The organism is Tsukamurella pseudospumae, assembly GCF_001575205.1.
In the GTDB taxonomy this organism is placed as follows: Bacteria; Actinomycetota; Actinomycetes; order Mycobacteriales; family Mycobacteriaceae; genus Tsukamurella; species Tsukamurella pseudospumae.
Genome location: NZ_LSRE01000008.1, coordinates 1 through 200,087 on the forward strand (window position 1 = coordinate 1; position 200,087 = coordinate 200,087).

The 200,087-nt window shown below is 70.4% G+C and carries 191 protein-coding genes, 6 tRNA genes, 1 other RNA gene and 2 pseudogenes; 89 read left to right on the forward strand and 111 right to left on the reverse strand.

Annotation, left to right across the window (positions count from 1 at the left end; genetic code table 11):
• The 4 genes from AXK61_RS05220 to AXK61_RS05230 form a co-directional block, all read right to left on the reverse strand.
• Positions 1 to 474, reverse strand: a 474-nt coding sequence (locus AXK61_RS05220; RefSeq protein ID WP_156485575.1) for a helix-turn-helix domain-containing protein, incomplete at its 3' end; no start/stop codon positions are given.
• A 62-nt stretch (positions 475 to 536) separates the two neighbouring features.
• Positions 537 to 1,307, reverse strand: a complete 771-nt coding sequence (locus tag AXK61_RS24840) for a hypothetical protein (protein WP_156485576.1) — start codon at positions 1,305 to 1,307, stop codon at positions 537 to 539.
• 67 nt (positions 1,308 to 1,374) lie between these two features.
• Positions 1,375 to 1,791 (reverse strand): nuclear transport factor 2 family protein, encoded by a 417-nt coding sequence (locus AXK61_RS05225; protein WP_068571297.1) that lies wholly within the window; start codon positions 1,789 to 1,791, stop codon positions 1,375 to 1,377.
• Positions 1,792 to 1,808: 17 nt separating this feature from the next.
• Positions 1,809 to 2,678, reverse strand: coding sequence for a TIGR03619 family F420-dependent LLM class oxidoreductase (locus AXK61_RS05230; RefSeq protein ID WP_068571514.1), 870 nt, complete (start codon positions 2,676 to 2,678; stop codon positions 1,809 to 1,811).
• Between the two features lie 99 nt (positions 2,679 to 2,777).
• On the opposite strand from AXK61_RS05230, the gene AXK61_RS05235 reads away from it, so the two are divergent.
• The 5 genes from AXK61_RS05235 to AXK61_RS05255 all read left to right on the forward strand — a co-directional run bounded on the left by AXK61_RS05235 (position 2,778) and on the right by AXK61_RS05255 (position 8,415).
• The gene (locus AXK61_RS05235; RefSeq protein WP_068571515.1) at positions 2,778 to 5,063 is read left to right on the forward strand and encodes an acyl-CoA dehydrogenase; all 2,286 of its coding nucleotides are present in this window, start codon (positions 2,778 to 2,780) and stop codon (positions 5,061 to 5,063) included.
• On the forward strand, positions 5,060 to 6,079 hold the full coding sequence (locus tag AXK61_RS05240; protein ID WP_082789225.1) for an OB-fold domain-containing protein: 1,020 nt from the start codon (positions 5,060 to 5,062) through the stop codon (positions 6,077 to 6,079). The genes AXK61_RS05235 and AXK61_RS05240 overlap by 4 nt, the downstream gene beginning before the upstream one ends.
• A 120-nt stretch (positions 6,080 to 6,199) precedes the next feature.
• The gene (locus AXK61_RS05245; protein WP_068571299.1) at positions 6,200 to 6,616 is read left to right on the forward strand and encodes a hotdog family protein; all 417 of its coding nucleotides are present in this window, start codon (positions 6,200 to 6,202) and stop codon (positions 6,614 to 6,616) included.
• Complete coding sequence (locus AXK61_RS05250; RefSeq protein ID WP_068744165.1) at positions 6,613 to 7,785, forward strand: lipid-transfer protein; 1,173 nt, start codon at positions 6,613 to 6,615, stop codon at positions 7,783 to 7,785. Before AXK61_RS05245 ends, AXK61_RS05250 begins: the two co-directional genes overlap by 4 nt.
• A gap of 3 nt (positions 7,786 to 7,788) precedes the next feature.
• Positions 7,789 to 8,415, forward strand: coding sequence for a PaaI family thioesterase (locus AXK61_RS05255; protein ID WP_068571301.1), 627 nt, complete (start codon positions 7,789 to 7,791; stop codon positions 8,413 to 8,415).
• Positions 8,416 to 8,455: 40 nt separating this feature from the next.
• On the opposite strand, the gene AXK61_RS05260 is transcribed toward AXK61_RS05255, so the two are convergent.
• A complete protein-coding gene (locus AXK61_RS05260) occupies positions 8,456 to 9,148 on the reverse strand; it encodes a hypothetical protein (protein ID WP_068571302.1) in 693 nt (230 codons plus the stop codon).
• Between the two features lie 160 nt (positions 9,149 to 9,308).
• Entirely contained in the window at positions 9,309 to 9,770 is a 462-nt protein-coding gene (locus AXK61_RS05265; protein ID WP_068744167.1) for an SgcJ/EcaC family oxidoreductase, read from the reverse strand.
• 276 nt (positions 9,771 to 10,046) lie between these two features.
• On the opposite strand from AXK61_RS05265, the gene AXK61_RS05270 reads away from it, so the two are divergent.
• The 8 genes from AXK61_RS05270 (at position 10,047) to AXK61_RS05300 (ending at position 15,259) form a co-directional block, all read left to right on the forward strand.
• Positions 10,047 to 10,967, forward strand: a complete 921-nt coding sequence (locus AXK61_RS05270; RefSeq protein ID WP_068744169.1) for an SPFH domain-containing protein — start codon at positions 10,047 to 10,049, stop codon at positions 10,965 to 10,967.
• Positions 10,967 to 11,197, forward strand: coding sequence for a type II toxin-antitoxin system antitoxin (locus AXK61_RS05275; protein ID WP_068571304.1), 231 nt, complete (start codon positions 10,967 to 10,969; stop codon positions 11,195 to 11,197). The genes AXK61_RS05270 and AXK61_RS05275 overlap by 1 nt, the downstream gene beginning before the upstream one ends.
• Before the next feature lie 91 nt (positions 11,198 to 11,288).
• Positions 11,289 to 12,281 carry an ABC transporter substrate-binding protein gene (locus tag AXK61_RS05280; RefSeq protein ID WP_068744171.1) on the forward strand — a complete coding sequence of 331 codons (993 nt, stop codon included), beginning with the start codon at positions 11,289 to 11,291 and terminating at the stop codon, positions 12,279 to 12,281.
• A gap of 181 nt (positions 12,282 to 12,462) precedes the next feature.
• On the forward strand, positions 12,463 to 12,645 hold the full coding sequence (locus AXK61_RS24845; RefSeq protein WP_139057900.1) for a hypothetical protein: 183 nt from the start codon (positions 12,463 to 12,465) through the stop codon (positions 12,643 to 12,645).
• Positions 12,645 to 13,148 carry a DinB family protein gene (locus tag AXK61_RS05285; protein ID WP_197466749.1) on the forward strand — a complete coding sequence of 168 codons (504 nt, stop codon included), beginning with the start codon at positions 12,645 to 12,647 and terminating at the stop codon, positions 13,146 to 13,148. The genes AXK61_RS24845 and AXK61_RS05285 overlap by 1 nt, the downstream gene beginning before the upstream one ends.
• Before the next feature lie 70 nt (positions 13,149 to 13,218).
• A tRNA-Thr gene (locus AXK61_RS05290) sits at positions 13,219 to 13,294 on the forward strand.
• A gap of 141 nt (positions 13,295 to 13,435) precedes the next feature.
• Positions 13,436 to 14,005 (forward strand): TetR/AcrR family transcriptional regulator, encoded by a 570-nt coding sequence (locus tag AXK61_RS05295; RefSeq protein ID WP_068571307.1) that lies wholly within the window; start codon positions 13,436 to 13,438, stop codon positions 14,003 to 14,005.
• 51 nt (positions 14,006 to 14,056) lie between these two features.
• Entirely contained in the window at positions 14,057 to 15,259 is a 1,203-nt protein-coding gene (locus AXK61_RS05300; RefSeq protein WP_068571308.1) for a cytochrome P450, read from the forward strand.
• Between the two features lie 9 nt (positions 15,260 to 15,268).
• On the opposite strand, the gene AXK61_RS05305 is transcribed toward AXK61_RS05300, so the two are convergent.
• On the reverse strand, positions 15,269 to 15,841 hold the full coding sequence (locus AXK61_RS05305; protein ID WP_068744174.1) for a hypothetical protein: 573 nt from the start codon (positions 15,839 to 15,841) through the stop codon (positions 15,269 to 15,271).
• Positions 15,842 to 15,871: 30 nt separating this feature from the next.
• A complete protein-coding gene (locus tag AXK61_RS05310; RefSeq protein WP_231855438.1) occupies positions 15,872 to 16,837 on the reverse strand; it encodes an arsenic resistance protein in 966 nt (321 codons plus the stop codon).
• Between the two features lie 42 nt (positions 16,838 to 16,879).
• On the opposite strand from AXK61_RS05310, the gene AXK61_RS05315 reads away from it, so the two are divergent.
• From AXK61_RS05315 to AXK61_RS05325, 3 genes are all read left to right on the forward strand, one after another.
• Complete coding sequence (locus tag AXK61_RS05315) at positions 16,880 to 18,124, forward strand: PucR family transcriptional regulator (RefSeq protein ID WP_068571310.1); 1,245 nt, start codon at positions 16,880 to 16,882, stop codon at positions 18,122 to 18,124.
• A 187-nt stretch (positions 18,125 to 18,311) separates the two neighbouring features.
• On the forward strand, positions 18,312 to 19,805 hold the full coding sequence (locus tag AXK61_RS05320) for a flavin-containing monooxygenase (RefSeq protein WP_068571311.1): 1,494 nt from the start codon (positions 18,312 to 18,314) through the stop codon (positions 19,803 to 19,805).
• Positions 19,806 to 19,947: 142 nt separating this feature from the next.
• Complete coding sequence (locus AXK61_RS05325; RefSeq protein ID WP_068571312.1) at positions 19,948 to 21,594, forward strand: serine/threonine-protein kinase; 1,647 nt, start codon at positions 19,948 to 19,950, stop codon at positions 21,592 to 21,594.
• Between the two features lie 30 nt (positions 21,595 to 21,624).
• On the opposite strand, the gene AXK61_RS05330 is transcribed toward AXK61_RS05325, so the two are convergent.
• Positions 21,625 to 22,845 carry a DNA polymerase III subunit delta' gene (locus AXK61_RS05330; protein WP_068571313.1) on the reverse strand — a complete coding sequence of 407 codons (1,221 nt, stop codon included), beginning with the start codon at positions 22,843 to 22,845 and terminating at the stop codon, positions 21,625 to 21,627.
• Between the two features lie 63 nt (positions 22,846 to 22,908).
• Between AXK61_RS05330 and AXK61_RS05335 the strand changes: the two genes are divergently transcribed.
• Complete coding sequence (locus tag AXK61_RS05335; protein ID WP_068571314.1) at positions 22,909 to 24,438, forward strand: adenylate/guanylate cyclase domain-containing protein; 1,530 nt, start codon at positions 22,909 to 22,911, stop codon at positions 24,436 to 24,438.
• A 585-nt stretch (positions 24,439 to 25,023) separates the two neighbouring features.
• Here AXK61_RS05335 and topA read toward each other — a convergent pair.
• A complete protein-coding gene (gene topA, locus AXK61_RS05340; protein WP_068744176.1) occupies positions 25,024 to 27,960 on the reverse strand; it encodes a type I DNA topoisomerase in 2,937 nt (978 codons plus the stop codon).
• Between the two features lie 154 nt (positions 27,961 to 28,114).
• Entirely contained in the window at positions 28,115 to 28,582 is a 468-nt protein-coding gene (locus AXK61_RS05345) for a MarR family winged helix-turn-helix transcriptional regulator (protein ID WP_068571316.1), read from the reverse strand.
• Positions 28,583 to 28,632: 50 nt separating this feature from the next.
• Here AXK61_RS05345 and AXK61_RS05350 point away from each other — a divergent pair, with 50 nt between their 5' ends.
• Entirely contained in the window at positions 28,633 to 29,598 is a 966-nt protein-coding gene (locus AXK61_RS05350; RefSeq protein WP_068571317.1) for a hypothetical protein, read from the forward strand.
• On the opposite strand, the gene AXK61_RS05355 is transcribed toward AXK61_RS05350, so the two are convergent.
• Positions 29,589 to 30,167, reverse strand: coding sequence for a hypothetical protein (locus AXK61_RS05355; RefSeq protein ID WP_068571318.1), 579 nt, complete (start codon positions 30,165 to 30,167; stop codon positions 29,589 to 29,591). The genes AXK61_RS05350 and AXK61_RS05355 overlap by 10 nt on opposite strands.
• A 132-nt stretch (positions 30,168 to 30,299) precedes the next feature.
• Entirely contained in the window at positions 30,300 to 30,503 is a 204-nt protein-coding gene (locus AXK61_RS05360) for a cold-shock protein (RefSeq protein ID WP_068523077.1), read from the reverse strand.
• 367 nt (positions 30,504 to 30,870) lie between these two features.
• On the opposite strand from AXK61_RS05360, the gene AXK61_RS05365 reads away from it, so the two are divergent.
• On the forward strand, positions 30,871 to 33,189 hold the full coding sequence (locus AXK61_RS05365) for a DEAD/DEAH box helicase (RefSeq protein ID WP_068744180.1): 2,319 nt from the start codon (positions 30,871 to 30,873) through the stop codon (positions 33,187 to 33,189).
• Positions 33,179 to 33,415, forward strand: coding sequence for a hypothetical protein (locus tag AXK61_RS05370; RefSeq protein WP_068571320.1), 237 nt, complete (start codon positions 33,179 to 33,181; stop codon positions 33,413 to 33,415). The genes AXK61_RS05365 and AXK61_RS05370 overlap by 11 nt, the downstream gene beginning before the upstream one ends.
• 4 nt (positions 33,416 to 33,419) lie before the next feature.
• Here AXK61_RS05370 and AXK61_RS05375 read toward each other — a convergent pair whose 3' ends face one another.
• From AXK61_RS05375 to ssd, 8 genes are all read right to left on the reverse strand, one after another.
• Complete coding sequence (locus tag AXK61_RS05375; protein ID WP_068744182.1) at positions 33,420 to 33,749, reverse strand: TfoX/Sxy family protein; 330 nt, start codon at positions 33,747 to 33,749, stop codon at positions 33,420 to 33,422.
• Positions 33,750 to 34,556: 807 nt separating this feature from the next.
• The gene (locus tag AXK61_RS05385) at positions 34,557 to 34,931 is read right to left on the reverse strand and encodes an Rv3654c family TadE-like protein (protein WP_231855439.1); all 375 of its coding nucleotides are present in this window, start codon (positions 34,929 to 34,931) and stop codon (positions 34,557 to 34,559) included.
• Positions 34,928 to 35,200 (reverse strand): TadE family type IV pilus minor pilin, encoded by a 273-nt coding sequence (locus AXK61_RS05390; RefSeq protein ID WP_231855440.1) that lies wholly within the window; start codon positions 35,198 to 35,200, stop codon positions 34,928 to 34,930. Before AXK61_RS05390 ends, AXK61_RS05385 begins: the two co-directional genes overlap by 4 nt.
• Before the next feature lie 59 nt (positions 35,201 to 35,259).
• Positions 35,260 to 35,454, reverse strand: coding sequence for a DUF4244 domain-containing protein (locus AXK61_RS05395; protein WP_068571323.1), 195 nt, complete (start codon positions 35,452 to 35,454; stop codon positions 35,260 to 35,262).
• 23 nt (positions 35,455 to 35,477) lie between these two features.
• Positions 35,478 to 36,077 (reverse strand): type II secretion system F family protein, encoded by a 600-nt coding sequence (locus AXK61_RS05400; RefSeq protein ID WP_082777974.1) that lies wholly within the window; start codon positions 36,075 to 36,077, stop codon positions 35,478 to 35,480.
• A complete protein-coding gene (locus AXK61_RS05405) occupies positions 36,074 to 36,892 on the reverse strand; it encodes a type II secretion system F family protein (protein ID WP_068744186.1) in 819 nt (272 codons plus the stop codon). The genes AXK61_RS05400 and AXK61_RS05405 overlap by 4 nt, the downstream gene beginning before the upstream one ends.
• Positions 36,889 to 38,070 (reverse strand): TadA family conjugal transfer-associated ATPase, encoded by a 1,182-nt coding sequence (locus AXK61_RS05410; RefSeq protein WP_068571325.1) that lies wholly within the window; start codon positions 38,068 to 38,070, stop codon positions 36,889 to 36,891. Before AXK61_RS05410 ends, AXK61_RS05405 begins: the two co-directional genes overlap by 4 nt.
• A complete protein-coding gene (gene ssd, locus AXK61_RS05415) occupies positions 38,067 to 39,134 on the reverse strand; it encodes a septum site-determining protein Ssd (RefSeq protein WP_068744188.1) in 1,068 nt (355 codons plus the stop codon). The genes AXK61_RS05410 and ssd overlap by 4 nt, the downstream gene beginning before the upstream one ends.
• Before the next feature lie 139 nt (positions 39,135 to 39,273).
• On the opposite strand from ssd, the gene AXK61_RS05420 reads away from it, so the two are divergent.
• Complete coding sequence (locus tag AXK61_RS05420; RefSeq protein WP_068571326.1) at positions 39,274 to 40,104, forward strand: HAD family hydrolase; 831 nt, start codon at positions 39,274 to 39,276, stop codon at positions 40,102 to 40,104.
• Positions 40,105 to 40,535: 431 nt separating this feature from the next.
• Here the strand turns inward: AXK61_RS05420 and AXK61_RS05425 are convergent, their stop codons facing one another.
• Genes AXK61_RS05425 through AXK61_RS05445 form a run of 5 tightly spaced genes read right to left on the reverse strand, consistent with a single transcriptional unit; the run spans position 40,536 to position 46,561 of the window.
• The gene (locus AXK61_RS05425; protein WP_068744190.1) at positions 40,536 to 41,273 is read right to left on the reverse strand and encodes an oxidoreductase; all 738 of its coding nucleotides are present in this window, start codon (positions 41,271 to 41,273) and stop codon (positions 40,536 to 40,538) included.
• Positions 41,274 to 41,332: 59 nt separating this feature from the next.
• Entirely contained in the window at positions 41,333 to 43,057 is a 1,725-nt protein-coding gene (locus tag AXK61_RS05430) for a dipeptide ABC transporter ATP-binding protein (protein WP_068744192.1), read from the reverse strand.
• Complete coding sequence (locus AXK61_RS05435) at positions 43,057 to 44,004, reverse strand: ABC transporter permease (protein WP_068744194.1); 948 nt, start codon at positions 44,002 to 44,004, stop codon at positions 43,057 to 43,059. Before AXK61_RS05435 ends, AXK61_RS05430 begins: the two co-directional genes overlap by 1 nt.
• Complete coding sequence (locus AXK61_RS05440) at positions 43,997 to 44,923, reverse strand: ABC transporter permease (RefSeq protein WP_068744196.1); 927 nt, start codon at positions 44,921 to 44,923, stop codon at positions 43,997 to 43,999. Before AXK61_RS05440 ends, AXK61_RS05435 begins: the two co-directional genes overlap by 8 nt.
• A 6-nt stretch (positions 44,924 to 44,929) precedes the next feature.
• Positions 44,930 to 46,561, reverse strand: a complete 1,632-nt coding sequence (locus AXK61_RS05445; protein WP_331710550.1) for a peptide ABC transporter substrate-binding protein — start codon at positions 46,559 to 46,561, stop codon at positions 44,930 to 44,932.
• Between the two features lie 214 nt (positions 46,562 to 46,775).
• Here AXK61_RS05445 and acs point away from each other — a divergent pair, with 214 nt between their 5' ends.
• From acs to AXK61_RS05465, 4 genes are read left to right on the forward strand one after another with little or no spacing between them, the layout of a single operon-like run.
• The gene (gene acs, locus AXK61_RS05450; protein WP_068744200.1) at positions 46,776 to 48,722 is read left to right on the forward strand and encodes an acetate--CoA ligase; all 1,947 of its coding nucleotides are present in this window, start codon (positions 46,776 to 46,778) and stop codon (positions 48,720 to 48,722) included.
• Positions 48,723 to 48,768: 46 nt separating this feature from the next.
• A complete protein-coding gene (locus tag AXK61_RS05455; RefSeq protein ID WP_082789226.1) occupies positions 48,769 to 49,632 on the forward strand; it encodes an ABC transporter permease in 864 nt (287 codons plus the stop codon).
• Entirely contained in the window at positions 49,625 to 50,452 is an 828-nt protein-coding gene (locus AXK61_RS05460) for an ABC transporter permease (protein WP_068744202.1), read from the forward strand. Before AXK61_RS05455 ends, AXK61_RS05460 begins: the two co-directional genes overlap by 8 nt.
• Positions 50,449 to 51,411 (forward strand): ABC transporter ATP-binding protein, encoded by a 963-nt coding sequence (locus AXK61_RS05465; RefSeq protein WP_068744204.1) that lies wholly within the window; start codon positions 50,449 to 50,451, stop codon positions 51,409 to 51,411. The genes AXK61_RS05460 and AXK61_RS05465 overlap by 4 nt, the downstream gene beginning before the upstream one ends.
• Here AXK61_RS05465 and AXK61_RS05470 read toward each other — a convergent pair.
• Positions 51,384 to 51,905, reverse strand: a complete 522-nt coding sequence (locus AXK61_RS05470) for a nuclear transport factor 2 family protein (RefSeq protein WP_068571334.1) — start codon at positions 51,903 to 51,905, stop codon at positions 51,384 to 51,386. The genes AXK61_RS05465 and AXK61_RS05470 overlap by 28 nt on opposite strands.
• 45 nt (positions 51,906 to 51,950) lie before the next feature.
• Here AXK61_RS05470 and mug point away from each other — a divergent pair, with 45 nt between their 5' ends.
• On the forward strand, positions 51,951 to 52,556 hold the full coding sequence (gene mug / locus AXK61_RS05475) for a G/U mismatch-specific DNA glycosylase (RefSeq protein ID WP_068744206.1): 606 nt from the start codon (positions 51,951 to 51,953) through the stop codon (positions 52,554 to 52,556).
• Here the strand turns inward: mug and AXK61_RS05480 are convergent.
• Both AXK61_RS05480 and AXK61_RS05485 read right to left on the reverse strand, forming a co-directional pair.
• Positions 52,507 to 53,409: a 2-dehydropantoate 2-reductase gene (locus AXK61_RS05480; protein ID WP_068744207.1), complete on the reverse strand. Its 903-nt coding sequence runs from the start codon at positions 53,407 to 53,409 to the stop codon at positions 52,507 to 52,509. The genes mug and AXK61_RS05480 overlap by 50 nt on opposite strands.
• 3 nt (positions 53,410 to 53,412) lie before the next feature.
• Positions 53,413 to 54,759: an MFS transporter gene (locus AXK61_RS05485; RefSeq protein WP_068571337.1), complete on the reverse strand. Its 1,347-nt coding sequence runs from the start codon at positions 54,757 to 54,759 to the stop codon at positions 53,413 to 53,415.
• A gap of 80 nt (positions 54,760 to 54,839) precedes the next feature.
• Here AXK61_RS05485 and nhaA point away from each other — a divergent pair, with 80 nt between their 5' ends.
• The 3 genes from nhaA to AXK61_RS05500 are packed head-to-tail and all read left to right on the forward strand — an operon-like array spanning position 54,840 to position 57,589.
• Positions 54,840 to 56,054 carry a Na+/H+ antiporter NhaA gene (gene nhaA, locus AXK61_RS05490; protein WP_068571338.1) on the forward strand — a complete coding sequence of 405 codons (1,215 nt, stop codon included), beginning with the start codon at positions 54,840 to 54,842 and terminating at the stop codon, positions 56,052 to 56,054.
• Positions 56,055 to 56,091: 37 nt separating this feature from the next.
• Entirely contained in the window at positions 56,092 to 56,598 is a 507-nt protein-coding gene (locus AXK61_RS05495) for a phage holin family protein (RefSeq protein ID WP_068571339.1), read from the forward strand.
• A gap of 25 nt (positions 56,599 to 56,623) precedes the next feature.
• The gene (locus AXK61_RS05500) at positions 56,624 to 57,589 is read left to right on the forward strand and encodes an alpha/beta fold hydrolase (protein WP_068571340.1); all 966 of its coding nucleotides are present in this window, start codon (positions 56,624 to 56,626) and stop codon (positions 57,587 to 57,589) included.
• A gap of 60 nt (positions 57,590 to 57,649) precedes the next feature.
• Here AXK61_RS05500 and AXK61_RS05505 read toward each other — a convergent pair whose 3' ends face one another.
• The 4 genes from AXK61_RS05505 to nth are packed head-to-tail and all read right to left on the reverse strand — an operon-like array spanning position 57,650 to position 60,988.
• Positions 57,650 to 58,849 (reverse strand): MarP family serine protease, encoded by a 1,200-nt coding sequence (locus AXK61_RS05505; RefSeq protein WP_068571341.1) that lies wholly within the window; start codon positions 58,847 to 58,849, stop codon positions 57,650 to 57,652.
• On the reverse strand, positions 58,846 to 59,556 hold the full coding sequence (locus AXK61_RS05510; RefSeq protein WP_068571342.1) for an NUDIX hydrolase: 711 nt from the start codon (positions 59,554 to 59,556) through the stop codon (positions 58,846 to 58,848). The genes AXK61_RS05505 and AXK61_RS05510 overlap by 4 nt, the downstream gene beginning before the upstream one ends.
• The gene (locus tag AXK61_RS05515; RefSeq protein WP_068744209.1) at positions 59,553 to 60,221 is read right to left on the reverse strand and encodes a TlpA family protein disulfide reductase; all 669 of its coding nucleotides are present in this window, start codon (positions 60,219 to 60,221) and stop codon (positions 59,553 to 59,555) included. The genes AXK61_RS05510 and AXK61_RS05515 overlap by 4 nt, the downstream gene beginning before the upstream one ends.
• A complete protein-coding gene (nth, locus tag AXK61_RS05520) occupies positions 60,218 to 60,988 on the reverse strand; it encodes an endonuclease III (protein WP_139057902.1) in 771 nt (256 codons plus the stop codon). Before nth ends, AXK61_RS05515 begins: the two co-directional genes overlap by 4 nt.
• 75 nt (positions 60,989 to 61,063) lie before the next feature.
• Here nth and AXK61_RS05525 point away from each other — a divergent pair, with 75 nt between their 5' ends.
• Together AXK61_RS05525 and AXK61_RS05530 are read left to right on the forward strand one after the other, a co-directional pair.
• Complete coding sequence (locus AXK61_RS05525; protein ID WP_139057903.1) at positions 61,064 to 61,279, forward strand: hypothetical protein; 216 nt, start codon at positions 61,064 to 61,066, stop codon at positions 61,277 to 61,279.
• Positions 61,280 to 61,515: 236 nt separating this feature from the next.
• On the forward strand, positions 61,516 to 62,190 hold the full coding sequence (locus AXK61_RS05530) for a Crp/Fnr family transcriptional regulator (RefSeq protein ID WP_068571345.1): 675 nt from the start codon (positions 61,516 to 61,518) through the stop codon (positions 62,188 to 62,190).
• Positions 62,191 to 62,473: 283 nt separating this feature from the next.
• Here the strand turns inward: AXK61_RS05530 and AXK61_RS05535 are convergent, their stop codons facing one another.
• Genes AXK61_RS05535 through AXK61_RS24850 form a run of 3 tightly spaced genes read right to left on the reverse strand, consistent with a single transcriptional unit; the run spans position 62,474 to position 63,917 of the window.
• Complete coding sequence (locus AXK61_RS05535; protein ID WP_068571346.1) at positions 62,474 to 63,292, reverse strand: MBL fold metallo-hydrolase; 819 nt, start codon at positions 63,290 to 63,292, stop codon at positions 62,474 to 62,476.
• Positions 63,289 to 63,756, reverse strand: coding sequence for a RidA family protein (locus AXK61_RS05540; RefSeq protein ID WP_068744211.1), 468 nt, complete (start codon positions 63,754 to 63,756; stop codon positions 63,289 to 63,291). The genes AXK61_RS05535 and AXK61_RS05540 overlap by 4 nt, the downstream gene beginning before the upstream one ends.
• Positions 63,753 to 63,917 (reverse strand): DUF4177 domain-containing protein, encoded by a 165-nt coding sequence (locus AXK61_RS24850; RefSeq protein ID WP_139057904.1) that lies wholly within the window; start codon positions 63,915 to 63,917, stop codon positions 63,753 to 63,755. Before AXK61_RS24850 ends, AXK61_RS05540 begins: the two co-directional genes overlap by 4 nt.
• 139 nt (positions 63,918 to 64,056) lie before the next feature.
• Between AXK61_RS24850 and AXK61_RS05545 the strand changes: the two genes are divergently transcribed.
• Positions 64,057 to 65,094 (forward strand): ArsA family ATPase, encoded by a 1,038-nt coding sequence (locus AXK61_RS05545; RefSeq protein ID WP_414929989.1) that lies wholly within the window; start codon positions 64,057 to 64,059, stop codon positions 65,092 to 65,094.
• Positions 65,091 to 66,197 (forward strand): ArsA family ATPase, encoded by a 1,107-nt coding sequence (locus AXK61_RS05550; protein ID WP_068571348.1) that lies wholly within the window; start codon positions 65,091 to 65,093, stop codon positions 66,195 to 66,197. The genes AXK61_RS05545 and AXK61_RS05550 overlap by 4 nt, the downstream gene beginning before the upstream one ends.
• Positions 66,198 to 66,268: 71 nt before the next feature.
• Here AXK61_RS05550 and AXK61_RS05555 read toward each other — a convergent pair whose 3' ends face one another.
• Positions 66,269 to 66,583 (reverse strand): WhiB family transcriptional regulator, encoded by a 315-nt coding sequence (locus AXK61_RS05555; protein ID WP_068571349.1) that lies wholly within the window; start codon positions 66,581 to 66,583, stop codon positions 66,269 to 66,271.
• Positions 66,584 to 66,830: 247 nt separating this feature from the next.
• On the opposite strand from AXK61_RS05555, the gene AXK61_RS05560 reads away from it, so the two are divergent.
• Both AXK61_RS05560 and AXK61_RS05565 read left to right on the forward strand, forming a co-directional pair.
• Positions 66,831 to 69,353 carry a penicillin-binding protein gene (locus AXK61_RS05560; protein ID WP_068744285.1) on the forward strand — a complete coding sequence of 841 codons (2,523 nt, stop codon included), beginning with the start codon at positions 66,831 to 66,833 and terminating at the stop codon, positions 69,351 to 69,353.
• Between the two features lies 1 nt (position 69,354).
• Entirely contained in the window at positions 69,355 to 70,152 is a 798-nt protein-coding gene (locus AXK61_RS05565) for a hypothetical protein (protein WP_082789227.1), read from the forward strand.
• Here the strand turns inward: AXK61_RS05565 and AXK61_RS05570 are convergent, their stop codons facing one another.
• The gene (locus AXK61_RS05570) at positions 70,153 to 71,802 is read right to left on the reverse strand and encodes an acyl-CoA dehydrogenase family protein (protein WP_068744212.1); all 1,650 of its coding nucleotides are present in this window, start codon (positions 71,800 to 71,802) and stop codon (positions 70,153 to 70,155) included. It lies immediately after the preceding gene.
• Between the two features lie 137 nt (positions 71,803 to 71,939).
• Here AXK61_RS05570 and AXK61_RS05575 point away from each other — a divergent pair, with 137 nt between their 5' ends.
• Positions 71,940 to 72,659, forward strand: coding sequence for a PaaX family transcriptional regulator (locus AXK61_RS05575; protein WP_068571527.1), 720 nt, complete (start codon positions 71,940 to 71,942; stop codon positions 72,657 to 72,659).
• Positions 72,660 to 72,674: 15 nt separating this feature from the next.
• On the opposite strand, the gene AXK61_RS05580 is transcribed toward AXK61_RS05575, so the two are convergent.
• Positions 72,675 to 72,908 (reverse strand): hypothetical protein, encoded by a 234-nt coding sequence (locus AXK61_RS05580; protein WP_068571352.1) that lies wholly within the window; start codon positions 72,906 to 72,908, stop codon positions 72,675 to 72,677.
• Positions 72,909 to 73,056: 148 nt separating this feature from the next.
• A complete protein-coding gene (locus tag AXK61_RS05585; protein WP_068571353.1) occupies positions 73,057 to 73,632 on the reverse strand; it encodes a TetR/AcrR family transcriptional regulator in 576 nt (191 codons plus the stop codon).
• A gap of 18 nt (positions 73,633 to 73,650) precedes the next feature.
• On the opposite strand from AXK61_RS05585, the gene AXK61_RS05590 reads away from it, so the two are divergent.
• Positions 73,651 to 74,778 carry an SDR family oxidoreductase gene (locus tag AXK61_RS05590; protein ID WP_231855441.1) on the forward strand — a complete coding sequence of 376 codons (1,128 nt, stop codon included), beginning with the start codon at positions 73,651 to 73,653 and terminating at the stop codon, positions 74,776 to 74,778.
• Positions 74,779 to 74,845: 67 nt separating this feature from the next.
• Here AXK61_RS05590 and AXK61_RS05595 read toward each other — a convergent pair whose 3' ends face one another.
• From AXK61_RS05595 to AXK61_RS05605, 3 genes are read right to left on the reverse strand one after another with little or no spacing between them, the layout of a single operon-like run.
• Positions 74,846 to 75,613: a crotonase/enoyl-CoA hydratase family protein gene (locus AXK61_RS05595; RefSeq protein ID WP_068571355.1), complete on the reverse strand. Its 768-nt coding sequence runs from the start codon at positions 75,611 to 75,613 to the stop codon at positions 74,846 to 74,848.
• The gene (locus tag AXK61_RS05600; protein ID WP_068744214.1) at positions 75,610 to 76,401 is read right to left on the reverse strand and encodes an acyl-CoA thioesterase domain-containing protein; all 792 of its coding nucleotides are present in this window, start codon (positions 76,399 to 76,401) and stop codon (positions 75,610 to 75,612) included. Before AXK61_RS05600 ends, AXK61_RS05595 begins: the two co-directional genes overlap by 4 nt.
• A gap of 50 nt (positions 76,402 to 76,451) precedes the next feature.
• Positions 76,452 to 77,144 carry a haloacid dehalogenase type II gene (locus AXK61_RS05605; protein ID WP_068744216.1) on the reverse strand — a complete coding sequence of 231 codons (693 nt, stop codon included), beginning with the start codon at positions 77,142 to 77,144 and terminating at the stop codon, positions 76,452 to 76,454.
• Positions 77,145 to 77,213: 69 nt separating this feature from the next.
• Between AXK61_RS05605 and AXK61_RS05610 the strand changes: the two genes are divergently transcribed.
• Entirely contained in the window at positions 77,214 to 77,831 is a 618-nt protein-coding gene (locus AXK61_RS05610; RefSeq protein WP_068571358.1) for a class I SAM-dependent methyltransferase, read from the forward strand.
• Between the two features lie 9 nt (positions 77,832 to 77,840).
• Positions 77,841 to 78,275: a hypothetical protein gene (locus tag AXK61_RS05615; protein ID WP_068571359.1), complete on the forward strand. Its 435-nt coding sequence runs from the start codon at positions 77,841 to 77,843 to the stop codon at positions 78,273 to 78,275.
• Between the two features lie 37 nt (positions 78,276 to 78,312).
• Here AXK61_RS05615 and AXK61_RS05620 read toward each other — a convergent pair whose 3' ends face one another.
• Positions 78,313 to 80,310 (reverse strand): TerD family protein, encoded by a 1,998-nt coding sequence (locus AXK61_RS05620; RefSeq protein WP_068571360.1) that lies wholly within the window; start codon positions 80,308 to 80,310, stop codon positions 78,313 to 78,315.
• Positions 80,311 to 80,458: 148 nt separating this feature from the next.
• Here AXK61_RS05620 and AXK61_RS05625 point away from each other — a divergent pair, with 148 nt between their 5' ends.
• The gene (locus AXK61_RS05625) at positions 80,459 to 81,637 is read left to right on the forward strand and encodes a DUF7373 family lipoprotein (protein WP_139057905.1); all 1,179 of its coding nucleotides are present in this window, start codon (positions 80,459 to 80,461) and stop codon (positions 81,635 to 81,637) included.
• A gap of 54 nt (positions 81,638 to 81,691) precedes the next feature.
• Here AXK61_RS05625 and AXK61_RS05630 read toward each other — a convergent pair whose 3' ends face one another.
• Complete coding sequence (locus AXK61_RS05630) at positions 81,692 to 82,384, reverse strand: hypothetical protein (RefSeq protein WP_231855442.1); 693 nt, start codon at positions 82,382 to 82,384, stop codon at positions 81,692 to 81,694.
• A gap of 109 nt (positions 82,385 to 82,493) precedes the next feature.
• Between AXK61_RS05630 and AXK61_RS05635 the strand changes: the two genes are divergently transcribed.
• Positions 82,494 to 82,856 (forward strand): ArsR/SmtB family transcription factor, encoded by a 363-nt coding sequence (locus AXK61_RS05635; protein ID WP_082777978.1) that lies wholly within the window; start codon positions 82,494 to 82,496, stop codon positions 82,854 to 82,856.
• A 50-nt stretch (positions 82,857 to 82,906) separates the two neighbouring features.
• Here the strand turns inward: AXK61_RS05635 and AXK61_RS05640 are convergent, their stop codons facing one another.
• Both AXK61_RS05640 and AXK61_RS05645 read right to left on the reverse strand, forming a co-directional pair.
• A complete protein-coding gene (locus tag AXK61_RS05640) occupies positions 82,907 to 83,380 on the reverse strand; it encodes a hypothetical protein (protein ID WP_139057906.1) in 474 nt (157 codons plus the stop codon).
• Between the two features lie 78 nt (positions 83,381 to 83,458).
• Positions 83,459 to 83,674 (reverse strand): hypothetical protein, encoded by a 216-nt coding sequence (locus tag AXK61_RS05645; protein WP_068571529.1) that lies wholly within the window; start codon positions 83,672 to 83,674, stop codon positions 83,459 to 83,461.
• A gap of 96 nt (positions 83,675 to 83,770) precedes the next feature.
• Between AXK61_RS05645 and AXK61_RS05650 the strand changes: the two genes are divergently transcribed.
• Entirely contained in the window at positions 83,771 to 84,373 is a 603-nt protein-coding gene (locus AXK61_RS05650) for a TetR/AcrR family transcriptional regulator (protein WP_068571364.1), read from the forward strand.
• A 97-nt stretch (positions 84,374 to 84,470) separates the two neighbouring features.
• Here the strand turns inward: AXK61_RS05650 and AXK61_RS05655 are convergent.
• Together AXK61_RS05655 and AXK61_RS05660 are read right to left on the reverse strand one after the other, a co-directional pair.
• Positions 84,471 to 84,544 (reverse strand) — tRNA-Pro (locus tag AXK61_RS05655).
• A 55-nt stretch (positions 84,545 to 84,599) separates the two neighbouring features.
• Positions 84,600 to 85,550 (reverse strand): metallophosphoesterase, encoded by a 951-nt coding sequence (locus AXK61_RS05660; RefSeq protein WP_068571365.1) that lies wholly within the window; start codon positions 85,548 to 85,550, stop codon positions 84,600 to 84,602.
• Between the two features lie 53 nt (positions 85,551 to 85,603).
• Here AXK61_RS05660 and AXK61_RS05665 point away from each other — a divergent pair, with 53 nt between their 5' ends.
• Positions 85,604 to 86,068, forward strand: a complete 465-nt coding sequence (locus tag AXK61_RS05665) for a GatB/YqeY domain-containing protein (RefSeq protein WP_068571366.1) — start codon at positions 85,604 to 85,606, stop codon at positions 86,066 to 86,068.
• Positions 86,069 to 86,070: 2 nt separating this feature from the next.
• Positions 86,071 to 86,571, forward strand: coding sequence for a hypothetical protein (locus AXK61_RS05670; protein ID WP_068571367.1), 501 nt, complete (start codon positions 86,071 to 86,073; stop codon positions 86,569 to 86,571).
• Positions 86,572 to 86,577: 6 nt separating this feature from the next.
• Here the strand turns inward: AXK61_RS05670 and crcB are convergent, their stop codons facing one another.
• From crcB to AXK61_RS05720, 10 genes are all read right to left on the reverse strand, one after another.
• Positions 86,578 to 86,934, reverse strand: a complete 357-nt coding sequence (crcB, locus tag AXK61_RS05675; RefSeq protein WP_068571368.1) for a fluoride efflux transporter CrcB — start codon at positions 86,932 to 86,934, stop codon at positions 86,578 to 86,580.
• Positions 86,931 to 87,281, reverse strand: a complete 351-nt coding sequence (locus AXK61_RS05680; RefSeq protein WP_231855443.1) for a fluoride efflux transporter FluC — start codon at positions 87,279 to 87,281, stop codon at positions 86,931 to 86,933. The genes crcB and AXK61_RS05680 overlap by 4 nt, the downstream gene beginning before the upstream one ends.
• 43 nt (positions 87,282 to 87,324) lie before the next feature.
• Positions 87,325 to 87,750 carry an organic hydroperoxide resistance protein gene (locus AXK61_RS05685; protein ID WP_068571370.1) on the reverse strand — a complete coding sequence of 142 codons (426 nt, stop codon included), beginning with the start codon at positions 87,748 to 87,750 and terminating at the stop codon, positions 87,325 to 87,327.
• A 158-nt stretch (positions 87,751 to 87,908) separates the two neighbouring features.
• Positions 87,909 to 88,334, reverse strand: coding sequence for a Fur family transcriptional regulator (locus tag AXK61_RS05690; RefSeq protein ID WP_068744219.1), 426 nt, complete (start codon positions 88,332 to 88,334; stop codon positions 87,909 to 87,911).
• Between the two features lie 39 nt (positions 88,335 to 88,373).
• Positions 88,374 to 89,165, reverse strand: a complete 792-nt coding sequence (gene phaZ / locus AXK61_RS05695) for a poly(3-hydroxyalkanoate) depolymerase (protein WP_231855454.1) — start codon at positions 89,163 to 89,165, stop codon at positions 88,374 to 88,376.
• A 113-nt stretch (positions 89,166 to 89,278) separates the two neighbouring features.
• Positions 89,279 to 89,731, reverse strand: a complete 453-nt coding sequence (locus AXK61_RS05700; protein WP_068571372.1) for a MaoC family dehydratase — start codon at positions 89,729 to 89,731, stop codon at positions 89,279 to 89,281.
• A 4-nt stretch (positions 89,732 to 89,735) separates the two neighbouring features.
• On the reverse strand, positions 89,736 to 91,430 hold the full coding sequence (locus AXK61_RS05705; RefSeq protein ID WP_068571373.1) for a PHA/PHB synthase family protein: 1,695 nt from the start codon (positions 91,428 to 91,430) through the stop codon (positions 89,736 to 89,738).
• 34 nt (positions 91,431 to 91,464) lie between these two features.
• Positions 91,465 to 92,964, reverse strand: coding sequence for a long-chain-fatty-acid--CoA ligase (locus AXK61_RS05710; RefSeq protein ID WP_068744222.1), 1,500 nt, complete (start codon positions 92,962 to 92,964; stop codon positions 91,465 to 91,467).
• Positions 92,965 to 93,161: 197 nt separating this feature from the next.
• Positions 93,162 to 94,565 carry an amidase gene (locus tag AXK61_RS05715; RefSeq protein WP_068571374.1) on the reverse strand — a complete coding sequence of 468 codons (1,404 nt, stop codon included), beginning with the start codon at positions 94,563 to 94,565 and terminating at the stop codon, positions 93,162 to 93,164.
• 46 nt (positions 94,566 to 94,611) lie between these two features.
• On the reverse strand, positions 94,612 to 95,808 hold the full coding sequence (locus AXK61_RS05720; RefSeq protein ID WP_231855444.1) for a PucR family transcriptional regulator: 1,197 nt from the start codon (positions 95,806 to 95,808) through the stop codon (positions 94,612 to 94,614).
• A 115-nt stretch (positions 95,809 to 95,923) separates the two neighbouring features.
• Between AXK61_RS05720 and AXK61_RS25870 the strand changes: the two genes are divergently transcribed.
• From AXK61_RS25870 to AXK61_RS05770, 10 genes are all read left to right on the forward strand, one after another.
• On the forward strand, positions 95,924 to 96,778 hold the full coding sequence (locus AXK61_RS25870; RefSeq protein ID WP_068571376.1) for a LysR family transcriptional regulator: 855 nt from the start codon (positions 95,924 to 95,926) through the stop codon (positions 96,776 to 96,778).
• Entirely contained in the window at positions 96,775 to 97,671 is an 897-nt protein-coding gene (locus AXK61_RS05730) for a serine hydrolase (protein WP_068571532.1), read from the forward strand. The genes AXK61_RS25870 and AXK61_RS05730 overlap by 4 nt, the downstream gene beginning before the upstream one ends.
• A gap of 75 nt (positions 97,672 to 97,746) precedes the next feature.
• Entirely contained in the window at positions 97,747 to 99,531 is a 1,785-nt protein-coding gene (locus AXK61_RS05735; RefSeq protein WP_068571377.1) for a penicillin-binding transpeptidase domain-containing protein, read from the forward strand.
• Between the two features lie 64 nt (positions 99,532 to 99,595).
• Positions 99,596 to 99,880, forward strand: a complete 285-nt coding sequence (locus AXK61_RS05740) for a hypothetical protein (protein WP_068571378.1) — start codon at positions 99,596 to 99,598, stop codon at positions 99,878 to 99,880.
• 22 nt (positions 99,881 to 99,902) lie between these two features.
• On the forward strand, positions 99,903 to 100,493 hold the full coding sequence (locus tag AXK61_RS05745) for a phosphoribosylanthranilate isomerase (protein ID WP_068571379.1): 591 nt from the start codon (positions 99,903 to 99,905) through the stop codon (positions 100,491 to 100,493).
• Between the two features lie 52 nt (positions 100,494 to 100,545).
• Entirely contained in the window at positions 100,546 to 101,208 is a 663-nt protein-coding gene (locus AXK61_RS05750) for a hypothetical protein (RefSeq protein WP_139057907.1), read from the forward strand.
• Positions 101,209 to 101,289: 81 nt separating this feature from the next.
• Complete coding sequence (locus AXK61_RS05755) at positions 101,290 to 102,753, forward strand: PepSY-associated TM helix domain-containing protein (RefSeq protein WP_068571381.1); 1,464 nt, start codon at positions 101,290 to 101,292, stop codon at positions 102,751 to 102,753.
• 63 nt (positions 102,754 to 102,816) lie between these two features.
• Positions 102,817 to 103,320: a ferritin gene (locus AXK61_RS05760; protein ID WP_068571382.1), complete on the forward strand. Its 504-nt coding sequence runs from the start codon at positions 102,817 to 102,819 to the stop codon at positions 103,318 to 103,320.
• Positions 103,321 to 103,417: 97 nt separating this feature from the next.
• On the forward strand, positions 103,418 to 104,086 hold the full coding sequence (locus AXK61_RS05765) for a TetR/AcrR family transcriptional regulator (RefSeq protein WP_068571383.1): 669 nt from the start codon (positions 103,418 to 103,420) through the stop codon (positions 104,084 to 104,086).
• Entirely contained in the window at positions 104,079 to 105,587 is a 1,509-nt protein-coding gene (locus AXK61_RS05770) for an ArnT family glycosyltransferase (RefSeq protein ID WP_068744224.1), read from the forward strand. The genes AXK61_RS05765 and AXK61_RS05770 overlap by 8 nt, the downstream gene beginning before the upstream one ends.
• A gap of 12 nt (positions 105,588 to 105,599) precedes the next feature.
• Here the strand turns inward: AXK61_RS05770 and AXK61_RS05775 are convergent, their stop codons facing one another.
• Both AXK61_RS05775 and AXK61_RS05780 read right to left on the reverse strand, forming a co-directional pair.
• Positions 105,600 to 106,826 (reverse strand): Glu/Leu/Phe/Val dehydrogenase dimerization domain-containing protein, encoded by a 1,227-nt coding sequence (locus AXK61_RS05775; protein WP_068744226.1) that lies wholly within the window; start codon positions 106,824 to 106,826, stop codon positions 105,600 to 105,602.
• A gap of 164 nt (positions 106,827 to 106,990) precedes the next feature.
• Positions 106,991 to 107,500: an Lrp/AsnC family transcriptional regulator gene (locus AXK61_RS05780; protein WP_068571386.1), complete on the reverse strand. Its 510-nt coding sequence runs from the start codon at positions 107,498 to 107,500 to the stop codon at positions 106,991 to 106,993.
• A 157-nt stretch (positions 107,501 to 107,657) separates the two neighbouring features.
• On the opposite strand from AXK61_RS05780, the gene hppD reads away from it, so the two are divergent.
• Genes hppD through fahA form a run of 4 tightly spaced genes read left to right on the forward strand, consistent with a single transcriptional unit; the run spans position 107,658 to position 112,161 of the window.
• A complete protein-coding gene (hppD, locus tag AXK61_RS05785; RefSeq protein ID WP_068571387.1) occupies positions 107,658 to 108,899 on the forward strand; it encodes a 4-hydroxyphenylpyruvate dioxygenase in 1,242 nt (413 codons plus the stop codon).
• Between the two features lie 27 nt (positions 108,900 to 108,926).
• A complete protein-coding gene (locus AXK61_RS05790) occupies positions 108,927 to 110,123 on the forward strand; it encodes a homogentisate 1,2-dioxygenase (protein ID WP_068744227.1) in 1,197 nt (398 codons plus the stop codon).
• Positions 110,120 to 110,968 carry a hypothetical protein gene (locus AXK61_RS05795; RefSeq protein ID WP_068571389.1) on the forward strand — a complete coding sequence of 283 codons (849 nt, stop codon included), beginning with the start codon at positions 110,120 to 110,122 and terminating at the stop codon, positions 110,966 to 110,968. Before AXK61_RS05790 ends, AXK61_RS05795 begins: the two co-directional genes overlap by 4 nt.
• Positions 110,965 to 112,161, forward strand: a complete 1,197-nt coding sequence (gene fahA / locus AXK61_RS05800) for a fumarylacetoacetase (protein WP_068571390.1) — start codon at positions 110,965 to 110,967, stop codon at positions 112,159 to 112,161. Before AXK61_RS05795 ends, fahA begins: the two co-directional genes overlap by 4 nt.
• A 149-nt stretch (positions 112,162 to 112,310) precedes the next feature.
• Here fahA and AXK61_RS05805 read toward each other — a convergent pair whose 3' ends face one another.
• The gene (locus AXK61_RS05805) at positions 112,311 to 113,336 is read right to left on the reverse strand and encodes an aspartate-semialdehyde dehydrogenase (RefSeq protein WP_068571391.1); all 1,026 of its coding nucleotides are present in this window, start codon (positions 113,334 to 113,336) and stop codon (positions 112,311 to 112,313) included.
• A gap of 2 nt (positions 113,337 to 113,338) precedes the next feature.
• On the reverse strand, positions 113,339 to 114,604 hold the full coding sequence (locus tag AXK61_RS05810; protein ID WP_068571392.1) for an aspartate kinase: 1,266 nt from the start codon (positions 114,602 to 114,604) through the stop codon (positions 113,339 to 113,341).
• Positions 114,605 to 114,755: 151 nt separating this feature from the next.
• Between AXK61_RS05810 and AXK61_RS05815 the strand changes: the two genes are divergently transcribed.
• Both AXK61_RS05815 and AXK61_RS05820 read left to right on the forward strand, forming a co-directional pair.
• Entirely contained in the window at positions 114,756 to 115,589 is an 834-nt protein-coding gene (locus tag AXK61_RS05815; protein WP_068571393.1) for a hypothetical protein, read from the forward strand.
• On the forward strand, positions 115,586 to 116,881 hold the full coding sequence (locus AXK61_RS05820; RefSeq protein WP_068571394.1) for a mannosyltransferase family protein: 1,296 nt from the start codon (positions 115,586 to 115,588) through the stop codon (positions 116,879 to 116,881). The genes AXK61_RS05815 and AXK61_RS05820 overlap by 4 nt, the downstream gene beginning before the upstream one ends.
• A 138-nt stretch (positions 116,882 to 117,019) precedes the next feature.
• Here AXK61_RS05820 and AXK61_RS05825 read toward each other — a convergent pair whose 3' ends face one another.
• The 3 genes from AXK61_RS05825 to AXK61_RS05835 form a co-directional block, all read right to left on the reverse strand.
• Entirely contained in the window at positions 117,020 to 117,223 is a 204-nt protein-coding gene (locus AXK61_RS05825) for an MbtH family protein (RefSeq protein ID WP_068571395.1), read from the reverse strand.
• A gap of 72 nt (positions 117,224 to 117,295) precedes the next feature.
• Positions 117,296 to 118,135: an ABC transporter permease gene (locus AXK61_RS05830; protein WP_068571396.1), complete on the reverse strand. Its 840-nt coding sequence runs from the start codon at positions 118,133 to 118,135 to the stop codon at positions 117,296 to 117,298.
• Positions 118,135 to 129,399 (reverse strand): non-ribosomal peptide synthetase, encoded by an 11,265-nt coding sequence (locus AXK61_RS05835; protein WP_068571397.1) that lies wholly within the window; start codon positions 129,397 to 129,399, stop codon positions 118,135 to 118,137. Before AXK61_RS05835 ends, AXK61_RS05830 begins: the two co-directional genes overlap by 1 nt.
• Before the next feature lie 523 nt (positions 129,400 to 129,922).
• Here AXK61_RS05835 and leuA point away from each other — a divergent pair.
• Entirely contained in the window at positions 129,923 to 131,791 is a 1,869-nt protein-coding gene (leuA, locus tag AXK61_RS05840; protein ID WP_068571398.1) for a 2-isopropylmalate synthase, read from the forward strand.
• A 78-nt stretch (positions 131,792 to 131,869) separates the two neighbouring features.
• On the opposite strand, the gene AXK61_RS05845 is transcribed toward leuA, so the two are convergent.
• Positions 131,870 to 132,799: a DMT family transporter gene (locus AXK61_RS05845; protein WP_068571399.1), complete on the reverse strand. Its 930-nt coding sequence runs from the start codon at positions 132,797 to 132,799 to the stop codon at positions 131,870 to 131,872.
• On the opposite strand from AXK61_RS05845, the gene AXK61_RS05850 reads away from it, so the two are divergent.
• The gene (locus AXK61_RS05850) at positions 132,798 to 134,210 is read left to right on the forward strand and encodes an aminotransferase-like domain-containing protein (protein WP_068571400.1); all 1,413 of its coding nucleotides are present in this window, start codon (positions 132,798 to 132,800) and stop codon (positions 134,208 to 134,210) included. The genes AXK61_RS05845 and AXK61_RS05850 overlap by 2 nt on opposite strands.
• On the opposite strand, the gene AXK61_RS05855 is transcribed toward AXK61_RS05850, so the two are convergent.
• The 3 genes from AXK61_RS05855 to AXK61_RS05865 form a co-directional block, all read right to left on the reverse strand.
• The gene (locus tag AXK61_RS05855; RefSeq protein WP_068571401.1) at positions 134,194 to 135,360 is read right to left on the reverse strand and encodes a globin domain-containing protein; all 1,167 of its coding nucleotides are present in this window, start codon (positions 135,358 to 135,360) and stop codon (positions 134,194 to 134,196) included. The genes AXK61_RS05850 and AXK61_RS05855 overlap by 17 nt on opposite strands.
• A 96-nt stretch (positions 135,361 to 135,456) precedes the next feature.
• Complete coding sequence (locus AXK61_RS05860) at positions 135,457 to 136,263, reverse strand: SDR family oxidoreductase (protein ID WP_068571402.1); 807 nt, start codon at positions 136,261 to 136,263, stop codon at positions 135,457 to 135,459.
• Positions 136,256 to 137,974: an FAD-binding dehydrogenase gene (locus tag AXK61_RS05865; RefSeq protein ID WP_068744229.1), complete on the reverse strand. Its 1,719-nt coding sequence runs from the start codon at positions 137,972 to 137,974 to the stop codon at positions 136,256 to 136,258. The genes AXK61_RS05860 and AXK61_RS05865 overlap by 8 nt, the downstream gene beginning before the upstream one ends.
• A gap of 93 nt (positions 137,975 to 138,067) precedes the next feature.
• Between AXK61_RS05865 and AXK61_RS05870 the strand changes: the two genes are divergently transcribed.
• The gene (locus AXK61_RS05870; RefSeq protein WP_068571404.1) at positions 138,068 to 138,652 is read left to right on the forward strand and encodes a TetR/AcrR family transcriptional regulator; all 585 of its coding nucleotides are present in this window, start codon (positions 138,068 to 138,070) and stop codon (positions 138,650 to 138,652) included.
• Here AXK61_RS05870 and AXK61_RS05875 read toward each other — a convergent pair.
• Complete coding sequence (locus AXK61_RS05875; RefSeq protein ID WP_197466750.1) at positions 138,608 to 139,882, reverse strand: MFS transporter; 1,275 nt, start codon at positions 139,880 to 139,882, stop codon at positions 138,608 to 138,610. The two genes, AXK61_RS05870 and AXK61_RS05875, sit on opposite strands and share 45 nt — an antisense overlap.
• A gap of 71 nt (positions 139,883 to 139,953) precedes the next feature.
• On the opposite strand from AXK61_RS05875, the gene AXK61_RS05880 reads away from it, so the two are divergent.
• Positions 139,954 to 141,138 carry a winged helix DNA-binding domain-containing protein gene (locus AXK61_RS05880; RefSeq protein ID WP_231855446.1) on the forward strand — a complete coding sequence of 395 codons (1,185 nt, stop codon included), beginning with the start codon at positions 139,954 to 139,956 and terminating at the stop codon, positions 141,136 to 141,138.
• Positions 141,139 to 141,237: 99 nt separating this feature from the next.
• Here the strand turns inward: AXK61_RS05880 and AXK61_RS05885 are convergent, their stop codons facing one another.
• Entirely contained in the window at positions 141,238 to 142,131 is an 894-nt protein-coding gene (locus tag AXK61_RS05885; RefSeq protein ID WP_068571407.1) for a LysR family transcriptional regulator, read from the reverse strand.
• A gap of 22 nt (positions 142,132 to 142,153) precedes the next feature.
• Positions 142,154 to 142,876, reverse strand: coding sequence for an SDR family oxidoreductase (locus AXK61_RS05890; RefSeq protein WP_068571408.1), 723 nt, complete (start codon positions 142,874 to 142,876; stop codon positions 142,154 to 142,156).
• 137 nt (positions 142,877 to 143,013) lie between these two features.
• Here AXK61_RS05890 and AXK61_RS05895 point away from each other — a divergent pair, with 137 nt between their 5' ends.
• Positions 143,014 to 144,009 carry an EamA family transporter gene (locus AXK61_RS05895; RefSeq protein ID WP_068571534.1) on the forward strand — a complete coding sequence of 332 codons (996 nt, stop codon included), beginning with the start codon at positions 143,014 to 143,016 and terminating at the stop codon, positions 144,007 to 144,009.
• Here AXK61_RS05895 and AXK61_RS24275 read toward each other — a convergent pair.
• The gene (locus tag AXK61_RS24275) at positions 143,896 to 144,642 is read right to left on the reverse strand and encodes a class I SAM-dependent methyltransferase (protein ID WP_139057910.1); all 747 of its coding nucleotides are present in this window, start codon (positions 144,640 to 144,642) and stop codon (positions 143,896 to 143,898) included. The genes AXK61_RS05895 and AXK61_RS24275 overlap by 114 nt on opposite strands.
• 28 nt (positions 144,643 to 144,670) lie before the next feature.
• Here AXK61_RS24275 and AXK61_RS05900 point away from each other — a divergent pair, with 28 nt between their 5' ends.
• The 5 genes from AXK61_RS05900 (at position 144,671) to AXK61_RS05920 (ending at position 148,007) form a co-directional block, all read left to right on the forward strand.
• Positions 144,671 to 145,912 carry a Mur ligase family protein gene (locus tag AXK61_RS05900; protein WP_068571409.1) on the forward strand — a complete coding sequence of 414 codons (1,242 nt, stop codon included), beginning with the start codon at positions 144,671 to 144,673 and terminating at the stop codon, positions 145,910 to 145,912.
• A gap of 26 nt (positions 145,913 to 145,938) precedes the next feature.
• A complete protein-coding gene (locus AXK61_RS05905; RefSeq protein WP_068571533.1) occupies positions 145,939 to 146,646 on the forward strand; it encodes a type 1 glutamine amidotransferase in 708 nt (235 codons plus the stop codon).
• 226 nt (positions 146,647 to 146,872) lie between these two features.
• Positions 146,873 to 147,277 carry a hypothetical protein gene (locus AXK61_RS24855; RefSeq protein ID WP_139057911.1) on the forward strand — a complete coding sequence of 135 codons (405 nt, stop codon included), beginning with the start codon at positions 146,873 to 146,875 and terminating at the stop codon, positions 147,275 to 147,277.
• Between the two features lie 29 nt (positions 147,278 to 147,306).
• A complete protein-coding gene (locus AXK61_RS05915; RefSeq protein ID WP_139057912.1) occupies positions 147,307 to 147,597 on the forward strand; it encodes a type II toxin-antitoxin system Phd/YefM family antitoxin in 291 nt (96 codons plus the stop codon).
• On the forward strand, positions 147,597 to 148,007 hold the full coding sequence (locus AXK61_RS05920; protein WP_068571411.1) for a type II toxin-antitoxin system VapC family toxin: 411 nt from the start codon (positions 147,597 to 147,599) through the stop codon (positions 148,005 to 148,007). Before AXK61_RS05915 ends, AXK61_RS05920 begins: the two co-directional genes overlap by 1 nt.
• On the opposite strand, the gene AXK61_RS05925 is transcribed toward AXK61_RS05920, so the two are convergent.
• Genes AXK61_RS05925 through AXK61_RS05945 form a run of 5 tightly spaced genes read right to left on the reverse strand, consistent with a single transcriptional unit; the run spans position 148,008 to position 150,533 of the window.
• Positions 148,008 to 148,532, reverse strand: coding sequence for a methylated-DNA--[protein]-cysteine S-methyltransferase (locus AXK61_RS05925; protein ID WP_068571412.1), 525 nt, complete (start codon positions 148,530 to 148,532; stop codon positions 148,008 to 148,010).
• Between the two features lie 2 nt (positions 148,533 to 148,534).
• Entirely contained in the window at positions 148,535 to 149,026 is a 492-nt protein-coding gene (locus tag AXK61_RS05930) for an SRPBCC family protein (RefSeq protein WP_068571413.1), read from the reverse strand.
• Positions 149,027 to 149,035: 9 nt separating this feature from the next.
• Positions 149,036 to 149,581, reverse strand: coding sequence for a uridine kinase family protein (locus tag AXK61_RS05935; RefSeq protein ID WP_068744232.1), 546 nt, complete (start codon positions 149,579 to 149,581; stop codon positions 149,036 to 149,038).
• Between the two features lie 3 nt (positions 149,582 to 149,584).
• Positions 149,585 to 150,232, reverse strand: coding sequence for a recombination mediator RecR (recR, locus tag AXK61_RS05940; protein WP_068571415.1), 648 nt, complete (start codon positions 150,230 to 150,232; stop codon positions 149,585 to 149,587).
• 10 nt (positions 150,233 to 150,242) lie between these two features.
• Positions 150,243 to 150,533 carry a YbaB/EbfC family nucleoid-associated protein gene (locus AXK61_RS05945; protein WP_068571536.1) on the reverse strand — a complete coding sequence of 97 codons (291 nt, stop codon included), beginning with the start codon at positions 150,531 to 150,533 and terminating at the stop codon, positions 150,243 to 150,245.
• 111 nt (positions 150,534 to 150,644) lie between these two features.
• Here AXK61_RS05945 and AXK61_RS05950 point away from each other — a divergent pair, with 111 nt between their 5' ends.
• Entirely contained in the window at positions 150,645 to 151,469 is an 825-nt protein-coding gene (locus AXK61_RS05950) for an N-acetylmuramoyl-L-alanine amidase (RefSeq protein WP_231855447.1), read from the forward strand.
• A gap of 24 nt (positions 151,470 to 151,493) precedes the next feature.
• On the opposite strand, the gene AXK61_RS05955 is transcribed toward AXK61_RS05950, so the two are convergent.
• A complete protein-coding gene (locus tag AXK61_RS05955) occupies positions 151,494 to 152,432 on the reverse strand; it encodes a pseudouridine synthase (protein WP_068571416.1) in 939 nt (312 codons plus the stop codon).
• A 37-nt stretch (positions 152,433 to 152,469) separates the two neighbouring features.
• Positions 152,470 to 152,910 carry an SRPBCC family protein gene (locus AXK61_RS05960; protein WP_068571417.1) on the reverse strand — a complete coding sequence of 147 codons (441 nt, stop codon included), beginning with the start codon at positions 152,908 to 152,910 and terminating at the stop codon, positions 152,470 to 152,472.
• Positions 152,911 to 153,099: 189 nt separating this feature from the next.
• Between AXK61_RS05960 and AXK61_RS05965 the strand changes: the two genes are divergently transcribed.
• Positions 153,100 to 154,497, forward strand: a complete 1,398-nt coding sequence (locus AXK61_RS05965; RefSeq protein ID WP_068571538.1) for an FAD-binding oxidoreductase — start codon at positions 153,100 to 153,102, stop codon at positions 154,495 to 154,497.
• A 1-nt stretch (position 154,498) separates the two neighbouring features.
• Positions 154,499 to 155,800, forward strand: a complete 1,302-nt coding sequence (locus AXK61_RS05970) for a class I SAM-dependent methyltransferase (protein ID WP_068744234.1) — start codon at positions 154,499 to 154,501, stop codon at positions 155,798 to 155,800.
• A 108-nt stretch (positions 155,801 to 155,908) separates the two neighbouring features.
• Here the strand turns inward: AXK61_RS05970 and AXK61_RS05975 are convergent, their stop codons facing one another.
• The 6 genes from AXK61_RS05975 to ffs form a co-directional block, all read right to left on the reverse strand.
• On the reverse strand, positions 155,909 to 158,152 hold the full coding sequence (locus AXK61_RS05975; protein WP_068744236.1) for a DNA polymerase III subunit gamma and tau: 2,244 nt from the start codon (positions 158,150 to 158,152) through the stop codon (positions 155,909 to 155,911).
• 79 nt (positions 158,153 to 158,231) lie between these two features.
• Positions 158,232 to 159,701 (reverse strand): alkaline phosphatase, encoded by a 1,470-nt coding sequence (gene phoA, locus AXK61_RS05980; protein ID WP_068571420.1) that lies wholly within the window; start codon positions 159,699 to 159,701, stop codon positions 158,232 to 158,234.
• Between the two features lie 56 nt (positions 159,702 to 159,757).
• Positions 159,758 to 160,990 (reverse strand): threonine/serine exporter family protein, encoded by a 1,233-nt coding sequence (locus AXK61_RS05985; protein WP_231855448.1) that lies wholly within the window; start codon positions 160,988 to 160,990, stop codon positions 159,758 to 159,760.
• Complete coding sequence (locus AXK61_RS25640; RefSeq protein WP_068744240.1) at positions 160,980 to 162,260, reverse strand: glycosyltransferase 87 family protein; 1,281 nt, start codon at positions 162,258 to 162,260, stop codon at positions 160,980 to 160,982. The genes AXK61_RS05985 and AXK61_RS25640 overlap by 11 nt, the downstream gene beginning before the upstream one ends.
• A 28-nt stretch (positions 162,261 to 162,288) precedes the next feature.
• Positions 162,289 to 163,575: an aminotransferase class I/II-fold pyridoxal phosphate-dependent enzyme gene (locus tag AXK61_RS05995; RefSeq protein WP_068744242.1), complete on the reverse strand. Its 1,287-nt coding sequence runs from the start codon at positions 163,573 to 163,575 to the stop codon at positions 162,289 to 162,291.
• Between the two features lie 34 nt (positions 163,576 to 163,609).
• Positions 163,610 to 163,704, reverse strand: an RNA gene (gene ffs, locus AXK61_RS06000) — signal recognition particle sRNA small type.
• Between the two features lie 61 nt (positions 163,705 to 163,765).
• On the opposite strand from ffs, the gene AXK61_RS06005 reads away from it, so the two are divergent.
• The 4 genes from AXK61_RS06005 (at position 163,766) to AXK61_RS06020 (ending at position 166,780) form a co-directional block, all read left to right on the forward strand.
• A tRNA-Ser gene (locus tag AXK61_RS06005) sits at positions 163,766 to 163,851 on the forward strand.
• Between the two features lie 83 nt (positions 163,852 to 163,934).
• Positions 163,935 to 164,264: a DUF1330 domain-containing protein gene (locus AXK61_RS06010; RefSeq protein WP_231855449.1), complete on the forward strand. Its 330-nt coding sequence runs from the start codon at positions 163,935 to 163,937 to the stop codon at positions 164,262 to 164,264.
• Positions 164,265 to 164,266: 2 nt separating this feature from the next.
• Entirely contained in the window at positions 164,267 to 165,109 is an 843-nt protein-coding gene (locus AXK61_RS06015) for an alpha/beta fold hydrolase (RefSeq protein ID WP_068571424.1), read from the forward strand.
• 99 nt (positions 165,110 to 165,208) lie between these two features.
• Positions 165,209 to 166,780 carry a PE-PPE domain-containing protein gene (locus tag AXK61_RS06020; protein ID WP_068744245.1) on the forward strand — a complete coding sequence of 524 codons (1,572 nt, stop codon included), beginning with the start codon at positions 165,209 to 165,211 and terminating at the stop codon, positions 166,778 to 166,780.
• 3 nt (positions 166,781 to 166,783) lie between these two features.
• On the opposite strand, the gene AXK61_RS06025 is transcribed toward AXK61_RS06020, so the two are convergent.
• The 6 genes from AXK61_RS06025 to AXK61_RS06050 form a co-directional block, all read right to left on the reverse strand.
• Positions 166,784 to 167,425: an SRPBCC family protein gene (locus AXK61_RS06025; protein WP_068744247.1), complete on the reverse strand. Its 642-nt coding sequence runs from the start codon at positions 167,423 to 167,425 to the stop codon at positions 166,784 to 166,786.
• A complete protein-coding gene (locus AXK61_RS06030) occupies positions 167,422 to 167,772 on the reverse strand; it encodes an ArsR/SmtB family transcription factor (protein ID WP_068744249.1) in 351 nt (116 codons plus the stop codon). Before AXK61_RS06030 ends, AXK61_RS06025 begins: the two co-directional genes overlap by 4 nt.
• Positions 167,773 to 167,835: 63 nt before the next feature.
• Positions 167,836 to 169,359, reverse strand: a complete 1,524-nt coding sequence (locus tag AXK61_RS06035; RefSeq protein WP_068744250.1) for an esterase-like activity of phytase family protein — start codon at positions 169,357 to 169,359, stop codon at positions 167,836 to 167,838.
• A gap of 27 nt (positions 169,360 to 169,386) precedes the next feature.
• Complete coding sequence (locus AXK61_RS06040) at positions 169,387 to 170,475, reverse strand: DNA polymerase domain-containing protein (RefSeq protein ID WP_068744252.1); 1,089 nt, start codon at positions 170,473 to 170,475, stop codon at positions 169,387 to 169,389.
• Positions 170,476 to 171,504 (reverse strand): ATP-dependent DNA ligase, encoded by a 1,029-nt coding sequence (locus AXK61_RS06045; RefSeq protein ID WP_197466751.1) that lies wholly within the window; start codon positions 171,502 to 171,504, stop codon positions 170,476 to 170,478.
• Between the two features lie 55 nt (positions 171,505 to 171,559).
• Complete coding sequence (locus tag AXK61_RS06050) at positions 171,560 to 172,090, reverse strand: DinB family protein (protein ID WP_068744253.1); 531 nt, start codon at positions 172,088 to 172,090, stop codon at positions 171,560 to 171,562.
• A gap of 62 nt (positions 172,091 to 172,152) precedes the next feature.
• Here AXK61_RS06050 and AXK61_RS06055 point away from each other — a divergent pair, with 62 nt between their 5' ends.
• Together AXK61_RS06055 and gluQRS are read left to right on the forward strand one after the other, a co-directional pair.
• The gene (locus AXK61_RS06055) at positions 172,153 to 173,103 is read left to right on the forward strand and encodes a helix-turn-helix transcriptional regulator (protein ID WP_068744290.1); all 951 of its coding nucleotides are present in this window, start codon (positions 172,153 to 172,155) and stop codon (positions 173,101 to 173,103) included.
• A gap of 9 nt (positions 173,104 to 173,112) precedes the next feature.
• Positions 173,113 to 173,973, forward strand: coding sequence for a tRNA glutamyl-Q(34) synthetase GluQRS (gene gluQRS, locus AXK61_RS06060; RefSeq protein ID WP_068744255.1), 861 nt, complete (start codon positions 173,113 to 173,115; stop codon positions 173,971 to 173,973).
• Positions 173,974 to 174,043: 70 nt separating this feature from the next.
• On the opposite strand, the gene tgt is transcribed toward gluQRS, so the two are convergent.
• Together tgt and AXK61_RS24285 are read right to left on the reverse strand one after the other, a co-directional pair.
• Positions 174,044 to 175,312 carry a tRNA guanosine(34) transglycosylase Tgt gene (gene tgt, locus AXK61_RS24280; RefSeq protein WP_414929990.1) on the reverse strand — a complete coding sequence of 423 codons (1,269 nt, stop codon included), beginning with the start codon at positions 175,310 to 175,312 and terminating at the stop codon, positions 174,044 to 174,046.
• Positions 175,313 to 175,909: 597 nt separating this feature from the next.
• A pseudogene (locus tag AXK61_RS24285) lies at positions 175,910 to 178,321 on the reverse strand (MMPL family transporter); the annotation flags it as partial.
• Between the two features lie 27 nt (positions 178,322 to 178,348).
• Between AXK61_RS24285 and AXK61_RS06070 the strand changes: the two are divergent.
• Positions 178,349 to 178,750 (forward strand): hypothetical protein, encoded by a 402-nt coding sequence (locus AXK61_RS06070; RefSeq protein ID WP_231855450.1) that lies wholly within the window; start codon positions 178,349 to 178,351, stop codon positions 178,748 to 178,750.
• Here the strand turns inward: AXK61_RS06070 and AXK61_RS06075 are convergent.
• Entirely contained in the window at positions 178,737 to 179,573 is an 837-nt protein-coding gene (locus AXK61_RS06075; RefSeq protein WP_068744259.1) for an arylamine N-acetyltransferase family protein, read from the reverse strand. The genes AXK61_RS06070 and AXK61_RS06075 overlap by 14 nt on opposite strands.
• Positions 179,574 to 179,683: 110 nt before the next feature.
• On the opposite strand from AXK61_RS06075, the gene AXK61_RS06080 reads away from it, so the two are divergent.
• Entirely contained in the window at positions 179,684 to 180,364 is a 681-nt protein-coding gene (locus AXK61_RS06080) for a DUF2306 domain-containing protein (protein WP_068744260.1), read from the forward strand.
• Positions 180,365 to 180,474: 110 nt separating this feature from the next.
• Here the strand turns inward: AXK61_RS06080 and AXK61_RS06085 are convergent.
• The 3 genes from AXK61_RS06085 to AXK61_RS06095 all read right to left on the reverse strand — a co-directional run bounded on the left by AXK61_RS06085 (position 180,475) and on the right by AXK61_RS06095 (position 181,594).
• Positions 180,475 to 180,565, reverse strand: a tRNA-Ser gene (locus tag AXK61_RS06085).
• A 46-nt stretch (positions 180,566 to 180,611) separates the two neighbouring features.
• Complete coding sequence (locus AXK61_RS06090) at positions 180,612 to 181,046, reverse strand: nucleoside deaminase (RefSeq protein WP_068571540.1); 435 nt, start codon at positions 181,044 to 181,046, stop codon at positions 180,612 to 180,614.
• A gap of 29 nt (positions 181,047 to 181,075) precedes the next feature.
• Positions 181,076 to 181,594: a tRNA adenosine deaminase-associated protein gene (locus tag AXK61_RS06095; RefSeq protein WP_068571444.1), complete on the reverse strand. Its 519-nt coding sequence runs from the start codon at positions 181,592 to 181,594 to the stop codon at positions 181,076 to 181,078.
• Positions 181,595 to 181,672: 78 nt separating this feature from the next.
• Between AXK61_RS06095 and AXK61_RS06100 the strand changes: the two genes are divergently transcribed.
• Entirely contained in the window at positions 181,673 to 182,641 is a 969-nt protein-coding gene (locus AXK61_RS06100) for a prephenate dehydrogenase (protein ID WP_068744262.1), read from the forward strand.
• 17 nt (positions 182,642 to 182,658) lie between these two features.
• Here AXK61_RS06100 and AXK61_RS06105 read toward each other — a convergent pair whose 3' ends face one another.
• The 3 genes from AXK61_RS06105 to AXK61_RS06115 all read right to left on the reverse strand — a co-directional run bounded on the left by AXK61_RS06105 (position 182,659) and on the right by AXK61_RS06115 (position 184,271).
• Positions 182,659 to 183,273: a putative glycolipid-binding domain-containing protein gene (locus AXK61_RS06105; protein ID WP_231855451.1), complete on the reverse strand. Its 615-nt coding sequence runs from the start codon at positions 183,271 to 183,273 to the stop codon at positions 182,659 to 182,661.
• 162 nt (positions 183,274 to 183,435) lie between these two features.
• Positions 183,436 to 183,828 (reverse strand): RidA family protein, encoded by a 393-nt coding sequence (locus tag AXK61_RS06110; protein ID WP_068744266.1) that lies wholly within the window; start codon positions 183,826 to 183,828, stop codon positions 183,436 to 183,438.
• Positions 183,829 to 183,830: 2 nt separating this feature from the next.
• The gene (locus tag AXK61_RS06115; RefSeq protein WP_068744270.1) at positions 183,831 to 184,271 is read right to left on the reverse strand and encodes a DUF6918 family protein; all 441 of its coding nucleotides are present in this window, start codon (positions 184,269 to 184,271) and stop codon (positions 183,831 to 183,833) included.
• A gap of 208 nt (positions 184,272 to 184,479) precedes the next feature.
• Between AXK61_RS06115 and AXK61_RS06120 the strand changes: the two genes are divergently transcribed.
• The 3 genes from AXK61_RS06120 (at position 184,480) to exaC (ending at position 189,468) form a co-directional block, all read left to right on the forward strand.
• Positions 184,480 to 186,507 carry a CocE/NonD family hydrolase gene (locus AXK61_RS06120; RefSeq protein WP_082789233.1) on the forward strand — a complete coding sequence of 676 codons (2,028 nt, stop codon included), beginning with the start codon at positions 184,480 to 184,482 and terminating at the stop codon, positions 186,505 to 186,507.
• A gap of 69 nt (positions 186,508 to 186,576) precedes the next feature.
• On the forward strand, positions 186,577 to 187,809 hold the full coding sequence (locus AXK61_RS06125) for a GAF domain-containing protein (RefSeq protein ID WP_068744271.1): 1,233 nt from the start codon (positions 186,577 to 186,579) through the stop codon (positions 187,807 to 187,809).
• 135 nt (positions 187,810 to 187,944) lie between these two features.
• Positions 187,945 to 189,468 (forward strand): acetaldehyde dehydrogenase ExaC, encoded by a 1,524-nt coding sequence (gene exaC, locus AXK61_RS06130; protein WP_068744272.1) that lies wholly within the window; start codon positions 187,945 to 187,947, stop codon positions 189,466 to 189,468.
• Positions 189,469 to 189,914: 446 nt separating this feature from the next.
• On the opposite strand, the gene AXK61_RS06135 is transcribed toward exaC, so the two are convergent.
• Entirely contained in the window at positions 189,915 to 190,613 is a 699-nt protein-coding gene (locus AXK61_RS06135; RefSeq protein WP_231855452.1) for a hypothetical protein, read from the reverse strand.
• A gap of 124 nt (positions 190,614 to 190,737) precedes the next feature.
• On the opposite strand from AXK61_RS06135, the gene AXK61_RS06140 reads away from it, so the two are divergent.
• Positions 190,738 to 191,448, forward strand: coding sequence for a phosphatase PAP2 family protein (locus AXK61_RS06140; protein ID WP_068744274.1), 711 nt, complete (start codon positions 190,738 to 190,740; stop codon positions 191,446 to 191,448).
• Between the two features lie 24 nt (positions 191,449 to 191,472).
• Here the strand turns inward: AXK61_RS06140 and AXK61_RS06145 are convergent, their stop codons facing one another.
• The 4 genes from AXK61_RS06145 to AXK61_RS06160 all read right to left on the reverse strand — a co-directional run bounded on the left by AXK61_RS06145 (position 191,473) and on the right by AXK61_RS06160 (position 193,827).
• A complete protein-coding gene (locus tag AXK61_RS06145) occupies positions 191,473 to 191,850 on the reverse strand; it encodes a DUF779 domain-containing protein (protein ID WP_068744275.1) in 378 nt (125 codons plus the stop codon).
• Positions 191,851 to 191,907: 57 nt separating this feature from the next.
• Positions 191,908 to 193,497, reverse strand: a complete 1,590-nt coding sequence (locus AXK61_RS06150) for an FAD-binding protein (RefSeq protein ID WP_068744276.1) — start codon at positions 193,495 to 193,497, stop codon at positions 191,908 to 191,910.
• 127 nt (positions 193,498 to 193,624) lie between these two features.
• Positions 193,625 to 193,697 (reverse strand) — tRNA-Arg (locus tag AXK61_RS06155).
• Positions 193,698 to 193,735: 38 nt separating this feature from the next.
• A tRNA-Ser gene (locus tag AXK61_RS06160) sits at positions 193,736 to 193,827 on the reverse strand.
• A 145-nt stretch (positions 193,828 to 193,972) separates the two neighbouring features.
• Here AXK61_RS06160 and hisC point away from each other — a divergent pair.
• Both hisC and AXK61_RS06170 read left to right on the forward strand, forming a co-directional pair.
• Positions 193,973 to 195,058, forward strand: a complete 1,086-nt coding sequence (gene hisC, locus AXK61_RS06165; RefSeq protein WP_231855453.1) for a histidinol-phosphate transaminase — start codon at positions 193,973 to 193,975, stop codon at positions 195,056 to 195,058.
• The gene (locus AXK61_RS06170) at positions 195,055 to 195,489 is read left to right on the forward strand and encodes an acyl-CoA thioesterase (RefSeq protein ID WP_082789235.1); all 435 of its coding nucleotides are present in this window, start codon (positions 195,055 to 195,057) and stop codon (positions 195,487 to 195,489) included. The genes hisC and AXK61_RS06170 overlap by 4 nt, the downstream gene beginning before the upstream one ends.
• Here the strand turns inward: AXK61_RS06170 and AXK61_RS06175 are convergent.
• Genes AXK61_RS06175 through AXK61_RS06185 form a run of 3 tightly spaced genes read right to left on the reverse strand, consistent with a single transcriptional unit; the run spans position 195,462 to position 198,828 of the window.
• The gene (locus tag AXK61_RS06175; protein ID WP_068744278.1) at positions 195,462 to 196,673 is read right to left on the reverse strand and encodes a hypothetical protein; all 1,212 of its coding nucleotides are present in this window, start codon (positions 196,671 to 196,673) and stop codon (positions 195,462 to 195,464) included. The two genes, AXK61_RS06170 and AXK61_RS06175, sit on opposite strands and share 28 nt — an antisense overlap.
• Positions 196,670 to 197,797, reverse strand: a complete 1,128-nt coding sequence (locus AXK61_RS06180; protein ID WP_068744279.1) for an acyltransferase family protein — start codon at positions 197,795 to 197,797, stop codon at positions 196,670 to 196,672. Before AXK61_RS06180 ends, AXK61_RS06175 begins: the two co-directional genes overlap by 4 nt.
• Positions 197,798 to 197,847: 50 nt before the next feature.
• Positions 197,848 to 198,828, reverse strand: a complete 981-nt coding sequence (locus AXK61_RS06185; RefSeq protein ID WP_068744280.1) for a GlxA family transcriptional regulator — start codon at positions 198,826 to 198,828, stop codon at positions 197,848 to 197,850.
• Between the two features lie 28 nt (positions 198,829 to 198,856).
• Between AXK61_RS06185 and AXK61_RS06190 the strand changes: the two are divergent.
• Positions 198,857 to 199,618, forward strand: a pseudogene (locus AXK61_RS06190) (MFS transporter); the annotation flags it as partial.
• A 1-nt stretch (position 199,619) separates the two neighbouring features.
• On the opposite strand, the gene AXK61_RS24290 reads toward AXK61_RS06190, so the two are convergent.
• Positions 199,620 to 200,087, reverse strand: a 468-nt coding sequence (locus tag AXK61_RS24290; protein ID WP_156485578.1) for an IS5 family transposase, incomplete at its 5' end; no start/stop codon positions are given.

Consider the following 200,087-nt stretch of genomic DNA (forward strand, 5'->3'; position numbering starts at 1 on the left):
CTCACCCACCTGCTTGCGCGGCTTGCGGCGGGTTCGCTTGCTCTGCAACATGATTCCCTGCCGATCAAGCTCACCTTTCGGCAACACGTACAGCCACCGGTAGATCGCCTCATGCGAGACGGTCCGGCCCTGAGCATCAACAGAACGTTCCATGAGCTCCACACTGGGATCCTGCGCCTCCAACCGCAACCTGCCCGCGATCTGCCGCGGCGTGCACGAGGACTTCAAGTCCGCGAGGACCCGCGCTCTGAGGATCGGATCACGGTCGATCACACGCTCCTGCGGACGCGAACGAGACTGCCGTGCAGTCTTATCCGCGGTGGCACACCGATACCCGCCGGTCTTCGTGGAGTTCCGGTGAATCTCCCGCGAGATCACCGACGGCGCCCTCCCCAGGTGCACCGCAATCGTCCGAATCGACCAGCCGGCCTTCAACCCCGTCGAGATCTCAACCCGATCCTCCACCGTCAACATCCGCCGCACATCAGCCCCGTATCGTCGCACCACCCCGGTCTACCAGGGCTGTTGCTACGACGCTATGACACCGCCACCCCCTCTCGGAGGACCGTCGATGGCGCGGGCCACGTTCCTACAATATTTCCCCAGTCATAATCCCCTAGTGCCGACGCAATCGCCGCTGGTTTCGTCGACAGCCATCCGCGAAGAGTTTCGCGATCAATTTCTGTGCCTCTCAGGCCCGCAGCCGCCTGCGTCACCTTATCAATTATGAAGGCAGAAAGGAGCTCCGAAGAGTCCACTCCTGTACCGACACGCTGCGCCAAACGTATATCACGAAGCCTAAATCGGAACTCGCGCCGAAGAGTCACCGCATCCGAGACTTGAATGAAGCGGCCACGCCGGATCGCGGCCCGAACATGAGGTACCTTGATCTGCAGGCGGTCCATTTCGGTTTCAAGTTCTCGCCCTCCGCCAATGATCAGCGCCATCAGGGACTCTCCACTCGGCCCAAGCTTCGCATTTGTCACATATTCGTACGATTCTGCATTTGGAATCCTGGCCAGGGATTCAATTATCGAAAGGATTCTTCCAGCACTGACAGTCGAGCCTTCAGGGTTAGCAACCGATTTTATCTGGACTACAGATAGAATTTGTCCGTCCACTGAATGGACAGACAAATCAACAGCTTGATCGTCCGCGACGGTCGCGTTCGCGACACCGCTCTGCTCAACGTGCACGTGACCGATTCGACTATTTCTGTACGCCATCTCAAGTACCCGGCTGGCGCTCACGACATACTGAAAGTGAAATCCTCTTGCGGCTTCTCGTCCGCCGTCGATGTCGCTCACGCGTCCATCATCGCACGTTCACTCGCAGTAGCGAATGGCAAACAGCGACGCCAGATGCCCTAACGGATCACAGGCCTAGAGGGCGGGCGGTGGCCATGGCTCGGTCGACCTCCCAGAAGGCGCGGAGCGCAACGATCTTCCCGGCATCGTCGACCTTGTACGTGAAGACGCCTTCCGCGTCGATGACGTGCCCGCCGATGACGGTGCGGATGAGGCCCGTGAAGGCGACCTCGTTCCCGCAGGCGAAGCCGTCGCCGAAGAGGAACTCCAGGGACTCGGCGACGCCGATCGTCTTGTCGTAGAAGGCTGCGATCTCCTCTCGGCCGTGATGCCCCTCGCCCTCGGGGTCGAACCCGGAGGGGCCCACCGGATCCTCGACGACACCGTCGGCGGCGAACAGGTCGAGCCACTCCTCCTTGCGGTGGCCGCTGGCCGCCGCCTGGGAGGCGCGTCCCGCGAGGACGGCGGGGTGATCGTCTTTCATCGGGATCTCCTTGAACTTCAGGCGAACTTACTGATGACGGAGTCGGCGTAGCGGCGCAGGTGGTCGATCTTGGGCTGCAGCGGCTCGGTGTCGGGTCCGAGCTGGTAGGGCAGGCGGAAGCCGACGATGACATCGGTGACGCCCTTGTCCTCAAGGCGCTTGATGCCGTCCACGGTGTACGCGTCCAGGGAGATCACGTGGATCTCGAACTCCTTCTTGTCGTGCTCGGCGCGCAACTCGTCGATCCGGGCGAGCATGCGGTCGAGCTCCTCGCCGTCGCCGCCCGCGTGCATCCAGCCGTCGCACAGGCGCACCGCGCGGCGCAGGGCGGCGTCCGCATGGCCGCCCACCAGGATCGGCAGCGGCTCCGTCGGAACGGGGGCGATCTTGATCGACGGGATGTCGAAGAACTCGCCGTGGTACTCGAAGTACTCGCCGGTCGAGAGCCCCTTGATGATCTCGATGCACTCGTCCATCCGCTTACCCCGGCGCTCGAACGGGACACCCATGATCTCGAAGTCCTCGGGCCACGGGCTGATCCCGACGCCGAGAGAGAACCGGTTCCCACTCATCGCCGCCAGCGAGGCGGCCTGCTTGGCGACCAGCACCGGTGGGCGGATCGGCAGCTTGAGCACGAAGGGCGTGAAGCGGAGGGTCTTCGTGGACGCCGCGAGTGCCGAGGCCAGCACGAAGGTCTCGATGAACTCCTTGCCGTCGAGGAACTCCCGGCTTCCATCGGGCGTGTACGGGTACGTCGAGTCCGAGACCTCGGGATACGCGATGCTGTCGGCCACGCACATGCTGTGATAGCCGACCTCCTCGGCCGCCTGTGCGAGCGGCACGTAGTACGACGGGTCCGTCATCGCCTCGGCGTACGTGAATCGCATGGTCACCCTTTCGTCGATCCGCTTGCGGGCGTTCGCCCCACTTGCTAAAAATAGAACACGTTTCACCGTTTGTACGCGGTATCGAGATCAGGAGTGCGCGTGGACTTCCGTCCGGACGAGAACCAGGTGGCCGTCGCCGGCCTTGCCGCCGACGTGCTCGGCCACGCCGCCGCGCGCCGTGCCGACGGCGCCGCCGCCCACACCGAGGACGCCTGGCGCGCCATCTGGGCCGACCTCGCCAAGGCGGACCTGCTCGGCCTTCCCGCGCCCGAGGACCTCGGCGGCGCAGGCCTCGGCGCCGAGGAGGTGGCGGCCGTACTCACCGAGGGCGGGCGGCTCGCGATCGGCGCGCCCCTGCTCGCCGGGCTCGCACTCGGCATCCTGCCCGTCGCGGCGCACGGCACCCCCGAGCAGCGTGCGGCCCTGCTGCCCGCGGCCCTGACCGGCGACGAGCTCATCGTGGGCGCCCTGGGCGAGGCGGGCGCCGCCATGCCGGTCACCCCCGCGACGCGCGCCGTCCGCACCGCGAGCGGGTGGGCGCTGACCGGACGCAAGGTCGCCGTCGGCTACGCGCAGCACGCCGCGCAGCTGCTCGTGAGCGCGGCCACCGACGACGGTGCCGCGGTCTTCCTGGTGCCCGCGTCCGCGCCCGGTGTCTCCGTCGTCCCGAGCCCCACCTCGACGGGTGCGCCTGAGGGCACCGTCGACCTCGCGGGCGTGGAGGTCCCCGCCGAGGCGGTACTGGGCGCCTCCACGGACGGCACCGTCGCACAGGCGGTGCGGGAGTGCGGCCTGACGGGTGCGGCCGCCGTCGCCGACGGTGCGCTCGCCGGAGCCCTCTCGCTCACCGTCGACCATCTGCGCAAGCGTGAGCAGTTCGGGCGCCCGCTGGGCGCCTTCCAGGCCGTGGCGCAGCAGATCGCGGACGTGTACATCGCCTCCCGCACGCTGCACCTCGCAGCCGTCTCCGCCGCGTGGCGCACGGGCACCGGGTCCCCCGCCGACGAAGCCACGGCGCTCGCGGCGCACTGGCTGGCGACGGAGGCACCGTCGGCCGTGCGGACCTGCCACCACCTGCACGGCGGCATCGGGGTCGATGCCACGTACCCGCTGCACCGGTTCTACTCGACCATCAAGGACCTCACCCGGTTCGTGGGCGGCGGCCCGCAGACGGTGCGCGCCCTCGCCGCGGCGCACCGCGACGACGCCACCGGCGCCGACGAGTCCGGGCGGTTCCTCGCGCTGACCACCGCGCAACGGGCGCTGCAGGCGGAACTGCGCGACTACTTCTCCGCACTGATGACCCCCGAGGAACGCACCGAGATGCTCGTGCAGCGGCACGGCGAGGTGTTCCGGGACGTGGTGCGGCGCATGGGCCGCGATGATCGCCTGGGCGTGGGCTGGCCGACGGAGTTCGGCGGCAAGGGCTTCGGGCCGATCGAGCAGTACCTGTTCGTCAACGAGGCCTCGCGCGCCGACGTGCAACTACCGTCGGTGACACTGCAGACCGTCGGGCCGACGCTCCAGGCGTTCGGCACCGAGGAGCAGAAGGCGCGGTTCCTTCCCAAGATCCTCTCGGGCGAAGTGCATTTCGCCATCGGCTACACCGAGCCCGAGGCGGGCACGGACCTCGCGTCGATCCGCACCACCGCCGTCCGCGACGGAGACCACTACGTGGTGAACGGCCAGAAGATCTTCACGACCGGCGGCCACGACGCCGACTACGTGTGGATCGCGGTCCGCACCGACCCGGATGCCCCGAAGCACAAGGGCATCTCGATCCTCATTCTGGACACGAAGGATCCCGGCTACAGCTGGACGCCGATCATCACGGCGGACGGCGCGCATCACGTGAACGCCACGTACTACAACGACGTGCGGGTGCCCGCGGACATGCTGGTCGGCGTCGAGAACGAAGGGTGGAAGCTGATCACCACCCAGCTCAACCACGAGCGGGTCATGCTCGGCCCGTCCGGCAGGATCGGCTCGCTGTACGACCGGGTGGACGCCTGGGCCCACGAGAAGGAACTGCTGGGCGACCCCGACGTGTCGGGTGCGCTGGCGCGGGTCCGCGCGGCGGAGCTCATCAACGAGTTGCTGAACTGGCAGGTCGCGGCCGCCGAGGCGGGCGGCCCCGTCGACGTGGCGGACGCCTCCGCCACCAAGGTGTTCGGCTCCGACCGGATCCAGGGCCTCACGGCGCTGCTGGAGGAGACGGTCGGGACGCACGGCGACCCGTCCGATCCCGCGACCGCGGAGCTGCTGCACTGGCTCGACGTCCAGGCCAAGCGGCACCTGGTACTGACCTTCGGCGGCGGCGTCAACGAGATCCAGCGCGAACTCATCGCCCTCATGGGCCTGCAGCTGCCGCGGGTGCCCCGATGAGCGCGGCCGAAGACGCCCCCATGACGCCCGACTCCGACGCCACCACGGCCGCAGTGCTCGCCGCCGCGGAACGGATCCGTGCCCTCGGCGACTCCGCGCCGCGAGCGGGCCGCGACCCGGTGAACCAGCCGATGATCAACAACTGGACCGAGGCGATCGGCGACGCCAACCCGCTCTACGCGGACCCCGCGTTCGCGGAGCAGTCGGTGTTCGGCGGGCCCGTCGCCCCGCCGGCGATGGCGCAGGTGTGGTCCATGCGCGGGCTGCACGGCGAGCGTGCCGCCGACGACCCGCTGGGTCTCATGACGGAGGCCCTCGACGAGCTCGGCTTCACCTCGGTCGTCGCCACCAATTCCGACCAGACCTACCACCGGCACGTGCGGCCCGGCGAGGAGATCACCGCGTCGTCGCGGCTCGAGGACGTGGTGGGCCCCAAGAAGACCGCGCTCGGCGAGGGCTGGTTCTTCACGACGCGCACGCTGTGGCGCGTGGGCGACGAGGTCGTGGCCGAGATGGTCTTCCGCATCCTCAAGTTCCGGCCGCCGGCCGCCGACGCCGCCCCGGCGGAGACCGCCGTGCCCACCGCGGGGCCCAGCGGACGCATCGTGGACGCCTCCGGCTACGCGGGCGGCGTACTACGGCCCGTGATCTCGCGCGACACGGCGTTCTACTGGGAGGGCGCCACGATCGGCGAGCTGCGGATCCAACGCTGGGGCGAGACGCTGCGGCACCCACCCGGGCCCATGGACCCGGGCGGCGATCTGTCGCTCGTCCCCGACCACATCGTCTCCCCCGGCACCGGCACCGTCTTCAGTTTCGTGGTGCACCACCACCCCAAGGTCCCCGGCAAGCGACTGCCCTTCGTGGTCGCGCTCGTGGAGCTCGACGAGGGCGTGCGCGTACTGGGCGAGCTGATCGACGTGGATCCCGAGACCGTCGAGATCGGGATGCCCGTACAGGCAGTGTTTTTGCGAGTCGATGACGACCTGACCCTGCCCGCGTGGGAGGCCCGGTGACGTACCCCTCTTCGCTCCGCGATGACGACGACATGACCCTGCCCGCCTGGGAGGCCCGGTGACGTACCCCTCTTCGCTCCGCGATGACGACGACATGACCCTGCCCGCCTGGGAGGCACGATGACGTACCCCGCAACCCTCAGGGCCGCCGAGGTCACCGTCGGGACGGCGCTGCCGCCCATGACGATCCACGCGACCACGACCTTCGTCGCGACCACCGCGATCGCGACCCGCGACTTCCAGGACGTCCACCACGACCGCGACGCGGCGATCGCGCGCGGCAGTAAGGACGTCTTCGTCAACATCCTCACCGACAACGGCCTGGTCCAGAAGTACGTGACCGACTGGGCGGGCCCGGAGGCCTTCGTGCGGAACATCTCCATCCGGCTCGGCGCGCCATGCTACGCCGGCGACACCCTCGCGTTCTCGGGCACGGTCACGCAGGTCGACGGTGCCGCAGTCACCGTCGCGGTGACCGCGAAAGACAGCCTGGGCGATCACATCTCCGGCACCGCGACCGTGGTGCTGCCGGCATGAGCGGGCTGAGCGGCAGGGCCGCGATCGCCGGCATCGGCGCCACCGAGTTCTCCAAGGACTCCGGCCGTAGCGAGCTGCGCCTGGCAGTGGAGTGTGTGCGGGCAGCGCTCGACGACGCGGGCCTCACCCCGCAGGACGTCGACGGCCTGGTGACCTTCACCATGGACACCAACTCCGAGATCGCCGTGGCCCGCGAGCTGCAGATCCCTGAGCTGAAGTTCTTCAGCCGCATCAACTTCGGCGGTGGAGCCGCCGCAGCGACGGTGCAGCAGGCCGCGATGGCCGTCGCGACGGGCGTGGCCGACGTGGTGGTCGCCTATCGCGCGTTCAACGAGCGGTCCGGGCACCGGTTCGGACAGGTCTCGAACACCGCCGCGCAGCAGGTGAACACCAACGGCATCGACAACGCCTTCCACTACCCCGCCGGGATCGCCACGCCGGCAGCCACCGTCGCCATGGCGGCGCGCCGCTACATGCACGACTTCGGCGCCACGAGTGAGGACTTCGGCCGCGTCGCGGTCCTGGATCGCGCCCGGGCCGCGACCAACCCGAAGGCCTGGTTCCACGGTAAACCGATCACCCTCGACCAGCACCAGGTGTCGAAGTTCGTCGCCGAGCCGCTCCACCTCCTCGACTGCTGCCAGGAGTCCGACGGCGGTGTGGCGCTGGTGATCACGAGCGCAGAGCGCGCCCGCGACCTGCAGCGAACGCCCGCGATCATCTCCGCCGCAGCGCAGGGCAGCGGCCCCGACCAGTACGTGATGACCAGCTACTACCGCGACGGGCTCACCGGCCTGCCCGAGATGGGCGTCGTGGCCGGCCAGCTGTGGGCGCAGGCGGGAATGGCACCGTCGGACATGGACCTGGCGGTGCTCTACGACCACTTCACCCCCTACGTGCTCATGCAGCTCGAGGAGCTCGGCTTCTGCGGGCGGGGGGAGGCACCGTCGTACCTGGCCGCCGGCACCTGCGAGCTCGACGGGGCCCTGCCCCTCAACCCGCACGGCGGGCAGCTGGGCGAGGCGTACATCCACGGTATGAACGGCATCGCCGAGGCGGTGCGCCAGCTGCGCGGGACGGCGGCCAACCAGGTCGCCGGCGCGGAGCGCGCCGTGGTGACCGCCGGGACCGGGGTTCCGACCAGCGGTTTGGTGCTGAGTAAGGTCTGAGGGATGAGCGAGTCGGATTCGGACAAGGTGGACCTGCGCAGCGAGATCCCGCGCTTCAAGGAAGCCACCCCGCCGCCCGCGTTCGGCGAGTTCGTCGAGAACATGCGCCGGCTGCAGGACCTCGCGGTGAGCGTCGACGCCCCCGACGGGGTGTACGAGGCCGCACGGGACAGGGTCGCCGAGCTGATCGAGCTGCTGGCCCCGTTCCAGGCGCGCGAAGGCAAGGGACCCGCGAACCGATCCATGTCGCTGCCCGGGCGCGGCAGCCTGCTGATGCCGCCCTTCCACGTCGAGAAGTTCGATGCGGAGTCCGTCGTGGCTCGCGGCGTGCTCCGTCGGTATCACCTCGGCGGCGGCGGGGTCGCGCACGGCGGCGTCCTGCCGCTGATCTTCGACGACAACTTCGGCAACGTGGTCTACGCGGCGAAGCGGCCCATCAGCCGGACCGCGTACCTGCACGTCAACTACCGCAAGGTGACCCCGCTCGACGTGCCGCTCGTGATCGAGGGCAAGGTCGATCGGGTGGACGGGCGGAAGACCTTCATCACCGCCCGGCTCACCGAGGAGGACGGGACACTGCTGGCCGACGGCGAGGGCCTGATGGTGCAGCTGCTCCCCGGCCAGCCCTGAGGCACGCCGGGGAGCCGTTCGCGCGGCCGAGCCGCGGCTGCTACTTCTTGCCGCCCAGCGCCCCGTCGATGCTGCTCACGTCGCTGATCACCCAGTTCTGCTTGGTGTCGATCGTCAGCGCGTAGGTGGTCACGGACGGAATCCCCTGGGGCCGCTGCGTGCTCTTGGTGACGACGTTGACGAAGACGTTGACGACCATGATGTCGTCCTTGTCCGAGACGACGATGGTGCCGAGCGGAGTGGCGGTGGACTGCCACTGCAGCGGTACGTACACCTGCTCCAAGTCCGTCGAAGCGGTCTTGAGCGTGTTCGCCAGCTCCGGCGTCGTGTTCGCCACCAGCGCGGTGCGCCAGGGATCGAGGTTCTGGTAGTCGACGGTGGCCGCGCCGATCGCGTACTTGACCGCCACGTCCTTGGCGCGCGCGTTCCGGTCCTCGGTGTGGGTGATCGACGCCAGCTGCCCGCGCGCGTCGTCGCGATCCGACGACGCCGAGAGCCAGAGGAATCCGAACGCGGTCGCGGCGACGGCGAGGACGACGACGACCGCCGCCAGGCCGAGCATGAGCGGCGTGACCACGATGCCCCGCTGCTTCTCCGGCTCCGCGGATGCCACCTGCTCCGCAGCCTTCTTCGTGAGCTTCGGCGTCACCGGTGCGGTCGGCTCGTCGACCTCGTCCGCGCCCGTCAGGCCGTCGTCGAGGACCCCGTCCGGATCCGATTTCGTTGCCGCCATGGTGCTACCCCTCTCCCGCGGCGCCGTCCTCGAATGCCCAGGCAGGACAGCTCAGCGCCACGGTATCGTGAGCAGAACTGTAACACGTTCCAGTTTTGGCCGGAACGATTCGCGGACGATTCCCGGAGCCGGGCGTCACATCGACGCGACGGCCCGAAGGCTACCCGGCACGGGACTGCCGCGCGAACGGATCGTCGAACACCGCCGTCGACTGCGCGGCGGCGATCCGCCAGGCCCCGTCCTCCTTGGACAGCACGTAGAGCGGGGCGGACTCGAGCTGCGGCGCACCGTCGGACCCGAGGGGCCGCACCCGGACGCTCACCGCGGCCACGTCCGGACGGATGAACAGGATGCGCTCGACACGGTAGTGCGCCCCTGCCCGCACCCCGGAACCGCGGATCGTCCGCGCGAGGAAGCCGTCGATCGCGGCCCTGCCGTGCAGCCGGCGGCCGTGCGCGGTGGTCCAGACCGCGTCGTCGCGGAAGAGCGAACGCACGCGGGGCACGCTGCCCTCGCGTTGCGATGCGAGCACCTCGGAGACGAACTCCACGATCGCGGCGGCGTCGTCGAGCGTGCCGTCGCCGAGGATGTCGGGAAGGTCGCGGAAGCGGTCGTCAGCCATGCCTCCAGGCTCGCTTATCAACCCCGGTTGAGGTCAAGGCTTCGATTCAGTGCGATTCGAGGGGATGCGCATCCACGCGCCGGTAGTACAGCTCGTGGATCAGGCGCAGGGTCAACAGAACGCCGGTCACGATCAGCAGGAAGATCATGAGCCGGAACGTTATTCGGGCCCGCATCGGGCCGGTAGGGATGTTGACGCGGTCCTGACGGAACCTTGACGGCGGCGACGTCAAAGTGATATCACTTAAATTAAGTGATATCAGAATAAGGAGGGGTGATGACAAGCATCGTTCAACCCGAGGACACCCAGGTGGCCGTCACGGAGCGCACCGCGTGGCATGCCGGCGCCGGCGCCGCCGTGGCCGCGTTCGTCGGCTTCCTCGCGCTCGTCGCGGGCGCGGTCGGTCTGGTGATCCTCTCGATCTCGACGCAGACGCCGGTGCTGATCGTCGGCGCGGTCGTCCTGGCCATCGCCGCGCTGCTGTTGGTCAGCATGGTCGTGGTCGTCGCGCCCGGGCACACCCTGGTGGTGCAGCTGTTCGGCAAGTACGTGGGAACCGTGCGCGCCCAGGGCCTCGGGCTCGTCCTACCGCTGACGACGCGGCAGCGGGTCTCGGTGCGCGTGCACAACTTCGAGACCGCCGAGCTCAAGGTGAACGATTCCACCGGAAACCCGGTGAACATCGCGTCGATCATCGTCTGGCAGGTCGCCGACACCGCCCGGGCCACCTTCGCCGTCGAGGACTACGAGGAGTTCATCGTCTCGCAGGCCGAGTCCGCGCTGCGGCACGTGACCACCAGCCATCCCTACGACGCCGACGAGGCCGTGGCGGGCGCGACATCGCTGCGCGGATCCACCGACCAAGTGGCCGCCGAACTGGCCGAACAGGTCGCCGCGCGCGTCGAACTGGCCGGACTCGAGATCCTCGAAGCGCGCATCTCCTCGCTCGCCTACGCCCCGGAGATCGCGCAGGCCATGCTGCAGCGACAGCAGGCCTCCGCCCTCCTCGCGGCGCGCGAGAAGATCGTCGAGGGCGCCGTCGGCATCGTCGAGAACGCGCTCACCCGGCTCGAGGAGAACGGCACCGTCGAGCTCGACGACGAGCGCCGGGCCGCAATGGTGTCCAACCTCCTGGTGGTCCTGTGCTCGGACAGCCGCACCACGCCGGTGGTGAACACGGGGAGCCTGTACAGCTAGTGGACGCACCGGAGGCGGGAAAGGAGCGGGGCCGCAAGGCGGTCCCGCTCCGGATCGACCCCGCGGTGCACCAGGCGCTCGCCAAGTGGGCCGCGGACGATCTGCGCAGCGTCAACGCGCAGATCGAATTCCTCCTGCGCCGCGCGCTCGACGATGCCGGGCGCATGCCCGCGAAGGCGCGCCCGATGCGCGGGCCGGGGCGGCCGCCGACGAACCCTGAACAGCCCTAACGATTGTTGTCCAGATCGATAAGGCAAGCGTAACCTTCCTTCTCGCAGATCGCGGCCCCGCGACATCGCGACCGGAAGGAACCCCCGTCCCATGAAGCTCTCCCTGGCGCGCGTCACGCTCGCCGCACTCACGATCGGCGCGCTCACCGCGTGCGGCAGCGGCGCACCGTCGGACTCGGCGAACAGCAGCACCAGCGCCGGAGGCGGGTTCCCGCGGACCGTCGAGCACGCGATGGGAACGACGACGATCCCGAGCGCGCCGCAGCGGGTGGCCGCGCTCGACGCGTCCTTCACCGACGCGACGCTGATGCTGGACACGAAGGTCGTCGCGTTCACGGAGTACAACACCCTCGGCAGCAAGCTGCCCGACTACCTCGGCGCGTCCGCGACGAACTTCGGCGCGGAGGCCGTGAGCGTCGGGAAGCTCGCGGCGCCGTCGCTGGAGAAGGTCATCGCCACCAAGCCCGACCTCATCGTCAGCGCGAAGGTCCGACACGGCAAGGAGTACCAACAGCTCTCGGGTATCGCGCCGACGGTCTTCAGCGAGACCACCGGTCCCACGTGGAAGGACAACATCCGACTGCTGGCCAAGGCCCTCGGCAAGGAGACTCTCGCCGACCAGCGGCTCGCAGAGTACGAGGCGCAGGCGCGGGCGGTGGGCGCCGCCGTGAAGGCGAAGGCGGGACCCGACACCACCATCTCCGTGGTGCGCTTCCTCGACGGCCCGACGCGCCTCTACGCGAAGAAGTCCTTCTCCGGCATCGTGCTCCAGGACGCGGGTCTCGCGCGGCCGGCGTCGCAGAACATCGACGACTTCATGACGGAGATCAGCGCCGAGCGGATCCCCGCCGCGGACGGCACCAAGATCTTCGTGACCACCAACGGCGACAAGGGGTCCGACTCGTTGAACACCTTCCGGCAGAACCCGCTGTGGGCCCCGCTGGTGCCGCGGGTCGTGGAGGTCAAGGACGCCGAGTGGATGAGCGCCGTGAGCGTGCAGGGCGCCTATCACATCCTCGCGGACATCGCGAAGGCCTTCGACGTGACGGGTCCCGTTGTCCCGGCGTGGATCTCGGGGAAGTAGCGCGCCCGGCGGCCGCTTAGGCGACCGCCGCGGGGACGGCGACTCGAGGCCGGATTCGACGGATGGGGTCGATCCGCGGGCTATGAAATTGTGACCGCCAGTGCCAAACCGGACGTCTCCGGTGGGCACTGGCAGTCACGATGAACGGGGCGGCGAACGCGGTGCACCGTAGCATCGGGGCATGACAACGGTGCCGATCCTCGCCGAAGCAGGACTGAGTGAATGCGCGCGGATACCCGAGTGCGCTCAGGAGATGAACCGCGACATGCTCGTCTTTCTCGGGATCTTCGGCGGCGTCCCCCTCCTTCTGATCGTCTCCGCGGTCGTGTTCCTGCTGTTCCGGGTCCTCCCGCGGCGGCGATGATGACGGTGCAGCCGACGATCGAGCGCGAGACTCTCGACGCAGAACTGCGTGCTCAGTTCGAAACCTTCCTCGATGAGCACCGGGAGCGACTGGCCGCCGTCCTCGACGGTCTCACCGAGCAGGAAGCAAGGGCGTCTCTCGTCCCGTCCCGCACCACCCTGCTCGGCCTCCTCAAGCACGGATCCTTCGTGGAGAAGGTGTGGTTCGACGCCGCGCTCACCGGCCGGACCCGCGCGGAGATCGGGATCCCCGAGAACCCGGACGAGTCCTTCGTCCTCGCCGCCGACGACGACATCCCGACGGTGCGCGCGACGTACGAGCAGGCGTGCGCCGCCTCCCGCCGGGCGACTGCGCATCTCTCGCTCGACGACCCCCTGCCCGGACATCGACTCAGCCCTCTGCCCCTGCGATGGGCGTATCTCCACGTGCTGCGCGAGCTGGCCCAGCACCTCGGTCACGCCGAGATCCTGCGGGAGCAGCTACTCGCCAAACGTGCCAGCTGAGCGGTGCATTTGGTGGTCGACGGGGCGGTCAGTACACTTGGTCCTCGGTCCTGCACCCGTGTGGGGCCACGCCGCCTTAGCTCAGTCGGTAGAGCGCTTCACTCGTAATGAAAAGGTCGCGAGTTCGATTCTCGCAGGCGGCTCCACCGAAGGCCAGGTCGGACGCGTTTTCCGACCTGGCCTTCGCCGTACCCCGTGCCGTCGCCGGATGTCTGGACACACTCGCGCCCGAGCCCTGCAGCGCAGAGCCGGGCACATCCCGGATTCCCGGACTATCGTCTGGACTCATGTCCAGCTCGACGGAACTCCCCCGCAGGCGGCTGTCCCCGGCCCAGGCCGAGACGGTGGCCAGGCTGTGCGCCGCGGTGCCGGCGGCGCTCGCCGAGCACGGTGTCGACGGGTTCACCGTGCGCGTGGCGGCGCGCGCAGCGGGCGTCTCGCCGGCGACTGCGTACACGTACTTCTCCTCAAAGAACCACCTGATCGCGGAGGTGTTCGCGCGCCGCGTGGAGGCGGAACTCGTCGGGCCCGACCCGGCGGCCGCGCCGCGGGAGCGCGTCCTGCAGGTGCTCACCGGCCTCGTCGAGCTGGTGCTGATCGACCCGCAGTTCGCGACCGCGGTGAACACCGCGCTCCTGGGCCACGAGTCCGACGCCCAGGCCGCGCGACTGCGCGTCGGGCTGCTCATCCGCGCCAGGCTGTTGGAGGCCCTGGGGCGCGGCGCACCGTCGGGCCTGGTGGAGTCCGTCGAGCTCGCGTACTCCGGCGTGCTGGTCCAGGCCGGGATGGGGTACCTCGACGTCGAAGCGTCGAAGGCGGCGCTGACGCGCGCCGTCGACCTGATGATGTCGAACTGACGGACAAGAACCTGTTCCCCTTCGACACGTTCTGGACTATTGTCTGGACACATGTCCAGTCCAATTCTCGATCCGTACTCCTACGCCTTCCACGACGACCCGTACCCGGTTTTCGAGCGGCTGCGCGCGGAGCGGCCCGTGTACTACAACCCGGAGCGCGACTTCTGGGCCCTCTCGCGGTACGACGATGTGCGCGCCGCCTTCCGCGACACCGAGCGCCTCTCCAGCGCGTGGGGCGTGACGCTGGAACCCGCGGCCTACACACAGGACGCCGAGTACGCGATGAGCTTCCTCGCCATGGACGACCCGCGTCACCTGCGGATCCGGCGACTGGTCGCGAAGGCGTTCACCCCCAAACGCATGGCGGCACTGCGGCCGTGGATCGAGGAGCGCGTACGCGCGCACTGGGCGGCGTGCCTGGACCGCGGCGAGTTCGACTTCGTCGCCGACTTCGCCGCGCTCGTCCCGATGGAGGTGATCTCCGAGATGATGGGCGTCCCGATCGCCGACCGGGACGAACTGCGCCGGCTCGGCGACGTGTTGATCCACAGGGAGGACGGCGTTTTCGACGTCCCGCAGCCCGCCGCGGAGGCCTTCTTCGGCCTGTATCGGTACTATCTTGACCTCGTCGGCGAGCGTCGCGCTCGGCCAGCGGACGACCTGGTCTCCGCATTGATCGCTGCGCAGGTCAAGAACGACAGCGGTGCACAGGAATCGCTCACCGACGCGGAGATCGTCGGCATCCTGATCCTCATGATCGTGGCCGGCAACGAGACCACCACCAAGCTGCTGGGCAACGCGATCTACTGGGGCGCACGACATCCCGACGAGGGAGCGAAGCCCTTCGGCGCACCGTCGGCCATCCCGGACTGGTCGGCGGAGACCCTGCGCTACGACACGTCGACGCAGATGTTGCTGCGGCGCGCGGCCACCGACGTGGAGTTCCGTGGAACTGTAATCCCCCAAGGGGATCGGGTCCTGCTGCTCGTGGCGTCGGCGAACCGCGACGCGGACGTGTTCAACGATCCCGCCGCGTACCGGATCGGTCGGGACACCTCTGCGTCACTGAGTTTCGGCTTCGGGAGTCACTTCTGCCTCGGCTCGCACCTGGCGAAGCTGGAGGCCGATATCGCGCTGGGCGAGGTGGTGTCGACGGTGCGCGGCTACGAGGTGGACTTCGAGAACGTCGAGCGCGTGCACTCGCTCAACGTGCGCGGACTCTCCTCACTGCCGGTGCGGGTCTCGCGACGGTGATCCGTCCCGTTAGTCGACGAGGACGCGCCACCACCCGTCGGACAGGCTCTGGCATCGATTGGTGCCGCAGCGGTCCGGGGAGCTCCCGTCGGGCCGGTATTGGAGCGTCGTCATGCTGAAGAACCCGTCGCTGCTGAACAGACGGAAAGTGACCACTCCGTCGACCTTGCTCGTGCTGGACACCTCCTGAGTGCCGATCGTCCGATCATTCTGATCGTGGAACTCCGCGCGCGGATCGGCGATCGCCTCCCGCGCCGCCACGGTGAGCCGGGGCTCGTCGTACGCCCACCGCGCCTTCTGCGGCAGTCCCGAGAATGCTGCACCCAGCCCGAGCAGGCCGATCGTCGGGATGATCAGCAAGTGCCATGCGAACCGCTTACGACGGAACGCCCAGGTCACGAGGTAGGCGAGCCACGCGACGACGAGCGCTACGCCGACGAGGAGCGTGAGCACCGACCACCCGAAGCCCGCGCCGATGGTCTGCGCCCACAACCAGGCGAGCACCTCGATCACGACAAGCCCGGCGAGAATCGCACCGAAGGTCCCGAGCGCCGTCGCCCCCTGACCGGAATCCGCATCCATCACGCCAGAATAGCGATTCACGAACTACGTCTAGCGGATCAGCCGCGGGATCAGCCGGACGAACACGACCATCACCACCAGCTCGACGAGGGTCTGCGTGACCACCACCAGCGGCGCCAGATCGTACGCGGCCGGTAGGGCCAGGACCAGCGGCAGGATCACCAACGAGTTCCGGGTCACGCCGCTGAACACGACGCTGCGCCGGCTCGGGACGTCCAATCCGGCGAACCGTCCCGCGACCGCGCCGATCGGGGTCATGACGACCGCGAACAGCACGTAGACGGGGACCGTCAGCAGCAGAGACGACAGCTCGGAACGCACACCCGCGATCTGCGACGCGACCACCACCGCGAGCGTGAGCACCATGACCGGCACCATCGCGCCCGACACCGCCGCGGAGAGCACAGCACCCCAGCGAGTGCGCGCCGCCGCCCACTGCGTCGCACCGGCCAGCACCAGCGGCAACGCGATGATCACGACGAACGCTCGCACGAAGGGCGCGACGTCGAGGGTCCGCACGACATCGGCACCCACGAACAGCCACAGGTACGCGGGCAGCAGGATCATCTGCGCCAGCATGAGCAGCGGCGCCGCGGCGAGCAGCCGGTCCTTCGCCCCGCCCGCGAGGCCGCTGAACACGATCACGTAATCGATGCACGGCGTCAGCAGTACGAACAACACCCCGACCAGCAGCACCCTGTCGTGCGCGACGATCCGCGACACCAGCAGCACCACGATCGGCACGGCGACGAAGTTCACCGCCAGGACCGTGCCGAGGAAGCGGACATCGCGCAGCGCCTCCCCCATGCGCGCGAACGGGATTCCCAGAAAGGTCGCGTACAGCAGCGCGGCGAGGGCCGGTTCGACGAGCGCCCCGGCGGGGCCGGACACCGTCGGGACGGCGAGGCCGAGCGCGGCACCGATGGCGAGCCCGGCCACGTACAACGCGACCTGGTGCGTCTCCATCCGATCCACGACTGTCCGAATTCCCGTCACGCGCACACCCTAGCGACGCCCCGGATCAGTAGGGTTCCCTCCATGGGTGCGCCGACGGAACAGAACTGGCCCGAGCCCTCGGACCGGGTCAAGGAGCTCATCCGGCGCGCCGCGGAGTTCGCCAGCAACGCCCCCGACGAATGGGTGACCGCGCTGCAGGACGCGACGCTGACCGGCATCATCCTGTCCCCCATCGCCGCGGATCCGACCCTGGCGGAGCTGGTGCGCAACTCCGACACCGCGGTCATGCTGCACTGGGCGGCGCACAACCTCGCGCACCCGGGCCGCCGGGTACCGCCGAACATCGACTCCGCGGACGCCCTCGCCGTCGCCCGGGACCTCGTCCGACGGGGCCTCGACCTGCACGGCATCGACACCTACCGCAAGGGCCTCAACACCGCCTGGGCGCTGTGGATGAACGTCTGCTTCGAGCTCACCGACGACCCCGCGGAACTGCGCGAACTCCTGTCCGTCACCTGGGCCTCGATGTCGGCCTACGTCGACGACACCATCGACGCGATCACGATCCGGATGGCCGGCGAACGCGAGCAGCTCACGACGGGGACCAACGCGGACCGTCTGGCTGCGGTCACGCTGATCCTCGAGGGCGCCCCGATCACCCGGTCACGGGCCGAGCAACAGCTGGGATACCGGCTCACCGGCCCGCACACCGCCGCGGTCATCTGGACCACCGGCACCGTCGGCGACCTCGACGCCGCCGCCCACGCCCTCGCGCGGCACGCCGGGGTGACCCGGCCGCTGACCGTCGTCGCGAGCGCGTCGGCGCTGTGGCTGTGGCTCCCAGGCACCGTCGTCACGAACTCCGGAGACCTGGCCCGCGAGCTGTCCGACCACCCCGAGGTCCGCGTCGCGATCGGCCGACCGGGCGACGACCTCGAGGGTTTCCGCCGCAGCCACCTGGACGCGGGCACGGCGCAGCGCGTGATGACCCGGCTGCGGACCCGTCGCCGCGTGGCCGGGTACGACGACATCGCGCTGATCTCGCTGGTCACGAGCGACACCGGGAAGGCCGACGAGTTCGTCCGGGACACCCTCGGTGACCTGCTGACCGCCGACCGGGAGACCCGCGAGACCGTGGCCGCGTACGTCGACGAGCAGTTCAACACCTCCCGCACCGCCGAGCGGCTCTACACCCACCGCAACACGGTGATCCGGCGCCTGACCAGGGCGGACGAGCTGCTTCCGCGCCCGCTGACGGACAACCCGACGGGCGTGGCCGTGGCGCTCGACGTGCTGCGCTGGCTCGGCCCGGACGGGCCCGCATGACGCGGCCCGGACGGCCGGCATGACGAGGCCCGGAAGGCCGGCATGACGCGGCCGGGCGGGCCCGCGTGACGATCTGCACCAACCTGTGGGACAACCGGGTGCAATCTGCGCTGGCCGCGAGGGGCCGCCGAGCGAGAGAGTGAGTCATCGGTTCTATCACGGAGCCCTCGGACCAGGAGAGACACGCATGACGAACACCACCGGAGAGCATCTCGACATCATCGTGATCGGCGCCGGCATCTCCGGCATCGGCGCGGGACACTACATCACCGACGAGCTGCCGTCGAAGTCCTTCGCGATCCTCGAGGGCCGCGCGACCTTCGGCGGCACCTGGGATCTGTTCAAGTACCCCGGCATCCGGTCCGACTCCGACCTGCACACCTTCGGCTACGAGTTCAAGCCCTGGGAGTCCAAGGACTCCATCGCCGACGCGCACAAGATCATCGACTACCTGCGCGAGACGATCGAGGAGAACGACCTCACCGACAAGATCCGCTACAACCACAAGGTGCTCTCCGCCGACTGGTCGAGCGAGGACGCCCGCTGGACCCTGCAGGTCGAGCGCGACGGGGAGCAGGTCGCGATGACCGCGAGCTGGGTGTTCTTCGGCAGCGGCTACTACGACTACGAGCAGGGCTTCACCCCCGAGTTCACCGGCCGCGAGACCTTCGCGGGCCAGATCATCCACCCGCAGTTCTGGCCCGAGGACCTGGACTACACCGGCAAGAAGGTCGTGGTCATCGGGTCCGGCGCCACCGCCGTCACGCTCGTCCCCTCGCTGCTGACCGGCGCGAAGCGGGCCTCGCACGTCACCATGCTGCAGCGCACGCCGAGCTACATCATGCCGGTGCCCAAGCAGGACCCGCTGACGAACCTGTTCCATCGGGCCTTCGGCCACAAGATCGGCCACGGGCTCAGCCGCAAGCGGTTCATCTGGCAGCAGCGCGGCGTGTACGTCTTCGCCCAGCGCTTCCCGGATCTCGCACGCAAGATCATCCGCAAGGAGAACGCCAAGCGCCTCCCCGAGGGCTACCCGGTGGACGTGCACTTCAACCCGCCGTACAACCCCTGGGACCAGCGCCTGTGCGCCGTTCCCGACGGTGACCTGTTCAAGGCCATCCGCAGCGGCGACGCGGCCGTGGCCACCGACAAGATCGTGACCTTCGACGAGACCGGCATCGAGCTCGCCGGCGGCGAGCACCTGGACGCCGACATCATCGTCACGGCCACCGGCCTCAAGCTCAAGCTGTTCGGCGGCGTGCAGCTGTCCGTCGACGGGCGGCCCGTCGACGTCACCGAGTCCGTGATCCACCGCGGCGCGATGCTCTCGGGCGTCCCGAACGCGGCGCTCGCCATCGGCTACACCAACTCGTCCTGGACGCTCAAGGTCGGGATGCTGTGGAAGTACATCACCACGCTGATCGGCACGATGGACGAGCGCGGCCTCGACACGGCCGTCGCGGTCGCCGACCCCGACATGCCGACCCGCCCCGCCCTCGACTTCGAGGCCGGCTACGTCCAGCGCGCACTGAACGAGCTGCCCCGCCAGGGCGAGGCCGACGACTGGCGCATGTCCATGAGCTACTTCGAGGACGCCAAGCGCCTGAACAGCGAGCTCTCCCTCGGAGAGGAGTCGGGCCTGCGGCTGACCTCCAGCGCGCACGCCAAGGTCACCGTCTGACCTGCAACGATCACCGCTTCCGCCCGTCTACCGCTACCGTTGACTCGGTGCGGTCGACGGGCGGCGCGGATGAGGTGGGGATGAACGAGAAGCAAGTCGCGGGTCAGCGGGTGACCCGTGCGCTTCGCCGCGGAGGTCTCGGATGAACGAGCAGCAGGTCGCGGGCTACCGGGTGGTCCGCAAGCTCGGCGGCGGCGGCATGGGCGAGGTCTACCTCGTCCAGCACCCGCGCCTGCCCCGCCAGGACGCCCTCAAGCTGCTGCACACGTCCGTGAGTAGCAACCCGCAGTACAAGGCGCGGTTCGATCGCGAAGCCTATGTGCTCGCGCAGCTCAACCACCGCAACATCATCCACCTGTACGACCGGGGCGAGGTCGACGGCCGGCTGTGGATCACGATGGAGTACGTCGCCGGGCCGGACACCGCGCAGATGCTCGCCCAGCGCGGGCCGATGCCGCTGCCGCTGGCGATCGAGATCGCCGACGGTGCCGGGGCGGCCCTCGACTACGCCTACCGGCAGGCGCGGATCACCCACCGCGACGTCAAGCCCGCCAACATCCTTGTGGCCTTCGATTCCGACGGTGCGCCGCAGGTCAAGCTCGCCGACTTCGGCATCGCCAAGGCGGCGGGCGAGGCCGTCGGCGTCACGTCCACGGGCATCACGGTCGGCACGATGTCGTACATGTCGCCCGAGGCCTTCGACAACAAGAACCTCGACAACCGGGCGGACCTGTACTCGCTCGGCTGCACCGTGTTCGAGCTGCTCACGGGCGCGCCGCCGTTCCCCGGCGACTCCCCCGCGGCCGTCATCGCCGCGCACCTGAACCAGCCCGCCCCGAAGATCACGGCCCGCAATTCTTCACTGCCGGGCCACCTCGACGCCGTCTTCCGCAAAGCCCTCGCCAAGCGTCCCGAGGACCGGTACGCCACCTGCGCCGAGTTCGTCGCCGGGCTGCGCGGAGAATCGCCGTCCGTGCCGCCCGGCACCGCACAGCAGCGTATGCCTGCGGGGACCGCGCAGCAGTCCGTTCCCGCCTTCACCGGCGAACACACGGGCGCCCAGCCCGGCTCCGGCACCGCGCCGTACCCGGGGCCGCCGACGGGGCAGTACGTCCCGACCGGCGAGTACCCCGGACCGCACACCGCGGCCCAGCCCGCTCCCACCCGTGCCGAGCAGCTCCCCGCCTCGGCCCGGCAGCAGGAGCCACTCACACCCGCCCCGGCGAAGCCCCGGAGGTGGGGCCGCGCGGTCGCCGCGCTGGTGGCCGTGGTGATCATCGCGCTGGCGGCGGGCGTGTTCTACGTGGTCAACCAGCCCGGGGGCGGGGGATCCGGCGGGGGCGGTTCGACGGTGACCGCATCCTCGGTCACGCCCGTCTACTTCCAGGGCGGCGCCGAAGCGTCCAAGTACGCCCAGAACGTCCTGACGGGAGACAAGCCGTCCTGGCGCACCGACGACTACTTCTCCGGTCCCGGCTTCGGCGGCCTCAAGAGCGGGACGGGTCTGCTCATCACCCTGGACAAGGCGGTGTCGATCACCTCGGGCACCATCACCTCGCCCAGCGACGGCTCGACCGTGGAGATCCGGATCGCCGACTCGGCGTCGCTGAACTCGCTCGACGGCACGACCAAGATCTGGAGCGGGACACTGTCGAGCGGCGAGACGCACTTCAGCGCGAGCGGGGCACCGTCGTCGAAGTACGTGCTGGTGTGGATCACCGGACTGGTGAAAGTCGACAGCGGTAAATGGTCCACCACCCTGGCGCAGGTCCAGTTCAGCGGGAAGTAACCACCAGCTCCCCCGCTCGGCCGGGCCGGCTCAGCGGCGATGGTCGCGCAGCGCCGAGGAGACGCCGGCGGCCATCGCGTCGAGCGCGACGACCGGCTTGACGTTGAGGTCGATGGCCTCGCGGCACTCGAGGATCGACTCGACGCACCGCAGTAGGCCCTCGGGGCGGGCGAAACCGGCGAGCCGCCGGGTCTGCTCGGCTTCGTCGGGATGCATGAGGGTGACCTGTGCGCCCGTGCCCTGGACCAGCGCATCGCGGAACAGGGCCGCGAGGTCTATGAGCGCGCGGTCGAGCGCATCCCGCACCGCACGGGTGCCGCGGGCCTTCTGCCGCTTCTCGAGGTCCTTGAGCTGGCCCGCCGAGCCGCGCATGACGCCCGCAGTGCCGCGGCCGCTGCCGCCCGCGCCGAGGGCCGTCTTCAGATCCTCGGTCTCGCGCTCGTTGAGATCGGCGTTGATCTCCTTGGCGGTGCTCTCCGCGTCGCGGAGCAACTGCTCGACGACCCCGTACACGCCCTCCGAGGTGGCGGCGCGGGCCAGCCCCAGCGCCTGTTTGCGCTGTTTCTGCGCCTCGGGGTCCGTCGCGAGGCGTTTGGCCCGGCCGACGTGGCCGCCGGACACCCCGGCGGCCCACGCGGCGCGATCGGCGTCGATGCCGTCGCGCTCGAGCACCGCGGCGATCGCGGGCGCCGAGGGTGTGACGAGCGGCACGTGCCGGCAGCGGGACTTCAGGGTGACGGAGATGTCCTCCGGGTCGACAGTAGGCGCGCAGAGCAGCACGATCGTCTGCCCCGGCGGCTCCTCGACCATCTTGAGCAGCGCGTTGCCGGCCTGCTCCGTGAGGCGATCGGCGTCCTCGATGAGCACGATCTGCCAGTGCCCGACGGACGGCCGCCGCGACGCGTCGGCCACCACCTCCCGCATCTGCTTGACGGCGATGGACAGCCCGTCCGGGGCGATGGACCGGACGTCGGCATGGGTCCCGGCCAGCACCGTCGTGCAGGCGCGGCAGCGTCCGCAGCCCGGCTCGTCCGGGTCCTCGCACTGCAGCGCCGCCGCGAGCGCGCGCGCCGCGACGGACCGGCCGGACCCGGGCGGTCCGGTGAACAGCCACGCGTGCGTCATGGCCGATCCGGCGAGGTCCGCGACCGTGCCCCCGCTCGCGACGACCTCCCGCGCGGCCGTCGCGGCGGCCCGGAGGCCGACCACCACCGCTTCCTGCCCCACCAGGCGATCGAACACTGAGCTCACCCCCACAGCTTAGCCATCCGGCTGGCCCTCCCCCGATCACACAGCGCAGGCTAAGTTGGAGCGGTGGCAGCACCGAAGAGCAGACTCAGTCGCGCACTGCGACTGGCGCGGTGGCTCGCCAAGACGCCGTGGCCGATCTTCGCGCTCGACATCCTGCGGTCGAACATCCTGGGCGCGGTGTTCGTGTTCGGTTTCCTGCGGTTCGCGCTACCCGTTCAGCAGTCCGTGCAGTTGCAGGAGATCAGCGGCGTCAACCTGCTGGTGTTCGTCACCTACCTGGTGGCCGCGAGCCTGCTGGGCATGCTGATCGGACTGCAGCTCGTGCTGCCGGTGCTGCGCTGGCATCGCCGCAGCGCGCCCCACGACCCCGAGATCTCCCGCCGCGCGCTGGCGATCCCCGGGCGCATGGCGCTCCTGCAGGCCGTGCTGTGGCTGGTGGGCGGCGCGATCTTCGTCGTCATCAACTTCACCAGCTCGCACGGCATCCCCATCGTCATCGCGATGACGGTGCTGCTGGGTGCGATCACCACCTGCGCGCTGAGCTACATGCAGACGGAGCGGGTGCTGCGGCCCATCACCGTCGCGGCGCTGGCGCAGGAGCCGCAGGGTACGGCGGGGCTCTCCGTGACCACCCGGATCCTACTGAGCTGGGTGCTCGGCACCGCGACCCCGATCGTCGGCATCATCATGGTCGTCGTCTCCCAGGAGACCGGCGTGATCGACCCGGACGCGCGCACCGTCGTCAATCCCGTGCTGTTGCTGTCGGTCGTGGCCCTGGGCGCGGGCCTGCTCGGCACCGTGCGCGCGGCGAAGTCGATCGGCGACCCGATCAGCGACCTGTTCCGCGCTCAGCGCAAGGTGCGGGGCGGCGACTTCACCGCGTCGGTGAAGATCTACGACTCCAGCGAGCTGGGCCTGCTGCAGGCCGGGTTCAACGACATGGTGCACGACCTCGCCGAGCGGCAGCGGATGCGCGACATGTTCGGCCGGTACGTGGGCGAGGACGTCGCCCGACAGGCACTCGAGCACGGCACGCACCTCGGCGGCGAGATCCAGGAGGTGGGCGTCCTCTTCGTCGACCTGGTGGGCTCCACGAAGCTCGCCGTCACCGAGGAGCCGGCGGCAGTCGTGGACCTGCTCAACGACTTCTTCAAGGTGGTCGTGGACCTGGTCGACCTGCACGGCGGCTTCGTCAACAAGTTCCAGGGCGACGCGGCGCTGGCGATCTTCGGCGCCCCGCTGCCGCACCCGGACGCCGCAGGAGCCGCGCTGGCCGCGGCGCGGGAGATGCGGTTCCAGCTCAGCGACGTGCTCGGTGGGACGGGCTTCGGGATCGGCGTCTCCGCCGGTCAGGTCGTCGCCGGACACATCGGTGCGCGGGCGAGGTTCGAGTACACCGTGATCGGCGACCCGGTCAACGAGGCCGCCCGGATCACGGAGATCGCGAAGTCGGAGCCCTCGTCGCTGCTCGCCGCCGGCCGGGCCGTGGAGGCCTCGACGCCCGCTGAGCAGGCCCTGTGGGTGCTGGGCGAGGCCATCGAACTGCGCGGGCGCGGCCAGCTCACCCGACTGGCGCGCCCCGTGGAGGACTGAGGGCCGCGGGGCGCCGCCGATGCGCTCGACCGCCGAGGCGGAGGGCGGGGCGAGGGCGGGCGCGGCACAGGGCGTGGTCCACCTGACCACCCATGCGCCGGACGCATGGCTACAAAAACCCAGTTCAGAGACTGTTTTTCGCGTTCTTGCCATGCGTGCCACGCATGCCGCACCACACCGAGCCGGTGGCGGATGCGAGAGAAGCGTCGGGACGCCACGGCGTTCGGCGGTGCCGCTCGGCAGGCGGTGTGGGCGTCACCATGCGACCGAGTCGCAGTCGACATCTTTCGAAGCGTTCTGCGACAGATCGGACTGAATCGATCGCAGAAAGCTTCGAAAGATGTTCGCCGGGGTGCGGTTTCGCAGAATCTTCAGTAGTGCGCCCCGGGATCGACCGCGCGTACAGGGACGCCCGCAGATGAGCGCCATGCACGGCGCGCATACCCTCCCGACTGAAAACCGGATTGACCTGCGGAAACCGCGCCATACGCGCGGCGCATGGCGTTCTGAACGGCCTCGCCTTCCTGCGCTCCCCGACGGCCCGTCGAAGACTGAAGCCCGACGGACCCGCCGGGGTCCAGCAGGTCAGCTCGCGTCGGTCGACGCCGCCGCCGGCGCCGTGGTCTTCTTCGCGACGGTCTTCTTCGCCGCCGTCGTCTTCTTGGCCACGGTCTTCTTCGCCGCCGCCTTCTTGGCAGCGGCCTTCTTCGCGGGCGCCTTCTTGGCCGGCGCCTTCTTGGCAGCGGCCTTCTTGGTGGCCTTCTTCTTCACCGGGCCGCGGGCGCGACGGTCCGCGAGCAGCTCGGACGCGCGCTCGTCGGTGATCGTCGCGACCTCGTCGCCCTTGCGGAGCGACGCGTTGGTCTCGCCGTCGGTGACGTACGGGCCGAACCGGCCGTCCTTGATGACCATCGCGGTGCCGGACACGGGGTCGTTGCCCAGCTCGCGCAGCGGCGGCGCAGCGGCCGCGCCCCGGCCCCGTCGCTTGGGCTCCGCGTACAGCTTGAGCGCCTCCTCGAGGGTCACCGTGAACATCTGGTCCTCGGTGGCCAACGAGCGGGAGTCGGTGCCCTTCTTCAGGTACGGCCCGTAGCGGCCGTTCTGGGCGGTGATCTCCTCCTTGGACTCGGGATCGACGCCGACGACGCGGGGCAGCGACAGCAGTCGCAGCGCGTCCTCGAGCGTGACGGTCTCGATGTCCATGCTCTTGAGCAGCGAGCCGGTACGCGGCTTCGGGCCCTCGACCTTCTTCTTCCGCGTCTTCGGCTTCGCCTTCGCGGCGCCCGTCTCGTCGAGATCCTCCGCCTCCGCGGGCTCGTCCTCGGGCGCGGGCAGGAGCTCGGTGACGTACGGACCGAAGCGGCCCTCCTTGGCGACGATCTCGTGCCCCGTGGCCGGGTCGACGCCCAGCGGGCGGCCGTCCTGCGGGGTCGCGAACAGTTTCTCCGCGACCTCCTCGGTGAGCTCGTCGGGCGTCATGGACGCCATGATGTTGGCGCGCTGGACCGTCGGTTCCCCGGCACCGTCGGCCGGCGCGACGGTGCGCTCGAGGTACGGGCCGTACCGACCCACTCGCACGTAGACGACGTTGCCGTCGGTGTCGGTGTAGAGCGGGATCGAGTTGATCTCGCGGGCATCGATCGCGTCGAGGTTCTCGGCGACGAGGTTCTTCAGGCCGGGCGAGACGCGCTCGGCACCGTTGGGCTCGACCACGTCGGAGCCGAAGTAGAACCGGGTGAGCCAGTCGACGCGACCCTCGCGGCCGCCGGCGATCTCGTCGAGATCGTCCTCCATCGAGGCGGTGAAGTTGTAGTCGACGAGGCCGCCGAAGTGGCCCTCGAGCAGCCCGATCACGGCGAAGGCCACCCACTGCGGGACGAGGGCGTTGCCCTTCTTCACGACGTAGCCGCGGTCCTGGATGGTCTTGATGATCGACGCGTAGGTCGACGGTCGGCCGATGCCCAGCTCCTCGAGCGTCTTCACCAGGGAGGCCTCGGTGAAGCGCGCGGGCGGGCTGGTCACGTGGTCCGCGGCGGTCAGCTCGGCGGCCGTGATCGCCTGCCCGGTGACCAGCTGCGGCAGGCGCGACTCGGCGTCGTCGGCCTCGCCGCCCGCCTGGTCGTCGACGGTCTCGACGTAAGCCGAGAGGAAGCCGGGGAAGGTGATGGTGCGGCCCGACGCGGCGAACTCGCAGTTCTCACCCGACGATGCCGTGCCGCCGATCCGCAGGCTCAGGGTGGTGCCCTTGACATCGGCCATCTGCGAGGCGACGGTGCGCTGCCAGATCAGCTCGTAGAGCCGGAACTCGTCCGAGTTCAGCACGGACGCCAGCGCGCCCGGCGTCTGGAAGGTCTCGCCGGCGGGGCGGATCGCCTCGTGCGCCTCCTGCGCGTTCTTCACCTTGCGCGTGTACTGGCGCGGCGTGGGATGCACGAATTCGGGCCCGTACAGCTGCCGCGCCTGGTCCCGGGCCGCGGTGATCGCGGTCTCGGACAGCGTGGTCGAGTCGGTACGCATGTAGGTGATGTAGCCGCCCTCGTAGAGGCGCTGCGCGATCTGCATCGTGCGGTCGGTGGTGAACCGCAGTTTGCGGCCCGCCTCCTGCTGCAGCGTCGAGGTCATGAAGGGCGCGTAGGGCTTGCGCGTGTAGGGCTTCTCCTCGACCGAGGTCACCGTCAGGCTGGCGCCCTGCAGGCTCGCCACCAGGGCGTTCGCCCGGGCACCGTCGAGCACCGTGATCCCGGCCGGCTTGCGGAGCTGTCCCGTGGCGTCGAAGTCGCGGCCGGTGGCGACGCGGTCGCCGTCGATCGAGACGAGACGAGCGCCGAAGGTGCGCGGCGTCGCCTCGGCGCCGGCGTCGAGCTGCGCGGCGATGTCCCAGTACCCGGCGGTGCGGAAGGCGATGCGCTCGCGCTCCCGGTCGACGATGATGCGCGTCGCGACGGACTGCACGCGGCCGGCGGACAGGCCCTGGTTGACCTTGCGCCACAGCACGGGGCTGACCTCGTAGCCGTAGAGGCGATCGAGGATGCGACGGGTCTCCTGCGCGTCGACGAGGTTCATATCGAGCTCGCGCGGCTCGTCCGCGGCGGCGAGGATCGCCTGCTGGGTGATCTCGTGGAAGACCATCCGCTTGACGGGGACCTTCGGCTTGAGCACCTCCTGCAGGTGCCACGCGATGGCCTCGCCCTCGCGGTCACCGTCCGTCGCGAGGTAGAGCTCGTCGGCCTGCTTGAGCAGGGACTTCAGCTCGGAGACGGTGGAGCGCTTGCTCGCGGAGGTGACGTAGTGGGCCTCGAAGTCGTGGTCGACGTCGACGCCGAGGCGGGCCCAGGGCTTGCCCTGGTCGGCCTCGGGGAGGGGATTGTCCCGGCTCGGGAGGTCACGGATGTGGCCCATCGACGCCCGGACCGTGTAGTTCGGCCCCAGGAAATCGCCGATCTTCTTGCCCTTGGCCGGGGACTCCACGATGACCAGACGCTGCAGACCGTCGCCGCCTGCTGCCTTCCCGCGTGCCGCCATGGACCCTCCTGATCTGTTCCGGTGGCACCTGCGTCACCACCAACGACCCCTCACGTCACCTACAACGCAGCGGTCACTCCGGTACGCATTCTGCCGCACCTTTCGCCCCACCTTATATACAGGGTCCGTCGCACGCCTCGCGGAATACTCGCTGTCAGTCCGCGACGGAGCGTCCCGACACTCGCGCCGTGTGCCGCCTAAGAACGTCGGTGGTCGCGCGCTGGAAGTCGGCGATCGTCTCCTGTTGTTCCGGCGTGAACCGCTCGTCGAGCATCGCGGCCATGTCCACTCCGAGGGGGCCGAAGACCTCCGCAGTCCGCCGATCGAGGTCCGGGTTGGATGCCAGGCTCACCACGATCCGCCGACGGTCCTGCGAGTCCGGCTCGCGCAGCGCGAACCCACGTCGCACCAGTCGGTCGACGAGGCCGGTGACCGCGCCGGAGGTGAGGCCCGTGTGCTCGACCAGCTGCGACGCCGAGACGGGGCCGAGGCGGCGAAGGACGTCCAGCGTCTTACGCTCCACGGCCGTCAGCCCCATCGACCTGCCGACGGCCTCGTGGAACATCACGATGGCGGTGATGAACTCCCGTCCCAGCAGTTCACCCGGCGTCGGCTCCGACATGACTCGATGTTATCTCAGCAGATAATTCTCTTAGTTGCTAAGTTATGAGAGTGACCAAGATTCTTAGGAGTCCTGCGCTGGCTCTGTACTTCCTCTCCCCGCTGATCGGGGAGTTCTTCCTGGGCGATTTCCCGGTCGTCCTGCTTCCGCTGATCGTGGTGCTCGCGCCCTGGTACGGCGCGGGCGCGCTCCTGATCCGGGAGGTCGCGCGCCGACGCGGCCGGGGCTGGCCGACGATCGCCCTCCTCGCTCTCGCCTGGGCGTTGATCGGCGAGGGCCTGCTCGGACAGTCGCTGTTCAACCCCGGCTACGCCGACGCGCACTTGCTTGACCACGGCTTCCTGCCGGGGCTCGGCATCGGCGCGACGTGGACCGTCTTCGTCCTCGCGATCCACGTCGCCTTCAGCATCTGCCTGCCGATCGCGATAGTCGAGCTCGGCATGTCCGAGCCTCGTCAGCCTCTGCTGCGCCGCCGAGGAATCCTCGTGTGCACGGCGCTGCTCCTGGTCGGAGCGGTCGTCACCGTGACGACGGCGTACCGCACGTGGGGGCACTTCGTCGCCCCGTGGCCGCGCCTCGCCGGTACCGCCGTGATCGCCGTGGCGCTCGTCGCCCTCGCCCTCCGCCTGCCGGGCCGCGCGCCCGACGGTGCGCGTCCGCCCGGGCCCGGCATCGTCTGCGGGCTCTTCCTCGCATGCGGCGCCGCACTACTGGGCGGCGTGCGTCTCGCGACCGCGGCCGGACTGGTGACGATGACGGTCGGCATCGTCGTGGCCGTGATCACTCTCGCCCTGTGGGCACCGTCGCCGATGTGGACGGACCGGCATCGTCTGGCGGTGATCGCGGCGGGGCTCCTGACCTATGGCTGGTCGGCACCGATCCGGATGTGGGGCCACAGCCCGGCCGACCACGCCCTCGCCCTGGTCAGTGGGGTCGTCTACCTCGCCGCGGAGACCGCGATCGTCGTCCACCTGCACCACGCGGTCGTCCGCCGCGAGCGCACGACCTACGGCTGAGGCCAGTGCGCAGCGGCATCGGGATGCGCCGGCGGGTCGCCGATGCTCTCCCGCAGACGCAACAACCGACGGTGCCCGGAGACCCGCAGCGCGGGTCTCGTCCCGCGGGTGCCCACGAGGGTCGGGGCGACGCCGGCGCGCATCAGGGCGGTGGCCAGGACCGGTGCGCTCTCGGGCGCGTGCGGGTCCAGGTGGAGCAGGTAGTGCACGCCGTCGACGTCGCCCGCGGCCAGGGCCCAGGCACGCAGGGCCCGCGGTCCGGGCACCCAGGTCGGGGGTGCCGTCTTCGCCGCACCGCGCGTCCAGGCCAACGACATGGGCTGCAGTTCGGGCGCCGCGAGGGTCCGGACCAGCGGCGTCCCCTCCTCGGAGACGCCCTGCTGGGCACGCAGCCCCGCCTCGTCGATCATCACGGCGATGGCATCGGCGCGCCACTGGTCCGGGACGACCACCGACACGCGGGCACTACCGCCCAGCTGCACGATCTGCCCCGACGCGGCCAGAAGACCGGCCAGGTCGCGCGGCGACGGCTCGGTCTGCTCCGCGGAGAACAGTGACAGTTGGGACACATGATGAGCCTAGAGCCCCGTGGTGCGGCAGAGCTCCGTCGACACGAGAACGTGACCGAAATGCACAACGCCCCTCCGCTGTGACAGCGGAGGGGCGTTGCGAGAAACGCTTATCGCGTGGTGCGGGGTTTCTTAGAGGGCGCGGACGCCGGTGGCCTGCGGGCCCTTGGTGCCCTGGCCGACCTCGAACTCCACGAGCTGGTTCTCCTCGAGGGTACGGAAGCCGTTGCCCTGGATCTCCGAGTAGTGGACGAACACGTCATCCGAGCCGTCGGCCGGTGCGATGAAGCCGAAGCCCTTCTCCGCGTTGAACCACTTCACAGTTCCCTGTGCCATTGAGATGTTTCCTAACTTGTCTAACTACCGGTGTAGGAACCGTTCCCCGAGTGGGGTGCGACTCCTGGCCGGTTCCGGCCGCCATACTTTCTGGAGCCGTTTGCGGAGACCGCACACAAAAACCTTCAGTACCACGCCCGCAACATCGATCCCCCGATGGTCCTCTAGGACCCCCGGCGGGAGCTGCGACCGCATACAGTCAATCACGATTTCCAGGCGAGCGACAGCGGGCGGCGGGAATTCGCCTCATGTTCACCCTCCGTCCCACCCGCCGATCGCCTGTTCGCGCCGCCGCTAGACTGGACGAAGCCCGCCGTCACCGCCTCCTGCGGCCGCGGGCGCACGTTTCGAAGCGAGGTCTGACACGGTGGAGCACAACACCTTCGGGCGCGAGCTCCTGGCCAGGATCCAAGCCGGCGCAGGCCCCGGCGCCGAGAGCCTGACTCATGTCGCGGACATCCCGTCACGGCGCGCGGAATTCGCCGACTGGCCCTCATGGGTTCCGCCCCGCCTGCGGGACGGGCTCGTCGACGAGGGCGTCCAGCGGCCCTGGCGACATCAGGCCGAAGCGGCGGAACACGCGCACGCAGGCCGCCACACCGTGATCTCCACGGGCACCGCATCGGGCAAATCGCTCGCCTACCAGCTGCCGGTGCTCGCAGCGCTCGCCGACGATCCGCGCGCGACGGTGCTGTACCTCTCGCCCACGAAGGCGCTCGGCACCGACCAGCACCGCGCGGCGGTCCGGCTCACCACGGACTACGGCCCGCACGACGCCTCGCCCGCCATGTACGACGGTGACACCTCGCAGGAGATGCGCCGCTGGGCGCGCTCGGACAGCCGCTGGGTGTTCACGAACCCGGACATGGTGCACGTGGGACTGCTTCCGCGGCATGCGAAGTGGGCGCGATTCCTGCGCGGTCTGCGCTACGTCGTGGTGGACGAGTGTCACCATTACCGCGGGGTGTTCGGCTCGCACACAGCGCTGGTGCTGCGGCGCCTGTTGCGGGTGGCGGCGAAGTACGGCGCCACGCCGACGGTGATCTGCGCGTCCGCCACCACGTCCGATCCCGGCGGCGCGGCGTCCCGGCTGATCGGCGCCGACTGCGTTGCCGTGACCGAGGATTCGTCACCGCACGGACCGCGCACCGTCGTGCTGTGGGAGCCCCCGCTCCTGCCCGACCTGGAGGGCGAGAACGGCGCGCCGGTGCGCCGCCCCGCGACGACCGAGGCGGCGCGGATGCTCGCCGACCTGGTGGTCGAGGGTGCGCGCACCCTCGCGTTCGTCCGGTCCCGACGGTCCGCCGAGACCGTCGCGCTCTCGGCCCGGCGGATGCTCGCGGAGGCCACCCCGGAACTGGCCGAGCGGATCGCCGCCTACCGGGCGGGGTACCTCGCCGACGACCGGCGTGCCCTGGAGCGGGGGCTGAACGACGGTGCGCTGCTGGGCGTCGCCACCACGAACGCCCTGGAGCTGGGCGTGGACATCGCGGGCCTGGACGCCGTGCTGATGGCGGGCTTCCCCGGCACCGTCGCCTCGTTCTGGCAGCAGGCGGGGCGCAGCGGGCGACGCGGGCAGGGCTCGCTGATCCTGCTCATCGCCCGCGACGACCCGCTGGACACCTACCTCGTGCACCACCCGGAGTCGCTGCTCGGCAAGCCGGTCGAGGCCACCATCACGGACCCGTGGAACCCCTACGTCCTGGGGCCGCAGCTGCTCTGCGCCGCGAGCGAGATCCCGTTGACCCGACCGGAAGTGGTATCGCTGGGCGCGGTGGACGTGGTCGGGCGACTCGTCGCCGACGGGCTGCTCCGCGAGCGTCCGGCCGGCTACTTCCTGGCCGCGGGCATCGATCCCCATGCGGGCGTGAACATCCGGGGCGGCGCGGGCAGCGAGATCCTCATCGTCGAGGAGGCCTCGGGCCGGTTGTTGGGCACCGTCGACTTCACCCGTGCGCTGTCGACGGTGCACGAGGGCGCGGTGCACGTGCACCAGGGCGAGTCCTACGTGGTCGACGAGCTGGACCTCGACGAGGGCCTCGCGCTGGTCCACGCGGAGGAGCCCGACTGGACCACCTCCGCGCGCGAGGATCTGGACGTGCACGTCACCGCCGTCCACGCGACGGAGGTACTGGGAGAGGTGGCCGTACGGTTCGTCTCCGTGGAGGTCACCAGCCGGGTGGTCGGCTACCTGCGCACGCTGCGCAGCGGCGAGGTACTCGACGCCGCCCCGCTGGACCTCCCGGAGACCACGCTGGCGACGCGCGCGGCGCTGCTCACGCTGTCGCCGGAGGTGCTCGAGGGCGCCGGCCTGGTCCCGGAGCGCTGGCCGGGGGCGCTGCACGCCGCCGAGCACGCCGCGATCGGCCTGTTGCCGCTGGTGGCGTCGTGCGATCGCTGGGACATCGGCGGCCTGTCGACCGCGCTGCACGAGGACACCGGCCTGCCGTCGATCTTCGTCTACGACGGCTACCCCGGCGGCGCCGGTTTCGCCGAGCGCGGCTACGAGTCGATCGCCACGTGGCTGGTCGCCACGCGCGACGCCGTAGCCGCCTGCGAGTGCCCGTCCGGCTGCCCCTCGTGCGTCCAGTCGCCCAAGTGCGGCAACGGGAACGACCCGCTCGACAAGGAGGGCGCGGTCATCGTCCTCGACCTCGTGCTCGCGGCGGTGGCCCGTGGAGAGTGAGCTGCCGGAGCCACCCCGGATCGACCGGTACGCCGAGTTCGTGATGTCGATGCCGGAGGAGTCGCGCCGCCGGCTGGGCAGGCTCCTCGAGAACCTCGCCACCCGCGATGAAGGCGGCTGGCTCATCGTGAACCAGACCGCCGACGACTTCCTGCGCAGGCATCGGGAGTACCTGCGGTCCATCGTCGACAACGACTACCCCGACGCCTTCGACGCCGGGGAGTGAACCGCTACTTCGGCGGCAGTGACCGCGCGTAGTCGACGGTGCGCCGCACCCATTCCGCGAGCTCGACGTCCGAGGCCGTCGCCTCCGCGCTGAGGTCGAGCCAGCCGCGCATCTCGCGGCCGCGCATGACGGTGGCCCGCACGTGCGGCCCGATCAATCCATCCGTGGCCTCCGGGTGCAGGTGGACCATCGCCTCACCGTGACTGTTCGCCGCGATCGCCATGTGCCCGTCGACGAGGAACGCCAGCCCGCCGAACATCCGCTTCTCGGTGACCCCGGGTTCACCGTCGATCGCGTCGCGGATCCTGTCCGCGAGCCCCTCGTCGTACGCCATCGTCTCAGTGTGCGCCGGTCGACGGTGCCGCGCAGCACGTCTGTGCTCGACGCAGCTCAGGCGGGGAGGTGAAGCAGATCGCTCCATCCCTCCGCGAGAATGCTCCGACGGAGCACATCGGAGGCACCATTGACTTCCAGCCACCTCGCGACGGCGATCTTCTGCTGTTCGTTCGGCAGGTCACTGACGCCGAGATGCATGCGCAGCTGGGGGACACTGAAGATTCTCGGCGCCGAGGCCGCCGGCGCCGCGGACAGGTCATCGGAGAATCTCGACATCTAACCCACCACCCTCCCGTGCAGGAGCGGGACGGCGCCGGGCCGATCCACCCTCCACAAGCGTACAACCGGATCGAGGAGCAGCACCTCCTCCTGGTATCCCAGGTCGGTGAGCCCGATACCGCCCACCCAGAACCTCGAGTACCCCGTGGCAGTTCGAGGCGGATCACGACCGGGCCACCGGCTCCGGGTGGGGCGGCGAACTCGCTGACAGCGATGTCGCGATTCAACGAGGAAGCAGTGAACCCGTCGAGTCGGAAGTCGCGAGGACCGGCCGATGTGGGCTTGTCGTACGAGTCGCCGAGCGCGCGCTCCACACTCCGAATCCCGCGCCACACCGTCACGTCGCGAAGAACGCGCGATCGTTCGATCGCACTGGCCAGGTCGATCGCGACGGTCGCCGCTTCGGCCGAGCCTGTTCCACCACGTGCGATCCTCTGCACCTCCTGGTAGAAGCGGTCCGTCCCTTGCCACCTCAGCACCGAGGTGAGCTGGCGGGCCGTGAGTTCCGGTACCGCGAACGCCTCGGTCACTCGGGCCCCGCACGCGCGACGGCGACGGCCTCGTCGGACCCGAAGACCGCCAGCGAGACCGGGACGCTCACGCGCACGACCACGTCGAAGCCGTCGACGGAACAGGCGCGCAGCGATCCCGCGTTGGCCCGGGCCAGACGGTCCGCCGCGGCGCACGCCGCGTCGACGTCGATCGCGCTCGCCGCACCGGCGAGCGCCGCGAGGTCGGCGGCGGCCTGGGCTCGGTGGCGCGCGGACACCGCGGCGCCGACGTCCACCACCATGACGACCACGGTGATGATCGCAGCGACCATCACCGCGGCCAGCACCGTCGCCACCCCGTCCTCCGCGCCCGCACGCAACGGCGCCGCCCGCGGCCGAGCGCAGGTCACGGCCCCGTCCCGGGCTCGACCGCCGCCACCGCGACGGCGGACACCGTCAGCCCTGGGAGCAGCGCCACCGGGGCCCTGACCCGCACCGTGACGGTCTCGCCCTCGCGGCTCACCGTCGACGACGCGCCGGGCGGCCCGACCTCGGCGACCGCACGGGACGCTCGACCGTCGTCACCCCGGGCGGCGAGTCGAGCCGCCTCCCGCGCCGCGTCGACGCACCGGACGTGCGCGGTGACACCCACGACCGCACCGACGCTGAGCACCAGCACCGTGATCAGGCTGGCGACGGCGAACGCGGCCTCGACCGTGACCGCGCCCGCATCGCCCGCTAGCCGGTGGAGGTGCCCAGCGCCTTGCCGATGATCGAGGTCAGACCGCTGATGATGTTGTCGCCGGTGACGACCCCGTAGAGCACCGCGCCGAACGCCGCGGCAGCAATAGTGCCTATTGCATATTCGACGGTGCTCATCCCCTCGTCCTCCAGCATGAGCTCGGTCATCCTGCACCGCAATCGAATCCACATTCCATCCCCCTTCCGTCGGGCCGCTACAGCAGCCCCTCCCCGAGCACCTTGCCCGCGAGTCCCATCACCACCGGCACAATGCCGAGGCACACGAAGGCCGGCAGGAAGCACAGGCCGAGCGGCCCCGCCACCGCGACCCCGGCGCGCTCCCCCGCCGCCACGGCTCGGTCCTCCGCCTGCGCCCGCTCCGTGCGCGCCAGGTCCGCCAACCCGACCGCGGGCGGCGACCCGGCCCGCGCGGACCGTCGCAGCATCCGCGTCAGCGCGACCACTTGCGGGTCCGCCGAGTCGGTGCGCCAGGCGGTTTCGGCGTCGGATCCGAGTGCGAGCAGCTCCGCCGCCCGGTTCAACACCTCCGCCAGCGCCGCCGGCGCCTCCCCGGCCACCGCCCGTGCCGCGTCCGCCGTCGGCATGCCCGCGCGCAGGCACACCGCGAACAGGTCGTACGCCGCTGCGGCGTCGAACGGGTCCGGTTTCGGGGCACGGCGCGGGATCCGGGGGCGGAGCCGCTCCGCGCCGCCCGGGGCGTCCGCCGCCAGCCGCGCCCGCGCCGCCAGGGGGAGTACGAGGACTGCGGCCGCGAGCATGATCAGGGCCGCCGCGAGCGGCCCGTGCCCGCTCACGAGCCGTCCCCCGACGACCGACTGCCCGACGGTGCGCCGGCGGCACCGTCGGCGATCGCGCGGGACCAGAGCAGCCCTGCGCAGGTCAGGCACGTCCCGACGACGAGCAGTACCCCGCCCGCACCGGTACCGAGCAGGGTGCCGACGGGGTCGGCGTCGATGAGCTGCCCCATCAGGACGCCCAGGACCGGGAGCGCCGCGAGCACCTGCGCGGTGGCGCGAGCTCCGGCGAGGGCGGAATGCGCACGCCCGAGGTATCTTTCGCGGGAGCGCAGGTCCTCGCGCACGGACGCGAGCAGCTCACCCATGCCGATGCCGTGCCTGGTCCCCGTCTCCCACGCGGCCGCGATGCGTGTCCAGGCCGCGCTCTCGGCGGCGTGCGCCCGGAGGCCCGCCGCCACGTCGCCACCCAGTTCCGCCCGCCCCGCCATCTCGGCGAAGACCGCGCGTACGTGCGGATCGTCCGCGTCCCGTCCCGCCGTGCCGCACGCCGCAGCCGGGTGCGCGCCGACGGACAGCTCCGCGACCATCGCGTCCACGCCCGCGAGGACCGCCGAGAGCCGCGCGGCGGCCTCGTTCCGTGCGCGGGAGCGTGCCCACAGTTCCCGGGCCGTGCCCGCGGCCAGCGCCGGGGCGAGGGCCTGCCCCGGTCCGACGGCCAGCGCGCCGACGGGAACGGCGACGGCGAGCCAGCCCCACCGCATCACCCGGTGCGGCTTGCCCGGTGCGTTCATCGCGCGGAGCCTGGCCGCACCGAGCCCGCCCGGCCACGCCAGCAGCGCGGCGGCGAGGAGCATCAGGACCACGGCCGTCACGACGCACCCCGTTCCGCGAGCAGCGCGGACACCCGGTCAGCGGACGCCGTGAAGCCGCCGTCGCGCTCCCAGACGGGCAGGACCCGCACGTAGCCGGATCCGCCGCGCTCGACCACGCCGATGCTGCGCAGCCCGCGCCGGCCCGACGGCCAGCGGTGCACCGAGAAGACGATCTGGAAGGCCGCCGCCAGCTGTGCGTGCAGTGCCTCCCGGCCGAGCCCGCCGAGCGCGGCGAGCGCCTCGAGCCGCGCCGGGACCTCCCGCGGGGAGTTGGCGTGGACGGTGCCCGCGCCACCGTCGTGGCCGGTGTTGAGCGCCGTGAGGAGGTCGACGACCTCGGCGCCGCGCACCTCGCCGACCACGATCCGGTCCGGCCGCATCCGCAGGGCCTGCCGCACCAGGTCGCGGACAGTCACCTCGCCGACGCCCTCGACATTGGCCCCGCGCGCCAGCAGCGAGACCACGTGGGGGTGCACCGGATCGAGCTCGTGCGCGTCCTCGACGCACAGCACCCGCTCGTCCGGATGCACCGCACCGAGCAGCCCGTTGAGCAGCGTGGTCTTGCCGGAGCCGGTGCCGCCCACCACGAGGAACGCGAGCCGCGCTGCCACCACCCGGCGCACCAGCTCCGCCACGTCCGCAGGCACCGCGCCGCCGTCGATCAACGTATCGAGCGTCTGGGTGGCCGGCCGCAGCACGCGGAGCGAGATGCACGTGCCGCCGTGCGCCAGCGGCGGGAGGACGGCGTGCAGCCGGATCCCGCTGCCCGCCCGGCCGCCCGGACCCGCGGGCAGGTGCCCGTCGACCCACGGCTGGGCGTCGTCGAGGCGCCGGCCCGCGGTGAGCGCGAGCCTGGCCGCGAGGCGGCGGACGGCATCGTCGTCCTCGAAGACGACGTCCGTGAGCTCGAGCCCCGCACCCCGGTCGACCCACACCCGCCGCGGGCCCACGACGAGGACGTCCGCCACCGCCGGGTCCGCGAGCAGCGGCTCGAGCCGGCCGGCGCCGACGAGCTCCGTCTCGAGATGGGCGAGACCGTCGAGCAGGTCGGTGTCGCCGAGGACGCCGCCGCATTCGGCGCGCAACGCGGCGGCCATGACATCGGGTGTGAGCGCGGTGGCGGTGTGGGCCAGCCGCTCCCTCACCCGGGCGAGCAGGTCCGGATCCGGCGAGGTCACGCCGCACCTCGCCGCACGCCGTCGAGCACGCGCCCGGCCGCGACCGCGAGGGGCGTCCCCTTGCGCAGGCGCAGCCCGGCACCGTCGAGCTGCTCGTCGAGACGTGGCTGCGGGCGCATCGAGGCCAGGAGCGGGAGACCGACCGCCCGCTCCACGTCGCGCGCCGACAGCCCGCCCGGTGACGGTCCGCGGACCACCAGGCCCACCGATCGGGCCCTGTCCGCCAGCCCGCCGGCCACCGCCCGGCCCGCAGCGCAGCCGCGGACGGTGGCGCCGACCACCACGACCACGACGTCGGCGACCTCCAGGCACGCCGAGGTGGCCGGGTCGTCGCGGCGCGGTAGATCGACGACGGTGACCCCGACGCTGCGGCGCCCCGCGTCGATGACCGCGAGCAGGCCCTCGACGGGGATCTCGGGGACGCCGACACCGCCGGCGGACAGCACCGCGACGGCGCCGGCTCGGCCCGGCAACGCCGCCACGAGCGCCTCGGACGGGACGTGCCCGCCCCGCAGCGCCAGATCGCCCCAGCGCAGGCCCGGCAGGTCCGCGCAGCCCAGCAGCAGATCCAGGCCGCCGCCCCACGGATCCGCGTCGACGGCCAGTGCCGTCACGCCCCGGCCCGGTGCCGCGACCGCGACCGCAGCGGCCAGCACCGAGGCGCCCGCGCCGCCGTGCCCGCCGACGACGGCCACGACCCTGGACCGCTCACCGTCGTCCGGCTCGCGGGCGGCGAGGAACCGGGCGAGGTCCCGAACCTGCCCGGGGAGGACGAAGACCTGCGCGGCGCCCACCTCGACCGCGGCCGCGAGCTCGGCCAGCCCGGCCTGGGCGGCGACGATCGCGACGCCCTCGCGACGGGGCAGGCCGCCGGCGCGGGCGGCCTCGGCCATCGCCGTGGCGGCGCCCAGGTCCAGGACCATGCCCGCGGCCGACGCCCACCCGGCGCGCGGCCGCCCCCGGTCGATGTCCGTCACCGTGCGCGCCGCCGCCGCCGCCGCGCGACGCACGTCGTCCGCCAGCGCACCGTCGGCCACCGCCATGCCGATCTCGATCCCTCGCATGGGCCCAGCATCGCCCTCGGACCGGCCCGATCCCCCTGCGTCCGGACCCGGCCTGTGGAGGAATCGCGTCATTGCAGAAACCTGTGGAGGAATCCGGGGTCCGCTCTTGCGGGGTACGGATCGATGTGGCAGCGGTAGTGTGTTCCGCGTGAGCCCAACCGCGCCCGACGAGGCCCCGGTGCGCCGGGTCGCCGCCTTCTTCGACCTGGACAAGACGATCATCGCGAAATCGTCCGCGCTGGCGTTCTCGCGCCCCTTCTTCGACGAGGGCCTCCTCAACCGCCGCGCCGTGCTCAAGTCGAGCTACGCGCAGTTCCTCATGATGCTGACGGCGGCCGATCACGACCAGATGGAGCGCATGCGGGACCACCTCACGCAGATGTGCGAGGGCTGGAACGTCGAGCAGGTCAAGTCCATCGTGCGCGAGGCCCTGCACGATGTCGTCAATCCGCTGGTGTTCGCGGAGGCGTCCGAGCTGATCGCCGGCCACCACGCCCGCGGGCACGACGTGGTGATCGTGTCGGCCTCGGGCGAGGAGATGGTCGCCCCGATCGCCGAGATGCTGGGAGCCGACTACGCCGTCGCCTCGAAGATGAAGGTCGAGGACGGCAAGTACGCCGGCGAGGTGGAGTTCTACTGCTACGGCGAGAACAAGGTGGTCGCGATGGAGGCGCTCGCCGCCGAACACGGATACGACCTCTCGCAGTGCTTCGCATACTCGGACTCGATCACCGATGTCCCGATGCTCGCGGCCGTCGGCCACCCGACCGCCGTGAACCCCGACCGCGGCCTGCGCAAAGAGTCGTCCGAGCGCGGTTGGCCCGTCGTGTCCTTCTCGAACCCCGCCCCGCTCCGGGACCGGATCCCGACCCCCTCGCGGAACTCCGTCCTCGCGACGGCGGGCCTCGGCATGATCACCGCAGGTGTGGGGTTCGCGACTTACCTTGCGCTGCACCGGAAGAAGAGCTGACGACGGATCGCGACCCGCATCATCGGGGAAAATTCTCGCTCACCCCTTGCTGTGACGGCGATCACAGGGTAGAAATGAATCACGGAGCGGCGCAAAGCCAGATCCTCACCGGAAGAGAAGGTCGAGGGTCCCTGAGCGTCAAGGCTCCCAGCACGGACACCAGGCACCCACGCGGAGCTCGCCACCTATGGCGGAAAGCGCTGTCGGCCTGCGTCACCGGAGAAATCAGTGGTCAGCACAAGGTCTGCGGATAGTGGACCTCTCTCCGGCTACGCCGAGGCCGTAATACAGCCCACCCTCACGCACGCTTGGTAACCGGGATCCGTGCTAGCGAACGGCGATTCGGACCCGTTCTTCAGGACACACCGCCAGGTGCGCACCTGGAGCTCAGGCCGGGTCGCCGTTGCGCATGTCCGGGGTAGGTGGCGCGATCAGCGCTCGGCCAACGCGAGTGCCTCCGCTCCTCCCGCCTCCAGCGCCTGGCAGCACAACACCACCCACGCCACTACGCCGTCCGGGTCCCCCATCCCGAACGCGTCCGCGGCATCGGCGTAGCTCGGGGCGAACTTGAGCCACGTGGTCTCGGGGATCCCCAGCGCGTGCGGGTCCAGACCGGACGCCACGGTGACCAGGCGCGACGCGGCGCGGGCCACCACCCCGTCGGACACCTCGAAGGGACGCAGCGACAGCAGTTCCCCGTGCACGACGGCCGCGACCACCGGCGCGGGCGCCTCCGTACCACCCGTGACCAGCTGCGCGAGCAACGAGAGCCGCTCGCCCGCGCCCGGCCGTGGCCGGCCGAGGCGGGAGTCGTCACCGTCGACCAGGTCGGCCGCCGCCAACGTGTGCAACCGGGCCAGGACCTGGAGCGGAGCGCGGCGCCACACGCCGACGCTCGCGTCCAGCAGGTCGCCGTCGATCGCCTGGTAGGCGCGCATCGCGCCCGCCAGGACCGGATCGTTGATCAGTTCGTCACGACTGAGAGCGACCGCGGCACCGTCGAGCGCCGCCGACGCGCGGGCCCCGCGCAACGAGGATTCCGTCGCCGTCGCCCGCCACTCCCGACGGTTCGCGGGATGACGGTGCACCTTCGCGAGCGACTCCCGGGCGGCTGCGGCCGCCTCCGCGACGGCGGGGACGGCGACGAGCGGGCTCAGCGGGTCGGTCATTCGACCACCCTAGCCCGCACGTCGCCGCCGCCCGGCCGCCCCGGGCGCCCGTCCTCGGATCAGCTCGCGAGCTCGATCGACCCGCCGGGGATGGCGTCGATCAGCTTGCGCGTGTAGTCCGAGGTCGGGTTGTCGTACACCCGGTCCGTCGGCCCCTGCTCCATCACCTTGCCGCCGGCCATCACCAGCGTCTGGTGCGCGATCTGCTTGACCACCGCCAGATCGTGGGTGATGAACAGGTAGGTCAGGCCCAACTCCTTCTGCAGCCCCTCGAGCAGCGTCAGGATCTGCGCCTGCACCAGCACGTCGAGCGCCGAGACCGCCTCGTCGAGCACGATCACCTCGGGGTTGAGTGCCAGCGCCCGCGCGATCGCGACGCGCTGTCGCTGGCCACCCGACAACTCGTTGGGGTACCGGTGCATGGTGTCGTTCGGGAGTGCCACCATCTCGAGCAGTTCCTTCGCCCGGTCCACCCGCGAGTTCTTGTCGCCGACACCGTGCACCACCAGCGGCTCCGTGATGGCGCGGTAGATCGAGTACATCGGATCCAAAGAACCGTAGGGGTTCTGGAACACTGGCTGCACCCGCCGCCGGAAGGCCTTCGCGTCGGCACCCCGGATGGTGCGCACGTCCACCCCGTCGAATTCGACGGTGCCGCTGGTGGGCTCGAGCAGGCCGAGGACCATCTGCGCCACCGTCGACTTGCCCGAGCCGGACTCGCCCACGACGGCCGTGGTGGTGCCTCGCAGCATCGTGAAGCTCACACCGTCGACTGCACGGAAGTCGCTGCTCTGGAAGGGCATCGATCCGCGGATCGGGAAGTCCTTCACCAGGTTCGACGCCACCACGACCTCTGCCGGGCCGGGGGTCACCGCGTCGACGACGCCGTCCACCACCGACTCCAGCTCGACCTCGGCCTCCTTGACCATGGTCACCCCGGGCGCGTCCGTCACCACGTCGCCCACCGACGGTGCCTCAACCCTGCGGGCCGAGAGCGACGGTGCCGCGGCGACGAGTCGCTTGGTGTACTCGTGCTGCGGATCCTGCAGGATCTCCAGCGCCGGACCGGATTCCACGACGCGCCCCTTGTACATCACCACGAGATGGCTGGCCCGCTCGGCGGCGAGCCCCAGGTCGTGGGTGATGAGCAGCACCGCGGTCCCGAGTTCCTGCGTGAGCGACTCGAGATGGTCGAGGATCTGCCTCTGCACCGTCACGTCCAGGGCGGACGTCGGCTCGTCGGCGATGAGCAGCTTCGGCCGGCAGGCGAGGCCGATCGCGATGAGCGCGCGCTGCTTCATGCCGCCCGAGAACTCGTGCGGGTACTGGTTGACGCGCTTGTCGGGATCCTTCATCCCGGCCTCCGCCAGCAGTTCGATCGCCCGCTTCTTGGCGTCACCCTGCTCGGCGTTGTTCGCCTTGAGCGTTTCCCGGACCTGGAACCCGACCCGCCACAGTGGGTTCAGGTTCGTGTTCGGATCCTGCGGCACCAGGCCGATGCCGCTGCCGCGGATCTTCTGGAAGTCCTTCTCCGACGCCTTCGACAGGTCCTGGCCGTCGAACACGATCTGGCCTCCGGCCACCTTGCCGGTGCCCTGCAGCAGGCCCATCACGGCCGCTGCCGTCGTGGACTTACCCGAGCCGGACTCGCCGACGATGGCCACCGTCTGGCCCGGGTAGACCGTGAGGTTGGCGCCGCGCACGGCCTGCAACTGGCGATCCTGCACCCGGAACTCGACCACCAGGTCGCGGATCTCGAGGAGGGGTTTCGGTTGATCGACCATCAGCGGGTCCTCGCCTTCGGATCGAGCGCGTCGCGCAGGACGTCACCGAGCATCATGAACACGAGCACGGTGATCGCCAGCGCGGCGGCGGGGTAGAAGAGGATGGGCGTGCCCTCGCGGAGCAGATCCTTACCTGCCGCGATGTCCATCCCCCACGACACGGTGGTCTTCGGCAGGCCGATACCGAGGTAGGACAGCGTCGCCTCGGTGACGATGTAGATGCCCAGCGAGATGGTCGCGATGACGATCACGGGACCGAGGCAGTTCGGGATCACGTGCGTGAAGAGGGTACGAACCTTGGAGGCCCCCAACGACTTCGATGCGGTGATGAACTCCTCGTTCCGGATCGAGATGGCTGCCGACCGTGCGATACGGGCGATCTGCGGCCAGCTGAAGATCGCGAGTACCAGCACCACGGTGAAAATGGTGCGCCCCTTGATCATCTGCATGACGACCACTGCGGCGAGCATGAGCGGGATGCCGAAGAAGATGTCAGCGACGCGGGCGATCACGGAATCCAACCAACCGCCGTAGAACCCGGCGATCGTCCCCAGCAGACCACCGATGATCACCACCGCGATCGTCGTCAGCACGCCGACCAGGACGGACGCACGAGCTCCGTAGACGGTGCGGGTGTAGATGTCGTACCCGAGCTGATCCGTGCCGAACCAGTGCTCGCCGCTCGGTGGCAACAGGGAGCGATCGAGGGTTGCGTACTGCGGGTCCTGGTGCGCGAACACCCACGGGAAGAGCACGAAGAGCACGATCAGCGTCAACATGACCACGCACACCCAGAACAGCGGCTTGCGGCGCAGTTCCTTCCACGCGGTCTTCCAGAAGCCCGCGGGCTCGACGTCCTTCGCGACTGCGTCGACGGCGCCGACGATCACGTCCTCCGGAGCGGCGACGAATCGCTCCTGTCCGGGATAGGTCTTGTTGTCAGGCATAGCGGATCCTCGGGTCGAGGGCGGCGTAGAGCAGGTCGACCACCACGTTGGAGATCAGATAGATCAAGATGAGCACGGTGACGAACGAGACGACCGTGGGCGCCTCGCCGCGGATCACCGCCTGGTAGATGGTGCCGCCCACGCCGGGCACGTTGAAGATGCCCTCGGTGACGAGCGCGCCGCCCATCAGCGCACCGAGGTCGGCGCCGAGGAAGGTCACCACGGGGATCAGCGAGTTCCGCAGCACGTGCACGATCACCACGCGCCAGCGCGGCAGGCCCTTGGCGGTCGCCGTGCGTACGTAGTCCGCGGTGAGGTTCTCGGCCACCTGTGACCGGGTCAGCCGCACGACGTAGGCGAAGGACACGAGGCCGAGAACGATGCCGGGCAGTAGCAGGTGGTAGAAGTCCAGGTTGCCGCCGACGGTGACCGGGAACCACTGCAGCTTCACGCCGAAGACGTACTGCGCGATGAAGCCCAACACGAAGATCGGCACCGCGATCACGATGAGGGACACCGCGAGGATCGTGGTGTCGAACCACTTGCCCTTCTTCAGGCCGGCGAGCACGCCGAAGAAGACGCCGAGGACCGCCTCGACCGCGAGCGCGATGAGCGCCAGGTTCACCGTGACGGGGAACGCCCGCTTCATGACGTCCCACACCGGTTGCCCGGAGAACGACGTGCCGAAGTCGAGCGAGAACACGCCCTTGATGTAGTACCAGTACTGCACGAAGAAGTTCTGGTCCAGGTGGTACTGGGCGCGAAGGCCCGCGGCCACGTCCGGCGGCAGCTTCCTGTCGCCGCCGAGTGCCGCGATGGGATCATCGGGGACCAGGAAGACGAGCGCGTAGATGAGCAGGGTGGCACCGAAGAAGACGATCACCACCTGCCCGAGCCGACTCAGGAGATATCTCAGCATCGTCGGTTATCCCTTCGTCGTATTCGCGTAGTCGGCCTCGCCGTTCCAGGTCAGCGCGGACTGCACGCCCTCGCCCCGGGCACCCACCGCGAAGTAGTCCCACAGCGGGATGATCGGCAGGTCGCGCAGCAGGATCTCCTGCGCCTCGTTCGCGAGGCGGTTCGAGGTCGTCTGGTCCACAGCCTGCTCCGCAGCACGGATCTTGGCGTCGAACTCGGGATTGGCGTACACGGCGTCGTTCGAGCTACCCGTGCTCAGGTACTGCGGCCCGAGGAAGTTCAGCAGTGACGGATAGTCCGCCTGCCAGCCCGTGCGTGCTCCCGAGGTCAGCGACTTCGCGGTCACCTCGGTGCGGATCTGCTTGAAGGTGGCGTACGGCTTGGGCAACGCATCGATCCCGAGCGTGTTCTTGATCTGGTTGCACACCGCCTCGACCCACGTCTGGTGGCCGCCATCGGTGTTGTAGGCGAACTGGAACGAGCCCGTCCACGGGCGGATCGCATTCGCCTGCGCCCAGAGCTGCTTGGCCTTCTCGGGGTTGTACTTCACGTTCTCGTTCCCGGGAATGTCTCCGTTCCAACCCGGAATCGAGCGGGCGGTGAACTCCAGGGCCGGCTTGCGCGAACCGAAGAACACCTTGTCGATGATCAGCGGTCGGTTGATCGACATGGAGATGGCCTGACGACGCAGCCGTCCCTCTTCGTCGTACCTGAAGTGGTCCAGATACTCGGGGATGGAGAAGGCCTGCGTCTGCGCGGTCGACCGCTCCATCGCCCGATCTCCGAGCACCTTCTTGTACGAACGCTGAGCGCTCGGCGGGAGGATCTCCATGACGTCGAGGTTCCCCGACCCGAGGTCGGTGTAGGCGGCGTCCTGTGTGGCGTAGAAGATGAACGACAACCCGCCGTTCTTCGGCTTCTCCCCCTTGTAGTCGTCGTTCCGGACGAGGTCCGCCTGGACGTTGTGCCGCCACTGGGTGAGCTTGTACTGGCCGTTGCCGATCGGGTTCTGGCCGAACTTGTCCTTGCCCTCGGTGAAGAAGACGTCGGGCAGCGGCATGAACGGGTAGTGACCCAGGCCCAGCTTGAAGTCGATGTTCGGCTCGGTGAGATCGATCGTGAAGGTGTAGTCGTCCACCACCTTGAGGCCGCGCATGTCCTCGACCGCCGAGCCCTTCTTCGACACGTCCTCGAACCCGTCGATCGCGGCGAAGAAGTCCTGCTGCAGTTGGAGGTTCTTGACGTTGGCGCCGAAGTTCCACGCACGGACGTAGTTCGACGCCTTGACCGGCGTCCCGTCGGTGAACTTCCAGTCGCGCTTCAGTTTCACCGTGAAGTGCTTGTTGTCAGTGGTGTCGACCGCTTCCGCGTTGGCGAGCTCGAGCGCTCCGTCCGCCTTGTACTCGTACAGTCCGGTGAACAGCGCGCGGAGTATGCGGCCTCCCATCTGCTCGTTCGTGTTCGTCGGCACCAAGCCGTTCTGCGGCTCGCCCGCGAACGCCCGGATGATCGCGTTCTGTCCCGTCGTGTTGACGGACCTCGCGCCCTCCATGCTGCACCCCGACACCGCCAGGGTCGCGGCGACCGCCGTCGCGAGGATCGCCCGCGCCGCAGACCATCGCCTACTTCGTGTTCTCACTGTTACCTCCGCCTGAGTTGGCCATCTGGTGTTCAGCACTTTAAGACCGCTCGGGCTCGCTGTCCCGGTAACCGCCAGCACTGCTAACGGATCTGGACGCCCGACATCACCCGATCACCGTCGACCAGGTGCAACCGTCTGCAACCCCGCGTCCGGCACCGTCGATTTTCGACTTTCCACTGCCTCCCCTCCGCACGCTCCTTACGATTGACCCATGACTGATTCCGCTGCCGCCGCATACCCGCCGCCCGCTGAATTCGCAGCTCAGGCCAACACGCACGGTAGGGACTTGTACGACCGTGCCGAAGCCGACCGTCTGGGCTTCTGGGCCGAGCAGGCGAACCGGCTGCACTGGGACACGCCGTTCGACGAGGTCCTGGACTGGAGCGGCGCCCCGTTCGCCAAGTGGTTCGTGGGCGGCAAGCTCAACGTCGCGTACAACTGTGTTGACCGTCACGTCGACGCGGGCAACGGCGACCGCGTCGCCATCCACTGGATCGGCGAGCCCGGCGACAGCCGGGACATCACCTACTCCGACCTCAAGGACGAGGTCAGCCGCGCGGCCAACTACCTCGGCTCCCTGGGCCTGAACGCCGGCGACCGCGTGGCGATCTACATGCCGATGGTCCCCGAGGCCATCGTCGCGATGCTCGCCTGCGCGCGCCTGGGTCTGACGCATTCCGTGGTCTTCGGCGGCTTCTCCGCCGGCGCACTGCGCTCCCGCATCGACGACGCACAGGCCCGCGTCGTGATCACCACCGACGGCCAGTTCCGCCGCGGTAAGCCCACGCCGCTCAAGGCCAACGTCGACGAGGCGCTGGACATGGACGTCGACGGGCAGAAGGCGCAGTCCGTCGAGAAGGTCCTCGTCGTGCAGCGCTGCAAGAACGACATCGACTGGCACGACCGCGACGTGTGGTGGCACGAGAGCGTGGGGGCGGCATCGTCGGACCACACGCCCGAGGCCTTCGACGCGGAGCACCCCCTCTACCTGCTGTACACCTCCGGCACCACCGGCAAGCCCAAGGGCATCGTGCACAGCTCCGGCGGCTACCTGACGCAGGCCGCGTACACGCACTACTACCTCTTCGACCTCAAGCCCGAGAAGGACGTGTTCTGGTGCACCGCCGACATCGGCTGGGTCACCGGGCACACCTACATCGTGTACGGCCCGCTCGCGAACGGCGCCACGCAGATCATCTACGAGGGCACCCCGAACTCGCCGAACGAGCACCGGCACTTCGAGATCATCGAGAAGTACGGCGTCTCGATCTACTACATCGCGCCCACGCTGGTCCGCACGTTCATGAAGTGGGGCCGCGAGATCCCCGACGCGCACGACCTGAGCTCGATCCGCCTGCTGGGCAGCGTCGGCGAACCGATCAACCCGGAGGCGTGGCGCTGGTACCGCGGGGTGATCGGCGCCGGCAAGGCCCCCATCGTCGACACCTGGTGGCAGACGGAGACGGGCGCCGCGATGGTCGCGCCGCTCCCCGGCACCACGACGCTCAAGCCCGGCTCGGCGATGGAGCCCGTGCCCGGCATCAGCGCGAACATCGTCGACGACGACGGGAACAGCCTGCCCCGCGGCGAGTCCGGCCTGCTCGTGCTCGACCAGCCCTGGCCGGCGATGCTGCGCGGTATCTGGGGCGATCCGGAGCGCTTCGTGGACACCTACTGGTCGCGCTACGCCGATCAGGGCTGGTACTTCGCGGGCGACGGTGCGCGGTACGACGAGGACGGCGCCCTCTGGGTCCTGGGCCGCGTGGACGATGTCATGAACATCTCCGGCCACCGCATCTCGACCGCCGAGGTCGAGTCGGCGCTCGTGGGGCATCCCGCCGTCGCCGAGGCCGCGGTCGTGGGCGCCTCCGACGCGACGACGGGCCAGGCCATCGCCGCGTTCGTCATCCTGCGGCAGGGCGTCGACGACTCGGATCCCGCGCGCCTCGTCGACGAGATGAAAGCACAGGTGTCCAAGGACATCTCGCCGATCGCCAAGCCGCGCGAGATCAACATCGTGCCCGAGCTCCCGAAGACGCGGTCCGGCAAGATCATGCGCCGCCTGCTCCGCGACGTCGCCGAGGGCCGCGAGCTGGGCGACACGTCCACCCTCGTCGATCCGTCGGTGTTCGAGAACATCCGCAAGCAGAAGGGCTAGCCGAGGGCTGGCCCGGGACGCCGGAGGGCGGTAACGTCAGGCCACTGTGACGTCGCAACACGCGACCGCGGTGTCCGGGCCTACCGCCCTTCTCCGTTCCGTCCGGTCCATCGTCCTCCCGTACGCCCGCCTGACGGTGGCGGGCTTCCGCCAGCAGTCCACCTACCTGGGCGCGGCGGTCGCAGGCGTGTTCACCAACGCCGTGTTCGGGTTCATCAAGATGGCCATCCTGCTGGCGACGCTCTCCGGCGCGGGAGGCGCGGCCGGCGGGTACACCCCGCAGCTCATGGTCAGTTACATCTTCCTGTCGCAGGGCATGCTGACGGCGATCGGCGCGTTCGGCGGCGACGGTTCCCTGGCGGAGCGGATCCGGAACGGCGACATCGCCATCGACTTCCTGCGACCCGTCGACGTGCAGTTCGCCACGCTCGCGACGGCGATCGGTGGCGCGATCTACTCACTCATCCCGCGGGCGCTGCCACTCGTGGTGATCGGCGCGGCGACGTCCATGATGGCCTGGGCCGGCGAGGCTGCGGCGTACCCGCTCGGCGTGCTCAGCGTCCTCCTGTCGATCGTGCTCGCGCAGGCACTGCTGTACTGCGTACAGATCCTCGGCTTCTGGGTCGTGGACACCCGCGGCATCCAGATGTTCTACGTCGTCGCCGGCACCTTCCTCATGGGGATGTTCGTACCCGTCGGCCTGTTCCCCGGATGGCTCGCCCGGATCGCCGAGTACACGCCCTTCGGGTGGATCCTCATGCCGCCGTGCGACATCCTGTCCGGGCGTATCGACGCCGCCGCGGGGCTCACCGCCGTCGCGGTACAGGCGGGGTGGTCGGTGGCCGTCCTCGCGCTGGGGCACGCGCTGACCCTCGCAGGCCGACGGCGCCTGGAGGTGCAGGGTGGCTGACACCGCCCCCGCTCCCCGACCCGGGCCGCTGGCCCCGTACCGCGCCGTCCTGCTCTCGAGGGTCCAGGCCCAGGTCACCTACCGGGCCTCCCTCGCGATGGACCTGTTCTCCGCGTTGATCCTCGGCCTCGTCGAGCTGGCGGAGGTGTGGCTGCTCTTCCACAACGCCAAGGTCATCGGCGGCCTCACCTTCTCGGCCGTCCTCCTGGTCTTCGCGCTCGCCGATCTCTCGTTCTGCGCCGCGGACATCCTCTTCGGCCACCTCGACAAGCTGCCGCGCTACGTGCGCGCCGGCACCATCGACGTGTTCTACCTGCGGCCCCAGCCGATCCTGCTGCAGCTCATGACGAGCGACATCCGGATCCACCGGCTCACCCGCCCGGTCGTCAGCCTGTTCGCCCTCGGATACGCCCTCACGCACAACGGGATCGACTGGGGGCCGGGCACCGTGGGAATGCTGGCGCTGACGCTGGTGTGCGGGCCGATGATCTACGCGGCCGTCTTCGTCATCGCGGCGGGGTGCCAGTTCGTCCTCGTCAACGCCGCCGAGTTCACGAGCTCGTTCGTGTACGGCGGCCGGTACGCGGCCACCCAGCCGGCGTCGGTGTGGCCGGGAGCGATCAAGGCGACCTTCGGCTTCGTCCTACCGCTGGCGTTCACGGGATACCTTCCCGCGCTGTACGTCCTGGGCCTGCCCGGGCAGGGGATCTTCCAGCCCGGCGCGGCGTGGCTGCTGCCGGTGGTCACCGTGTGGGTGCTGGCCCTGGCGGGCGCGACCTGGCGGTTCGGACTGCGACACTACCGAGGAGCGGGCGGATGACCGGCGAACACATCATCGAGACGCGGGGCCTCACCCGCACTTTCGTCAAGCGCGGATGGAACGGCCGCACCACATCCGTCACCACCGCGGTCGACCACCTGGACCTGCGGATCGCCCCCGGCGAGTCCGTCGGCTACATCGGCGCGAACGGCGCCGGCAAGTCGACCACCATCAAGATGCTCATGGGCATCCTGGTGCCCACCTCCGGGACGGTGCGCACCGTCGGGCTCGATCCCCTGGCCCGGCGACGCGAGGTGGCCCGGCGCGTCGGTGTGGTCTTCGGGCAGCGCTCGCAGCTGTGGTGGGACCTGCCCACGGGTCGGTCGCTGGAGATCCTCGCTGCGGTGCACCGCCTGCCCGACGCGGTCGCGAAGGAGCGGGCGGGCCGACTGATCGAGCAACTGGAGCTCGGCGAGTACCTCGACCGCCCCGTGCGGCAACTCAGCCTGGGTGAGCGGATGCGCGCGGAAGTGGCCGCGGCGCTCTTGCATTCGCCGGACCTGCTCATCCTCGACGAGCCGACCATCGGCCTCGACGTCCTGAGCAAGCAGCGCCTGCGGGAGTTCCTCATCGCCGAACGCCGCGAGCGCGGCCTCACCCTCCTGCTGACCACGCACGACATGGGCGACGTGGAACGTCTCTGCGAGCGCATCCTCGTCGTCGATCACGGGCGCACCGCGTTCGACGGCACCCTCCCCGGCCTGATCGACGCCGTCGGCGCCGCACGGGTACTCGTGGTCGACCTGGACCGCCCCACCCCGGACCTGCAGGTCGACGGTGCCCGGCACCTCGCGAGCGAGGGCGGGGGCCTCCGGCAGCGGCTCGAGCTCACCGGCCCGCTTCCGGCGGTCCTGTCGGCGATCTCGGCGTGCTCGACGGTGCGCGACCTCACCGTCGAGGAACCCGACGTCGAGGACGTCGTCCGTCGGCTCTACGAGCGATCCCGGCCGAACACCTGAGCGCGCAGCGCATCGACCGGGTCGCCGCCCCGTGCGGGCGGCGGGCCCGCCTCGGGAATCCCCAGCGGCCCGGTCAGGTCCTTCTCCCACCGCGTCCAGTCGGTGACGGCCCAGCGCTCGGCGAGGGCCCACCGTCCGGCCCGGCGCTCGAACCGGTCCACGTAGCGCAGGCCCAGCGTCAGGTAGGCCTGCAGCTCCGCGCCGGGCGCGGACCAGTGCGTCGCGGTGCAGTAGGTCTCGACCACCGCCACGTCCCCGGACAGCTCGCACAGGTGGTTGCCCACCTGGTGGTGCGTGCCGCCCAGCGACTCGAGCTGCCCGCGCACCCAGGGCACGTACTCCTCGACGGGGCCGTCGAATCCGGTGTGGTGGTCGACCGCGCCCGGGTGATAGCAGGCGCGAACCGCATCGAGGTCGAGCCGGTCGATGCCCCGGCAGTAGCGCAGCACCACGTCGTGGATCTCGGTGCGGGCGAGCAGATCGTCGACGGTCATGGGCCCCAGTGGACCACGCGGGCGCGACCCTGTAGGCAGTAATCCATGGGCTTCACGCGCGAACAACTCCTCGCCTACTCCGATACGACGGTTCCCGACCTGATCGGTCCCGGCTGCCGGCTGCTGTTCTCGGGCATCAACCCCGGCCTCTGGACGGCCGCGACCGGGGCGCACTTCGCCCGGCCCGGCAACCGCTTCTACCCCGCGCTGTACGCCGCGGGGATCGTCGACCACCTCATCGACGCGTCCGACGGCATGACCTTCGCCGACCGGAACGTGCTGGTGGACGCGGGGATCGGCATCACGAACGTGGCGCCGCGGGCCACCGCGAAGGCGAGCGAGCTCACCGCCGAGGAGCTCCGGACCGGCGGCGAGGCGCTCGTCGAGCGCGTGTCGCAGGTGGCCCCGCGGATCCTCGCGGTACTCGGGATCACCGCCTACCGCACGGCCTTCCACGAGCCCAAGGCCGCGCCCGGCCCGCAGGACCGCACCATCGGCGACACGCAGGTGTGGGTGCTGCCGAATCCCAGCGGGCTCAACGCCCACGAGACCGTCGACACGCTCGCCGCGGCCTACCGCGCGGCCGCGGAGGCCGCGGGCGTCAGGATCCCGCCCGCTGCAGAGCGTCCGCCCGCACCTGGACCAGGGTGAGGTCGAGGAGGGGCGTCGCGACCCCCAGCTCCCGCGCGCGGACCGCGAGGTCGCCGAGGATCTGCTCGGCCTCATGGGGCAGGCCCGCCACGAGATCCCGGTAGAGCGAGGAGGTCATCGTCGAGTCGGCGTCCACGAGCGTCCCGACGGTCCGCTCGTGGGAGGCCGCGGGAACCGGGTGGCCGGCGGCCGCGGCCACCCCCTCGGTCTCGGCGATGAGCGCCCGCACCTGCGGCTCTCCGCCGGCGCGGATCACCGGGCCCGCCGCGCTGCGGAACAGGCAGCAGTCGATGCCGCTGGCGGCGATGAACGCCCACTTCGCCCACATCGCGCCGACGATGTCGTCCTCGACGGTGAGCCGGATCCCCGGCACGTCGAGGGCCTCGGCGACCGCGGGCGCACCGTCGCCGATGGTGATGGCGGACCAGTCGTTCATCTGGACCACGGCACCGTCGTCGAGGGTGGCGACGATCATCGCGAGCCCGCCGAGGACCCGGCTCCCGAAGGCCTGCTCGAGCCGGTCCACGTGGGCCATACCGTTGAGAACGGGCAGGACGACGGTGCCGTCCCCCACCGCGGGCGCGACATCGGCGATCGCGGCCTCGAGCGCGGGTGCCTTGACCGTGATCACCACGAGGTCGAAGGCTTCGGGCGCAGCGGCGAGCTCGTCCGCCGTGCGCACGCCGACGCGGAGCGTCCGGGTGCCGGACGGGTCCGTGAACCGGAGTCCATCGCGCCGCAACAGGGCCGCGCGGGCGGGCCGGACGAGGAAGGTCACGTCCCGCCCGGCCTCGATCAGGCGCGTTCCGAACGCGCCACCGGTCGCACCCGCACCGACGATCAGGATCCGCATGGATCAGACCCTATCGAGCTCCACGTCCCGCGTCTCGCGCATGACGACGAGCGCGATCAGCGTGGCCAGGCCTGCGATCGCGAGGTAGACGCCCACCCACGCGACGCCGTAGCTGTGTACCAGCCAGGTCGCGATGAAGGGGGCGATCGCCGCGCCGAGGATGGACGCGAGGTTGTAGGAGACGCCGCTGCCGGTGTACCGGACATTGGTCGAGAACAGCTCGGGCAGCACGGCGCTCATGGGGCCGAAGGTCAGGCCCATGAGCGTCAGTCCCACGATGAGCACCGTCAGCATCGAGCCCTGCGTGGTGCTCGCCGGGTCGAGGATCCACTTGAACAGCAGGCCGTAGACGATGATCGCGACGGTCACGACGATCAGGACGAGCCGGCGCCCGAACCGGTCCGCGAGCCAGCCGGAGACCGCCACGAAGACCGCGAAGAAGAGCACCGCGATCAGCTGCATCTTGAGGAAGTCGGTGAACGAGAAGGTCAGCTTGATACCGGACTTGTCCACGACCTTGCCCACGCCGTACGACGCGACCCACGTGGTCACCAGGTAGAACAGCGTGTACGTGGCGACCATGACGAAGGTGCCGATGATGAGCGGGCGCCACGCCGTGCGGAAGACCTCGCCGATCGGTGCCTTGACCTTCTTGCCCTCCTCGACCGCCTTCGCGAAGACGGGCGTCTCCGAGATCCGCAGTCGCACGTACAGGCCCACGATCACCATCACTGCGGAGAGCAGGAAGGGCACGCGCCAGCCCCAGGTCATGAAGGCGTGGCTGGTACTCGGATCCTTGGAATCGAAGTCGAGCACCTCCATGAGGATCAGGAAGACGCCGTTGGCCAGGAAGAAGCCGAAGGGAGCACCCAGCTGCGGCCACATCGCGGCCCACGCGCGTTTGCCCTTCTCCGCGGTCTCCGTCGCGAGCAGCGCCGCTCCCGACCATTCGCCGCCGAGCCCGAGTCCCTGGGCGAAGCGCATGAGTGCGAGCAGTCCGGGGGCCCAGTACCCGGCCACGGCGTAGGTCGGGAGCAGACCGATGAGGAAGGTCGCGACGCCCATCGTGAGCAGCGAACCCACGAGCGTCGCCTTGCGGCCGATCCGATCGCCGAAGTGGCCGAACAGGATCGAACCGAGGGGCCGCGCGGCGAAGGCCAGTCCGAAGGTCGCGAACGAGCTGAGCAGCGCCGCCGTGTCGTTGCCCTTCGGGAAGAACAACGTGGGGAAGACCAGCACTGCTGCGGTCGCGTAGATGTAGAAGTCGAAGAACTCGATGGTGGTGCCCACCATGGAGGCGACGACGATCCGACGGCGGTTCACGGGCCGGTCGGTTGCGGTCACGGTCATGAGCGCAGAGATTACCGTTCGCGAGGTGCACGACCGCGAGTGACCCGGATCACCGGGCGGCACTGGGGTAGGTTCGACGGATGACCGACGCACCGCCGCGGTTCACGGCCTCACGCGCATTGATCCGCTTCCTCCGCACCGAGACCGTCGGCGGCACAGCACTTCTCGTGGCCGCAGCCATCGCCCTCATCTGGGCCAACTCGCCGTGGTCCGGCGGCTACCTGCACCTCGGCGAGATCCACCTCGGCAGCGACGACTGGAGCGTCTTCGGCCAGAGCCTGCACCTGCGGCTCTCGCTCGCGGACTGGGCCAAGGACGGCCTGCTCGCGATCTTCTTCTTCGTGGCCGGGCTGGAACTCAAGCGCGAGTTGGTGGTCGGGGAACTCTCCACGCTGCGCGGCGCCGCGCTGCCCGTGCTGTGCGCGGTCGGCGGCGTCGTCGTCCCCGCGGTCATCGCCTTCACGGTCGCCCGCGACAATCCGCACATCGGCAGCGCGTGGGCCATCCCCATCGCCACCGACATCGCGTTCGCTCTCGGCATCCTCTCGCTCATCGGGTCCCGGCTGCCCTCGGGGGCGCGGGTGTTCCTGCTCGGCCTCGCCGTGGTCGACGACCTGATCGCGATCGCCGTCATCGCCGTCCTGTTCGCGGGGGACCTCCGCGCGGGCTGGCTCGCCGTCGCCGCCGCCGGCTGCGCGCTGTACTGGTTCGGGCAGCACCGTCGGATCTCCACGCCGTTCCTCTACGTCCCGATCGCGATCGTCGTCTGGGTGGCCATGTTGCAGTCGGGGGTGCACGCCACGATCGCGGGCGTGGCGCTCGGCCTACTCACCCGCGTGAAGCCGGACCCCGGCGAGCACTCGTCCCCGGCCGAACGGCTCGAGCACCGGATCCAGCCGGTGTCGGCGCTGATCTGCGTGCCGGTCTTCGCGTTCTTCGCGTCGGGCGTCGCGGTGAACGGCGCGGTGTTCCGCGAACTGTTCACCGACGACCTGGCGCTCGGCATCATGATCGGCCTGTTCGTCGGCAAGATCGTCGGCATCTCGGGCGCCAGTGCCCTGGCGGTGCGGCTCCGGCTCGCCGAGCGCCCCGAGGGTCTGGTGGGCCGGGACATCCTGGCGCTCAGCGTGCTCGGCGCGATCGGCTTCACCGTGAGCCTGCTGGTCGCGGAGCTCGCACTGCCCGCCGACGAGGCCGATCTCGCGAAGGCCGCGGTCCTGCTGACCTCCGTGGTGGCGTCCGTCGTCGGGTCCCTGCTGCTGCTCCGGCGTGGGAGGGTGCACGCGCATCCGTGACCTCTGGCACGATGACTACAACTAGAGGAGGACCACAGTGAGCTTGGACAGCACACCCACAGGCGGGACCCCGCGCACGCTCTCGGCGATCCCGCTCACCGATCCCAACGTGACCGCCTCCGGCGATCCGACGATCGGCAGCCTCGTGCGCGACGCATCGGCCCAGGTCTCCTCGCTGGTCCGCGCCGAGGTCGAGCTGGCCAAGGCCGAGACCATGCGGGACGTGAAGAAGGCCGCGACGGGCTCGGCGTTCTTCGCCGTCGCAGGCGTCGTCGCGCTGTACTCGTCGTTCTTCTTCTTCTTCTTCCTCGCGTGGCTGCTCAACGTGTGGCTGCCGATGTGGGCGGCCTCGCTCATCGTGTTCGTCCTGATGCTGATCGTGGCCGGCCTCGCGGCGCTCTTCGGCTTCCTCAAGGTGCGGAAGATCCGCGGCCCGCAGAAGACGATCGCCTCGCTCAAGGAGTCGCAGTCGATCCTCAAGGGCGACGTCGACCCGATGGCGGCCCTGAAGGGCGGCGCACCGTCGGGCGACGCCCGGCGCTGACCCGACGAGCCGAGGCGAGGAGAAGGTGACCAGCCCCGACCCGTCGAGCGTCCGGTTCGCCGGTCCCTGGGAGCACCTCGACGTCCGCGCCAACGGGATCCGGCTGCACGCCGTCGAGTACCGGCCGGACCCCGGTCCCCCTGCCGCCGATCGGCCACTCGTGGTGTTCCTGCACGGCTTCGGCGGCTTCTGGTGGAGCTGGCGGCACCTGCTGCCCCAGCTGCACGAGGCGGGCCACCGGGCGGTCGCCGTCGACCTGCGCGGCTACGGCGACAGCGACAAGCCGCCCCGCGGCTACGACGGCTGGACCCTGGCCGGCGACATCAGCGGCCTCATCCGCGCGCTCGGCCACACGTCCGCCGCCGTGGTCGGGCACGGCGAGGGCGGCCTGGGCTGCTGGGCCACGGCCACCCTGCACCCGCGGGTCGTCTCGGCGATCGCGGTGATCTCCTCGCCGCATCCGATCGCGCTCAAGCGCTCGGCCCTGCGCAACAAGGACCAGCGCTCGGCGATGCTCGGCCCGATCACCTTCGCGCAACTCCCCCGTGTCGCCGAGGACCGCCTGACCAGGGACGACGGCGCCGAGATCGGTGCCCTGTACGCCGCCCGCAGCGGCGCGACCTGGCGCCGCACCGCCGACTACGCCGAGGCGCTCACGCAGTACCGCAGCGCCATCCAGATCCCCGGCACCGCGCACAGCGCCCTCGAATACGCGCGCTGGGCCTGGCGCAGCCAGTTCCGGCCCGATGGCAGCCGCTTCCTCAGCAGCATGAACCAGCGGCTGCACATCCCGGTGCTCGCCTTCCGCGGCGAGGACGACCCGTACGTCCTGCCGCAGCCCGTGTACTCGAGCCACGACTGGGCGAACGACTACCGGGTGCGCGCGGTCGAGAACGCCGGGCACTACGCGCACGAGGAGGCGCCCGGCATCGTCGGGCCGCAGTTGGCGACCTTCCTCGCGGACCTGCCCGGGCCCCGCCTCCTGCCCTGAGCAGGCCCGCGGTCCCGCAGGCCGACGGTGCCGCGGCCCGGACCCGTGAGTCGGGCGCCGTCAGCGGTTGACGCAGTCCCCCGTCGAAACGCCTGCGGTGGCGGTACTGCCGGCCTGCAGCGCCGGCTCGACCTGCTTGGCGGTGAGCGCGAACGCGGTGTCGGCGTCGTCGACCGCGACGCCGAAGATCACCCCCACCACGTTGCCCTGACGGTCGAACATCGGCCCGCCGGAGTTGCCCGGGCGGACCTGCCCGCGCAGCAGGTAGACGTCGCGCCGGACCTGCGCGTCGCGGTAGATGTTGCGACCCTCGAGGGTCTGCTGGCTGCGCACGCGCGACGAGGACAGGGTCAGCGGCCCGCCGCCGGGGAAGCCGAGCACGAAGCCCGGATCGCCCGGCTTGGCGCCGTTGAACACGATCCGCAGCGGTGCGGCGTTCATGCCGGGCACGTTGAGGACCGCGACATCGGTCTGCGGGTCGAAGTAGACGACCTGCGCGCTGTACTTCTTGGTGCCGTCGACGGTGACCTGCACGCTACGAGTACCGGCGACGACGTGTGCGTTGGTGACCACGCGGCCGGCCGTCGAGACGAAGCCCGAGCCCTCGAGCGCGCGGCTGCAGGACGGGGCCTGGCCGTCGATGCGCACGACCGAGGAGCGGACCCGCTGGACGACGGGGTCGGTGAAGTCGACGCGGTCGGGGGCGTCGACGCTCACCACGGGAGTGTTCACGAACGGCCCCAGTGCCTGCGGCAGCCCGGAGTCGTCGATGATCGACGCGAACTTCTGCGGCAGCCCGTCGGCGCCGACCACCTTGGCGAAGCCGTTGACCTTGCCGAGCACGTACGAGCCGTTGACGGACCGCGCGATCTGCGGGGCGGCGGCGGTGGTGAGCGGGATCGCGACCAGCCACGCCGCCACCAGCAGCGCGCCCACCTGCACGACCGCGCCCACGCCGGAGTCCACCGTCCGCAGGCCGCCGTGCCGGATCGAACTGCGCACGGCGCGGCCGAGGACCATGCCGGACAGCTCGCCGATGATCACCAGGCCCGCGAGCAGGCCGACGCCGAGCACGACGCGCCCCGTCGGATTGTTCACCGAGTCGAGGACGTGCGGGGCCAGCAGGACACCCGCCGCAGCGCCCAGCACCACGCCGACGAACGCGAGCACCGAGGCCGCGGCGCCCTGGCGGTAGCCCGACAACGCCGCGAGCAGCATGAGCCCGACGACGACCACGTCGACCCAGGTCGATCCTGTCATCGGGCGTTCTCCTGCCAGGTCGCGGCGCGCGCCGCGGCGGCGCGCACCTCGTCGGTGAGTGGCCGCACGTCGTCGGTGTTCCACGGGCGTTCCCAGCCCGCGGAGCGGATCAGCGCGTTCACCAGGCCTCCCGTGAAGCCCCAGACCAGCATCGGCCCGGCCGCGAACGCCGGCCCGCGGTAGAAGGACTTGCGCACCATGAACCGGTGCGCGGGGTCGATGAGCTCCGCCAGCGGCACGCGGCGGACGAGCGCGGTCTCGCCCGGATCCACGACGCCCACCTCGGACGGCCGTGCGGCGTAGCCGATGACCGGAACCACGCGGAAGCCGGACACCGGCACCTCGATCGGGTCGAGCTCGGCGAGGATCTCGACGGAGTCGGGGTCCAGCCCGGTCTCCTCCCACGCCTCCCGCAGCGCGACCGCCACGTCGTCGGCGTCCCCCGGGTCCCGCTTGCCGCCGGGGAAGGCCACCTGGCCCGAATGCTGCCGCAGGGCCGACGCGCGCTGCGTGAGCAGCACCGTCGCGTCCTCGGGCGGGGTCGCGCCGGACGCGCCCGGGTCACCGTCGAACAGGATCAGGACGGACGCCGGACGCGGATGCTTCGCCCGTTGCAGCGCCGCGACGGCGCCGCCGCGCAGCCGGAGCTCGTCGGCGACATCGCCGAGATTGCCCAGCAGCGGGTCGAGCCACTGCGGCGCGCTCACAGGCTCACCCCGAGCTCGGTGCGGACCAGGGCGGCCACGTCGTCGGCGGAGGTGAAGGGTTGGGCGTGCACACCGGCAACAGTGCCATCGGAACGCAACAGAACGGTCACGGGGTAGGCGCGCGGGGCGCCGAGCAGCGCCGCGACGACGGCCTGCGGGTCCTGCACGGTGGGCAGCTTCACCTTCAGCTCGGCCAGGAGGTCCAGGCCCGCGACGGGATTCGGGTCGGCGTGCACGCCGAGCACCGTCAAGCGGTCACCGGCGCGCGCGGCGATCTCCGCGAGGGCGGGCAGCTCGACGCGGCACGGCCCGCACCACCAGGCCCAGACGTTGATGAGCGTCGGCCGGGCGGTCGGGGCCGCGAGGTCCACGGGCGCACCGTCGCCGAGGCAGCTCAGCGACAGGCCCTTCAACTGCACGGCGCCGACCCCGGCGGGGCACGCCGGCTGCGCCGCCCTCTCCCGGGCCTCCGCCAGTCGGCCGGGGCTCACGTCGGCCGACGGTGCCGCCCCCCGCGTCGGCGAGGTCGGCGCACCGTCGCCGCCCCGGGGCCAGATGGCGACGGCCAGGGCGACCACGACGACCGCGCACACCACGAGCCAGCGCACGCGCGCAGGGACGCGGCCGGGCCGCTCGCCCGGGAGCAGCGGGGCGGGCGTGGTCATCGACCCGCTCCGGCCTGCACGCGGCGCCGGCGGGGCGGGGGCGGCGCGATCTCCAGCAGATGGTCGCGCTCCGGGCCCTTGACCAGCTCCGCGGCCTCGACGGGGTCGATCGGGCCGGCGCCGAACGAGGGGCAGTCCTTGGCCAGGACACACACGCCGCACGCGGGCTTACGGGCGTGACAGACCCGACGGCCGTGGAAGATCACCCGGTGGCTCAGCAGGGTCCACTCCGCGCGCGGAATCAGCTCGCCCACGGCGTGCTCGATCTTCACCGGGTCCTGCAGCTCGGTCCACTCCCAGCGGTGCACGAGGCGGGAGAAATGCGTGTCGACGGTGATGCCGGGGACGTCGAAGGCGTTGCCCAGGATGACGTTCGCCGTCTTGCGGCCGAAGCCCGGGAGTGTCACGAGTTCCTTCATCGTGCGCGGCACCTCGCCGTCGAACCGGTCGACGAGCGCCTGCCCGAGCCCCATGATCGAGGTGGCCTTGTTGCGGTAGAAGCCGGTGGACCGGATGTACTCCTCGAGCTCCGCGCGGTTCGCCCCCGCGTAGTCGGCGGCCGTCCGATACCGGGCGAACAACGCCGGTGTGACTTGATTCACCCGGACATCGGTGCACTGCGCCGAGAGGATCGTGGCGACCGACAGCTCGAGCGGATCCGTGAAGTCGAGTTCGCAGTACACGTGGGGAAACGCGGTCGCCAGGGTCCGGTTCATCCGGCGGGCGCGCCGCACCAGCGCGAGGTGGGATTCCGGCTCCTGGGGCATGAGAATCGATTCTAACGACGACGACGTCACTCGTTCGTTGCCGTATCGAGACCTTGGCTGTGTTTACTGTCCGGCATGCAAGGATTGCTCGGGCTGCTGTTCCCGGTGGTGCTGATGCTGTTCGCATTGGCCATGGAGCGTATCGAGACGCGGGTGACCGCCGAACGTGCGGCACCGCCCGTCACCGGCGACGACGAGGTGCCCGATGTCGAGACGCTGGCGCGGATCGGGCTGCCCAAGGCCGTCGACAGCCTCGACCTCGACGGCGGCGCCGACCGACGGGCCAGCTGAGACCGCGCTCCTCGACCTGACGAGCCCTCGCCCAGCCCGCCTTCGCCGACTTCGCTACGGCATCGGACGGGCCGGATGTGGAACGCAGACGTGCCGTTCATCATGCGAACGGGTAATGTTCACGACAGACGTCTGTGCGATTTCCCACATCAGCGCGGAACGCTGCATAAACTCACACTCCAGGTCGCGGCGATCACCGCCTGCGACGGATGGTCGATCAAGGAACGAGGTACCCCGTGGACGAGGTCCTGGCGCGGGCCGGCATTTTTCAGGGTGTCGAGCCGGGCGCGGTCGATGCGCTCACCAAGGATCTGCACGAGGTCGATTACCCCCGCGGGCACGTGATCTTCAACGAGGGCGAGCCGGGTGATCGGCTGTACATCATCCTCGCCGGCAAGGTGAAGCTCGGCCGCCGCTCGCCGGACGGTCGCGAGAACCTGCTGTCGGTGATGGGCCCGTCGGACATGTTCGGTGAGATGTCGATCTTCGACCCGGGCCCCCGCACGTCGAGCGCCACCTGCATCACCGAGGTCCGCGCGATGACGATGGACCGCGAGGCGCTGCGCGCGTGGATCCGCGACCGGCCGGAGATCGCGGAGCAGCTGCTGCGCGTGCTCGCGCGCCGTCTGCGCCGCACGAACAACAACCTGGCCGATCTGATCTTCACCGACGTTCCCGGCCGTGTCGCCAAGCAGCTGCTGCAGCTCGCGCAGCGCTTCGGCACGCACGAGAACGGCGCCCTGCGCGTGACCCACGACCTCACGCAGGAGGAGATCGCGCAGCTCGTCGGCGCCTCCCGCGAGACCGTGAACAAGGCCCTGGCCGACTTCGCGCACCGCGGCTGGCTCCGCCTCGAAGGCAAGTCCGTGGTGATCACGGACAGCGAGCGTCTGGCCCGCCGCGCCCGCTGAGGCCTCGCGACCGCGAGGTCCCTGATCGAGAAATTGTCCGGTCATTCGTTCTCACGATCATTGAGACGAACGACCGGACATTTTCGTCCGCGGGGCGGCGCACGGCCCCCGCCGGCATCACGACGCGCTGCCCGCCCCTTCGAGCCTCGGTGCGTGTCGGCGACGACACGCCGAGGCGCCGTCGCAGAGGTGCACCCATGTCCGTTTCGGCACGGGCGGTCACGGTTGCACAGCCCCCGGACCGATACGGGGAACCGTGCCGCGGCCCTGCGGACCGGGCGCCTCAGCCCCGTTCGACGAGGTACCGCAGCTGGACCTTGACGGACATGCGCGCTGCCGGCCACGCCTTCTTGTCGACGTCGCGGTAGACGTGCTTGACGACCTTCATCGGCTTGGCCTCGGCCGCGCTCACGCCGAGCTCGTCGAGCGCGTCCCGGACCTGCTGCAACCGGTCCTGACGGTGCGCGGCGTACGCCGCGACGACGGGCCCCGCGTCCGGCAGGTCCGGGCCGTGGCCCGGCAGCAGGACGCGACCGGCGGCCACCGTCGACAGCGACTCCAGCGAGCCGAGGTAGTCGGCGAGGGTGCCGTCCGTGGCGTCGAGAACGGTGGTGCCGCGCCCGAGCAGCGTGTCGCCCGAGACGAGAGCCCCGGGGTCGCCCTCGGCACCGTCGACCAGGAAGCTCAGCGAATCGGCCGTGTGCCCCGGCGTGTGCAGCACCGTGATCCGCAGACCCGCGACCTCGATCACCTCGCCGCCGACGAGCGGCGTCGCGGTGTTGATGCAGTACTTCGGCGAGAAGGCGCGGATGGGGCTGCGCGTGAGCTCCTCCCACTTCTTGAGCCCGCCGGTGTGGTCCGCGTGCCGATGCGTCACGAGCGTCAGCGCGACGGTGCCCGCCGCCTTCGCGACCCGCTTGAGGTGCTTCTTGTCGCCCTTGGGGCCGGGGTCGACGACCACTGCCTCCTCGCGCCCGGGCGCCCGGAGGATCCAGGTGTTGGTGCCCTCGAGGGTCATCACCGACGGGTTGTCGCAGAGCAGCACCGCAGCGAAGGGCGTGACCTGCCGCAGCTTCCCCGGTGCGGGATGCTCGAGGGTCATACCTGGACCGTGAGCTCGACCTCGACGGGCGCACCCAACGGCAGCTCCGCGACGCCGACGGCGGACCGGACGTGCACGCCCGCGTCACCGAAGACCTCCCCGAGCAGGAGCGACGCACCGTTGACGACGGCGGGCTGACCCGAGAACCCTGGCGCGGAGGCGACGAATCCGGTGACCTTGACGACGCGCTTGACGTTATCGATGCCGACGAGCGCGTGCACGGCGGCCAGTGCGTTGAGTGCGCACTGGCGGGCCGCGGCCACGGCGGTCTCGACGTCCACGACACCCTCCGCGTTCTCGCTGACCTTGCCCTGCGCGAGCAGGGCACCGTCGACGAGCGGGAGCTGGCCGGACGTGTGGACCAGGTCGCCCACCTGCGTGGCCGGGACGTACGCGGCGAGCGGCGGCACGACCTCGGGCAGGACGATGCCGAGCTCGGCGAGCCGGGCGGACGCGGCGGTCACGAGAGCGGCCGCTTCATGTAGGCCACGTGCTGCTCACCGGTAGGGCCGGGGAGCACGGTGACGAGTTCCCAGCCATCGGAGCCCCAGGTGTCGAGGATCTGCTTGGTGGCATGGGTCAGCAGGGGGATGGTGGAGTACTCCCACGTGGTCTTCTCGCTCATGGCCTCACCCTATCCACCTCCCGGTCAGCGCGATAGGCGCGATCCCTACAGCGGTGCAGAACGTGTTCTCGGTCGCATTGCGCGGGGAGGTTCACGCTATCGGCCCGGACGTGCAGGGCGGTATGGATATGCTCCGGTCGTGGTGGTGAGTGAGGCGGGCCCCGGCGGGGTCGCGCAGGACACGGCGGCGGCATGGCCCGAGGGGCTGCGGGATTCCCGGCTGCACTTCGTGTCCGGCAAGGGCGGGACCGGCAAGTCGACGGTGGCCGCGGCGCTCGCGCTCGCGCTGGCCGAGCGCGGTAAGAAGGTCCTGCTGATCGAGGTCGAGGGCCGCGCCGGCATCGCCCCCACCTTCGAGCTCGGCGAACTGCCGCCGACGGAGACGAAGATCGCGACCGCCGGTACCGGCACCGTCTTCGCGCTCCCGATGGACGTCGAGGCCACCTTCCTCGACTACCTCAAGACCAACTACGGCATGGGCCTCGCGGCCCGCGCGCTCAAGTCGATCGGCGCGATCGAATTCGCGACGACGCTGGCGCCCGGCCTCAAGGACATCCTCATCACCGGCAAGATCATGGAGTGCACGCAGCGCCGTGACCGTGACGGCCGGTACGCCTACGACGCGATCGTCGTGGACGCGCCGCCCACGGGCCGGATCGGGAAGTTCCTGGACGTGACGCGGGCGATGAAGGAGATCGCGAAGGCGGGCCCGATCGCAGGCCAGGCGGACCGGGTGGTGCGCCTGCTGCACTCCCCCGACACCGTCGTGCACCTGGTGACGCTCCTCGAGTCGCTGCCGATCCAGGAGACCGCGGAGGCCGCGCGGGAGCTGCGCGAACTCGATCTCACGGTCGGCGCGGTCATCGTCAACCGGACGCTGCCGCAGCTCCTCGACGCCGACGAGCTGCGCGCCGCCGCGGACGGCACCGTCGACGGCACCGCGGTCCGGGCCGCGCTCGACGGTGCCGGGCTCGCCCTGTCCGACGAGGATCTCGCCGGGTTGCTCACGGAGACCATCCAGTTCGCGCGAACGGTCGACGGGCAGGACGAAGCGCGCGCGGACCTGCGGGCGATCGATGTCGCAGGCCGGTTGGAGCTGCCTCTGCTGACCGGCGGGGTGGACCTGCGAGGCGTCCGCGAACTGGCGGGTGCACTGGAAGAGGCGGGGGTCCGATGATCGGCCTGGAACTGGGTCCGCAGCTGGTGGATCCGGGTACCCGCGTGGTGGTGTGCTGCGGCTCCGGCGGCGTGGGCAAGACGACGACGGCCGCGGCGATGGCGCTGTGGGCGGCCGAGCAGGGGCGTCGCGTGGTGGTGCTGACCATCGATCCCGCGCGCCGACTGGCGCAGGCGCTCGGCGTGGCCGACCTGACGAACGAGCCGCAGGAGGTGGACGTCCCCGGCGACGGCACCTTGCACGCGATGATGCTCGACATGAAGCGGACCTTCGACGAGATGGTCACCTCGAACGCGGATCCCGCACGCGCGCAGGAGATCCTGAACAACCCCTTCTACCAGACCGTGGCCAGCTCGTTCTCCGGAACGCAGGAGTACATGGCGATGGAGAAGCTTGGCCAGCTCACCGCCGACGAGCGCTGGGACCTCGTGGTGGTGGACACGCCGCCGTCGCGCAACGCCCTCGATTTCCTGGACGCACCGAAACGGTTCGGCTCCATGCTCGATTCGCGCCTGATGGGGCTCATCGCGGGCCCCACCCGCGGCTTCGGCCGGCTGGTCTCGGGCGGCATGGGGATCGCGCTGAAGCTGGTCTCGACCATCGTCGGCAGCCAGATGCTCTCGGACGCTTCCGGATTCGTCTCCCAGATGGACACGCTGATCGGCGGCTTCCAGGAGCGCGCGGATCGTACCTACGCGATGCTCGCACGGCCCAGCACGCGTTTCGTAGTGGTCGCCTCACCCGAGGAGGACACGCTGCGGGAGGCCACCTACTTCGTGGAGCGCCTCGCGGGCGAGTCGATGCCGCTCGCCGGCCTCATCGTCAACCGCACGCATCCCGGACTGGCCGCGGTCCCCGTCGAGGCCGCCCGCGCCGCGTCCGGCCGGCTGGGGCCCGACGGCGCCGCCCGCACCGCCGAGGCCGTCCTCCGCGTGCACGCGTGGCGTGCGGAGATCGCGGCGCGCGAGGTGCAGGTGCTCGGGGAGTTCGTGCGACGGTGCCCGACGGTGCCGGTGGTCGGCGTGCCCTCCCTGCCCTTCGAGGTGGCCAACCTGGAGGCGCTGCAGGCCGTCGCCGAGCAGATCGTCGGCCGAGTTCAATAGCTGGACAAACGAAAGGGCCCCGCACCGTCGAAGGTACGAGGCCCTGATACCTCCCGCCGGGAGGCGGGGAGTCAGCCGGCGACGACGCGCTTGCGATCGCGCTGGGCTTCGAAGAAGGCGCGCCAGCTGGTGACCTCGGGGTGCTGGCGGAGGAGGGCGCGGCGCTGGCGCTCCGTCATACCGCCCCAGACGCCGAACTCGACGCGGCTGTCGAGCGCGTCGGCACCGCACTCGAGCTGGACCGGGCAGTGACGGCAGATGGTCGCGACCTTGCGCTGGGCGGCGCCACGGACGAACAGCTCATCGGGATCGACGTCACGACACTTGGCCTTGGAGACCCAAACCAGGCGATCCTCGTCGTCGACCAGAACCCGTGCACTTGTCATGTGACATCCCCTTTCGCGTGTCGTGGTCCCGACCTCCCCTCGGTCCTTCCCGGAGGTGTACGGGGGGCCGATCGAGGTGCTCACCACATCGTCTGCAATAGTGTTACCTGAATCACACGGAGGAAACAAGTCGGGGACCGAGGTAAATCGGAACAGTGGTCCAAGAAAATCTGTACGCCCGTACCGATGCCCTGGTCGGCGCGTCGGGACCCCGGAATCGGGCGGGTCGGCACGTATCCTGGTGACCGTGTCGAAACCCGGAGTGATCGCGAAACTGGTCGGCTGCATCCTGCTGGCCGGTCTGCTGGTCGCCGGTGTCCTCTTCCCGTACATCGGCGGCGTCGGCCTCATCTCGAACCGTGCGGCGGACACCGTCGACAACATCAGTTCCGAACTGCTCGAGGGCCAGGTGCCCGAAGTGACCACGGTGGTCGACTCGACCGGAGCGCCGATGGCGTACCTCTACGACCAGCGGCGCGTGCAGGTCCCGTTCGACCAGATCTCGCCGAACATGGTGCGCTCGATCATCTCGATCGAGGACAAGCGGTTCATGGAGCACGACGGCGTGGACTACCAGGGCACCCTGCGCGCGTTCCTCAAGAACCAGTCGGCCGGCGAGGTCCAACAGGGCGCATCGACACTGGATCAGCAGTACATCAAGAACTACCAGCTGCTCGTCCTCGCGAAGTCGGACGCGGACCGGCGGGCGGCCGTCGAGACCACCCCGGCGCGCAAGCTGCGCGAGGTGCGGATGGCGCTCACGCTCGAGCGCACGCTCACCGAACGCGCGAAGAAGGAACACGGCGTCGACGACGCGCGGGCGAAGGTGATCGCCAAGGAGCAGATCCTCGCGCGGTACCTGAACCTGGTGCCCTTCGGCAACGGCGCCTACGGCATCGAGGTGGCGGCCCAGACCTACTTCGGCAAGCGGGCCTCGCAGCTCAACATCCAGGAGTCGGCGATGCTCGCCGGCATGGTCCAGTCCAGCTCCTCACTGGACCCGTACACCAACCCCCAGGGCGTCACGATCCGGCGCAACACCGTCCTGGACACGCTCGTGGCGAACTTCCCGGACAAGGCCGCGGAGTACCAGGCGGCGAAGCAGACACCCCTCGGCGTTCTCCCGCGCCCGAACACGCTGCCGGGCGGCTGCATCTCCGCCGTCGCGAACCGTGGCTACTTCTGCGACTACGTGCTGCAGTACCTCGCCCAGGCCGGGATCCCCAAGGACATGGTGATGCGCGGCGGCTACACGATCCGCACCACTCTCGATCCGCGTGTCCAGGACTCGGTGCAGTCGGCGCTCACCGCCACCGCCAGCCCGACGCTCTCCAACGTCGCGCAGGTCATGAACGTGATCAAGCCCGGTCAGACCTCGCACGACATCGTCGCGATGAACTCCTCGCGCGTCTACGGCCTCAACGTGGACAAACGCGAGACCGTCCAGCCCGAGCCCTTCGCGCAGGTGGGCGACGGTGCCGGCTCGACCTTCAAGATCTTCACCGTCGCGGCGGCGATGGAGAAGGGCATGGGTCTGGACACGAACGTCACCGTGCCGTCCACGGTCTCGGTGAAGGGGATGGGACACGGCGGCTACGCGGGCTGCCCGTCGGATTCCTACTGCGTGAAGAACGCGGGACCGTATCCGTACTCGATGTCGCTCACACAAGCCCTCGCGACCTCGCCGAACACGCCCTTCGTCAAGCTGATCGAGCAGGTCGGCGTCACCCCGGTGGTCGACATGGCGGTCAAGCTCGGCATGCGCTCGTACACCCTGCCCGGCAGCTCGGGCTTCGGCAACGACAGCCTCGCCGACATGTTCAAGAAGCAGAACCTGGCCTCGTTCACCCTCGGTCCGACCGCGGTGAGCGCGCTCGAGCTGACGAACGTCGCGGCCACGCTGTCGTCGGGCGGCATGTGGTGCCCCGCCAACCCGATCCAGTCGATCACCCAGCCCAAGCGCAACAGCGACGGCATCCAGACCGTGGGGGCCGACGGTAAGCCGGAGACGACCCCGGTGCCCTTCAAGTCCGAGAAGTGCGAGCAGGTCATCGACAAGGGCCTGGCGAACACGCTCGCGAACGCGCTCAGCCAGGACGACCGCGGCGGGGGCACCTCCGCGGGCTCGGCCTCCCGCGTCGGCTGGACGCTCCCGTTGTCCGGCAAGACCGGCACCACGGAGACCTTCCGTTCGTCGGCCTTCCTCGCGTTCACCAACCAGTACGCGGGTGCCAGCTACGTCTACAACGACGGCAACTCCCCCGGCCCCATCTGCACGAGCCCGCTGCGGCCCTGCGGCGAGGGCAATGTCTACGGCGGCAACGAGCCGGCCCTGGCCTGGTACACCGCGATGAAACCGATCTCGACGATCTACGGCCCCGTCGCGCTGCCCTCGGTCGACCCGAAGTACCGGGACGGCTTCGGCCCCGGCAAGATCCCGAACGTGATCGGGCTCAACGAGTCCGCGGCACGCGCCCGGATCGAGGCCGCAGGCTTCAAGGCGACCGTCGCGTACGTGAACAACTCGGCCGCGAAGGGCACCGTCGTCTCGACCTCGCCGTCCGGCTTCACCCAGCCCGGCTCGACGATCACCCTCAACCTGTCGAACGGCATCGCCCCGGCGCCGACGGCCCCGTCGCTCCCCGGCGTCCAGACGGGGCCGGGCGGCACCACGATCACCATCCCGGGCTTCGGGCAGTTCACCATCCCCGGGGCGGGCGGCCAGGGCGGCGGCCCGGTTCCCACGCCGGCGCCGACCCCGGACAACTGACGTGCGCGGCGGACGCGCCGTCGTCGCGCTCCTGCTGGCGGGTTCGACGGTGACCGCGTGCGCCGGTCCGGCGTCGCCGCCCGCCGGGTCGACCGGCCGGTCCGGCGCGTCGGTGGCCGTCTCGGTCGCGCCGTCGACCACGTCCGCGGCGGAACCGTCGTACGACTTCGGTCCTCCCGGGCCCACCGCGGCCCCGGCGCACGGCTACGTACCCGGTCTCGACCGACGCAAGGGCGTCGACGGTCCACTCACCTACGACGTGCAGGTGCCGACGTTGTCCGGAGGTGCCGCCGCCGTCACTGCGCGGTTCAACGCGTCGATGCAGGCCTCGCTGTCGGAGGTGATGAACGCCCTGACCAAGAACGAGCGCGCGACTCTCGCGAACGGCAATCTGGTCAACGGCGAACGCTCGCGGGTGACGCACATCGGCTCTCGCGTCGTCGCCGGCATCCTGCTGACGAACTACTACGTCACGGGCACGGCGCATCCCAGCAATGGTCTCGGCACCATCGTGATCGACACGACCACCGCGCAACCGATCTTGCTCACGCAGGTCTTCCCCACGTCCGAGGGGCAGGCGCGGGTGCTCTCGCTCGTTGCCGCGAAGCGGTACGGTCCAGCGATTCCGTTCGCCCGGGAGTTCGCCCGTGACCTCGCGAACTGGGTTCCGTCGGACGTGGGCCTCACGGTCTACCCCGACGTGGCCCACGCGGCCGGCGACTACGGTACGGTCACGATCCCATGGTCCGAGCTGAAAGACGTGGTGGCACCGGCGATGTGGCCGGTCGTCACGTCCTGATCAGCCGATCTTCGGGGTCACGCGGTCGAGGATGGCGGCGGTGTCGACGTCCTGCGGGAGGGTGCCGAAGACGTCGCCGCGGTCGCCCGCGAGCCGGCTGCGGGTGTAGGCGTCCGCGACGGCGGGGTGGCCGAACCGGACCAGGAGCGAACCCTGCAGCGCCGCAGCCATGTCGCCGACGAGGCGGCGGGCGCCGAACTGCAGCGCCGTCTGATCGCCGAGGTCGAGCGCACCGAAGGAGCCCTTGAGCTTCGCGACGGCAGCGTCGTAGACGGAGTCCGCGCCGGCGGCGGCGTCGAGCTCGGCGAAGAACGCCGCGACGGCCTGCGGTTCGCGGGCCATGGCGCGCAAGACATCCAGGGCTGCGACATTGCCGGAACCCTCCCACACCGAGAGCAGCGGGGCCTCGCGGTACAGGCGCGGCATCCGCGAGTCCTCGATGTAGCCGTTGCCGCCCAGGCACTCCAGCGCCTCGGCGGCGTGGATCGGGCCGCGCTTGCAGACGTGGTACTTGGTGACGGCCAGGGCGATCCGGCGCAGCAGCGACGCGTCCTCGTCGCCGGCGACGGAGCGGTCGGTGAGTCCCGCGAGCCAGAGCCCGGCGGTTGTCGCACCCTCGGCCTCCACGGCGAGGTCGGCGAGCACGTTGCGCATGAGCGGCTGGTCGATGAGGCTGGCGCCGAAGGCCTTCCGGTGCGCGGCGTGATGCGCGGCCTGGGTCAGCCCGGCCCGCATGCCGGTCGCGGTGCCCAGCACGCAGTCGAGGCGGGTCATGTTGACCATCTCGACGATGGTGCGCACGCCGCGCCCCTCCTCGCCGACCAGCCAGCCGACGGTCTCGTCGTATTCGACCTCGCTGCTGGCGTTGGAGTGGTTGCCCAGCTTGTCCTTGAGGCGCTGCAGGGCGAAGACATTGCGCGTCCCGTCGGGCAGCACGCGCGGGATGAAGAAGCACGAGACACCCGACTCGGTCTGCGCGAGCGTCAGGAACAGGTCGGACATCGGCGCCGAGGTGAACCACTTGTGGCCCGTGATCCGGTACGTGCCATCGGATTGCGGGATCGCGCGGGTGGTATTGGCACGGACGTCCGAGCCGCCCTGCTTCTCGGTCATCGACATGCCGGCGATGAGGCCGCGCTTGCCGAGCGGGGCGCGCAACCCGAAGTCGTACTCCTTCGCGGTGAGCAGCGGCTCGTACTGCGCCGCGAGCTCCGGGTTCGCGCGCAGGGCGGGGACCACGGCGTAGGTCATGGAGATCGGGCAGCCGTGTCCGGCGTCGACGTGGCCCCACACGCTGAACTTCGCGGCGCGCACCAGGTGCGCGTTCGGGCTCGGGTCCGCCCACGGCGCGGCGTGCAGGCCGTGCTCGACGGCGACCGTCATGAGCCGATGGTAGGCGGGGTCGTACACCACCTCGTCGACACGGTTGCCGTACCGGTCGTGGGTCTTCAGGACGGGCGGGTGCGCCTCGGCGAGGTCGCCCCACTCGAGTGCCTCGGCGGTGCCGCCGAGCGCGCCGAGCGCGTGGATCGCGTCCAGCTGCGTCGCGTCCACGTGCGCGCAGCGCAGCGCATCGTCGATCATCGGGGTCTCGGCGGTGTTGAAGCCGAGCAGCGGGGGCACCTGGTTGGTCACTTCGTGCGTGGGCATGCTGCGGTTCCTCCGGTTCGACGGTGCGCGACCCGCCCGGGCCGTTGCGTCCAGTGTTGCATATGTTCGACAGTCGCACCACAGATGCAATGGATCCGTGGGGTCAGCTGTTCTCCCGCGGTGTAGCGTCGACGCCGATGTCCCCCTCCCTCACCGCCACGGTCTCGGCACGATCGGCCGTGCTCAGCCTGCTGCTCGGCGCGCACCCGCCCGAGCTGGAGGGGCGCGAGATCGTGGCGGCGATGCGACTGTTCGGAGTCTCGGAATCGACGACCCGCGCCGCGATGTCGCGCATGGTGACCGCAGGCGACCTGGTGCGCGACGGCGGACGGTACGCGCTCTCGGAGCGGCTGGTGCGGCGTCAGGCGCGCACGGACTCCCCCACAACGACGGTGTGGGACAGGACGTGGGAGACCGCGATCATCACCACGAGCGGCCGCAGCGCCGGCGACCGCGCGAACCTGCGGGCCGAGATGACCCGGCTCCGCCTCGCGGAGCTCCGCGAGGGCGTGTGGATGCGGCCGGCGAACCTCGACCGCCCGTGGACCGACGCGGTGCGGGACGTCGCGTCCCGCTTCTCCGCCCGGCCCGAGGACGACCCCGTCGAGCTCGCGCACGCGCTGTGGGACCTGCCGGAGTGGTCCCGGCACGGGCACGCGCTGCTGGCCGCGGTCGATGACGCGGGCGACGACGGGCAGGCCCGGTTCCTGACCATGGTGGCGCTGGTGCGCCACCTCTACGAGGACCCGGTGCTGCCGCCGGAGTTGCGTCCCGCCGACTGGCCGGCGGAGGCGCTCACCGCGGCCTACGCGGACTTCCGCGCCTGGCTCGCGGCGATGCGGATCGGCCGGGGCTGAGGCGGCCGCCGCCGATCAGGCGAGGGTGTTCGCCACCTTGGTGATGCGCGCCTGCAGCCGACGCAGCTGCAGCCCCTGGTCGTCGAGGCGGCGGGCGATGGACTTGACCGCGTCGCACGAGCCGGTCTCGTGCAGGCTGCGGGCGTCGATCTGAAGGTCGTCGCCGGTGCGACCGAGGGAGTCTGCAATGAGTGTGAGCTGGGCGGTGAGATCGTCGAGTTCGCTGCGGACGCTGCCTGCGAGCCCCATGATGTTCCCTCTCTGCACGACCCCGGACGGAGCCGTTCCACCTGCACAGTAGGTGGCGAGTGTTACCCGTGTGACGAATTGCAGGTGACCGATGCGTGTCCGTTACCCGACGATTCGTCGGCATCGCACGCCGCGCCCGCTGTGATCGTCAGGCACTCCCGAGGCCCGCGAAGACCACGTCGAGTAGCCGGGTCGCCTGGGCTCGGCCGTCCGGCGTGGGCGCGACTCGCCAGAGGAAGCTCATGAGCATGATGACGTCCGCAGCGTCATGCCCCTGCGCGACAACACCTTCCGCAACGCACGCATCGAGCAGCTTTCCTACTGCGACGCTCATCGGACCCCATGCTTCGTCTGCGACGGCCTGCGCGGCGGCCGAGTGCAAGGCGTCGCCCAGTCGGTGTTTGCGGCGGATCGAGGCCGCCAACATCGCGAACCACTCGACGAAAGCATCCTTCGCCGAGGCGCTCGCGCGGAGGACGTCGTCGACGGATTCGGCGAGCGCGTCGATCTCGCCCTGATAGGCGGCGAGCAGGAGATCGTCACGGGTCGGGAAGTGACGGTAGAGCGTGCCGGGACCGACCCCCGCGCGGCCTGCCACCGCCGTCAGGGTGGCGTGTGGATCCTCGGCGAACAGCTCTCGCGCGGCGTTGACGATGAGGGCCCGGTTTCGAGCGGCTGCGGCGCGCTGGCGCCCGTACCCGCCGGCCTGGTCGACGTCCTCCACAGGTTTCCTCCCGTTGCCTTGCGGAGGATCCTCCGCTATCTTGAAATTACGGAGAATCCTCCGCATGTTGTTGACCATACCGCGCCGAGTCGCACAAGAGGCGGCGCTGAGGAGTTTGAAATGACACAGGTGCTGGTCACAGGTGGGTCGGGATTCATCGGCGGTTGGTGCGTCCTCGCCGCGCTCGAAGCCGGACATGATGTCCGAACGACCGTCCGCAATCTCGACAAGGGGGATGCGCTGCGCACGCGACTCCATGCCGCCGCCACCTTCGACGATTCCAGACTGACCGTCGTCCAAGCCGATCTGACCAGCGACGACGGCTGGGGCCCGGCCACCGCCGGAGTGGACTACGTACTCCACGTCGCGTCACCGACCCTGCGCAACGGCCCGGTCGACGAGCAGCAGATGGTTGATGCGGCGCGCGGCGGCGTGCTCAGAGTACTTCGCGCGGCTCGCGGCGCCGGCGTTCAGCGTGTTGTGCTGACGAGCGCGTCCGGTGCCGTCGTGTACGGGCACGAGCCGCAGTCGGAGCCGTTCACGGAAGAGGACTGGACTGACATCGATGCCGGCGTCCCGCCGTATCAGAAGTCGAAGACTCTGGCCGAGCGTGCCGCGTGGGAGTTCGTCGCCGGCGAAGGGCAGGGCCTGGAGCTCGCGACGATCCAGCCGACCGCCGTCCTCGGCCCGCTTCTGGGCAACGATGATCCGCCGTCGCTGCGCACCGTCGCCGGCATGCTCAACGGGTCCTTGCCGGTATGTCCGCCGTTCGGCACCGGCTGGGTCGACGTCCGCGACGTCGCGGACCTGCACCTGCGTGCGATGACCGATCCGGCGGCCGCCGGGGAGCGGTTCATAGCAACATCCGGGCACAGTCTGAGGATGGTTGAACTGGCGCGGATTCTCCGAGATCGACTCGGCGACCGAGCGGCGAAGGCGCCCACGCGAGAGATGCCCCTGCTACTGGCGAAGGTTCTCGCCCTGGTCAATCCGCAGATGCGGGCCCTGCGGCCGCAGCTCGGATTGAACCTGGACTCGAGCTCGGCCAAGGCGGAGCGAGTGCTCGGTTGGCGGCCCCGAACGGTCGCGGATTCCCTCGAAGACACCGCGAACAGTCTTCTCTCGCAGGGATCGGCGGCCGACTGACATCCCGCACAGCTGTGCACGTTCCACGTCGATCCGGACGAGGAACGGTACGTCGACGACGTGCCGCCTAGAGGACCGTCGAACCGTGCCGTCCGGCACCGTCGGAGAAGCGGGTGGCACCCTCGACCGCTCCGTCGGCGAGCGAGGCCAGGCCGTAGCGGTACTCGATCGCGAGGGCCGCGGGCTCCGGCTCGGCCTCGCCCTCCAGCATCGACAGCCTGTCGTTCCGCAGGCAGGCCTGCGGGAATGCGGCGAGCTGCCGACCGAGCTCGACGGCCGCCGCCAGGGCGGTCCCCGGTTCGACGGTGCGGTTGACCAGCCCGATCGCCTCGGCCTCCGCCGCGCCGACGGGGCGGCCGGTGAGGATCAGGTCCATCGCGCGGCTCGCGCCGATGAGCCGGGGCAGGCGCACGGTTCCTCCGTCGATGAGCGGCACGCCCCAGCGGCGGCAGAAGACGCCGAGGGTCGCGTCGCTCGCGGCCACGCGCAGGTCCGCCCAGATCGCGAGCTCGAGACCGCCCGCCACGGCGTGGCCTTCGATCGCGGCGATCACCGGCTTGCTCAGCCGCAGGCGGGAGACGCCCATCGGGGCGTCACCGTCGGGCTCGACCCGGTTCGGGGTGCCCGCGGCCACGGCCTTGAGATCGGCCCCCGCGCAGAAGGTCCCGCCGCGACCGTGCAATACGGCTACCGCGGCGTCGGGATCCGCCTCGAAGGCGCGGAAGGCGTCCGCCAGGGCTTCGGCGGTGGCGCGGTCGACGGCGTTGCGCACGCCGGGCCGGTCGATCTCGACCACGGTGACGGGCCCCTCGCGGGTGACGACGACGGTGCTCATGACGACGTCGGCCCGTGGACGGCGGAGCCGGTCGCGATGCCGGTGACGGTGCAGACCCCGAAGCGCCCGCCGCGGTCGAACATGCTGGCCGAGGAGATGCTGACGCCGTCGACGATGACGAATTGATCCGCCTCCAAGCCGATCTCGTCGCTGATCGGGGCTCGCGCGAGCGCCATCGAGACATCGCCGTTGATGGTCTCGACGCCGCCCGTTCCCATGCCGGTGACCAGGTTGGTGCAGTCGGAGACCATCGCGGCGCGGGCGAAGGGCGTGGTCTCCTCGCCGTCGAGAACCCGCCAGCCGGCCGTCCAGATCCGCTTGCGCTCGGCGTTCGCCCACACGGCGGGTGTTTCGGCGGAGATGTAATCGCCGTTCCCGCTTGCCATCGCGAGGCGCAGCCCGTCGTCGGGCGGCGGCGCGGGGACGTGCGGATCGGACCAGACGGCACCGTCGGGCTGCGGGGCGGGGTGGTAGAAGGTGACTGTAGCGCGGACGACGGTCTTGTCCTCCTGGACGATCTCGGCCTCCGCCACGCGGATCCGGCGACCCGAGCGGACGAGGCGGGTGCGCACCTCGAGGTGGCCGGAGCGGACCATCCGGAACATGTCGCAGTGCCACCTCGCGCCGACCAGTCCCGCACCGAACTCGGTGTCGAGGACCTGCGCGAGGAGACCCGTAATCGCCGGGCCGGACAGGGTGCCGGGCGCCCAGCGCCCTTCCGCCGCGGGCAGCGAGTCGAAGCCGCCGCCGCTGCGGGTGAATTGTGGTGATACGTCCTGCCTGGTCACCCTTATCGGTCTACCAGGCGCCCGGACGGGGGTCGTCGGCAACCCGGTCGTCAGCAACCCAGCTGGTCGGCGAGGTCGTCCATGCCGGTGGCGTGGTAGGCGTCGAGCGGTTCGCGCTGTTCGGGCTTGTCGACGGGGCCCCACTCGCGCGGCCGTTCGACGTACGCCGTGCGCAGCCCGCAGGAGCGGGCGGCGGCCAGGTCGGAGACGTGCGTGGCGACCATGAGCACCTCCGCGGGTTCGACCCGGAACAGTTCGGCGATGCCGAGATAAACCTCGGGAGCGGGCTTGTAGTGCCGCCACAGGTCGGCGCCGCCGAGGAAGTCCCAGTCGAACCCGTTGTGCTTGGCCATCTCGCTGAGCAGCGCGACATTGCCGTTGCTCAGCGCGGTGACGGTGTACCGGGCCGTGAGGCGACGGATCGCGCCGGCGGCGTCGGGCCAGCCGGGGATCACGTGCCACGCGTGCACGGCATCGTCGAGTTGCGCTGCGCCGGCGACGGTCCCGTGGTTCTCCCGGAGGATCGAGTCGAGTTCGGAGCGGTGCAGATCGTCGAGCAGCGTCCACGGTCGGACGCCGGATTCGACCTCGGCGAGCGCGGGGCTGTAGCGCAGGCGCCATTCGAGGGCGAGCTGCCCCGCGTCGATGTCGGGGAAGATCCGCGCGAGCGCCGCCGACACCCCGGTGTGCCAGTCGGTCACGGTGCCGAAGGTGTCGAAGGCGAGGACCTTGATCTGCTCCATGCATCGATCCTGCCAGCCGCGGCCGCCGAACAGGTCCGGGTCGCGCGACGGTGCGGTACCAATGGGGGCATGGGTGATTCGTTCTTCGTGAAGCTGTGGCCCCGACTGGTCCGGAACGAGCCGCCGTTGGTGAGCGAGCTGCGGCGCCGCAACCTGGCGGGGCTGTCCGGTCGCGTCCTCGAGGTGGGCGCCGGCACGGGCACGAACTTCCCGCTCTACCCGGCGGACGTCACCGATGTGGTCGCGCTGGAACCGGCCGCCGAGCTGCGCGCCCTCGCCGTGCGGGCTGCGGACGGCGATCCGCGGATCGAGGTCCGGCCCGAGCGGCTCGACGAGTACGTTCCCACCTCCCCGTTCGACGCCGTCGTCTTCAGCCTCGTCCTCTGCTCCCTTCCCGACCCCGAGGGTGCCGTTCGGCAGGTCCGCGAGCTCCTGGTGCCCGACGGTGAGCTCCGCTTCCTCGAGCACGTCGCCGCACGGGGCGGGATCCTGGAGGGCGTGCAGAAGGCGGCGGACGCCACCGTCTGGCCTCGAGTGTTCGGCAATTGTCACGCCCACCGCGACGCCGTGGGCCTGATCAGCGGCGCCGGTTTAGCCGTGACCACCGTCGAGGACCGGATGCTGGCGCCCGCCTGGGTCCCCTTCCCGACGTCACCCCTGGTCCTCGGCCGGGCGTCGGCCCGGTAGAACTGACGGATGACGATCGACGCGGCACACCTCGGGCTGGACACTCGGCTCACCCTGCTGGCCGCGGGTCTCGTGTTCTTGTGGGCGCTCGCGCTGGGAGTGTGGAAGTACCACGGGATCATGACCTCGCCCGACCATCAGGCGCACGTGTACGTGGACATCGCGCACCGCGCCGCACTGCTGTACTCGTTCGCGCTGCTGCTGACGGCCGTGTTCGTGCAGTTGAGCGCCTGGCCACAGTGGGTCGACCTGACCGCCGCCGCAGTGCTGACCTTCTTCTTCGCCGCCGCGATCGGCAGCTACTGCTGGCACGGCGCGCGCCGCGACACCGACAATCAATTCGCCCCGCCCGCTCCCGGAGTTCACGGGTTCATGCTCGCGCTGATCGTCGCCGAGATCGGCGCGTTCGCAGTCCTTCTCGCGGGGTTCGTCGCGGGCTGGTAGGCGCGAGCTCACTGTTGGTCAACGCAGCGGACGCGGTTCACCGATCAGGCCTCGGCGCACGGAGGACCTCTGTGACATCGCGATGGAAGCCATTGACCAAATCGACCATGCTGGAAACGAAGCCGTTCTCCGATGCCGCCCTTTTCGATCCCATCGACGCCTCTGCGGTGATCGTGAACTCGCGGATGTCACGCCCGCTGGGAGGCACGAGCATCGCCGGGTCGTCCCGAGCGGACTCCATCAATGCGGACGTCGTCTCGGTTCGACTCCCGAAATGGTGCGCCGTCACTCGAAGCTTCGGAGGCGCGGCGTCCAACTGCCGCAGGAGCCAGTTGATCTTGGTCGTCGTCCTCCCCGCTCGTGGCGCCTGGACAGCCTGAGAGCAACCGACTTTCAGCCGCGACAGGTTGGCGTTCAACACGATCGGCGCAGTCGCCCCGTCGACACGGAGCGTCCCGAAGAGCTCACCGGAATCGGCCAACTGCTTGGCCCGACTGACAGCATCCGCACGACTACTCGGAATCTGCGACGACGCCGTCTGGCCGGTCAATGCGGTGAGCTGCAGCGCGAGATGTCTCGTCAGTTGATCGAACCGCGCGCAGACCTCCGCTGTCGCCGGATCGCTCGCCGAGAGCGTCCCGTCGGCGACGCCGTTTCTGACCTTGACCCAGTGACGACCCATGTCGCCGAACTGCCACATACCGGCCTGCTGCTCCGACGCGTACAACAGGAACTGCTCCATGATCCGATCATGAAGACGATCTCCACCTGAAGCCGCTAGGGCCAGTGAGCCCTCGGTCACGATCTCTTCCCACGAAAGATGCGTCACCGAAACAGACTTCGGTGGTCGCGCCTTCAGCTGAATCGGCAGTTCGCCGGGACAAGGCGGCACATCGCAGGTGATCGTGACGACGGCGTCGAACCCCTTTGCACGAGCAATCTGGACGTACCGGTCGATCTGATCGGCGTTGAGCGCTCCCTTCGCCGTCTTCACCTCGACCAGCGCCACCCACTCCTTCGACCCGCGCGACACGCGGATGAGACCGTCCGGCCGGTGCTCCTGCCCTCCCAGTGGGAACACGACCTCCGTGAATGTCTCGGTACGGCCGCGCGGTGCCCCCATGAGCGAGGCGATCCTGCGACCGAATTCCGGAACCGTCGACATCACCGACAGCAGTACTGAGGTCGTCCGCCCCTCCTGCTCCGCACTGCTCCTGATCCCCACCGCTGGGAACAATCGGGCCCGCCGCCACGGGCCCGCCGCGACCTCGACGGGGAGGCCCGGACACGCTCGCTCCTTCCAGTCCACAGGCAGCTTCGCTACGGCCTTCCTTCGGCGCGAGAGAGCGACCTTCGTTCCCGGCACAACCGGCACATCGCCGACGAACTCCTGTTCCTCGATGACGTCCGCCGCTCCGCCGGCGACGTCGTCATCACGATCGGCGGGCGGATCATCGACGTCGACGCCGTACTCGCCGACCAGAGCGCGCAGGCCCGCACTGTAGCCCTGCCCGACCGCGCGAATTTTCCACTCCGATTCCCGGCGGTAGATCTCACCGAAGATGACGGCGCGCTCGCCCGCCAAGCCCGTCAGTTCACTGACCACAACGGAATCGGACGACTCATCGGTCGACTCGGCCGTCATGCAGAGCGATTCAGCCTCACCGAATGTGCGTTCCGTCCCGGCGGAACCGTCGATGCTGGCGGCGATGAGGACTCGATCGACCGACTCCGGAAGTCTCGCAAGATCCACCTCGATCGTCGCCTCGTCAGCGGTCACCTCACCCGACCCGACACTCGAGGTCAGACGAACAGCCGCATCGGCCCCCAACGGTTGGTTGTAGAAGATCAGGTCGTCATTCGATCGAACCTTCCCATCACCACCGAGAATGAGCACGCTGACGTCGGTGGGAATCCTCTCCACGTCCGCACCGACCCTCGTGGCGATCGTCACGGTGACATGAGCGCTCGGATCCCCGAACACTTCGCCGACCTTGATGTTCGCCCCCTTGACGAGGACATGCGACTCCGACATTTCGTCAATGTATCGCCGCCCGCCTCAGGGCGTCGGCAAAGTCCCCAGCTTCATCCAACGCCGTCGGACTCCCACGCTGGATCACGCTTCCCCGACTGCCCCGGACGACGTTCCCTGCACGTTGCACGTACGTGTTAGCTTGCAGATCATGCGCAGTCGGCGTGGTCGTGCAGCGGCCCTCACAGCCGTGGCCATCCTCGTCGCCGGCTGCACCCCGATCGCGGGGACCGCCGTGCCCGATCCGACTGCGATGAAGCGTTTCCAGCTCAACACCGGCAACTTCTCCACGACTCCACGCACGGTGACGGCGGGCAACGCGCTCGATGCATGGCAGCAGGAGGGCTGGCGGATCGCGTCCGCCGTCGTACCGCCGTGGGACGTCGACACGACGCTCGGCACCACCGGCGGCGGGGATGGCAGCAGCATTCCCATGTTCACCGCGACGCAGCTGATCAAGACCACCGACGCCGTCACCGCGGAGCAGGCCGTCGCCCTCGGAGCCAACGGCTACCAGACCGGATACCTCGCCAGCAGCCACGACACCGCTGACCGGACGCGACTCAGGATCGGGATCCTGCGGTTCGCCGACGAAGCCGCGGCGACACGCGCGGTCGCGGCGGCCACGGCCAAGAGCCCGTCCAACACGCGGACGGTCCCCTCCGACTTCCCGGTGCCGGGCGCCTCCCTGACGCTGCTCGGAACGAAATCGAACGAGACCATCGTCGGCATCACGACGATGGTGCCGCGCGGGAATCTCGTCGCCATCGCCGGAGTCCGCGCCGCGGGCACGCGCGACGACACCGACCGGCTACTCGCCCTCGTCGGCCGGGCGCTCGCCGCGCAGGTGGCGAAGCTCGGCGACTACCGGCAGACCCCGTTCGACGCGACCAGGGCCGAGATCCCGCCCGTACCGATGGACGACGACGGCATCGTCGGGCTCACCCAGGAACCGAAGCAGGCCCAGGGCTCCACCGGACTGTCGTCGAACAACGCCCCGGGTAGCGGTTGGGGCGATGCGCACGCCTACTCCCTCAGGGGGCACGAAACCGTCTCCGGGCTCGAGCGTTTCGGCTCCGCCGGCCCGAACACCGTCTACCGGTTCACCGACGAGGCATCTGCCGCCCGCATCTTCACCTCATGGGTCGGCGACAAGCGTGAGACGATCCCCGGGATCACAGGCCAATACGGTGGCTGCGTCACGGGTCAGGTGCTCACCATCTGCTTGATTCGCCAGGGCCGCTACATCGCCGAGTCCGTGTCGCAGACATCCGACGCCTCGAAACAGCTGTCCGCCGCAATGTTCCTCAAGCTCCGGTCCGCGAAGTGACCTCGGAGACTTCTCCGACGGTGCCCCATCCGCGTTGCTCGGTCGTCATGCTTCTCAGACGATTCCGGCCGCGACGAGAGCACCCACGATCAGCAGCACCGCGGCGGTGATCAGGTTCGCGCCCTTGTCGATCCACGCACCGCGCAACTGATACCCCGCGAGCGCGCCGAGCATCGTGAGGCCGACGATCGTCCCGATCGTCACGATCGAGAAGGCGACGAGGGTTCCCGTCGCGGCGACGACTCCGAGACCACTCGCAGCGAGGAACACCGGCAGGATCGTCAGATCCGGCGACGCTGCGGCTCCGAAGGGGACCACGAACGCCATCAGCCGCACCGTCCTGCCGCCGTGGTCGTGCGCATGACGGCCGTCGTGCACGTGACCGCCATGGTCGTGTACGTGGTGACCGTCGCCGTGGCCGTGGCCACCGTGCTCGTCGTGGGCATGGGAGTGGCCGCGCCCGAGGACCTCCATCACGAGGAAGACCAGGCCGGTCAGGACCAGGAGGCCGCCCACGATCAGGCTCTGGTTCCGCTCGATGACGGAGCGGAACTGCAGTCCGATCGCGATGATCGCCGCGCCGAGTAACAGCGACAACGCGACGTGCGCAACACCGGCGAGTGCGGACAATCGCAGCACTCGACGCAGCGAATAGCGTTGCGTCCGTGCAATCACCGAGAGCGGAACCCAGTGATCGGGCATAACGGCGTGGCCGAATCCGACTCCGGCGGGGGCGGCGAGGCTCATCGCGTAACCATATCGCATATCTGCGTATCAATGAATATACGAAGATCACGAATCACAGGTGTAGCCTGTGCGATGACCGGCGCCGCGCCGACGGAGGAGGCACTGCAAGATGGGCCACTCAGCCACCGACATCTACAGCGGATCGACCCACCACCCCGAGCGACTCAGCAATGAGCAGGTCGACGCGGCGGTCTCCATGCTGGCGATGCTCGCCGAACCGACCCGACTCCGGCTGCTCTGGGCCCTGCGCGATGACGAACTGGGTGTCGGCACCCTCGCCGAGAAGGCCGGCTGCACACCGACCGCAGCTAGCCAGCACCTCGCGAAACTGCGTCTCGCCGGTGTGGTCGTCAACCGCGCCGACGGCACCGCCCGGCTCTACCGCCTGGCGGGTGGGCATGTCCTGCGTCTCCTCCTGGAGTCCGTCGCGCAGGCCGACCACACCGTGACGGGAACGCCCGACCACCTCTGATCACCGCGCGGGCACGCCCGGATCGCGCCCACGGAGCACCGTCGACACCCCTACCGGCTGTACGTTCCGGAACAGGACGTGCGGCTCGTATTCGCGTAGCCCCAGCCCCATTTCACGGTCGTGTCGGCGGTGAAGCGGACGGTTCCGGCACCGGTGTCGATGTCTGCGAACCGCCCATCGGCCGCCCGCAGCACTCCATGGGCACCCGTCCGTAGGTTCTGCCAGGTCAGCGTTCCGGAGGTCTTCGGCATGACCTGCATGAATCCTGCGTTGTACTTCGACGCGTCGGCGATGGTGTCCACCCAGGTGCGGCCGGGGACCGGATAGCCGCCGTGCACACCGTCACGATCGGACGCACTCACCGAGACACCGTCGCTCGTGCAGACCAGCGCTTCGCCGCCGGCCGCCTGAGCAACGCCGCCGCCCGCGACGAACAGCCCCGATGCGGCGACCGCGCCGGCGATTCCCACGACGAGAGAGGGCTTCACGTCCACAAGATGGAGCCGTGAGTTGGTTGAGGTCATGTCGAGTCTCCTACTCTTGCTGTGGATCGATTCCTTCCAGAACGTCGACGCCTGGATGTTATTCGTTACGTTCGCTACTTAATTCCGGGAACTCTCAGCCCGCCCCTTACCTCGACTCGCGAGGACGAGCCCCACCACGGCCGCCGCGACGTAGACGACGAGGTGCACCACGAACCCGCCGGGCATCCATCGCAACAGCCCCTCGTTGGCGTGATCGACGAGCAGTCGAATCCCGCCCTGCACTCCCAACACCAGCAGCGCAATGCCCGCTACCAGCACGATTCCACTCCGCACCGCCACACCCCTACCTAGCAGTCTTGTTGGTTCGATCGAACCATAACATCCTGTTGTTACGCTCGCACCACGAAAATTCGAGAAGGGCTGGACGCGATGCCGAGGCAGGTGGACCACGACGAGCGACGGCGCCAGATCGCGGAGGCGGTCTGGCGCCTGGCGATGCGGGGCGGTCTCGAGCAGGTCACCCTGCGCCAGGTGGCGACGGAGGCGGACGTCTCCGCTCGACTCCTGCAGTACTACTTCGGAACACGCGATCAGGTGCTGCTCGGCGCACTGGAGATCCTCAACGCCGACGCCGAACGCCAGGCGAAGCGACGCATGGACGAGCTCGGCGAGTCACCGACCATCCGCACCGTCGTCCGGGGCGTCCTCCTGGAGATGCTGCCGCTCGACCAGGAGCGCCGCGACCGGCACACCGTCTACGCGGCCTACTTCGTCCGCTTCCTCACGGAACCCGCCCTCGCGTCGGTCGCCGAGGCGGCCACCTCCGGGCTCGCCGATCTGGTGACGGACCTGATCGCTGCCGCCCGCGCAGCCGGGCAGGTCGTGGAAGGCGTCGAACCCGCCGTCGAGGGAGCCTTCCTCACCGCCGGCGCGGAAGGCCTGCAGACGCGGATGCTGCTGAGCCAGTTGTCGTCCGACGACGCCATCGCGATCATCGACCGCCAACTCGATCGCGTCTTCACGACTGCATGACCGCCCCGACGACGGCCACCCCTACTCGGCGCACAAGTAAGGCCCCTGGCCAGTGTTTCCACTGATCAGGGGCCCTGCTGTCGTCTCAACCAACGAGTCGGGGTGGCGGGATTCGAACCCACGACCTCTTCGTCCCGAACGAAGCGCGCTACCAAGCTGCGCCACACCCCGTGGTGACAACCTCGATAAGGTTACTACAGCCACCGTCGGGCGGGAAATCGGCAGGTCAGGCCTGTACTGCCTCAGGGGCGATGACGGGGCCGAGCTCGACCTCCCGATCGCGGACGGGCGCGCCGACGAGGGTCAGCAGCGAGGCCTCGGGGCGACAGAACGTGCGGAACGGCGCCCAGGGCGACGTGCCGAGGCCGGCGCTGACGTGCAGCTTCATGTGCGCACCCCAGGCGGAGGCGCCCTTCACCCGCGAGCGATCCAACCCGCAGTTGGTGATCAGCGCGCCGTACACGGGCAGGCACAGCTGGCCGCCGTGGGTGTGGCCGGCGAGGGCGAGGTCGTAGCCGTCGGCGGCGAACTTGTCGAGCACGCGCGGCTCCGGCGAGTGGGTGAGGGCGAGCCGCAGGTCGACGGCCTCGTCGGCCCGCCCGGCGATCGTCTCGTACCGGTCCCGCTCGATGTGCGGATCGTCGACGCCCGCGACCTGGATCGTGACTCCCCCGGCCTCGAGCCGGCGGCGTTGATGCGTGGCGTCGAGCCAGCCGCGCTCGGCGAACGCGGCGCGCAGGTCCTGCCAGGGCAGGGGCTCGCCGTGCTTGCGCTCGTGGTTCTTGTCGAAGTACTTGGCCGGGTTCTTCGGGGTGGGCCCGAAGTAGTCGTTGGACCCGAACACGAACAGGCCGGGGCGCGCCAGCAGCGGGTTCAGGGTCTGCACCACCGACGGCACGGCCCGCGGATGCGACAGGTTGTCACCCGTGTTCACCACGAGGTCGGGCTCGAGCGCCGCCAGGTCCCGCACCCAGCCCTGCTTGAGCCGCTGCCCGGGCGTCATGTGCAGGTCCGAGATGTGCAGGATCCGCAGCGTGGGCGTGCCGGGCGGCAGAATCGGCAGCGTGTGCTCGCGCAGCGTGAACGCGTTGCGCTCGAGGACCGTGGCATAGGCGATGGACGCGACGCCCGCGCCCGCCAGGCCGGCGCCGGCGCGGATGAGTGGGTGAACTGCCATTGCCCCAGGATACTCAGCTGCCGCCCCCACGCACACCGCGTAACTTGGAGGCCATGTCAGAAGTGAAGGCCGCGATCCGCGACGATCTCAAGACCGCGATGAAGGCCAAGGACGTCCTGGTCACCGGCACGCTGCGGATGCTGCTGTCCGCGATCCAGAACGAGGAGACCTCGGGCACCGCGCACGCGCTCACCGACGAGGAGTTCCTCAAGGTGGTCGCGCGCGAGGTGAAGAAGCGCGGAGAGGCGGCCGAGATCTTCGCCGCGAACGGCCGCGATGAGCTCGCCGACAAGGAGCGCGCCGAGGCCGAGGTCATGTCGCGCTACCTGCCGAAGCAGCTCGGCGACGACGAGCTGAACACCCTCGTCGACGCCGCGGTCGCCGAGGTGACCGCCGAGCTCGGCGAGGCCCCGACGGTGCGCCAGATGGGCCAGGTCATGAAGGTCGCGAACGCGAAGGCGGCGGGCGCCGCGGACGGCAAGCGGCTGTCCTCCGCCGTCAAGGCCCGGCTGGCCTGACGGTGGCGAAGGCACGCCGTCCGGGCGCGATGTGGCTGTGGGTCCTGATCTCCCTCGCCGCCGGCGCGGGCGCCATTGCGCTCCACGTCACTGCGATCATCCAGTGCTCCGCGCTGCTGGGCACCATGGGCTACCCGGGGAACTTCCCGGGATCGCCGCTGGGCGTGCGCACGATCACGATTCTCGTGCTCGCCATCGCGGGGCTGGTGGTGTGCGCCGCAATGGCGTTCACGGGCCTGTTCGCGCTGTTCGGGCAACGCTGGGCGACGGCGCTGTACGGCCTCGCAGTGTTCGCCGGGTTCCTCGCCGCCGCGGCTGCGGCGCTGCTGGGGAACGAGCGCGCCTACTCGGATCCGGTGAGCCGCTTCGGCATCGACCACAACGGCGCGCCGCTCGCAGGTCTGCCGATGTGGGGTGCAGTCATCGTCATGCTGCTCATGCTGTTCTCGCTGATGCTCACGCGCCCGGTGTACCGGTACGCGCAGGAGCGCAGCGGCGCGTAGCGCAGATCAGAGTGCGCCGAGGGCGTAGCCGCCCCACACCGCGACGACGCTCGCGACCAGCGTCGTCAGACCGTAGACCACGCCCTCGCGGTAGCGCTTGTCCCGCAACAGGGTCAGCGTCTCGACGGTGGCGGTACTGAAGGTCGTGTAGCCGCCGCAGACGCCGGTGCCGATGATCGCGAGGGTCTCGCCACCGACCCCGTTCTTCGCCGCGAGGCCCGCGAGGACCCCGAGCACGAAGGAGCCGGTCGTGTTGATCACGGCCGTGGACCACTCGACGAGTCGGCGCCGCAGCGCACCGTCGACCAGGTACCGCAGGACGGCCCCGAGCCCGCCCCCGAGGGCGATCAGAAGGGTGGTCACGCCGGGATCACCTTGGGCACCAACATCGCCCCGGCGAGCGCCGTGACGAGACCGAGGAGCACCGTCGCACCGGCGTACACGGCGCCGACGGCCGGCGAGGCACCGTGGATGTCGAGCGCGAACGCACTGTAGGTGGTCAGTCCCCCGCAGAAGCCCGTGCCCAGCAACAACTTGACCCGACGGTGCCGTTCGTCGTCGGGCCGCTGCGAGAGCGCCTCGACCACGCCGCCGAGCAGGAACGCGCCGACCATGTTCACCGCGAACGTGGCCCACGGGAACGGGGTGTGCGGCAACCAGTGCCCCACCTCGGCGCGCGCAAAGGTACCGACCGCGCCGCCCAGGAACACCAGTCCCAGGGCGGCGGGCCGCAGCAGAGTGCTCAGCGGACGATCAGACCGCGGTGGTCAGGTCGACGTCGATGTTGCCGCGCGTCGCGTTCGAGTACGGGCACAGCTGGTGCGCCTTGGCGACGATCGCCTCGGCGTCGGCCTGCGCGAGCCCCGGGAGGGTCGCCGTGATCGCGGCGTTGATACCGAAACCGGTCTCGGTCTTGCCGAAGCCGACGGTGACCTCGACGGTGGCGTCGTCGGGGATCGCGACCTTCTCGTTCCGGCCCACGGCGCGGACGGCGCCCAGGAAGCACGCCGCGTAGCCGGCGGAGAACAGCTCCTCCGGGTTGGTGCCCTCGCCGTTGCCGCCCATCTCCTTCGGGGGCCGGGTGTCGAGGTCGATGCGGCCGGTGGCCGACTTCACGTGACCGTCGCGGCCACCGCCGTTGGCGGTCGAGGAGATGGTGTAGACGACGTCCAGGCTCATATCGGGCGCTCCTTCGCATTCGTGCCGCCCGGTCCGGGCGGCGTCCCCCTCGACAGTAGTCCGCATCACCGCTCACGTCCCCGGGGTTCGACGGTGCGCCGACCCGAAGCGGAACGCGCCCGGAGTGTGCGGCCCGAGGGAAGCGAGTACCGCAGGAATCAGCGCGCGGCGGCGCAGTCGGGACAGTAGCCCCAGAAGGTGACCTCGGCCTCGTCGATGAGGAAGCCGTGATCGTCGTCGGCCGTGAGGCACGGGGCGGCGCCCACGGCGCAGTCGATGTCGACGATCCTCGCGCAGGACCGGCACACCAGGTGGTGATGGTTATCGGCGACCCGCGCCTCGTACCTGACCGCGGATCCGGCGGGTTCGATGCGCCTGAGCAGGCCTTTCTCGGCGCAGACGCGCAGCACGTCGTAGACGGTCTGCGTGGCGACGGTGCCGAGCCTGCCCCGCAGGAACTCCGCGACGTCGTCCGCGGTGGCATGGGGATGCCCGTCGAGGAAGCCCAGCGCGGCGACGCGGGGTGCGGTGATCCGCAACCCCACGCCGCGCAGCCGATCCTCGGCGGTGTCCACCTCGCTCATGCGAAATAGAGTACGCCCGATGTCAGAACGATTCCAGGTTCAATCGCGAGCTGTGAGCAGACCGGCCTTCCGACCGCGCCACTGGCGCCGTCCGAGGTGCGGCGTCCCGAGGAACTCGTCGATGACCGGCGCCAGCTTGTCCGCACGGGTCACCAGGTCCACGTGGCCGCCGTCGTGACGATGCAGGGTGGCCCGGGGCAGCAGGGTCTCGAAGATCCGCCCGTTGACCATCGGGACGATCGGGTCGTCCTCGCCGAACACCAGGAGCGTCTTCTGCCGGATCACCGGCAGAGCGAAGATCGAGGTCCACACCGACCCGGCCATGAGCTGGTGCAGGTAGCCCATCTTCGAGCCCGCGTGCATCTGCCGCGAGAAGGTCTCGCCGATGTCCGCCGAGTCCTCCCGCACCGACCCGCCGTACAGCTCGCCGGCCACCTGCGCCGCGTACTCCGGATCGCGGAAACGCTTCGGCGTGACCATCTTCCGGAGCACCCGCGGGTCACCGGGAACCATGATCGCGCCCGTTCCGGTCGACACGAGGATCAGCCGCCGGCAGCGCATCGGGTTCTGGAAGGCGAACTGCTGAGCCAGCGCACCTCCCCAGGACAGGCCCAGGATGTCGACGACGCCGACGCCCAGCTCGTCCAGCACCCTGCCCAGGACCCACGCCAGGTACGGAAAGCCGTAGGGCAGCATCGACGTCGGCGACTCGCCCGTGCCGGGCGCGTCGAACCGGACGACGGGGCGCTCGGGGTCGAGGGCCTCGACGAACGGGTCCAGCACCTCGAGGCTCGCGCCGATCCCGTTGCACAGCACCAGCGGCACGCCCATGCCGGGACGGTAGCGCACCCGGATCCGCTGCCCGCCCGTGGCGATCAGCAGGTCCTCGGGCAGCTCCACCTCGGTCCCCTCGGCACCGTCGCCGGCGCCGGATGCGTTGTCGCTCATCGGTACAGCACCACCGTCTCGGCGATGCACGCCGGACGGTCGGCACCGTCGACCTCGTAGGTCAGGCGGAAGACCGCCTCGATCGCCCCGTTCTTCTCCTGCGCGGACACCAGCTCGACGGTGGCCCGCAGCCGCGAGCCGACCGGCACGGGCGACGGGAAGCGGACCTTGTTGAGCCCGTAGTTCAGCGCGGCCGAGAACTCCTCGACGACGACGGCCTCCTGGAGCAGCACCGGCGCGAGCGACAGGGTGAGGTAGCCGTGCGCGATGGTCCCGCCGAACGGGCCCTTCGCCGCCTTCTCCGGGTCGACGTGGATCCACTGATGATCGTCGGTGGCGTCGGCGAACAGGTTCACCCGGTCCTGGTCGATGCTGACCCACTCGGTGGTGCCGAGCGTCTGCCCGACGAGTGGAAGCAGGTCCTGCGGGGTCTTGACGGTGGTGGTCATGCGCTCACTTCTCCATCACGTAGGTGCCGGGGGCGGGGGCGAGGGGCTCGTAGCCGGCGGCACCCAGGGCCGACGGTGCGTCGACCTCCGCGCCGCTGCGGGCGTCGAGCCACTCGAGGTGGTGCGGCCACCAGGAGCCGCCGACCTTCTCGGCGCTCTCGAACCACTCCTCGGGCGTCTGGTCCTGCAGGACCGGCGCGGTGCGGTAGGAGGCCTTGGGGTTGCCGGGCGGGTTGACCAGCGACGCGATGTGGCCGGCGGTGGACAGCACGTAGGTGTTGTCCTTGCTGCCGAACAGCGCGGCGCTGCGCTCGGTGGCCTGCCAGGGGCAGATGTGGTCGGAGATGCCCCCGAGCACGTACAGGTCGGCCTCGATCTTGCCCAGGTCGACCGGGGTGCCGAGCATCGTCGACGCGCCGGGCGTGACCAGCTTGTTGTCCAGGCCCATGAGCACCATGTCGCGGTGCAGCGCGGCGGCCATGCGAGTGGTGTCGGCGTTCCAGAACAGCACGTCGAAGGCGGCCGGCGGGCGGCCCTGGATGTAGTTGTTGACCACGTAGCGCCACACCAGGTCCGTCGGGCGGAGCCAGGCGAACATCTCCGCCATGGCGGCACCGTCGAGGTAGCCCTTGCTCGCGGAGGTGCGGATCGCGGCGTCCGCGGCCCGACGGTCCGCCAGCGCGGAGGCGAAGCCCGCGTGGCTCTGATCGAGGACGGTGACGCCGAAGGTCAGGCCGGCGATCCGGTCGCCGTGGCCCGTGGCGAACAGGTGCGACATGACCATCGCGGTGAGGATGCCGCCCGAGCAGGTCGCGAAGACGTTCGCCTGGTCCGACCCGGTGATCACCTGCAGCGCGTCGAGCGCCTCGATGATGGCCTTGCCGTACTCGTCGAAGCCCCAGTCCCGGTGCCGCGCCGAGGGATTGCGCCACGAGATGGCGAACACCTGCTGGCCGCCCTTGACGTAGTGCTCCACGAGACTCCGGCCGGGCGCGAGGTCCATGATGTAGAACTTGTTGATCACCGGCGGCACCAGCAGCAGCGGGACCTCGCGCACCTGCTTGGTCTGCGGGGCGTACTGGATCAGCTCGAACATCCGGGTCCGCAGGACGACGGTGCCCTTCGTCGTCGCGACGGACTCGCCCACGTTGTAGGCCTTCGGGTCGATCATCGACGGGATGCGCGGCTTGGAGGCCATGTCCTTGGCGAAGGCGGTGAGGCCGCGCACCATCGACAGCCCGCCGGTGTCGATCATCGCCTTCCACCCGAGCGGGGAGACGAAGGGGTTGTTCGTCGGCGACAGGCCCTCGATGAGGTTGTCGAGGACGAACCGCATCTTCTCGGCGTCCTTCCAGTCCAGGTCGGCATCGTCGTAGAGCTGGTTCGCCAGGTCGGAGATGGCCAGGTAGGCCTGCTCGATGCGGTTGAGCAGCGGGTTGTTCGCCCAGGCGGGATCCTTGAACCGGAAGTCGCCCTTCTGCGGCTCGCGGCCGCTGCGGCCGACGGCGATCAGGCCCAGCTCCTTCGCCAGGCCCGCGGCGCGCTCGGCCACGGTCACCGGCTGGCCGGCGAGGGACTGCCCGAACCGGGCCCAGGCGGCGTTCGGCACCATGCGGGACGCGAAGCTCTTGGTGGAGTTGACGAGCAGCAGATCCAGGGGGGCGACGATCTCGTCGGCGCCTTCAGCGGTGGTGGTCATGTCAGGTGGCCTCGACTCTCTCGTTCGTGGGTTGTCAGTTGATCTCTGCGGGGACGGTGATGTCGCGCTTCTGGACCTTGCCGGTGGCGCCCTTGGGGAGCTCCGTCAGCAGCCAGATGTGGCGCGGGTACTTGTAGGCGGCCACGCGGTCCTTGACGTACTGGCGCAGCTCGTCGACGGTGGCCGTGGCGCCGGGCTTGAGGGCGATGGCCGCGCCGACCTCCTCACCCAGTTCGGCGTGCGGGATGCCGATCACGGCGGCCTCCGCGATCTCGGGGTGGCTGTAGAGCACCTCTTCGATCTCGCGCGGGTAGACGTTGAAGCCGCCGCGGATGATCATCTCCTTCTTGCGGTCGACGATCGAGAAGAAGCCGTCCTCGTCGACGATCCCGATGTCGCCGGTGGAGAACCAGCCGTCGGCGTCGATCGCGGCGGCCGTCGCCTCGGGCAGGTTCCAATAGCCCTTCATGACGTTGTGGCCGCGCACCTGGACCTCACCCCGCTCGCCCTGCGGCGACTCCCTGCCGGAGTCGTCCACGACGCGCATCTCGACGCCCTCGATGGGGGTGCCGATGGTGCCGGCCTTGCGCGGCTTGTCCGGGTGGTTGAAGCACGCGACCGGCGAGGTCTCCGACAGTCCGTAGCCCTCGAGGATCGCGGCGCCGAAGGCGTCCTCGAAGTCGGTGATGACCTGCAGGGGCAGCGCCGCGCCGCCGGAGGCGCAGACCTGCAGCGAGGAGACGTCGTCGCCGGGCTGCTTCGCAGCGACGAGCGCCGAGTACATCGTGGGCACGCCCTCGAAGATCGTGACCCGGTCGCGGGCGATCACCTCGAGTGCCTTGCGCGGATCGAACCGGGGGATCAGCGTCAGGGTGAGGCCGAAGCGGACGGCCGCGTTGAGCCCACAGGTGAGGCCGAAGACGTGGAACAGCGGCAGGCAACCCATCATCACGTCGCCGGGCTTCGCGTGGAACAGCGTGCGGCCGGCGATCTCGCAGTTGCGGCCGAGACCGTCGTGGGTGAGCTCGGCGCCCTTGGGCTTGCCCGTGGTCCCGGACGTGTGCAGGACGACCGCCGTGTCGGAGGGCTCGCGGGGCTCGACGGCCGGCGCGGGCCGCTGGTCCGCCAGTAGGGCTGCGAGGGCGGCGTCGTCACCGAAGTGGCAGGTGGCGCCGGCGGCCTTCGCCCCGGCTTCGGCGTCCTCGGCGAAGACCGGCGTGGCGAACAGTGCCTTGGCGGACGTGTTCGCCAGGTAGAACTCGACCTCGGCTGCCTTGAGCAGCGGATTCATCGGTACGGCCACCGCGCCGCGGCGCATGATCCCGTAGAAGACGATGGCGAAGGCCGGGGTGTTCGGCAGCATGATGCCCACCCGGTCCCCGGGCTCGATCCCCTGGTCCGCGAGATAGCCGGCGAACCGCGCCGAGGCATCGTCGAACTGCGCGTAGGTGTACGTCAGGTCGTCGCACTTGAGGGCGATCGTCGCAGGGTGGGCTGCCGCGGCGGCGGTGAGGTTCTCGGCGAGGTTCGTCATCGAGTGCTTCCTTCGTGTGGTGTCGTCTTCGTCCATTCCAGAGTGACCCCTCACACCCCACCGGGTCGATGGTGACGGAGACAGCCTTTCGCAGCCGTGGGTGTTACCGAGCACAATCACCCGTGCTGGGAATCCCGGCTCACTTCCCGAAGGGGGCCGCGCACGGCGCCGGAGCCGCGGCGCGGGCGGCCTGCGAGCTACCGCGGGAGCGGCGGGCGCCGCAGGTGGAAGTCGGTGACGCCCTGATAGGCGTGGCCCGCCTGGAGCACCAGTTGCTCGGCGAATTCGCCGCCGCAGAACTGGAAACCGAGCGGCGTTCCGCGGTCGGTGAACCCGCCGGGCAGGGTCAGCGAGGGCAGCCCGGCGATGTCGAGCGGTGCGGTCGGCACGAGCAAGCCAGCGAGCAGTTCCTCGTCGCTGCCCAGGTTCGCCATCTGCGCCAGCGTCGGCGAGGCGATGCCCGTGCCGGGGAGCAGCAGCAGGTCCACCGTCGCGAACAACCGCCGGCAGCGGCCGATGAAGTCCCGCCGCCATTCGAGCATCCCCTGGTACTCCACGCCGCTGATCCCCTGCCCGAGGGTGATCAGATCCCGCAGGTCCGGACCGTATTCGGCCTCGCGCCCCGGGAAGGTGTCGCGATGCTCGTAGGCGGTCTCGACGGCGCACAGGGGAGCCCAGTGCTGCGCCGCCGCCGCGAAGTCCGGGGTCTCGACCTCCACCACCAGGAAGCCCAGGTCCCGGACCGTCTCGACGACACCGTCGAGCATGGCGCGGGTGGGGGCGTCGAAGGTCTCGTTCAGGCGCGGGTCGACGCCGAGCCGTGGGACCCGGCGCAGCTCGATGTCGTGGAGGTAGTCCGGTACGGGCAGGATCGAGGTCGTCGGATCGTGCACGTCCTGGCCGGCGATGGCGCCGAGGATCGCGGCGCAGTCCTTCGCGCTGCGCGCCATCGGGCCGACGTGGTCCATGCTCGCGGCGAGCGCGGTGCTGCCGTGCCTGCTCACGCGGCCCCAGGTGGGCTTGAGCCCCGTCGTCCCGTTCGCGCTCGACGGTAGGCGGATCGACCCGCCCGTGTCCGTGCCCAGCGCGCCGAAGCACAGCCCGGCGACCGGCGCCACGCCCGAGCCGCTCGACGACGCCCCGGACCAGGTGTCGGGGTCCCAGGGGTTGACCGGTGTCGGCAGGTCCGGATGGTGGGCGGTGTAGGCACCCTCCGTCATCGTCAGCTTGCCCAGGATGACGGCGCCCGCTGTGCGGAGCCGCGCGACGACGGTGGCGTCGTGGTCCGCGCGGTGGCCGGCGTGCACGGTACTGCCGGAGCCGGTCGGCGCGTCCGTCGTGTAGAACAGGTCCTTCACCGCGAGCGGAACACCGTGCAGCGGACCGCGATACCGGCCGCAGGCCAGCTCGGCATCGGCCCGGGCCGCGGCGTCCAGCGCCGCCTCACGCCCGACGTGCGCGTAGCTGTGCAGGTCCGGATCGAGGGTCTGGATGCGGGCCAGCAGCGCCTCGGTCACCGCGGTGGAGGTGGTCCGCCCGGAGCGGATGAGCTCCGCGACGTCGGTCAGGTCGAGGAAGGCGAGATCGTCGGCATCGGGCATGGGAGAGTCCTCCGGATCGATGTGGCGCACGTCACGTGCGGCCCCCTCAGGCTGTCACATCACGCGGTGCGTCGATCTGTAAACGGACACGGGCGTCGACCTCGAACGCCAGGCACAGCTCGGCGACCTCGCGGGGCGCGTTGATCGATCGATCCGTGAGTTGCTCGATCCGGCGCAGGCGGTGGCGCACGGTGTTCGGGTGCACGAACAGCCCGGCCGAGGCGTCCTTGACATTGCCGTCGTGCGCGACCCACGCGCGGAAGGTCGCGAACAGCGGATCCCGATCCTCGGCGGGCAGCGCGTAGAGCCTGCGCAGCACCGCGCGGGCCAGGTCCACGGTGGTCTCGGGTGCGGCGATCGCCGCCGTGCCGAGGACGGAACCGTCGAACACCGACACTCCTGTGCCCGGCCCGACCAGTTCCCGCCGCGCGAAGTTCAACCCGTGCGGAGTGTCCCGGAGTTCGCTGAACGGCGCACTGACCCCGACACGGGCGGTCGCGATGCGGCGCAGCAGGTCGATCACGGCGGTCCGCACGGCGACGGTGGGCGCGTGCACGATGCCGATCTGCTGGTCGGGCAGCAGCCGCCACGCGGAGTAGACATCGATCGCTCGGAGCCGGTCGACGATGCCGGGCAGGGGCTGCTTGCCCACCTCCGTTGTCGCCGCAGCCACCGCGAGGTAGGGCCCCGTCGTGGGCAGACGCAGCAGCGTGGCGATCTCCCACAGGCTCTGATCGCTCGGGATACGCCCCTGCAGAAGGTGTTCGGCGAGGGCGGCGCGCTCGGCGGCGTCGTCGAGGGCCTGCTCGGTGGTCCGGTCTCGATGGGCCCCGGCCATCGCATCGACGAACTGGTCCTGCGCCTCCCACATGTGCTGCGCCGCGCTGAGGAGGGACTGCCGACTGAGGCCCGGTTGTGCCTCCGCGACAGCCATCACCTCCTGCCACATACGGTGCACGCCGATGCGGTAGGCGTGCATCACGGCGGCGAGGGGTACGCCGAGCTCGGCCCGGGAGCGACCGGTCGCCGCGGCGGGAGCGGTGTCGAACGACGAGGCCGTCAGCGCGTTCACCATGTACGTCAGGTTGTCCCGCACGGACTCGGTGATGAGTTCGTCGGAGACCGCGTCGGACGCCCCGTAGAAGGGGATGTCCGCGCGGATCGACCCGACGACGGCCACCGTCACCTCGCCCATCCGGGCGATCAGCGCCTCCCGGATCTGCGCGATCTCTGCATCACTCACACCTGTCGATTGTGCTGCCTCCCGCCGTCCGGCGTGCCCGATTCACCGCGCGTGGCACACCTCGGGCATCCGGACGTGCTCGAAGCCTCCGGCGACTCGACCTAGACTCCGGCTCATGGATCTGATCCGGCACCTGCGGTTCTTCGTGGCGGTCGCCGAGGAGCAGCACTTCGGGCGCGCCGCGGACCGGCTGGGCATCACCCAGCCGCCGGTCTCGGCGGGCCTCCGACGGCTGGAGGAGGCGCTGGGCGTCACGCTCATCGATCGCAGCCGACGGGGCGCCGACCTCACGCCGGCCGCCCGCGAACTGCTGCCACGGGCCCGCGTCATGGTGCGCGACGCGGACCGGTTCGTCGCGGAGGCGGCGCGACTCGGGGCCGGGGCCGGCGAGCGGCGCGTCGCGCTGTGCGACGCGCTCGGGTCCGCGGTCTCCGCCGTCTGCGCCGCGGCTCTCGCCCAGGCGGACGACGGTGCACCACTGACCCTCTCGGCGGGCCCGTCACCTCACCTCGCGCGGGCCGTCGGCGAGGACCTGCTCGACGTCGCAGTGGTCGAACACCCCGTACTGGGGGGCGGGGCACCGTCGGGTCCCGTGATCGCGCTGCCTCGGGACTTCCTGGTGCCGGACGGCTTCAGTGCGCCGCGGCTGCGCGATCTTTCAGCGCTCGCCGTCGCATTGCCACCCCGCGCGGCGAACCCGCCCGCGGCGGATCTGCTGCTGGACCGCCTGACCGCCCGCGGCATCACCTCGTCGGTGTTGATCGCCGAAACGGAGGCAGCGGCACTGGCAGCCGTCGCCGCGGGTCTCGCGTTCACCCCCGTACCCGCCGGCGGTGGGGCCCCAGCGGGTACCGAGCGCCGCTCCGCGAACGACTTCCCCCTGCGGGTCAAGGTTCTCGGGCACCGGGATCATCCGGACACGGCCCGTCTCGAGTCCGCGTTGTGGCGCGCGGGGCGGTCCCGGAAGTGACCGCGGGCGACGCGCGCGAGCGGATCGAGGCGGTCTTCGCGGACGCCGGGTGCAACGGTTGGTTGCACGCCCGGGTGATCGGCGACGGTGCCGAGCTGTCGGTGCGCGGCGGGCAACCGGTCGTGCCCGCGTCGGTCTACAAGGTCGTGTTACTGGTGGCCGCGGCGCGCGCCGTCGACGCGGGTCGGCTGGATCCGCGGGCCCGGGTCGTCGTCGATCCGGCGACCGCGACGCCCGGCCCCACCGGCCTTGCGGCGCTGTCGGATCCGGTGGAGATGAGCGTGCGCGACCTGCTCCGGTCCATGGTCGCAGTCTCGGACAACGCGGCCGCGGGCGTGGTGATGCGGCTCGTCGGTCTCGATGCCGTGCAGATGACCGCGCGCGACCTCCGGCTGAACGACACGCGGATCGTCGGCGGAGACGCGGAGATCCACGCCGCGATGATGGCCGAGACCGACACCCGGACGGTCGCCGAGGCGTTCGCGGCCCTTGCGGACGACGACCTCGCGCGTCCGGTGCGCGCCTACGACCCGTCGTTCGGCAGCGCCACGACGGCAACGGACATGACGGCACTTCTCGCCGCGGTGTGGTCCGACACCGCGGCCTCCGCGGAGCAGTGCGCGTTCGCCCGGTCCGCGCTGGGCGGTCAGGTCTTCCGCCACCGCGTGGCATCGGGCTTCGGTTCGGCGCCCTCGATCGCGGGCAAGACGGGGACCCTCGGCGCACTCCGGAACGAAGTGGCGGTCGTCGGCTACCCCGGTGAGCATCCCGTCGCGGTCGCGGTGTTCACCCACGCAGCGCGCAGCGACCCGAGCCTTCCACTCGTCGACGCGGCCATCGGGCGGGTGGCCGCGATCGCGGTCGATGCACTTCGCGTGCCCATCGACCTGTAGCGATATCGATCCGCTATCGCCCGGGAGCGTTTCGCACTTTGGTCGATATCACCGCGCGCAGGTTCACTGGTCGCCATGCGCCATTCCTCACGCCGGCACGCGCCGACCCGACCCGCCCGCGCACTGCCCGGCGTCGCCCTGGTGATCGCCGCCCTCGCGGGATCGCTCGTCGCGTGCTCGGAGGACGACGTGGTCACCAAGTTCGCGACCGCGGTGTCGGCGCGCGACGCGGCGCACGCCGGCAACCTCACGTCGGACCCGACCTCGGCGACCGAAGGGCTGCAGGCCACCTTCGACGGCATGGGCGACGCGAAGCCCACCGTCACCGTCGGCAAGGACGGTGAGGATCGAACTCTCACCTGGTCGTGGGCACTACCGCGCCAACACGGCGTCCGGTACACCACGAAGATCGCAGCCGGTGGCGGCAAGGTCACGTGGGCACCGACTCTGGTCCACCCCGACGCCGTCGCCGCGGGCTCGCGCCTGCGGTACGCCGACGAGAAGCCGTACACCACCAGGGTCGTGGATCGGAAGAATGCACCGCTCATGACCTGGCAGACGGTCACCGTCGTGAATCTCGCCCCGGAGAAGGCCGTGTCCGCGGCGGACGCGCTCGCCACGAAGCTCCGCACCGCCGACCCGTCGGTGACCGCCGCCGGACTCCGGAAGTCTGTGGCGGGCAAGGACTCCCCCACCGCCGTGATCTCACTGCGGGCCGACGACGCGAAGCGGGTCGGCCCGCTCACCGGGATCGACGGGGTGACGGTCCGTGAGGAGGGCCGCCTGTTGACCGCCTCGCCCGCGCTCCGCTCCCCGGTGATCCCGGGGTTGGAGGAGCGCTGGCGGCGGGACGTCGACGCTGCGGCCGGATCGTCGGTCACCGTCGTCGACCGCGACGGCGACCCGGTACGCCTCGTCGACACGTTTCCAGCGAAACAGATCCCGCCCGTTCGAACCACCGTGGACGCGGGATTGCAGCGCGCCGCGAACGCCGCGGTCGCGGGCGAGAAGCGCGCGACGATGCTCGTCGCGATCCGCCCGTCCACCGGCGGCATCCTCGCGGTCGCGCAGAACGCCGCCGCCGACACGCAGGGCCCCGTCGCACTGACCGGCCTGTACGCGCCCGGATCCACCTTCAAGACGATCACCACCGCCGCGGCGCTGGACGCGAAGATCACCACCCCGGACGCACAGCTCGCCTGCCCCGGTCGAGCGACCTTCGGCGACCGCACCATCCCCAACGAGAACGAATTCACCCTCGGCACAGTGCCTCTGCACACCGCCTTCGCCAAGTCCTGCAACACCACGATGGCGGGCCTGGGCACGAAGCTCGGCGACACCGCGCTCACCGACACCGCGAAACGTTTCGGCCTCGGCGTGGACTTCACCCTCCCCGGCATCACCACCGTGACCGGCTCGGTACCCGCCGCGCGCACGTCGGCCGAGCGCGTCGAGGAGTCCATCGGGCAGGGGCGGGTCACGGCCTCGCCCTTCGGGCTCGCCGTCGTGGAGGCCTCACTCGCCGCCCGCAGTACGGTCCGGCCCGCACTGTTCGACGGTGAACCCGCCCGCACGGACACCGAAGCCCTGCCCATCGACGCCGGCGTCGCCGCGGCGTTGCGCGCCGCGATGCGGGAAACAGTGACCGCGGGGACCGCGACCGCATTGCGCGACATCGAGGGCCTGGGAGGCAAGACGGGGACCGCGGAGTTCGGCGACAACACCCACGCGCACGGCTGGTTCGCCGGGATCGTGGGCGACCTGGCCTTCGCGACCCTGGTCGTCTCCGGCGAGAGCTCGGGCCCCGCCGTCGCGGTCAGCGGCGCCTTTCTTCGCGGCGCCGGCGGCGACCTGCCGTGACCGCGTGTGCAACCGCACATCACGTTGATACACTGAAACCAACATTCACTGTGAAGGGGTTTTCATGGCACACCGTCGCCCGCTCGGCCGCCGCGCGCTGGCCACCGGCCTCGCCTCGCTCGGCCTCATCTCGATGAGCCTCGTCTCGCCGATCGCCGTCGGCGCTGCGAACGCGCTCGAGCCCTGCCCGCCGGGGCAGATGCCCTTCTACAACGGCAAGAACTGCGCCATGCAGCTGTGCACGCCGCCGTACAACCCCACCTTCCCGCCGTGCACGATGCCCCTGCCCACGCCGACCCCGACCCCCGGGATCACCGGGCCGAGCGGAATCCCCGGCCAGCCCTTCTGACCGGGCCGGTAGGCTCGGCCCGATGTTCGTCAAGGTGTGTGGGCTGCGGACCGCCGAGACCGTGGCCTCCGCGGTGGCGGCGGGCGCTGACGCGGTCGGCTTCGTCTTCGCACCCGGCAGCGTCCGGCTGATCGACGCGGGCGCGGCCGCGCCGCTGGTCGCGGGAGTGCCCGAGAGCGTCGAGACGGTCGGGGTGTTCCGCGGTCAGCCGATCGACGAGGTGCTGCGCCTGGCCCGCGAGGCCGGGGTCGACACGATCCAGTTGCACGGCGACGAGCCCGACGACCACTTCGTGCGCGCCACGGCCGCGGGGTTCTCGACCATCCGCGCGATCTCCGCGGTCCGGTACACCGCCTCCGGGCACGCGGGCCCCGAGCGGCTGCTCATCGATGCGACGGTGCCCGGTTCGGGCGCCGCCTTCGACCCCGCGGACCTACCGGTTCCCCCGGACGCCGACTGGCTGCTCGCCGGCGGACTACGCCCCGACAACGTGGCCGCGCTCATCGCGGCGTTCGGGCCGTCCGGCGTGGACGTCTCCAGCGGCGTGGAGTCGGCGCCCGGCGTCAAGGATCCGGCCCTCATCCGCGCATTCCTCGCCGCCGCCAAGCCCTGACCTGCCGCTTCCCGCTCCGTCCGCCTCCCCTACAGGGGGTAGTATTCGGCGCATGCTCCGCCCCGCCCGCCCCGAAGCCACGATCCGTGGCGCCGCGGTGGGCGTGGTCTCCTTCGCCGCGAGTCTGACGGCGCACGCACTCGCCATGCGGGGCACCGGAGCGGCGATGCCGGGACACCACACGGGCGGCGCGATGCCGATGACGTCCGCACACGCCGGGCACTCGATGCCGCCGATGGCCTCGATGCCGGGCCACGACATGGGTGCCGCAGGGGCGCACGCGATGCACGACATGACGTCGACGGCGATGCCGGCTGGGGCACCGTCGGTCCCGATGACCGCAGTGCTCGTGCTGGCGCTCGCGTGCGCGGCGCTCGGGGCGCTCGCGGCCCGGCCGCGCACGACCAGCGCCGCCGGCGCAGCGGCGATGCTGCTCCTGGGCCAGGGCGCCGGCCACCTCGCACTCGGCCTCACGATGGGGCACCTCGCGCTGAGCCCCACCATGGCCGCTGCCCACCTCGCCGCAGCGATCGTGGCCGGCGCGGTGATCGCCGGAGCCGAGCACGCGCTGCGCACCGCCCTCGCCACACTCGCGCCCCTGGCAACGACGTGGCGGGAGCGGCCCGGCACCGTCGTCGCCCCGATCTGGACCTTCCGCGTCGCCCCGCTCCCCGTGCTCGCGCGGCACGGGGCGCTGCGCGCGCCGCCGCGCTGACATCACCTCCCTCTTCTCCGCCCGGATCGGCCCCGCCGCCCGGGCTTCCCGCGCGTACGCGCACAACTCTCGAGGTGACTCATGTCTGTGACCGAATCGGCGGCCGAGAACGCGCCGCCGACCCAGCCACCCCCAGCCGCCGGCCCGCCGGCGCGGCCGGGGTGGCGCGCCGCGATCCTGCGGCTGCACTTCTACGCGGGCCTTCTGGTCGGCCCGTTCCTGCTCATCGCGGCGATCAGCGGAGGGCTCTACGCCGCGGCGCCCACCGTCGAACGATTCGTCTACGCGGACCAGATCGTCGCCGCAACGGACGGTCCGGCACGGCCGCTGTCGGAGCAGGTCGCCGCAGCGCAGGCGACCCGTCCGGATCTCCCGGTCGCGGGGGTCCGCACGGGGGACGGCGCGGGCCGCACGACCCGCGTGCTGTTCGACGATCCCGCTCTCACGGCCGAGGGGCGCCAGCTCGCGGTGTACGTCGACCCCGCGTCGGCGCGGGTCCAGGGCGCGCTGCCGGTCTACGGCTCGGCCGAGGCCCTGCCGATCCGGTTCTGGATCGACAGGTTGCACGTCGATCTGCACCTCGGTGCCGTCGGCCGCTTCTACAGCGAGCTCGCGGCGTCGTGGCTCTGGGTGGTCGCCCTGGGCGGCCTGTTCCTGTGGTGGCGGCACCGTCGGGGGAACCCGAAGCGCATGCTGGCGTACCCGCGCGCTCAGAAGGGCCGGGGTGGCCGGATGAGCCGCCACGCAGCGATCGGCACATGGCTGCTGGTGGGCCTGCTGTTCTTCTCCGCGACTGGCCTGACCTGGTCGAAGTACGCGGGTGAGAACATCGGCCAGCTGCGAGCCGAGCTGGGCTGGGTCAAGCCGACCCTGTCCACCTCACTCACCGCGGGCGGCGCGAACACCGGCGGCGGCGAGCACGCCGACCACCAGATGCCCGCCGAGGTTCCGACCGTGTCGCCCGAGGTCGCCGCGCAGACCCGGGCCCGCAACATCGCGGTCCTGGACCGGGCCGTCACGGCCGCCGCGGAACGGGGCGTCGACGGTGCCGTCCAGGTCTCGATCCCGACGGATCCGTCCGTCGCGATCACTGTCGCGCAGACCCGGCAGCCGTGGCGGATGGGCGTCGATTCGGCGACGATCGACCCGTCGACGGGGCAGGTGGTGACCGTGCTCGCGTTCGCATCCTGGCCGCTGTTGGCGAAGGCGACGGAGCTGCTCATCAACACGCACATGGGCTGGCAGTTCGGTCTGCTCAATCAGATCGCGCTGATCGTGTTCGCGGCGCTGCTGGTGACCGTGATCGTGCGGGGCTACCTGATGTGGTGGCAGCGGCGACCGAAGCGGGGCGGGTTCCCGACACCGGCCGCCCGGGGCGCGATCCGGAAGGTCGAACCGTCGCACGCGATTCCGGCGATTCTGGGCATAGCGTTCCTGGGCTGGTTCCTCCCGGTGTTCGGTGTTTCGCTGCTCGCATTCGTCGTCCTCGACCTTGCGATAGGCGTGGCTAAGAGGGGTAGGGCTAACCTAAGAAATAGGGTCTGACCTGCGCAAAGGGTCGCCTTGCCTGCGTTGCGCGGCAGCTGGAACGGTTCTAGAGTCGTCCGTATGAAGCTGACGGATGCACTCGAAGAGAAGTTCAACGATCAGATCACGCTCGAGTTCGAGGCCTCGCTGGTCTACCGCCAGCTGGCCATCGAGATGGAGATCCGTGACCTGCCCGGTATCGCGGCGTGGCTGCGCCACCAGGCCGACGAGGAGATCGTCCACGCGAACAAGTGGATCGACCACCTCTCGGACCGCGACAACCACCCGAAGATCGGCGCCTCGGCGGCCCCGAAGGTGGACGTGACGACCGTCCTCGACGTGTTCGAGGTCGCGCTGGAGCACGAGCGTCGCGTGTCGGACTCGATCCGCGACCTCTACCGCGCCGCGAACGAGGACATCGACTCCAAGAGCCTCATCCAGTGGTTCGTCAACGAGCAGGTCGAGGAGGAGGCCACCGTCAGCGAGATCGTCGGTCGCCTCAAGCTCATCGACGGTGACGGCCCGGGCCTCCTGCGTCTCGACGAGGAGCTGGGCTCGCGCCCGACTCGCACCACCGAGGCCTGATCAGACCACTATTGCAGCCCGGGGAACGGGGCTCTCCGCATGCGGAGGGCCCCGTTTTTCGGTTGTCCATCTTGACCGCGCGTGCTAGTTTTTGACCATGGGGCCAGAAAATAAGTCGGACGGCCAGAGGTCGTTCATCGAGGAGGCGCGGCGCCGGCAGATCATCGCGGCGGCGGCCGAGGTCCTCGCCGACGAGGGGTACGGCCGCGCCACGTTGGCCCGCATCGCCCGACAGGCCGGGATCTCCAAGGGCGTCATCTCGTACCACTTCGACGGCAAGGACGACCTGATGCGACAGGTGGTGATCCACCTGTTCGTGGCCGGTGCCGAGTTCATGGGCCCCCGGCTCGCCGAGCAGCACACCGCCACCGACATCCTGCGCACCTACATCGCCACCAACCTCGAATACATCAAGGCGGAACGCCGTTTCCTGGGCGCCATGGTCGAAGTGGTCCTCAACCTCCGCAATCCGGACGGCACCCCCGCCTTCACTCCGAGTGACGGCGAGAAGGAGATGCTCGCTCCACTCGCCGAGATCCTGCGAGGCGGCCAGGAATCCGGCGAGTTCTCCACCGACTTCGACGCGATGATCATGGCGCGCCTGATCCGCGACGCGATCGACGGCGCGGCCGGCCACGCCGCCCGTGACCCCGAACTCGACCTCGACGCCCACGCGGAACAGATGGTCCGCGTCTTCCTCGCCGCGGTGCAGCCCTCGCCGCACGGATCCGCATCACTCGCACCATCGGAGGACACCGATGACTGAGACCACGCCCGCTCCTTCCGTCCACCCCACCCCCACGTCGCCCCCGCCCGTTGCGTGGGTCGCGATCGTGCCCGTCGTCGTACTCGGCGCGATCGCCGCCACGTTCGGCGCGAGCAAGTACCACCTGTTCGGCGACGAGCTGTACTTCATCGCAGTCGGACAGCATCTCTCCGTGAGCTACGCCGACCAGGGGCCGATCCTGCCCCTGCTGGCACTCCTCGGCAACGCCATGCCGGGCGATTCACTGGTACTGTTCCGCCTCCCGTCCGTTCTCATCACCCTCGTCGGGATCCTGTTGTCGGCCTTGCTCGCCCGCGAGTTCGGCGGCGGACGTCTCGCGCAGGGCCTCTCGGCGGGTGCGTACGCGACCTCGACCTTCCTACTGCTGCAGTCCTCCCTACTCGCCACCAACGCGATCGACACTCCACTGTGGGTGGCGGTCACCTGGCTGGTGGTGCGCTGGGTGCGCACGCGCCAGGACTGGCTCCTGTTCGCAGCGGGTGTGGTGACGGCCATCGACATGCAGGTCAAGTGGCTGATCCCGGTGTTCTGGGTGTGCGTGATCGCCGCCTCGCTGATCTGGGGGCCGCGCGAGCTCCTCCGGCGCCCCGCGCTGTGGGCGGGCGGCGCATTCACCGTGATCACGATGATCCCGGCGCTGATCTGGCAGGCTCGACACGGCTGGCCGTACCTGCAGCTCACGAGCCAGGTCGCGGAGGAGAGCCAGTACACCGGCGGACGATTGTTGTTCGTCCCGATCATGCTGCTACTCGCGGGAATCCTCGGCACACCGTTGCTGGTGTACGGGCTGTACGCGCTGTTCCGCTCGCCGGACCTTCGACCGTTCCGCTTCCTCGCCCCCGCGTTCGTGCTGCTGGTGGTCGTCTTCATCCTCACCGCGGGACGGCCCTACTACCCCGGCGGCATGCTGCCCGTGATCATCGCCGCGGGTGCCGTCGCCTTCGAACGGATCCGATGGCCGCGATTCCGATGGATAGCCGCGCCGCTGTCGGCGTTCGCCGTGGTCTTCGTGGTCGTGAGCCTGCCCTTCACCCCGGAATCGAAGATCGCAGAACCGAAGTCGGTCATGGAGGCCGGGATGCAGATCTCCGTGTACGGCCAGTTCGGTTGGCCCGAACTCACGCGGGCCGTGGAGGATTCGATCACCGCGCTGCCCGAATCCGAACGCCCTCAGGCGATCGTCACGAACTCCTACTGGCAGTCGGCGGCCCTGCAGTACTACGGAAAGGGCCTCCCCCCGGTGTACAGCCCGAGCCGCGGGTACGGCTATCTCGGGCAGCCCGACGATTCCGCGACGACCGTGCTCTGGGTCGTCGACTCCGACGCGGAGCAGCCGGGCGACATGTGCGAGACCTCGCGAACCCTCCGGTCGGTGCACCACCGCATCGGGATGCCCACCGCGTCGACCGGTGTCGACATCCGACTGTGTCATGCCCGCGCGCCCTGGTCGCAGCTGTGGCCGGACCTCCGGCGGATGTGATCGGCGCGCGGCTCAGACCAGCTGATCCAGAGCGATCTCGAACGCGGTGGCGGCCACCAGCGTCGAGCTCGCGGACCGGGCGTGGCAGCGCTCGAGCGCGGTGCCGATGGTGCGGGAGACGTCACCGAAGATCGACTCGTCGGAGACCTCGACCTCGCCCTCCATGAGCATCGCGAACGCGCGGGCCATGCCGCAGTTGGCGATGAAGTCGGGGATCACGGCAACCTGCTGATCGGCGTGCTCGTAGACGGGACCGTAGAAGATCTCGGGGTCGGCGAAGGGCACGTTCGCACCGCACGCGACCACCTCGAGGCCGGCGCCGATCATCGCGTCGACCTGCTCGCGGGTCACGAGACGCGATGCGGCACAGGGCAGGAAGACCTCGGCGCCGACCGACCAGATCCGCTCTGCGGCCTCGTCGAAGGTCAGCAGGTCGTCGGCCACCAGCTGGTTGCCCTGCTTGGCCAGGTACAGGTCGGTCACCTCGTCGGCGCTGATGCCCTCGGGCCGGACGATGCCGCCGTCACGGTCCAGGATCCCGACGATCCGCGCCCCGGCCTGCCCCGCGTAGTAGGCCGCCGCCGCACCGACATTGCCCCAGCCCTGCACGATCACGCGCTTGCCCTCGAGCGAGCCACCGTGCACGCGGTAGAAGTGGAGCACCGATTGCGCGACACCCCACCCCGTGATGAGGTCGGCCACGCTGTAGCGGCGGCCGTGGTCCGGCGTGAACCGAGGGTCCTCCACGATCTTCGCGACGCCGAGCCGCAGCTGCCCCACCCGCTGCACGTGATCGCGGCCGTCGGGAGCGAAGTGGCCGTTGACGACTACCTCCTGCGGGTGCCACAGGCCGAGGCTCTCGGTGATCGGGACGACCTCGAGCTTCTCGTCCACGTTGAGGTCGCCACCCGTGCCGTAGTACGCCTTGAGCAGCGGCGTGACGGCCGCGAACCAACGGCGCAGCACCTCGTCCTTGCGCGGATCGGTCGGATCGAAGTCGATGCCCGACTTGGCGCCACCGATCGCCGGGCCGGCGACGGTGAACTTGACCTCCATCGTCTTGGCGAGCGACTCGACCTCCCGGCGGTCCAGGCCCCGTCGCATCCGGGTACCGCCACCCGCGGCCCCGCCGCGCAGGGAATTGATGACGGTCCAGCCGCGGGCCGAGGTCTCGGGGTCGTGCCATTCGAAGACCACCTCGGGCGCCTTGGCTTCGAACCTGGTGAGCAGCTGCTTCATGTCGCTCCTGTGGGTCTGCGAGATCGGGTGTGAACGAGATCACTGTGCGACCGGATGACGGCTCCGGACAACCGATGCACGACTGACCGCGCAGAATGCCCATCCCATGTCGGACCCGCGATCGAGAACTGCGCAATCTGCTCAGCGGCCCGCGTCGAACGTGATCAACCGCGATAGCGGGGTGCTCTCGACACCGGCCGGGCGTCGAGCGTCCGCAACAGCGGCATCGCCCGGAAGGGCACGATCTCGGACAGCACGACGATGCTGATCGACCGCGCGACCAGCGGCGATCGCCCGATCCGGAGCAGCGTCTCCTGCAGTCCCCGATGCGAGTCGGCGGCCACGCGGCAGAGCACGTCACTGCCGCCGGTGGTGGCGAAAGCCTCGAGCACGTTCGGGATCCCTGCCAGTTCATCGGCGACGGCGCTCAGCTCGCCCTGGGCCGTCTCCAACTGCACGAAGCACTGGACACCGAAGCCGGCGGCCGCGACATCGAGGTGCGGCTGGTATCCGGCGATGACGCCCGCGTCCTCCAGCTTCTTCAGCCTGGCCTGCACGGTCGCGCGGGCCACGCCCACACGGCGCGAGGTCTCCAGCACGCCGATCTGCGGGTCGCGGTTCAGCGAGTCGAGCAGCGCGAAGTCGACATCGTCCAGTTTCACCGGTTCCTGCATGACGACATCCTTCCTAGTCGAAATGACTACATCAGTCGGTGTATCACCGGCGCATCACGGCAGTTTGAGCATTCGAAGCTGTCGATATTGCCACCGGGCCGCGCGCGGCCGATCGTCGTGATGCACGTTACATCCAGCCCGGAAGGTGAGCAGACCCATGACGCAGACCACCGCCCCGCAGTCCTCCCTCGAGCAGACGCTGACCGACGAGGAGAAGCTCGCGGGCCTCGGCGCCGACCAGCTGCAGCAGCTCGTCGGCCTCGTCTCCTACGACGCCACGCGCGACGACTTCCCCGTCAACGGCTGGGACTCGATCGTCTTCGTGGTGGGCAACGCCACCCAGACGGCGCACTACTACCAGTCGGTCTGGGGCATGGAGCTCATCGCCTACCGCGGCCCGGAGCAGGGCGAGCGCGACCACAAGTCCTACGTGCTCCGTTCGGGTTCCATCCGGTTCGTCGTCCAGGGCGCCGTCAGCCCGGACAGCCCGCTGATCGCGCACCACACCCGTCACGGCGACGGGGTCGTCGACATCGCGCTCGAGGTCCCGGACGTGGACCGGTGCATCGCCCACGCCCGGGCCTCCGGCGCGACGGTGCTCGAGGAGCCCCACGACGTGACCGACGAGCACGGCACGGTCCGGATCGGCGCGATCGCGACCTACGGGGAGACCCGGCACACGCTGGTGCAGCGCGTGGTCGACGGTGCGCGGTACCAGGGCGCGTACCTGCCCGGTTACGTTCCGGCCACCAGCACCTTCCGCAAGCGCGACGGTGCCCCCAAGCGGATCTTCCAGGCCCTGGACCACATCGTCGGCAATGTCGAGCTGGGCCGCATGGACGAGTGGGTCGGCTTCTACAACCGCGTCATGGGTTTCACCAACATGGCGGAGTTCATCGGCGACGACATCGCCACCGACTACTCGGCGCTCATGTCCAAGGTGGTGGCCAACGGCAACCACCGCGTGAAGTTCCCCCTCAACGAGCCCGCGATCGCGGCCAAGAAGTCGCAGATCGACGAGTACCTCGAGTTCTACGGCGGGCCGGGAGCGCAGCACCTCGCCGTCGCGACCAACGACATCCTCACCGCCGTGGACGCGCTGCGCGCGGAGGGAGTGGAGTTCCTCAACACCCCTGACGCCTACTACGACGACCCCGAGCTGCGCGCCCGGATCGGCGAGGTGCGGGTGCCCGTCGAGGAACTGCAGAAGCGCGGCATCCTGGTCGACCGCGACGAGGACGGCTACCTGCTGCAGATCTTCACGAAGCCGCTGGGCGACCGGCCCACCGTGTTCTTCGAGCTCATCGAGCGGCACGGCTCGCTCGGCTTCGGCAAGGGCAACTTCAAGGCCCTGTTCGAGGCCATCGAGCGCGAGCAGGACAGCCGCGGCAACCTCTGACGCGACACCACCACCAGGAGGGTTCCCATGGCCTACTACCGCAGCGTCGGCACGATTCCGCCCAAGCGCCACACCCAGTTCCGGCGAGAGGACGGCGAGCTCTACTACGAGGAGCTGGTCGGCGAGGAGGGCTTCTCGTCCGACTCCTCGCTGCTGTACCACCGCGGCATCCCGTCGGCGATCACCGCGGCCGAGCCCTGGGAGCCGAGCGACCTGAGCCTGACGCCCAACGCCCCACTGCTGCCCCGGCACCTGCGGCTGCACGACCTGTTCGACGACGCCGCGGCCTCCGCCGCGGACGTGGTGACCGGCCGGCGGCTGGTGCTGGGCAACGCCGACGTGCGGATCTCCTACGTGGTGGCGGGCGCACCGTCGCCCCTGTACCGCAACACGATCGGCGACGAATGCGTGTACATCGAGGACGGCGCCGGCACGGTCGAGACCGTCTTCGGTGCGCTCACCTTCCGCACCGGCGACTACGTGCTGATGCCCCGGGCCACCACCCACCGCTGGGTGCCGGCCGCGGGAACGACGGTGCGCGCCTACGCGATCGAGGCGTGCGGCGGGGGCGGCGGTCACATCGCCCCGCCCAAGCGGTACCTGTCGCGGTACGGGCAGCTGCTCGAGCACGCCCCGTTCTGCGAGCGGGACCTGCACGGACCGTCGGAGCCATTGCTGCGCGCGGGCACCGACGTCGAATTGCTGGTCAAGCACCGCGGCCCCGGCGGCGCGACCGGCACCCGGTACGTCCTGCCGACGCACCCGTTCGACGTGGTCGGTTGGGACGGCTGCCTGTACCCGTACACGTTCAACGTGGAGGACTTCGAGCCGATCACGGGCCGGGTGCACCAGCCGCCGCCCGTGCACCAGGTCTTCGAGGGACACAACTTCGTGGTCTGCAACTTCGTGCCGCGCAAGGTCGACTACCACCCGCTGTCGATCCCCGTGCCGTACTACCACTCCAACGTCGACTCCGACGAGGTGATGTTCTACGTGGCGGGCGACTACGAGGCGCGCAAGGGAACGGGCATCGGCCCGGGATCGATCTCGCTGCATCCGGGCGGCCACGCCCACGGCCCGCAGCCCGGCGCGATGGAGGGCAGCATCGGCCTGGAGCGGTTCGACGAGCTCGCCGTCATGGTCGACACCTTCGCGCCGCTGCAGCTGGGCGAGGGCGCCCGCGCCACGGACGACGGTGCCTACTACCGCAGTTGGTCACGGTGACCGCCCTGCTCGCCGGGTTCGTCGACGACGCGGGTCTGTTCCCGCCGACGGCGCTGCCGATGAGCGAGGCCCTGGCCCGGCACCGGCACGACCTCGCCGTGGGCGATCCGATGCTCACGCACCGGTTCCTCTGTCCCGCAGCGCGGATCGACGAACTGCGTGCGCACCTGGTCGAGGACGACCGGATCGCCGTGGGGATCATCGCATCCGCGGACGCACCGGACGGTGCCCTCGCCGCCGCGGCGGCCGCCGCCGACGCCGACCCCCGGACGCAGCTCGCGCTGGTCGAGATCGCCTGCGATCTCGCTGATCTCGACCCCGCGCTGGCAGCCGCCACTGCGTACGGCACCCCAGTTTTCGTCGAGGCCACCGAGCGCACCGAATCGCCGCGTTTCGCCGCGGTGCTCGCGGGACGCGGTGCTGGCCTGAAGATCCGGTGCGGCGGCGTGCGCGCCGACCTGTTCCCGGAACCCGCCGAGGTCGCGAACGCCCTGGTCTCCGCCGCTGCGGCAGGCGTGCCCGTCAAGGCGACCGCCGGCCTGCATCACGCCGTGCGGTACCGGGACCCGGCCACCGGGTTCGTGCACCACGGCTTCCTCAACCTGGTGGTCGCAGCGGCGCGCGCCGCCGCAGGAGCCGGGTCCGGTCCCGTGGCCGACGTCCTGTCCAGCGCCGACGGTGCCGCCCTCGCCGCCGAGGCCGCCGCCCTGACGCCCGACGGTGCCACCGCGGCCCGTCGCCTGCTCGTCTCGTACGGATCCTGCAGCACCACAACCCCGCCCACCGAAGCCGCCGATCTCGGACTCTCCCCCTCCGCTCTCGACACAGAAGGACAACGATCGTGACCACCACCTGGGCGCCCGTGCCCGCCGGCTCCGGCTTCGGCGTCGAGAACCTGCCCTACGGGGTCTTCCGCCCGGTCGACGGCGCCGCCCGCGTGGGCGTGCGTATCGGCGACCACGTGCTCGATCTCGCGGCCGCCCTCGGAGACCCCGTGTTCGCGACGCCGTCGCTGAACGGCCTCCTCGCCCGCGGCCGCACGGAGTGGAGCCGAGTGCGCGCCGAGATCGTCGCGCTGCTCACCGATCCCGCGCGCGAGACGGACGGAGCCGCGGCCCTGCATCCGCTGACGGAGGTGACGCTGCATCTCCCCTTCGAGGTCGCCGACTACGTCGACTTCTACGCCAGCGAGCACCACGCCACCAATCTGGGCCGCATGTTCCGCCCGGATTCCGCTGCGCTGCTGCCGAACTGGAAGCATCTGCCGGTCGGGTACCACGGTCGTGCGGGCACCGTCGTCCCCTCCGGGACGCCCGTCGTGCGGCCCGCCGGGCAGCGGAAGGCACCGTCGGACGACGCACCGGTGTTCGGTCCGTCCGGTCGCCTGGACATCGAGACCGAGCTGGGCTTCGTCGTGGGTGCGCCGACCACGCTCGGAAGCAGCATCGGCACGGGCGATTTCGCCGAGCACGTCTTCGGCGTGTGCGTGGTGAACGACTGGTCGGCGCGCGACATCCAGGCGTGGGAGTACGTGCCACTGGGCCCGTTCCTCGGCAAGAGCTTCGCAACCTCGATCTCGCCGTGGATCGTCCCGCTGGAGGCCCTGGAGGCCGCTCGCGTCGTGGTCCCCACGCAGGACCCCGTGCCGCTCCCCCACCTGCGGGAGATCGAGAAGTGGGGCCTGGACATCGTTTTCGAGGTCGAGCTCAACGGCGTGCAGATCTCCCGCCCGCCCTACGCGCAGATGTACTGGTCACCCGCGCAGATGCTGGCGCACATGACCAGCAACGGCGCGAGCCTGCGCACCGGCGACCTGTTCGCCTCCGGCACCGTCTCCGGCCCGGAGCGCGACCAGCGCGGCTCGCTCATCGAGCTCACCTGGAACGGCACCGAACCACTGCGTCTCGCCGACGGTTCCGAGCGCACCTTCCTCTCGGACGGCGACGTGGTCACCATCAGCGCCACAGCGCCCGGACCGAACGGCACCCGCATCGACCTCGGCGAGGTCACAGGCAGGATCGCACCCACCCCGAGCTGACGGCGGACCGTCGAAACCCGGAAGCACCGGCCGGGCCGATCGGGTGCGGGAAGGCATCCGCACCCGTTCCGCACGTACGCACCCGGCATACCGGGTGCGCTCGGGTGTTTCGGGTGCGGATAGCCTTCCGCACCCGAATCGCCCGAGGTCTAGACCAGCAGTTCCGCGATCTGCACCGTGTTCAGCGCAGCGCCCTTGCGCAGGTTGTCACCGCTGATGAACAACGCCAGGCCACGTCCCTCGGGCACGCCCGGATCCTGGCGGATGCGGCCGACGAGCGAGTCGTCGGCGCCCGCGGCGGCCAACGGGGTGGGCACGTCGACGAGCTTGACGCCCGGCGCGGATGCGAGCAGCTCCTGCGCCCGCGCGACCGACAGCGGCGAGGCGAACTCGGCGTTGATCGACAGCGAGTGGCCGGTGAGCACGGGCACGCGCACGCATGTTCCGCTGACCAACAGGTCGGGAAGGCCCAGGATCTTGCGCGACTCGTTGCGCAGCTTCTGATCCTCGTCGGTCTCGCCCGAGCCGTCGTCCACGATCGCGCCGGCCAGGGGCAGCACGTTGAAGGCGATCGGCGCGACGTACTTGTTCGGCGCCGGGAACGTCACGGCGGAACCGTCGTGCACCAGCTTCTCGGCCTCCGGCTCGACGGCGCGCACCTGGGAGACGAGCTCCTCCACGCCGGCCAGGCCCGAACCGGACACGGCCTGGTACGAGGAGACGATCAGCCGCTGCAGGCCGGCCTCGTCGTGCAGCACCTTGAGCACCGGCATCGCGGCCATCGTGGTGCAGTTCGGGTTGGCGATGATGCCCTTCTTGAGGTCGCGGACCTGCTCGGGATTCACCTCCGAGACCACCAGCGGCACGTCCGGATCCTTGCGGAAGGCGCTCGAGTTGTCGATCACGGTGACACCGGCGGCGGCGAACCGCGGCGCCTGGACGCGGGACATCGTCGCACCTGCGCTGAACAGCGCGATGTCGAGGCCCGCGGGGTCTGCGGTCTCGGCGTCCTCGACGACGATCTCGCGGTCGCCGAAGGGCAGCGTCCTACCCGCGGACCGCGAGGACGCGAAGAACCGCACCTCGTCGGCCGGGAAGTTCCGGTCCAGCAGCAGCTGACGCATGACGGCGCCCACCTGGCCGGTGGCGCCGACGACTCCTACACGCACACCCATGACTACCGCCCCGTTCCCGCGTAGACGACGGCCTCTTCGTCCGTGCCCAGGCCGAAGGCGTCGTGCAGCACCTTGACGGCCTCGTCGAGCTCGGTGTCGCGGATGAGGACCGAGATGCGGATCTCCGACGTGGAGATCAGCTCGATGTTGATACCGGCCTGCGACAGCGCCTCGCAGAAGGTGGCGGTCACGCCGGGATGGCTCTTCATGCCCGCGCCGACCAGCGAGACCTTGCCGACGTGATCGTCGTAGACCACCGAGTCGAAGCCGATCTCGCGGCGCAGCGCCTCGAGCTTCTCCACACCCAGCGGGCCGAGCTCGCGCGGCAGCGTGAAGGTGATGTCGGTGCGGCCCGTGTCGACCTTGGACACGTTCTGCAGCACCATGTCGATGTTGATCTCGGCGTCGGCGATGGCGCGGAACACGCGCGCGGCGTAGCCGGGCTTGTCCTCGAGGCCGACGACGGTGATCTTCGCCTCGCTGCGGTCGTGGGCGACGCCGGTGAGAATTGCCTCTTCCACGGGGATGTCCTCCATAGATCCGTTGACGATGGTGCCGGGCTTGGTCGAGTACGAGGAGCGCACGTGGACCGGGACGTTGTAGCGGCGCGCGTACTCCACGCACCGGAGCATGAGCACCTTCGCGCCACACGCGGCCATCTCCAGCATCTCCTCGAAGGAGACCTTCTCGAGATGGCGGGCATTGGGCACGATGCGCGGGTCGGCGGTGTAGATGCCGTCGACATCGGTGTAGATCTCACAGACATCGGCGTTCAGTGCCGCGGCCAGGGCGACGGCCGTGGTGTCCGAGCCGCCGCGCCCGAGCGTGGTGACGTCCTTGGTGTCCTGCGAGACGCCCTGGAAGCCGGCGACGAGGACGATCTTGCCGTCGTCGATCGCGGCCTGGACGCGCCCCGGGGTGACGTCGATGATCTTCGCCGCGCCGTGCTTGCTGGTGGTGATCACGCCGGCCTGCGAGCCCGTGAAGGACTGCGCCTCGGCGCCCAGGGAATGAATGGCCATCGCGACGAGCGCGTTGGAGATGCGCTCACCCGAGGTGAGCAGCATGTCCATCTCGCGGGCGGGCGGCGCGGGGCACACCTGGTTGGCGAGATCGAGCAGCTCATCGGTGGTATCGCCCATCGCGGAGACGACGACCACGACGTCGTTCCCCGCGCGCTTCGTCTCGACGATCCGTTCGGCCACGCGCCGGATGCGCTCGGCGGAGGAGACGGAGCTGCCTCCGTACTTCTGGACGACGAGTGCCACGTGGAACCTCTCCGTTGCGGGCTTCGATGGTCGACTCGATCCTACCGACCTGGGTTCTTCGGATTCGAGGGCACCGTTCCAAGCGGTGCGCAACCCGCCGTTCAGCGACATCGGGGATGATCGACGGGAACGCGAAACCTCAGGAGATCCGATGAACCCCTACGGCGGCGGCCAGAACCCCGGTCAGTACCCCGGTGGCCCGTACCCCCAGGGCGCCCCGCAACCCGGCGGACCCACCGGCCAGCAGTACGGCGGGCAGCCCTCGCAGAGCGGATTCCCGGGCCGGCCGGGCCAGCCACAGAGTCCGAGCCAGGGCCCGCAGGCCACCACACCCTTCAGCCCGCAGCAGGGCGGGTACCCGCAGGGGGCGTACCGGCCGGGCGGCTACCCGCCCGGACCGCCGCAGCCCCCGTACGGCGGCCCCGGTGGTCCCGGTGGCCCAGGCAATGGCGGCGGAGGCGGCAACCGCAAGGGCCTGATCATCGCGCTGACCGCGATCGTCGCGATCCTGGCCGTCGCCGGGGTGATCGCGATCGTCGTCGCGACGAAGAGCGACGGCTCGTCCACGACCGCCTCCCCCGTCACCTTCTCGGCCGATGCCAGCACGACCGGCGCCGCGCCCACCACGGGCGCCGCCCCGACGACCGGCACCGCGCCCGCCACCGAATCGGACGGCTTCCTCACCACGGCGCCCAAGCCGACCAGCGGCGCACCGTCGGGCGGCGTGTCCGTGCAGCTCAAGCTGTCCGCGGGCGGCAACGGCGCGGGCGTCGTCATGGTCACCGGCGTCCAGGAGGGCACGGTCCCCAAGGCCTCGACCCTGCCGTGGGAGTGGCAGGGCACCGCGACGATCGGCGCTCGGATGTCCCTGATCGTCACCGGGACCGGCCCCGTGACCTGCACCATCACCGTCAACGGGCAGGAATTCGCCAAGTCCGGCGACAACTACGTCAACTGCACGATCACGCGGATCAGCTCACCGTGACCGCGGTCGGCGCGCGCGGCGACGACGCCGACCGGACCGTCGGTACGATGCAACGCGTGCCGACCGCCCCCGACCTCGCCGCGACCGGAGCCGACACCCGAGCGGGCACCGGCGCCGCGCCGGCACCGTCGTCCCTGCTCGACCGCACCCGGTCGATCTGGCTGCCGATCGTGTTCTACCTCGCGATCCGCGGTATCGGGCTGGCGGTGCTCGCGCGATTCGCGCAGCTCCGCAACCAGAACCTCGCCGATCTGCTGACCGCGTGGGACGGCAAGTGGATGATCGGGCTGGCCACCTACGGCTACAACGACATGCCGTGGCGGTTCGTCGACGCGCGGGGCGAGCACACCGCCGACACGGCCTACGCCTTCTTCCCCGGCTTCCCCATGCTGGTCCGGGCGGTGGCACAGCTGCCCGGCTTCGACGCCTACCGCGCGGCGCTCACCGTCAACACGATCCTCGGCTGCGTCGCGGCGGTGGCCGCCTATCGCCTGGGCCGGCTCTGCGTCGAGCACATGCCGCGCGTGCCCACCCACCTCGCCGAACGGGCGGGCCTGCTCACGACCGTCCTGTTCGCGGCCGCGCCGATGTCGATCGTGCTGACCATGGCTTACACCGAGGCGCTGTACTGCGCCCTCGCCGGCTGGGCCCTGGTCGGGGTCATGGAGCGCAGGTGGATCCTCGCGGGCGTCTGCACGGCGCTGGCGGGGCTGTGCCGCCCCACCTCCGTGGTCCTCATCGGGGTGGTCGCGCTGGCGGCCCTCATCGCGGTCCTCTCGTCCGACGGTGCCGAACGCGTCAAGGCCGTCGTCTGCGTGCTGCTCACGCCGATCGGGTGGCTGACCTACCTGCTCATCGTGGCGCACCACACCGGGAGCCTCACGGGGTGGTTCCGCATCCAGACCGAGGGCTGGGGCACGACCTTCGACCTGGGCGTGCAGACCTGGCAGTTCGTCAACTACAGCCTGATCAACGGTTCCGACATCGCCGACCTGTCGGTGGTCGGGCTGCTCGCCGCATCGATCGTGCTGATCGTGCTCGCGATCCGCGCGAAGATGCCGTGGCCGATCACGCTGTACGGCTCGCTCGTGGTGGTCTCACTGCTCGGCTCCGGCGGCCTGATGATGTCGCGGCCCCGGCTGCTGCTGCCCGCCTTCGTGCTGCTCATCCCGATCGCGATCGGCCTGGCGAGGCGTTCCCGGAACGTCCAGATCTGGACCTGCGTCGGCATCGTCACGGTCACCTGCTGGTACGGCGCCCACATGGTGAGCGTCTACCCGCACGCCATGTGACGGGATTCGGGCACGGCGCACCGTCGGACCCACGAACGTGGCGTCCGCTCCGTCCGGGAGCGAGGACGGTGCCGCGTACTCCGGGCACGGCGACGGCCGACAGGACGACTGCCCTGCCGGCCCCGCCGATCGGAACTCTCAGGCGCGCAGACTGAGCGGACGGATGTCCGTCCACGCGGACTCGATGTACTCGAGGCACTCCGCCCGCGAACGGCCGCCCTCGCCGAAGGCGATCGTCCAGCCCCGGGGCGCCGGCCGGAAGGTCGGCCACAGGGAGTGCTGGCCCTCGTCGTTCACGAGGACCTCGAACTCGCCCGACTCGTTGTCGAAGGGATTGTTCATTTCATTTCTCCTTTGTGGGAGGGATACGGCGATGGGTTGTCGATGAGCACGCTCGCGGCGCGAGCGCGCGGGTCAGTGGCGCATGTAGGCGCGCGCGGCGAAGGGCACGATGACGACGATCATCACGAGCGAGACGATCGCGGAGTAGGCGGTGGCGTGCTGCGCCGCCCAGTTGACCGGCTCGTTGAACACCGGCTTGGGACTCAACGGATTGCCGAAAGCCTCACGGAGCGAACGGGCCATCGAGGTCACCGGGTTCCACGACGCGATCGTGCGCAGCGGGCCCGGCAGGTCGCCCGACGCGATGAACGCCGACGAGATGAAGGCGATCGGGAACATCACGATCATGCAGAGCGCCTGCGCGGACTCGGGCGTCGAGACCGAGAGGCCGATGAGCGCGCCCAGCCAGGACATCGCGAAACCGAACAGCAGCAGCGTCGTCAGGGACAGGGCCGCGTCGACCCAGCTGCCGCGGAACCGCCAGCCGACCAGCAGGCCGACCACGAGCATCACCGCCACGCTGATCACGTTCACGACGAGGTCCGAGAGCGTGCGCCCGACCATGACGGCGAGCCGCGACATCGGCAGCGAACAGAACCTGTCGATGATGCCGTTCTTCATGTCCGATGCGACGCCGATCGCCGTCTGGCCGGAGCTGAAGGCCACCGTCTGGACCAGGATGCCGGCGAGCAGGAACTCGCGGTAGCGGTCGCCGCCCACCTCGCCCCCGAGCGCCGAACCGAACACGTAGCTGAAGAGCAGCACGAACATGATCGGCTGGACCGTCGCGCCCAGGAGCAGCTGCGGGATCCGGATCAGCGTGGTCAGGTTGCGGCGGGTCATCACCGCGCAGTCACTGAGGAATCCGTTCAGCGACGACTCCCGCTCCTGCGGGAAGGTGATCGCGGTCATCAGTTGCTCTCCTCGGTCTTGTTCGCGTCCTCGCCGGTGAGGGCGAAGAAGACGTCGTCCAGGGTGGCCTCGCGCAGCATCGCGGACTCGACGTGGACGCCGGCCTCGCGCAGGTCGTTGAGGACGGCGACCAGCTTGTACTGGCCGTCGGCCACGCGGATGGCACTGAGGCCGGAGGCCTCGCGGATCGCCGTGCCGTCGATGGCGTGGCGGGCCAGGATCGGCCACGCGGTGACCCGATCGCGCTCGCGGATCCCGATCTGGATCAGGTCGGCCGCGGCGGCCGACTTGAGCTCGGGCACCGTGCCGGACCGGATGATCCGGCCCTGGTCGATGATCGTGACCAGGTCGGCGAGCAACTCGGCCTCGTCCAGGTACTGCGTGGTGAGCAGCACCGAGATGCCCTCCTCCTTGCTGAGCCGGGCGATCACGTCCCACACGTCCTTGCGGCTGCGCGGGTCGAGACCGGTGGTCGGCTCGTCGAGAACGACGAGGCGCGGCCGCGCGATGATCGCGCCGGCCAGGTCGAGACGCCGGCGCATGCCGCCGGAGTAGGTGCCCGACGCGCGGTCGGCGGCACCGGTGAGCCGGAACTGCTTGAGCAGCTCCGTCGCCCGGGCCTTCGCAGCGCCCTTGTCGAAGCCGTACAGGCGGGCGAACATCTCGAGGTTTTCACGGCCCGTGAGGTTCTCGTCCACGGCCGAGTACTGGCCCGAGAGGCCGATGATCGAGCGCGCCCGGCGCGGGTCGGCCAGGGCGTCGACACCGTCGATGGTCACGGAGCCCTCGGAGGGCTTCATGAGCGTCGAGATGATCTTCACCGTGGTCGTCTTGCCGGCGCCGTTCGGGCCCAGCAGCGCGTGCACGCTGCCCGGCGCGATGTCGAGGTCGACCCCGTTGAGCGCGTACACCGCCTTCTTGCCGCGGCCGTACTTGCGGGTCAGGCCCCGGACGCTGACGAGCGGCTTGGTGTCGTCGAGCGTCTTGCTCGTGGACTTCACCACGCTGGTGTAGTTGCCCGTGAGGAAGACGTTCATCGTCCGGGCGATCTCGTCGATCGCCGGGGCGGAGCCGAGCTGATTGTGCGTGGCCTCGATGTCGTGCACCTGCACCAGGCCCGTCACGTACGGCCGCCACAGCTGCGGCACGAGGCCACCCGTCGGCTGCTCCGTCGCGCGGAAGACCAGCATGTTGCCGTCGTACTCGCGCGGACGGTGCGAGTAGCCCAGCGACGTGTTGTGCCGGTAATTGGTGAGCAGCCGCTCCATCTGGCCGCGCGAGAGCTCCCGCGCCGGTCCGCCGGCGGAGGCCAGCAGGTCCAGGGCGTCGTCGGTGCTCAGCTCGGCGTCCTCGTCGATGTCGAGGCCGACGAACTCGCGCAACAGCGCCGCGATCGACATCTCCTCGCGCGGTCCGCGGTAGTCGCCCAGCGGGTACGCGTCCATGAGCGCGAGGTTGACCTTCTCGCCCAGTTCCCGCAGCTCGACGGCCATCTCGTGCGCGATCAGGCCGCCGAGCGACCAGCCGAGGAGGTTGTACGGACCGTGCGGGCGGGCCGCGCGGATGGACCGCACGTAGGTGCGGGCCAGTTCCTTGATCGAGTCCGCGGGCGGCATCGGGTAGGAGATCCCGGGAGCCTGCATGCCGATGATCGGGATGCTCGGGTCGAGCTCGCTGGAGAGCCCCAGGTAGTTCCACGCCAGACCGACGGCGGGGTGGATGCAGTACAGCGGGTCCACACCTGGGGTGCCCGCGCGCAGCGGCAGGATCGGGTCGGTGATCGCGGTATCGGAATCCGCTGCCACACCGGTGATCACGGCAGTGGTCGAGACCCGGGCCGGAGCACCCGCGATCCGTGCCGCGATGGTCCCGACCTTCGCGTCCTCGAAGAACCAGCGGATGCTGGCGTCCTCGGAGCTGAACCGCTCACGCAGCCGGTCGACGGCGATCGCGGCCTGCAGCGACGTGCCGCCGACGGCGAAGAAGTCGTCCTCCATGCCCAGCGACGCGACGCCCAGCACGTCGGAGAGGATCTCCGCGACCGCACCCTCGAGGCTGGCCGACGAGACCGCGCGCCGTTTGGGCGCCGCGGGCTCGGCCAGTGCCGCCAGGGGCGAGACCGGAGCCTCGTCCGCCGACGGTGCCGGCGTGAGCGGCGCACCGACCGGAGGCAGGGCCTTGAGATCCGTCTTGCCGTGCGCCGTGACCGGGACTCTGTCGATCTCCTGGAACACGGCCGGAACCATGTGGCGCGGAAGCCGATCCGCGACGTACGCCCGGAGACCGTCCACGGTGACGGCACCGTCGGTCACGTAGTACGCGACCAGCCGCGCCGCGGCCTGCGCCTCGAGCGAACCCTCGGGTCGGTCGACGACGACGACGGCCTGCCGCACGTTCGGGTGTCCCTCGAGCGCCGTGACGATCTCGCCCGGCTCGACGCGGAAGCCGCGCACCTTGAGCTGATCATCGCTGCGCCCGACGAACTCGAGCACCGGATCGCCGGATTCCGATGCGCGCCAGCGCACCAGATCGCCCGTGCGGTACATGCGCTTGTAGCCCTGCGCGTCGTTGTACGGGTTCGCCACGAACCGCGATGCCGTAAGATCGGGGCGGTCCAGGTAGCCGTGCGCCACACCGGGTCCCGCGACGTACAGCTCGCCGACGGTGCCGGGCGCGACCAGGTTCAGCCGCTCGTCGCAGATCATCAGCTGCGCGTCCGTGACGGCACTGCCGATGCCCACGTTCTCGGGATCGACGGCGCCGATGGTCGCGGCGATCGTGACCTCGGTCGGGCCGTAGGCGTTGATCAGGATGCGCCCGTCGGACCAGCGGCGCGCCAGCTCGGTCTGCAGCACGTCGCCGCCGACGCTGAGCGCCTCCAGCAGCGGCAGGTCGCGATCGGGGATCGTAGCCAGCGCGGCGGGAGTGATGAAGGCGTGGGTGACCTCGTGCTCGGCGAGGAAGTCGCCGAGGGGCGAGCCGCCGTAGAGGGTGACCGGCGCGACCACGAGCTCGGCGCGCGACCAGGTCGCGAGGAGCAACTCGAGGATCGACGCGTCGAAGCTCGGCGACGCGAAGTGCAGCACCCGCGCGTTCGCCCCGACGGCGTGCTGGCGCACGAGCGTGTCCGCCATCGCGGCCAGACCGCGGTGCGGGACGACGACGCCCTTGGGCTTGCCGGTGGAACCGGACGTGTAGATCACGTACGCCGGGTCGTCCATGCCGATCTGCGCGATGTCCGCCGATGGGTGCTGCACCCGGGACGTGCTCAGGTCCACGGTCACCCAGTCCACGAGCTCGGGCAGGTCGCTCGCGGTGTCGCGCACCGTCAGGCCCATCGCGGGCTTGGCGTCCTCGAGGATGTACTGGACGCGCTCGGCGGGGTAATTCGGGTCGACGGGCACGTACACCGCGCCGAGCCGGGCCACGGCCCAGAACGCGACGACGGACGCGGCGGAGCGCGGGATCGACACCGCGATCCGGGTGCCCGCCCCCACGCCCAGGCCGGCCAGGCGGTTGGCGAGCGCGGAGATCGACGAGTCCAGCTCGGAGTAGGTGTACCGCACGTCGCCCGCCCGCAGCGCGGGCGCGCCGGGACGCTGGCGCACGGCGCGCGCCAGGATCTCGGCCATGGTGTGCGGCTCGATCGTGGTGGAGGCCCGCCGGAACAGTTCCTCCTCCTCCGGCAGCAGCACCGGAAGATCGGCGACCGGCGTGTCCGGCGACGCGACGCCGGCGGTCACCAGGCGCACGAGGCGGGCGACGATGCCCTCCGCGGTGCCCGGACGGTACAGGTCGGTCCGGTACCGCAGGTTGAACCGCAGGCCCTCCTCGACCTCGCGGACCTCGAAGGTCGCGTCGAAGGTCGTGGTGGCGGCGGCCAACGGCAGCGGCTCGAGGTCGAACAGACCGCCGCCGTCGGAGCTCAGCACGCTCAGCGGGTCGCCGAGGTTCTGATGGCTGAGCACCACCTGGAACACCGGGTGCCGGTCACGGCTGCGCGGCGGGGCCAGCGCCTCGATGACGCGCTCGAACGGCGCGGTCGCGTGCACCAGGTCGTCCAGGTCACCGCTGCGGATCCGATCGACGAGCGCGTTGAAGGTCTCCGTGCCGGTCACCGAGGTGCGCAGCGCGACGGTGTTGACGAACATGCCGACGACGTCCCGCAGGCGACGGTCCGTACGACCGATCACCGGCGTGCCGATGACCACGTCGTCGGCGTCGTTCACGCGATGCAGCAGGGCGGCCAGGGCCGCGTGTAACACCATGAACATCGAGACACCGCGCTTGCCGGCGAAGTCCGCCAGCGCCTCCCGCTCGGCGAGCGGCAGGACGACGGCGACCTCACCGGCGTCCGTGGAACCGATGGTCGGCCGCGGGCCGTCCGCGGGGAACGAGCTCTCCTCCGGGATGCCGCGCAGGCGATCCGCGAAGTAGTCGACCGCGCCGGCGTCCTTCTCCGCCTGCCCGCGCTGCCACACCGCGTAGTCCGCGTACTGCAGCGGCAGCTCGGCCCACTGCGGCTCGGTGCCCGTCGTACGGGCGAGGTAGGCGGCCATCAGGTCGCGGGTCAGCGGCACCACCGAGGCGCCGTCGGCCGCGATGTGGTGCACAGCGATCGCGAGGATGGATCCCTTGCCCGTGGGCGCCGTCATCACGCGCAGCGGGAGATCGCGGTTCAGCGCGAACGGGCGCGCCACGAACTCGGCGATCGCCGACTCCTGGCCGGCGACGTTCGACGTGGCGGTGCCGACCTCGGCCGCGAAGTCGCGAACCACCGGCGCGCCGGCGGGGAGGATCTCCTGGTAGGGGCCCTCCGCAGACGACGGGTACCGGGTGCGCAGGCTCTCGTGCCGCTCGAGCAGGTCGCGCAGAGCGGCGTCGAGCACGGCCTTGTCCACCGGGCGGCTCGCGAGGAAGGCAGCACCGATGTTGTAGGTCGGGCCCGGATCGATCTTGTTCTGCAGCCACATCCGCTCCTGCGCGGAGGACAGCGGCATACGGTCACCGCGCTGGACACGACGCAGCCCCTGGTCCTCGAGAGCGGACTCGTTGGAGATGCGGTCGGGATCGCCCGTCAGGGCGGTCGCGATCGCCGCCGGGGTGCGGAGATCGAAGACGGTGCGCGCCTCGATCCCGTTGCCCAACAGGCTCACCAGCTCGTTGGCCGACAGCGAGTTGCCGCCGAGGTCGAAGAAGTCGTCCTCCACGCCGATCGCATCGCTGCCGAGCACCTTCCGGAACGCCTCCACGACGCGGGCCTCACCAGGAGTGGTCGGCTTCGCGGCGGCGTTGCCGGTGCCGCCGAAGTAGGGCTCCGGAAGCGCGGCGTTGTCGAGCTTGCCGGTGTTGCCCATGGGCACCTTCGCGATGATCATCACCGCGGCCGGAACCATGAAGCCGGGCAGTCGCGTCCGGACGTGCGTGCGGACCTCGGACGGATCCACGTCGCCCTTGACGTACGCGACGAGCGCGGGGGCACCGTCGGGCCCCGGACGCACCTGGGTCGAGACGAAATCGACCCCGGGCATGGTGTCGATCGTGGAATCGATCTCGCCCAGCTCGATCCGGATGCCGCGGATCTTGACCTGGAAGTCGTTGCGGCCCACGAAGTCGACGATCAACTGGTCGGCATCGCTGCGGGTCCAGCGGACCACGTCACCGGTGCGGTACATGCGGTCGCCGGGCTCGCCGTACGGGTTCGCCACGAACCGCGACGCCGTGAGCTGCGGGCGGCGGTGGTAACCCCGGGCCAGCTGCGGCCCGGCCACGTACAGCTCGCCGGGCATGCCGACGGGGACGGGGCGCAGCTCGTCGTCGAGCACCAGGAGACCCTGGCCGCGGACGGGCGGCCCGATCGGCACGCGGCCGTCGCCGGACAGCGCGTCGGAGATCGCCGTCATGATGGTGGTCTCGGTGGGGCCGTAGCCGTTGTGCAGGCGCCGGCCGACGCTCCACTTCTTGGCCAGGCCGGGGCCGAGCGCCTCGCCGCCGGCGAGCACGTGAGTCCACGAGGGAACCGCGTCGGGGTTCACCGTCGCCAGGGTGGACGGCGTCAGGAAGCCGTGGGTCACACCGTGATCGGCGATGATCCGCTCGAGCTCGCGACCGCCGGTCGTGCCGGCGGGCACGACGACGAGGGGCGCGCCCACGCGGATCGCGAGCAGGTGCTCGAGCACCGTCGCATCGAAAGCGGTGGAGGCGAAGGCCATCACGCGCGTGTCGGCGCCGCTCTGCAGCCGCACGTGCAGTTCCTCGGCGAAGTTGCCCAACCCACGGTGCGTGACGACGGTGCCCTTCGGCTGTCCGGTCGAGCCCGAGGTGTAGATGACGTACGCGGCGTCGTCGAGGTTCGGCACGATCTGAGGGTCGTAGCCCTCGCCGCCGAGCTCGTCCATCGCCACCCAGTTGACGCCCTGCACACCGGTTCCCGTCGCGGTCACGCCCACCCGGGCGCGCACGTCGTTCGCGATGTAGTCGCGCCGGTCCTGGGGGTACTTCGGGTCGACCGGGGCCACGGCGGCGCCGGCCAGGGTGATGCCCCAGAAGGCGGTGATGGACTCCGCCGAGCGGGGCAGGTCCGTGAGGACCGCCTCGCCGGGGCGCGAGCCCGCGGCCAGGACGGCCGCGGCCACCTTGCGGGCGTCCGCGTAGAGCTCGCGGTAGGTGAGCACACGGGCACCGTCGATCACGGCGGGCCGGTTCGAGTAGGTGCGAGCGGCCTCGCGCATGAGCTGGCCCAGCGGCGTGTGGAAATCGGCCTCCACGCCACGCACGGGCGTCAGCTCCGCGAGCCGGTGCGCCGACATGATCGGCAGCTCGCCGATCGTGGTCTGCGGGTCGTGACCCACCGCGGTGAGGACCGCGACGAGCGCGTCGAGGATCGACTCGGCCTGCTCGGTGCGGTAGAGCTCGGACGCGTAGCGCAGCTCGATCGTGCCGTCGGCGCCCAGCGTGACCTCGAGGTCGAAGCGGGCGATCGGAACGTCCACCGGGACCACCTCGACGTCGACGCCCGCCATCGGGAAGTGCGTCGTGTCGAAGGGGCGCTGGTTCAGCATCACCTGGAAGACCGGGTGGCGGCCGGCGGCGCGCGGCGGGTCCACCAGTTCGAGCACCGACTCGAAGGGCAGGTCGGAGTGGTCGAGCGCGTCCAGATCGCCCTGACTCACCGCGGCGAGGTGCTGCGCGAAGGTCTGATCGTCGGTGGTGCGGGTGCGCAGCGGGATCGAGTTGACGAACATGCCGACGAGACCGTCGAGCTCCGCTTCGCCGCGTCCCGCGACGGCGGTGCCGATCACCAGATCACCCTGGCCCGACAGGCGCGCGATCGCGGCGGCGAGCGCGGCGTGCACCACGATGAACGGCGTGGTGGTGTGCGCTCGGGCCAGGCCCGCGACGCCCGCCCAGACCTCGGGGGCCACGCGCGTGTCGATCGAGCTGGCGGCCGAGACCACGCCGCCCGAGCGGGGCACGGCGGCGGGCGGCACCGACTCGGCCGGCGGGTCGGCCAGGACATCGGCCCAGAACCGGTCCAGAGCCTGGCGCGGGGCACCGGTGAGGCGGTGCTTGTAGGAGCGTGCGTGCTCGGTGTAGGTGCGCGGCAGCGGCGGGAACTTCGGCGCCTTGCCCTGGGTACGCGACGCGTACGCGGTCGCGAGGTCGCCGGCCAGCGGCATCATGGACCAGCCGTCGGCGGCGATGTGGTGGATCACCAGCACGAGCACCTGGTGCCGGTCGTCGATGCGGTAGAGACGCGCGCGGATCGGCACGTCGGCCGCCAGATCGAAGGGCTCGCCGGCGTAATCGGTGGCGGCGGCGGTCAACTCGTCGAGCTCCACCGACCGCTCGGTGAACGGCACCAGGTTCGGCCCCGCGGGCAGCACCTGCACCTCGGGCTCACCGGCCGTGGGGCCGTTGCGGTAGACGGTGCGCAGCGGGGTGTGCCGCGCGACCACATCGCCCAGGGCGACGCGCATTGCGGAGACGTCCACGTCTCCACGCAGGTGCAGAGCGACCGGGATGTGGTACGAGCCATCGGGACTCAGGCGGTTGCGGACCCACATCTGATGCTGGGCGGGGAGCAGCTCGGCCGCCTCCTCCGGGTCCGACGGTGCCGCGTACTCCGGCTCCGGCTCGGCTCCGGCCACATCGACGGCCGAGGATGCCGCCAGCGCGGCGGCGGGCACCGGCGCGCCGCCGATGGCGGCCGCGAGCCCCTCCACCGTCGGGTTGGCGAACACCGTCGCCACGCTCACGCGGCTACCGGTCGCCGAGCCCAGGCGGGCCGCGATACGTGTGGCGGACAACGAGTTCCCACCCAGATCGAACAGCGTGGTCGCGACGTTGAGGTCGTCCTTGACGACGCCGGGGATCACCTCGGCGAAGGCCTCCGCGACCAGCATCTCCGCGTCGGTCCTCGGGCCGCGTCCGGCGACCACCGCGACCGCGCTGCGCTCCGGCTGCGGCAGCTGCTTGTGATCGACCTTGCCGTTCACCGTGAGCGGGAACTCGGCGAGCGGAACGATGTGCGCGGGAACCATGTACGCGGGCAGCTCAGCGGCGATGCCCGCGGAGATCGCGTCGGGCTCCGCGGTGCCGGTCACGTAGGTCACGAGCTCGGCGGTGGCGGTGTCGTCACCCTTGACCACGGTGATCGCCCGCTCGGTGCCGGCCACGCGCATGACGGCGGCGTCGATCTCGCCCAGCTCGATGCGGAAGCCGCGGAGCTTGACCTGCGAGTCGATGCGGCCGAGGAACTCCAGCGCACCGTCGGCGTCCCACCGGACGAGATCGCCCGAGCGGTACATCCGCGCACCGTCGGCCTCGAAGGGGTTGGCCACGAAGCGTTCCGCAGTGAGCGCCGGGTTGCCGTGGTAGCCCCGGGCGATGCCCGGACCGGAGATGTAGAGCTCGCCGGGCACACCGGCGGGCGCGGGACGCAGGTACGGGTCGAGTACGTACAGCCGCGTCCCGGGGATCGGTCCACCGAGCCGGACCGGAGCGTCGGCGTGGAGGCCGCCGAGCGTGACGGCGATGGTGGTCTCGGTGGGGCCGTAGACGTTGACGAGGGTACGGCCCTCGGTGGCCCACTTCTCCACGAGCGCCTGCGGGACGGTGTCGCCGCCGACGCCGAGCGAGGTGAGCTCGGGCAGCTTCTCCGGATCCATCGTGGCGACGGCGGCGGGCGTGATGAAGCCTCCGTTGACGCCGCCCTGCGCGAGGACCTCCTCGAGCTCCTCGCCGCCGTAGACCTCCGGCGGCACCACGACCAGGGTGGACGCGCTGTCGACCGCCATGAGCAGCTCGAGCACGGAGGCGTCGAAGCCCGGCGACACGAAGTGCATGACGTGCGAGCCGTCGGCGAGACCGTGCGAGCGCACGAGCTCCGCGGCGAGGCTCGACAGGCCGCTGTGGGTGACGCTGACGCCCTTGGGCCGGCCGGTGGAGCCGGACGTGAAGATCAGGTAGGCGGGGTTGGCGAGATCGATCGCCGGCCAGTCCGCGTCGCTGCTCCCCGCGTTCGCACCGGGCCCCCACACGCGGGCGAGGTCCGCCGGCGTCAGGGTGGCGACCGGGGCCGCCGCCGTGGCGATGTGCTCGGCGCGCTCGGCGGGCAGTTTCGGGTCGATCGGGACGAACGCGGCACCGGTCTTGGTGACGGCCCAGACGGCGATGACGGACTCCAGCGAGCGCGGAATACGCAGCGCGACACTGGCCTCCGGGGCCGCGCCGACCGTCATCAGGTAGCGGGCGAGGCGGTCGCTGTAGCGATCGAGCTCGGCGTAGGTGATGCTGCGGTCACCGTCGACTACCGCGACCCGGTCCGGATGCGCTGCGGCGGCGCGGCGCAGCAGGTCGGGCATCGGGACGGACGGCCCGGCGGCCTGCCGCGCACCGTCGGCCGCGCCGGCGAACCGGGTCCACTCGACGGCCTCGGACTCGGTCGCGACGGTGAGCGCGGAGAGCGGGGTGGCGCCCGTGGCGGCCGCGAACCGGTCGAGGTACTCCATGAACCGGGCGTAGTGCGCGTCGAGGTCCGCGACGGAGTACGACGCGGGGTTGGCCTCCATGTCGATCCGCAGCGCGCCCTGCTCGGACTCGTAGACGGTGACGGCGACGTCCTCAGCAGGACCCGAGGTGAGCAGGTTCAGGGTGCCGGCGGCCTCGCCCAGCGTCATCGCCGAGGAGAACATCATGATGTTGATGGTGTCGCCGAAGGTGGACCCGACGACGCCCTCGCGGAGCGTGGGCGCCTCCATCCGCGCCGCGGGGTAGAGCTGGTGCCGCAGCCCGTTGCGCAGGTCGAGCCCGGTGCCGTCGATGACGTCGGAGACGGTGGCGCCGGAACCGGCCCGCACGGGGACCGGTAGCACGTTGGCGGTCATGCCGGTGGAGCCTCGCAGGGCCGCGGTGGTGCGCGCGGCGACGGGGACCGACAGCGAGATCTCCTCCCGCCCCGACACCGCGGCGACGTACGCGCCGAAGGCCGCGATGACGAGCCCCGTGCGGTTGGTGCCCAGCCGCTCCGCCGCCGCCTCCAGGCGCGCTCCCGCTTCGGAACTGGGAACACCGTTGCGACGCAGGTTCAGGGGCGACGGTGCCGCGGCCATGCGGCTCAGGCCCGCGGCCTCGGGGAGCGTCGCGACGATCTCCGCCCAGTAGTCGGCGTCACCGTCGGAGCGCGCGGACGCGAAGTACTTGTCCTCGGCCGTCACGAACCCCTCGGGGCCCAGGGGCGCGGGCTTGAGCGCAGGAGTCTCCCCGCCGGTGACGCGGGCGGTGTACAGCTCCGCGACGCGGCGCTGGAGCGTCGAGGCACCGTATCCGTCGATGACGACGTGGTGCGCGCGGGCGTACCAGAGCCAATGCTCGTCGGCGACGCGGATGAGCCTGTTGATGATGAGGTCGTCGACGGCGAGGTCGAGCGGACGGGAGTACTCGGCGCGCATCCAGGCGACCGCGGCATCGATGCGCTGATCCTCGGGAAGGTCCGCGAGCCCCAGGTCGATGACCTGTGCAGCACCGTCGATGGAGCGATCGAGCCGCTGTACCGGCGCGCCCGACTCGTCGACGTCGATGCGGACGTACGGCGACTGGAACTCGTCGCCGGCCTCGCGGGTCACGGCCTGCATGGTCTCGACGTCGAACGGTCCGCGGATGTCCACGTACTGCGCAACGGTGTAGGCGACGTCCGGGGACATCTGCTGGCTGAGCCACATTCCGTACTGGGCTCCGGTCAAGGAGTGCACCACGTGCTCCACCAAGCTCTCCTTCGCATCGCGATCGCAACGCAGAACGGTTGCAATCGCAGAATTGTAGGGAGGTCAACGTTGAAATTGCAACATCTTCAACACGGATTCCCGCGGGTGAAGGCCACAGCAAGTCAGCAGGTGAAGGATGTGATGGTTCGCCAAAGTTCACCAACCGCCATCTGTCCTGCGGATTCACAGACAAACGTGATCATCAACGGCAGCTCGCGATGCATGATCACGAATTCTGCAACCTGCACCGAAGCACGGGATCGTCGGAACGTGTTCTAGATCACACCCGGTCATCGGCGCACACACCGCCCTGCCGCGCGGTCGCACCGTGCGCTACATTCGACCTGTGCAGTGGCGCGCCCTTCTCCTCGGTTGCCGCGGCGGGGTCTGATCCAGACCGGCTCCCCGTCGCGGGTTGAGCCGTGGGAACAACGGCACCGCCGGTCGAGCCCTCCAGGTCGCATCGCGACCGATTACGTCCCTGCCAGCCGCAGGGGCGCCCCGAGAAAGTAGCCTCGACACCATGAGCCCTGCAGCCGATTCCTACACGTCCGGCGTATCGAAGATCACCGCCCCCGCCGGCCCCAGCAACCCTGGCCAGCCCGCGTGGAACCCGCAGCGCGGAAGCGCCATGCCCGCCCACCGCTACCGCCCCTACGCGGACGAGGTCGAGCAGATCGCGCTCCCCGACCGCACCTGGCCGGACAAGGTCGCCACCACCGCTCCGCTGTGGTGCGCCGTCGACCTGCGCGACGGCAACCAGGCGCTCATCGACCCCATGAGCCCCGCGCGCAAGCGCCGCATGTTCGACCTGCTGGTCCGCATGGGCTACAAGGAGATCGAGGTCGGCTTCCCGTCCGCGAGCCAGACGGACTTCGACTTCGTCCGGGAGATCATCGAGGACGGGGCCATCCCCGACGACGTGACCATCCAGGTGCTGGTGCAGTGCCGCGAGGAACTGATCGTCCGGACCTTCGAGGCCTGCCAGGGCGCGAAGAACGTGATCGTGCACTTCTACAACTCGACGTCCGTGCTCCAACGCCGAGTGGTCTTCCGCGCCGACAAGGCCGCCATCAAGAAGATCGCCGTCGACGCCGCCCACCTGGTGCGCCGCGAGGAGAAGAAGTACCCGGACACCGCCTGGCGCTACGAGTACTCCCCCGAGTCGTACACCGGCACCGAGCTGTCCTTCGCGAAGGAGGTGTGCGACGCGGTCGTCGAGGTCATCGACCCGACGCCCGCGAAGCCGATCATCCTGAACCTGCCGGCCACCGTCGAGATGGCCACCCCGAACGTCTACGCCGACTCGATCGAGTGGATGAGCCGCAACCTGAACCGCCGCGACAGCATCATCCTGTCGCTGCACCCGCACAACGACCGCGGCGAGGGCGTCGCGGCGGCGGAGCTGGGCTACCTGGCCGGCGCGGACCGGATCGAGGGGTGCCTCTTCGGCAACGGCGAGCGCACCGGCAATGTCTGCCTGGTCACGCTCGGCCTGAACATGTTCAGCCGCGGCATCGACCCGCAGATCAACTTCTCCGACATCGACGAGATCCGGCGCACCGTCGAGTACTGCAACCAGCTGCCCGTGCCCGAGCGGCACCCGTACGGCGGCGACCTGGTGTACACCGCCTTCTCGGGCAGCCATCAGGACGCCATCAACAAGGGCCTGGACCAGATGAAGGTCGACGCCGACGGGGCCGACAAGGACGTCGACGACATCCTGTGGCAGGTCCCCTACCTGCCGATCGACCCCAAGGACGTGGGCCGCAGCTACGAGGCGGTCATCCGCGTCAACAGCCAGTCCGGCAAGGGCGGCGTCGCGTACATCATGAAGACCGACCACGGGCTGCAGCTGCCGCGGCGCCTGCAGGTCGAGTTCAGCCAGTCGGTGCAGAAGATCACCGACGGCGAGGGTGGCGAGGTCACGCCGAAGGAGATGTGGGACGTCTTCGCCGGCGAGTACATCGACCCGATCGTGCCGCTGGAGCGCATGCGCCAGAAGGTGACGGCCTCCGAGGTCGACGGTGGCGTCGACCGCATCGACGCCGTGGTCAAGGTCGACGGTAAGGAGCAGGAGGTCTCGGGCGAGGGCAACGGCCCGCTCGCGGCGTTCGTGGACGCGATCAGCACCGTCGGCTTCGACGTCCGGGTCCTGGACTACAGCGAACACGCCCTCTCCGCCGGCGACGACGCCCAGGCCGCGGCATACGTCGAAGCGATCGTCCGCGTGGACGACGAGGACCGCACCGTGTGGGGTGTGGGCATCGCCCCGTCGATCACGACCGCCTCTCTGCGCGCGGTGGTCTCCGCGGTGAACCGCGCGAACGGCAGCGTCCGAGCGACCGAGGCCGCCGTCGGCGAGGCCTCGACGCGCACCTGGGCCCCGTAGGTTCCTCCAGCTGCAGCAGAAATCCCCGCTCCCCTCGTGTATTCGCGAGGCGAGCGGGGATTTCTGCGGGGAGACGCCTCAGCGACCGGATCTGGTGCGGACCGCGAGGGCGGCGGAGGCGATCACGGCAAGGCCGCCGAGCACCGTCGACCACCCGACGGACTCGCCGAGCAACACAGCGGCCCAGGCGATCCCGAACACGGGCTGGACCAGCTGCACCTGGCTGACGGTGGCCATCGGTCCGATCGCGAGGCCGCGGTACCAGGCGAAGAAGCCCAGGAACATGCTCACCACGCCGAGGTAGGCGAAGGCCCACCAGCCGGATGCCGTGCCACTCACCCCACCTCGGGTACTGAGGGCCGTGAGCACCAGCATCACCGGCGCGGCCACCACGAGTGCCCACGAGATCGTCTGCCACGCGCCGAGTTCCCGCGAGAGCAGTCCACCCTCCGCGTAACCGATCGCCGCGGCGACCACCGCGCCGAACAGCAGGAGATCCGAGGCGCGCAGGGTGCCGAGGCCGCCGCCCTGCAGGACGGCGAAGACCACCGCGCACACCGCGCCGACCGCCGCGGCGCCCCAGAACGCGGGACGCGGCCGTTCTCCTACCCGCCACACGGCGGCCACAGCGGTCGCGGCGGGCAGCAGGGCGATCACGACGGCACCGTGCGAGGCGGAAGCCGTGGTCAACGCGAAGGAGGTCAGCACGGGGAAACCGATCACCACGCCGAGCGCGACGACGCCGACGCGGACCCACTGTCGGCCGCGCGGAAGCGCCTGCCGGGTGGCGAACAGCGCAATCGCTGCCAGCGCTGCGGCCACGACGGCACGGCCGGCGCCGACGAAGAGCGGCGGGAGGCCGCCGCCGGCGACCGCGACGCGGGTGAAGGGCACGGTGAAGGAGAAGGCGAGCACCCCCAGGAGTCCCCACAGCAGCCCCGATCTCACGATCGGCGACCCCGGTATCACTGGTCGACGTTGGACAGTAGCGCTATCATGCTGGTTCATGTCTGACGATAGCAGTGGGGCACGTCTGACGACAGCCCTCCGATCCTGGATCGCCGCGGCTCCACCCGGCGCCAAGCTCCCGTCCACTCGGGCGCTCGTGGCCGAGTACCGCGTCAGCCCCGTCACGGTGCAGCAGGCGCTGCGCTCGCTCACCGCACTCGGTGTCATCGAGACACGGACGGGTGTCGGTACTTTCGTGCGCACAGAGCGCGCCGCGCGGCCCGTCGACCTGGGCTGGCAGACCGCCGCCCTGGGCGCTTCGGGGCGCCGCACACCAGTCGCGCCCACCGCCCTGCAGCCGTCCGACGGGGACGCCATCGGCCTGCACTCCGGGTACCCCGCGCGGGAGCTGCTACCGGAACGCCTGGTCCGGCCTGCCCTCGCCCGCGCTGCGCGGAGCGAGGCGCTGATGGGACGACCGCCCGTCGCCGGGCTCCCCGAGCTGCGATCCTGGTTCGCCGCCGAACTCGCCGCGCAGACGCCGGCCGGGACCGGCCCCGTCGGCGCCCGCGACGTGGTGGTCACGCCCGGCAGCCAGGGCGCCCTGCTCGCCGCCTTCCGGGCGCTGGTGGGCGCCGGGCGGCCGCTGGTGATGGAGTCACCCACCTACTGGGGCGCGATCCTCGCCGCGGAACAGGCTGGGGTCGAGGTGTTCCCGGTACCGAGCGGACCGTCGGGCCCGGATCCGGACGTCGTGCGGCGCATCCTCGCCGAGACCGGGGCGCGCGCCTTCTACGCGCAGCCGGCGTTCGCGAGTCCGACGGGTGCCGTGTGGGATCCGGACCGTGCAGGGCGGATCCTCGCCGCGGTACGCGACGCCGGCGCGTTCCTCATCGAGGACGACTACGCGCGGGACTTCGGCATCGACGCCGCGCCGGTCCCCCTCGCGACGCGGGACGACTCCGGACACGTGGTGTACGTCAGGTCCCTGAGCAAGAGCGTCGCGCCCGCGGTGCGCGTGGCGGCGATCATCGCGCGCGGCCCGGCCCGGGACCGGATCCTCGCCGACACCCAGGCGGACGCGATGTACGTCAGCGGCGTCCTCCAGGCGGTGGCACTCGATGTGGTCACGCAGCCGGCCTGGCGGACGCACCTGCGGCGGCTGGGACGGCAGCTCGGCGACCGTCGAGACCTGTTGCTGCGCAGCCTCCGCGCGCACGCGCCCGATGTCGCCGTGGACGCAGTACCGCGCGGCGGCCTCGCGCTGTGGGCGCGCCTGCCCGACGAGGTCGACCTCGGCACCGTCGTCGAACGGTGCCGCCGCGACGGCCTGATCGTGGGTCCCGGTGACGAGTGGTTCCCCGCGGAGCCCACGGGGAACCACCTCCGTCTCGCCTACGCCGGACCGCAGCCCGAGCGCTTTCCGGAGGGGTCTCGCATCCTGCAGAACGCGCTCACACCGACGGCGTGAACGCCTCGAACCACACGCGCTCCCGCGGGAGACCGGCGACCTCGAGCTGATCGGCCGTCCCCGACATGAAGGGCAGCGGTCCGCACAGGTACGCGTTCGCATCGCCCGGGATCTCCATCCCGGACAGGTCGATGCGGCCGCGGGACTCCCCCTCCTCCAACGGATAGCCGTCCGGGAGATCGTCGTACCACGTGTGCAGCTCGGCACCCGGGATCCGCGCGACCAGCTCCGCGAGCTCGGTGCGGTGCGCGTGCGTAGCGCGGGTGCGGTCGGCGTGCGCGACGACGACTCGCCGGCCGCCCTCCTCCTCCGCGAGGTGGTAGAGCATGCCGAGCACCGGCGTGATGCCGATGCCCGCTGATGCCAGGACCAGGGGCGTCGTCGGATCGCTGTCCAACACGATGTCGCCGAAAGGCGGGGAGACCTGCAGCTCGACACCCTCGAACGCGTACTCGTGCAGGTACGACGACACTTCGCCGTCGCGCCGGACCCCGACCCGCCATCGGCCCTCTCCGGCGCCGGAGAGGCTGTACTGGCGGATCTGGCGGGCACCGTCGGGCAGGCGGACCGCGACCGAGACGTACTGCCCGGGGAGGAAGTCCGGGAGCGGAGCCCCGGACGGGTCCGCCAGGACGAAGGCGACGGTGCGCGGGGTCTCCTGCTGCCGCTCCGCGACGACGACGGTGCGCCATACGGATTCGGGCGTGATCGCGGCGGCTGCGTAGAGCCCCTTCTCGATGGCGATGAGTTCGTCGGCGAGCTGCCAGTACAGCGCGGTCCAGGCCTCGGCGACCGCCGGTGTGACGGCCGCCCCGAGCACCTCGCCGATCGCCGCGAACAGGTGCTCGTACACGACCGGGTACTGATCCGGCGCGACGCCCAGGGATGCGTGCTTGTTCGCGACGCGCTCGAGCATCGTCCGCGCGGAGACCTCGTCGTCCACGACGGCCGTGGCGTACATGGCGATCGACGCGGCGAGCGAGCGCTGCTGCGCGCCCACCGCCTGGTTGCCCCGGTTGAACAGGTCGCGCTCCAACGCGGGATGCGCGGCGAACAGGCGGCGGTAGAAGTTCGGCGTGATCTCGTCGATCGCGCCGCCGACGGCGGGCAGAGTCTCGCGGATGACGATGATCTGGGGTTCGGTGAGCATGGGGCATCTGTCCTCGGGCTGACGGGAAGGGCTACTACGACGTTATGTAGTAGTAGCCCGTCGCCGCCAGGGACGGATGTCCCGCAGCTCCGGGACCTACCGCTTGAGGCCGTGCCGCCGCGCCACGATGCTGGACACCACCTCGACCGGGACGAGCCTCTTGAGCAGGAAGACCAGCGGCGCATTGCTTCCCACCGCGTAGAACTCGCGCGGCTTGTCGGCCTCGATCGCCTTCACTATGACCTCCGCCACTTCCGCCGGCGTGATCCCCGAGCGCTCGTTCGCGTCGAGGTTCTCGATCATCGTGTCGAAGTCGGCGCGGTACACGGAATCGTCGGCCACGTACTTGGTGCGGCGCTCGCCGATCCCGGTGGCGATCGAGCCGGGTTCGACGGTGGACACCCACACGCCGAACGGCGACAGCTCCTGCCGCGCCGCCGAGGCGAAGCCCTTGAGGGCCGCCTTCGCGGCGACGTACGAGCCGCGGTACGCGAGCGGGAAACTCGCGAGCATCGACCCGACCATGATCACCCGGCCGTGGCGCCCCTCACGCATTGCGGGCAGCAGGCGCTGGGTGAGCTGCACGGCACCGAAGACGTTGGTCTGGAACAGCCGGTCCACGGCGTCGGCGGGCAGCTCCTCGAGCGGCCCCGACTGGCTCTCACCCGCGTTGTTCACGACGACATCGACGGCGCCGGCCGCGGCGGCGCACTCCGCGATCGACGCGCGATCGGCGAGGTCCAGCGCCAGGTACTCGACTCCGGGGATCCGCTTGTCGGCGGGGATCGTCTCCGGGTTCCGGCTGGTGCCGAGCACCCGGTATCCCTTCTGCGCGAGCAACTTCGCCGTCTCGTATCCGATGCCCGACGATGCCCCCGTCACCAGTGCCGTCCGCTCAGTCATGTCCGTTCCCCGTTCGTCCGCCGGTGGCGGCCGCTGCTGCGCGGCCCGCCGTCATCCCCGAGAATATGCACCCGCCGAGGAACGTGCCCTCGAGAGCGTTGTAGCCGTGCACCCCGCCGCCACCGAACCCCGCGACCTCGCCCGCGGCGTACAGGCCGGGGACGGGGGCACCGTCGGCCCCGAGGACGCGCGCCTTCAGATCCGTCTCGAGTCCGCCCAGGGTCTTACGGGAGAGGATGTTCAGGCGGACGGCGATGAGCGGCCCGTGCGCCGGATCGAGGATCCGGTGCGGCTTGGCGACCCGCACCACCTTGTCTCCCAGGTAGTTCCGCGCGTTGTGCATCGCCTGCAGCTGGGCGTCCTTGCTGAAGGAGTTGGCGACCTCGCGGTCGCGCGCCTCGATCTGCCGGCGGAGGTGGTCGAGGTCGACGTGCCCGCCGCGGCCCAGGCCGTTCATGCCCTCGACCAGTTCCTCGAGGGTGTCGGCCACAACGAAGTCCTCGCCGTGCTGCTTGAAGGCCTCGACGGGGCCGGGCGCGCCCTTCGACTTCACCCGGCCCAGAGCCAGTTTCAGGTCCTTCTCGGTGATGTCCGGGTTCTGCTCGGAGCCCGACAGTGCGAACTCCTTCTCGATGATCGACTCGGTGAGGACGAACCACGAGTAGTCGTAGCCGGTCTCGAGGATCGCCTTCATCGTCGAATTGGTGTCGAAGCCGGGGAAGTTCGGGGCGGCGAAGCGGTTGCCGTTCGCGTCGAACCACAGCGACGACGGCCCGGGAATGATGCGGATCGCGTGGTTCGGCCAGATCGGGTCCCAGTTGTGGATGCCCTCGGTGTAGGCCCACACCCGATCGCGATTGACGATGTTCGCTCCCGCTTCCTCGGAGATCGCCAGCATGCGGCCGTCGACGTGCGCCGGCACGCCCGCGATCATGTGCTCCGGGAAGGGGCCGAGCCGCTCCGTCGGCCAGTACTGCCGCATGAGCTCGAAATTGTGGCCGATGCCACCGGAGGTGACGAGCACCGTCGGGGCGCGGAACGCGAACTCCCCGACTGCTTCCCGACCGCTGGCGACGCCGCGATCGAGGTCGGAGGGTTCGAGGACGGCGCCGCTGACGCCCACGATCGCGCCGTCGTCGCTTCGCTCCAGTTCGTCGACGCGGTGTCGGAAGGCGAAGCGCACCAGGCCCTGCCGCTCCGCTCGCTCGACCGGCTCGCGGAACACGCGCACGACCTCGGGCCCCGTCCCCCAGGTGAGATGGAAACGCGGGACGGAGTTGCCGTGTCCGTCGGCCGCGCCGCCGCCGCGCTCCGCCCAGCCCACCACGGGTGTGAAGCCGAGCCCGAGACCCCGCAGGTAGTCGCGCTTGCGGTGCGTCGCGAACTCGACGTAGGCGCGGGCCCACTGCCTGGGCCAATGGTCCTCATCGTCGCGGTCGAAGCCCGCGGACCCCGTCCAGTCCTGCCACGCCAACTCGAAGGAGTCCTTGATGCCCAGGCGCCGCTGCTCGGGCGAATCGACCAGGAACAACCCGCCGAGGCTCCAGAAGGCCTGACCTCCCAGGTTGTTCCGGTTCTCCTGGTCGAGGATCAGGACCCGACGGCCGACCCGGGACAGCTCGTACGCCGCGACGAGGCCGGCGAGGCCCGCCCCCACCACGATCGAGTCGGGCGCGAAGCCGTTCGGACCCGTCGACGATTCCTCGGTCATGCGTCCACCTCTCGATGCCCATAACTGGACTGGCTGTTCTACTTATCGCTAGCATGGCACGCATCACATCCCGCGTCAACGAGAGGACGAGCGATGGCCAAGGGCGAGCAGACCCGCGCCCGCAGCGTGGAGCGGTTCCTCGACGCGGGCCTGGACGTGTTCGCCGAGCGCGGCTATCACGCTGCGTCGATGGACGAGATCTGCCGCCGCGCCGACCTGTCCCGCGGCGCCTTCTACTCGAACTTCTCCGGCAAGGAGGCGCTGTTCCTCGCCCTCTTCGACCGGCACACCGAGCGGCAGGTCGGACGCGTCGCCGCCGTGATCGACGGGGCCGGGTCGCTGGACGACGCGATCGCGGCCGCTGCTCTCGCCGCCGCGCCCGACGATCCCGAGGAGCGCCGCTGGGGACTGCTCTCCACCGAGTTCACCATCTTCGCCGCCCGCGACGAGGCCGCCGCGGCACGGCTCACCGAGCGCGATCGCGCGGTCCGGGAGCGTCTGGCGGGATCGCTCCGCAGGTTCGTCCCCGCCGACGACGCGGCGTCGCTGGCTCGCTTCGCCATCGCGCTCTACGAGGGCGCGCAGCTCACCCACCTGGTCGACGGTGACTCGGCCGCGGCCCGGGAGTTGCTCCTACGCTTCCTGCCCGCCGGGCTGCACACCGTCGCCGAGCGCTGACGGAGCCCCGACCGTGCGATCGCCTCCGGCGAACACTCCGCACAGCAGCAGCGGTATCAGGAGCACCAGGAGGCTGATCAGCGGCAGGTTCCAGTTCCCGTGCACGCCGTGCAGCACGCCCATGAGCATCGGGCCCCACGCGGCGAGCAGGTACCCGACCGTCTGCGACATCGCCGACAGCGAGACCGCTTCGGCCGTGGTCGCTGCGCGCAGGTTCATCATCGTCACCGCCAGGGAGATCATCGCGCCCAGGCCGAAGCCGACGAAGACGTTCGCGATCCAGGCCCCGATTCCGTTCCCGAAGGCGAGGACGCCGAGTACGCCGATCCCCTGCAGCGCCACGGCCGCCACCGCGACGATCCGCTGCTCCCGGCGCCGGGCCGCCCACTGCGGGAAGGTCAGCGCGGTCAGCACGCTGAGCAGCCCGCCGATGGCGAGCATCGCCCCGGCGGTCTCCGCGGACAGTCCGCGGTCGCGGTAGATCGTGGGGATCCAACCGATCAGGGCGTAAGCCTGCAGCGACTGCAGGCCCATGAAGCCGGTGACGGCCCATGCGACCGGGCTGCGGAGCACCGTCCGGACGGCACCCGGCGCGTCGGCACCGTCGGCCTCGGGAACGTTCCGGCGGAACCGGAGGTACCGCACCGTCACCACGGCGAGCAGCAGGACCGCGACCAGCGCGGGGACCGCCCAGAGTGCCAGCGCTCCCCGCCAGCTGCCGCCGAGCGCGGTGGCGCCGGGCACCGTCAGGGCGGAGGCGAACCCGGTGGAGACGCAGACCATCGCGGTGAACAGGCCCGTCATGAGACCGATCCGGTGCGGGAAGAAGATCCGTACGAGGACGGGACCGAGCACGTTGCCCACCGCGATCCCCGCGCCGGCCAGCATCGTCCCGCCGAGCAGCACGGGCCAGCTCGGCAGGATCCGGAGCGCGCTGCCGACGGCGATCATCGCGAGCGCCACCGCCGCCACCAGCGGAGCGGTGTACCGGCGGGCCAGGCGGGGCGTCGCGGCCGAGAAGAGGCCGAGGCAGAGGACGGGGCCGGTGGTGAGCAGCGCGACCTCCGCGCCGTTCAATCCGTAGGCATCGCGGATCTCGGAGAGCACAGCGGACGAGCTGCCGAAGATCAGCCGCAGGCAGACCCCCATCATGATGAGAGCGACCGCGCAGGTCAGGGCACCGACCGCTCGCAGCGCGGCGGGGGATGAGGACTCCTCACGGACGGTCACCCCTCGAATCATGGGATGTATTCGGCTCGGGGTCAATTCTCGGGACCCGTCTGCGCGCTACCGTGACGGAGGTGGCCGCCCTCCCGAACGACCGCATCATCGGATACCGCCTCCGCGCCCACGGGCTCGTCGAGCGGGCGGATCCGGACGCCCTCCTGACGGCGGCCGGGCGGTGCGGAATCCAGGACAGCCCGCCCGGATCCGGGCTCCTCGCGCTGCACGCACGGGTCACCGGAGTCGCCCCCGGCACCCTCGACGCGCGCCTCGACGACCGCGCCCTGCTGCGTACGTGGTGCATGCGCGGCGCCCCGTTCGTCATCCCCGTCGACGGTGCCGCCGTCTTCACCGCCGGCGTCCTGCCGGGCACCGAAGCCGCCGTCCGGCACTTCCTTCTCGGGCTCGGTCCTGCGCTCGACGATCTCGGGATGTCCGCCGACGGTGCGGTCGCCGCCGTCGCGGCGCGCACGACGACCATGCTGTCCGGTCGCAGGCTCGCGATCGGCCCGCTCGGGGCGGAGGTCGCCGAGGCGATGGCGGCCGAGCTCAGCCCGGCACAGCGCTCGGTCTGGACCGCCGACGGGCCGTGGTCCGCCGGGCAGTCGCTCGGCGAGGGTGTGGTGCACTTCTGCCTGCGGATCCTCACTCTGCGTGGGCTCGTGTGCTTCGCGCCGCGGGAGGACGACACCGCACCGTTCGTCCTCGTCGAAGAGTGGCTGGGCCACCCCCTCCCGGGACCGGATGGAGACGATGCCCGCGCGGAGCTCGTCCGGCGGTACCTGCGCTGCTACGGGCCGTCGACGAAGGCCGACTTCGCCGCGTGGCTCGGCGTCCGCGCCGGCGACGCCGGCCCGTGGTGGAGCCTCGTCGAATCCGACCTCGAGCGCGTCGAGACGCAGGCGGGGCGCGCGTGGGTCCACGCGGACGACCTCGAATCCCTGCGGACCGCAGCGGATCCCGCCGGGACCCGCCTGCTCCCTCCCCGCGACCCCTACACGCAGGCCCGGGACCGCTCCGTCATCGTCGCGCCCGAGCACCACCGGGCCGTGTGGCGCACCGTCGGGGAGCCTGGCACGGTCCTGATCGATGGACGCATCGCCGGGACCTGGCGCCCGCGCAAACACGGGAAGAGGTTGACCCTCACCATCACTCCCTTCGCGCCGCTCTCGGTTCGAGCCCGCAGGGCCGTGACCCACGAGGCCGAACAGGTGGGCACGCTCCGCGGTGCCGCATCCACCGAGGTCGCTATCGACTCCTAGCGCCCGCGGAAATCTCCGGCCCCGTCAGATATCTCCGGACACACCGACTATTCGCGGGGCGAGCGAGGATATCTGCCGCGCGCGAACATTCCTGCCGCCTTACGGCTGGACCGCGGCGACCTCCTCGTCGAGGGCCCGCAGGACCGCGGCGACCGCGGGGCGGCGCTCGGCGCCGGGCCGGATCGCGACCTCGAGGATGCGGGCGGCGAGCACGCCGACGATCTCCAGCCCGCGGACGCCCGGATGGGTCACGGCATGCCGGGCGACGAGCGCCACGCCGAGATCGGCGGCGACCATCGCCTGGATGGTGTGGAAGTCGTTGATCCGCTGGACCACCCGCGGCTGCACGCCGGTGAGCGTGGCCAGCGAGCGGAGCACGTCGTCGACGGGGAAGCCGTCCCGCACGCTGATCCAGTCCAGGTCCGCCAGCTGCGTCGCGTCGACCCGGCCCGCGTCCGCCAGCGGATGCCCCAGGGGCACCACCAGGTCGATCGGCTCGCGCATGAGGACGCGAGAGGCGATGCGCGGACCGCCGAGCGGTGCGGCGCGCTCGTCCCGGTGCGCCACGACGATGTCCGCGTCGGCCAGCATCGCCGGGAGTTCCGTGCCCGGCAGGTCCGCGTCCGACGCGGTGACCCGCACGCCGGCGGCCCTCGTCCGCCGCAGCACACCCGGCAGCAGCAGCTCCGCCGCGGACGGGAACAGCGTCAGCCGGACCACGCCGACCGGCGTCGAGCGGTAGCGGTCCATCTCGGCCCGGGCCCGATCGAGTTCGCCCAGCACCGATTCCGCGCGCACGACCAGCGCGAGCCCGGCGTCGGTGAGCCGCACGCGCCGGCCGTCGGGTTCGAGCAGATCCACCCCGGCCTCCCGGGCGAGCACCTTGAGCTGCTGCGACACCGCCGACGGGGTCATGTCCATCGCCCGCGCCGTCGCGGCTACCGTGCCGCGGTCGGCGAGCTCGCGCAGGATCCGCAGGCGGTGGACGTCCATGCGCAGTGAGCGTACGCGCGGCTCAGCGCAGGGCGTACCCGCCATCGACGTACAGCGTCGAGCCCGTGGTGTAGGTGTTCGTGAACAGATGGACGACCGCAGCGGCGATCTCGTCCTCGGTCCCCGGCCTGCCGAGCACCGCCTCGCGGCGGATGTGCGCGAACGCCGCGTCCCGAGCCTCGTCGGGCCGCCCCGCCCACAGGTTCCCGTCGACGGTGCCGGGCGCGATCGCGGTGACCCGCACCGGCGCCAGCTCCACGGCCAGGCCGCGGGCGAGCCCCTCGATCGCGGCGTTCGCGGCGACATAGGGCGCCGCCGGCCCCGCGGGCCGGACACTGGCGGCGCCGGAGACCAGAACGACTGCGGCATCGGCGCTGAACTTCGGCAGGGCGGCCTTCACCACGCGGTACTGGCCCCAGAACTTCGATTCGAACGGGCTCCGTGCGGCATCGGGGTCGAGATCCTTGAAGGAACCCACCGTGTAGGTGGCCGCGGTCGTCAGCAGTGCGTCGACCGTGTCGATGTCCGCGAAGAAGTCCTCCACGGACGCGGGATCCGCGGTGTCGACGGCCCGCGCCGTCGCGCCCGGTCCCAACTCGGCGACGGCACCGTCGAGCCGCTCCCGCGAGCGACCACCCAGGACGACCCGGGCACCGTCGGCGATCACGCGGCGGGCGACGGCGAGGCCGATCCCGCTGCCTCCCCCGATGAGGACGACGGTGCGATCGCGCAGTTCGAAGGTCATTCCGCGACGCTAACCGCAGCTCTGCACCGGCGGCAGACCTGCGCGCCGCATGATTCCAGGTTCATGTAGGTCGACTACATGGTTGATCAAGAAGTATTCGATTGTGCTTCCGCTCGCGCGCCGGAACAGTGGAGGTCATGAGCCCCCGTGACCGCCTCGTCGCCCTCACCGTCGTCGTGCTGTGGGGGCTCAACTTCCTCGCCATCCGCTACGGCCTGGACTACTTCCCGCCGTTGTTCCTCGGCGCCCTGCGCTTCCTGGTGCTCGCGGTCCCGGTACTGCTGTTCGTGCGGCCGCCGAAGGGCCCGGTGAAGTGGCTGCTCCTCTACGGAATCGGTTCGGGCACCTTCCAATTCGGGCTGCTGTTCACCGCGATGCACATCGGCATGCCGACCGGCCTGGCCTCGCTGGTCCTGCAGTCCTCGGCGCCGTTCACGGTGTTGCTCGGCGCGGTCCTGCTGCACGAGAAGCTGACCGTCCGGCAGGTCGCGGGTATCGGGATCGCCGTCGTCGGCATGTCCCTGATCATCCTGGACCGCGCCGACGCCGCGTCCGGGGTCGGCGTCCTCGGCGTCGCCCTTACCCTGCTAGGTGGTCTGAGCTGGGCGTTCGGCAACATCGGACAGCGACTCGCGGCACCGTCGGAGCCCTTCCGGTTCACCCTGTGGATGTCGGTCATCCCGCCCCTGCCCCTGCTGGCGCTCAGCGCCGCGATCGAGGGGCCCACCACGGGCTGGAAGGCCCTGGCCCACAGCTTCGACGGTGCCGAGGGCCGCCTCGCGCTCCTGGGCGTCGCCTACATCGCGATCATGAGCACCGTCGTCGGCTACGGACTGTGGGGCGCGCTGATGGCCCGCTACCCCGCCTCGACGGTGGCGCCGGCGACGCTCCTGGTTCCCGTCGTCGGCATCGCGGCGAGCGCGGCCGTGCTCGGCGAGCATCCGACGGCCCTCGCCCTGACCGGCGCGGCAATCGTCATCGCCGGCTGCCTGCTCGGGATGCTGCGCAAGCCCGCTCCACTACCGGGTGGCGATGAGGGCGGTCGTGCCGGCGGCGAGCTCGACGTCACGATCGCCGATGACCGCGGCGAGCGCGGCGCGCAGGGCGGACCGGCGGTCGTCCGGCAGCGTTGAGTGCGACGAATAGGTGAAGACGAGGTCGAGCCACCGCTCCTTGGGCTGCGTCTCGGTCCAGTCGTCCTCGCGCTCGGTCACGGCGAAGCCCGCGTCCTCGAACGTCCTCCTCAGCGCGGCCATCCGGAACATCTGGTCGTGCGGGGTCCCCGCGCCAGCGGCCTCGACGTTCACGTAGTCGCTGCTCGCGGCGCGGAGGTCGTCGTTGGGCGGTGACGTCGGGCGGAGCTTGTTCCACAGCAGGACCACGCGCCCGCCCGGGTTGAGCAGCTCCAGGAAGCGCGGGATCGCGCGGTCCGCGTCCACCCAGTGGAAGGACTGCCCGAACGTGATGAGGTCGAAGGTGCGGCCGCGGTCGTCCCACTCCTCGAAGGTCGCGACCTCGGCCGGCACGCCCGACGCCCGCGCGAGGGCGGCCATGGCACCGTCGGGCTCCACGGCCAGGACGTCCAGGCCCCGGTCCCGCAGCTGCCGGGCGAGGATCCCCGTCCCGGCGCCGACGTCCAGGGCCGAGCGGCCCGTCGCGATCGCGTCGAGGGTCACCTCGCTGTACCGGGGCCGGAGCCGGTCGTAGTCCGCCGCGATCGCCCCGAACGACAGTGCCCGCTGCCGGTCCTCGTGCAGTTCAGCCATGCAACCACCTTGCCCTATCCTGGAACGCATGCCCGGACTCCCCCTCCGCGCCCGCGCGGCGCTGCTCGCCGCCCGATCCGCAGCCTGGGCGTCGCAGCGCGCCGGGCGCGGCAAGGGCTCGATGATCGGCGGCCTCGTCGCGCTCAAGATCGAGCCGAATCTCATGGCCCGGCTGGCCGACGGTAAGCGGACCGTCGTCGTGACCGGCACGAACGGCAAGTCGACCACCACGCGGATGACCGCCGCCGCCCTCGCCACGACGGGCCGCCCGGTCGCCACGCAGGCCGACGGGGCCAACATGGACGCCGGCATCGTCGCCGCGCTCACCGCGCACCAGGGCGCGTCGCTCGCCGCGCTCGAGGTCGACGAGCTGCACGTGCCGCACGTGCTCGATGCCACCGGCGCCGAGGCGCTCGTGCTGCTCAACCTCTCCCGCGACCAGCTGGACCGGGTGGGCGAGATCAACGCCATCGAGCGCCGCCTGCGCGCGGGCGTCGACGCCCACCCCGAGCTGACGGTGGTCGCCAACTGTGACGACGTGCTCGTGACCTCCGTCGCGTACGACGCGAAGAACGTCGTGTGGGTCGCCGCCGGGGCGGGGTGGACCAGCGACTCCACGTCGTGCCCCCGCTCGGGCGAGCCGATCGTCCGCGACGGGGACCACTGGTACTCGACGGGGACCGATTTCTCCCGCCCGGAGCCCGACTGGTGGGTGGACGAGTCGGACATCCACGGGCCGGACGGCTTCGTCGCTCCGCTGGTGCTGGCGCTGCCCGGCCGGGCGAACCGCGGCAACGCCGCACAGGCCGTCGCCGCCGCCGTCGCCATGGGCGCGGATCCGCTGGAGGCGGTCCGCGCCGTCGGCACCGTCGGGGAGGTCGCCGGACGGTACTCGACCGTCACCGTCGGGGAGCACACCGTCCGGATGCTGCTCGCCAAGAACCCCGCGGGCTGGCAGGAGGCCATGTCGATGATCGACGGCACCGCAGAGGGTCTCGTGATCGCCGTGAACGGGCAGGTACCCGACGGCGAGGACCTGTCCTGGCTGTGGGACGTGCAGTTCGAACGGTTCGAGAACGGCAAGGTCGTGGCGTCCGGCGAGCGCGGGGCCGACCTCGCCGTGCGGCTGACCTACGCCGGCGCCGAGCACACCCTGCTCCCGGATCCGTTGGCCGCCATCGCCTCCTGCCCGCCCGGGCGCGTGGAGGTGCTCGCGAACTACACGGCGTTCCGCGACCTGAACACGGCACTGGAAGGGCGGAGCGCGTGATCGACTTCTCCGGATCCGAGACCCGGATCACCGAGTCCACCTTGGTGATCGGCCTCGTGCTGCCCGACGTGATGGGCACGTACGGCGACGGCGGCAACGCGCTCGTACTGCGGCAGCGTGCTCGGCTGCGCGGCATCGACGCCGAGGTCCTGCCGATCACACTGTCCGACCCGGTGCCCGCGTCGTGCGACATCTACACCCTCGGCGGCGCCGAGGACAACGCGCAGCGGCTCGCCACCCGACACATGACGCGCTACCCCGGCCTCCAAGAGGCTGCAGCGAAGGGCGTTCCGGTGCTGGCGATCTGCGCTGCGATCCAGGTGTTCGGCCACTGGTACGAGACCTCCGAGGGCGAGCGCGTCGACGGCATCTCCCTGTTCGACTTGACCACGACACCGCAGGAGAAGCGCTCCATCGGTGAGGTGGAGGGCGTACCGCTGATCGAGGGCCTCACGCAGCCGCTGACCGGGTTCGAGAACCACCGCGGCGGCTCGACTCTGGGGCCGGACGCCGCACCCTTGCAGCGCGTGGTGCGGGGCACGGGCAACGGCGCCGGCGTGGCGGTCGACGGGGTCGTGCAGGGCAGCGTGCTCGGCACCTACATGCACGGCCCGGCGCTGGCCCGGAATCCCGAGCTCGCGGACCACCTGATCTCCCGTGCGACCGGGCGGCCGCTCGAGCCCCTGGACCTGCCGGACGTGGAGCTGCTGCGCCGCGAGCGCCTGCGGAAGTAGGCGCGCCCCGGCGTGAGTCCGCGGGCGCGAGCAGGCAGGTGGCTTCTCGAAAGCCATGCGCGAGACGCATGGCTACATCACCCCTGTTCATAAGGCATTTCTACACTCGAGGCCATGCGTGCGATGCATGGCCTCGCGCCGGATCCGATGAGTACGACCCTCGTGAGAGAACTTGTCAGTGGGTCGTTCTAGCGTGTCCCCATCATCGAGAGTTCGGGGGGACTTCATGAGCAGAACGAGCAAGCAGCGGCGGGACGCGCGGAAGAAGCGGAACCGACGAGCGCCGACGCCGCCGAGGAAGAATACGCAGGCAGCGACGCCGGCGATCCCCTTCGACGGATCGAGGTCGAACCACACGCCGACCTCAGATGCGGCGGATCCGGCTTCACGGAATCGCAAGGACGCGAGGGACGCCCGGCTCGCCACGCTGTTGCGATTCCTCTACACCCGCGTCGAAGACTCCCTCTACGAGACGATGTGCGAGTTGTACGAAGAGCTGTGCCCCGACGACGACCCGTCCGTCATCTACGAGCTGGCCGTTCCGGAGACGGCGGTCGCTGAAGTGGCAGTGGAGATCATCCGGGTCAGCGCTGGCGGGTGGCCGGACGAACCGAAAATGAGCGCCGCATGAGTAGCACAATGAGTGCTACATTCGGGGATATGGAGCAGATCGGGGTCCGGGAGCTGCGGCAACACGCCTCGAAGTACCTCGCGCGTGTGGAGGCGGGCGAGGAGATCGAGGTGACCAACCACGGCAAGCTCGTCGCTCGCCTGGTGCCGGTGAGCGAGAAGGAGCGCCAGTACCGCGAATTGGTGGCCTCGGGACTGATCATTCCCGCCGAACGGCCGCTCGACTTGGCCGCGATCACAGCGATGCGGAACGCCCGCCGTCCGCGCGAACCGGGCGAGAAGTCGTTGACAGAGATCCTCATGGAAATGCGGGATGAATAGTGATCTATCTCGACACGTCCGCTCTCACGAAGATGCTGAACCCGGAGAACGAATCGGATGCGCTCGCCGCGTGGATGGCTGCACAAACCGACGGAGGAGAGGAGCTGACCACGAGCGTCATCGGCCGGATCGAAATGGCGCGTGTCGCCGCGCGGTCACCTGATCCGGACGACGTTCCGCAGGCACAATTCGTAGGATCCCGGCTGGTGACGATCCCACTGAACACGACAATCGCGCGAGCGGCGGAAAGCGTGGGCCCGGCGTACCTGCGCTCGCTCGACGCCGTTCATCTTGCATCGGCCGTCAGCATCCGGGACCAGATCGCTGCCTTCGTCAGCTACGACAAGCGACTTCGCAAAGCCGCAGAGGCGGAGGGGCTCACGGTCGTTTCGCCGGGAGCGGAGGAGTAGTCACCAGAGCCCGAGCACGGCCTGTTCGGTGGAGAGCAGGCGCATCTTGGTGGTAACGCCGCCACCGGCGGAGAAGCCGCCGGTGCGGCCGTTCGCCGCGGTCACGCGGTGGCAGGGCACCACGGGCGGGTACGGGTTCTCGCCCAGCGCCCGCCCGACGGCCCGCGCAGAACCGGGAAGTCCTATCTCCGTGGCGATCTCGCCGTAGGTACGGGTGCTGCCCGGCAGGATCCGCCGGGCAGCCTCGTAGACGGCACGCTGGAAATCGGTGAGCCCGTTCATATCCAGCGACACCCACGACAGGTCGTCGTCGAGGTTCGCACCGGAGACCAGGTCGACGATCGCGGCGATCACCCGCGCGACCTCGGCGGGCGGCTCGGACGGATCCGCCCCTGCGCCGAGATGCCGGGCCGTCGCCTCGTCGGACTCCTCCGGCAGCCGGACGGCGGTAACGGCATCGTCTGCGCCCCAGGCGATCCCGCACCGCCCGACGGCGGTGTCGAAAAGGGCGTAGCCGGCCGTCACGGTCAGGCCGTCCGCCGCACGAGCTCGTCCAGATTGGCCTCCATGCCGGCCCGCCACACGCCGAGACGGTAGTCGACGATGCGCCCCTCCTTCTCGGGCTGCGCGGCGACCACGGCGGCGAAGGGCGAGGCACCGTCGCCGACCCGGGCCCACTGCCGGACGATCGCGCCCTGCCGGGACGGGTCGACCTCGAAACCCCAGGTGGCCCACGGCGCAGCTCCCTCGGGCCCGACGGCCCAGACCCAGCGGCGCCCGTCCTCGACCTCGACGACGACGGAGTCGGTGGTCCACTGCCCCAGCTGTTCGTTGCTGTTGTACCCGCGGAACCGCGCCCCCTCGGCGACGCCGGTGGCACCGTCGAGCCACTCGGCGCGCTCGAGCTCACCGTCGACAATGGTGGGCAAGGCGATGTCGGTGACGAACTCCCACGCCTGTTCGGGTGAGCAGTTCAGGACTCGGGAGACCTCGACGGTCGGGTTGTCACGCAGGCGCATGATCGGATCCTATTCGGCGGCCCGCGCGGCGACGACGGTGCAGCGCTCCCGCGTACCGTCGACCGCGAACCAACCGCGCTCGAACTCCTGCCAGCGCGCGAGCTCCGCGCGGGCCTCCTCGCCGTCGCGCGCGACGGCGCGCTCCAGCCGCTCCTGTGCGGTGCCGCCGTCGAGCCACAGCGCCAGCGAGATCCGGTCGGCGAAGGCACGACGCGCACTGGAGACGCCCTCGATCACGATGAGCGGGGCCCACGGCAGGCGCAGTTCCTCGCCCGACGTGGGGACGCCCTCCCGCCAGACCATCGGGCGGTAGAAGGCGTCACGGCCGCGCACCAGCGGGTCGATCACTTCGGCCACGAGCTGCGGCCACCACGACACCGGGTCGTCCCAGGTCGCGTAGTGGTCCGTGCGCACCAGGGCGACGCGGGCACCCTCGGCGCGGAGATCGTCGACGAGGCGCTGCGCGTAGGTCGATTTGCCGGCCCCGGACGGCCCGTCGACGGCGACGATGCCCTCGGGCACGCCCAGCCGGGCCAGCACGTCAGCGGCGTTCACGGGTCAGCTCGGCGGCGTCTCTTCGAGCACGCGGGGCGGCTCGGCGAGGGTGCGGCGGCCGCTCATCGCCCGGCCGAGGGTCAACTCGTCCGCGAACTCGAGCTCGGCGCCCATGGGCAGACCCGCAGCGGGGCGGGTCACGCTCAGGCCCGGGAAGTCCTTGAGCATCCGGACCAGGAAAGCCGCGGTGGCCTCACCCTCCGTGTTGGGATCGGTGGCGATGATGACCTCGTCCACATCGACGCCGTCGACCGCGGTGCCGAGCCGTACGAGCAGCTCGCGGATCCGCAGCTTGTCGGGTCCGATGCCCTTGATCGGGTTCAGCGCGCCACCGAGCACGTGGTAGAGCCCGCGGTACTCACGGGTGCGCTCCACGGCCTGCACGTCCTTGGCCTCCTCGACCACGCAGATCTTCGAGGTGTCACGCCGCGGATCCGAGCAGATCCGGCATCGGATCTCGGCCGAGACATTGCCGCAGACCTCGCAGTAGCGCACGTCGTTGCGCACCCGGACGAGGGCATTGGTGAGCCGATCGATGTCGGTGGGCTGCACCCCCAGGAGGTGGAACGCGATGCGCTGGGCGCCGCGCGGCCCCACCCCCGGGAGCTTGGCCAGCTCGTCGATCAGCTCCTGAACGGGTCCTTCGTACACGTGCCGACCGTCAGAAGGGCAGGCCGCCGGCCAGCGGCCCCATCTTCTGCTGCGCCACCGCCGCGGTGTTGTTCTGAAGGTCGGTGAGCGCACCCAGGACCAGGTCCTGCAGGGTCTCGACATCCTCCGCGTCGACCACCTTGGGATCGATGGTCACGGCCGTCACCTGGCCGTCGCCGGTGCCGGCGACCTTGACGAGGCCGCCGCCGGCCTGCCCCTCGACGGTGGTCACCGCGAGTTCCTGCTGTGCCGCCATGAGCTGCTGCTGCATCGCGCCGACCTGGGCCATCAGGTCTTCCATCGAGCCTCCGGGCTGCATGCTTGTCTCCCTACGCCGGTCTCACGACCCGCTATGTCCGATTCATGTTACTCGTGATACCACTGTGCCGGTTGGGGCGGTACAGTGCGATCTGTGAAGAACCGCCGTTCCGCCCTCCTGGCCGCGACCATGATCCCCGCGCTGGTCCTCTCCGGCTGCACCATCGGTGACGCCGGACAGCGACGGGACGCGGCCGCTCCCTCCAGACTATCGTCCGGCGGGCCGGCACTCGTGAACAACGCGGCGCCGCTCGGTGCGGGCGCGCTGAGCGGCAAGAAGATCTTCGTCGATCCCGGCCACAACGGCGCCAACGACGCGTCGATCAACAAGCAGGTACCCACCGGTCGTGGCGGGACCAAGCCCTGCCAGACCACCGGCACCACCAGCGTGAACGGTGTGCCCGAGCACACCTTCAACTACGCCGTGGCCTACAAGCTGTATCAGGTGCTCACCGCCGCGGGCGCCCAGGTGATGCTCTCCCGCAACGATGACACCTCCGTCGCCTCCTGCATCGACGCCCGCGCCGAGGCCGCCAACACCTGGGGCGCCGACGCCGCCGTGAGCATCCACGCCGACGGCTCCGCCCCCGGTAACCGAGGGTTTCACGTGAATCTTTCCTCGCCGCCGCTCAACCCCTCACAGCAGACCGCGAGCCCCACGTACGCCAAGGCGATGGTCTCGGCGCTGACCTCCGGCGGCTTCACCCCGGCCACCTACATCGGCTCCGGCGGCCTCTACCCCCGCTCCGACCTCGCCGGGCTCAACCTGTCGACGGTGCCGTCCGTGCTCGTCGAGGCGGGCAACCTCAAGGACGCCGCCGAGGCCAAGGTCCTCGAATCGGCCGACGGCCAGCAGCGACTCGCCGACGCCATCGCCGCCGGCATCGCCGCGTACCTCGCAGCTCCGCAGACCAAGTAGTCGTGAATCCGGCCGATTCCTAGGTCACGAGGCCGAATCGTCCCTCGTGGCCGAGGAATCGGCCGGATTCACGACCGTCAGTTCACGGAGGCTGGCGTATGCGCGCTCAGCCCCGTCGATCGGGTCGACGAAGGCCAGACGTCGCGCCAACAGGCGCAGTGGATCGCTGAAATCGCCGTCCACGACCTCGCGTGCCTGCGGGTACAGCGGGTCCCCCAGAATCGGGGCGCCAAGACCGGACATGTGCAGCCTCAGCTGGTGCGTCTTCCCGGTCTCCGGCCGCAGCCGGTACCGCCCGACGGTGCCGCCTCTGCCGTCCGGGAGCTCCGCCTCCAGCTCGACGTGCGAGCGCGCGTTCATCGGGCCGTCGACCTCGTAGGCCCGCATGATTCCCGGTGTCTTCTCGATCCGGGACTCGACGACGGCCGGCAGCTCGAGGTCCTCACGGATCGGCGCCAGCGCCGTGTACTCCTTGCGTGCGCTCCCCGTCGCGAACAGCTGCTGGTACGCGCCGCGCACCGCGGGGTCACGCGTGAACAGCAGCACACCGGCGGTGAGCCGGTCCAGACGGTGCGCGGGCGAGAGCAGCGGCTCTCCCAGCTCGCGACGCAGTCGGACCAGGGCGCTCTGCACCACCCGCGCACCGCGGGGCATCGTCGCGAGGAAGTGCGGCTTGTCCACGACGACGATCCGCTCATCCTCGAACAGGATCGGCATAGCGAAGGGCACGTCGACCTCGTCGGGCAGTTCGCGGTACATCCACACGGCCTGCCTGGCCGTCACGGGCGTCGACGGGGCCAGCGGCGCACCGTCGGACCCGAGAACACACCCGTGGGCGCTTTCCCGGGCCACGTACTCCGAGGTGCCCGGGAACCGGGCCTCCAGGACCTCGCCGAGCGTGCGCCCGGCCTCCTCCTCGGCGATGACGAGACGCGTCGGGTCGACCCCGTCGCGCAACGGCAACGGCGCGACGGGGGCGCCGCGATGCCGCCGCGGGCGCCTAGCCGTTGGACTCGACCTGCACCTTGAGGTTGGTCAGCAATTCGTCGTAGATGCGGCCGAGGCCCTTGGGCGCGAAGGTCTTCTCGAAGAAGCCCCCGATCCCGCCCGCGCCCTGCCAGGTGGTGGTGATCGTGACGGTGGACTGCTCGCCGGCGCCGGTCACGCTGTAGACGGTGACCATCGAGCTGTTCGCATCGGTCTCCGTGACGGAGTCGCCGGAGACGGTGACGGTGGCCCGCACGTTCCGGGAACGCTTCTCGGTGGCCTGCAGAACCCATTCGGCGACGGTGCCGGCGCCGTGCCCGCCCTCGACGACACGGAAGTCGCGGTAGTTCGGGGGCAGGATCTCGGCCCGGCGGGTGTAGTCGGCGACGGCGGCGAGGACGGCCTCGGGCGCGGCGGCGATCGTGGTGGACTTGGTGGCGGTTACCTGGGCCAACGTACTTCGATCCTCTTAGTGACGGGGCCGGCGGCGAGGCCGCCGGCATGGATGTCGGCACCGCCGACGTGTTCGATGCCAGCCTAACCAATCGGTAACGAGGCGCGCGCGTCGCGCCCGAGAGGTATAGCGTCGGTAGACGTGAGCGATCGCAATGCCGCGCCGGTCCGCACTCCGACCACAGTCCCGATCGGGGGCGAATCCGCCTACCGGGAGGGCCTCGAGCGCCTGCTCGCCAGCTATCGCGCCATCCCCGCCGACGCCCGCGTGCGCCTGGCGAAGAAGACCTCGAACCTGTTCCGGGCCCGGGCCGCGACCGACGCACCCGGCCTGGATGTTTCGGGTCTGGGCGAGGTGATCTCGATCGACCCGGCGGCGCGGACGGCCGACGTCGGTGGGATGTGCACCTACGAGGACCTGGTGGCGGCGACGCTGCCCTTCGGACTGGCTCCGACCGTCGTGCCGCAGCTCAAGACGATCACCCTCGGCGGCGCGGTGACCGGCATGGGCATCGAGTCGAGTTCGTTCCGCGCCGGCCTGCCACACGAGGCGGTCCGCTCGATGGACATCCTCACGGGTACCGGCGAGATCGTCACCGCCACACCGGATGGGCCGCACGCGGACCTCTACTTCGGCTTCCCGAACTCGTACGGCACGCTGGGCTACTCGACCCGCATCACCGTCGAGCTGGAGCCGGTGGGGCGGTACGTGGAATTGCGCCACGTGCGCTTCCACACCCTCGACGACCTGCAGGACACGATGATCGACATCGTCGACGAACGCGAGTACGACGGCGAGCGGGTCGACTACCTCGACGGCGTGGTCTTCTCCGCCGACGAGTCCTACCTCGTCCTGGGCCGCGGGACCGACGAGGACGGGCCACTCAGCGACTACACGGGCCGGGACGTCTACTACCGGTCGATCCAGCACGCCGACGGCGTCACCCGCGATCGGCTGACGACCCACGATTACCTGTGGCGGTGGGACACCGACTGGTTCTGGTGCTCGCGCGCGTTCGGAGCGCAGAACCCCACGGTCCGGCGACTGTGGCCGAAGCAACTGCTGCGCAGCAGCTTCTACTGGAAGCTCATCGCACTCGACCGCAAGTGGGACATCGGCGACCGGCTCGCCGCCCGCAAGGGCGAGCCGCCCGGTGAGCGCGTGGTGCAGGACATCGAGGTCCATATCGACGACATCACCGAGTTCCTGGAGTGGTTCCTCGAAGAGATTCCCATCGAGCCGATCTGGCTGTGCCCGTTGCGGTTGCGTGAACCGCTGCCGCCGGGCGCGGATCCGGACCGGCCCTGGCCGCTCTACCCGCTGGAACCCCGCGAGACCTACGTCAACGTCGGCTTCTGGTCCGCGGTCCCGAAGCAACCCGGCCAGATCGAGGGCCGGGCGAACCGCCTGATCGAGGAGAAGGTCTCGGAGTTGGGAGGACACAAGTCCCTGTACTCCGAAGCCTTCTACGAGCGCGCCGAGTTCGACGAGCTCTACGGCGGAATCCACTTGGAGAAGTACAAGTCCCGGTACGACCCGGAGGATCGTCTCCTGGGCCTGTACGACAAGACAGTCAGGAGGCAGTGATTTGACGCGCTCCACGGAGCATCTCCCGAAGCTGAGCCTCGCGGAGATCATCGAGAAGGTCGCGGGCGGGAAGCTCGCGATCCGGGTGAAGGCCTACGACGGCTCCTCGGCCGGCCCGGACGACGCACCGTACGGACTCGACCTGCTCACCCCTCGCGGGACCACGTATCTCGCAACGGCACCGGGAGACATGGGCCTCGCCCGCGCCTACATCGCCGGCGACCTCGAGCTCACCGGCGCTCCCCCGGGAGACCCGTACGAGGCACTCAAGGCGCTCTCGGACGACCTGCAGTTCGCGAAGCCCGGGCCGAAGCTGATCGCACAGATCGCGCGGTCGGTGGGCGCCGAGCGGATGATCCCCGTGACGCCGCCGCCGCAGGAGGCGATTCCCCGCTGGCGTCGCATCGCAGAAGGGCTGCGGCACAGCAAGGCTCGGGATGCGGACGCGATCCAGCATCACTACGACGTCTCCAACCGGTTCTACGAATTGGTCCTCGGCCCGTCGATGACCTACACGTGCGCCTGCTACCCGGACGTGGACGCCACACTGGAGGAGGCGCAGGAGAACAAGTACCGCCTGGTCTTCGACAAGCTCCGGCTGAAGGCCGGCGACCGGCTGCTGGACGTCGGCTGCGGCTGGGGCGGCATGGTGCGCTACGCCGCCCGGCGAGGTGTGCACGTCATCGGCGCAACGCTCTCCAAGGAGCAGGCGCAGTGGGCACAGGCCGCGATCGAAGCCGAGGGCCTCGGCGAGTTCGCCGAGGTGCGCTACAGCGACTACCGCGACGTCCCGGAGGGCGACTTCGACGCGATCAGCTCGATCGGCCTGACCGAGCACATCGGCGTGCACAACTACCCGTCGTACTTCACGTCACTGCGCGACAAGCTGAAGACCGGTGGGCTGCTGCTGAACCACACCATCACGCGGCACGACAACAAGCTGTCGGGCAAAGGCGGCCAGTTCATCGACCGGTACGTCTTCCCCGACGGCGAGCTCACCGGCTCCGGCAGGGTGATCGCCGCGATCCAGGACGTCGGCGGCATGGAGGTTCGGCACGAGGAGAACCTGCGCGAGCACTACGCGCTGACCCTCGCACAGTGGTGCAAGAACCTGGTCGCCAATTGGGACGAGGCCGTGGCCGAGGTGGGCCTCGGCACCGCCCGGGTGTGGGGCCTGTACATGGCGGGATCGCGGCTCGGCTTCGAGCGCAACGTGGTTCAGCTGCACCAGGTCCTGGCTGTGAAGCTGGACGAGAAGGGTGGCGCCGGCGACCTGCCCTTGCGCCCCTGGTGGGACGCCTGACGCCGGAGCCCTTCCCCCTTCCCGCGACAGAGAAGTGTTCCCGCGATCACCGTGGTGATCGCGGGAACGTTTCGTCGTCGCGGGAACGCAGCGGAGCGCTCGCCCCGATCAGATCGGGCGGGCGCCGAGTTCGTTGCGGAGCAGTTCGAGAGCGATCTCGTCGGGGTCGCGGCGGGGCGCGGTGGCGCCGCCCGACACCGCGTCCTCGCGGTGTGCGGCCTCGATCATCTCCTCCTCGGAGACCTCCTCGACCGGCGCCGGCTCGGGGTCCGGCTCGGGCGGAAGCGGGATGTCGTCATGGTGCGACGGTGCGCGGTTCTCCCGCCCGGCGGGCCGGGGGTCGGGCCGCTGATCGCCCGCACGGCTGCGCCGTTCGAAGGTGGGCGGGGCCTTGCGCTGCGGTTCCGCGGCAGGACGCTGCTGCGGCTGCGCGGCGGGCGCTCCTTGCTGCGGGCGGGCGCCGCTGCCGTCGCCGACCTCGACGTTCCACTGGGTGCCGAAGACCTCGCGGACCGCCTCGCGCAGGTTGCCCACGTGCTGCTGGTCGCTGAACCGGCCGAGCAATGCCGGGATCGGCAGCGCGAGATGCAGGACATCCCCCGCCAGGCCGAGCACCTGCATGTTCGTCATCAGCGTGGCCGTGACCTTGCTGCGACTGCTGACCGCCCGGAGCACCTTGGGCCAAGCCGTGCGGACCTCGTCGATCGACGGGCCCGACGCTACCTGCGCCGCAGCGGGGTCCACCCGGGGCGCCGGCGCGGGCTCGGGCACGCGCTCGGGCTCGTACGCGGGCTCCGGTGGCGCGACCGGCTCCGGCGCGGGCGGTGCCGACTGCTCGACCGGCTCCACGCGCGGCGGCACGGCCGGTTCCGACTCAGCGACGGGCTCGGGGTTCGGCTCCGGGTCCCGCTCGGGAGCCGGCCGGTGCAGTACCGGCTCGGACTCTGCGACCGCCGCGGGCTCGGGCGCAGCGGGCTCCTGTACAACGGGCTCCGGCGCGACGGGCGCGACGGGCGCAGCGGGGGCGGCGGGCGCGGCTTCCGGCGGCGCTGCGGGAGCCGCCTCAGCCTGCCGCTGGCTGGGCCGAACGAAGCGGGAGGCGGCACCGTCGGGCTGGGGGGCGGGGGCCGACGACGGGGCCGGGGTGGCACCGTCGGACACCGGACCGGTGGGCACGGACCCGACGGCGAGCGGCGCGCCGGCGGGCCGGCGTTCGAGCGCCTCGATGCGCTGCAGGAGGGCGGCCTGCGAGTCGTCGGCGGCGGGGAGCAGCATCCGCGCGCACATGACCTCGAGCAGCAGCCGAGGCGACGTCGCGCCGCGCATCTCGGCGAGGGAGGCGTGCGTGACCTCGGCGCAGCGGGTGAGCGTGGCCAGCCCCAGCTTCGCGGCCTCCCCGCGCATGGTCTCGAGTACATCGACCGGCACGTCGATGAGGCCGCGATCGGCCGCGTCGGGCACGGTGTGCAGCAGGATCAGGTCCCGGAGGCGTTCGAGCAGGTCCGTGGCGAACCGACGGGGATCGTGCCCGGCCTCCATCACCCGCTCGACGGCGCCGAACAGCGCGGCACCGTCGGACGTGGCGAGCGCGTCGACCGCGGCGTCGATGAGGGCCGTATCGGTGACGCCGAGCAGGCCCAGGGCGCGCTGATAGGTGACCCCCTCGGCGCCCGCGCCGGCGAGCAATTGGTCCATGATCGACAGCGAGTCACGCGGCGAGCCGCCGCCGGCGCGGATGACCAGCGGATAGACCTGCGGCTCGACGGAGACGTGCTCGGCGCCCGTGATCTTCTCCAGCAGCGGCCGCATCACGTTGGGCGCGAGCAGCCGGAACGGGTAGTGGTGCGTGCGGGAGCGGATGGTGGTGAGCACCTTCTCCGGTTCCGTGGTAGCGAAGATGAAGATGAGGTGCTCCGGCGGCTCCTCCACGATCTTCAGCAGGGCGTTGAATCCCTGCGGCGTGACCATGTGCGCCTCGTCCACGATGAAGACGCGGTAGCGGGACTCGGCGGGGGCGTAGAAGGCGCGGTCGCGGAGCTCGCGCGCATCATCGACACCGCCGTGGGAGGCGGCGTCCATCTCCGTGACGTCCAGATTGCCGGGACCGCCGGGGGCGAGCGCGACGCACGAGTTGCAGACCCCGCACGGCGTGCTGGTGGGCCCCTGCTCGCAGTTCAGTGAGCGCGCCAAGATACGGGCCGACGAGGTCTTGCCGCAGCCGCGCGGCCCGGAGAACAGATAGGCGTGGTTGATGCGGCCGGAATCGAGCGCGGTACTCAGCGGCTCGGTGACGTGCTCCTGCCCCACGACCTCGGCGAACGTCGCTGGACGGTACTTCCGGTAGAGAGCCACGGTGTCAGGCTACCGGGGCGGGGTGACATGCACGGCCGACGGTTCATCGGTGCACATGCCGCCTCGCCCCGGTGGCGCCCTACTTCTTGTCGCGATCCAGACCGAGCACGTCGGTGATGTAGAAGAACGGGTCGGTCTGATCCGTCACGCCCACGACGTTCGCGGCGCCGGGACCGTACGCGGCGATGCGGACCTGGCCACCGGTGTGCTGCTCCTCGCCGGGGTCGAGCGACGTGCCGTAGTTGACGGTGAGGACTCCGCCGTCCTTGGTGTTCAGCGTGCGGGTCAGGCCGGGCGTGACGGTGCCCGCCTCGATGATCTGGCTGGTGTGCGCGTGGTCGCCGGTGACGATGACCAGGGTGTCCTTGTCCTGCTTGGCGAACTCGAGCGCCGTGGAGACGGCCTCGGACAGCTGCACGGTCTCGCCGATCTGACCGCAAGGATCGGCGTCGTGGTTGGCCTTGTCGACGGACCCGGACTCGACCTGCAGGAAGAAGCCCTTGTCGCCCTTGAGCAGATCGATGGCCTTCTTCGTCATCGACGCGAGCTTGGGGGTGGCACCGAACGCCGGGTTGGGTGCGCAGGTGATCGGCGCCTCCTTGCCGCCCTCCTTGGTGGCGGTCGCCTTGTCCCACAGGCGAGGCAGGTTGCCGTCGGCGAACACGCCGAGCAGCGGCTTGTCCTGATCGGCCGCCTTGATCGCGTCGAGCTCGTCGCCGGAACGGACGATCTGGTAGCCGCGCTCCTTGGCCTGCGCCTCGAGGGTCTTGTCCCGGTACTCACCCGCGGTCGCGGTCTGCGAGAAGGTCTTCCAGCCGCCGCCGAGAGTCACGTCCGCACGGGCCGCCAGCAGCTGCTCGGTGATGGAACCGAGGCCGCCGTTCTCCAGCGCGTCGGAGGTGCACTTCTCCTTGGTCTCGACGGGGCCGTAGCACTTGCGCTGGGAGACGTGCGCGACCTGCACGGCGGGGGTGGCGTCCTGCAACTCGGTGGTGGTGACGTTGCCGGTCCGGCGGCCGTTGGCCCGCGCGATCTCCAGGATCGAGCGCTGCGGCTTGCCGTTCACGTCGACCCCCACGGCGCCGTTGTAGGTCTTGGTACCGGTGGCCCACGCGGAGCCGGAGGCGGCGGAGTCGGTGGTGTAGTCGGGCTTCTTGGTGGTCTTGTCCAGCGCGTAGGTGGTGTAGTCGCCGGAGAGCGGCAGCTCGTCGATGCCGGGGATCCTCCCGCCCGCGCCCCACTGGTAGTTCCGCGCCAGCGTGAGTTCCTGGTTCGCGGTGCCGTCGCCGATCACGAGGATCACGTTCTTCGCCTTCGACCGCTGGATCGAGTCGGCGATCGCCTGCGTCTGGTCGCCCGCGAGGCGCTTGGCACCGCCGTGCGCAGTGATGTCGCCGGCCGCGACGCGATTGATCTCGACCTTCGCCGCGGTCTCACCCGAGACGCCGGGACCGCCGTTGTCGCCGCCGCACGCGGCGACCATGCCGAGCACCGCCACAGCGCTCACCGCGAGAGCCACCGGGGCCTTGCCACTACCGAGTTTCGTCATTCCAGCATGGAAACATGCGCATTTGAACATTTTTCGGTGCGCAGATGAACAACCCGTTACCGGGGCGCGCGAAGGCGCGCGAGCGGTCCGGCGGCCGCCTGCGCCATCGCGGATCCGAACAGCAGGCCCAACGCCAGGGCGCAGATCACCGCGCCCACGTCGACGACGGTCCGCACGCCCTGCTGCGGATCGATGCCGATCGAGGTCACCGACAGCAGCCCGAGACTGCCCGGCACGAGCACCCAGAACGCGGGTAGGAAGACCACGAGCCGCGGCAGCTGTGGCCGCAGGTACGCGGCCAGCGAGGCACCCAGGCTGCCCGCGATGGCGCCGAGGAAGCCGCCCAGCACCGCACCCGACGCCGCCTGCCCCGCGAGTTGCGCCCCGAAGGCCGCCGCAACGACCAGCGCGATCGCCGGCAGCAGCCACATGGACGCCCCCTCGTTGAGGCACAGCCCGACGCAGATCACCGCCAGCCCGACCGGCGGTCCCCACGCCCCCAGCTGATTCACCCGCACGTTCGCCAGCAACTCGGGTGCGACGCCGAGCACCGTCGTCGCGCTGAGGATGCCGAGGGAGAAGAGCAGCAGCTGCACCGTACCGAAGGTGAGCCGGGCGCTGCCCGCCACCATCGCCCCGGCGGCCAGCTCCGACATGCCTGTCACCACGAGCGCGCCCGGCAGCAGGACGGCGAGCGGGGCGAGGAGGGTGCGCAGCGGACCGTCGAGCCAGCCCGCCTGCGCGGCCGCGAAGACGCCCGTGCCCACCACGAACGCCGCGATCGTCGGGAGCAGCGTGGCGGCGAGCCGGACCCGGCCGGCGAGCCGGACGAGCAGCATCACCGCGCCGCCCCCGATCGCGGCGGCGGCGATGTTCGGCCAGCCCGGCTGCAGCAGCATGGCGATCCCGACCGCGATCACCGACCACGACGTGTCCTGCAGCCAGCGCGGATAACGGTGCGGCAGCGACCGCAGGTTACCCAGCCGCGCGAAGGCCTCGTCAGCGGTGAGCCGCCGGGCGTTCAGGCCCCGTCGGACCTCCGACACGACCGCGGACTGGTCCAGTCTGAGCGGGCCGGCGACGGACTCGAACGTGGCCGGGGAACCCGGCTCGAGTCCCAGCGTGAGCCCCGTCGGTGTGGCGCCGACCTGCGCGAGCGGGTACCCCAGAGCCGTGGCGACGCCCTTGAGGTCGTACTCGACCTCGTGCACGGGCTGACCCCCGGCGATCATCGCAGTGCCGAGGTAGGCGAGCAGCCGGCGGTCCTCGGCGACGCTGTCAGGCTGCACGATCGGCCCGGGCCGCACGCCGCAGATGCCAGGTCGCGCCGACGAGGGTCGCGGCGAAGATCCACACGTAGACGCCGCCGGCGAGGGCCTTGAGGAGCGGATTCTCCATCGGCCGCAGGAAGATGCCGATGGCGTAGGTGTCGTGCACATCGTCGACGCCGGTGGGCTGCAGATGCGGGAAGTAGGTCACCCAGATGAAGGTGGCCGCGACGAGCCCGACGGCCGCCAGCAACGGGAGCGCACGGTCCACCCACGCTTTCGCCTGCAGCGCACGACCGAGCAGCAGTACCAGCAGCGGCACGATCCACACCCAGTGGTGCCCCCAGGAGAAGGGCGACACGGCGCAGGCCGTGAGCCCGACGACGGTGATCGCGAGCAGCGTCTCGCCGCGACGGTGCGCCCACGCCGCGATCGCCAGGCCCGCGAGCGCGGCGGGCACGGCGACCGCCAGCCAGATCACGGTCGAGGGCTTCTCGGCCCGGGTGAGGAAGGCGATGAGGCCGTTGATCGACTGGTTGCCCACCTGGTTCGGCTCGCCGACGCGGTTGGCGTCGAGGAACGTGCCGGACCAGTACTTCCACGACTCGTGCGGGATCACCAGGAACCCGATGACGACGGTGCCGACGAGCGCGCCCAGGGCGTTCCGCGCCTCCCGCCACTGCCTGGTCACGACGAGATAGGCGAGGAAGAAGGCGGGCGTGAGCTTGATGCCCGCGGCGATGCCGATGCTGAAGCCCTTGAACCGTGCGCCCCTGGGCCGCCCCAGATCCCACAGCAGGAGCAGCATGAGGAAGACGTTGATCTGGCCGAACCAGATCGTCGTGCGGACGGGCTCGAGCACCGTCGCCACGAGGGTCAGGCAGATACCGGCGAACCACAGGCGCCAGTCCCGGGCGAAGCCGAGCAACCGGAAGGCGATCATGATGCACGCCAGCAGCGCGAGCAGCACCGCCCCGGTCCAGACCCAGCGCATCACGTCCGTGGACATCCAGCTCAGCGGCACGAACAGCACGCCGGCGAACGGCGTGTACGTGAAGGGCAGGATGTCGTTGAGCAGGGCACCGTCGTAGAGGCCCTCGCCGCCGCGGGCCACGATCTGGCCGCCCTTGCGATAGACCTCCGCGTCGATCTGGTTGTGGAACAGCCCGTACATCGGCGTGGAGAACGGGATCCGGACGAACTGCTGCCACACGGCGACCCCCGCGGACACCGCGAAGAGGGCCAGCACCCACCACTGCCGGGGGAACCGCCGGCTGTTCTCGTCCGCCACCGGCGCGATCCTCCTGCTCAGGCGCGCCCTATTCGGGCTGCGACATCAGCTTTTCAGCAGAAGCCAAGAGTACACAGGTCGCCACGCCGTCCATTGCGGTCTCAAGCTCATCGATCGACGGGAAGGTCGGCGCGAGCCGGATGTTGCTGTCGTGCGGGTCCTTCCCGTGCGGGAAGGTGGCGCCGGCGGCCGTCAGGGCGATCCCCGCCTCCTTCGCCAGCGCGACGGTCCGCGCCGCCGTCCCGTCGAGCACGTCGAGGCTGATGAAGTAGCCGCCCGTGGGCTCGCTCCAGGACGCGACCTTAGCCGCGCCGAGCCGCTCCTCGAGGATCTCCAGGACCCGCGCGAACTTCGGCGCGATGAGGTCGCGGTGCTTGCGCATGTGTGCGCGCACGCCCTCCGCGTCGCCGAAGAACCGGACGTGCCGCAGCTGGTTCACCTTGTCGGGCCCGATCGAGGTCAGTCCGGTGTACTTCCCGTACCACGCCAAGTTCTCCGCGGAGGCGCCCAAGAAGCTCACGCCTGCGCCCGCGAAGGTGATCTTCGAGGTGCTGGCCAGCACGTACGGACGGTTCGCGCGGCCGGCCTCGGCGGCCAGGCCCAGGACGTCCGGGTCCGACGGTGCGTCGCCCACCAGGGGGTGCACGGCGTAGGCGTTGTCCCAGAAGATGCGGAAGTCCGGCGCGGCGGTCGGCATCGAGACCAGCTCCCGGGTGATCTCCTCGGAGTGGACCGCCCCCGTGGGGTTGGCGTACTTCGGCACGGTCCAGATGCCCTTGATCGACGGGTCGTTCGCCACCAGATCCTTGACCACCGCCATGTCGGGGCCGTCCGGGTTCAGGGGCACGACGATCATCTCGATGCCGAACTCGGCGGTGATGGCGAAGTGCCGGTCGTAGCCGGGGGCCGGGCAGAGGAACTTGACCGACTCCTCTGCGCCCCAAGGCCGCTCGCCGTCGACGGTGCCGTGGATCCACGCGAGCGTGATCAGGCGGTGCATGATCTCGAGGCTGGAGTTGTTCTGCGCGTAGAGGTTCGCGACCGGGATGCCGAGCAGCTCACCGAAGATCGACCGTAGCTCGGGCAGGCCGGCGAGGCCGCCGTAGTTGCGGGTGTCGGTACCGTCCGCGGCGCGGTAGTCGCCCTCGCCGGGCAGCGCGAGCAGCGCGTTCGACAGATCGAGCTGGTCGGGCGCGGGCTTACCGCGGGTGAGGTCCAGCTTCAACCCCTGGGCCTTCAGCGTCTCGAACAGCTCCGTCAGCTTCGCGTGGACATCGGCGAGCTCGGACTGACTCAGGGACACGTAGGTGGACATCGGGTGCGCCTCCGGCGGAAATCGGGCCCGGACATAAAGGGGACTCCGCGCACCCGCCAGAGCCCGTTGACCCTTGCTGCGTTCCCGCCCTGGGGGAGTTCACAGGATGGACGCCGCGCGGAGTCCGTGGACCACTATACGGGTCCGGCCCCGTTTGGGTCGACGGGGGCCTTCGTCTACAGTGGTCCACGGAGGATTCGCCTAGTGGCCTATGGCGCTCGCCTGGAACGCGGGTTGGGTTAATAGCCCTCAGGGGTTCAAATCCCCTATCCTCCGCAGATCAGGGGCGGTTCCGAGTTCATCGGAACCGCCCCTGAGTCGTTCCTCGGCATAAACGGCACGGTCCAACGGTTGCTCCGGTGAGAACCGTCCCGTTCCCCGAGCAAGGAGTCACCGTGGCCAAGGGCTATTGGGTCAGCGTCTACCGCGTCATCAGGGATCCTGAGAGGCTCGCCGCCTACGACGAACTGGCGCGGGTCGCCGTCCAGGCCGGAGGCGGGCGTCTCCTCTCGCGCGACGGGCGTGTCACCGCGTACGAGCAGGGCGTCGCCGAGCGCACGATCGTCATCGAGTTCGACAGCTTCGAACAGGCCGTCGCCACCCGGGAGAGCGCGGCGTACCAGGAGGCACTGGCCGCGCTGGGCGACGCCGTGGAGCGCGACTTCCGCATCGTCGAGGGGCTCGGCTGACGGTGACCGACGACCGCTTCCGCAGCGCCGAGGGCGCCCGCGCGGTGGGCGAGGAATACGCGCGACTGGTGTCGACGTACCTGCCGGGCGTGGAGCGCACCGTCGTCGATGGGACGCACGTCCTCAGTGCCGGGCCCGACGGTGCCCCTTCCGTCCTGCTCCTGCACGGCTCGGGCGGCACGTCGCTGAACTGGGCGAACGAGATCCCGCAGCTCGCGCGGACGCACCGGGTGCACGCGATCGACCTGCCGGGCGAGCCGGGCGGCACCGTCGTATCGCGACTGCCGCTGGAGTCTGGTGCGCACGCCGCCTGGCTCGCGGGCGTGAGCGATGCGCTCGACGCGGCCGAGGCGACGGTGATCGGGGAGTCGCTCGGCGGATGGGTCGCGCTGGACTACGCGGCCGAGCACCCTGCCCGCGTCCGGACCCTCGGCCTCCTCTCGCCCGGCGGGCTCGGGCCGCGCCGAACGGCTCCGCTCCTGGTGGCGGGCCTGTTGAGCCTGCTCGGCGAGCCCGGCCGCCGGGCCGCGATGCAGTACTTCACGGGCTGGACGCCGCCCACGGACCCCGGACTGGGCCGCGATCTCGCCGCGTTCAGCGGGCTCACCTTCCGGAACTTCCGGCCGCGCACCGACGGCCTGCCCGTCTTCCCCGACGCCGCGCTCGCCGGCATCACCGCCCGGGTGTCCGCCGCGTTCGGCGGTCGCGATCGGATGCTCGACGGTCCGCGCGCCGCCGAGCACGCGCGGGCCGTGTTCGGCGAGGACGCGGTCGCGCTGCTCCCGGACGTGGGGCACCTGCTCCCCGACCGCGCCGAGCGGGTCCTGGCGGTCTGCTCGGGGTAGCCGGGCGGCGAGCCGCACCGCGGAGGGTTGCGTTCGTGAGCGCAACGAGACGACCCGTGCGAAACTGAGAGCAACCTGAACACGAGAGGTCGCTCCCTCATGCGCGATAACGCCCGGAAGCTCGGATACGCACTGGTCGCAGTACTCGCTGCGCTCGCCCTCACCTTCACCTCCGCGGTCGCCTGGGCTGCGACGACGGTCCTCGTGGTGCCCGGCACCGGCACCAAGGACCCGTCGAAGGTGGCGGGCTACCAGGAGCACGCAGTCGGCTACTACGTCGCGCCGACCGGCGCGTGCGCCGTCGCCGGAGGCTGCGCGGCGACACCCGTGCCCTACATCGCCGAGTTCTGGCCCATCCCACTCGCCGGGTGGGGCGGGCTGCAGGGCGCCAAGTGGGACGATTCCGTCGCCAGCGGCGTCGAGAGCCTGGGTCGGGCCTACGGCGCGGCGGACAAGACCGATCCGATCGTGATCTTCGGCTACTCCCAGGGCGGCACCGTCGTCAGCGCGGTGAAGAAGCAGCTCTCGGAGCAACCCGGCGGCGTTCCGGACAATGTCTCGTTCGTCCTCATCGGCAACGCGAGTCGCCCCAACGGCGGACTGTTCACGCGCCCGTCCTTCCTCGGCCACATTCCGATCCTCGACGTGACCTTCGGTCCCGGAACGCCGACGAACACCGCGAAGCCCGGCACGATCAACACCACCGATGTCGCGTTCCAGTACGACGGCGTGGCCGATTTCCCGCGCTACCCCGGAAATCTGCTCGCGACGGCGAACGCCCTTGCGGGATTCTGGTACGTGCACGGCAAGATGCTCGCGCCCAAGGGATCCGACGATCAGTCGGCCACGCCCATCGGGTACACGCCCGACGAGGTGCGTGCGGCCGTCGAGGCCGCGACGAAGGACTGCACCGCGGCCACCTACTGCCAGACCAGCGGTGACACCCGGTACGTCACACTGCCGGCCAAGATCCTGCCGATCATGCTGCCGCTACTCGATCTCGGCGCCGCGACCGGGACGACCGCTCTCGTCCGGCCGTTCGTCGACCTGGTCTCCCCGCTGGCGCGTGTGATCATCGAGACCGGTTACGACCGTTCCGATTACGGGAAGGCAACCCCCTTCGGACTGCTTCCCGCGATCGACCCGTTGCGGCTCGGCGGCGACCTGCTCGGTGCCTCGGTCCAGGGCGTGGGCCAGGCCGTCACGGGCACGGGCGACGCGTCGCGCTACCTGACGCCGAAGCCCACCGCGACCGCACCGGACACCGCAGCCGACTCGGCCGACGACCCGACCAGCGGCCCGACGCCGACTCCCTCGTCGGGCGACCGGCCGACGCTGCTGCAGCTCGCCAGAAGCGCGGCCCCGCTGCCGAACACGACATCGCAGGCTGCGACTTCCGCCGCCGAGTCCGCGATCCCGACGGAGCCCGCAGGCTCGACCGAGCCGGCCGCAGGAGCTGGGACGCCGACCGGAGAAGCGACGTCCGAGCCGGCCACACCGGTCGTCACGGACGCGGCCGAGCCGGGAACCGGTACGGCAACGGCGGACGCACCAACGGGATCGACGCCGAGCGCGAACACTCCGTCCGAGCCTGCGCCGTCCGACCCTGCGATGTCCGCGCCGGAGAAGGACTCCGACGACGCACCCGTGGTGCCGGCCGCGGCGGCCTGACCGCTACTCGCCCGAGAAGAACGCGGCGGTCCGCTCGCCCTGCGCGCGAGCGAGATCGGCGGGCACCCCGGCAGACTCGGTCGCCGCCGCCCACGACGTCGCCGACTCGGCGATCAACGACTTCGCGGCGGGTGTCGCGAAGAACGCCTCGGCGTCCTCCGGGCGGTCCTGGCCGGTGGTGATCAGTGCGTTCAGGCCCAGGAACGCCAGATCCCAGCCGACGCCGGTGGCTCCGGGGCCGAACTGCTCGTAGAATTCCCGGGCGTTCTCCCCCGAGTGAGTCAGCGTGAGGCGGGCACCGTCACCGTCGGCCTCGACGGTGACCTCCACCTGCGAACTGCCGCCCATGATCTCCCAGGAGATCAGGTACCGGTGCGGCGCATCGCATTCGAGCACCGTTCCCGCGGCGTTGCCCTCCACCTGGAAGCGGCCGCCGAGCACGAGCTCGCCGTGGACCGGCGCGAACCAGCGCGGGAGGCGCTCCGCGCTGGTGACGGCGTCCCAGAGGTCCGCGACGTCGGTGGGGTAGGTCTGGCTGAGCGAGGCGGAGACGAAGACCTCCCCCTCCCCGCTGTCGCGCACCTCGGCGCGCCGGGCGACCGCCGCCGGCTGGGCCGTGGCGAGATCGTCGATGTCGTAGGTCATTTCTCGTCCTTGTCCGTAGTCGATCGGCGGGCCTTCTTACCGCGCGCGATCTCGGTACCGAGGGCCGCGAGACGCGGCGCCCAGAAGTGTCGGAAGGGCACCAGCCAGTCATCCACCTGACGCAGCGGCTCGAGTTCCACCGCGTACAGCCGCCGCGCCCCCTCCGGACGAACCGTCACGAAACCCGCCTCCCGCAACACCTTCAGGTGCTGTGATACCGCGGGCTGACTGATACCGAATCGTGCTCGCACGTCGTCGCTCAGCTCGCCCGCCGACAGCTCACCCTGAGCGAGGAGCTCGATCAGGTGGCGACGGACGGGATCACCGAGGACATCGAAGGCGTGCACGAGAACAATTATTTCACTGCTTACTTATATAAGTCAACACTGAAATACAGTGCTCGGCCGCGACTACCCGACGGTGACCGTGATCGTCCGCTCCACCAGCGGCTCGTTCAGCTTGGTCGTGTCCACCTTGAGCACCTCGAGGCTGTCCTGCAGCCCGTTGGCCAGGATCTTCGCCGTGAGCTGGAAGGGCGTCCTCGGGCCCGCGATCCCTGCGAGCCCGAAGTCGCTGTCGTTGGCGATGAACAGGGTCTTCCCACCGTCGGTGGTCGCGAGGCCCTCCACCTTGTCGTGGCCGAAGAAGGTCCCGGCGGGATTGAGCTTGTCGACCAGGCCACTGAGCTCGAGGGCCGTCGTCTTGCGGACCGGGGTGATCCCGGCACCCTTGAGCGCCGCCTCCGCCTCGGCCGTCGTGCTCACGCCCACGATCGTCTCGGGGTTCTGCTCGCCGAGCGGGGTGGCACCGTCGAGGCTGATCCGGTAGACGGTCTTGTTCGCCCTGGGGGCGGGCTTGCCGTCGCGCTCATCGACGAGGAACTCCGTGTTGGAGATCGCGGTGATCTCGGAGACCGCCTTCTTGGTGTCCTTCGGATTGTCCAGGAGGTAGACGAACTGCTGGACGCCCTTGGTCTTGAGGTCGACGACAACGATCCGTGTGGCGGGCACCTCCTTCGCGTTGCCGTTCAGGCCGGGAACGTTCAAGGCGGACTGCATGATCCCGACCAGGCGCGTACCGTCGGGCGTCACGGTGAGTCCCTCCATGCCCTGGTTGGGCGTGCGCGACTTGAGCACCTCCGGCAGTCCCTTGCCCGGCACGAGTCGGTCGAGTTCCTGGCCGTTGGCGTCGAAGTGGATCAGGAAGGGCCCGTACTCGTCGGACACCCAGAAGGAGCCATCGGGCAGCGCGACGAGCCCCTCGGGGTCGATGCCGTGGTCGGTCGGCGGGATCTCCCGGCCGTCGAGGTCGAGCATCTTCTCCCCGGTCGGAGCGGCGGTGTCGTTCCTGCCGTTGAGCGGCTTGCCGTCGCGCCCCTTGAGGGTGATCACGGTCGTCAGCTTCACGACACCGTCCTCGAACGCGAACCGGCCGATCTGCGGCGTGAAGTCCGGCGTCACCGACACCTTCTCGTCCTTCCCGGGACCGTCGACGTTGGGACCGCGGTCGGTGAGGCCGTAGAACTCGCCCTGCGCGCCGGGGACCGGCGTCCACGCCGAGCCGTAGCCGCTGCCGTCCACGGACACGCCGCCGACGGTGGCGAGCGGCGGGATGTCCGACGAGTACAGCGCGACCGCGGGCGAGACGACCGCCTTGAGCTGGACCGATCCGGTGAAGCCGGCCTTGGGCTTGAACACCAGCGCGCCGCCCTTGGCCGCCTCGACGGTGCCGTCGGCCGTCGGCTTGACGTCGACGACGGCGCCGCCCTGCGCCAGCCGTGCGAGCTGCCCGGCGTTGATCGTGAGCGGTGAGTTGGTCCCGGTCTTCAGATCGAGCTTGGCCGCGTCCTCCCCCTTGCCGGGCGAGCAGGCGACGAGAGAGCCTCCCGCGAGGACGGCGACGAGGGCGGCGGCGAGGTGACGACGTGAACGCATGCCCTGTGCTTACCAGACCCGCGTGAACTACTCGATCCGGTTGCCCTCCGCGTCCCAGTGCTCGGCCACCTTCTTGCTGGGCTGCACGCGCGGGGGCTCGCCGGGCATCTTCGGGTAGTCGGGCGGGTAGTTCAGTTCGACGGGGTGCTCGTCCCACTTCTCCAGAAGAGGGGTCAGGTCGTGGGCCGTGTCATCCATGTCGGCCCAGGGATTCCCGTCGGTGAGGCGCTCGGGCACGGTGAACAGGTTGAGCTCGTGGGGATCCCGAAGCTCGGCGAGCGCGTCCCACGTGAGCGGCGTGGAGACGGTGGCGCCCTGCACGGCCCGCAGCGACCACGCGGAGGCGATGGTGCGGTCGCGGCTGTTCTGGTTGTAGTCCACGAATATCCGTTGCCCCCGCTCCTCCTTCCACCACGCGGTGGTGACGCCGTCGTCCCGCTTCTCCAGTTCTCGGCCGAAGGCGATGGCGGCGTGCCGTACGTCCACGAAGTCCCAGCGCGGGGCGATGCGCACGAAGACGTGCACGCCGCGGTTGCCGGAGGTCTTGCAGTACGCGCGCAGGCCGAGGTCCTCGGCCAATTCGCGCGCGATGCCCGCGACGCGCACCGCGTCGCGGAAGTCCGTACCGGGCTGCGGGTCCAGGTCGATGCGCAACTCGTCGGGATGGTCCACGTCGGCGCTGCGCACCGGCCACGGGTGGAAGGTGATGGTGCCCATCTGCGCGCACCACACTCCGATCGCGGGCTCCGACGGGCACAGCTCGTCGGCGGGCCGGCCCGACGGGAAGGCGATCCGCACCGTCTTCGCGTATTCGGGCGCGCCGCGCATCATCCGCTTCTGGTAGAAGCCGTCGGCGTCCTTGTCCTGCGGGCCCTGCGCCAGCCGCCCGCCGGGGTGGACGCCGCCGGGCCACCGCTCCAGCGCCGTAGGACGGTCGCCGATGGCCCCGAGCAGAGGCTCGGCCACTGCCGCGAAGTACTGCGCCACCTGAAGTTTGGAGACCTCGGGCGTGAGATCCGTAGCTGGGTAGATGATCCGGTCCGGGCTCGAGACCCGGACGGCGCGGTCACCGTCGGGCCCCTGGACGACGACCTCCGCCGCCGGAGTCTTGGCCATCTACTTCCCCTCCTGCAGCACGTCGTCGAGGTCGTAGTTGACCGGCACGTCGAGCTGCTCGTACCCGCAGCTCGAGGGTTCGCGATCGGGGCGCCAGCGCTTGAACTTCGCGGTATGCCGCAGGCGCATGCCCTCCATCTGGTCGTAGTCGAACTCGACGACGAGCTCGGGACGCACCGGCACCCACTCCCCCGTCTTCTCCGCCGAGGACCAGCGGTTCGGCTCGCCCTGCGCGGACTCCGCGGTGCGCATCGGCTCGAGCAACTGCAGGTACTCCTCACGCTTGGCAGCGGTGAACGCGCCGATGCCCCCGATGGGCAGGAGCTGATCGCCCTGGTAGAGGCCCAGGAGCACCGACCCGACGGCGTTCGGCTGGGACTTGTGCATGCGGTAGCCGATCACCACTGCGTCGCCGGTGCGGGCGTGTTTGACCTTGATCATCTCGCGCTTGCCCGGCAGGTAGTGTCCGTCGATCCGCTTGGAGATCACCCCGTCGAGCCCGGCGCCCTCGAACCGCTCGAACCAGTCGGCGGCCACGGCGGCATCGGTCGTGACGCGGCTGATCCTGCAGGTGCCGGTGCCGGCGTAGGCGGACTCGAGGACCTCGCGCCGCGCGGTGAAGGGCTTGCCCATCAGGTCCACGTTCGCCATGGCCACTGCGTCGAAGCCGATGAAGATCGCCGGCGTCTCCTCCGAGAGCTTGGCGATCCGCGATTCCGCGGGATGGATCCGCTGCGAGAGCGACTCCCAGTCGAGTCGCTTGCGACCCTCGCGGTGCACAGCGACGGCGATCTCACCGTCGAGCACGCACCGCTCCGGCAGTTCCGCGCGCGCCGCAGCCACCACCTCCGGGAAGTAGCGGCCGAGGTCCTTGCCACTGCGGGAGCCGATGAACACGTCATCGCCGTCGCGGAAGATCAGGGCGCGGAAGCCGTCCCACTTGGGCTCGTGCGAGTACCCCTCGCCGGGGACCGCCTTCGCGGCCTTCGCGAGCATCGGGTCCAACGGCGGGTTCACGGGGAGGTCCACAGGACCGATCGTAGGCGGGGCCACCGACACGTGACCCCGCCGCGGGGAAATCCCGCTATCCCATGCTCTTCTGGCCGTCGATCGTCTCGCGGATGATGTCTGCGTGGCCGGTGTGCTGCGCCGTCTCCGCCGCGATGTGCAGGAAGACGCGGCGCACCGACCAGAAGACGCCCGGCGGCTGCCACGGCGCCTCGGGCAGCTCGTACGCCGCGTCCAGGTCAAGGGTGCGCACCATCTCGTCGGTCACCGCACCCGTCCGCTCGTAGTCGGCCAGCGCCGACTCGAGGGTCTCGCCCTCGACCAGCCGGAAGCCGTCCTGGAAGCTCTCGATCTGTCCGTCCGCGGGGTTCTCCCAATCGATGTCCGCCATGACGTGTCGCTCGCCGCGGGCGAACTGCTGCCAGCCCTGCTCGACCTGGGTGACGTGCTTGATCAGCCCGCCGATGGTCAGTTCGCTGACGGTGCTGCGGGTGTTCGCCTGCTCGTCGGTGAGGTTCTGCGCGGTGAAACGCAGGAAATGCCGCTTCTCGGCGAGGAGGCTGAGGATGTCGGTGCGCTCTGCGGAGATGCTCTGTGTCTCGGTCATGGAACAAGGCTATGAGGTATTAGTGTCAGTTTCTGTCCGTAATGCAGAACACACTGGAAGACATGGCGAACACGAGCTCCCGAACCCTGCGACTGCTCTCCCTTCTGCAGACGCACCGGTACTGGCCGGGCGGCGAACTGGCCGACCGGCTGGAGGTCTCCGTCCGCACCCTGCGGCGCGACATCGAGCGGCTGCGCGACCTCGGCTATCCGGTCACCGCCAGCCGCGGCGTGGACGGCGGCTACCAGCTGGCCGCGGGTGCGGCCCTGCCACCGCTCGTACTCGACGACGAGGAGGCCGTGGCGATCGCCGTCGGCCTGCAGACCGCGGCCCAGGGCGGGATCGCCGGCATCGCCGAGACCTCGGTGCGCGCGCTCGGCAAGGTCGCGGCGGTCATGCCGCCGCGACTGCGCAAGCGGGTCGAAGCCCTGGGCGCCGTCACCCAGCCCGCCGGCGTGCCGGGTGGCCCCGCCGTCGACCCGCGGATCCTCACCGGCCTCGCCGAGGCCTGCCGGGCCGAGGAGCGAATCGAGTTCGGCTACACCGCCGCCGACGGCGCCGTGACCCAGCGCCTGGCCGAACCCCTGCGGCTGGTGCCGCTGGGGCGCCGCTGGTACCTCGTCGCCTACGACCTGCACCGTCACGACTGGCGCAGCTTCCGGCTCGACCGGATGGAGGCGCCGTCGTGCACCGGCGTCCGGTTCCGGCCCCGCGAACTGCCCGCCGCCGACGCCGCGGCGTACGTGCGCGCCTCGGTCGGCAAGCGCGCGCCGGGGTTCACCATCGAGTTCCGCGTCGACGCTCCGGAGGAGCGGGTCCGGGCCGCCATCGGGCGGTACGCCCGGATCGAGTCCGACGGTGCCGCCACCATCGTCCGGATGGAGGCCGAGTCCCTGGACTGGCCGGCCATGGCGATCGCGGTCCTCGACGCGCCGGTCACCGTCGTGCGACCGCCCGAGCTGGTCGACCACGTCGCGGCCTGGGCGCGGAACCTCGCGCGCGTCCGCTCGTAAACTGGAGCGATGACAGCCGGACGGTACGCCCCCAGCCCGTCGGGCGACCTGCACGTGGGCAACCTGCGCACCGCGCTGCTCGCGTGGCTGTTCGCCCGGTCGACGGGGCGCGAATTCCTGCTGCGCGTCGAGGATCTGGACACCGGGCGCAGCTCGCGGGAGGCCGAGGCCGGGCAGCTGGCGGATCTCGCCGCGATCGGGTTGGACTGGGACGGCACCGTGGTCCGGCAGTCGGAGCGAGGAATCCGGTACGCCGCCGCGATCGCGGAACTCGATGTGTACGAGTGCTACTGCACGCGCCGGGAGATCCTGTCGGCGCCGTCGGCGCCGCACGCCCCCGAGGGGGCCTATCCGGGGACGTGCCGCGATCTCACCGAGGCCGAGCGGGTGGTTCGGCGGCGGGAGCGCCCAGCAGCTCTGCGCCTGCGCTCCTCGGTGCACGAGTTCACGGTGACGGACCAGCTGCACGGCGAACACACCGGCGCGGTCGATGATTTCGTACTCCGCCGGGGCGACGGCACCTACGCCTACAACCTCGCGGTGGTCGTCGACGACTGCGCGCAGGGCGTCGACCAGGTGGTGCGCGGCGACGACCTGCTCTCCTCCGCGCCCCGCCAGGCGTACCTCACGAGCCTGCTCGGCGGCACTCCGCCGACCTACGCGCACGTGCCACTCGTGCTGGGCCCCACCGGCGTCCGGCTCGCCAAGCGCGACGGTGCCGTCACCCTGGCCCAGCGCGGCGGGCCCACCGTGGTGCTGCCGGAGATCGCCGCGAGCCTGGGGCTGCGCGGGAGCACCCCGCAGGAGATGCTGGGCGGCTTCGATCCCGCCCGGCTGCCCCGGGAGCCGTGGACACTGCCGGTCGGCTGAGAACGTCCGGTCATCCGTCCCGAGGATCGCCGAGACGGATGACCGGACATTTCTGCGCGGAGGCCGCGTCCTAGTCGGACTTGGCGAGGTGGTGCTGGGTGCCGCGGTAGTAGCGACCCAGGAACTCCTCCTTGAACTCCCAGTACGTGCCGTCGAGCATCGACTGCCGGATCTTCGCGACCAGGGAGACGATGAACTGCTCGTTGTGGATCGTCGCCAGCGTGGCCGCTAGACCCTCCTTCGCCTTGAACAGGTGATGGATGTACGCGCGGGTGTACTGCGAGGTGAAGTTCTCGGTCTCCGGGTCCAGCGGGCGGAAGTCCGTCTTGAACCGCGAATTGGTGACGTTGTAGCGGCCGTCCAGCGAGTAGATCGCGCCGTTGCGCGCCACCCGCGACGGGGACACGCAATCGAAGGTGTCGATGCCCTGCTCGACCGCGGCGAAGATGTCGTCCGGCTCCGAGATGCCCAGCAGGTGCTTCGGCTTGTCCTCCTCCAGCTCCTGGTTCACCCAGCGCACGATCGTCGACAGGTTCGCCTTCTCCAGGGCGCCGCCGATGCCGTAGCCGCCGAAACCGAGACCGCCGGACAGCCGGTCCTCGTCGCTCAGGGCGCGCAGGTCCTTCGCCGCCTTGCGCCGCAGATCCTCGTACTGCGCGCCCTGCACGACGCCCCACAGCGAGATCGCGTCGTGCCGCTGCGCCGTGAGCCAGTTGTGCTCGGACAGGCACCGCCGCGCCCACAGGCGGGTGCGCTCCAGCGACTCCACCTGGTACGCACGGGAATTGTGCAGGGTGGTCAGCTCGTCGAAGGCGAAAATGATGTCGGCGCCCAGCTGGTGCTGGATCTGCATCGACACCTCGGGCGTGAACCGGTGCTCGGTGCCGTCGATGTGGCTGCGGAAGGTGACACCGTCGTCATCGACGCGCGAGAGGCGGTCCTTGCCCTCTGCGATGGCGTCGTCGCCCTGAAGCTCCTCCCCACCGTTCATGTCGATGACCTTCTTGAAACCCGAACCCAGTGACATCACCTGGAAGCCACCGGAATCGGTGAAGGTCGGGCCGTCCCAGTTCATGAACTTGCCGAGCCCGCCGGCCTGCTCGACGATCTCGGGACCGGGCTGCAGGTACAGGTGGTAGGCGTTCGCGAGCACCGCCTGCGCCCCGAGCTCCGAGACCGCCTCCGGCAGCACCGTCTTCACCGTGGCCTTGGTGCCCACCGGAATGAAGGCGGGCGTGAGGATCTCACCGTGCGGCGTGAGCAGCCGACCGGCGCGGCCGAGCGGACCGTCGGGCCCCTCGAGGCGACCGTCGATGTCGAAACGCGTCGGGTCACTGATGTGCTCGCTCTGCAGGCGAGTCCGGCTCGTCATGGACCGGTAGTCCGACCGCAGCGCACTGAGCTCCGCCGCGATCACCTTGTTCTGCTCGCGCAGCTGGGCGATCTCGTCGAAGGTCCGGTCGCCGCGGGCCCGTCCGACGATCGGACCGGTCGTCGTCTGCTCGGGCAACGGGACGCCGGGACGCGCCACGGGGTACTCGCCCGTGTCCGGCGCCGCCGTGGCGACCTGCTCCGTCTCCGCGTACACCGGTGCCTGCGCCGTCACCGGCTCGTCCTTCGCGAGCGGCACCAGGGGGACGGGGCCCGTGGGCGCGTCCGAGGGACGCGCGACGCCGTTCGCATGCCCGTTGACGCCGTTGGTATCGACGCCGGCGGCCCCGTTGAGCTGCTGCACGCGGGCCTTGCCGCGGGCGTACACGTCGGTGGGGCCGGCGGCGACGAGTTGTTCCGTGGGAACCGGGATCTCGGCGGTCGCCGGGGCGGGGAAGGCGACGGTGTCGGCCGTCGCGTCTCCACGGCCGAGCATCGCGACGAGCGCCTCGCCCTCGATGTCGACGTTCGGCAGGATCTTGTCGAGCCACTTCGGCAGCCACCACGCCGACCTGCCGAGCAGCATCATGACCGACGGGATGATCACCATCCGGACCACGAAGGCGTCCAGCAGGACTGCGGCCGCGAGGCCGAAGCCGATCTCCTTGATGAACACCTGCTCGTTGAGGATGAACGAGGCGAACACCGAGATCATGATGATCGCTGCGGCGGTCACCACGCGGGCGCCGTACTGCACGCCGGTGATCGTGGCGCCCGTCGCGTCGCCGGTGTGCACGAACTCCTCCCGCATCCGCGAGACCAGGAACACCTGATAGTCCATCGCCAGGCCGAACACGATGCCCACCAGGAAGATCGGCAGGAAGGACACCAGCGGCTGGGTGTTGTCGATGAGTCCGAGCGCGCCGTCGGTGAAGATCGCCGAGGTCACGCCGAAGGTGGCCACCACGGACAGCAGGAAGCCGAGCACCGCGGTGAGGGGCACCAGGATCGAGCGGAACGCGATGAGGAGCAGGAGGAAGGCCAGGCCGACAACGATGGCCACGTAGATCCACAACGCCTTACCGAGCTTGTCCGAGATGTCCATCTCGATGGCGGTGTTACCGGCCACGCCGAGGTCCACGTTGAGCCGGCTGATGGTGCCGTTCGTGCCGTTCGGCAGGGCGCGGAGCTTGTCCACCAGGTCCTTGGTGTCCTGATCGTTCGGCCCGCCCTTGGGAGTGACCATGATCTGCGCGGCGCTGTTGTTCGGCGCGAGCGCGGCGATCTGCGCGTTCTCGACCAGCTTCGACATGCTCGGGTCGGTGTTGATCTTGTCCACGATCTGGGAGTACGCACGCAGCCGCTGGTCCTGGTTCGCCCCGGAACCGTCGACCGCGACGAGCAGGGTGCCGTTCGCGCCCTTGCCCCAGCCGTCGGAGACGAGGTCGTAGGCCTTGCGCTCGGAGGTGCTCTTCTCGCTCATGCCCGAACCGGGCAGCGCAGTCTTCATGTCCTTGATCGGGATCGCCAGGATGCCGAGCACCGCAACGCCGGCGATGAGAGTGACGACGGGGACCTTCTTCACCACGTGTGCCCAGCGCAGGCCGTTGGCGACCCGGCCCTCGCCCTCGTCCGTGTCCTGCGGATGCAGGCCCTTGACCCGGCCGGCGAAGACCTTGGAGCCGAACAGCCCGAGGATCGCGGGCAACAGAGTGAGCGCGACGACCACCGCGATACCGACGCCCCACGCGGCGGCGACGCCCATCTGGCCGAGGAAGTCCATTCCGATGAAGGCCAACGCGGCGAGCGCGATGATCACCGTCAGACCCGCGAAGATGACAGCCGACCCGGCGGTGCCCACCGCGATGCCCGCGGCCTCCGCCCGCTGCTCCCGTGTGGTGGCGCCGAGGCGCCGGAGCTCGTGCCGGTACCGCGAGACGATGAACAGCGCGTAGTCGATGGTGACGGCCAGGCCGATCATCGACGTGAGGACCGTCGGGAAGGTGCCGAGCTCCACGAAGTGCGTTGCGATCATGACGCCGCAGATCGCGACCGGCACGGCGATGATCGCGTTGATCAGCGGCAGGCCCCACGCGACGAGCGAGGCGAAGGTGATGACGAGCACGATCGCCGCGACGATCATGCCGATGATCTCACTGGTCATACCCATGTCGGCGTTCCCACGCGCGGCGGAACCGTCGGCCTCGACCTGCAGGGTGCCGCCCGACGCGGCCGCTCCCGCCTCGCGGGCCTTCTTCAGGTTGTCCGACAGGTCCTTCGGCAGCTCGGTGACCTTGTCGACGAAGTTGACGGTGATCTTCGCCGTCTTGCCGTCGGGACTCACGGAGGAGGTGACCGCCGCGTCCGCGTCCTTCTGCGCCTGCGTCTTGGTGGACGCGATGTCCTTGCCCTGCGCGGCGATCGTCTCGAGCCGTGCCTTCTGATCCGCGGTCAGACTGTTCGGGTCGAGCTCGACGGTGGGGTTGTGCAGCAGCTCCGGGTCCTTGACGACCGTGACCTTCTGCCCGTCGTCGCCGTCCTTCGTGAGCGCCTTGATGTCGGCGATCGTCTTGTCGATGCCGGCGGCATTACCGGGATCCGTCAGCTTGCCCTGAGTGGCGTGGAAGACGATGGTCGCTGACGCCGTGGTGAACGGGTCCCCGCCCTTGTCGCTGAAGTTCTCGGACACGATGTCCGTGGCCTTCGCCGAGGGCAGGCCGGGCAGCGAGAAGTTGTCGACGGTCGGCTTGCTCAGCGCCGCGGCGCCGAGCCCCATGCCGACGAGCAGCAACAGCCACACGGCGATGACCTTGAATCGGTTGAGGTAGGCGAACCTACCCACCCGGTACAGAAACAGTGCCATGGAGGTACTCCTAGTCGTCGAGGCGCGAGAGCTGCGTGATACGAGTCGCTGTCGAGTGTACCGATGGTTTCCATCCGCAATAAAGTCGCTGACCGGCAGTTTTGTGAGGCTCATCACCGAGGCGCGGGTACTGTGCAGGGCATGACCGCCTTTCAGCGCATCGCAACGCCTGTCACAGCCGTCGCAGCCGCCACAGCGTGCGGCCTCCTCCTGGCCGGCTGCGGCAGCTCCTCCGACTCGTCCACCGCCCCCGCGCCGTCCGGCGCACCGTCGGCCACCACGACCGCGGCCGCCTCCGAGACCCGCGCCGAGATGTGCGGCCAGACCCGCGGCCCCGACGGGGCCCTGTACGTCCACGCCCTCGGGGCCACCAAGGTCGACTGCGCCGAGGCGATGCGCGTGGCCACCGCCTTCGGGCCCAAGATCGCGACGGGACGGCCCGTCACCGTCGAGGGCTGGAACTGCACCTTCCCGACGACCCCCGGCATGCTCGCGCGCTGCGACAACGGGGACAGGGCGATCGGCTTCTTCAGCTCCCACTGACGGCCGCGAGCTCCGCGGCCTCGTCCTCGGGCAGGTCGATCGCGAAGGTCTCGGCCAGGATCGCCCGACGGTCCGCCGTCGCGTACGGCACGGACTCCTTGAAGCCGTCGGGGCGGGTGGTGATCACCGCGTCCCGGGTGAGGACGTGGCGCTCGCCCGACCGGTTCACGACGGCCATGATCCGGCCGCGGAAGGGCGAGTGCGGCGAGGTCGCGACGTAGAAGTTGGTCATCCGCAGGTCCGACCACGTGCGGTCGGTGAGCGCGAACCGGTACTGCGGGCGCCACTGGCCCGAGCTCGGGTCGAGGAAGTCCAGCTGCCACTCCTCGCCGAAGCCGACGTGCGCGGCCGTGAGCCGGTAGCGCCAGCCGTCGGTGTCCTGCTCGAGGCCCGATTCCAGCCGGAGCGGCGTGGTCGGCACGGCGCCGAAGCCGACCTCCGCGAGGTACCGCGCACCGTCGACCTCGACGAGCAACAGGGCGTGCGTGCTCGCGGACGGCCGACCGTCGACCAGCACCCGGCCGGACGCGGCGCCGAACCGGAACCCCGTGCGCTGCAGGACCGCGGCGAGCAGCGGGACGTGGCCCGTGCAGCCGTAGCCGCGGCGGCCGTCGATCATGCGGCGCTGCAGCGCGTCGATCGTCAGATCGCCCGGGATGCCTCGCACCGCGTCGAGGTTCTCCCACGGCAGCGTGAGGGCGTGGACACGGACCAGTGCCGACAGGCCGGCGAGATCGGGAGGCGGCGGGGACTCCAGGCCGACACGGCACAGATACCGCGGCAGATCGAGATCGGGCGCGCCCCAGGCACCGTCGTCGTTCATACACATCCCCCTCCGGCTGACGAGGACATCGTCTCTCACCCGAGCGGACTACGCAGCGCCACCCGCGCGGGTGATCCGTGCGCGCGGCGGCGGCTCCTAGCGTTCCGGACATGAAGAAACTGCTGGCCGGCGCCCTCATCGTGCTGGTGTTCCTCGCCTACTCCCTGCCGCCGTACCTCACGGGCGGGAGCCGCGTGCCGATCGAGAACGCCCCGAACTGGTACTACGGACTGCTCGTCGGGCACATCCTGCTCGGGTCGGTCGCCATGCTCGCCGGGCTGGTCCAGCTCGGACGTCGCTGGTTCGCGCGGTACCACTGGATCGCCGGCCGGATCTACGTGGCGTGCGCGCTGCCCGTGGGGCTCGCGGCCATCGCGATCGGGACGGTCACGCCGTTCGGGCCGGTCAACGCCGTGTCCAACGTGACGCTCGGCTCACTGATGCTGCTGTTCACCGCGCTCGGCGTGCGGGCGATCGTCGGGCGCGACGTGGCCGCCCACCGGCGCTGGATGCTGCGCAGCGCCGCGCTGATGTACTCGGTGATCATCAATCGGATCCTGGGGCCGATCGCCTTCCTGGTCCTCGGCGCCGCAGGCGTGCCCGAGTCCTTCCTCGATGCCTGGGGGCCGGCCATCGTCGCGCTGCCGAGCTGGCTCATCGCGCTCGCCTTCTGCGAGTGGTGGCTGCGGCGACCGATACGGCGCGGGCGCGCCCGAACGTCGTCTCCAGCGGCGCGGTCATCGCGTGACCGGGGCATCTCGGCAGCGACTGCCGCACGGACCGACGTGTGAGCGGGCACCCGCTCCGGAAACGGATGTGCGTTGTGAGCCACGCATGGTGACACCGCACGAACGAGTAATGCCCCGCGATCCGCATCACTGCAGGTCACGGGGCATTCCCTTGGCGGTGGCGGAGGGATTTGAACCCTCGGTACGGGGTTACCGCACACAGCATTTCGAGTGCTGCACCTTCGGCCGCTCGGACACGCCACCGTCGCGAAACTTTACCGGAAGACGTCTCAGGCGTTAAATCGGCAGGTCACGGCCTGTGCGGGGTGAAGAAGTCGGTCAGCAGGGCGGCGCACTCGGCCTCACGGACGCCGCCACGCACGGTCACCCGGTGCGTGACGCGCGGGTCGCGGACCACGTCCCAGACCGAGCCCACGGCCCCGGTCTTCGGCTCGAAGGCCCCGAACACGAGGTGCTCGATCCGGGCGGAGACGAGCGCGCCCGCGCACATCGCACAGGGCTCGAGGGTCACCGCGAGGGTGCAACCGCCCAGGCGCCAGCCGTCGCCGAACCGCGCCGCCGCGGCCCGCAGCGCGAGGACCTCCGCGTGAGCCGTCGGGTCGCCCAGCTGTTCCCGACGATTCCCCGCGAGCGCGAGCACGGCACCGTCGGGCGCGAGGACCGCAGCGCCGACGGGCACGTCGTCGGGCCCTGCGAGGTCCGCAGCCTCGAGCGCGAAGCCCATGGCCGCGCGTTCGGCGTCCAGCAGGGCCACTAGCCGAGCGAGTCCAGGACCGCGCCGAGCTGGGAGTCGAAACCGAGGCGCTCCGCGATCACCTGGAGCTGCTCGTCCGGGTACAGGTCGGGGTCCGCGAGCAGGACGCTGAGCTCCTGCTCCCCGAGTCCGAGGTCGCCGAGGATCGCCAGGTCGCCCTCGGGCCAGGGGTCGGTCTCCTCGATCTCCTCGGGGTCGATGTCCGGCACCTCGACGTTGAGTCGCTCCAGCGCCTGCTCGGCCAGCTCGTCGAAGACGGCGGCGGTGGCGTCGGAGAGCAGCAGGCGCGTGCCCGACGGACCGGGCCGGACCACGACGAAGTACTCGTCGTCGACGTTGAGCACGCCGAAGACCGCTCCGGTGACGCGCAGCGCCTTGATCTCCTGCTCGGCCTTGGCGATGCTGCCCAGCGCGCCGGGGTCGAGGAGGTGCACGGTCCAGGTGGTCTCCTCGCGGGTCACTGCCACGGCGTAGCCGTCGGTGTCGTCGTAGCGCTCCGGTGAGGTCTGTGCGGCCATGGGTGAAACCGTATCCGTAAACGCCCGTCCGCGACACGTCCATACGGCTTCCGAACGCCGCTGTGGAACGCTGTCGGGGTGTCCGCGCAGCATGCTCCTCATTCCGACGTCCCCGTCTGCGTCCTCGGCCTGGGCCTGATCGGCGGCTCGATCCTGCGGGCCCTGGGCCGTGCCGGTCGCCCGGCGTACGGCTGGAACCGCTCGGCCGCGGCGGTCGACGACGCGGACGCCGCCGGATTCGATGCCTCGTCCGACCTGGTCGCGACCCTGCGGCGGGCCGATCAGGGCCGGCACGTGATCGTGGTGGCCGTCCCCGTCCCGGCCCTCGACGGCGTGCTGGCCGCCGTCGCCGAGCACGCCCCGAACGCATGGCTCACCGACGCGGTGAGCGTCAAGGGGGACGTCGCGCGGCGGGTCGCAGCGGCCGGCCTGACGGGGCGCTACGCCGGCGGCCACCCGATGGCCGGGACCGCGTTCTCCGGCTGGGAGGCCACCGACGCCACCCTGTTCGACGGTGCCACCTGGGTCGTCACCGCCGACGACGACACTCCCGCGCAGGCCTGGCGCCTGGCCGCGACCGTCGGCCTGGACTGCGGCGCCGTGATCGTGCCCGCGGGATCCGCCGAGCACGACGCCGCCGTCGCTCGGATCTCGCACTCGGTGCACGTGGTCGCCGAGGCCGTGGCCATCACCGCCGAACTGGATCCCGCGGCCAAGCAGCTCGCCCACTCCCTGGCCGCGAGCAGTTTCCGCGATGTCACGCGGGTGGCAGGCACGGCACCGTCGCTGGTGAACGCGATGTGCGAGGCCAACGCCGAGGCCCTGCTCGACGCGCTCGACGACACGATCGCCGAGCTGATCGCCGCGCGCGCCGAACTGGCCGGGCGGGGCACCGTCGGCGATATCACCGAACGGGGCTACGCGGCGCGCAAGCGGTACGAGAACGCCCGCCGCACCCCGATCGCTCCCGTGCTCGACGGGGCGGGATGGCAGCGGGCGCTGCGCGAGGCCGGTCACGCGGGCGGCGTGATCACCTCTCTGGACTGAGTGTCGATCGACGCGAGCTACTCGACGCGGGTCGACAGCCCCGGGTAGTCGACGACGAAACCGTCGGCGTCGACGGAGACCTTCGAGCTGGACACCGGCGAGATGACGGTGATGCCGTCGGCGGCACCGTCGTAGTTGATGACCGTCTCCTTGACCTGCAGACTGGGCAGATCCACGTACACGACGGGGACGTCGATGGCCTCCGAGTGGGTCTGCAGATCGAACCGGCGGATGGTCAGTGCGTTGAAGAACGCTGACTTGAGCACGTCCACGCTCAGTGCTCCCGAGAAGAAGCCGCGCTCGGAGCCCTGGGCTCCCTGGACCAGCCAGTGGTTCTCTCCGTCGCGGGCGATGGTCACCTGGGACTCGCCGGCCGCCGTCAGGGCGTGCACCGACAGGCGCTTGGTGACGCCCTCGTCGTCGGTGACCAGGTCGTAGGAGGCGTTGAACGCGGGACTGTCGGCCGTCGGCGCCGAGATGATCCGGCCGTAGGCCTTGATCCGGTCACCGCTGAGCTGCACCCGGACCGACTCGAGGAGGTTCCCGTCCGCGGACCGCCAGGTGAGGATCCGGGGCCAGCTCGCCCCGGTGATCACGGTGGCCACGGCATCTGCGGAAGAAGGCGTACTCACGCCTTCCACGGTAGACCCTGCGCTTCGGCGCGAACGAACCACTGTGGCAAGCGCTCGCGCGACCGCGGCCCTGTGCGCGTTGTCACAGGTGGCGGCTGCGCGCTCAGCGCGCGGCAGCAACCTCCGGGCCACCCGTCGCCCGGCTGGGCGACGGGCCCACCGTCACAGCGCGGCGACGGCCTCCAGTTCGACCACCTGGTCGTCGTACCGGAGCCGACTCACTCCGATCACCGACAGCGGCGGCAGGTCGACGAAGACCTCGGCGAGGGTGTCCACCGCCACCTGCAGGTCGACCTGCAGGTGCTCGGCGACGAACACCGTCAGCCGCGCGACGTCGGCGAGCTCGGCGCCGCGCTCCCCCAGGATCACCCGGAGGTTGGCGACGGCGGCGCGCACCTGGCCCTGGACGTCGCCGGGAGCGACGGTCGTGCCGCCGGCGTCGAGCGGGGCGACACCGGCGATGTGCACGGTGGTGCCCGCCGACACCGTGGCGCTGTAGGCGTGCTCGACCGCTGTGGTCAGCTGGTCCGACCCGTGGAGCTGCACCTTCCCCATGATCAGGCGGCGTTCTTCTGGACGGCCGCGCCGACGCGGGGCAGCGCCGCCACGACGTTCTCCTTGGCCTTGCCGCGCAGGCTCGAGTAGGCCTTGCGCAGCGCGGGCTGGGTCGTGGACTCGGCCTTGGCATCGGTCACGGCGAGCAGCGCATCGCCGACGGCGTCGCCGCGGGCGGCGAGGAACTGGCCGAAGTCGCCGGGGCCCTGGGCCGAGAACTCGGTCCAGAACGGGTCGAGCGCCGCGGCGAAGTCGGGCAGCAGCTTGGTCAGGGCCGACTCGATGACCGAGGGCGAGACCTTCTTCACCGCCGCGTACGCGGTCTTGATGACGGTGCCGGACAGGCCGCTCTTGTCGCCGACCTCGGCTTCGACGACCGACGCGAAGTCGGCGACGACGGCCGGCTGGCGCGCGGGATCGAGGAGCGTGGTGGTCAGCGACATGGGGAACCTCCGGGATTCGAGTCTTCGTCAGCGATGTGCGGGATCGAGCCTATCGGGCACCGGAGCCGCGTGCGGAGTGCTGCATCCGGCGTGATCCGGACACCGCACGGAATGCAACTGTTCTGCATCGGGTCTGTAACAACGTGGCCCCGGATTTGTGAGGTATGTCACCGGTGTTCTAAGTTGACGATTGAAGGAAGGGGTTGCGATGGCGACCAGCCGATCCGGTAGAGCGAACGCCCGGCTGTCGGGCGTCCGGTTCCCGCTGTGGGACCGCAGCCCCGCGCTGCCCGCGCCCGTCAGCGGCGAGCACCACGCGCGCGTCGATCACGCCCTCCCCCTCGGAGACCCCACCGGCGGCGCCGACGCCCTCGCCTGGCGCGAGGCCGTCGACGGCCGGCTCACGTACCCCCGCGTCCACATCGACCGCAATGTCGACATCCGGATGTCCGACGGGGTGGTGCTCCGCGCCACCGTCATCCGCCCCGCGGAGCTCGACGGCGTGCCCGTCGAACGCTCCTACCCCGCGATCTTCAACCTCAACCCGTACAACCGGATGATCGTCGACGCCATCGACGAGACGACGCACGCCGCGTTCGTCGGCCCGGCGCTGACGAACGCCTCGAAGGCCCTCACCGGCGGCACCGTCGACTTCTCCGGCGGCCTGCTGCAGGGCTTCGGCATCAACCGGCGGCTCGTGCGCAGCGGCTACGTCCAGGTGATCGTCGACGTCCGCGGAACGGGCACCTCGCACGGCGTCTGGCAGATCCTCGGACCGCGAGAGCAGCAGGACTCCGTCGAGGCACTGGCCTGGGCCCGCGAACAGCCCTGGTGCGACGGCAAGCTCGGCATGGGCGGCTGGTCGTACTCCGCGATCAACTCGCTGCAGGCGGCCGGCCACGCGCCGGAGGGCCTCGGCGCGGTGTTCGCGATCGAGGGTAGCGAGGACATCGTCCGCGACATCTACATCACGGGCGGCCTGCCCTCGGTGTTCATCCCGCTCTGGCTCGGCGCGGTGAACGCGCTGAAGTGGCTCTACAACCCGCGAACGCTGCTGCGGGACACGGTGAACGGCAATGTCTTCCGCTGGTTGCACAGCCGCATCGTCTCGCCGGCGACGGAGATCTCGTCGGTCGTGACGGGCGTGCTCACGGGCCGCGACCCGCGGGTCAACGACAACCCGTACTTCACCGAGCGGAACGCGAACATCGACGCGATCACCGCGCCCACCTTCCTGTTCGGCGGCTGGCACGACCTCTTCGGCCGCAGCACGCCCCGCACCTTCGCGCGCCTGAATCTGCCTGCGGGACAGAAGCAGATGGTCATCACCGACGGCTTCCACTTCGACATGGGCGCGGGCTTCGGCGGCACCCAGGCGCCGCCGCGCATCGACGTGCTCGAACGCGCCTGGTACGACCGCTGGCTCAAGGACATCGACAACGGTGTGGACCGCTACGGCCCGGTGACTCTCAAGCAGCAGGGCGGCGGCTGGACCGCGGGCGAGTCCTTCCCCCGCACCGGCGCCCGTACTCGGCGGCTCTACGCCACTCCGGCACCGTCGGGCACGGCCGGCCACGCGAAGTACGACGGTGCGCTCGCCACCTTCCCGGCGCGCCGCCGCGAGTCCGCGTCCACGCGGATCGACCTGCGCGGCCTGGCCTCCCCCGACCTGACCATGGTGCTCGCGGGCCTGACGAAGGCGGTCCCGGCCTGCGAGAACGCGGGCGTGCAGGAGCGCGGCGCGATCTCCTTCACGTCCCCGCCCGCGGCGGTCCCGGTGCAGCTGAGCGGCGCGATCAACGTCCACCTGGTGACGCAGTGCGAGGGCGACGAGGCGATCTGGACGGTGACGGTCAACGACGTCGCCCCGGACGGCACGTCGACGGTGCTCTCGGGTGGCGCCCTGCTGGCGTCCAACCGGGCCGTCGATCCCGCGCGCAGCGCCTTCGACCTCGACGGCGAGCTGCTCAGCGCCTTCCATCCGCTCACCTGGTCGGCGAAGCAGCGGGTGGTGCCGGGCGAGACCATCGAGCTGGACATCGACGTGGTGCCCACCGACGCTCTGCTCGAGGAGGGCCACCGCCTGCGCGTGGACGTCTACGCGGGCAGCGTGCCCCGCTACCTGGCCACCGTTCCCGACCTGGTGAAGACCCGGTTCGGCAAGCAGACGGTGCTGCTGAGCCCGGAGCAGCCGTCGTACGTGAGCCTGCAGATGGTCGGCGATCCCGGCTGGTGACCGGTCCTGCCACCCGAGCCGCCGGAATCGCGCCGGGCGGCCCGCTTCGGCGCTATCTTCGGTAGCACGATGGTTGCCGGATCCCGAGCCGTCGCGTCCGTTGGTGCGGCCGCGCGGTTGCACAGCAAGTTCGTCGACGGTGCGGTCGACGACGCAGCGCTGCGCGCCTCCCATCTGCGGCGGCTCATCGCGGAGAGTTGGCAGCGCAGTCGCGCCGGGGGCGTGAACCCGGACGGCGGGGCACCGTCGGGCAGCGAGGCGCTGGACGCGCTGCGGGCCCGCAACCCCCTGGCCGGCGTGATGCCGGTGATCCGGCACCTGCTCGTCGACGGTTCCGCGGGCGCGATGGTGGCCGTGGCGGACCGGGACGGCACGCTGCTGTGGGTGGAGGGCGACGGTGCCGCGGTCCGCAGAGCGGCCGCCATGAACTTCGCGCCGGGCGCCGACTGGAGCGAGTCCGCGGCGGGGACCAACGCGCCGGGCACCGCGCTGGCGCTGGACGCGGAGGTGCAGATCGCCGGGTCCGAGCACTTCGCGCGGCTCGCGCATCGGTGGAACTGCACCGCCGTCCCGATCCACGACCCGGTCACCCGGGCGGCGGTCGGCGTCCTCGACGTGACGGGCGGCCCGGAGGTCGCGACGCCGCAGGCCCTGGCGCTGGTCCGGGCGGCGGCGCTCGCCGTCGAGGGGCAGCTCGCCGTGCTCCGGCTGACCGAACCCGCGCCGGCACCGTCGGCCCGGCTGCGTCTGCTGGGCGGCAGGCCCGCGCTCGAACTGGACGGCCGGGAGGTTCCGCTCACGGGTCGGCACGCCGACGTCCTCGCGCTGCTCGCGCGGCACCCGGAGGGGCTCACGGCGGATCACCTGGCGCTGCTGCTGGACGAGCGCGATCTCGACGTGGTCACCGTGCGGGCGGAGGTCTCGCGGCTGCGCAAGACCATCGGCGCGGACTTCCTCGGCTCCCGCCCCTACCGGCTCCTGAGGCCGCTGGCATCGGACGCGGAGGAGGCGGCGACGTCCATCCGCGCGGGCCGGGTCGCCGATGCGCTCGCCGTGTACCGCGGTCCCCTCCTGCCGAACTCGCAGGCTCCGGGCGTCGCGCGCCTGCGCGCCGAGCTCGCGGGGAGCCTGCGGTCGGCGGTGCTCGCGAGCCGGGACCTGGGCCTCCTCCGACGGTGGCTGGACCTCCCGGACGCGCGGGACGACGAGCACGGTTGGCGCGTGCTCCAGGCGCACGGCGACACGCGGGCGCGGGCCGAGGCCGACGGACGCCTCGCGGCGATCGCAATCGACCTGGCCTGAACGGGTTCCGCTGCCCGCGCGGCAACGCAGCCCGACCAGGACCGATCCGGGTTGCAACCGACTGCAACGGTGTTGCAACGATCACTGCGTACGGTGGAATGTGACTGAAGTCACCAACTCACCTGGAGGCACGCCATGACCGTTTACGCCCGTCCCGGAGCTCCCGGCTCCGTCATGAGCTACCAGTCCCGGTACGACAACCTGATCGGCGGCGAGTGGGTCGCGCCGGTCAAGGGTCAGTACTTCGAGAACCCGTCGCCCGTGACCGGCCAGACCTTCTGTGAGGTCGCGCGCTCGACCGCGGAGGACATCGAGCTCGCCCTCGACGCCGCGCACGCCGCCGCGCCCGGCTGGGGCCGGACCTCCGCCACCGCCCGTGCCAACATCCTCATGAAGATGGCCGACCGGATGGAGGCCAACCTCGAGGCCATCGCCGTCGCCGAGTCGTGGGAGAACGGCAAGCCCGTCCGGGAGACCCTCAACGCCGACATCCCCCTGGCGATCGACCACTTCCGCTACTTCGCCTCGTGCCTGCGGGCGCAGGAGGGCGCGCTGTCGGAGATCGACGAGAACACCGTCGCGTACCACTTCCACGAGCCGCTCGGTGTTGTGGGACAGATCATTCCGTGGAACTTCCCGATCCTCATGGCCGTCTGGAAGCTGGCTCCCGCGCTGGCCGCGGGCAACGCGATCGTGCTCAAGCCGGCCGAGCAGACCCCCGTCTCGGTGCTGTACCTGTTCTCGCTCATCGGCGACCTGCTGCCCCCGGGCGTGGTGAACATCGTCAACGGCTTCGGCCTCGAGGCGGGCAAGCCGCTGGCATCGTCGAAGCGCATCCGCAAGATCGCCTTCACCGGCGAGACCACCACGGGCAAGCTGATCGCCGGCTACGCGGCCGACAACCTCATCCCGGTCACGCTGGAACTGGGCGGCAAGAGCCCGAACGTCTTCTTCAAGGACGTCATGGCCGCGAACGACGACTACCAGGACAAGGCCCTCGAGGGCTTCACGATGTTCGCGCTGAACCAGGGCGAGGTCTGCACCTGCCCGTCGCGCGCGCTGCTCGAGCAGCCGATCTTCGACGAGTTCCTCGAGCTCGGCGCGATCCGCACCAAGTCGATCATCCAGGGCGATCCGCTGGACACCGACACGATGATCGGCGCGCAGGCGTCGAAGGAGCAGCTCGAGAAGATCCTCTCCTACATCGACATCGGCAAGAACGAGGGCGCGACGCTCGTCACCGGTGGCGAGGCGGCGGACCTGGGCGGCGACCTGTCCGGCGGCTACTACATGCAGCCCACGATCTTCTCGGGCGACAACAGCATGCGGATCTTCCAGGAGGAGATCTTCGGCCCGGTGCTCGCGGTCACGTCCTTCGACGGCTACGACAACGCGATGGAGATCGCCAACGACACCCGCTACGGCCTCGGCGCCGGCGTGTGGTCGCGCAACGGCGACGTGGCCTACCGCGCGGGCCGCGACATCCAGGCCGGCCGCGTGTGGACGAACACCTACCACCAGTACCCCGCGCACGCGGCGTTCGGTGGCTACAAGGACTCGGGCATCGGCCGTGAGAACCACAAGATGATGCTCGATCACTACCAGCAGACCAAGAACCTGCTGGTCTCGTACGCGCCGGGCGCGCAGGGATTCTTCTGATCCCTCCTCGGTCCGACACCAGGTGAGGGTGTCAGCGGCGCCGTTCCTCCGGGGGCGGCGCCGCTCGCGTGTCCGGGTACTCGTGCCCGACGGTGCGCCGTGCCCGCGTCGGGCGGCCGGGTCACGGGGTGGGGGCGGCCGGGTCATGGGGCGGGCGCTGGCGCAGGGCCATGCCACGACAAGGGCGGGGCAGCCACGACAAGGGAGGGGTTGTTCTCGTAGGTTATGTGCCCGACGCATACCCCTGAAGATGCAGGTCACAGGCCCTGTTCAGTGGAGGGGATATGCAATCCACGCATACCCTCCTCACCGTGCGGACCAACCGGACCGGACCCCGGATCGCCCCTGTCCTCGAACGCCCTCCGATCTTCGGTGCAACCCTGCGACGACACGCCGCGGACCCGTCGCCGACACGCACCGAAGCTCGGACGAACGTTCCGACTGACTCAGTCCACCGGGATATCGGTGGTTCCGAGTACGTCCCCGAGCTGCCACGGGTCCCGACCGTGGGCGATGTTCATGTCGCAGTGCACCTTTCCGTACCCCTGGGGCAGGTCGGCCCGGTGACCGGCACCGTCGGTGTACTGCTGGACCACGTAGCGGCGCCCCAGTTCGGGCGCGGTGGCGAAGTCCGGTGGAGCACCGAACGAGGGCACGACGAACGGTATGTCCGGCAGGCTCGGCCAGATGCCGATGTCGTTCGGGTTGAGGTAGCCCACGCATCGCACGGGCCGTTCCCCGGCAGTGCCACCCCGCCACCCGGACGCGCCCGCCACGAAGCCGTTGAAGGCGTCGGAGTGATCGCCCGTGATCTGCCCGCTCCACGACTCGACGTCGGCCATCGTCACCACGTCGGGCCGGTCCTCACCCTGCATCTCGAGGTGCACGCCGAGCGTCTCCTCCCAGTTCGGGCGGACCACGGCGTACACGATCGCGCCGACGAGCCGGCCGTCGTCGAGCATCCGCCGCGCGGTGGCCCAGTTGGCCTCGAAGCGCCTGTCCCGGTAGGTGCCGTCGTTGGAGCGGATCGACACCCAGCGGTAGGGGTAGTCGTCGGGCAGCGGCGGCTGCCATTCGGACACGTCCGCGAACAGCGTGCTGCCCTTCATGCGCGCGGACCGCGCCCGCCTCAACCTCTTCCTCATCGCACCTCACCCTCGCTGTTCCCCGCCTCGTCTGCTGACGCTACCCCGATTCCGCGACGTCATGGGGCGGTATTTACCCGGTCTTGGGTTGCGCGAACGTCTTTCATCCGGGCAATCTGGTCGGATGTTCTCCCTCACCGGCAGGAGCCGAGCCCTTCTCGCGTCGGCAGTCGCGCTCGTCGCCGCCGTCGTCGCCCTCGGGCTGCTCGTCGGGTGGAAACCCGTCACCGAGGCCGACGGGGAGGTGCTCGAGGAGATGGTCGAGCACCGCAACGCCGGGACCACCGCGGCGATGAGGCTGGTCACCGATGTCTTCTCTCCGGGCGGGACGATTGCGATCGGCGTCGTGCTCGCCGCGCTACTGGCATGGCGACGGTCCGCCGCTTCCGCGGTGTTCGTCCTCGGCTCGACGGCCGCCGCATCGGCGATCACACTGGTCCTCAAGTCTCTGTTCGCGCGGCAGCGGCCGCCGGTGATCGACCACCTCACGAACGAGTCGGACTACGGCTTCCCGTCCGGCCACGTCACCGGGACGACCGCCCTGCTGCTCGCCACGGCGGTCGCTGTCACCGTCGGCTGGCCGGCCCTGCGGCGTCTCCTCGCGCTGGCCGTACCGGCGATCGTCATCGGCATCGTGGCGGCGAGCCGCCTGTACCTGGGCGTGCACTGGTTCTCGGACACCGCAGCGGGATTCGCAGTCGGGCTCGCCGGCGTAGCGATGGGCCTGGCGCTGCTTCCGCCGGACTCGTGGGCGCGCTGGGACCGGTGGCTGTCGAACACCGTCGAGCGGCGGCGTGCGCAGCGCTCACGTCCGGCCCGTCACGCCGCGCCCTGAACGGCCGGCCGCGCCGCCGTGCCGTCAGGTCTGTGGGGCGGGGCAGGCGGCACCGTCGGCGCCCGTGATCCGCACCCGGGAGACGAACCGCTTCCCCGTGGAGCCCTCCAGCGAGAAGCCCGCCGCGCGGCCGGGTTCCAGGTCGAGGACGAGGACGCTGTTCTCCCACACCCGCGCCTCGCCGTCGGACACCCAGACCGGCACGGCCCGCTCGTCCCCGAGTTCGACGGTGCCCAGCCGCACGTTGGCATCGCCGAGCCGGAACTCGTCGACGGTGAAGATCATCGGGGCGGAGCCGTCGCAGCATCCGCCGCTCTGGTGGATCAGCAGCGGGCCGTTGCCGTCCCACAGCTCACGCAGCATCTCCCGCGCCGCCTGCGTCGATTCGACCCGCTCGTCCATGTCCGGTCCTTCCGCCTGTTTCGACGGTAACACAGCGCGAACGACGGGGATGCCGGTTCAGTCGTTCGGCGCCGCGTGCGCGCCCGCCCGCCGGCCGGAGAACACGCAGTCCGCCAGCGACAGTCCGCTGACATAGGAGTTCGAGCACACGCCGACGGCCGCACGACCGGCGGCGAACAACCCCGCAACGGGGGCACCGTCGGGTCGCAGGACCGCACCGGTCTCCTCGTCGACCACGAGGCCGCCGAGAGTGATCATCGGCATGGGGTAGCTGACCCGCGCGCGGAACGAGATGTCGAGGAGGGTGAACGGGCCCGTCTCGATCGGCCGACGGACGGCGTCGGGCTTACCGAACGGGTCGGGCTGCCCGGCCTCGATCGCCCGGTTGTGCGCGTCGACGGTGCGCCCCAGCCCCGTCGGGTTGATCCCCGCCCGGCGCGCGGCGTCCTCGAGCGTCGCGCCCCGCGTCGCGCCGAGGCTGAGCAGTCGCTCCGTCTGCAGCCGCTGGAACCAGGTGGACTGCTGCGGAATCTGCGTGCGCGCCTCGGCGAGGAGCGGTGCGTCCACGAGCAGCCAGCCGCGGTGATCCGGGCGGGTCGCCAGGGCGTCGCCGAGCGCTGCGCCGTACCGGGATTCGTCGATCATGCGACCTCCGTCGCCGCCCACGGCGAGTCCTGCGAAGAAGGCGCTGGGCGGGCCGACGAACCGCCAATTGGAGATGTGGTCCATCTTGTCGACGGCGGCACCGACACTGTGCCCCATCGTGATTCCGCTGCCGTCGTCGGCCGCGGTACCCAGCGGCAGGCCCTCGTCCCACGGGAAGCCGGGGCGGTGCGTCGCCACCATCGCGCGGTTCGCGATGAATCCACCGGTCGTGAGGATCACCGACGAGGTGGCGCGGATACGGATCGTGCGAGCGTGCCGTCGCTCGATCCGGTCGAGCACCGCCTGGATCGCCGATCGGAATCCCTGGTGGTAGACACCGGGTTTCGCGGAGAGCTTCGTCAGGGCCGCGAACCGGCGCAGGACGGCGGGCGGGGCACCGTCGAGCGTGCGGGCCGTGACGCCGACGACCCGGCCCTCGTCGAGGACGAGGTCGGTGACGCGCGTGCCGGTCCGGACGCGCACGCCCGCCCGCGCGGCGGACGCGGCAAGCGGGCGGTAGAAGGCCTTGCCCGAGACGCCCGGGCCGTGGGCGCGGTGTCCGCGCTGGCGCGGGAGGGCGCGATCGGGGTACGAGTTCTCGCTGCCCGAGTAGTAGAGGTAGTAGTCGTCGGTGGGGTACGAGGTCTTGTAGGGGCAGGGCGACGGGTCGAAGGGCACGCCGTTGCCGGTGAGCCAGTCGATCATCGCTGGTGATCCCTCGCAGAACCTGCGGAGCGTGGCCTCGGAGACGGCGTCGCCCACCTCGCCCCGCAGGTAGGCGTACATGTTGTCGACGGTGTCCTCGACCCCGGCCTCGCGCTGCACCCACGTGCCGCCTCCGGCGTAGACGATGCCGCCGGACAGGTCCGTCGCGCCGCCGCCGAGGTAGCGGTCCAGCGCCAGCACGTCCGCGCCGCCCTCCCGCGCCGCCAGCGCGGCCACGACCCCGGCGCCGCCGTAGCCGACCACGACCACCTCGGCCGACAGATCCCAGTCACCCATGCTCAGCCACCCGTTCCGTGTCGATTTCTAGAACACGTTACAGAAACCCTCGTGCACCCCCGGGTGGAACCGAGCAGCAGAACCAAGAACGCCAGGTCGTAGTTGCCGACCTGGCGTTCTTGCACTGTGCGCCCGAAGGGATTCGAACCCCTGACCTTCTGATCCGTAGTCAGATGCTCTATCCACTGAGCTACGGGCGCATACCCATATTCAATTCTCGCCGGTCCGAAGACCGACGTGGCGGAGGCGAGAGGATTTGAACCTCCGGTCCGGTGTTGGCCGGACAACTCATTAGCAGTGAGTCCCATTCGGCCGCTCTGGCACGCCTCCAAATCGGACGCGCTGCGCGAGCGAACCTTGCGGGTCACGCGCAACCGCCGAGCAGCTACATTACACAACCCCGTCCCGGTTCACAAAACACCAGGCGAGACCCCGCGCGATGCCGGCCGCCGAACCTCGGGACTACCCTGGCCGGGTGGCCTCCGACAACCAGCCCCGTGCCCTGAGCATCCGCTCCGATCTCGATGCCCTCCCGGCGTACGTCCCGGGCAAGTCCGCGCCCGGCGCGATCAAGCTCGCCTCCAACGAGATCGTCGACGGTCCGCTCCCCTCGGTCGCGGCCCGTCTGGCCGAGGTCGTGCGGGTCGCGAACCGCTATCCGGACAACGGCGCGGTCGCCCTGAAGGCCGAGCTGGCGAAGCTGACCGGCGTCACCGAGGACCAGTTGCACGTGGGATGCGGCTCCGTCGCGCTGTGCCAGGACCTCGTGCAGATCACCTGCCGACCCGGCGACGAGGTGGTCTTCGCGTGGCGCAGCTTCGAGGCCTACCCGATCGTGACCCGCGTGGTCGGCGCCGTGCCGATCCAGGTGCCGCTCACCGTCGATCACGTGCACGACCTGGACGCGATGGCCGCCGCGATCACCGATCGCACGCGCCTGGTCTTCGTCTGCAACCCGAACAACCCCACGGGCACGACGGTCTCGGAGGAACAGCTCGAGGACTTCCTGACGAAGGTGCCGCCGCACGTCGTCGTGGCCCTCGACGAGGCCTACTACGAGTACCACCGTCCCAACGATCAGACCGGTGACCGCATCGACGGTGCCGCACTGATCGCCCGGCACCCCAACGTGATCGCGCTGCGCACCTTCTCGAAGGCCTACGGCCTCGCGGGCCTGCGGGTGGGCTACGCCATCGCCGGCCCCGAGCTGATCTCCGCGCTGGTCAAGGTGCACCTGCCGTTCTCGGTGAGCGCGCCGGCACAGGCCGCCGCCATCGCCTCGCTGCAGGCGAACGACGAGCTGCTGGCCCGTACGGAATCCGTGGTCGCCGAGCGGGGTCGCGTCCGGGACGCCCTGCGCGGGGCGGGTTTCGAGGTTCCCCACACCCAGGCCAACTTCGTCTGGCTCCCGCTGGGCGCGGATTCGCTGCGCTTCACCGCCGACGCCGCCGAGGCCGGCCTCCTGGTCCGCGGCTTCGACGGTGCCGGCGTCCGGGTCACCGTGACCACCCCCGAGGAGAACGACGCCTTCCTCGCCTTCGCGACGGGCTGGCAGCGGTGAGCCTGGGGCGGTACGAGTTCGCCTTCACCGCACACGTTCCCGTCCGCTGGTCCGACATGGACGCCCTGGGACACGTGAACCACGCGCGGATGGTCACCCTGCTGGAGGAGGCCCGCATCCAGTGGCTGCTCTCCGCCGGCGAGAAGTACGCGCCACTGATCAAGAGCGCCTTCATCGCGGACGTCGCGATCAAGTACAAAGCCCAGCTGTACCACGAGGACTCGCCGGTCCAGGTGGGCATGTACATCGCAGGCAACCGCAGCGTCGACTTCACCATCGGCTACGAGGTGCGCGCGAACGGCGCTGCGCCCGAATCGAAGCCGGCCATCCTCGCCACCACGCAGATGGCCGTCGTCGACATCGAGAAGCGCAGCCTGCGTCGCCTCACCGACGAGGAGAAGACCTACCTCGCGTCCTGGTCCCGCGCCTGAGGCGTCGGCTTCCAGGCCCGGGGTGCACCGTCGGGCGACGAGGAGGAAGCCGCGCCCTCCGCGCCCGCACCGGGAAGGGCGGGCCGGGCACCGTCGGGCAGCGCTCGCGGGAGGTCGCCCTTGGCGCCCATGATCTGGCCCGCGACGCGGCGGGCGCTCTCGGTCGAGATCTCGCGCTCGCCGGAGCGGGTGACCAGCTCGTGGATCTGCTGGTCGATCGACTCGATCGACATCCGCCGCGGACGTTTGGCGTCGGCCACGTCCACCAGGTCGCCGACGCGGGTGAGCGCCGTGACGCGGTCGACGAGTTCGTCCCACACCTTGTCCAGCTCGCCGGAGCGGGTGCCGTCGGCGAGCCCCGGCGCGTACCGCAGCTGCCCCCACACGCCCTTGAGCTGCGCCACGTCCGCGGAGATCTGGACCAGGTCCGTCGGTAGGTCCAGCTGCCCGAGCTGCTCGTCGAACTCGCCCGCGCTCACCGAGCGCGAGTAGGTGACCTTGTCGTACACGAGGCCGGCGACGAACAGCAGCACGTCGTAGCGGTCCTCGAAGATCAGGAGACGCTCGTCGGGGGCGCCGTGTCCGTCGACCCAGCCCGCCACCTGCGGCGCGAGACGCAGGACCGGCCCGGCGACCCGGGCGACGGTGCGCGCCGCCACCGCCGCGGCCGACGGGGTTACGGGCAGCGGCGTCAGGCACAGCGCGTCGAACAGGGCGTCCCGCTCGTCGAGATCCAGGTGCACGGCGTCCTTGCGGGCGCGGCGCACGGCCCGAACGCCCGCGGCGAAGGACAGCCGGTTGAGGGTGAAGGCGTGCCGGAAGCCGGCGAGCTTGCGCCGCGCGTCGGCGGCGCGCACGGCCTCGGCCGCGCTGCGGGCCTGCTGGAACGGACTCGGGGGCGCACCGTCGGACCAGCCGGGCCGGGCGGGCGCGCCGGACGCGGCCTCGTGCTCGGCGATCCGGCTGAGCCGGCGCAGCTTGGAGTAGCCGCCGAGATCGGGGAAGGCTCGCTCGGTGTCGAAGCGGTTGAGTACCACCTCACGACCGGCGGGCGAGAGGTGCCCGGCGGCGATGAGCAGGGCGGCCTCGTCAGACAGTTCCCGCCGCGGCATGGGGATGGCGCGCGCATCGCACCAGCGGCGGACGGGCGCGTCGATGTGCACCTCAGGATCCGGTCCCGTCATCGCTGCACCTCCTCCGCCGATCGATCGCGTCCCCCATCATCCCCGAAGGGCAGCACCGCGCGCAGCGCCCACGCCAGGGGGATGCTCACCGCGGAGGTCGCGAGGAAGGCCATCGCGATGTTCCCGGTGAACGGGGGCCACCCGAACACGTCCAGGAGCAGCACGTCCATCACGATGAGGTGCACCAGGAAGTACTCGTAGGAGATGCCGCCGAGCCACACCGTCTGCCGGGCGCCCAACGCCCGGTGATACCGGGAACGTGAGGTCGGCGCCAGCGCGAGAGGCGCGATGAGCGCTGTCGCCACGACCAGGTACAGCGCCGACTTCACGAGCGCCTCGAGCACGCTCTTCGGCACCATCGTCGGCGGTCCCCCGATCGCCGGTAGGGCGGAGACGACGAACGCCGTCACCGCGACAGCCAGGGAGGCGGGCGTGGCCCAGGCCGGCCACCATCGGACCACGGGGACCGCGACCGTGAGCGCCATACCGGCGACGAACCACCACAGGTACGCAGGCGGCCACATCCGCGCGGTGAGCTCGATACCCGGGGCGACGAGGATCCAGACGGGGGTGATCGCGGCGAGGGCGGCGAGGCCCACCAGGAGCCGGGCGGGGCGCCACCGGTACCGGCAGAGCACGGCGGTGAGGAGCCAACCGAACAGCGGAAGGGCCAGGTAGAAGGCCATCTCCACGGCGAGGCTCCACGCCTGGGTCAGCCCCACGCGCAGGTGCCCGAAGCCGTAGATCTGGGTGAAGGTGAGGTTGCGCACCAGACCGTCGACACCCCGGCCCGACGGGTTCGGCTCGGGTCGCACCAACCCCAGCAGGTAGACGGACATCACGACGACCCAGTACACCGGGACGACGCGGCGGAACCGGTGCCACGCGTACCGTCGCAGGTCCGGCTGGTGGCCCGTGCCGTCCTGCAGGAGGCGTACCCACGGCCGGAACAGCAGGAAACCGGAGAGCGCGAAGAAGATCGGGACGCCGATCTCCAACCGCGCCCACAGGTGTCCGACAAGATCGTCGGTGTAGTGGCCGGTCGAGAAGGCCGCGTGGGTGAGGCAGACCGCGGCCGCGGCGATCGCCCGCAGCCCGGTCAACGGCGCCACTCGACCCTGCATCCGTCCATCTTGCCCGGCGGCGATCGGGTCCGGCGGCGCCGGGCGGCGCGTCAGGCCCCCGGGGCGTCCTGCAGCACCCGCTCCTGGAACACGCGCCGGTACCCGAGGGGAGTCATGCCGGTGTCGCGCCGCAGATGCGCGCGCAGGCTCGCGCCCGTGCCGAGCCCGGACTCCTCCGCGACGGTGTCGACCGACAGGTCGGTGGTCTCGAGCAACTCTCGGGCGCGATCCAGCCGGCGACGCAGGATCCAGGCGCCCGGCGTCTGCCCCGTCTCCTCGCGGAAGCGTCGGTTGAACGTGCGCACGGACAGGCCGGCCCGGCGGGCGAGCAGGTCGACGGCGAGGTTCTCGGCCAGGTGCCGGGCCGCCCAGTCCCGCACGTCGACGGTGCTGCCGGTCCCGCTCGCCGGGACCGGCGCGTCCACGAACTGCGCCTGCGTGCCCGGCCTACCGGGCGGGACCACGCAGTGCCGCGCGACCTTGTTGGCCACGGCCGCACCGTGATCCGCGCGGATGAGGTGCAGGCACAGGTCCAGGCCGGCCGCCAGGCCCGCGGAGGTGAGCACGTCACCGTCGTCCGTGAACAGGACGTGGTCGACGAGGCCGACCCGCGGATAGAGCCTGCGCAGCTGCGCGCCGTACTTCCAGTGGGTGGTGACGCTGCGACCGTCGAGCAGTCCCGCGGCGGCGAGCACGAAGGCGCCGGTGCAGATCGACACGATGCGGGTGCCCGGTCGGATGGTGGCGAGGGCGGCGCGGACGTCGTCGGGCAGCGTGCCCTCGTGCCGAGGGCCGGGGATCTTCGTGCCGGGGACGATGACGGTGTCCGCGACGGCGAGCACCTCGGGGCCGGCCTCCGGGGTGATCGCGTAGCCGCCCGTGGCCCGCACGGGTTCCCGATCGACGCCGCAGGTGATCACCCGGTACAGCGGCCGCTCGTCCTCATCGGTCGCCTCGGAGAAGCACATCGGCGGGATGGCGGCGTCGAAGCCGATGATCGGTTCGAGGAGGAGGACGGCCACCGTATGCATGGCAGTATTCTTTCATATCTTGTCAGTGATGCCACTGGTTCGGCGTCGCCGGATCCGGGAATCTAGTGCGGTGACTACTCCCCTGCGGCGCCTGCGCGCCCCTCACTACGCCTGGATCGTGGCCGGCGTCGCCTTCGTGACGATGCTGGGTGCGGCGGGTTTCCGATCCGTGCCCGGCGTGATGATGGATCCGTTGCACATGGAGTTCGGCTGGTCCCACGCCACCATCGGCGCGGCGATGTCGGTGAACATGGCGCTGTTCGGACTCACCGCGCCGTTCGCAGCCGCACTCATGGACAAGCTGGGTGTGCGGCCGGTCGTCGTGAGCGCGCTGGCGCTCGTGGCCGCGGGCACCGGGCTCGCCGTGTTCATGACCGACGCCTGGCAGTTGGTGCTGTTGTGGGGCGTGCTCGTCGGGCTCGGCACCGGCTCACTGTCGACCGCGTTCGTCGCGACCATCGCGATGCGCTGGTTCGTCGCACGACGGGGCCTCGTCACCGGCGTGCTCACCGCCGCCAGCGCCACCGGACAGCTGATCTTCCTGCCCATCGTCGCCGCGCTGTCCGAGGCGCACGGCTGGCGGATCGCGACGCTCGTGGTGACCGCCGTCGCGGTGGCGGTGATCCCCGTGGCCGGGCTGCTGCTGCGGTCGTGGCCCTCCGACAAGGGCCTGGCGCCGTACGGCGGCGTTTCCGTGGTGACGCCGGCGGCCCCGGCCGGCGGCGCGGTGAAGGCCGCCTTCGCCGGACTCGTCCTGGGCGCCCGACGACCGGCGTTCTGGCTGCTGGCAGCTAGGGCGTGTCTCCCAATAGTCGTGACCATCGCAAGCATGCTTGGAGCACGACCCCGGCCCGGTAGGTGATGGCGAGTTTGTCGTAGCGGGTGGCCAGTCCGCGCCATTGCTTGGTGTCGTTGAATGATCTCTCAACTACGTTGCGGCCCTTGTAGGTATCGGTGTCGAATGTCGGTGGCCGACCACCCGCGGCGCCCTTGCGGCGGCGGGCGTCGATCTCGGTGACCTTCTGCGGAATGACTGCCTTGATACCCCGGCCGGCGAGCATCCGCCGGTTCACGCCACTGGTGTAGGCCCGGTCGGCGACGACCGCGTCCGGGCGAGTGCGGGGACGCCCAGCCCCGCATCTCGGTACCCGAATATCGGCGAGGACCTCGGTGAGCATGGCGCCGTCGTTGCGCTGTCCGCCGGTGACGACCACCGCGAGCGGACGCCCCTGACCGTCGACTGCTGCGTGGATCTTGGT

Coding starts and splice junctions, on each gene's coding strand:
- AXK61_RS05225 (WP_068571297.1), bottom strand. CDS start 1,791: ATGAAAGACGATCACCCCGCCGTCCTCGCGGGACGCGCCTCCCAGGCG.
- AXK61_RS05230 (WP_068571514.1), bottom strand. CDS start 2,678: ATGCGATTCACGTACGCCGAGGCGATGACGGACCCGTCGTACTACGTG.
- AXK61_RS05240 (WP_082789225.1), top strand. CDS start 5,060: ATGAGCGCGGCCGAAGACGCCCCCATGACGCCCGACTCCGACGCCACC.
- AXK61_RS05245 (WP_068571299.1), top strand. CDS start 6,200: ATGACGTACCCCGCAACCCTCAGGGCCGCCGAGGTCACCGTCGGGACG.
- AXK61_RS05250 (WP_068744165.1), top strand. CDS start 6,613: ATGAGCGGGCTGAGCGGCAGGGCCGCGATCGCCGGCATCGGCGCCACC.
- AXK61_RS05255 (WP_068571301.1), top strand. CDS start 7,789: ATGAGCGAGTCGGATTCGGACAAGGTGGACCTGCGCAGCGAGATCCCG.
- AXK61_RS05260 (WP_068571302.1), bottom strand. CDS start 9,148: ATGGCGGCAACGAAATCGGATCCGGACGGGGTCCTCGACGACGGCCTG.
- AXK61_RS05265 (WP_068744167.1), bottom strand. CDS start 9,770: ATGGCTGACGACCGCTTCCGCGACCTTCCCGACATCCTCGGCGACGGC.
- AXK61_RS05270 (WP_068744169.1), top strand. CDS start 10,047: ATGACAAGCATCGTTCAACCCGAGGACACCCAGGTGGCCGTCACGGAG.
- AXK61_RS05280 (WP_068744171.1), top strand. CDS start 11,289: ATGAAGCTCTCCCTGGCGCGCGTCACGCTCGCCGCACTCACGATCGGC.
- AXK61_RS24845 (WP_139057900.1), top strand. CDS start 12,463: ATGACAACGGTGCCGATCCTCGCCGAAGCAGGACTGAGTGAATGCGCG.
- AXK61_RS05285 (WP_197466749.1), top strand. CDS start 12,645: ATGACGGTGCAGCCGACGATCGAGCGCGAGACTCTCGACGCAGAACTG.
- AXK61_RS05295 (WP_068571307.1), top strand. CDS start 13,436: ATGTCCAGCTCGACGGAACTCCCCCGCAGGCGGCTGTCCCCGGCCCAG.
- AXK61_RS05300 (WP_068571308.1), top strand. CDS start 14,057: ATGTCCAGTCCAATTCTCGATCCGTACTCCTACGCCTTCCACGACGAC.
- AXK61_RS05305 (WP_068744174.1), bottom strand. CDS start 15,841: ATGGATGCGGATTCCGGTCAGGGGGCGACGGCGCTCGGGACCTTCGGT.
- AXK61_RS05315 (WP_068571310.1), top strand. CDS start 16,880: ATGGGTGCGCCGACGGAACAGAACTGGCCCGAGCCCTCGGACCGGGTC.
- AXK61_RS05320 (WP_068571311.1), top strand. CDS start 18,312: ATGACGAACACCACCGGAGAGCATCTCGACATCATCGTGATCGGCGCC.
- AXK61_RS05325 (WP_068571312.1), top strand. CDS start 19,948: ATGAACGAGCAGCAGGTCGCGGGCTACCGGGTGGTCCGCAAGCTCGGC.
- topA (WP_068744176.1), bottom strand. CDS start 27,960: ATGGCGGCACGCGGGAAGGCAGCAGGCGGCGACGGTCTGCAGCGTCTG.
- AXK61_RS05345 (WP_068571316.1), bottom strand. CDS start 28,582: ATGTCGGAGCCGACGCCGGGTGAACTGCTGGGACGGGAGTTCATCACC.
- AXK61_RS05360 (WP_068523077.1), bottom strand. CDS start 30,503: ATGGCACAGGGAACTGTGAAGTGGTTCAACGCGGAGAAGGGCTTCGGC.
- AXK61_RS05375 (WP_068744182.1), bottom strand. CDS start 33,749: ATGGCGTACGACGAGGGGCTCGCGGACAGGATCCGCGACGCGATCGAC.
- AXK61_RS05395 (WP_068571323.1), bottom strand. CDS start 35,454: ATGTGGATTCGATTGCGGTGCAGGATGACCGAGCTCATGCTGGAGGAC.
- ssd (WP_068744188.1), bottom strand. CDS start 39,134: ATGCGAGGGATCGAGATCGGCATGGCGGTGGCCGACGGTGCGCTGGCG.
- AXK61_RS05425 (WP_068744190.1), bottom strand. CDS start 41,273: ATGACCGACCCGCTGAGCCCGCTCGTCGCCGTCCCCGCCGTCGCGGAG.
- AXK61_RS05430 (WP_068744192.1), bottom strand. CDS start 43,057: ATGGTCGATCAACCGAAACCCCTCCTCGAGATCCGCGACCTGGTGGTC.
- AXK61_RS05435 (WP_068744194.1), bottom strand. CDS start 44,004: ATGCCTGACAACAAGACCTATCCCGGACAGGAGCGATTCGTCGCCGCT.
- AXK61_RS05440 (WP_068744196.1), bottom strand. CDS start 44,923: ATGCTGAGATATCTCCTGAGTCGGCTCGGGCAGGTGGTGATCGTCTTC.
- acs (WP_068744200.1), top strand. CDS start 46,776: ATGACTGATTCCGCTGCCGCCGCATACCCGCCGCCCGCTGAATTCGCA.
- AXK61_RS05465 (WP_068744204.1), top strand. CDS start 50,449: ATGACCGGCGAACACATCATCGAGACGCGGGGCCTCACCCGCACTTTC.
- AXK61_RS05470 (WP_068571334.1), bottom strand. CDS start 51,905: ATGACCGTCGACGATCTGCTCGCCCGCACCGAGATCCACGACGTGGTG.
- mug (WP_068744206.1), top strand. CDS start 51,951: ATGGGCTTCACGCGCGAACAACTCCTCGCCTACTCCGATACGACGGTT.
- AXK61_RS05480 (WP_068744207.1), bottom strand. CDS start 53,409: ATGCGGATCCTGATCGTCGGTGCGGGTGCGACCGGTGGCGCGTTCGGA.
- AXK61_RS05485 (WP_068571337.1), bottom strand. CDS start 54,759: ATGACCGTGACCGCAACCGACCGGCCCGTGAACCGCCGTCGGATCGTC.
- nhaA (WP_068571338.1), top strand. CDS start 54,840: ATGACCGACGCACCGCCGCGGTTCACGGCCTCACGCGCATTGATCCGC.
- AXK61_RS05505 (WP_068571341.1), bottom strand. CDS start 58,849: ATGACAGGATCGACCTGGGTCGACGTGGTCGTCGTCGGGCTCATGCTG.
- AXK61_RS05515 (WP_068744209.1), bottom strand. CDS start 60,221: ATGACCACGCCCGCCCCGCTGCTCCCGGGCGAGCGGCCCGGCCGCGTC.
- nth (WP_139057902.1), bottom strand. CDS start 60,988: ATGCCCCAGGAGCCGGAATCCCACCTCGCGCTGGTGCGGCGCGCCCGC.
- AXK61_RS05525 (WP_139057903.1), top strand. CDS start 61,064: ATGCAAGGATTGCTCGGGCTGCTGTTCCCGGTGGTGCTGATGCTGTTC.
- AXK61_RS05535 (WP_068571346.1), bottom strand. CDS start 63,292: ATGACCCTCGAGCATCCCGCACCGGGGAAGCTGCGGCAGGTCACGCCC.
- AXK61_RS24850 (WP_139057904.1), bottom strand. CDS start 63,917: ATGAGCGAGAAGACCACGTGGGAGTACTCCACCATCCCCCTGCTGACC.
- AXK61_RS05550 (WP_068571348.1), top strand. CDS start 65,091: ATGATCGGCCTGGAACTGGGTCCGCAGCTGGTGGATCCGGGTACCCGC.
- AXK61_RS05555 (WP_068571349.1), bottom strand. CDS start 66,583: ATGACAAGTGCACGGGTTCTGGTCGACGACGAGGATCGCCTGGTTTGG.
- AXK61_RS05570 (WP_068744212.1), bottom strand. CDS start 71,802: ATGCCCACGCACGAAGTGACCAACCAGGTGCCCCCGCTGCTCGGCTTC.
- AXK61_RS05575 (WP_068571527.1), top strand. CDS start 71,940: ATGTCCCCCTCCCTCACCGCCACGGTCTCGGCACGATCGGCCGTGCTC.
- AXK61_RS05580 (WP_068571352.1), bottom strand. CDS start 72,908: ATGGGGCTCGCAGGCAGCGTCCGCAGCGAACTCGACGATCTCACCGCC.
- AXK61_RS05595 (WP_068571355.1), bottom strand. CDS start 75,613: ATGAGCACCGTCGTCGTCACCCGCGAGGGGCCCGTCACCGTGGTCGAG.
- AXK61_RS05605 (WP_068744216.1), bottom strand. CDS start 77,144: ATGGAGCAGATCAAGGTCCTCGCCTTCGACACCTTCGGCACCGTGACC.
- AXK61_RS05610 (WP_068571358.1), top strand. CDS start 77,214: ATGGGTGATTCGTTCTTCGTGAAGCTGTGGCCCCGACTGGTCCGGAAC.
- AXK61_RS05615 (WP_068571359.1), top strand. CDS start 77,841: ATGACGATCGACGCGGCACACCTCGGGCTGGACACTCGGCTCACCCTG.
- AXK61_RS05620 (WP_068571360.1), bottom strand. CDS start 80,310: ATGTCGGAGTCGCATGTCCTCGTCAAGGGGGCGAACATCAAGGTCGGC.
- AXK61_RS05625 (WP_139057905.1), top strand. CDS start 80,459: ATGCGCAGTCGGCGTGGTCGTGCAGCGGCCCTCACAGCCGTGGCCATC.
- AXK61_RS05630 (WP_231855442.1), bottom strand. CDS start 82,384: ATGAGCCTCGCCGCCCCCGCCGGAGTCGGATTCGGCCACGCCGTTATG.
- AXK61_RS05635 (WP_082777978.1), top strand. CDS start 82,494: ATGGGCCACTCAGCCACCGACATCTACAGCGGATCGACCCACCACCCC.
- AXK61_RS05640 (WP_139057906.1), bottom strand. CDS start 83,380: ATGACCTCAACCAACTCACGGCTCCATCTTGTGGACGTGAAGCCCTCT.
- AXK61_RS05650 (WP_068571364.1), top strand. CDS start 83,771: ATGCCGAGGCAGGTGGACCACGACGAGCGACGGCGCCAGATCGCGGAG.
- AXK61_RS05660 (WP_068571365.1), bottom strand. CDS start 85,550: ATGGCAGTTCACCCACTCATCCGCGCCGGCGCCGGCCTGGCGGGCGCG.
- AXK61_RS05665 (WP_068571366.1), top strand. CDS start 85,604: ATGTCAGAAGTGAAGGCCGCGATCCGCGACGATCTCAAGACCGCGATG.
- AXK61_RS05685 (WP_068571370.1), bottom strand. CDS start 87,750: ATGAGCCTGGACGTCGTCTACACCATCTCCTCGACCGCCAACGGCGGT.
- AXK61_RS05690 (WP_068744219.1), bottom strand. CDS start 88,334: ATGAGCGAGGTGGACACCGCCGAGGATCGGCTGCGCGGCGTGGGGTTG.
- phaZ (WP_231855454.1), bottom strand. CDS start 89,165: ATGGGCGTGCCGCTGGTGCTGTGCAACGGGATCGGCGCGAGCCTCGAG.
- AXK61_RS05700 (WP_068571372.1), bottom strand. CDS start 89,731: ATGACCACCACCGTCAAGACCCCGCAGGACCTGCTTCCACTCGTCGGG.
- AXK61_RS05705 (WP_068571373.1), bottom strand. CDS start 91,430: ATGACCACCACCGCTGAAGGCGCCGACGAGATCGTCGCCCCCCTGGAT.
- AXK61_RS05710 (WP_068744222.1), bottom strand. CDS start 92,964: ATGACGAACCTCGCCGAGAACCTCACCGCCGCCGCGGCAGCCCACCCT.
- AXK61_RS05715 (WP_068571374.1), bottom strand. CDS start 94,565: ATGCCCGATGCCGACGATCTCGCCTTCCTCGACCTGACCGACGTCGCG.
- AXK61_RS25870 (WP_068571376.1), top strand. CDS start 95,924: ATGGATCTGATCCGGCACCTGCGGTTCTTCGTGGCGGTCGCCGAGGAG.
- AXK61_RS05735 (WP_068571377.1), top strand. CDS start 97,747: ATGCGCCATTCCTCACGCCGGCACGCGCCGACCCGACCCGCCCGCGCA.
- AXK61_RS05740 (WP_068571378.1), top strand. CDS start 99,596: ATGGCACACCGTCGCCCGCTCGGCCGCCGCGCGCTGGCCACCGGCCTC.
- AXK61_RS05745 (WP_068571379.1), top strand. CDS start 99,903: ATGTTCGTCAAGGTGTGTGGGCTGCGGACCGCCGAGACCGTGGCCTCC.
- AXK61_RS05750 (WP_139057907.1), top strand. CDS start 100,546: ATGCTCCGCCCCGCCCGCCCCGAAGCCACGATCCGTGGCGCCGCGGTG.
- AXK61_RS05755 (WP_068571381.1), top strand. CDS start 101,290: ATGTCTGTGACCGAATCGGCGGCCGAGAACGCGCCGCCGACCCAGCCA.
- AXK61_RS05760 (WP_068571382.1), top strand. CDS start 102,817: ATGAAGCTGACGGATGCACTCGAAGAGAAGTTCAACGATCAGATCACG.
- AXK61_RS05765 (WP_068571383.1), top strand. CDS start 103,418: ATGGGGCCAGAAAATAAGTCGGACGGCCAGAGGTCGTTCATCGAGGAG.
- AXK61_RS05770 (WP_068744224.1), top strand. CDS start 104,079: ATGACTGAGACCACGCCCGCTCCTTCCGTCCACCCCACCCCCACGTCG.
- AXK61_RS05775 (WP_068744226.1), bottom strand. CDS start 106,826: ATGAAGCAGCTGCTCACCAGGTTCGAAGCCAAGGCGCCCGAGGTGGTC.
- AXK61_RS05780 (WP_068571386.1), bottom strand. CDS start 107,500: ATGCAGGAACCGGTGAAACTGGACGATGTCGACTTCGCGCTGCTCGAC.
- hppD (WP_068571387.1), top strand. CDS start 107,658: ATGACGCAGACCACCGCCCCGCAGTCCTCCCTCGAGCAGACGCTGACC.
- AXK61_RS05790 (WP_068744227.1), top strand. CDS start 108,927: ATGGCCTACTACCGCAGCGTCGGCACGATTCCGCCCAAGCGCCACACC.
- AXK61_RS05805 (WP_068571391.1), bottom strand. CDS start 113,336: ATGGGTGTGCGTGTAGGAGTCGTCGGCGCCACCGGCCAGGTGGGCGCC.
- AXK61_RS05815 (WP_068571393.1), top strand. CDS start 114,756: ATGAACCCCTACGGCGGCGGCCAGAACCCCGGTCAGTACCCCGGTGGC.
- AXK61_RS05825 (WP_068571395.1), bottom strand. CDS start 117,223: ATGAACAATCCCTTCGACAACGAGTCGGGCGAGTTCGAGGTCCTCGTG.
- AXK61_RS05830 (WP_068571396.1), bottom strand. CDS start 118,135: ATGACCGCGATCACCTTCCCGCAGGAGCGGGAGTCGTCGCTGAACGGA.
- leuA (WP_068571398.1), top strand. CDS start 129,923: ATGAGCCCTGCAGCCGATTCCTACACGTCCGGCGTATCGAAGATCACC.
- AXK61_RS05850 (WP_068571400.1), top strand. CDS start 132,798: ATGTCTGACGATAGCAGTGGGGCACGTCTGACGACAGCCCTCCGATCC.
- AXK61_RS05845 (WP_068571399.1), bottom strand. CDS start 132,799: ATGAACCAGCATGATAGCGCTACTGTCCAACGTCGACCAGTGATACCG.
- AXK61_RS05855 (WP_068571401.1), bottom strand. CDS start 135,360: ATGCTCACCGAACCCCAGATCATCGTCATCCGCGAGACTCTGCCCGCC.
- AXK61_RS05860 (WP_068571402.1), bottom strand. CDS start 136,263: ATGACTGAGCGGACGGCACTGGTGACGGGGGCATCGTCGGGCATCGGA.
- AXK61_RS05865 (WP_068744229.1), bottom strand. CDS start 137,974: ATGACCGAGGAATCGTCGACGGGTCCGAACGGCTTCGCGCCCGACTCG.
- AXK61_RS05870 (WP_068571404.1), top strand. CDS start 138,068: ATGGCCAAGGGCGAGCAGACCCGCGCCCGCAGCGTGGAGCGGTTCCTC.
- AXK61_RS05885 (WP_068571407.1), bottom strand. CDS start 142,131: ATGGACGTCCACCGCCTGCGGATCCTGCGCGAGCTCGCCGACCGCGGC.
- AXK61_RS05890 (WP_068571408.1), bottom strand. CDS start 142,876: ATGACCTTCGAACTGCGCGATCGCACCGTCGTCCTCATCGGGGGAGGC.
- AXK61_RS05895 (WP_068571534.1), top strand. CDS start 143,014: ATGAGCCCCCGTGACCGCCTCGTCGCCCTCACCGTCGTCGTGCTGTGG.
- AXK61_RS24275 (WP_139057910.1), bottom strand. CDS start 144,642: ATGGCTGAACTGCACGAGGACCGGCAGCGGGCACTGTCGTTCGGGGCG.
- AXK61_RS05900 (WP_068571409.1), top strand. CDS start 144,671: ATGCCCGGACTCCCCCTCCGCGCCCGCGCGGCGCTGCTCGCCGCCCGA.
- AXK61_RS24855 (WP_139057911.1), top strand. CDS start 146,873: ATGAGCAGAACGAGCAAGCAGCGGCGGGACGCGCGGAAGAAGCGGAAC.
- AXK61_RS05915 (WP_139057912.1), top strand. CDS start 147,307: ATGGAGCAGATCGGGGTCCGGGAGCTGCGGCAACACGCCTCGAAGTAC.
- AXK61_RS05930 (WP_068571413.1), bottom strand. CDS start 149,026: ATGCGCCTGCGTGACAACCCGACCGTCGAGGTCTCCCGAGTCCTGAAC.
- AXK61_RS05945 (WP_068571536.1), bottom strand. CDS start 150,533: ATGGAAGACCTGATGGCCCAGGTCGGCGCGATGCAGCAGCAGCTCATG.
- phoA (WP_068571420.1), bottom strand. CDS start 159,701: ATGACGAAACTCGGTAGTGGCAAGGCCCCGGTGGCTCTCGCGGTGAGC.
- AXK61_RS05995 (WP_068744242.1), bottom strand. CDS start 163,575: ATGTCCACCTACGTGTCCCTGAGTCAGTCCGAGCTCGCCGATGTCCAC.
- AXK61_RS06020 (WP_068744245.1), top strand. CDS start 165,209: ATGCGCGATAACGCCCGGAAGCTCGGATACGCACTGGTCGCAGTACTC.
- AXK61_RS06025 (WP_068744247.1), bottom strand. CDS start 167,425: ATGACCTACGACATCGACGATCTCGCCACGGCCCAGCCGGCGGCGGTC.
- AXK61_RS06035 (WP_068744250.1), bottom strand. CDS start 169,359: ATGCGTTCACGTCGTCACCTCGCCGCCGCCCTCGTCGCCGTCCTCGCG.
- AXK61_RS06040 (WP_068744252.1), bottom strand. CDS start 170,475: ATGGCCAAGACTCCGGCGGCGGAGGTCGTCGTCCAGGGGCCCGACGGT.
- AXK61_RS06050 (WP_068744253.1), bottom strand. CDS start 172,090: ATGACCGAGACACAGAGCATCTCCGCAGAGCGCACCGACATCCTCAGC.
- AXK61_RS06055 (WP_068744290.1), top strand. CDS start 172,153: ATGGCGAACACGAGCTCCCGAACCCTGCGACTGCTCTCCCTTCTGCAG.
- gluQRS (WP_068744255.1), top strand. CDS start 173,113: ATGACAGCCGGACGGTACGCCCCCAGCCCGTCGGGCGACCTGCACGTG.
- AXK61_RS06070 (WP_231855450.1), top strand. CDS start 178,349: ATGACCGCCTTTCAGCGCATCGCAACGCCTGTCACAGCCGTCGCAGCC.
- AXK61_RS06075 (WP_068744259.1), bottom strand. CDS start 179,573: ATGAACGACGACGGTGCCTGGGGCGCGCCCGATCTCGATCTGCCGCGG.
- AXK61_RS06080 (WP_068744260.1), top strand. CDS start 179,684: ATGAAGAAACTGCTGGCCGGCGCCCTCATCGTGCTGGTGTTCCTCGCC.
- AXK61_RS06090 (WP_068571540.1), bottom strand. CDS start 181,046: ATGGGCTTCGCGCTCGAGGCTGCGGACCTCGCAGGGCCCGACGACGTG.
- AXK61_RS06095 (WP_068571444.1), bottom strand. CDS start 181,594: ATGGCCGCACAGACCTCACCGGAGCGCTACGACGACACCGACGGCTAC.
- AXK61_RS06110 (WP_068744266.1), bottom strand. CDS start 183,828: ATGGGGAAGGTGCAGCTCCACGGGTCGGACCAGCTGACCACAGCGGTC.
- AXK61_RS06115 (WP_068744270.1), bottom strand. CDS start 184,271: ATGTCGCTGACCACCACGCTCCTCGATCCCGCGCGCCAGCCGGCCGTC.
- AXK61_RS06120 (WP_082789233.1), top strand. CDS start 184,480: ATGGCGACCAGCCGATCCGGTAGAGCGAACGCCCGGCTGTCGGGCGTC.
- AXK61_RS06125 (WP_068744271.1), top strand. CDS start 186,577: ATGGTTGCCGGATCCCGAGCCGTCGCGTCCGTTGGTGCGGCCGCGCGG.
- exaC (WP_068744272.1), top strand. CDS start 187,945: ATGACCGTTTACGCCCGTCCCGGAGCTCCCGGCTCCGTCATGAGCTAC.
- AXK61_RS06135 (WP_231855452.1), bottom strand. CDS start 190,613: ATGAGGAAGAGGTTGAGGCGGGCGCGGTCCGCGCGCATGAAGGGCAGC.
- AXK61_RS06140 (WP_068744274.1), top strand. CDS start 190,738: ATGTTCTCCCTCACCGGCAGGAGCCGAGCCCTTCTCGCGTCGGCAGTC.
- AXK61_RS06145 (WP_068744275.1), bottom strand. CDS start 191,850: ATGGACGAGCGGGTCGAATCGACGCAGGCGGCGCGGGAGATGCTGCGT.
- AXK61_RS06150 (WP_068744276.1), bottom strand. CDS start 193,497: ATGGGTGACTGGGATCTGTCGGCCGAGGTGGTCGTGGTCGGCTACGGC.
- AXK61_RS06175 (WP_068744278.1), bottom strand. CDS start 196,673: ATGACGGGACCGGATCCTGAGGTGCACATCGACGCGCCCGTCCGCCGC.
- AXK61_RS06180 (WP_068744279.1), bottom strand. CDS start 197,797: ATGCAGGGTCGAGTGGCGCCGTTGACCGGGCTGCGGGCGATCGCCGCG.
- AXK61_RS06185 (WP_068744280.1), bottom strand. CDS start 198,828: ATGCATACGGTGGCCGTCCTCCTCCTCGAACCGATCATCGGCTTCGAC.